The 230,686-nt window shown below is 69.6% G+C and carries 218 protein-coding genes and 2 tRNA genes (1 of these 220 cut by a window edge); 101 read left to right on the top strand and 119 right to left on the bottom strand.

The features are described from left to right. A protein-coding gene (locus EBN03_RS01490) for a HAMP domain-containing sensor histidine kinase (protein WP_122186009.1) crosses the window boundary here: on the top strand, positions 1-1,057 show its 3' portion. 326 nt of this gene lie to the left of the window's left edge; the window shows 1,057 of its 1,383 coding nt (coding positions 327-1,383); the start codon falls outside the window, past its left edge; its stop codon occupies positions 1,055-1,057. Positions 1,058-1,167: 110 nt separating this feature from the next. Further along, on the top strand, positions 1,168-1,503 hold the full coding sequence (locus EBN03_RS01485; RefSeq protein ID WP_122186008.1) for a hemophore-related protein: 336 nt from the start codon (positions 1,168-1,170) through the stop codon (positions 1,501-1,503). A gap of 106 nt (positions 1,504-1,609) precedes the next feature. Here EBN03_RS01485 and EBN03_RS01480 read toward each other — a convergent pair whose 3' ends face one another. The 4 genes from EBN03_RS01480 to EBN03_RS01465 form a co-directional block, all read right to left on the bottom strand. After that, complete coding sequence (locus EBN03_RS01480; protein ID WP_122186007.1) at positions 1,610-2,800, bottom strand: NAD(P)-dependent malic enzyme; 1,191 nt, start codon at positions 2,798-2,800, stop codon at positions 1,610-1,612. Positions 2,801-3,334: 534 nt separating this feature from the next. Beyond that, a complete protein-coding gene (locus tag EBN03_RS01475; RefSeq protein WP_122186006.1) occupies positions 3,335-4,900 on the bottom strand; it encodes an FAD-dependent oxidoreductase in 1,566 nt (521 codons plus the stop codon). Between the two features lie 50 nt (positions 4,901-4,950). Continuing rightward, positions 4,951-5,214, bottom strand: a complete 264-nt coding sequence (locus EBN03_RS01470) for a hypothetical protein (protein WP_122186005.1) — start codon at positions 5,212-5,214, stop codon at positions 4,951-4,953. Beyond that, complete coding sequence (locus EBN03_RS01465; RefSeq protein ID WP_122186004.1) at positions 5,211-6,065, bottom strand: PHP domain-containing protein; 855 nt, start codon at positions 6,063-6,065, stop codon at positions 5,211-5,213. Before EBN03_RS01465 ends, EBN03_RS01470 begins: the two co-directional genes overlap by 4 nt. 179 nt (positions 6,066-6,244) lie before the next feature. Here EBN03_RS01465 and EBN03_RS01460 point away from each other — a divergent pair, with 179 nt between their 5' ends. Further along, positions 6,245-6,799: a hypothetical protein gene (locus EBN03_RS01460; protein ID WP_122186003.1), complete on the top strand. Its 555-nt coding sequence runs from the start codon at positions 6,245-6,247 to the stop codon at positions 6,797-6,799. A gap of 65 nt (positions 6,800-6,864) precedes the next feature. On the opposite strand, the gene EBN03_RS01455 is transcribed toward EBN03_RS01460, so the two are convergent. From EBN03_RS01455 to EBN03_RS01445, 3 genes are read right to left on the bottom strand one after another with little or no spacing between them, the layout of a single operon-like run. Then, the gene (locus tag EBN03_RS01455; protein ID WP_407671063.1) at positions 6,865-7,452 is read right to left on the bottom strand and encodes a suppressor of fused domain protein; all 588 of its coding nucleotides are present in this window, start codon (positions 7,450-7,452) and stop codon (positions 6,865-6,867) included. Beyond that, positions 7,452-7,943: a general stress protein gene (locus tag EBN03_RS01450; RefSeq protein ID WP_122186002.1), complete on the bottom strand. Its 492-nt coding sequence runs from the start codon at positions 7,941-7,943 to the stop codon at positions 7,452-7,454. The genes EBN03_RS01455 and EBN03_RS01450 overlap by 1 nt, the downstream gene beginning before the upstream one ends. A gap of 55 nt (positions 7,944-7,998) precedes the next feature. Then, positions 7,999-8,952 (bottom strand): HpcH/HpaI aldolase/citrate lyase family protein, encoded by a 954-nt coding sequence (locus tag EBN03_RS01445; RefSeq protein WP_122186001.1) that lies wholly within the window; start codon positions 8,950-8,952, stop codon positions 7,999-8,001. 185 nt (positions 8,953-9,137) lie between these two features. Between EBN03_RS01445 and EBN03_RS01440 the strand changes: the two genes are divergently transcribed. The 7 genes from EBN03_RS01440 to EBN03_RS01410 all read left to right on the top strand — a co-directional run bounded on the left by EBN03_RS01440 (position 9,138) and on the right by EBN03_RS01410 (position 15,248). Continuing rightward, entirely contained in the window at positions 9,138-10,694 is a 1,557-nt protein-coding gene (locus EBN03_RS01440) for a lytic transglycosylase domain-containing protein (RefSeq protein ID WP_122186000.1), read from the top strand. 148 nt (positions 10,695-10,842) lie between these two features. Next, the gene (locus EBN03_RS01435) at positions 10,843-11,703 is read left to right on the top strand and encodes a lytic transglycosylase domain-containing protein (protein WP_122185999.1); all 861 of its coding nucleotides are present in this window, start codon (positions 10,843-10,845) and stop codon (positions 11,701-11,703) included. 132 nt (positions 11,704-11,835) lie between these two features. Beyond that, entirely contained in the window at positions 11,836-12,972 is a 1,137-nt protein-coding gene (locus tag EBN03_RS01430; RefSeq protein WP_122185998.1) for an Mrp/NBP35 family ATP-binding protein, read from the top strand. 75 nt (positions 12,973-13,047) lie between these two features. After that, positions 13,048-13,455: a DivIVA domain-containing protein gene (locus tag EBN03_RS01425; protein ID WP_122185997.1), complete on the top strand. Its 408-nt coding sequence runs from the start codon at positions 13,048-13,050 to the stop codon at positions 13,453-13,455. Continuing rightward, the gene (locus EBN03_RS01420; protein WP_122185996.1) at positions 13,452-14,015 is read left to right on the top strand and encodes a DNA-3-methyladenine glycosylase I; all 564 of its coding nucleotides are present in this window, start codon (positions 13,452-13,454) and stop codon (positions 14,013-14,015) included. Before EBN03_RS01425 ends, EBN03_RS01420 begins: the two co-directional genes overlap by 4 nt. A 177-nt stretch (positions 14,016-14,192) precedes the next feature. Beyond that, positions 14,193-14,360 (top strand): DUF3117 domain-containing protein, encoded by a 168-nt coding sequence (locus tag EBN03_RS01415; protein ID WP_122185995.1) that lies wholly within the window; start codon positions 14,193-14,195, stop codon positions 14,358-14,360. 81 nt (positions 14,361-14,441) lie between these two features. Beyond that, a complete protein-coding gene (locus EBN03_RS01410) occupies positions 14,442-15,248 on the top strand; it encodes a putative RNA methyltransferase (RefSeq protein ID WP_407671080.1) in 807 nt (268 codons plus the stop codon). A gap of 176 nt (positions 15,249-15,424) precedes the next feature. Here the strand turns inward: EBN03_RS01410 and glgA are convergent, their stop codons facing one another. Beyond that, positions 15,425-16,591 carry a glycogen synthase gene (gene glgA, locus EBN03_RS01405; RefSeq protein ID WP_122186711.1) on the bottom strand — a complete coding sequence of 389 codons (1,167 nt, stop codon included), beginning with the start codon at positions 16,589-16,591 and terminating at the stop codon, positions 15,425-15,427. A gap of 210 nt (positions 16,592-16,801) precedes the next feature. Here glgA and glgC point away from each other — a divergent pair, with 210 nt between their 5' ends. Beyond that, complete coding sequence (glgC, locus tag EBN03_RS01400) at positions 16,802-18,016, top strand: glucose-1-phosphate adenylyltransferase (protein ID WP_122185993.1); 1,215 nt, start codon at positions 16,802-16,804, stop codon at positions 18,014-18,016. A 57-nt stretch (positions 18,017-18,073) separates the two neighbouring features. Here glgC and EBN03_RS01395 read toward each other — a convergent pair whose 3' ends face one another. Beyond that, on the bottom strand, positions 18,074-19,153 hold the full coding sequence (locus EBN03_RS01395; protein ID WP_122185992.1) for an esterase/lipase family protein: 1,080 nt from the start codon (positions 19,151-19,153) through the stop codon (positions 18,074-18,076). A 266-nt stretch (positions 19,154-19,419) separates the two neighbouring features. On the opposite strand from EBN03_RS01395, the gene EBN03_RS01390 reads away from it, so the two are divergent. Continuing rightward, positions 19,420-20,706, top strand: a complete 1,287-nt coding sequence (locus EBN03_RS01390; protein WP_122185991.1) for a PucR family transcriptional regulator — start codon at positions 19,420-19,422, stop codon at positions 20,704-20,706. A gap of 3 nt (positions 20,707-20,709) precedes the next feature. Here the strand turns inward: EBN03_RS01390 and EBN03_RS01385 are convergent, their stop codons facing one another. From EBN03_RS01385 to sigE, 5 genes are all read right to left on the bottom strand, one after another. Next, positions 20,710-21,546 carry a hypothetical protein gene (locus tag EBN03_RS01385; protein WP_122185990.1) on the bottom strand — a complete coding sequence of 279 codons (837 nt, stop codon included), beginning with the start codon at positions 21,544-21,546 and terminating at the stop codon, positions 20,710-20,712. Between the two features lie 109 nt (positions 21,547-21,655). Further along, positions 21,656-22,099, bottom strand: coding sequence for a Sec-independent protein translocase protein TatB (gene tatB / locus EBN03_RS01380; protein WP_122185989.1), 444 nt, complete (start codon positions 22,097-22,099; stop codon positions 21,656-21,658). Between the two features lie 24 nt (positions 22,100-22,123). Next, the gene (locus EBN03_RS01375) at positions 22,124-23,623 is read right to left on the bottom strand and encodes a S1C family serine protease (RefSeq protein ID WP_233608154.1); all 1,500 of its coding nucleotides are present in this window, start codon (positions 23,621-23,623) and stop codon (positions 22,124-22,126) included. Between the two features lie 313 nt (positions 23,624-23,936). Continuing rightward, positions 23,937-24,251 carry a hypothetical protein gene (locus EBN03_RS01370; protein WP_122185987.1) on the bottom strand — a complete coding sequence of 105 codons (315 nt, stop codon included), beginning with the start codon at positions 24,249-24,251 and terminating at the stop codon, positions 23,937-23,939. Between the two features lie 62 nt (positions 24,252-24,313). Continuing rightward, positions 24,314-24,889, bottom strand: a complete 576-nt coding sequence (gene sigE / locus EBN03_RS01365; RefSeq protein WP_233608153.1) for an RNA polymerase sigma factor SigE — start codon at positions 24,887-24,889, stop codon at positions 24,314-24,316. Positions 24,890-25,297: 408 nt separating this feature from the next. Here sigE and EBN03_RS01360 point away from each other — a divergent pair, with 408 nt between their 5' ends. The 5 genes from EBN03_RS01360 to EBN03_RS01340 all read left to right on the top strand — a co-directional run bounded on the left by EBN03_RS01360 (position 25,298) and on the right by EBN03_RS01340 (position 29,759). Next, positions 25,298-25,945: an O-methyltransferase gene (locus tag EBN03_RS01360; RefSeq protein WP_233608030.1), complete on the top strand. Its 648-nt coding sequence runs from the start codon at positions 25,298-25,300 to the stop codon at positions 25,943-25,945. A 91-nt stretch (positions 25,946-26,036) separates the two neighbouring features. Then, complete coding sequence (locus EBN03_RS01355) at positions 26,037-26,693, top strand: TetR/AcrR family transcriptional regulator (protein WP_122185986.1); 657 nt, start codon at positions 26,037-26,039, stop codon at positions 26,691-26,693. A 26-nt stretch (positions 26,694-26,719) separates the two neighbouring features. After that, positions 26,720-27,676 (top strand): ABC transporter ATP-binding protein, encoded by a 957-nt coding sequence (locus tag EBN03_RS01350; protein WP_122185985.1) that lies wholly within the window; start codon positions 26,720-26,722, stop codon positions 27,674-27,676. Next, complete coding sequence (locus tag EBN03_RS01345) at positions 27,673-29,319, top strand: ABC transporter permease (RefSeq protein WP_122185984.1); 1,647 nt, start codon at positions 27,673-27,675, stop codon at positions 29,317-29,319. Before EBN03_RS01350 ends, EBN03_RS01345 begins: the two co-directional genes overlap by 4 nt. Before the next feature lie 218 nt (positions 29,320-29,537). Continuing rightward, on the top strand, positions 29,538-29,759 hold the full coding sequence (locus tag EBN03_RS01340) for a hypothetical protein (RefSeq protein WP_199742558.1): 222 nt from the start codon (positions 29,538-29,540) through the stop codon (positions 29,757-29,759). Between the two features lie 54 nt (positions 29,760-29,813). Here the strand turns inward: EBN03_RS01340 and EBN03_RS01335 are convergent, their stop codons facing one another. The 6 genes from EBN03_RS01335 to dapE all read right to left on the bottom strand — a co-directional run bounded on the left by EBN03_RS01335 (position 29,814) and on the right by dapE (position 36,045). Further along, on the bottom strand, positions 29,814-30,770 hold the full coding sequence (locus EBN03_RS01335) for a glucosyl-3-phosphoglycerate synthase (protein ID WP_122185983.1): 957 nt from the start codon (positions 30,768-30,770) through the stop codon (positions 29,814-29,816). After that, the gene (gene folP, locus EBN03_RS01330; protein WP_122185982.1) at positions 30,767-31,645 is read right to left on the bottom strand and encodes a dihydropteroate synthase; all 879 of its coding nucleotides are present in this window, start codon (positions 31,643-31,645) and stop codon (positions 30,767-30,769) included. The genes EBN03_RS01335 and folP overlap by 4 nt, the downstream gene beginning before the upstream one ends. A 55-nt stretch (positions 31,646-31,700) precedes the next feature. Continuing rightward, on the bottom strand, positions 31,701-33,452 hold the full coding sequence (locus EBN03_RS01325; protein WP_122185981.1) for a long-chain-acyl-CoA synthetase: 1,752 nt from the start codon (positions 33,450-33,452) through the stop codon (positions 31,701-31,703). Between the two features lie 33 nt (positions 33,453-33,485). Then, positions 33,486-34,028: an LOG family protein gene (locus EBN03_RS01320; protein WP_456093805.1), complete on the bottom strand. Its 543-nt coding sequence runs from the start codon at positions 34,026-34,028 to the stop codon at positions 33,486-33,488. Next, a complete protein-coding gene (locus EBN03_RS01315) occupies positions 34,025-34,828 on the bottom strand; it encodes an LOG family protein (protein WP_122185980.1) in 804 nt (267 codons plus the stop codon). The genes EBN03_RS01320 and EBN03_RS01315 overlap by 4 nt, the downstream gene beginning before the upstream one ends. Before the next feature lie 119 nt (positions 34,829-34,947). Next, positions 34,948-36,045 (bottom strand): succinyl-diaminopimelate desuccinylase, encoded by a 1,098-nt coding sequence (dapE, locus tag EBN03_RS01310; protein WP_122185979.1) that lies wholly within the window; start codon positions 36,043-36,045, stop codon positions 34,948-34,950. Between the two features lie 146 nt (positions 36,046-36,191). Here dapE and dapD point away from each other — a divergent pair, with 146 nt between their 5' ends. Next, on the top strand, positions 36,192-37,139 hold the full coding sequence (dapD, locus tag EBN03_RS01305) for a 2,3,4,5-tetrahydropyridine-2,6-dicarboxylate N-succinyltransferase (protein WP_199742604.1): 948 nt from the start codon (positions 36,192-36,194) through the stop codon (positions 37,137-37,139). 43 nt (positions 37,140-37,182) lie between these two features. Here the strand turns inward: dapD and EBN03_RS01300 are convergent, their stop codons facing one another. Continuing rightward, the gene (locus EBN03_RS01300; RefSeq protein WP_122185978.1) at positions 37,183-37,566 is read right to left on the bottom strand and encodes a PPOX class F420-dependent oxidoreductase; all 384 of its coding nucleotides are present in this window, start codon (positions 37,564-37,566) and stop codon (positions 37,183-37,185) included. Between the two features lie 78 nt (positions 37,567-37,644). Continuing rightward, positions 37,645-39,066, bottom strand: coding sequence for an acyl-CoA synthetase (locus tag EBN03_RS01295; RefSeq protein WP_122186705.1), 1,422 nt, complete (start codon positions 39,064-39,066; stop codon positions 37,645-37,647). Positions 39,067-39,199: 133 nt separating this feature from the next. Here EBN03_RS01295 and EBN03_RS01290 point away from each other — a divergent pair, with 133 nt between their 5' ends. After that, positions 39,200-40,033: an oxygenase MpaB family protein gene (locus tag EBN03_RS01290; RefSeq protein ID WP_122185977.1), complete on the top strand. Its 834-nt coding sequence runs from the start codon at positions 39,200-39,202 to the stop codon at positions 40,031-40,033. Positions 40,034-40,112: 79 nt separating this feature from the next. Here the strand turns inward: EBN03_RS01290 and EBN03_RS01285 are convergent, their stop codons facing one another. The 11 genes from EBN03_RS01285 to EBN03_RS01240 all read right to left on the bottom strand — a co-directional run bounded on the left by EBN03_RS01285 (position 40,113) and on the right by EBN03_RS01240 (position 54,388). Then, on the bottom strand, positions 40,113-40,745 hold the full coding sequence (locus tag EBN03_RS01285; RefSeq protein ID WP_122185976.1) for a TetR/AcrR family transcriptional regulator: 633 nt from the start codon (positions 40,743-40,745) through the stop codon (positions 40,113-40,115). 67 nt (positions 40,746-40,812) lie between these two features. Continuing rightward, positions 40,813-41,781: a proline dehydrogenase family protein gene (locus tag EBN03_RS01280; RefSeq protein ID WP_122185975.1), complete on the bottom strand. Its 969-nt coding sequence runs from the start codon at positions 41,779-41,781 to the stop codon at positions 40,813-40,815. Next, positions 41,778-43,415 (bottom strand): L-glutamate gamma-semialdehyde dehydrogenase, encoded by a 1,638-nt coding sequence (pruA, locus tag EBN03_RS01275; RefSeq protein ID WP_122185974.1) that lies wholly within the window; start codon positions 43,413-43,415, stop codon positions 41,778-41,780. Before pruA ends, EBN03_RS01280 begins: the two co-directional genes overlap by 4 nt. A gap of 249 nt (positions 43,416-43,664) precedes the next feature. Then, positions 43,665-45,143 (bottom strand): hypothetical protein, encoded by a 1,479-nt coding sequence (locus EBN03_RS01270; protein WP_122185973.1) that lies wholly within the window; start codon positions 45,141-45,143, stop codon positions 43,665-43,667. A gap of 30 nt (positions 45,144-45,173) precedes the next feature. Next, the gene (locus tag EBN03_RS01265; protein ID WP_122186704.1) at positions 45,174-45,539 is read right to left on the bottom strand and encodes a limonene-1,2-epoxide hydrolase family protein; all 366 of its coding nucleotides are present in this window, start codon (positions 45,537-45,539) and stop codon (positions 45,174-45,176) included. Between the two features lie 171 nt (positions 45,540-45,710). Beyond that, positions 45,711-47,363: a GMC oxidoreductase gene (locus tag EBN03_RS01260; RefSeq protein WP_122185972.1), complete on the bottom strand. Its 1,653-nt coding sequence runs from the start codon at positions 47,361-47,363 to the stop codon at positions 45,711-45,713. A 517-nt stretch (positions 47,364-47,880) separates the two neighbouring features. Continuing rightward, a complete protein-coding gene (locus EBN03_RS01255) occupies positions 47,881-49,533 on the bottom strand; it encodes an FAD-binding protein (RefSeq protein ID WP_122185971.1) in 1,653 nt (550 codons plus the stop codon). A gap of 177 nt (positions 49,534-49,710) precedes the next feature. Continuing rightward, a complete protein-coding gene (locus EBN03_RS33570; protein WP_147471427.1) occupies positions 49,711-49,896 on the bottom strand; it encodes a hypothetical protein in 186 nt (61 codons plus the stop codon). A 169-nt stretch (positions 49,897-50,065) separates the two neighbouring features. Then, a complete protein-coding gene (gene dapC, locus EBN03_RS01250) occupies positions 50,066-51,172 on the bottom strand; it encodes a succinyldiaminopimelate transaminase (protein WP_233608029.1) in 1,107 nt (368 codons plus the stop codon). Between the two features lie 81 nt (positions 51,173-51,253). Continuing rightward, positions 51,254-51,577: a ferredoxin gene (gene fdxA / locus EBN03_RS01245; RefSeq protein ID WP_122185970.1), complete on the bottom strand. Its 324-nt coding sequence runs from the start codon at positions 51,575-51,577 to the stop codon at positions 51,254-51,256. 201 nt (positions 51,578-51,778) lie between these two features. Continuing rightward, positions 51,779-54,388, bottom strand: coding sequence for a bifunctional FO biosynthesis protein CofGH (locus tag EBN03_RS01240; protein ID WP_122185969.1), 2,610 nt, complete (start codon positions 54,386-54,388; stop codon positions 51,779-51,781). A 265-nt stretch (positions 54,389-54,653) separates the two neighbouring features. Between EBN03_RS01240 and EBN03_RS01235 the strand changes: the two genes are divergently transcribed. The 3 genes from EBN03_RS01235 (at position 54,654) to EBN03_RS01225 (ending at position 58,970) form a co-directional block, all read left to right on the top strand. Further along, positions 54,654-56,252 (top strand): MFS transporter, encoded by a 1,599-nt coding sequence (locus tag EBN03_RS01235; RefSeq protein WP_122185968.1) that lies wholly within the window; start codon positions 54,654-54,656, stop codon positions 56,250-56,252. A gap of 30 nt (positions 56,253-56,282) precedes the next feature. Beyond that, entirely contained in the window at positions 56,283-56,861 is a 579-nt protein-coding gene (locus EBN03_RS01230; RefSeq protein WP_122185967.1) for a TetR/AcrR family transcriptional regulator, read from the top strand. 279 nt (positions 56,862-57,140) lie between these two features. Then, on the top strand, positions 57,141-58,970 hold the full coding sequence (locus EBN03_RS01225; RefSeq protein ID WP_233608028.1) for an APC family permease: 1,830 nt from the start codon (positions 57,141-57,143) through the stop codon (positions 58,968-58,970). A 6-nt stretch (positions 58,971-58,976) separates the two neighbouring features. Here EBN03_RS01225 and EBN03_RS01220 read toward each other — a convergent pair whose 3' ends face one another. From EBN03_RS01220 to typA, 5 genes are all read right to left on the bottom strand, one after another. Next, positions 58,977-59,387: a hypothetical protein gene (locus EBN03_RS01220; RefSeq protein WP_122185966.1), complete on the bottom strand. Its 411-nt coding sequence runs from the start codon at positions 59,385-59,387 to the stop codon at positions 58,977-58,979. Further along, the gene (locus EBN03_RS34430; protein WP_199742557.1) at positions 59,387-59,545 is read right to left on the bottom strand and encodes a hypothetical protein; all 159 of its coding nucleotides are present in this window, start codon (positions 59,543-59,545) and stop codon (positions 59,387-59,389) included. The genes EBN03_RS01220 and EBN03_RS34430 overlap by 1 nt, the downstream gene beginning before the upstream one ends. A 10-nt stretch (positions 59,546-59,555) precedes the next feature. Further along, positions 59,556-60,479: an N-acetyl-1-D-myo-inositol-2-amino-2-deoxy-alpha-D-glucopyranoside deacetylase gene (gene mshB / locus EBN03_RS01215; RefSeq protein ID WP_233608027.1), complete on the bottom strand. Its 924-nt coding sequence runs from the start codon at positions 60,477-60,479 to the stop codon at positions 59,556-59,558. Next, on the bottom strand, positions 60,476-62,191 hold the full coding sequence (locus tag EBN03_RS01210; RefSeq protein ID WP_122186700.1) for an ABC transporter family substrate-binding protein: 1,716 nt from the start codon (positions 62,189-62,191) through the stop codon (positions 60,476-60,478). Before EBN03_RS01210 ends, mshB begins: the two co-directional genes overlap by 4 nt. A gap of 142 nt (positions 62,192-62,333) precedes the next feature. Beyond that, positions 62,334-64,235, bottom strand: coding sequence for a translational GTPase TypA (typA, locus tag EBN03_RS01205; protein WP_122185965.1), 1,902 nt, complete (start codon positions 64,233-64,235; stop codon positions 62,334-62,336). A gap of 160 nt (positions 64,236-64,395) precedes the next feature. On the opposite strand from typA, the gene EBN03_RS34425 reads away from it, so the two are divergent. Beyond that, a complete protein-coding gene (locus EBN03_RS34425; RefSeq protein WP_199742556.1) occupies positions 64,396-64,572 on the top strand; it encodes a hypothetical protein in 177 nt (58 codons plus the stop codon). Positions 64,573-64,615: 43 nt separating this feature from the next. Further along, entirely contained in the window at positions 64,616-64,903 is a 288-nt protein-coding gene (locus tag EBN03_RS01200; RefSeq protein WP_122185964.1) for a 4a-hydroxytetrahydrobiopterin dehydratase, read from the top strand. Here EBN03_RS01200 and EBN03_RS01195 read toward each other — a convergent pair. Next, positions 64,851-66,077, bottom strand: coding sequence for a mannosyltransferase (locus tag EBN03_RS01195; RefSeq protein WP_233608026.1), 1,227 nt, complete (start codon positions 66,075-66,077; stop codon positions 64,851-64,853). The genes EBN03_RS01200 and EBN03_RS01195 overlap by 53 nt on opposite strands. A gap of 348 nt (positions 66,078-66,425) precedes the next feature. Between EBN03_RS01195 and EBN03_RS01190 the strand changes: the two genes are divergently transcribed. Both EBN03_RS01190 and EBN03_RS01185 read left to right on the top strand, forming a co-directional pair. After that, on the top strand, positions 66,426-67,223 hold the full coding sequence (locus EBN03_RS01190; protein WP_233608025.1) for an Rv1157c family protein: 798 nt from the start codon (positions 66,426-66,428) through the stop codon (positions 67,221-67,223). Positions 67,224-67,385: 162 nt separating this feature from the next. Next, a complete protein-coding gene (locus EBN03_RS01185) occupies positions 67,386-67,712 on the top strand; it encodes a hypothetical protein (protein WP_122186698.1) in 327 nt (108 codons plus the stop codon). 73 nt (positions 67,713-67,785) lie between these two features. On the opposite strand, the gene EBN03_RS01180 is transcribed toward EBN03_RS01185, so the two are convergent. From EBN03_RS01180 to EBN03_RS01165, 4 genes are all read right to left on the bottom strand, one after another. Continuing rightward, positions 67,786-68,520 carry a DUF1906 domain-containing protein gene (locus EBN03_RS01180; RefSeq protein WP_233608024.1) on the bottom strand — a complete coding sequence of 245 codons (735 nt, stop codon included), beginning with the start codon at positions 68,518-68,520 and terminating at the stop codon, positions 67,786-67,788. Between the two features lie 200 nt (positions 68,521-68,720). Continuing rightward, positions 68,721-69,899 (bottom strand): hypothetical protein, encoded by a 1,179-nt coding sequence (locus tag EBN03_RS01175; protein ID WP_122185962.1) that lies wholly within the window; start codon positions 69,897-69,899, stop codon positions 68,721-68,723. A 96-nt stretch (positions 69,900-69,995) separates the two neighbouring features. Then, the gene (locus EBN03_RS01170; RefSeq protein ID WP_122185961.1) at positions 69,996-70,520 is read right to left on the bottom strand and encodes a hypothetical protein; all 525 of its coding nucleotides are present in this window, start codon (positions 70,518-70,520) and stop codon (positions 69,996-69,998) included. Between the two features lie 281 nt (positions 70,521-70,801). Further along, on the bottom strand, positions 70,802-71,470 hold the full coding sequence (locus EBN03_RS01165) for a GNAT family N-acetyltransferase (RefSeq protein WP_233608023.1): 669 nt from the start codon (positions 71,468-71,470) through the stop codon (positions 70,802-70,804). A 372-nt stretch (positions 71,471-71,842) separates the two neighbouring features. Between EBN03_RS01165 and EBN03_RS01160 the strand changes: the two genes are divergently transcribed. The 4 genes from EBN03_RS01160 to ychF all read left to right on the top strand — a co-directional run bounded on the left by EBN03_RS01160 (position 71,843) and on the right by ychF (position 76,938). Then, positions 71,843-73,681 carry a serine/threonine-protein kinase gene (locus EBN03_RS01160; protein WP_147471426.1) on the top strand — a complete coding sequence of 613 codons (1,839 nt, stop codon included), beginning with the start codon at positions 71,843-71,845 and terminating at the stop codon, positions 73,679-73,681. A 67-nt stretch (positions 73,682-73,748) separates the two neighbouring features. Then, a complete protein-coding gene (locus EBN03_RS01155; RefSeq protein WP_407671062.1) occupies positions 73,749-74,666 on the top strand; it encodes a DUF3105 domain-containing protein in 918 nt (305 codons plus the stop codon). Between the two features lie 116 nt (positions 74,667-74,782). Continuing rightward, a complete protein-coding gene (locus EBN03_RS01150) occupies positions 74,783-75,529 on the top strand; it encodes an N-acetylmuramoyl-L-alanine amidase (RefSeq protein ID WP_407671079.1) in 747 nt (248 codons plus the stop codon). 329 nt (positions 75,530-75,858) lie between these two features. Further along, complete coding sequence (gene ychF / locus EBN03_RS01145) at positions 75,859-76,938, top strand: redox-regulated ATPase YchF (RefSeq protein WP_122185957.1); 1,080 nt, start codon at positions 75,859-75,861, stop codon at positions 76,936-76,938. On the opposite strand, the gene EBN03_RS34420 is transcribed toward ychF, so the two are convergent. The 3 genes from EBN03_RS34420 to EBN03_RS01130 form a co-directional block, all read right to left on the bottom strand. Further along, positions 76,928-77,788, bottom strand: coding sequence for a hypothetical protein (locus EBN03_RS34420; protein ID WP_199742555.1), 861 nt, complete (start codon positions 77,786-77,788; stop codon positions 76,928-76,930). The genes ychF and EBN03_RS34420 overlap by 11 nt on opposite strands. Before the next feature lie 346 nt (positions 77,789-78,134). After that, positions 78,135-78,839, bottom strand: a complete 705-nt coding sequence (locus EBN03_RS01135) for a DNA-binding protein (RefSeq protein WP_147471425.1) — start codon at positions 78,837-78,839, stop codon at positions 78,135-78,137. A 116-nt stretch (positions 78,840-78,955) separates the two neighbouring features. Then, positions 78,956-79,783 (bottom strand): helix-turn-helix domain-containing protein, encoded by an 828-nt coding sequence (locus EBN03_RS01130; RefSeq protein WP_233608022.1) that lies wholly within the window; start codon positions 79,781-79,783, stop codon positions 78,956-78,958. Positions 79,784-79,881: 98 nt separating this feature from the next. On the opposite strand from EBN03_RS01130, the gene EBN03_RS01125 reads away from it, so the two are divergent. Then, complete coding sequence (locus EBN03_RS01125) at positions 79,882-80,985, top strand: alpha/beta fold hydrolase (protein ID WP_233608021.1); 1,104 nt, start codon at positions 79,882-79,884, stop codon at positions 80,983-80,985. 88 nt (positions 80,986-81,073) lie between these two features. Here the strand turns inward: EBN03_RS01125 and EBN03_RS01120 are convergent, their stop codons facing one another. Continuing rightward, on the bottom strand, positions 81,074-81,688 hold the full coding sequence (locus EBN03_RS01120) for a TIGR03086 family metal-binding protein (RefSeq protein ID WP_122185955.1): 615 nt from the start codon (positions 81,686-81,688) through the stop codon (positions 81,074-81,076). Between the two features lie 90 nt (positions 81,689-81,778). Here EBN03_RS01120 and EBN03_RS01115 point away from each other — a divergent pair, with 90 nt between their 5' ends. Next, positions 81,779-82,726, top strand: coding sequence for a helix-turn-helix transcriptional regulator (locus EBN03_RS01115; protein ID WP_122185954.1), 948 nt, complete (start codon positions 81,779-81,781; stop codon positions 82,724-82,726). On the opposite strand, the gene EBN03_RS01110 is transcribed toward EBN03_RS01115, so the two are convergent. Next, positions 82,727-83,566 carry a hypothetical protein gene (locus tag EBN03_RS01110; protein ID WP_147471424.1) on the bottom strand — a complete coding sequence of 280 codons (840 nt, stop codon included), beginning with the start codon at positions 83,564-83,566 and terminating at the stop codon, positions 82,727-82,729. A gap of 236 nt (positions 83,567-83,802) precedes the next feature. On the opposite strand from EBN03_RS01110, the gene EBN03_RS01105 reads away from it, so the two are divergent. Both EBN03_RS01105 and EBN03_RS01100 read left to right on the top strand, forming a co-directional pair. Beyond that, complete coding sequence (locus tag EBN03_RS01105; RefSeq protein ID WP_122185952.1) at positions 83,803-84,516, top strand: FadR/GntR family transcriptional regulator; 714 nt, start codon at positions 83,803-83,805, stop codon at positions 84,514-84,516. Positions 84,517-84,523: 7 nt separating this feature from the next. Next, positions 84,524-85,351 (top strand): sterol desaturase family protein, encoded by an 828-nt coding sequence (locus EBN03_RS01100; protein ID WP_122185951.1) that lies wholly within the window; start codon positions 84,524-84,526, stop codon positions 85,349-85,351. Between the two features lie 3 nt (positions 85,352-85,354). Here the strand turns inward: EBN03_RS01100 and EBN03_RS01095 are convergent, their stop codons facing one another. From EBN03_RS01095 to EBN03_RS01080, 4 genes are read right to left on the bottom strand one after another with little or no spacing between them, the layout of a single operon-like run. Then, positions 85,355-86,011, bottom strand: a complete 657-nt coding sequence (locus EBN03_RS01095; protein WP_122185950.1) for an SDR family oxidoreductase — start codon at positions 86,009-86,011, stop codon at positions 85,355-85,357. Positions 86,012-86,031: 20 nt separating this feature from the next. Then, on the bottom strand, positions 86,032-87,471 hold the full coding sequence (locus EBN03_RS01090) for a pyridoxal phosphate-dependent decarboxylase family protein (RefSeq protein ID WP_122185949.1): 1,440 nt from the start codon (positions 87,469-87,471) through the stop codon (positions 86,032-86,034). Then, positions 87,468-88,817: an MFS transporter gene (locus tag EBN03_RS01085; protein WP_122185948.1), complete on the bottom strand. Its 1,350-nt coding sequence runs from the start codon at positions 88,815-88,817 to the stop codon at positions 87,468-87,470. Before EBN03_RS01085 ends, EBN03_RS01090 begins: the two co-directional genes overlap by 4 nt. Further along, positions 88,814-89,461: a TetR/AcrR family transcriptional regulator gene (locus EBN03_RS01080; protein WP_122186692.1), complete on the bottom strand. Its 648-nt coding sequence runs from the start codon at positions 89,459-89,461 to the stop codon at positions 88,814-88,816. Before EBN03_RS01080 ends, EBN03_RS01085 begins: the two co-directional genes overlap by 4 nt. 306 nt (positions 89,462-89,767) lie before the next feature. Between EBN03_RS01080 and EBN03_RS01075 the strand changes: the two genes are divergently transcribed. The 4 genes from EBN03_RS01075 (at position 89,768) to EBN03_RS01060 (ending at position 96,003) form a co-directional block, all read left to right on the top strand. Beyond that, complete coding sequence (locus EBN03_RS01075; protein WP_122185947.1) at positions 89,768-91,762, top strand: tetratricopeptide repeat protein; 1,995 nt, start codon at positions 89,768-89,770, stop codon at positions 91,760-91,762. A gap of 99 nt (positions 91,763-91,861) precedes the next feature. Next, the gene (locus EBN03_RS01070) at positions 91,862-94,180 is read left to right on the top strand and encodes a carbon starvation CstA family protein (protein ID WP_122185946.1); all 2,319 of its coding nucleotides are present in this window, start codon (positions 91,862-91,864) and stop codon (positions 94,178-94,180) included. Continuing rightward, positions 94,177-94,407, top strand: a complete 231-nt coding sequence (locus EBN03_RS01065) for a YbdD/YjiX family protein (RefSeq protein ID WP_122185945.1) — start codon at positions 94,177-94,179, stop codon at positions 94,405-94,407. The genes EBN03_RS01070 and EBN03_RS01065 overlap by 4 nt, the downstream gene beginning before the upstream one ends. 117 nt (positions 94,408-94,524) lie before the next feature. Further along, a complete protein-coding gene (locus EBN03_RS01060) occupies positions 94,525-96,003 on the top strand; it encodes an AlkA N-terminal domain-containing protein (protein ID WP_407671061.1) in 1,479 nt (492 codons plus the stop codon). Positions 96,004-96,213: 210 nt separating this feature from the next. On the opposite strand, the gene EBN03_RS33950 is transcribed toward EBN03_RS01060, so the two are convergent. Together EBN03_RS33950 and EBN03_RS01040 are read right to left on the bottom strand one after the other, a co-directional pair. Continuing rightward, entirely contained in the window at positions 96,214-100,353 is a 4,140-nt protein-coding gene (locus tag EBN03_RS33950) for an AAA family ATPase (protein WP_158675503.1), read from the bottom strand. 251 nt (positions 100,354-100,604) lie between these two features. Further along, complete coding sequence (locus EBN03_RS01040; RefSeq protein WP_122185943.1) at positions 100,605-101,801, bottom strand: metallophosphoesterase family protein; 1,197 nt, start codon at positions 101,799-101,801, stop codon at positions 100,605-100,607. 141 nt (positions 101,802-101,942) lie between these two features. On the opposite strand from EBN03_RS01040, the gene EBN03_RS01035 reads away from it, so the two are divergent. Both EBN03_RS01035 and EBN03_RS01030 read left to right on the top strand, forming a co-directional pair. After that, entirely contained in the window at positions 101,943-103,091 is a 1,149-nt protein-coding gene (locus EBN03_RS01035; RefSeq protein ID WP_122186690.1) for a DNA recombination protein RmuC, read from the top strand. 47 nt (positions 103,092-103,138) lie between these two features. Beyond that, entirely contained in the window at positions 103,139-103,957 is an 819-nt protein-coding gene (locus EBN03_RS01030) for a DUF6542 domain-containing protein (protein WP_147471423.1), read from the top strand. Between the two features lie 37 nt (positions 103,958-103,994). On the opposite strand, the gene EBN03_RS01025 is transcribed toward EBN03_RS01030, so the two are convergent. After that, on the bottom strand, positions 103,995-105,002 hold the full coding sequence (locus EBN03_RS01025; RefSeq protein ID WP_122185941.1) for a 4-hydroxy-3-methylbut-2-enyl diphosphate reductase: 1,008 nt from the start codon (positions 105,000-105,002) through the stop codon (positions 103,995-103,997). Between the two features lie 103 nt (positions 105,003-105,105). Here EBN03_RS01025 and EBN03_RS01020 point away from each other — a divergent pair, with 103 nt between their 5' ends. From EBN03_RS01020 to EBN03_RS01010, 3 genes are all read left to right on the top strand, one after another. After that, a complete protein-coding gene (locus EBN03_RS01020; protein WP_122185940.1) occupies positions 105,106-105,783 on the top strand; it encodes a lipid droplet-associated protein in 678 nt (225 codons plus the stop codon). Between the two features lie 119 nt (positions 105,784-105,902). Further along, positions 105,903-107,177, top strand: coding sequence for an exodeoxyribonuclease VII large subunit (gene xseA, locus EBN03_RS01015; protein ID WP_199742554.1), 1,275 nt, complete (start codon positions 105,903-105,905; stop codon positions 107,175-107,177). Further along, entirely contained in the window at positions 107,174-107,401 is a 228-nt protein-coding gene (locus EBN03_RS01010; RefSeq protein WP_122185938.1) for an exodeoxyribonuclease VII small subunit, read from the top strand. Before xseA ends, EBN03_RS01010 begins: the two co-directional genes overlap by 4 nt. Positions 107,402-107,405: 4 nt before the next feature. On the opposite strand, the gene EBN03_RS01005 is transcribed toward EBN03_RS01010, so the two are convergent. Continuing rightward, complete coding sequence (locus EBN03_RS01005; protein ID WP_122185937.1) at positions 107,406-107,972, bottom strand: DUF4245 domain-containing protein; 567 nt, start codon at positions 107,970-107,972, stop codon at positions 107,406-107,408. Positions 107,973-108,141: 169 nt separating this feature from the next. Here EBN03_RS01005 and glpX point away from each other — a divergent pair, with 169 nt between their 5' ends. Further along, positions 108,142-109,179 (top strand): class II fructose-bisphosphatase, encoded by a 1,038-nt coding sequence (gene glpX, locus EBN03_RS01000; RefSeq protein ID WP_122185936.1) that lies wholly within the window; start codon positions 108,142-108,144, stop codon positions 109,177-109,179. Positions 109,180-109,235: 56 nt separating this feature from the next. On the opposite strand, the gene EBN03_RS00995 is transcribed toward glpX, so the two are convergent. The 4 genes from EBN03_RS00995 to EBN03_RS00980 form a co-directional block, all read right to left on the bottom strand. Next, on the bottom strand, positions 109,236-109,676 hold the full coding sequence (locus EBN03_RS00995) for a hypothetical protein (RefSeq protein WP_122185935.1): 441 nt from the start codon (positions 109,674-109,676) through the stop codon (positions 109,236-109,238). Continuing rightward, entirely contained in the window at positions 109,673-110,794 is a 1,122-nt protein-coding gene (locus tag EBN03_RS00990; protein ID WP_122186689.1) for a molybdopterin-dependent oxidoreductase, read from the bottom strand. Before EBN03_RS00990 ends, EBN03_RS00995 begins: the two co-directional genes overlap by 4 nt. A gap of 301 nt (positions 110,795-111,095) precedes the next feature. Continuing rightward, on the bottom strand, positions 111,096-111,767 hold the full coding sequence (locus EBN03_RS00985; RefSeq protein WP_122185934.1) for a TIGR04282 family arsenosugar biosynthesis glycosyltransferase: 672 nt from the start codon (positions 111,765-111,767) through the stop codon (positions 111,096-111,098). A 64-nt stretch (positions 111,768-111,831) separates the two neighbouring features. Beyond that, entirely contained in the window at positions 111,832-112,503 is a 672-nt protein-coding gene (locus tag EBN03_RS00980; protein WP_233608020.1) for a glycosyltransferase family 2 protein, read from the bottom strand. A 137-nt stretch (positions 112,504-112,640) separates the two neighbouring features. Here EBN03_RS00980 and EBN03_RS00975 point away from each other — a divergent pair, with 137 nt between their 5' ends. The 3 genes from EBN03_RS00975 to EBN03_RS00965 are packed head-to-tail and all read left to right on the top strand — an operon-like array spanning position 112,641 to position 115,703. Continuing rightward, positions 112,641-113,969, top strand: coding sequence for a hypothetical protein (locus EBN03_RS00975; protein WP_122186688.1), 1,329 nt, complete (start codon positions 112,641-112,643; stop codon positions 113,967-113,969). A 5-nt stretch (positions 113,970-113,974) separates the two neighbouring features. Beyond that, positions 113,975-114,679, top strand: coding sequence for a response regulator transcription factor (locus EBN03_RS00970; RefSeq protein WP_122185932.1), 705 nt, complete (start codon positions 113,975-113,977; stop codon positions 114,677-114,679). Continuing rightward, positions 114,669-115,703 carry a sensor histidine kinase gene (locus EBN03_RS00965; RefSeq protein ID WP_199742553.1) on the top strand — a complete coding sequence of 345 codons (1,035 nt, stop codon included), beginning with the start codon at positions 114,669-114,671 and terminating at the stop codon, positions 115,701-115,703. Before EBN03_RS00970 ends, EBN03_RS00965 begins: the two co-directional genes overlap by 11 nt. 168 nt (positions 115,704-115,871) lie before the next feature. Here EBN03_RS00965 and EBN03_RS00960 read toward each other — a convergent pair whose 3' ends face one another. Beyond that, the gene (locus EBN03_RS00960) at positions 115,872-116,954 is read right to left on the bottom strand and encodes an NAD-dependent epimerase/dehydratase family protein (protein WP_122185931.1); all 1,083 of its coding nucleotides are present in this window, start codon (positions 116,952-116,954) and stop codon (positions 115,872-115,874) included. Between the two features lie 148 nt (positions 116,955-117,102). On the opposite strand from EBN03_RS00960, the gene EBN03_RS00955 reads away from it, so the two are divergent. After that, positions 117,103-118,500 carry a class II fumarate hydratase gene (locus tag EBN03_RS00955; protein WP_122185930.1) on the top strand — a complete coding sequence of 466 codons (1,398 nt, stop codon included), beginning with the start codon at positions 117,103-117,105 and terminating at the stop codon, positions 118,498-118,500. A gap of 154 nt (positions 118,501-118,654) precedes the next feature. Here the strand turns inward: EBN03_RS00955 and EBN03_RS00950 are convergent, their stop codons facing one another. Then, on the bottom strand, positions 118,655-119,848 hold the full coding sequence (locus EBN03_RS00950; protein ID WP_122185929.1) for an FAD-dependent monooxygenase: 1,194 nt from the start codon (positions 119,846-119,848) through the stop codon (positions 118,655-118,657). 89 nt (positions 119,849-119,937) lie between these two features. Here EBN03_RS00950 and EBN03_RS00945 point away from each other — a divergent pair, with 89 nt between their 5' ends. Together EBN03_RS00945 and EBN03_RS00940 are read left to right on the top strand one after the other, a co-directional pair. Beyond that, positions 119,938-120,669 carry a TetR/AcrR family transcriptional regulator gene (locus tag EBN03_RS00945; protein ID WP_122185928.1) on the top strand — a complete coding sequence of 244 codons (732 nt, stop codon included), beginning with the start codon at positions 119,938-119,940 and terminating at the stop codon, positions 120,667-120,669. A 55-nt stretch (positions 120,670-120,724) separates the two neighbouring features. Beyond that, the gene (locus EBN03_RS00940) at positions 120,725-121,165 is read left to right on the top strand and encodes a limonene-1,2-epoxide hydrolase family protein (RefSeq protein ID WP_122185927.1); all 441 of its coding nucleotides are present in this window, start codon (positions 120,725-120,727) and stop codon (positions 121,163-121,165) included. Between the two features lie 54 nt (positions 121,166-121,219). Here EBN03_RS00940 and EBN03_RS00935 read toward each other — a convergent pair whose 3' ends face one another. The 3 genes from EBN03_RS00935 to EBN03_RS00925 all read right to left on the bottom strand — a co-directional run bounded on the left by EBN03_RS00935 (position 121,220) and on the right by EBN03_RS00925 (position 124,125). Continuing rightward, positions 121,220-122,080, bottom strand: a complete 861-nt coding sequence (locus EBN03_RS00935; RefSeq protein ID WP_199742552.1) for an acyl-ACP desaturase — start codon at positions 122,078-122,080, stop codon at positions 121,220-121,222. A gap of 6 nt (positions 122,081-122,086) precedes the next feature. Then, positions 122,087-122,638: an LGFP repeat-containing protein gene (locus EBN03_RS00930; RefSeq protein WP_122186686.1), complete on the bottom strand. Its 552-nt coding sequence runs from the start codon at positions 122,636-122,638 to the stop codon at positions 122,087-122,089. 128 nt (positions 122,639-122,766) lie between these two features. Beyond that, on the bottom strand, positions 122,767-124,125 hold the full coding sequence (locus EBN03_RS00925) for a PhoH family protein (protein WP_407671060.1): 1,359 nt from the start codon (positions 124,123-124,125) through the stop codon (positions 122,767-122,769). A 327-nt stretch (positions 124,126-124,452) separates the two neighbouring features. Here EBN03_RS00925 and EBN03_RS00920 point away from each other — a divergent pair, with 327 nt between their 5' ends. Continuing rightward, the gene (locus EBN03_RS00920) at positions 124,453-124,725 is read left to right on the top strand and encodes a hypothetical protein (RefSeq protein WP_122185926.1); all 273 of its coding nucleotides are present in this window, start codon (positions 124,453-124,455) and stop codon (positions 124,723-124,725) included. Between the two features lie 51 nt (positions 124,726-124,776). On the opposite strand, the gene EBN03_RS00915 is transcribed toward EBN03_RS00920, so the two are convergent. Then, positions 124,777-126,333 (bottom strand): adenylate/guanylate cyclase domain-containing protein, encoded by a 1,557-nt coding sequence (locus tag EBN03_RS00915; RefSeq protein ID WP_233608019.1) that lies wholly within the window; start codon positions 126,331-126,333, stop codon positions 124,777-124,779. Between the two features lie 197 nt (positions 126,334-126,530). Here EBN03_RS00915 and EBN03_RS00910 point away from each other — a divergent pair, with 197 nt between their 5' ends. Further along, positions 126,531-127,292 carry an isoprenyl transferase gene (locus tag EBN03_RS00910; RefSeq protein ID WP_122185925.1) on the top strand — a complete coding sequence of 254 codons (762 nt, stop codon included), beginning with the start codon at positions 126,531-126,533 and terminating at the stop codon, positions 127,290-127,292. A gap of 14 nt (positions 127,293-127,306) precedes the next feature. Beyond that, the gene (locus EBN03_RS00905; protein ID WP_233608018.1) at positions 127,307-127,882 is read left to right on the top strand and encodes a hypothetical protein; all 576 of its coding nucleotides are present in this window, start codon (positions 127,307-127,309) and stop codon (positions 127,880-127,882) included. Positions 127,883-127,916: 34 nt separating this feature from the next. Here the strand turns inward: EBN03_RS00905 and coaA are convergent, their stop codons facing one another. Next, positions 127,917-128,849 carry a type I pantothenate kinase gene (coaA, locus tag EBN03_RS00900; protein WP_122185924.1) on the bottom strand — a complete coding sequence of 311 codons (933 nt, stop codon included), beginning with the start codon at positions 128,847-128,849 and terminating at the stop codon, positions 127,917-127,919. 307 nt (positions 128,850-129,156) lie between these two features. On the opposite strand from coaA, the gene EBN03_RS00895 reads away from it, so the two are divergent. Further along, positions 129,157-130,356, top strand: a complete 1,200-nt coding sequence (locus EBN03_RS00895; protein ID WP_122185923.1) for a DUF885 domain-containing protein — start codon at positions 129,157-129,159, stop codon at positions 130,354-130,356. A 292-nt stretch (positions 130,357-130,648) separates the two neighbouring features. Continuing rightward, complete coding sequence (gene glyA, locus EBN03_RS00890) at positions 130,649-131,938, top strand: serine hydroxymethyltransferase (protein WP_267899245.1); 1,290 nt, start codon at positions 130,649-130,651, stop codon at positions 131,936-131,938. A gap of 60 nt (positions 131,939-131,998) precedes the next feature. Here glyA and EBN03_RS00885 read toward each other — a convergent pair whose 3' ends face one another. Further along, the gene (locus EBN03_RS00885; protein ID WP_122185921.1) at positions 131,999-132,694 is read right to left on the bottom strand and encodes a hypothetical protein; all 696 of its coding nucleotides are present in this window, start codon (positions 132,692-132,694) and stop codon (positions 131,999-132,001) included. 244 nt (positions 132,695-132,938) lie between these two features. On the opposite strand from EBN03_RS00885, the gene EBN03_RS00880 reads away from it, so the two are divergent. Continuing rightward, positions 132,939-133,412, top strand: coding sequence for a hypothetical protein (locus EBN03_RS00880; protein WP_147471422.1), 474 nt, complete (start codon positions 132,939-132,941; stop codon positions 133,410-133,412). 113 nt (positions 133,413-133,525) lie between these two features. Next, entirely contained in the window at positions 133,526-133,921 is a 396-nt protein-coding gene (locus tag EBN03_RS00875) for a VOC family protein (RefSeq protein WP_122185919.1), read from the top strand. Positions 133,922-133,968: 47 nt separating this feature from the next. Here the strand turns inward: EBN03_RS00875 and EBN03_RS33945 are convergent, their stop codons facing one another. The 3 genes from EBN03_RS33945 to EBN03_RS00865 form a co-directional block, all read right to left on the bottom strand. Then, entirely contained in the window at positions 133,969-134,118 is a 150-nt protein-coding gene (locus EBN03_RS33945) for a hypothetical protein (RefSeq protein ID WP_158675502.1), read from the bottom strand. Positions 134,119-134,299: 181 nt separating this feature from the next. Beyond that, positions 134,300-136,399, bottom strand: coding sequence for a thioredoxin domain-containing protein (locus tag EBN03_RS00870; protein ID WP_122185918.1), 2,100 nt, complete (start codon positions 136,397-136,399; stop codon positions 134,300-134,302). A gap of 132 nt (positions 136,400-136,531) precedes the next feature. After that, positions 136,532-137,296 (bottom strand): glucose 1-dehydrogenase, encoded by a 765-nt coding sequence (locus EBN03_RS00865; RefSeq protein WP_122185917.1) that lies wholly within the window; start codon positions 137,294-137,296, stop codon positions 136,532-136,534. A gap of 250 nt (positions 137,297-137,546) precedes the next feature. Between EBN03_RS00865 and EBN03_RS00860 the strand changes: the two genes are divergently transcribed. Next, positions 137,547-139,082: an alkaline phosphatase family protein gene (locus tag EBN03_RS00860; protein ID WP_122185916.1), complete on the top strand. Its 1,536-nt coding sequence runs from the start codon at positions 137,547-137,549 to the stop codon at positions 139,080-139,082. Positions 139,083-139,163: 81 nt separating this feature from the next. Here the strand turns inward: EBN03_RS00860 and fdxA (EBN03_RS00855) are convergent, their stop codons facing one another. Next, a complete protein-coding gene (fdxA, locus tag EBN03_RS00855; RefSeq protein WP_122186681.1) occupies positions 139,164-139,499 on the bottom strand; it encodes a ferredoxin in 336 nt (111 codons plus the stop codon). A 105-nt stretch (positions 139,500-139,604) separates the two neighbouring features. On the opposite strand from fdxA (EBN03_RS00855), the gene EBN03_RS00850 reads away from it, so the two are divergent. The 3 genes from EBN03_RS00850 (at position 139,605) to EBN03_RS00840 (ending at position 143,240) form a co-directional block, all read left to right on the top strand. After that, entirely contained in the window at positions 139,605-140,534 is a 930-nt protein-coding gene (locus tag EBN03_RS00850) for a LysR family transcriptional regulator (RefSeq protein ID WP_122185915.1), read from the top strand. A gap of 221 nt (positions 140,535-140,755) precedes the next feature. Next, positions 140,756-142,369, top strand: coding sequence for a GMC oxidoreductase (locus EBN03_RS00845; RefSeq protein WP_233608148.1), 1,614 nt, complete (start codon positions 140,756-140,758; stop codon positions 142,367-142,369). A 133-nt stretch (positions 142,370-142,502) separates the two neighbouring features. Further along, the gene (locus tag EBN03_RS00840; protein ID WP_122185914.1) at positions 142,503-143,240 is read left to right on the top strand and encodes an HD domain-containing protein; all 738 of its coding nucleotides are present in this window, start codon (positions 142,503-142,505) and stop codon (positions 143,238-143,240) included. A 9-nt stretch (positions 143,241-143,249) separates the two neighbouring features. On the opposite strand, the gene EBN03_RS00835 is transcribed toward EBN03_RS00840, so the two are convergent. From EBN03_RS00835 to EBN03_RS00825, 3 genes are all read right to left on the bottom strand, one after another. Continuing rightward, a complete protein-coding gene (locus EBN03_RS00835) occupies positions 143,250-144,524 on the bottom strand; it encodes a hypothetical protein (protein ID WP_233608017.1) in 1,275 nt (424 codons plus the stop codon). After that, complete coding sequence (locus EBN03_RS00830; protein WP_122185913.1) at positions 144,521-144,736, bottom strand: hypothetical protein; 216 nt, start codon at positions 144,734-144,736, stop codon at positions 144,521-144,523. Before EBN03_RS00830 ends, EBN03_RS00835 begins: the two co-directional genes overlap by 4 nt. A gap of 235 nt (positions 144,737-144,971) precedes the next feature. Beyond that, a complete protein-coding gene (locus tag EBN03_RS00825; RefSeq protein ID WP_233608016.1) occupies positions 144,972-146,339 on the bottom strand; it encodes a glycoside hydrolase family 27 protein in 1,368 nt (455 codons plus the stop codon). 141 nt (positions 146,340-146,480) lie between these two features. On the opposite strand from EBN03_RS00825, the gene EBN03_RS33940 reads away from it, so the two are divergent. The 3 genes from EBN03_RS33940 (at position 146,481) to EBN03_RS00815 (ending at position 148,575) form a co-directional block, all read left to right on the top strand. Beyond that, positions 146,481-146,642 carry a hypothetical protein gene (locus EBN03_RS33940; RefSeq protein ID WP_158675501.1) on the top strand — a complete coding sequence of 54 codons (162 nt, stop codon included), beginning with the start codon at positions 146,481-146,483 and terminating at the stop codon, positions 146,640-146,642. An 87-nt stretch (positions 146,643-146,729) separates the two neighbouring features. Further along, positions 146,730-146,804 (top strand) — tRNA-OTHER (locus tag EBN03_RS00820). A 163-nt stretch (positions 146,805-146,967) separates the two neighbouring features. Further along, positions 146,968-148,575: a vWA domain-containing protein gene (locus tag EBN03_RS00815; protein ID WP_122185912.1), complete on the top strand. Its 1,608-nt coding sequence runs from the start codon at positions 146,968-146,970 to the stop codon at positions 148,573-148,575. Between the two features lie 60 nt (positions 148,576-148,635). Here EBN03_RS00815 and EBN03_RS00810 read toward each other — a convergent pair whose 3' ends face one another. After that, on the bottom strand, positions 148,636-148,890 hold the full coding sequence (locus EBN03_RS00810) for a hypothetical protein (RefSeq protein WP_122186677.1): 255 nt from the start codon (positions 148,888-148,890) through the stop codon (positions 148,636-148,638). After that, positions 148,890-149,786 carry a mycothiol conjugate amidase Mca gene (gene mca / locus EBN03_RS00805; protein ID WP_122185911.1) on the bottom strand — a complete coding sequence of 299 codons (897 nt, stop codon included), beginning with the start codon at positions 149,784-149,786 and terminating at the stop codon, positions 148,890-148,892. The genes EBN03_RS00810 and mca overlap by 1 nt, the downstream gene beginning before the upstream one ends. A gap of 458 nt (positions 149,787-150,244) precedes the next feature. On the opposite strand from mca, the gene greA reads away from it, so the two are divergent. Then, positions 150,245-150,739, top strand: coding sequence for a transcription elongation factor GreA (greA, locus tag EBN03_RS00800; protein ID WP_122185910.1), 495 nt, complete (start codon positions 150,245-150,247; stop codon positions 150,737-150,739). A gap of 198 nt (positions 150,740-150,937) precedes the next feature. Here greA and EBN03_RS00795 read toward each other — a convergent pair whose 3' ends face one another. Further along, on the bottom strand, positions 150,938-152,086 hold the full coding sequence (locus EBN03_RS00795) for a cystathionine gamma-synthase (RefSeq protein WP_122185909.1): 1,149 nt from the start codon (positions 152,084-152,086) through the stop codon (positions 150,938-150,940). A 113-nt stretch (positions 152,087-152,199) separates the two neighbouring features. On the opposite strand from EBN03_RS00795, the gene EBN03_RS00790 reads away from it, so the two are divergent. Next, entirely contained in the window at positions 152,200-153,363 is a 1,164-nt protein-coding gene (locus EBN03_RS00790; RefSeq protein WP_122185908.1) for an acyl-CoA dehydrogenase family protein, read from the top strand. A 60-nt stretch (positions 153,364-153,423) separates the two neighbouring features. Continuing rightward, positions 153,424-153,768: a DUF6401 family natural product biosynthesis protein gene (locus EBN03_RS00785; protein WP_122185907.1), complete on the top strand. Its 345-nt coding sequence runs from the start codon at positions 153,424-153,426 to the stop codon at positions 153,766-153,768. Positions 153,769-153,843: 75 nt separating this feature from the next. Here the strand turns inward: EBN03_RS00785 and EBN03_RS00780 are convergent, their stop codons facing one another. Together EBN03_RS00780 and EBN03_RS00775 are read right to left on the bottom strand one after the other, a co-directional pair. Further along, on the bottom strand, positions 153,844-154,575 hold the full coding sequence (locus EBN03_RS00780; RefSeq protein ID WP_122185906.1) for a transglycosylase SLT domain-containing protein: 732 nt from the start codon (positions 154,573-154,575) through the stop codon (positions 153,844-153,846). A gap of 644 nt (positions 154,576-155,219) precedes the next feature. Then, complete coding sequence (locus EBN03_RS00775; RefSeq protein ID WP_122185905.1) at positions 155,220-156,623, bottom strand: cystathionine beta-synthase; 1,404 nt, start codon at positions 156,621-156,623, stop codon at positions 155,220-155,222. 144 nt (positions 156,624-156,767) lie between these two features. Between EBN03_RS00775 and EBN03_RS00770 the strand changes: the two genes are divergently transcribed. Next, positions 156,768-157,274, top strand: coding sequence for a hypothetical protein (locus EBN03_RS00770; protein ID WP_233608015.1), 507 nt, complete (start codon positions 156,768-156,770; stop codon positions 157,272-157,274). A gap of 120 nt (positions 157,275-157,394) precedes the next feature. Next, positions 157,395-158,618 (top strand): acetyl-CoA C-acetyltransferase, encoded by a 1,224-nt coding sequence (locus EBN03_RS00765; RefSeq protein ID WP_122185904.1) that lies wholly within the window; start codon positions 157,395-157,397, stop codon positions 158,616-158,618. A gap of 114 nt (positions 158,619-158,732) precedes the next feature. Here the strand turns inward: EBN03_RS00765 and EBN03_RS00760 are convergent, their stop codons facing one another. The 3 genes from EBN03_RS00760 to EBN03_RS00750 form a co-directional block, all read right to left on the bottom strand. Beyond that, entirely contained in the window at positions 158,733-159,593 is an 861-nt protein-coding gene (locus tag EBN03_RS00760) for a Bax inhibitor-1/YccA family protein (RefSeq protein WP_122185903.1), read from the bottom strand. Between the two features lie 129 nt (positions 159,594-159,722). Beyond that, positions 159,723-160,874, bottom strand: a complete 1,152-nt coding sequence (locus EBN03_RS00755; RefSeq protein WP_122185902.1) for a class I SAM-dependent methyltransferase — start codon at positions 160,872-160,874, stop codon at positions 159,723-159,725. A 291-nt stretch (positions 160,875-161,165) separates the two neighbouring features. After that, positions 161,166-161,453 (bottom strand): hypothetical protein, encoded by a 288-nt coding sequence (locus EBN03_RS00750; RefSeq protein WP_122185901.1) that lies wholly within the window; start codon positions 161,451-161,453, stop codon positions 161,166-161,168. Between the two features lie 453 nt (positions 161,454-161,906). Between EBN03_RS00750 and EBN03_RS00745 the strand changes: the two genes are divergently transcribed. The 4 genes from EBN03_RS00745 (at position 161,907) to EBN03_RS00730 (ending at position 167,973) form a co-directional block, all read left to right on the top strand. Further along, positions 161,907-163,316, top strand: a complete 1,410-nt coding sequence (locus tag EBN03_RS00745) for a hypothetical protein (protein ID WP_158675500.1) — start codon at positions 161,907-161,909, stop codon at positions 163,314-163,316. Positions 163,317-163,427: 111 nt separating this feature from the next. Continuing rightward, positions 163,428-165,746 carry a serine/threonine-protein kinase gene (locus tag EBN03_RS00740; protein ID WP_122185899.1) on the top strand — a complete coding sequence of 773 codons (2,319 nt, stop codon included), beginning with the start codon at positions 163,428-163,430 and terminating at the stop codon, positions 165,744-165,746. Positions 165,747-165,781: 35 nt separating this feature from the next. Continuing rightward, entirely contained in the window at positions 165,782-167,302 is a 1,521-nt protein-coding gene (locus tag EBN03_RS00735; RefSeq protein ID WP_147471421.1) for a hypothetical protein, read from the top strand. Between the two features lie 65 nt (positions 167,303-167,367). Further along, positions 167,368-167,973 carry a TMEM175 family protein gene (locus EBN03_RS00730; RefSeq protein ID WP_122185897.1) on the top strand — a complete coding sequence of 202 codons (606 nt, stop codon included), beginning with the start codon at positions 167,368-167,370 and terminating at the stop codon, positions 167,971-167,973. Between the two features lie 13 nt (positions 167,974-167,986). On the opposite strand, the gene EBN03_RS00725 is transcribed toward EBN03_RS00730, so the two are convergent. Beyond that, positions 167,987-168,880: an SGNH/GDSL hydrolase family protein gene (locus EBN03_RS00725; protein ID WP_122185896.1), complete on the bottom strand. Its 894-nt coding sequence runs from the start codon at positions 168,878-168,880 to the stop codon at positions 167,987-167,989. Between the two features lie 315 nt (positions 168,881-169,195). Here EBN03_RS00725 and EBN03_RS00720 point away from each other — a divergent pair, with 315 nt between their 5' ends. From EBN03_RS00720 to EBN03_RS00675, 10 genes are all read left to right on the top strand, one after another. After that, complete coding sequence (locus EBN03_RS00720; RefSeq protein ID WP_122185895.1) at positions 169,196-170,449, top strand: glycosyltransferase 87 family protein; 1,254 nt, start codon at positions 169,196-169,198, stop codon at positions 170,447-170,449. Positions 170,450-170,549: 100 nt separating this feature from the next. Next, positions 170,550-170,873, top strand: a complete 324-nt coding sequence (locus EBN03_RS00715) for a hypothetical protein (RefSeq protein ID WP_122185894.1) — start codon at positions 170,550-170,552, stop codon at positions 170,871-170,873. Positions 170,874-171,122: 249 nt separating this feature from the next. Then, a complete protein-coding gene (locus tag EBN03_RS00710) occupies positions 171,123-171,773 on the top strand; it encodes an ABC transporter permease (RefSeq protein ID WP_122185893.1) in 651 nt (216 codons plus the stop codon). Next, the gene (locus EBN03_RS00705) at positions 171,766-172,920 is read left to right on the top strand and encodes an ABC transporter ATP-binding protein (protein ID WP_233608014.1); all 1,155 of its coding nucleotides are present in this window, start codon (positions 171,766-171,768) and stop codon (positions 172,918-172,920) included. Before EBN03_RS00710 ends, EBN03_RS00705 begins: the two co-directional genes overlap by 8 nt. Before the next feature lie 125 nt (positions 172,921-173,045). Next, on the top strand, positions 173,046-173,825 hold the full coding sequence (locus EBN03_RS00700) for an ABC transporter permease (RefSeq protein WP_122186674.1): 780 nt from the start codon (positions 173,046-173,048) through the stop codon (positions 173,823-173,825). After that, complete coding sequence (locus EBN03_RS00695) at positions 173,822-174,799, top strand: glycine betaine ABC transporter substrate-binding protein (protein WP_122185892.1); 978 nt, start codon at positions 173,822-173,824, stop codon at positions 174,797-174,799. The genes EBN03_RS00700 and EBN03_RS00695 overlap by 4 nt, the downstream gene beginning before the upstream one ends. 89 nt (positions 174,800-174,888) lie before the next feature. Further along, the gene (locus EBN03_RS00690) at positions 174,889-175,902 is read left to right on the top strand and encodes an extracellular solute-binding protein (RefSeq protein WP_147471420.1); all 1,014 of its coding nucleotides are present in this window, start codon (positions 174,889-174,891) and stop codon (positions 175,900-175,902) included. 47 nt (positions 175,903-175,949) lie between these two features. Further along, entirely contained in the window at positions 175,950-177,473 is a 1,524-nt protein-coding gene (locus EBN03_RS00685; RefSeq protein ID WP_147471419.1) for an ABC transporter permease, read from the top strand. After that, positions 177,470-178,489 carry an ABC transporter ATP-binding protein gene (locus EBN03_RS00680; RefSeq protein ID WP_122185889.1) on the top strand — a complete coding sequence of 340 codons (1,020 nt, stop codon included), beginning with the start codon at positions 177,470-177,472 and terminating at the stop codon, positions 178,487-178,489. Before EBN03_RS00685 ends, EBN03_RS00680 begins: the two co-directional genes overlap by 4 nt. A gap of 156 nt (positions 178,490-178,645) precedes the next feature. Beyond that, positions 178,646-179,518, top strand: coding sequence for a hypothetical protein (locus tag EBN03_RS00675; protein WP_122185888.1), 873 nt, complete (start codon positions 178,646-178,648; stop codon positions 179,516-179,518). A 114-nt stretch (positions 179,519-179,632) separates the two neighbouring features. Here the strand turns inward: EBN03_RS00675 and EBN03_RS00670 are convergent, their stop codons facing one another. Beyond that, positions 179,633-180,934 carry a Dyp-type peroxidase gene (locus tag EBN03_RS00670; protein ID WP_199742551.1) on the bottom strand — a complete coding sequence of 434 codons (1,302 nt, stop codon included), beginning with the start codon at positions 180,932-180,934 and terminating at the stop codon, positions 179,633-179,635. Continuing rightward, on the bottom strand, positions 180,931-182,133 hold the full coding sequence (locus EBN03_RS00665) for an NHL repeat-containing protein (protein ID WP_122185887.1): 1,203 nt from the start codon (positions 182,131-182,133) through the stop codon (positions 180,931-180,933). Before EBN03_RS00665 ends, EBN03_RS00670 begins: the two co-directional genes overlap by 4 nt. 193 nt (positions 182,134-182,326) lie before the next feature. Here EBN03_RS00665 and EBN03_RS00660 point away from each other — a divergent pair, with 193 nt between their 5' ends. Both EBN03_RS00660 and EBN03_RS00655 read left to right on the top strand, forming a co-directional pair. Then, entirely contained in the window at positions 182,327-183,553 is a 1,227-nt protein-coding gene (locus tag EBN03_RS00660) for an acyl-CoA dehydrogenase family protein (RefSeq protein WP_122185886.1), read from the top strand. Positions 183,554-183,669: 116 nt separating this feature from the next. After that, positions 183,670-184,158 carry an FKBP-type peptidyl-prolyl cis-trans isomerase gene (locus tag EBN03_RS00655; RefSeq protein WP_122185885.1) on the top strand — a complete coding sequence of 163 codons (489 nt, stop codon included), beginning with the start codon at positions 183,670-183,672 and terminating at the stop codon, positions 184,156-184,158. 9 nt (positions 184,159-184,167) lie between these two features. Here the strand turns inward: EBN03_RS00655 and EBN03_RS00650 are convergent, their stop codons facing one another. The 3 genes from EBN03_RS00650 to EBN03_RS00640 all read right to left on the bottom strand — a co-directional run bounded on the left by EBN03_RS00650 (position 184,168) and on the right by EBN03_RS00640 (position 186,779). Then, entirely contained in the window at positions 184,168-185,184 is a 1,017-nt protein-coding gene (locus EBN03_RS00650; RefSeq protein ID WP_122185884.1) for a hypothetical protein, read from the bottom strand. A gap of 64 nt (positions 185,185-185,248) precedes the next feature. Next, positions 185,249-186,067, bottom strand: a complete 819-nt coding sequence (locus EBN03_RS00645) for an alpha/beta fold hydrolase (protein WP_122185883.1) — start codon at positions 186,065-186,067, stop codon at positions 185,249-185,251. A gap of 109 nt (positions 186,068-186,176) precedes the next feature. Continuing rightward, complete coding sequence (locus EBN03_RS00640) at positions 186,177-186,779, bottom strand: TetR/AcrR family transcriptional regulator (RefSeq protein WP_122185882.1); 603 nt, start codon at positions 186,777-186,779, stop codon at positions 186,177-186,179. Between the two features lie 207 nt (positions 186,780-186,986). Here EBN03_RS00640 and EBN03_RS00635 point away from each other — a divergent pair, with 207 nt between their 5' ends. Both EBN03_RS00635 and EBN03_RS00630 read left to right on the top strand, forming a co-directional pair. After that, the gene (locus tag EBN03_RS00635) at positions 186,987-187,922 is read left to right on the top strand and encodes an alpha/beta hydrolase (RefSeq protein ID WP_122185881.1); all 936 of its coding nucleotides are present in this window, start codon (positions 186,987-186,989) and stop codon (positions 187,920-187,922) included. Beyond that, entirely contained in the window at positions 187,919-188,695 is a 777-nt protein-coding gene (locus tag EBN03_RS00630) for an SDR family NAD(P)-dependent oxidoreductase (protein ID WP_199742550.1), read from the top strand. Before EBN03_RS00635 ends, EBN03_RS00630 begins: the two co-directional genes overlap by 4 nt. Positions 188,696-188,790: 95 nt before the next feature. Here EBN03_RS00630 and EBN03_RS00625 read toward each other — a convergent pair whose 3' ends face one another. Both EBN03_RS00625 and EBN03_RS00620 read right to left on the bottom strand, forming a co-directional pair. After that, positions 188,791-189,708, bottom strand: a complete 918-nt coding sequence (locus EBN03_RS00625; RefSeq protein ID WP_122185880.1) for an NADP-dependent oxidoreductase — start codon at positions 189,706-189,708, stop codon at positions 188,791-188,793. A 5-nt stretch (positions 189,709-189,713) separates the two neighbouring features. Then, positions 189,714-190,193, bottom strand: a complete 480-nt coding sequence (locus tag EBN03_RS00620; protein WP_122185879.1) for a luciferase domain-containing protein — start codon at positions 190,191-190,193, stop codon at positions 189,714-189,716. Positions 190,194-190,261: 68 nt separating this feature from the next. Between EBN03_RS00620 and EBN03_RS00615 the strand changes: the two genes are divergently transcribed. Beyond that, positions 190,262-190,669 carry a winged helix-turn-helix transcriptional regulator gene (locus EBN03_RS00615; protein ID WP_122185878.1) on the top strand — a complete coding sequence of 136 codons (408 nt, stop codon included), beginning with the start codon at positions 190,262-190,264 and terminating at the stop codon, positions 190,667-190,669. Between the two features lie 75 nt (positions 190,670-190,744). Here EBN03_RS00615 and EBN03_RS00610 read toward each other — a convergent pair whose 3' ends face one another. Genes EBN03_RS00610 through EBN03_RS00595 form a run of 4 tightly spaced genes read right to left on the bottom strand, consistent with a single transcriptional unit; the run spans position 190,745 to position 196,571 of the window. Next, on the bottom strand, positions 190,745-192,484 hold the full coding sequence (locus EBN03_RS00610; protein ID WP_122185877.1) for an N-acyl-D-amino-acid deacylase family protein: 1,740 nt from the start codon (positions 192,482-192,484) through the stop codon (positions 190,745-190,747). Positions 192,485-192,494: 10 nt separating this feature from the next. Continuing rightward, positions 192,495-194,141, bottom strand: a complete 1,647-nt coding sequence (locus EBN03_RS00605) for a class I adenylate-forming enzyme family protein (protein ID WP_122185876.1) — start codon at positions 194,139-194,141, stop codon at positions 192,495-192,497. A 10-nt stretch (positions 194,142-194,151) separates the two neighbouring features. After that, positions 194,152-195,195, bottom strand: coding sequence for an NAD(P)-dependent alcohol dehydrogenase (locus EBN03_RS00600; protein WP_122185875.1), 1,044 nt, complete (start codon positions 195,193-195,195; stop codon positions 194,152-194,154). Between the two features lie 2 nt (positions 195,196-195,197). After that, positions 195,198-196,571: a flavin-containing monooxygenase gene (locus EBN03_RS00595; RefSeq protein WP_122185874.1), complete on the bottom strand. Its 1,374-nt coding sequence runs from the start codon at positions 196,569-196,571 to the stop codon at positions 195,198-195,200. A gap of 117 nt (positions 196,572-196,688) precedes the next feature. Here EBN03_RS00595 and EBN03_RS00590 point away from each other — a divergent pair, with 117 nt between their 5' ends. Further along, positions 196,689-197,315, top strand: a complete 627-nt coding sequence (locus EBN03_RS00590) for a TetR/AcrR family transcriptional regulator (protein ID WP_122185873.1) — start codon at positions 196,689-196,691, stop codon at positions 197,313-197,315. Here EBN03_RS00590 and EBN03_RS00585 read toward each other — a convergent pair whose 3' ends face one another. Together EBN03_RS00585 and EBN03_RS00580 are read right to left on the bottom strand one after the other, a co-directional pair. Continuing rightward, positions 197,316-198,998, bottom strand: a complete 1,683-nt coding sequence (locus EBN03_RS00585) for a class I adenylate-forming enzyme family protein (protein WP_122185872.1) — start codon at positions 198,996-198,998, stop codon at positions 197,316-197,318. 138 nt (positions 198,999-199,136) lie between these two features. After that, positions 199,137-200,582, bottom strand: coding sequence for an MFS transporter (locus tag EBN03_RS00580; RefSeq protein WP_122185871.1), 1,446 nt, complete (start codon positions 200,580-200,582; stop codon positions 199,137-199,139). 147 nt (positions 200,583-200,729) lie between these two features. On the opposite strand from EBN03_RS00580, the gene EBN03_RS00575 reads away from it, so the two are divergent. Continuing rightward, on the top strand, positions 200,730-201,482 hold the full coding sequence (locus tag EBN03_RS00575) for a TetR/AcrR family transcriptional regulator (RefSeq protein ID WP_158675499.1): 753 nt from the start codon (positions 200,730-200,732) through the stop codon (positions 201,480-201,482). 63 nt (positions 201,483-201,545) lie between these two features. Then, the gene (locus EBN03_RS00570; RefSeq protein WP_122185869.1) at positions 201,546-202,115 is read left to right on the top strand and encodes a hypothetical protein; all 570 of its coding nucleotides are present in this window, start codon (positions 201,546-201,548) and stop codon (positions 202,113-202,115) included. Between the two features lie 100 nt (positions 202,116-202,215). On the opposite strand, the gene EBN03_RS00565 is transcribed toward EBN03_RS00570, so the two are convergent. The 8 genes from EBN03_RS00565 to EBN03_RS00530 all read right to left on the bottom strand — a co-directional run bounded on the left by EBN03_RS00565 (position 202,216) and on the right by EBN03_RS00530 (position 209,941). Next, complete coding sequence (locus EBN03_RS00565; RefSeq protein WP_122185868.1) at positions 202,216-202,944, bottom strand: chymotrypsin family serine protease; 729 nt, start codon at positions 202,942-202,944, stop codon at positions 202,216-202,218. Between the two features lie 132 nt (positions 202,945-203,076). Next, positions 203,077-204,483 (bottom strand): lipase family protein, encoded by a 1,407-nt coding sequence (locus EBN03_RS00560; RefSeq protein WP_122185867.1) that lies wholly within the window; start codon positions 204,481-204,483, stop codon positions 203,077-203,079. Positions 204,484-204,566: 83 nt separating this feature from the next. Next, a complete protein-coding gene (locus EBN03_RS00555; RefSeq protein ID WP_122185866.1) occupies positions 204,567-205,265 on the bottom strand; it encodes a TetR/AcrR family transcriptional regulator in 699 nt (232 codons plus the stop codon). Between the two features lie 180 nt (positions 205,266-205,445). After that, positions 205,446-206,441 (bottom strand): ABC transporter substrate-binding protein, encoded by a 996-nt coding sequence (locus EBN03_RS00550; protein ID WP_122185865.1) that lies wholly within the window; start codon positions 206,439-206,441, stop codon positions 205,446-205,448. A 14-nt stretch (positions 206,442-206,455) separates the two neighbouring features. Then, on the bottom strand, positions 206,456-206,797 hold the full coding sequence (locus EBN03_RS00545; RefSeq protein ID WP_122186671.1) for a 4Fe-4S dicluster domain-containing protein: 342 nt from the start codon (positions 206,795-206,797) through the stop codon (positions 206,456-206,458). Next, complete coding sequence (locus EBN03_RS00540; protein ID WP_122185864.1) at positions 206,794-208,380, bottom strand: FAD-dependent oxidoreductase; 1,587 nt, start codon at positions 208,378-208,380, stop codon at positions 206,794-206,796. Before EBN03_RS00540 ends, EBN03_RS00545 begins: the two co-directional genes overlap by 4 nt. Then, positions 208,377-209,108 carry an ABC transporter ATP-binding protein gene (locus tag EBN03_RS00535; protein ID WP_122185863.1) on the bottom strand — a complete coding sequence of 244 codons (732 nt, stop codon included), beginning with the start codon at positions 209,106-209,108 and terminating at the stop codon, positions 208,377-208,379. The genes EBN03_RS00540 and EBN03_RS00535 overlap by 4 nt, the downstream gene beginning before the upstream one ends. After that, positions 209,105-209,941 (bottom strand): ABC transporter permease, encoded by an 837-nt coding sequence (locus EBN03_RS00530; protein WP_122185862.1) that lies wholly within the window; start codon positions 209,939-209,941, stop codon positions 209,105-209,107. The genes EBN03_RS00535 and EBN03_RS00530 overlap by 4 nt, the downstream gene beginning before the upstream one ends. 238 nt (positions 209,942-210,179) lie before the next feature. On the opposite strand from EBN03_RS00530, the gene EBN03_RS00525 reads away from it, so the two are divergent. After that, positions 210,180-211,247, top strand: coding sequence for an AraC family transcriptional regulator (locus EBN03_RS00525; RefSeq protein ID WP_122185861.1), 1,068 nt, complete (start codon positions 210,180-210,182; stop codon positions 211,245-211,247). Between the two features lie 26 nt (positions 211,248-211,273). Here the strand turns inward: EBN03_RS00525 and EBN03_RS00520 are convergent, their stop codons facing one another. Both EBN03_RS00520 and EBN03_RS00515 read right to left on the bottom strand, forming a co-directional pair. Then, positions 211,274-211,960 (bottom strand): DUF998 domain-containing protein, encoded by a 687-nt coding sequence (locus EBN03_RS00520; protein WP_122185860.1) that lies wholly within the window; start codon positions 211,958-211,960, stop codon positions 211,274-211,276. After that, complete coding sequence (locus tag EBN03_RS00515) at positions 211,960-212,796, bottom strand: SDR family oxidoreductase (protein WP_122185859.1); 837 nt, start codon at positions 212,794-212,796, stop codon at positions 211,960-211,962. Before EBN03_RS00515 ends, EBN03_RS00520 begins: the two co-directional genes overlap by 1 nt. A 323-nt stretch (positions 212,797-213,119) precedes the next feature. Between EBN03_RS00515 and EBN03_RS00510 the strand changes: the two genes are divergently transcribed. After that, positions 213,120-214,226 (top strand): baeRF11 domain-containing protein, encoded by a 1,107-nt coding sequence (locus EBN03_RS00510; RefSeq protein ID WP_122185858.1) that lies wholly within the window; start codon positions 213,120-213,122, stop codon positions 214,224-214,226. 77 nt (positions 214,227-214,303) lie between these two features. Here EBN03_RS00510 and EBN03_RS00505 read toward each other — a convergent pair. From EBN03_RS00505 to EBN03_RS00495, 3 genes are all read right to left on the bottom strand, one after another. Next, positions 214,304-214,377: transfer RNA gene (locus EBN03_RS00505), tRNA-Leu, on the bottom strand. A gap of 56 nt (positions 214,378-214,433) precedes the next feature. Continuing rightward, positions 214,434-215,834 carry a peptide MFS transporter gene (locus EBN03_RS00500; RefSeq protein ID WP_122185857.1) on the bottom strand — a complete coding sequence of 467 codons (1,401 nt, stop codon included), beginning with the start codon at positions 215,832-215,834 and terminating at the stop codon, positions 214,434-214,436. A 114-nt stretch (positions 215,835-215,948) separates the two neighbouring features. Further along, positions 215,949-216,665 (bottom strand): MerR family transcriptional regulator, encoded by a 717-nt coding sequence (locus EBN03_RS00495; protein ID WP_325052042.1) that lies wholly within the window; start codon positions 216,663-216,665, stop codon positions 215,949-215,951. A 38-nt stretch (positions 216,666-216,703) separates the two neighbouring features. On the opposite strand from EBN03_RS00495, the gene EBN03_RS00490 reads away from it, so the two are divergent. Continuing rightward, positions 216,704-217,183 (top strand): DUF6194 family protein, encoded by a 480-nt coding sequence (locus tag EBN03_RS00490; RefSeq protein WP_122185855.1) that lies wholly within the window; start codon positions 216,704-216,706, stop codon positions 217,181-217,183. A gap of 24 nt (positions 217,184-217,207) precedes the next feature. Here EBN03_RS00490 and EBN03_RS00485 read toward each other — a convergent pair whose 3' ends face one another. The 7 genes from EBN03_RS00485 to EBN03_RS00455 form a co-directional block, all read right to left on the bottom strand. Beyond that, positions 217,208-218,155 carry a Ppx/GppA phosphatase family protein gene (locus EBN03_RS00485; RefSeq protein ID WP_122186670.1) on the bottom strand — a complete coding sequence of 316 codons (948 nt, stop codon included), beginning with the start codon at positions 218,153-218,155 and terminating at the stop codon, positions 217,208-217,210. A gap of 101 nt (positions 218,156-218,256) precedes the next feature. After that, positions 218,257-218,583: a type II toxin-antitoxin system VapC family toxin gene (locus EBN03_RS00480; protein ID WP_233608013.1), complete on the bottom strand. Its 327-nt coding sequence runs from the start codon at positions 218,581-218,583 to the stop codon at positions 218,257-218,259. Between the two features lie 92 nt (positions 218,584-218,675). Beyond that, positions 218,676-218,963: a hypothetical protein gene (locus tag EBN03_RS00475; protein ID WP_122185853.1), complete on the bottom strand. Its 288-nt coding sequence runs from the start codon at positions 218,961-218,963 to the stop codon at positions 218,676-218,678. Between the two features lie 228 nt (positions 218,964-219,191). Beyond that, the gene (locus EBN03_RS00470; protein ID WP_122185852.1) at positions 219,192-219,731 is read right to left on the bottom strand and encodes a DUF501 domain-containing protein; all 540 of its coding nucleotides are present in this window, start codon (positions 219,729-219,731) and stop codon (positions 219,192-219,194) included. Then, the gene (locus EBN03_RS00465; RefSeq protein WP_122186669.1) at positions 219,728-220,273 is read right to left on the bottom strand and encodes an FtsB family cell division protein; all 546 of its coding nucleotides are present in this window, start codon (positions 220,271-220,273) and stop codon (positions 219,728-219,730) included. The genes EBN03_RS00470 and EBN03_RS00465 overlap by 4 nt, the downstream gene beginning before the upstream one ends. A 135-nt stretch (positions 220,274-220,408) precedes the next feature. Then, positions 220,409-221,698 (bottom strand): phosphopyruvate hydratase, encoded by a 1,290-nt coding sequence (gene eno / locus EBN03_RS00460; RefSeq protein WP_122186668.1) that lies wholly within the window; start codon positions 221,696-221,698, stop codon positions 220,409-220,411. A gap of 209 nt (positions 221,699-221,907) precedes the next feature. Continuing rightward, on the bottom strand, positions 221,908-222,648 hold the full coding sequence (locus EBN03_RS00455; protein ID WP_233608012.1) for a lytic transglycosylase domain-containing protein: 741 nt from the start codon (positions 222,646-222,648) through the stop codon (positions 221,908-221,910). A 327-nt stretch (positions 222,649-222,975) separates the two neighbouring features. Here EBN03_RS00455 and EBN03_RS00450 point away from each other — a divergent pair, with 327 nt between their 5' ends. The 7 genes from EBN03_RS00450 to EBN03_RS00420 all read left to right on the top strand — a co-directional run bounded on the left by EBN03_RS00450 (position 222,976) and on the right by EBN03_RS00420 (position 229,667). Further along, positions 222,976-223,932: a TauD/TfdA family dioxygenase gene (locus EBN03_RS00450; protein ID WP_233608011.1), complete on the top strand. Its 957-nt coding sequence runs from the start codon at positions 222,976-222,978 to the stop codon at positions 223,930-223,932. Between the two features lie 7 nt (positions 223,933-223,939). Next, complete coding sequence (locus tag EBN03_RS00445; RefSeq protein ID WP_199742549.1) at positions 223,940-224,929, top strand: ornithine cyclodeaminase family protein; 990 nt, start codon at positions 223,940-223,942, stop codon at positions 224,927-224,929. After that, positions 224,920-226,272: a type III PLP-dependent enzyme domain-containing protein gene (locus tag EBN03_RS00440; protein WP_199742548.1), complete on the top strand. Its 1,353-nt coding sequence runs from the start codon at positions 224,920-224,922 to the stop codon at positions 226,270-226,272. The genes EBN03_RS00445 and EBN03_RS00440 overlap by 10 nt, the downstream gene beginning before the upstream one ends. Before the next feature lie 42 nt (positions 226,273-226,314). Continuing rightward, positions 226,315-227,343 (top strand): PLP-dependent cysteine synthase family protein, encoded by a 1,029-nt coding sequence (locus EBN03_RS00435; protein ID WP_122185850.1) that lies wholly within the window; start codon positions 226,315-226,317, stop codon positions 227,341-227,343. After that, positions 227,340-228,746: an MATE family efflux transporter gene (locus EBN03_RS00430; protein WP_122185849.1), complete on the top strand. Its 1,407-nt coding sequence runs from the start codon at positions 227,340-227,342 to the stop codon at positions 228,744-228,746. Before EBN03_RS00435 ends, EBN03_RS00430 begins: the two co-directional genes overlap by 4 nt. Before the next feature lie 135 nt (positions 228,747-228,881). Then, the gene (locus EBN03_RS00425; protein WP_233608010.1) at positions 228,882-229,367 is read left to right on the top strand and encodes a pyridoxamine 5'-phosphate oxidase family protein; all 486 of its coding nucleotides are present in this window, start codon (positions 228,882-228,884) and stop codon (positions 229,365-229,367) included. Positions 229,368-229,370: 3 nt separating this feature from the next. Further along, a complete protein-coding gene (locus EBN03_RS00420) occupies positions 229,371-229,667 on the top strand; it encodes an MTH1187 family thiamine-binding protein (RefSeq protein ID WP_122185848.1) in 297 nt (98 codons plus the stop codon). Positions 229,668-229,672: 5 nt separating this feature from the next. Here the strand turns inward: EBN03_RS00420 and EBN03_RS00415 are convergent, their stop codons facing one another. Further along, positions 229,673-230,071: a hypothetical protein gene (locus EBN03_RS00415; RefSeq protein WP_122185847.1), complete on the bottom strand. Its 399-nt coding sequence runs from the start codon at positions 230,069-230,071 to the stop codon at positions 229,673-229,675. 82 nt (positions 230,072-230,153) lie between these two features. Then, positions 230,154-230,573 carry a hypothetical protein gene (locus EBN03_RS00410; RefSeq protein ID WP_147471418.1) on the bottom strand — a complete coding sequence of 140 codons (420 nt, stop codon included), beginning with the start codon at positions 230,571-230,573 and terminating at the stop codon, positions 230,154-230,156. Positions 230,574-230,686 lie beyond the last annotated feature (113 nt).

Raw genomic sequence — 230,686 nt, 5'->3', positions numbered from 1 at the left:
GCTGAACCGGGCGAACCTGACCCTGGAGATCGACACGCCCCTGCTGGCCCGCGCGCAGCGAGCGCTGACCCGGGTGTCGGCCGCGGCCACCGTGAGCGCGCTGCTGCTGCTGGGGCTCGCGCTGTGGTTCGGGGTGGGCCGGGCATTGATCCCACTGGACACCATGACCCGGCTGGCCCGCGACATCGCGCGCGGCGACCGGGGCCGGCGGCTGGCACCGTCGCGCACCGACACCGAACTCGGCCGCGCCGCAGGCGCTTTCGACGAGATGCTGGACGCGCTGGAGGGTGCCGAGGCGCGTGCCCGGGCCTCGGAACGCCGGGTCCGCGAATTCGTCGGTGACGCCGCGCACGAACTGCGCACCCCGATCGCGGGGATCCGCGCCATTGCCGAGGCGGTCGTGCACCAGCCACCCGACAGCGATCCGGCCGAACGGGAACGGATGCACGTCCTGCTGGTCCGGGAGGCGCAGCGCGCGGGCCGGCTGGTGGAGGATCTGCTCGATCTGGCCCGCATCGACTCCGGGCTGGCGCTGCACCGGGAACCCGTCGACCTGCACGCTGTCGCCGGCACCCAGCTGGATCGGGTCCGATTGCTCTATCCCGGAATCGAATTCCACCTGTCCGGGTTCCCGGTGTGGGTACCGGCCGATCCGGAACACCTGGGCCGGGTCCTGGTGAACCTGCTGAGCAACGCCTGTCAGGCCATGCCCGAAGGCGGGTCGCTCACGGTCGAGGTCGCGACCGTCGAGGGCAGCGCCCGGGTCACCGTCATCGACACCGGACCCGGTGTGCCGGAAGCGGATCGGGAACGCATCTTCGATCGGCTGGTCCGCCTCGACGACAGCCGCTCCGCCGGCGGTTCGGGTCTGGGTTTGTCCATCGCGCGCGGCATCGCCGAGGCGCACGGCGGTAGCCTGCGCTGTGTGCCACCGCCGTCCGGGTCGGGTGCCCGCTTCGTCCTGCAACTCCCGGTGGATACGCCCGCCGAGACCGTCGTGGCGCCGGGTGTGCCGGCCGGGCCCGGCACCGATCACCCCACGGTGCCGATCGGCTGACCGGCGGGGTCCCTGAGGGTCGGCTGAAAGGCAGCGGATCCTTCAGCCGGTCTTCAGTTTCGGCGGGCAGATTCGGTGGGGACAGGAATTCACCCCATCTGGAGGAACTTATGAAGCGCACCGTCGCCGCCGTCCTGACCGGCACCGCCGTCACCGCGGGCATCCTCGCGGTCGCCCTGCCCAGCGCCGCCTCGGCCGACCCGCTGCCGTGCAGCCCGCAGAGCTGGGCTCAGGTCAAGGCGGACACCGCGCCGAAGGTGCAGGCCTATATCGCCGCGAATCCGGCGCTGCAGCAGGAGATCGGCAAGCTGCGCGGCCTGCCGAAGGACCAGCGCAAGGCCGAGCGCCAGGCGTTCGCTGCGGCCAACCCCGACCTGGTCGCGGGACTGAAGGCCGCGCGGCAGGAAGCGATCGACTACCGCCACGCCTGCCACCCGGGCAAGTAGCTTCCTCGACCCGAATCTTCCACTCGGGCAAGTGATCCCGAGCCGGATATACGAAAGGCGCCCCGATTCGACGGAATCGGGGCGCCTTCGTCGTCGAAGCGAAGACCTACGCGACACCCTCCGCGCGCGCGGCCTCGGCCACCGCGGCCGCCACGGCCGGCGCGACCCGCGGGTCCAGCGGGCTGGGGATGATCTTGTCGGCGGCCAGCTCGTCGGCCACCACGCCCAGGATCGCCTCCGCGGCCGCGACCTTCATGCCCTCGGTGATGCGGCGGGCACCCGCATCCAGCGCGCCCTTGAACACACCGGGGAAGGCCAGCACGTTGTTGATCTGGTTCGGGAAGTCGCTGCGGCCGGTGGCCACGATGGCGGCGTACTTGGCGGCCACCTCGGGGTGGATCTCCGGGTCCGGGTTCGACATGGCGAACACGATCGACTCCGGCGCCATCGAGGCGATGAGCTCCTCGTCGATCGTGCCGGCCGACAGGCCCAGGAACACGTCCGCGCCGGCCAGCGCCTCGGCGGCACCGCCGGTCAGCCCGCGGGGGTTGGTGCGCGCGGCCAGGTCGGCCTTGATCTCGTTGAGGTCGGCGCGGTCCGAGCTCACGATGCCCTTCGAGTCCAGCGCGACCACATCGGGGACACCGGCGGCCAGCAGGATGTTCGCGCACGCCACACCGGCGGCACCGGCACCGGAGACAACGACCTTCAGGCCCGACATCGGCCGGCCCTGGAACGCGGCGGCACCCTTCAGCGCGGCCAGCACCACGATCGCGGTGCCGTGCTGGTCGTCGTGCATGACCGGGCAGTCCAGCGCCTCGACGACACGCTTCTCGATCTCGAAGCAGCGGGGAGCGGAGATGTCCTCCAGGTTGACCGCGCCGAAGCTCGGCCGCAGCCGGATCAGGGTCTCCACGATCGCGTCGACGTCCTTGGTGTCCAGCACGATCGGGATCGAGTCCAGACCCGCGAACTTCTTGAACAGCGCCGCCTTGCCCTCCATGACCGGCAGCGAGGCGCGCGGGCCGATGTCGCCGAGCCCCAGGACGGCGGTGCCGTCACTGACGACCACGACCAGGCGCTCGGCCCAGGTGTAGGTCTTGGCCAGACTCTCGTCCTTGGCGATCGCGCGGCAGACCTGCGCCACACCCGGGGTGTAGGCGATGGACAGGTCGCGCTGCGTCTCCAGCGGGGAGGTGAGTTCGACCGACAGCTTGCCGCCTAGGTGACCAGCGAAGATTTCCTCGTCGGTGATGGCGGACAGGGTGGCGTTCGGTGCGTCAGTCACGGGTGACACGATTTCACTCCTGATCGGTACGGCGAGAACCGGGGCACGGTTACTGCCGAGTTTCGAGTTCGATGTATCCACGGAAGCTCGCGGAACTGCTTCGGCCACGGCCGGGAACTCGGGCCTGGGGTCTCGCGGCAACAGCGGCGCGAGTGGGTCCGCACAGGGCAAAGTCGCGACAGAAGATCCGTCGAGCGGACGCCGGAACGGGTGAATCCGGGTCGAGGGGCACGGTGACCAGCCGACCGGAGCCGTGCGTCACGGATCGCAGTTCACCAACGCTCCCGGGCCGGGCGGTGGCGTCGGCCGGGAATCCGCCACATTGTGCCAGCTCCGCGGGCATGGTGACAAATCCTCGGCGCGGCACACAGTCACGGACCGGGATCCGGTCGGCGGCTGTTGTGTGGCAGGTCACGCGATCACACTAGACGGCGGGGATTACCGCCACGCAAGAGAAAACTCCCGGCTGTTTCGTGTCGCGGGTGAACTGTCTCTCCGGCCGGCGCAACCGAATGTGAATGCCCCACACGTTTCGCCGGATTCCTAGACCGCGGTCAGATCGGCCGGACGCTGCGAACTGTCCGCATCGGGCCCGTCCGGCCGCACCCACACCTGGTCGAGTCCGCCGCTGAGCAGCCGCAATTCGTAGTCGCGGTCCGGTCCGGGGTGGTCGGTGCGGCGGTGCATGCCGCGGGTCTCGGGGCGCGCGAGCGCACTGTGTTTGGTCCAGCGGGCCACGGCCAGCAGCGCGGCCGCCTCCCGGGCGCGTACCCGGGCGGCGCCCTGTCCGCCCAGATCCCACTGGGTGGCGGGCCACAGCCCGTCGAGTTCGGCGATGCTGTCGCACAGGCTCCCGGCGCTGCGCAGGTAGCTGCGTCGCAGCGGCAATGTGTGTTCCTGGACCAGGCCGACCACGGCGCGCGGGTCGATGCCGCCGCCGGGCCCGAGTCCCGCACCCGGGACGGCCGGGCGCGCGCGGCCGAGTGTGTCGCGGCCGCGCGCGAATTCGGCCGCGCCGGCACCGGCCCATACCCCCGAGGACAGCGACCAGGCGCCGTCGTGTCCGCCCAAGCCGCCGGATGCGCCACGCACCGCCTCCCGGCTGGTCACGTCGCCGGCCGCGAAGAGTCCGGGAGCTGTTGTCGCACAATCGAATCCGACGATCCGCACGCCGCCGGTCCCACGCACGGTGCCGTCCAGCTGCGCCCGCAGCGGCACCCGGCCGTCCGCGAGGGCGAACCGGGCCGCGGTGCGCCGCACCGGTTCCGGCAGCTCGGCGAGGACCGCATAGATCCGGCGCCCGTCCGCCAGCGCGCGCATCACCGCCGCCCGGCCGGCCGGCCCCTGATCGTCAACGGCCGCACCGGATTCGTCGTACACCGTGACCGCCGGTCCCAGGCTCGGCACCGGCGCCGGGCCCACCTGGCGCACGGCCATCCGATCACCCGGGATCAGGGTGTAGGCGCAGGAGAATTCCATCCCCGACAGCTCGCCGCCCACCTCGGCGGCCATCAGCAGCCCGTCGCCGGTGTCCACATCGGTGCCGGCCGCGCCGGACCGGAAGGCACAGCCCCCGGTCGCCACGACCACCGCACCGGCACGGATCGTCCAGGACTCGTGGGGCGACCGGGTCCGCACGCCGCCGGCACCGGTGACCACGCCGTCGGCATCGATCAGCAGTTGCAGTGCGGGATGGTGGTCCAGGATCCGCACGCCCGCGGCGGCCAGACAGCGGCGCAGCCGGGTGAGATACCGGGCGCCGTCGAGCTGCACGCGCGGCGCGGCATCGGACAGTTCGGGGAGAAAGCGGTAACCGGCGAGCATCAGGTCCCGCACCCGCCGGTGGGTTTCGCCCAGGACCCGGTCGATCCATTCCGGATCGCCGAGCGCGCCACCGCCGGTCAGAGTGCGCCGCACCTGTTCGGCGCGCTGCGTGCCCGGCGGGATGTTCCAGAATGCGACGGTGCCGTGCGCGGACGGGCCGCTGGCCCCGCAGCGAGCCTTGTCGACCAGAACGACGCTAGCGCCGCGATAGGCCGCGGCCAGGGCTGCCCACGCTCCTGCGGGCCCACCCCCAACTACCAATACGTCGGCGTCGATTGGGGTCACAAGTAAGAATATTCGGACACAATTCACTGCTTAGCAACAGCGCGCGGAGCTCAATTCCACCACTGCGTCACCAGAATGTAACCTGCCGCCGCAAAAACCGCGATCGACCCGGCGAATCCGATAACGTCGCGCCGGCGGTCCGCCAGAATCTGGGCCACCACAGCCACAATCGTTACAATCAGGTGCCAGGCCACCATCGACCAGCCGGGGCCCGGGAAGCCGTCACGCGCGCCCAGCAGCTCGGCGCCGGCCAGCACGAGCGTCAGCGCGATCAGGCCGCCGGCCACCACTCCGCTGTATCCGCGAACCGTCACCCGGTCACCACCTCCACGCCGGTCGCCTTTCCGATCAGTTTCTCGAATTCGACCGGATCGGTGGTGAATTCACCGATCCGGACCGTTTTGTTGCTGCCGTGGTAATCGGACGAGCCGGTTGTGCACAGGCCCAATTCGGTGGCCAGCTCGTGCAGTACGGCACGATCGTCGGCATTGTGGTCGGGGTGGTCGATCTCGATGCCCGCCAGGCCGGCCGCGGCCAGGTCCCGGATCTCGCTCAGCGCGAGCAACCGGCCGCGCTTGCGGGCGCGCGGATGCGCGACGACGGTGACGCCGCCGGCCGCGGTCACCATCTCGACCGCCTGCCGCAGCGGGGTGTCGGACTTCTCGACGTAGTACCGGCCGCCCGGGGCCAGCAACTCGATGAAGGCGTCGTTCACCGTCGGGACCACGCCTGCGGCGACCAGCGCCCGGGCCAGATGCGGCCGGCCCGCGGCCGAACCCGCCGAGGCCAGGACGGCGTCGGGGTCGACGGGCAGCCCGTCGGCGGCCATCAGTTCGGCCATCGACCGCACCCGCTGCACCCGTTCGGCGCGCAGCCGTTCCCGCTCATCGGCGAACGCGGCGTCGGCCGGATCGAACAGGTAGGCCAGCATGTGCACCGGCACCGGCCGGCCGTCCTCGCCCATCCCCTGGCACGACATCTCCATCCCCCGGACCAGGGTCAGGCCGGCGGGCAGCGCGGCGACCGCCTCGGTCCAGCCGGCGGTGGTGTCGTGGTCGGTGAGGGCGACCACGTCCAGGCCCGCCGCCGCGGCGTGAGCGATCAGCTCGGCCGGGGTGTCGGTGCCGTCGGAGGCCGTGGAGTGGGTGTGTAGATCGATGCGCACCAGCCCATCTTGCCTGTCCGCGCCCGCAGCCCCCGATCGATCACCGCGAAGCCACTCCCGAACTGTGAAACACTGACAGCCCAGATATCGGTGAAACCGGTCCCGGACCACCGTCCGGACTGGCACAATCGCCCGCGGTACTCGTGTCACGGTGCCGAAGGCGGGAGGAAGCGATCCAGATGAGGAACAGCACGGCCGGGCGGGTCAGCTTGGCATTGACCGGCTTCGCGGTGACGGCGGCCGCCGCCACCCTGGCAGCGCCCACCGCGTCCGCCGATGCCTCGGCCAACGGCATCGCGGTCCCGGGCACCGCGAACGACTACTACTACACCGGTCAGACCTACATGATGACCATCCCCGGTACCGGCAACGACGGCACCTGCACCGGCACCCTCGTCGACGCCACCGGTGCGACCCACCCCATCACCATGACCACCCAGAGTCAGGGCGGGAAGGCCAACCAAGGCACCATCTACTTCGCGTGGACCCCGCAGGACATCGGGGTGTACACCTTCAGCTGCACCGCGGACGCCGAGACCTTCGGTCCGGTGAACATCACCGTGACCGACCCGCCCGGCCCGAACGCCTGGCAGCAGCTGCTCACCGCGCTGGGCTCCAGCAGCCCGGGCGCCACTGCCACGATCAAGGACGGCCAGGTCCAGGGAGAGCAGAAGAAGTCCTCCGGCTCGTCCGCCGGTTCCATGTCGTTCTCGCTCTCCGGCATCGGCGGCTAGTTCGTCACGCACCGATCCGGTTGCCAGGTTCGCCCGGCGACCGGATCACGTGTATTCGGGGGCGGTTACAGGTTGACTGCCGCGCGGTGCGGATCGCGGACGTCGATACCCGCCTCCGCCCAGGCCGCGCGCAGCGCGTCCGCGCCCCGCAACCGGACCCACGCCGCCTCGGTGGCCGTGATCGGGGTGACGGTCAGGAACCGGACCGGTTCCGCAGGTGCAGGCAGTTCCACCTCGGGCGCCTCCGCCGGCCCGAGCAGCGCCGCGGTGAAGGCCACGTCCCGCCACAGCGGTTCGCCGAGATCGAGCAGTGCGTCGGGCTGCAACACCACGCCCTCCACGGCGGGTGCGGCGATCAGCACGCCGAGGCCGCGGGTCAGCCCGGCCTGCGCGCCGACCCCGGCCCGCAGCGTCAGCACCAGCTCCGCGCGCGGGCCGCGCACCGGATCGGCCAGCGCGGCAGCGGGATCGGTCATGGGATGGCGGGAGCCGCCGAGGGTCACGTAGTGCACCAGCTCGCCCGCCGGGATCCGCAGGATCTCCATGGGCTCCAGGCCGAGGAACGTAACCGAGGCGGAATCGACTGTCGCCCCGCCGTTTTCGGCACCGAAGTAGCGCAGTGCGGCGGCCCGCACCGGAGTCAGCACATCCACTACAGCGCCAGCCTGGCCAGCTCGTCACGGGCCTGCTCGGCGACCTTCGGGTCGCACAGCACGTCGTAGCGCCCGGCCACGAGCTGCATGGTGGAGGCGAAGTCGCGCTGCCCGCGAGTGGCGGCATACGGAATCACGGCCGTGATCACACCGAACACGATGCCGCCCACCAGGCACACCACCAGCGGACCGAAGGTGCCGCCGGTGGTCAACAGGCTCAGCAGCAGCCCGATGAACAGTCCCAGCCAAGCGCCCGACGCCATTCCGCCGCCGATCACCTTGCCCCAGGTGAGCCGGTAGAGCACCCGCTCCACCTGCATCAGGTCGACGCCCACGATGGTGACGTTCTCGACCGGGAACTGGCGGGCCGCCAAGTGCTCGACCGCCCGCTGCGCCTCGGCATAGGTCGGATACGAGCCCACCGGCCACCCCGAGGGCGGTGTCGGCAGGGCCTGCCGGCCGCGGCCGGCGTTCCCCAACGGATTGGTCATGCCCCCATTATCCCGGTTTCGGTGAGACCGTGCTCAATGCCGGCCCGGCCGACGCTCAACCGGCATGTACCGGCGGCTCGAAGCGGGTGGTGCGGGTCATGCCGGCCGCGCGCCCCTTCTCCGCGACCACCTGGGCCATCTTGGCGCTGGCCTCGTCGATCATCTCCTCGCCCAGCATCACCGCGCCGCGCGCGCCGCCGGCCTCGGAGGTGTGGTACGCGTAGGCCTCCAGGATCTCCTCGGCCTTGTCGTATTCGGCCTGGCGAGGACTGAAGATCTCGTTGGCGGCCTCGATCTGGGTGGGGTGCAGCACCCACTTGCCGTCGAAACCCAGTGCGGCCGTGCGTGATGCGGCCCGCCGGAACGCGTCGAGATCGCGAATCTGCAGGTAGGGGCCGTCGATCGCCTGCAGGCCGTGGGCGCGGGCGGCGAGCAGGATGGTCATCAGGATGTGGTGGTAGGCGTCGCCGGTGTCGTATCCCTCGGGCTGTTCGCCGACCACCAGCGTGCGCATGTTGATGCTGGCCATGAAGTCCGCGGGACCGAACACGAGAGTCTGCACGCGCGGGCTGGCGGTGGCGATCTCGTCGATGTTGCGCAGGCCCAGCGCATTCTCGATCTGTGGCTCGATGCCGATCCGGCCGACCTCGAGTCCGTGGGCCTTCTCCAGCTGGGTCAGCAGCAGATCCAGCGCGCGCACCTGGGCGCCGTCGAGCACCTTGGGCAGCAGGATCGCGTCGAGTGCCGCGCCGGCGCCCGACACCACGGCGATCACGTCGGCGTAGGTCCATTCGGTGGTCCAGTCGTTGACCCGCACCACCTTCACCTGATCGCCCCAGCCCGGGGAATTCAGTGCGGCGACCACGTTCTCGCGCGCGGCGGCCTTCGCGACGGGCGCGACCGCGTCCTCGAGATCCAGGAACACCTCGTCGGCCGGCAACCCCTTGGCCTTCTCGATCATCTTGGTGTTACTGCCCGGAACGGCCAGCACAGAGCGCCGTGACGTCATCGACTGCCTCCTTCTACGCGTCGATCGGGAGTCTATCCGGGCCCGATTTCTCAACGTACGGGCCGCGACTGGCCGCATAAATCGGATACAACGGGCCGACCACTCGGTAACCTGGAGCGGATGTTCCGAGCCGTTCTTCGTCAGCGGGACGGTTGCCAGAACGTACGAGGGGAGTTGGTGGGCGGATGCGCTTGTCCGGACCGGTTACCGTATCGGCGCTGATGGTGGCGGGTGTGATGGTCTCGGGTTCGGCGGTGCACACTGCCGCGCGACCGACTGCCCCCGCACGCATTCCGGTCGCCGCCCCCGCTCTGGTCGCCGACAGCGACACGATCGAACAGGTCGGTCTGGTTCCGGCGGCCCCCGAACCGCCCCGCAAACTTCGGGCAATGACAACCGGCGGGCTGCCTCCGTTCGCGGGAACCGTTCCGCTGCACGACATTCTGCTGCCCGGCGGCGGCACGCTCGGCATCCCGGAGATCGTGCTGGCCGCGTACCGCAATGCCGAACTGGCCCTGCAGTCCTCGAACCCCGGCTGCAACCTGCCGTGGAATCTGCTGGCGGGCATCGGCAAGGTCGAGTCCAACCACGCCGGCAACGGCCGCACCGACGCCAACGGCACCACCGTCGGCGTCATCTACGGCCCGGCCCTGGACGGCACGCTGCCCGGCAACGAGGTGATCCGCGCCGCCGACGGCACCTACGTGCGCGCCATCGGGCCGATGCAGTTCCTGCCCAGCACCTGGAACCACTACGCCGCCGACGCCAAGGGCGACGGCCACCCCGACCCGAACAACGTGTTCGACGCCGCGCTCGCCGCGGGCAAGTATCTGTGTTCCGGCGGTGAGGATCTGCGCGATCCGGCGCAGGAACTGCGAGCGGTGCTGCGCTACAACAACTCTCTGGCCTACGCCTCGCAGGTATTGAGCTGGTCCACCGCCTACCGGACCGGCGGCGCGCCGGTCACGGTCGCCATCTCCCCCGACCTCGTCCCGCCGGGCACCAACCAGATCCCCACCGGGCCGGACATGGTCGCGGTCAACACGCTCAAGCCGACCCCCGAGCAGGGCGCCCCCGCCGCGCCCAGCACGACCACGGCCACGGTGCCGGCGCCGGTGATGATCAATATCCCCGGCCTGCCGCCGATCCCGTGCGGCATCTTCTGCCCGCCGCCGCCACCGGACCCGTGCAACCCGGGCCTCCCCCCGCGCGCGGCCTCCCCGAATCTTCCTGCGCAACTGCGTGATTGGATGCTGGGCCGCACCCAGCAGGCACCGGGCGCGGCCGACCCGAACAACCCCGGCGCCCCGGTCGCGGCCACCACCGACGGCGACCCGGCCGCGGATCCGAACGCGCAGCCGGGCGATCCGAACGCGCAGCCCGGCGACTCGCACGCGCAGCCCGGTGACCCGAACGCGCAACCGGCGGACCCGAACGCCCAGCCGGGTGACGTGAATGCGCAACCCGGCGACCCGAACGCGAAGGCCGCCACACCGCCCGCGGCACCGGCCGGCTGCGCGCCGCAGGCGGCCGCTCCGGCGCCGACCCAGCCCGGCACACCGGGCGACGCGGGTCAGCAGCCGGCCGCTCCGGCCCTGGAGGCCACCCCCGAGACCACCCCGGACGTGGTGCTGACGCAGGACGCCCCGGCGCCGGAGGCTCCCGCCGCCGCGCCCACCCAGGCCCCCGGATTCACGTTGCCGTTCGGCATCGTCATTCCGCTGCCCGCTCCCCCGCAGTAATTCCCGGCACCTATAACCCCGGCCCTGCAACCGCATTCGAAACCTTGCGACCGATCACGAAGCAGTAACGAAAAGATCTCGAATGCGGTAACCTGATACTCGTTGTGCCACAACAGGCGCACAGCGAGCATTGGAGGGTCACCCGATCGTGGGACGCCATCGCAAGCAGCCGGCCACTCAGGTGCGGCGTGGATCCGTTATCGCACTCACCGGCATGGTTCCGGCCGGATTCGCGGCGGTCACCGCCGGCGCGTCCGCCGTGAACACCGCCGAATTCATGATCATGCCGCTGGCGCACGGCGATCCGGCCGCCCAGCCCGCCGCGAACGCGCAGCCCGACGAGCTGATGCACATGGCGCACCAGCCCGCGCCGCCGGTGGTCAAGTCGGTGTCGCTGGCCGAGGACCGGGCCGCCGCCGATCTCCCCGCCGCCCCCGGCGGCATCCCCGGTGTCGCGAACACCGCCTACCACCACGCGCAAGACGTTCTGGCAGAAGAGAATCCGGACTGCCACATGTCGTGGTCGATCCTGGCGGGCATCGGCCAGGTCGAATCCCACCACGCCTACGGCAAACTCGACGCCGAAGGCTACCCGATCAAGCCGGTCTACGGCCCTGTGCTCAACGGCACCCTGGCCGGCAACATCGCGGTCCGCGAGACCGACGGTGGCGCGCTCGACGGCATGGACTCCTACGCCCGCGCCGTGGGTCCCATGCAGTTCCTGCCCGAGACCTACCGCAAGTACGCCGCCGACGGCCGCGACAGCGGTGTCTCCGACCCGCAGAACATCTACGACGCGGCCCTCACGGCCGGCAAGTACCTGTGCTCGGGTGGCCTGGACATGAACAGCGAGGCGCAGCGCACGAAGGCGATCATGCGCTACAACAACTCGATGGCCTACGTGATGAACGTGATGGCCTGGGAGTCCAAGTACCGCGACGCGGCGGCCGCCGCCGCACCGGTGCCCGCCGCACCGGCCCCCGCCACCACCGTCGGCGCCCGCATGTGAGGTCGTCCGGCCGGAGGCCCGCCACCCGCCACCTCCGGCCGGACATACCTCGCAACCCCGGTACAACCGGCGGGTTCGCACCTGGTGGGGTGAGTTCCGCGCCATCGGAGGCCAGCGCCTAAACTCGGCCACATGCCAGTGGTAACGGAAGCGGATGTGCGGGCCGCGCTCGCAAAGGTGGACGACCCGGAGATCCGCAAGCCGATCACCGAACTCGGCATGGTGAAGAGTGTCGCGGTCGGTGCCGACGGCGCCGTCGACGTGGTGGTCTACCTGACGACGTCGGCGTGCCCCCTGCGCACCACCATCATCGAGCGGGTGACGAAGGCTATCAGCGACGTCCCGGGCGCGGGTGCGATCACCGTCGACCTCGACGTGATGGACGACGAGCAGCGCACCGAACTGCGCAAGAAGCTGCGCGGCGACGCCGCCGAACCGGTCATCCCGTTCGCCCAGCCCGGCTCCCTGACCCGGGTGTACGCGGTCGCCTCCGGGAAGGGTGGCGTCGGAAAGTCCAGCGTCACAGTCAATCTCGCGGCCGCGCTGGCCGCGCGCGGCCTGTCGGTCGGTGTGCTCGACGCCGACATCTACGGCCACTCGGTGCCGCGCATGCTCGGTACCGACCAGCGCCCCACCCAGGTCGAGCGGATGATCATGCCGCCGATCGCACACGACGTGAAGGTCATCTCGATCTCCATGTTCACCCAGGGCAACACACCTGTGGTGTGGCGCGGCCCGATGCTGCACCGCGCGCTGCAGCAGTTCCTGGCCGACGTGTTCTGGGGCGACCTGGACATCCTGCTGCTCGACCTGCCGCCGGGCACCGGCGATGTGGCCATCTCGCTGGCCCAGCTGATCCCGAACGCGGAGATCCTGGTCGTCACTACCCCGCAGCTGGCCGCCGCCGAGGTCGCGGAGCGGGCCGGTTCGATCGCGCTGCAGACCCGACAGCGGATCGCGGGCGTCATCGAGAACATGTCCTGGCTGGATCTGCCCGACGGCACCCGGATGGACCTCTACGGCTCGGGCGGTGGGCAGACGGTGGCCGACAACCTGACTCGCGCGGTCGGTGCGAACGTGCCGCTGCTGGGCCAGATCCCGCTGACCCAGGAACTGCGCGAGGCCGGCGACGAGGGCACCCCGATCGTGCTGCGCGACCCGCGGAACTCCTCGGCCGCCGCCCTGCTCGAGATCACCGAGAAGCTGGCCGTCCGCCGCCGCGGGCTGGCCGGCATGTCGCTGAGCATCGACACCACCCGCCACCTGTAGGACGCCGAGGGAACCGGGTCCCGGCCGCTGTGCCGGACCCGGGACACTGTCGGACCCCTGCTTTATGCTCGTCGCATGCTTACGCTGCTGTTGTACGTGCTGATCGTCGGCTTGGTGGCCGGGGTGCTGTTCCTCGTCGCCAGTGCCGTGTTCGGGCGTGGCGAGGATCTGCCGCCGCTGCCGGCCGGCACGACCGCTACGGCGCTGCCCGCCATCGGCATCGGCGGCGACGACGTCCGCGCACTGCGCTTCCAGCAGGTCGTGCGCGGCTACAAGGCCAGCGAGGTGGACTGGGCGCTGGCCCGGCTCGCCGACCGCATCGACGAACTCGAGACCGAGCTGGATATCGCGCGCGGCGGCGGGGTCTCGGTGACGCCGGTCGCCGACTATCCGGCGCAGCCCGGCGCCGCGTACCCCGCGGCGCCCACCGTCGGCTATCCGGCCTCCGCGCCGGGTACACCCGGTCCCGCGGCCGGGCAGTGAGCGCGCCTCCCGCCGCCGACGGCCGGGTCCGGTGTTCCTGGGCGGGCCCCTCGCAGCTGTACGTCGAGTATCACGACACCGAGTGGGGTCGTCCGCTGCACGGTGACGACGCGCTGTTCGAGCGACTCTGTCTGGAGGCCTTCCAGTCCGGGCTGGCGTGGATCACCATCCTGCGCAAGCGCCCGGCCTTCCGGGCCGCCTTCGCCGATTTCGCCATCGATCGGGTCGCCGAGTTCACCGCGGCCGACGTCGAGCGACTCATGGCGGACCAGGGCATCGTGCGCAATCGCGCCAAGATCGAATCCGCGATCGCGAACGCGAAGGTTGCCCGCGAGCTCGAACCGGGCCTCGACGAACTGCTCTGGTCGTTCGCGCCGCAGCGTCGGCCGCGCCCCGCGACGGGCGCCGACATACCGGCCACTTCACCCGAATCCATCGCTCTCGCAAAGGAACTCAAGCGCAGGGGGTTCCGTTTCGTAGGCCCGACCACGGCCTACGCCCTGATGCAGGCGACCGGAATGGTCGACGATCATCTGGCCGATTGCTGGGTACTCCCGTGAAGGCTGACTCACGCCACGCCGGTCGGTTTTCGAACTCAGGTACCCGGTCGGATCAGCGATGAGGAAGAATAGACCGTGTGCAGCCCCCTGGCGTTGTCCGGAGGGCTGCCTGTTGGTGACAACACAAAGATTCGAAGTAGTGCGCAGCAGACCGCGCGGACTTGGAGGGAGCAGAGGATGGCGGCCATGAAGCCCCGCACCGGGGACGGTCCCCTCGAGGCAACCAAGGAAGGGCGTGGAATCGTGATGCGGGTTCCACTCGAGGGCGGCGGACGGCTGGTCGTCGAACTGACACCCGACGAGGCCAAGGCGCTCGGTGCCGAATTGACGAATGTCACCAGCTAGCTCGACCTGTCCGCACCGGTGAATCCGGCGCGGTCACTCGATGCGGCAACCGGTCGCCCGCTCGATTCGGTTGCCGCTCTCCTGTCCTGCCCCGAATGCGGGTCGCCGCTGTCCGTGTGGGACCGCGCGTTGCGATGTCCGCAGGGGCACAGTTTCGATATCGCCCGGCAGGGCTATGTCAGCCTGCTGACCGGTGCCGCCACCAAGATGAGCGGCGACACCGCCGAGATGCTCGACGCCCGCGCCGCCTTCCAGGCCGCCGGGCACTTCGCGCCGATCGCCGCGGCGGTGGGAGCGGCGATCGCGGCACCGGCGCTGCCGGCGTCGATCCTGGAAGTGGGTTCGGGCACCGGCTACTACCTGGGCGCGGCACTCGACGCCGCGCCGGCGGCCGCGGGTATCGCCCTGGACGTGGCCAAACCGGCCGCCCGCCGAGCCGCGCGCTGCCATCCCCGGGCCGCCTCGATCCTGGCCGACGCCTGGCGTCGGCTGCCGATCCGCGACGGTGTCCTCACCCACGTGCTGTCGGTGTTCGCCCCGCGCAACCCGGCCGAGGTGGCGCGGATCCTCGATCGCGACGGCCGGTTCGTCGTGGTCACCCCGACCGTGCGGCACCTGGCGGAACTGATCGAACCGCTGGCCATGGTGTCGGTGGACGCGGGCAAGGAAGCCCGACTCACCGAATCCCTGTCCGGGCACTTCGAACCCGTGGCCAGCAGCGGCGTGGAGTACTCGATGGACCTCACCCACACCGATATCGAGCGGGTGGTGGCCATGGGACCGTCGGCCTTCCACGCCCCGGCCGACCGGCCCGCCCGGATCGCGGCATTGCCCGAGCGGGTCGCCGTCACCGCATCGGTCACCGTCTCGATCTACCGGCCGCGCTGATCCGGCGGCTGCATCGATCACCGAAGCGCGGACTTCGCAGTCGCGCAGGCTGCGTCGGAGCTCGCTGCCCGCGCACATACGTTGCTCGGCACGTCGACCCACGCCGCGCTCGCTTCGCAGCGGCGTGGACCCGGGCTCCGAGATTCTGTGCGCCCGCGCCGATTGTCGCCGACGACCTACCGGCGCAGCCGCTCGTACAGGGCGAGCGTCTGTTCGGCGATAGTGTCCCAGCCGAATTGGGCGACCGCGCGCGCCCGGCCCGCGTCGCCCATGGCGGCGGCGCGCTCGGGGTCGGCGATCAGCCGGTTCACCGCGGCGGCCAGGCCCGCCTCGTAGCTTTCGGGATCGGCGCCGTCGTAGGGGACCAGCAGCCCGGTGACGCCGTCGTCCACCACCTCCGGGATGCCGCCGACGGCCGACGCGACGACCGCGGTGCCGCAGGCCATGGCTTCCAGGTTCACGATGCCCAGCGGCTCGTAGATCGAGGCGCAGACCGCGACGGTGGCCGCCGCCAGGACCTGGCGGACCATCTCGGTGGGCAGCATCTCCTGCACCCAGAACACGCCGCCGCGTTCGGCGGCGAGTTCGGCCACCAGCGCCGAGACCTCGTCGGCGAGTTCGCGGGTGTCGGCCATGCCGGCGCACAGCACCAGCTGCACGCCCGGTTCGAACCGGCGGGCCGCGGCCAGCAGATGGGGTACGCCCTTCTGCCGGGTGATGCGGCCGACGAAGCTCACGATCGGCGCGGTCCGGTCCACGCCGAGTTCGTCGAGCAGGTCGCGGGCGTCGGCGCGCGGGCCGCCGGGGAACCAGACGCCGGCGTCGATCCCGTTGTGCACCACGTGAACCCGTGCCGGATCCACTTCCGGGTAGGCAGAGAGCACATCGCGCCGCATGCCCTCGCTGACCGCGATGATCGCGTCGGCGTAGTGCATCGCGTTGTGTTCCGACCACGACGACAGCCGATAGCCGCCGCCGAGCTGCTCGGCCTTCCACGGCCGGCGCGGTTCCAGCGAATGCGCGGTCAGCACGTGGGGGACGCCGTACAGGTTGGCGGCCAGATGACCGGCCAGCCCGGCGTACCAGGTGTGTGAATGGACGATATCCGCGCCCTCGGCCGCATCGGCCATGCGCAGTTGCGCCGACATCATCTGCAGGGCCGAATTGGCCGCGTAGAGCATCGGATCCGGCTGGTGGGCGACGGCATCGATCCGCTGGCCGCCCATGCAGTGCACCGTGACGTCGGCGAGTTTCTCGAGTTGCCGGACCAGATGTTCGACGTGGACTCCGGCACCGCCGTACACCTCGGGCGGATACTCCCGGGTCATGATCGCCACCCGCAGCCGCCCGGTCCCGGGATCGAGCAGCAGCTCCGGCACCGTGGTCCGCCGATCCGGACCGGTGCCGCGCGGCCCGTTGTCGTCTGCCGTGCCGGAACTCACCCGGTCAACGGTAGCGGTTTTTCGTCCGAAATCCACCGGACCAGGTCGCCGAAACGCCGCGATCGAACCGGGGCGCGCGCGACCGCCGAGCCGAACGGCTAGGTTGAGACCGTGAGGAGCCAGCCGCACGTCCTGGGAATCGTCCTCGCCGGCGGCGAGGGCAAGCGGCTGTTTCCGCTCACCAAGGACCGGGCCAAACCCGCGGTCCCGTTCGGCGGGGCCTACCGCCTGATCGACTTCGTGCTCAGCAACCTGGTCAATGCCGGGTTCCTGCGCATCTGTGTGCTCACCCAGTACAAGTCGCATTCGCTCGACCGGCACATCTCGCAGACCTGGCGGCTGTCCGGGTTCGGCGGTGAGTACATCACTCCGGTGCCGGCGCAGCAGCGGCTGGGACCGCGCTGGTACACCGGCAGCGCCGACGCGATCATGCAGTCGCTGAACCTGATCTACGACGAGGACCCCGAGTACATCGTGGTGTTCGGTGCCGACCACGTGTACCGGATGGATCCCGAGCAGATGGTCGCCCACCACATCGCCTCGGGCGCCGGGGTGACGGTCGCGGGCATCCGGGTGCCGCGCAGCGAGGCCAGTGCCTTCGGCTGCATCGATTCCGACGAGACCGGCCGCATCGTCGGCTTCCTGGAGAAACCGATCCATCCCCCGGGCACCCCGGACGACCCGAACATGACCTACGCGTCGATGGGCAACTACGTGTTCACCACCCGCGTGCTGGTGGAGGCGATCCGGGCCGACGCCGAGAACCAGGACTCCGACCACGACATGGGCGGCGACATCATTCCCGCGCTGGTGCGCCGGGGCGAGGCCGGCGTCTACGACTTCGCGGGCAACGAGGTTCCCGGTTCCACCGAGCGCGACCGCGGCTACTGGCGGGACGTGGGTACCATCGACGCCTTCTACGACGCCCACATGGATCTGGTGTCGGTGCAGCCGATCTTCAACCTCTACAACCGGCACTGGCCGATCCGGGGCGCGACCGAGAACCTGCCTCCGGCCAAGTTCGCCCAGGGCGGGCTGGCACAGGAGAGCATCGTGGGCTCGGGCAGCATCCTGTCCGCGGCCACGGTCCGCAACTCGGTGCTGAGCTCGAACGTGTTCGTGGAGGACGGCGCGACGGTCGAGGGCTGCGTGCTCATGCCGGGCGTGCGGGTGGGCCGGGGTGCGGTGGTACGCCGGGCCATTCTGGACAAGAACGTGCTGGTGGGTGACGGCGAGATCATCGGGGTCGATCTGGAGCGCGACCGGCACCGGTTCGCGGTCAGCGCGGGCGGTGTGGTCACCGTCGGCAAGGGCGTGTGGGTTTGACTGTGCCGCAACGCAACTCGGCCCCCGCAGCGGCGGGGGCCGAGACCGGGCGAGTGCTCAGAGCAGCCAGGGGTTGAACTGGCACACCAGGTTCGGGTGTCCGGCCGGGTCGAGGGCGTGCAGGGCGATCGAGGCGGCGCGCGGCGAGTACAGCATCGTCAGATGGTCCGACCAGTCGATGCCGCAGCCGTCCTGCAGGGTGATGTTGTGGACGGTGGCGCCGGGGACGGCGGTCCGGAACGTGGCACTGGGCGGAGTGGAGACCTCGTCGTTGGACGTGGCGACCGTGGTGTAGGTGACGCCGGGGACGGTATCGCCGTTGGCATTCAGCTTCGCGTAGAACGGTGAACCGGTCACCTGCTCGATCAGCCCCTGACCGACGAAGACCGAACTGATGCCGAGCGCGTCGATACCGTAGCCGGACATCCGCTGCCCGAGGGTGGCGATGCCGTCCAGGGTGGTGCCGTGCGTGGTGGCGCCGAAGGTGATCAGCTGGTCCACCTTGGACGCGCCGCCTTCGAACTTCATGTACTGGTCGGAGACCGGCCCGGCCTGCGAGTGACCGACGATGTTCACCTTCTTGGCGCCGGTCGAGGCGAGCACCTTGTCGACGAAGGCCGACAGCTGCTTCGCGGAGTCCTCCATCGGCCCGACTCCGTTGCGGCCCGGGATGAGTGCGCCCAGGCCACCGCCCTGGATCAGGCCCTCCTCACCGTAATTCAGTGCGTAGACACAGAATCCGGCCGACTTGATCTGCGGCGACAGATACGAGAAGGCGTCGAAGGCGTTCATCCACGAACCGTGCAGCAGGACAACGGGTTCCGGATGCGCCGCACTCGGCTTGCAGGTCCAGTCGTTGGCCCCCTGCGGCGCGGTCTCCGCGTTGGCCATCGAATAGGTGACAGCGACGAGCGCGGACGACATGACCGGACCCTGCCCGGTCGGGATGGTGGAATGGGTGGGCGAGGAGATCCCGGTGTCCGCCAGCGCCTTGGTGACCGTCGTCTGGCCCGCGTTGATCGCGTTCACCAGATCCTGCACGGTGGCCGCGCCGGCCGTGCCCGGGACGATCGCGCAGATCGCGGCGGTCGCGATCGCCGCGGCGGTCAGTACCCGTCGCCTGTAGTTCCGGCCCATATCAGTGTCCTTCCTAGCGATTCCGGCTGCGGTGCCGGCATCCGAGGCGAAGATTAGGAAGGCGAAGGGGGGCGAAGACGACAGTTGCGGCGACGTTCGACCTTCACACGACGCGGCCCGGCGGGCGGGTGTGAGAAGTCCCAATCCCGCGCCGACGGCCACCGCAGCGACCGCCGGAAAACGGAACATACGGCGTATATATCTGACCTAGGGTGGGAAATCCCCCGCCTCCCGCGGTCGCCCCGAGCAGGCAACGGAGCCATGCGATGCACTTTTCCGAACTCGACATCACCGCCGACTTCACCGGCACCACCCTGCAACTCGACGGCAGCCCGGCCTCGCTTCCGCTCCGCAACACCGGCGTGGTCGCCTCGACCCTGGTGGAGTATTTCGCCACCTGTCTGGCCCCCTGCCGGACACTGCCCGGCGAGCTGCTGCGTGGCGACGTCACCCAGGTGACCCGGCAGTTCCTGGCGATCGTGGTGGACATGCTCGACCGCCAGACCGTGCCCGAAGCCGATGGGCTGGAAGAGGTTTCGTCCTCGGCCAGTCGCTGGGCACGCGAGGGGGTCCCGTTGGAGACCATCCTGCGGGCCTACCACGAGGGCATGCGGATCGGGCTCGGCCTGGTGACCGCGCGGGCCCGAGCCGAGGACCACGAGGAACTGATCACGGTCGTCGATCTGGTGCTCGAACTGCTCGAGGTGATCACCGTCGCGGCGACCACGGCCTACACCGCCGAAGCTCGCCTGGTGGCCCGCGAACATCATTCCGTCGCCCAGACTCTCGCGTCGACGCTGCTGAGCGGGCACGGCCGCTCGCTACCCGCCCGGCAGTCGGCGATTCCGGTGGCCGACTCGTATCAGGTTGTGGCCGTGTCGATTCCCCCGCATCCCGATGAGCAGGATCCGCGGGTGGACGGTGAGGTCGCGGCGCGGCGCAAGCTGCGACGCGTGCAGTCGGCGGTGGCGAAGATCTTCGATCCCAGCACCCTCACCCTGCTCAGCCCGCGCGGCGGCACCGTGCTCGTCCCGGTCCCCGGCCGCCCGGCTGGGCCCGGATCGGCGCGCAAGACCGTGGCCGGTCCGGCGTTGACCGCCGACGTGCTGGCCGAGCTGTCGGAGGCCGCCGAGGTGCCGTTGACCGCGGTGGTGGTCACCGCCGTCACCGCGGACATCCCCGAAGCCGCCGAACGCGCGCACGAACTGGTCGGCCTCTGCGCCGCCGCCCGCCGGCCGCCCGGCCTCTACGACCCGGCCGACCTCGCCTTCGAATACCAGCTCACCCGGCCGGGTCCCGCCGTCGACCAGCTCGTCGCCGTGCTGGCCCCGCTGGACAAGCACCCCGAACTCCTCGACACACTGCGCACCTATCTGAGCAACGATCTCAATCGCCAGCTCACCGCGCGCCGCCTGTTCGTCCACCCGAACACGCTCGACCACCGCATCCGCCGGATCGCCCAGCTGACCGCGCTCGACCTGACCACCACCACCGGCATCTCCTATGCCTCGGTGGCCCTGCTGGCACGGGATCTCAACCGCCGCACCGCATGACGCTCAGCGTTCGTGGCGGTAGATCGGGGTGAGCAGATCCGCTTCCAGCGGGTCGCCGGTCCCCCGGTCGTAGCGGACGCCGACCACTGCGGAGAACGGGTGCGCGCCGGCACGCTCGTGCAGGGTGGCGAGCCGGGTGGCCAGCAGCCGGATCGCGCCCAGTGATCCGGGCGGGTGCAGGCCGTCGATGACCAGGGCGGTGCCGTGGCCGTCGGGCCGGGGAAGGCGTGCGAGATAGGCGATGTCGTACGGTTCGGTACCGCCGGGCCGGTACACGCGCCGCGCGGCACGGTCCTCGATACCGCGGCGGACCCGGCCGGCGCGGGCGACGGTCCGGCGCAGCCGCGGGTCGGTGGCCACCAGATATCGCAGGCTGGGCGACAATTCGGGGCCGCCGAGCACGATCAGCCCGTCCCGGTCGAGATCCAGCGGGCGCCCGGGCAGGAAGCGTTCCACCGCCACCGAGAAGCCGAGTTCCTTGAGCAGCTCGTGCAATCGGTGTGGTGCGGCGGTGTCCGGCGCACCGACCAGCGGGGCGGCACGGGTGGTGGCCCGCACGTCCGGAGTGAGGATGGTCAGCGGTCCGTGCCCGAAGAACAGCCCCTCCGGGGCCGGGCCCTGGGTACTGACCTGATGGATGCGCGCCCGGGAAAGTCCCGCCGCGGCACCGATTCTCGCGAACGTCCAGCCTTCGGCATGGAGATCCCGGATCACCGCGCGGCGGATGCGCGTGAGTTCGTTGATGGTCTGCTGGGCTTGTGCGACACCTTCGGTAGCCGCCTTGAGACGTTCGACTTTGTCTTCGATCGCGAACACCCGTGCCACCTCGTCGGCCGACATGCAGGAAGTCTAGATAGCTCGACAGGCGAACAGGTATAGCCCGGTTGACATTAATTCACACAGAATTCGCATCCGGAGCGGCGTAAATTGCACTCCGAGCCTTCGGAATTCAGGTCGCGTCGAAGTCGATCGGCGGTTCCTCGTTGCGGGCCAGCGGTTTCGGCGGTTGCGGCGGCGTCCAGGTCGCCGCGGGCGCGGAGATCTCCGGCGCCTGCGGAGCGGTCGGTTTGTCGCTATTTCCGTCGAACTTGCCGGTGAACAGCGAGTCGTCACCGTCGAGCAAATGCTTCGTCACCAGACCACGGGGTGTCATCCCCCGCAACTCCTGCAACGGTTTGGCCAGCTGCTGCAGTTCCTCGAGCGGCTTGCGGATCTCGTCGAGTTCCGGGCCGAGCTCACTGCGCAGCTGGCTGGTGGCCCCGGTGGCGTATTCGCGAACCTGGCGCATCGAGCGCGCGGTCCAGCGAATGGCCTCCGGGAGCCGTTCGGGCCCGAGGATCATCAGCGCGGCGACCACGAGGATCACCATTTCGGGCCAGCCGATGTTGAACATTGCCCCAGGTTACTTCGGTGGTGTCTACTTCGGAGGCGCCGGTGCGTCTTTATCGGATTCCAGCGTGACCGGGATATCCACCTGCCGGCCGTCGCGGATCACGCTCAGGGTGACCGTCTCGCCGATCTGCCGGGACTGCACCGCCACGGTGAGCTCGGCGGGATCGTTGATCTGCCGGTCACCCACCTTGACGATGACATCGCCCTCGGCGATACCCGCCTTGGCGGCCGGGCTCCCGGCGTTCACGTCGGCCACCTGGGCGCCGCTGAGCGCGTCGTTCTCGACCGCCTGCGACTTGGCGCTCACGCCCAGCCACGGGTGGTAGACGACCTTGTCCCGGATGATCGTCTGCGCGATGCGCTGCACCAGGTCGACCGGGATCGCGAAACCCAGGCCGACCGAGCCGCCGCTGTCGGAGATGATCGCGGTGTTGATCCCGATCAGGCGACCCTCGCTGTCGACCAGCGCGCCACCGGAGTTGCCGTGGTTGATCGCGGCGTCGGTCTGCACCGCGTCGTAGGCGCCGGCGGTGTCGTCGCCGGGCTCGGGGGTCTCCTTCATGGCCCGGTGCAGCGCGCTGACGATGCCCGAGGTGACGGTCTCCTTCAGGCCGAGCGGCGAGCCGATGGCCAGCACGTCGTCCCCGACCCGCACGTCGTCGGACTTGCCGAAGCGGATCACGGTCAGGTTGTTGGCCTCGACCTTGAGCACCGCGAGGTCGGTCTTCGGGTCGCGTCCCACCAGCGTCGCGGGCGTCTTGGTGCCGTCCCGGAAGGTGACGGTGATCTTGCCCTTGCCCGAGGTGTCCATGGCGACCATGGAGATCACGTGGTTGTTGGTGACGATGTAGCCGCCGCCGTCGATGACCACGCCGGAACCGCTGGCACCCTGGTCGCCCACGATCTCGCTGATCGACACCACCGACGGCAGCACCGCGTCGGCCACCTTGGCGACCTGGCTGTGCGGCTTGCCGGGCGCGCTCTCCTGCTGAATCGTCACCTTGCGCGAGGTCAGTACCGGCGAGGCGGTCAGGCCGCCGAAGAAGCCGCCGATCACACCCGCGGCCAGGCCGACGCCGGCGGCCAGCCCGCCCAGCACCACCAGGGCACGCGGCGAAACGCGGTCACCGAACAGCACTTCGCGCGCGGTCAGCTTGGGGGCGGCGCCGAGCGCGGCCTGCGCGGTGGGCGGCACGGCGGGCAGGCCCAGCCGGGCACCGGCCTCCGGGTCCCGCCACGGGTCGGCCGGCGCGGCCGGGGCACCGGCCTCGGCGTTCGCGGCATCCGGATCCCGTTGCAGCAGTTCGTCGGATCCGGCCGGGCGGCCGAACGCCTCGGCGAGCACGGCGTCGGGTGGTCTGTTGACCGGTTCGAGGTCACCCGCCGGTGCGGCGGCGGCCGCGGGACGCGGCGCGAAGGAACCGCCCTGGCCCTTGGGCCGGCGGAAGGCACGCGCGGTCAGCGAATCGATCTGTGGGCGGTGCACCGGGCGCGGGCCCAGCACCGGGGCGTCGGAGGGGCGCAGATTGCCGGCGGCGGGCGGTTCGGGCGCCCGCTTCTCGGCCGGTGGCTCGACCTCGGCGCGCGTGCCGAAACGCACGGTCTCGGCGTCGGCGGCCGTCGCGGCGGATTCGACCTCGGCGCGGGTACCGAAGCGCACGGTCTCGGCGTCGGCGTCACCGGCGGCAGTGGCCGGCTCGGCGTCCTGGGGCGCGGCGGAACCGTTCGCCGGCTGGGCAGCCGGGCCGGTTCCTGTGACGGACTCGTCAGCGGGCCGGGAACTCGGTTCGTCCGAGGGCGTGCCGGAATTCGTCGATTCGTTGGTCACTCGTCGAACTCTACTTGCGCCACCAACCGGACCACCGCTTGCTGTCCGAAGCGATTTCGCCGATCGTGCTCGATCCCGCCAGCGGAATCCGGCTCAGGGAGTCGTGCAGGTTCAGCGGCGCCGAGATCCGGCACTGCGCCGCCTGACGCAATGCGATCCGGGCCTGCTGCTGGGCATCGACCTCGGCGGCGCAATCGACGCACTTGGCCAGGTGCTCCGCGGCACGCAGGTACGCGTTCATGCGGAGCTCACCGTCGACATACGCGGCGATCGCCTCGGTGGCCAGATGCTCGGTGGAGGCGAAACGCGGCCGCTCGCCACTCATACAGTGCATACCTTTCCGACGGACGACATGCTCGAAGGAGGGGCCGCTGTCGCGGCCGGCGCTCATCCGATCTTCTCGTCAGCGGCGAACCGCTGCTCGACTCCATTATGCGCAAGGTAGTCGCGCAGTGCCTGCCGCCCGCGGTGGATACGGCTGCGCACGGTGCCGAGCTTGACGCCGAGCGTGGCGCCGATCTCTTCGTAGGAAAGGCCCTCGATATCGCAGAGCACGACCGCGGCCCGGAACTCCGGGGCGAGCGAGTCGAGTGCGCGCTGCAGGTCGGGGTCGAGGTTGGCCTCGTGGTAGGCCTGCTCGGGGCTCGGCCCGTCGGCCGGGACCCGCTCGTAGTCCTCGGGCAGCGCTTCCATCCGAATTCGGTTGCGGCGCCGGACCATATCGAGGAACAGGTTGGTGGTGATGCGGTGCAGCCAGCCCTCGAAGGTGCCGGGCTGGTAGTTCTGCAGCGAGCGGAAGACGCGGATGAACGTCTCCTGGGTGAGGTCCTCGGCGTCCTGCGGGTCACCGGTCAGGCGGTAGGCCAGCCGGTAGACCCGGTCGGCGTGCTCGCGGACCAGTTCGTCCCAGGTGGGCATCCGGGTGCGGTCGCCGGTGGCGTCGAACGCGGCGGTACCCGACAGCGGGCCCTCGGCGCCGTCGCCCTCGGCGGGGTCGTACGGTGCGGGTTCCGGCTGTTCGGTGGCGAAGTCGGGCAGCTCGTAGGTGGTGATGCTGCCGTCTGTGGGCAGGCTCGACTGGGCGAGTGTGGCGTGCTTGCGCGTCGCATCGACCTTGTGGATGGGAGTACCTCCTACTCGGGACCTGGATCGGCGCCCGAACGATCGGTGTGGTCGTCCTGTGGTCCAACAGCGGCTGGATGCCGGTTGTTCCCTGCGCCGGTCCGGCGGTCGGCCGGCCTTGCGTGAGATCACTCTGTCTGGTCCCGATGTGGCAGTCGTATGGAGAGGCTGAGCGACACCTGAGAAAAAATCGTCCGGCTTTGGGGTCGCCACCGGGCCGTATGGCACTCGCGCGGCTAGCCTGGGGCCGTGAGCTTCGTTTCGGCCTCGCCGGCCCTGCATCGCAACCTCGCTTATGTCGAGGAGTCCGTCGTCGAAGACGAGGTGCTGCTCGCCGCCCGCGAGCGCGCGGTGGAGCTGGGTGCGACTCCGGTTCCGCCGTCGGTGGGTGCCCTGCTGAGCATGCATGCCCAGCTCCTGGGCGCGCGGGCGGTGGTCGAGGTGGGCACCGGCGCGGGGGTGAGCGGGCTGTGGCTGCTGGACGGGATGCGGGAGGATTCCACGCTGACCACCATCGATTCCGAGCCCGAACATCAGCGGGCCGCCCGGGAGGCGTTCCGGACCGCGGAGGTGCCGCCGGCGCGGACCCGGCTGATCAACGGCCGGGCGCTGGACGTGCTGCCCCGGCTGGCCGACGGGGCCTACGACCTGGTGTTCATCGATTGCGCGCCGATCGAGCACCCGATGTATGTGGCGCAGGCGGTGCGGTTGTTGCGGCCGGGCGGGGCGATCGTGCTGCACAACGCGCTGCTGGGCGGCCGGGTGCCGGACCCGGCCCATACCGACCCGGTCACGCTGGCGGTGCGGGCGGCGACGCGGGCGGTCGCCGAGGACGAGCAACTGACCAGTGTGCTGATCCCGGTCGGGGACGGTCTGCTCTGCGCCTCGCGGGGTTGAAAGCGGAGTGCCCGGGCGGGTAACGCGAGTTGCCAGCCACATCGGGGCACACCCCTTGCATCCGATTGAACACGCGTTTAATCTATTGAACATGCGTTCAATCCGGCGCTCGGGCGACGACCCCACGGAGGACCTGTCCACCAGGGCCCGCATCCGCGACGCCGCGATCGGGGTGTTCGCCACCGAGGGCTTCGCGGTCGGTGTGCGGGCGATCGCGGCCGCCGCCGGGGTATCCCCCGGGCTGGTCAATCACCATTTCGGGTCCAAGGACGGCCTACGTGCGACATGCGACGACTACGTGCGCTCGGTCATCCGGGCATCGAAGACCGAATACCTCGAACGGCCGACGCCACAGGGACTGCTGCAGTCACTGGCCGATATCGAGGGTTTCGCGCCCTACATCGCCTACCTGATGCGGCACCTGCAGGACGGCGGGCCGCTCGCGGTCGCACTGATCGAGCAAATGATCAGCGACACCGAGGGCTATCTCCGCACCGGCATCGCCGCCGGCACCCTGCGCCCGATCGACGACGTCCCGGCCATGGCCCGGTACATGGCCCTGCAGAACGGCGGCGGACTGCTGCTGTTCCTGCGGATGTACCAGGCCCACCACCCCGGTCCCCTCGACTTCCGGGCGGTGCTGCGCGAATACAGCGACGCCATGCTCCTGCCCGGCCTGGAGATCTACACCGACGGCCTGCTCACCGATTCCATGGCGTTGCAGACACTTCGCGACACCACCACCTGAATCACCTCATCCGACAAGGAGATCCGATGTCCTCGACATCGACACCGGCACCCGCCATCGCGGTAGCACGACTCCACAAGCACTTCGGCGCCGTGCGCGCCCTCGACGGCCTCGACCTCACCGTCAACGAGGGCGAGGTCCACGGCTTCCTCGGCCCGAACGGTGCCGGCAAGTCCACCACCATCCGGGTCCTGCTCGGCATGCTGGCCCGGACCTCCGGCGAGGCCACGGTCCTGGGCCGCGACCCGTGGTCCGACGCTGTGGCCCTGCATCGCGAACTAGCCTACGTACCAGGCGATGTGACGCTGTGGCCGTCGCTGTCCGGTGGTGAGACCATCGACCTGCTCGGGTCCATGCGCGGCGGCGTGGACAACGCGCGGCGGGCCGAGCTGATCGAGCGGTTCGAACTCGATCCGCGCAAGAAGGCCCGCGCGTATTCGAAGGGCAACCGGCAGAAGGTCGCCCTGATCGCGGCGTTCTCCTCCACGGCGCGGCTGCTGCTGCTCGACGAACCCACCTCGGGCCTGGATCCGTTGATGGAACAGCTCTTCCGCGAATGCGTCCGCGAGGCGTCCGCGCGCGGCACCACGGTGCTGCTGTCCAGCCACATCCTGTCCGAGGTCGAGGCACTGTGCGATCGGGTCACCATCATCCGGGCGGGCAAGACCGTGGAGAGCGGTTCACTGGCCGAGATGCGGCACCTGTCCCGCACCTCGATCACCGCCGAATTGATCGGCGACCCCGGCGATCTCAGCCGGATCGAGGGTGTCGAGGACATCTCCCGCGAGGGTTCGACCCTGCGCTGCCAGGTCGACTCCGCGCATCTGGGCGAGCTGATCAAGGTCCTCGGTGACGCCGGGATCCGCAGCCTGGTCAGCCAGCCGCCGACCCTGGAAGAGCTGTTCCTGCGCCACTATTCGCTCGACGGCCAGGAACCCGCCGACGAGGCCGCGACACCGGTGAAAGCGCAGGCCGCGAAATGACCACCACCCTCGCCCGTCCCGATGCCGGATTCGTGCGCAGCGCTTCGGAATTCACCGGCACCGGGCGTCTGCTCCGGCTGTACCTGCGGCGCGACCGGATCGTCCTGCCGCTGTGGGTGCTGCTGCTGTCGCTGCCGCTGGGCAGCGTGTACGTCACCAGCACCAACAAGGTGTACTCCACGCCCACCGAACTGGAGAGCTTCCGGCAGAGCATCCTGAACAGTCCCGCCGAACTGGCCATGTACGGCCCGATGTACAACATCTCGCACGGCGCGGCCGGGGTGTGGAAGGCGGGAATGTTCCACGCGATCATCGCGATCGCCACGATCCTCACCGTCATCCGGCACACTCGCGCCGAGGAGGAGAGCGGCCGGGAGGAGCTGCTCGCGGCAACGCGGGTGGGCCGGCTCGCCAACCTGACCGCGGCCCTGCTGCTGGCCTGCGGCGCCGCAGTGGCCACCGGAGTTGTTTCCGCACTGAGCATTTCGAGCGCGGGCGTACCGCTGGCGGGTTCACTGGCCTTCGGGCTGGCCGAGGCGGGCGCCGGTGTGGTGTTCGCGACGGTGGCCGCGGTGACCGCGCAGTTGTCGGCCAGTGCGCGGACCGCGCGCGGGATCGGATTCGCCGTCCTCGCAACGGCTTTCCTGCTGCGCGCGGTCGGCGACATGCGGTCCGGGGACGGACCGGCCAACCCGCTCACCTGGCTGTCGCCGCTGGGCTGGTCGCTGCAGGTCCGGCCCTTCGCCGGTGACCGCTGGTGGGTGTTGAGCCTGCACGTGGTGGCCGCCGTGCTGCTGACGCTGCTCGCGTACGCGCTGCTGCGCCACCGTGATCTGGGCGCGGGCCTGCTGGCCGAGCGACTCGGGCCGCCCACGGCCGGGCGGGCACTGACCGGGCCGATCGGGCTGGCCTGGCGGCTGCAGCGCGGCACGATCGTGGCCTGGACGATCGGATTCGCCTTGTACGGCACGGTGATCGGCAGCGTGGTACACGGCATCGGCGACCAGATCGGATCCAGCAAGACCGCGATCGACGTGATCGAACGGCTGGGCGGCACCCAGCGGCTGGAGGACGCCGTGCTGGTGGCCATGTTCACCATGCTCGGCCTGATGGCGGCCGGGATGTCGATCTCCTCGGCGCTGCGCCTGTCCGGTGAGGAGAACGCGGACCGGGCCGAGCCGGTGCTCGCCGCGGCGGTGGGCCGGATCCGCTGGGCCACCTCGCATCTGCTGTTCGCGCTGGCCGGACCCGCACTGGCACTGCTGGTCTCGGGACTGTGCTGTGGCGTGGTGTACGGAATCGCCGCCCACGACGTGTCCGGGAAGCTGGGCCGGGTGCTCGGCGGCGCGCTGGTCCAGCTGCCGGCGGTGTGGGTGTTCACCGGGCTGGCCGTGGCCGGTTTCGGGCTGCTGCCGCGCCGGGCGAGCACCGTGTGGGGCCTGTTCGTGGCCGCGGTGGCGTTGTACCTGATCGGGTCGGTGGGCGATATGCCGCAGGGACTGCTCGACCTGAATCCCTTCGCGCACCTGCCCAAACTGCCCGGCGGTGAGTTCGCGGTACTGCCGGTGGCGGTACTGCTGGCGATCGCAGCGGCCCTGATCACCGTCGGCCTCTACGGGTTCCGCCGCCGAGATCTCCGCTGAGTGGCGGGCCGATTCGGTTGAACGCCTGAGCGATTCGCGCCGAATGCCCGATCCGGCTACGGCGCTTTCCGCGCCGGTGGTACGGCGCCGGGGACCGATCGCCCACGAGGCGAACCGGTCCCCGACGTCACGGCGGTCCCGGCGTCGTACTGTCGCGTCCGGCGAGTCCGCCGGATACCATGGCGAACAACGGTATTCCATCTGTCGCAGGAGGCGTCGTGACGTTCGGCCGCGCGCTCATCGCCGAGGAACTGATGCCGCGCGGGTGGATCGTGCTGATCGTGGTGACCCTCGGCGTGGTGGTCTTCATCGCACTGCTGGTGCTACTGCTGGTCAGCGGCACGAACTTCGACACCCCGGGCTCGCAGGTCCCGATCACTCACGGCAACTGCGCCCCGTTCTGCGGAACCACGGCGCCGATCCCGAACCCCCAGCCCTGACCCAGCCCGACCCGGCCCGCGAACGGGCCGGGTGAGGCGTCCCGGGTAGTGCCGCTAGGCGGCGACGCCCACCGGCCGCAGTGTGTTCATCGGTGGCCGGTCGGCGAGTGAGACTTCCGTGGCGATGGCGGTGAATTCGCCCGCCACGAACGGGAACTGGGTCAGCGGCGCGGCGGAGTCGCGAATTCCGGTGCGGGCCAGCATGGTTCCCACGATCTGGCGGCTCATGACGCCGAGGTCCGACAGCGGCCGGTTGCGGTGGGTGCGGACACCCAGGTTGACCTGGCCGATGGCCGACAGGCCCAGCAGGTCGAAAGTGTCCAGCAGCAGCCCGATCTCGACGCCGTAGCCGGGCGCGAACGGCACCGCGGTCAGCAGTTCCCGGGTGCCGGCGTATTCGCCGCCCAGCGGCTGCAGCACCTGGCCCAGATCGGGCCGCAGCGCCGCGAGCAGCGGGCGCGCGACCAGTTCGGTCACCCGGCCGCCGCCGTTGTGGTCCACCGACTCGCCCTGGCGCAGCGGGCGCTGATAGTAGGCCTTCACCAGATGCAGGTCCGGGACGGTCAGCAGCGGGCCGAGCAGATTGGGCACGAACATCGGGTCGGGGTCGATCAGGTCGGAGTCCACGAAGGCCACCAGGTCGCCGGTGGTCGCGGCCAGCGACCGCCACAGCACCTCGCCCTTGCCCGGTACCGGCTCGAGTTCCGGCACCGCCTGCTCGCGGCTGACGACGCGGGCGCCGGCGGCCCGGGCGCGCTCGGCGGTGGCGTCGGTGCTGCCGGAGTCCAGGACGACGAGTTCGTCGACCAGCGTGCCCAGCAGGGGCCGGATACTGGCCACGACGGCGGCGACCGTCTTTTCTTCGTTGAGTGCGGGCAGCACCACGGAGACGGTGCGGCCGGCCTTGGCGGCGACCAGCTCCTCGACGGTCCAGTCGGGGCGGTCCCAGGTGTTGCTCGTTGCCCAGGCGGCGGGCTCGAGATCGATGGTCGGTTCCGGTGTGGTCGTCATACCAAACCTCGCAGGGTTCGTGCCGGGGGCCGGAGGCCCGCAATGGCCGCTGTCATGTCCACGACTCGCCGGGTCGCGGCGACCTCGTGGACGCGGAAGACCCGGGCGCCGGCCGCGGCGGACCATGCGGTCGCCGCCAAGGTTCCCTCCAATCGCTCGGAAAGACCGACACCGAGTGTCTCTCCGATGAAATCCTTATTGCTGAGCGCCATCAATACTGGCCATCCGGTTTTAACGAGAACGTCTACGGAGCGCAACAACGCGAGCCCGTGATAGGTGTTCTTCCCGAAATCGTGGGTCGGATCGATCAAGATCGAATCGGCCCGCACACCCGCCGCCGCGGCCCGTTCCGCGGCCGCTACCAGCGTTTCTGTGACTTCGGTCACCACGTCGTCGTAATGCACGCGATGCGGCCGGGTCCGCGGCCGCGCGCCCCCGGTGTGACTGCACACCAGTCCGACCCCGAGTTCCGCGGCCACCCCGACCAGATCCGGGTCCGCGCCCGCCCAGGTGTCGTTGATCAGATCCGCACCTTCGGCCACCGCGGCCCGCGCGACATCGGCACGCCAGGTATCCACACTGATCAACAGGTCCGGATGCCGTTCCCGGATGGCCGCCACGAACGGCACCACCCGGCGCGCCTCCTCGGCGGCGTCCACCTCGACGCCCGGTCCGGCCTTGACCCCGCCGATATCGACCAGATCGGCCCCCTCGGCCACGGCCCGGTCCACGGCCGCCATGGCCGCGTCGTCGGTGAAGGTGGCGCCGCGGTCGTAGAACGAATCCGGGGTCCGGTTCACGATCGCCATGACCAGCGCTCGATCGACCGCCACCGGTTTTCCGCACAGCGTGGACGGCGGTGGCGCGATGATCATGCGTCCAATGTACCGACGGGTCCGTTAGGGCCCCCTACGGTGGCTCGAGCGCGCCTCAGGGCTTGCGGACCGCTCCCCCGGCGATCTCCGCCGGGTACTCCGGGTAGAAGGGCACGTACGCGGTGCCCACGAGCACGTATTCGGTGCCGTCCTCGTCGGGGTTGTAGCCCTGCTTGCGCAGTTCCACCTTGCGGCTCTTGAACGTGGACGTGGATTCCAGCTCGTCCACCACGCGAACGAACAGCGGGACCGCGTAGGCGGGCAGGCGGCCGGTCAGCCAGGCTCCCAGCGCGGGACCGTCGAAGACCGCACCCGGGGCGAGGGTGACAGCGGCCATACCGGCCTTGCCGTCGGTGCCGGGCACCTCGACGCCGTACACGACGGCCTGACTCACTCCGGGTGCGCCGGTGAACGCGCCCTCCACCTCGGTGGTGGCCACGTTCTCGCCTTTCCAACGGAAGGTGTCGCCCAGCCGGTCGGCGAAAGCGATGTGCCGCCAGCCCTGATCCCGCACCAGGTCACCGGTGTCGAACCAGGCGTCACCGGTGGCGAAACCGTTTCGGACCAGCTTGGATTCGGTCGCGGAAGCGTCGGTGTAGCCGTCGAACGGCGATCCGGCGGTGACCTTGGCGAGCAGCAGCCCCACCCCACCCCGCCGCACCCGCCGAAGCCGGTCGTCGGTGAAGCGGCGCGCCTTACCGGTGTCCTCGTCGACCTCGACGATCGCGTACGGCTGAGCCGCGAAACCGGCGGTGCGCGGCAGCCCGAAAGCGTTGACGAAGGCCAGGTTTCCCTCGCTGGATCCGTAGAACTCGGCGACCCGGCGGATCCGGAAGCGACGCTGGAACTCGTCCCACAGCTCCGGCCGCAGGCCGTTGCCGACCACGACCCGCACCCGGTTGCGCCGTTCGATCGGCCGCGGTTCCTGGTTCAGCAGGTACCGGCAGAGCTCACCGATGTAGACGAACGCGGTGGAACGGGTGGCCACCACCTCGTCCCAGAAGCGGGACGCGGAGAATTTGCGGGACAGGGCGAAGGTGGCACCCGCGTACAGCACCGAACCGAGCGCGACCGTCAGCGCGTTGTTGTGGTACAGCGGCAGGCAGCAGTACATGGTGTCGCCACCGCGGAGCCGGACCCCGAGCCCGCCGAGCCCGGCGCTGCCCTTGATCCAGCGCAGGTGGCTCATCACGCTCGCCTTGGGCAGTCCGGTGGTGCCGGAGGTGAAGATCAGGAACGCGCGCTCGTGAGCGCGAATATCGTTGCATACCAAGGGATCTGCGGCCGACGCGGTGGCGGCCAGGGTTGCCAGCTCATCGCTGCGGAGCTGGTTCGCGGGCGGCTCGGGCAGCGTGTCCAGGGCGGGCAGACACTCGTCCCCGATCACGTTCACCGTGCTGTCGAGCAGCGAGAAGCTGTGGGCCAGCACCTGATCGCGCTGGTTGTGGTTCAGCAGGCCCGCTGTGGCACCGATTTTCACCGTGGCCAGCACCACGAACAGCGTCTCGGGGCGATTGGTCATGAGGATGCCGACCACGTCGCCGCGGCCGGCACCGCGCGCGGCGAGCACCGCGGCGTACCGGTTCACCAGCTCGTTCGCCTCGCGGTAGCTGTACTCGGTGTCCTCGAACCGCAGGAACGGGCGGTCCGGATGGTCGTGCGCCGCGCGCTGGAACATCAGGCCGAGCGAGCGGCGGCTGTCCCGGCCGACGATCATGCCGAGCGCGCCGCGCACCATGCCGGGCGCGTCGAGAGCCATGCCGGGCACGCCGCGTGCCAGGTCGAGCAGATTGAACGTATCGGACACGGGACAGTCACTCCCCCTATGGATTTCGATGATTCAGGCCTTGGGCGCGAGCGCCGCGAACGCGAGGTCGGGGTCGCCGGTCACCAGGATCCGGTCCCGGGCACGCGCACCGACGAACTCACTGCCCAGGGTGTCGATCCAGTCGAACAGGCCACGGAAGTGACCGCGCGGATCGAGCACCACGACCGGCTTGTCGTGCTGGCCCAGGTAGCCGCCGGTCCAGGTCTCGAAGAACTCTTCCAGGGTGCCGATGCCGCCGGGCAGGGTGAGAAACGCGTCGGCACGATCCTCCATCACCTGCTTGCGCTCCCGCATGGTGTCGGTGACGACGAGTTCGTCGGCATCTACGTCGGCCAGCTCGCGGTGCACAAGCCGCTTCGGGATCACCCCCAGGGTGTGCGCGCCACCGGCGCGGGCGGCCGCGGCCACCGCGCCCATCATCGACACCCGGCCGCCGCCGGACACCAGACTCCAACCACGCCTTGCGATCTCGGTGCCGACCGAGGCGGCCAGGGCCAGATCGTCGGGGTCGGTGACACTTGCCGAGCAGTAGACGCACACCGCGTGGGCGCTCACCAGCGATCCTCCGTTCCGGCGCGCGTATCGTCCCGCGCGGCCGCTGCCATGGTCACCAGCTCGACGACCTCCTCGATACTGTCGGTCACCGTCAGCAGTTCGAGATCGGACGCCGACGCCTTCCCCGTCGCCACCACCGTCTCCCGCAGCCAATCCACCAGGCCGGACCAGTAATTCGAGCCGAGCAGCACGATCGGGAAGCGGGTGATCTTGCGGGTCTGCACCAGGGTGAGCGCCTCGAACAGCTCGTCGAGGGTGCCGAATCCGCCGGGCAGACAGACGAACGCCTGCGCGTACTTGACGAACATGGTCTTGCGGGCGAAGAAGTACCGGAAGTTGATCCCCAGATCGACCCACTCGTTGAGCCCCTGCTCGAACGGCAACTCGATCCCCAGCCCGATCGAATACCCGCCGGCCTCACAGGCTCCCCGGTTGGCCGCCGCCATCGCGCCCGGCCCGCCCCCGGTGATCACCGCGAACCCGGCCTCGGCCAGCGCCGCACCCAGCTCCTGCCCGGTCCGGTACTCCGGCGACTCGTCCGTCGTCCGCGCCGACCCGAAAACCGCTACCGCCCTGGGCACTTCGGCCAGCGCCCCGAACCCTTCGACGAATTCGCTCTGGATCCGCAACACCCGCCACGGATCGGTATGCACCCAATCACTGGGCCCCCGTCCGTCGAGCAGATGCTGGTCGGTGGTCCCGATCCCATGGGTCCGCGCACCCCGCAACAGAATCGGCCCCCGCCGCCGTGCGGCCGCCTGCGGAGACCGCGGCCGCACGGCCTCGCCGTCGTTCGCCATGCCGGTCACCCTACCGGGTAGTAAGTACAGCCGCCGCGATACGCGAACGCCGGGACCCGTTGCCGCCGCGGCCGAGTGCTACCCGGCCGCCGACGTGGCGGCCCCCCGGGGTGATACAGCTAGTGCTTGCCCAGCAGGTAGTTGCGCAGGATCTCCGCGACCGTGGTGATCTGGTCGGTGGGGACGTGCTCGTCGACCTTGTGGGCCAGGTTCGGGTCGCCGGGGCCGAAGTTCACGGCGGGAACGCCGAGGGCGGCGAAGCGGGAGACGTCGGTCCAGCCGTACTTGGCGCGGACGCCGCCACCGCCGTGCGAGTGGACCATCTCGACCAGGTCCTTGGCGGCCGGGGAGGTGAGGCCGGGCAGGGCGCCGGGGGCGCCGTCGGTCAGCTCGAACTCGACGTTCAGGCCGTCGAACACGCTGCGCACGTGCTCGGCCGCCTGCTCCAGGGTGCGGTCGGGCGCGAAGCGGAAGTTGACCAGCACCTCGGCCTCGTCGGGCACCACGTTGCCGGCCACACCGCCGGACACGCCGACCGCGGACAGGCCCTCGCGGTAGACACAGCCGTCGATCTCGACCTCGCGGGCCGAATAGGACTCCAGGCGCTGCAGGATCGGCGCGAGGTGGTGGATCGCGTTGTCGCCCAGCCAGTTCCGTGCGGTGTGCGCGCGTACGCCGGTGACCGTGAGGCGGGCGCGCAGCGTGCCCTGGCAGCCGGCCTCGATCCAGCCGGCCGACGGCTCACCCAGGATCGCCAGGTCCGCGTCCAGCCATTCGGGGAGTTCGCGCTCGATCCGGCCGAGGCCGTTGAACTCGGCGGCGATCTCCTCGCAGTCGTAGAAGATGAGCGTCAGGTCGCAGACCGGCTCGGCGACCGTCGCGGCCAGGTGCAGGAACACCGCGTCACCGGACTTCATGTCCACACTGCCGCAGCCGTAGAGCACCTGCTCGCCGTCTTCGGTGGTGAAGTGCCCGGGCACGTTGTCCGCGATCGGCACCGTGTCCAGGTGCCCGGCCAGCAGGACCCGGGTCGGCAGGCCCCGATTCGTCCGCGCCAGAACCGCGTTGCCGTTGCGGACGATCTCGAAACCGGCGGTCTGCTCCCGCAGGGCGACCTCCACCGCGTCCGCGATCGCCGCCTCGTCACGTGACACGCTCGGGATGTCGATGAGCGCGGCGGTCAGGGTAATGGGATCGGATCGCAGATCTAGGGTCACCTATACCAGCCTAGATCTTCACCTGCATGCCGTACTATGCGATCCCCGTATCGCCACGCCGGGCGACCGGTGAAATTGCCCACAAACCGGACGGATCCCCCGTATTCGAAGGCGGAACCGGCCCCACTAGATTGGTGGCCGTGAGCATTCAGGGAGCATCCGCAGTCGGCCTCGCCACCGTGACCGTGAACGGCACGATTCTGGACACCTGGTTTCCGGAGCCGCAGCTGGGCGACTACCCGACGACCGGCACCGAGCGCCTGACCGAGACCGACCCCGAGTACGCCCGGTTCGCCGAGCTGACCGGACCCGACGAGGCCCGTCGCGTCGAGGTGGTCGCCGTCCGCACCACGATCGCCGACCTGGCCGCGGCACCGGTCGACGCGCACGACGTCTACCTGCGCCTGCACCTGCTGTCGCACCGCCTGGTCCGCCCGCACGGCCTCAGCCTCGACGGCCAGTTCGGCCTGCTCGCCAATGTGGTGTGGACGAACTTCGGCCCGTGCTCGACCGAGGAGTTCGAGCTGGTGCGGCTGCGGCTGCGCAGCCGCGGCGTCGTCACCGTGTACGGCGTGGACAAGTTCCCCCGCATGGTCGACTACGTGCTGCCCACCGGCGTCCGGGTCGCCGACGCCGACCGGGTCCGCCTGGGCGCGCACCTGGCCGCCGGCACCACGGTCATGCACGAGGGTTTCGTCAACTTCAACGCCGGTACCCTGGGCGCCTCGATGGTCGAGGGCCGCATCTCGGCCGGTGTGGTGGTCGGCGACGGTTCCGACGTCGGCGGCGGCGCCTCGATCATGGGCACCCTGTCCGGCGGCGGCAAGCAGGTCATCTCGGTCGGCGAGCGCAGCCTGCTGGGCGCCAACTCCGGCCTGGGCATCTCGCTCGGCGACGACTGCGTGATCGAGGCCGGCCTCTATGTCACCGCCGGCACCAAGGTCACCCTGCCCGACGGCCGCACGGTGAAGGCGGCCGAACTCTCCGGCGGCAACAACCTGCTGTTCCGCCGCAACTCGCAGTCCGGCGCGGTCGAGGTGGTGTCCCGCAAGGGCACCGGCATCGAACTGAACGCGGCGCTGCACGCGAACTGATCCGGGCGAACTCGGTGCCGCCCACGGGCGGCACCGAGCCGAATCACGGTGCCGGGGAGTCGATTCCGAAGGCGAGGACCCGTTCGGGGGTGATCCGGATGAGTTCCCCGGAGCCGCCGGGCAGGTAGGTCTCGACCTCCCGCAGCGCCTGCGCCGTTCCGCGGATCTCCACGCACCGGACCCGCCACGGCTGGACCGACGCGATGTCGTCGACCACGAACGACACGTGCGGATTGCCCGCCAGATTCCGGAACTTCCGGGAAGCGCCCATATTGTGGCCGGCGATGTCGATCGTTCCCAGTTCGGCGTTGTACCGGAACCCCACCGGGTTGTTCTGTGGGGTTCCGTCCGGGCGCACCGTGGCCAGCCGGCCGAGCCGCTGGGTCTCGAGGTAGGACAGGGTCGAGGGTGTGAACATCTCGGTCATGTCCCGACCGTAGAACCTGAACCTCACTCGAGGTCAAGTCGGACCGTCGCGCGTCGCCGCAGCGGTCCGCCGGCCGCGTCAGTTCGACGGTTGCATCAGCGTCTTCTTCTGCACCTTGCCCATGGCATTGCGGGGCAGGGCGTCCACCAGGCGCACCTCGCGCGGCCGCTTGTGGACCGAAAGCTGTTCGGCCACAATAGAAATCAGCTCACCGGCCAGTTCCGGCGCGGGTTCGCCGCGCGGCACCACATACGCGACGATGCGCTGCCCCAGGTCGGTGTCGGGGACGCCGACCACGGCCGCCTCGGCCACCGCGGGATGACCGAGCAGCACGGTTTCGATCTCACCGGCGCCGACCCGGAAACCACCGGACTTGATCAGGTCCACCGACTCGCGGCCCACGATCCGGTGGAAGCCGTCGGCGTCGATCGCGGCCACGTCGCCGGTGCGGAACCAGCCGTCCTCGGTCCAGCACTCGGCCGTGGCGTCGGGCCGGTTCAGATAGCCGTCGAACAGCATCGGGCCGCGCACCTGCAGGCCGCCGATGCTCTCACCGTCGTGCGGGACCGGTTCGCCGTGCTCGTCGCGCAGCCGGGTGGCCACACCCGCGACCGGCAGACCCACCCAGCCGGGCCGGCGCTCCCCGTCCGCGCGCGTGGACAGCGTGATCATGGTCTCGCTCATGCCGTAGCGTTCGACCGGCGCGTGCCCGGTGAGCGCGGCCAGGCGTTCGAACACCGGCACCGGCAGCGGCGCGCTCCCCGACACCAGCAGCCGCGCGGCCGCGAGTTCCTTTGCCGCCGCGGGATCTTCGACGATCCGGGACCACACCGTCGGCACACCGAAGTAGAGGGTGCCGCGCGCGGCGGCATACGCGGCCGGGGTGGGTTTGCCGGTGTGCACCAGCGGACTGCCCACCCGCAGCGGTCCGAGCACACCGAGGATCAGGCCGTGCACGTGGAACAGCGGAAGTCCGTGCACGAGTCTGTCTTTCGCGGTCCATCCCCAGGCCTGCGCGAGTGCGTCCAGCCCGGCGGCGATGGCGCCGCGGCTGAGCAGCACCCCCTTGGGCGCACCGGTGGTGCCCGAGGTGTAGAGCACGAACGCTATTGCGCCGGAATCGGGTTCGGGATACACGTGCCAGGACCGGGCGTGCTTGCGTACCGGCACCACCGGCAGTGTCGCGTCCGCGGGCGCCGCGCCGAGCCAGGCCTGCGCACCGGAATCGGCCAGGATGTGGGCGATTTCGGCCGTTCCGGCGTCCGGCGGCACCGGCACGACGGTCACGCCGGCGATCAGGCAGCCGACCACCGCGAGCACCGTGGTGGCGGTCGGGGTCGCCAGCACCGCCACCCGTTCCGCGCGGGCGATCCGTTCCGCCACCGAGGTCGCCGCGCCCAGCAGATCGCTGCGGCTGAGCACCTCGCCGTCGATGGTCACGGCGTCCGGGATGTCGTCACCGGCCGCCACGGCGGCCGGATGCAACGAGCGCAGCAGCAAGGAGGAACTCACCCGGCCAGCGTAGTGGTAGCCCGGGTTGCGAATCGGCGGCGAGTGGCCCGATCCCGTTGACACCGCACTGAGTCGGTGAGATGGTTTGAATGCAATCATCTCAACGGTGAGAGGTTCGCTCATGGCACTACACACCGGCACAGCCACCCGAGAGGTCGACGTCTCCCGGTTCATCGACCTGTCCGGCGCGCTCGTATCCGGTATGGCCAATGTCGTGCTGCAACTGAGCCATCGCCCGGTCGGCTACGGCGTCCTGGAGAGCACCGTCGACAGCGGCAAGGTCACCCTGCACCCGGTGAAACGGACCCGCACCACCCTCACCTACGTGGCCGTCGCACTCCTGGGCACCGACGAAGAACGCGCCGCCTATCGCGCCGCGGTCGGCAAGGCCCACCGGCACGTGCACGACCGCGAAGGAAGTCCGGTGCGCTACAACGCCTTCGACCCGGACCTGCAACTGTGGGTCGCCGCCTGCCTGTACTGGGGTGCGGCCGATCTCTATCGGCGCATGCACGGCACCCCGGAACCCGCGCTCGCCGACGCCCTCTACCGGCACAGCAGCCGCTTCGGCACCACCCTGCAGGTCCGCGAGAGTCAGTGGCCGGCCGACCGCGCGGCCTTCGCCGAATACTGGGATCAGGCCATCACCCGCGTCCGCATCGACCCGCCGGTCAAGGAATACCTCGACAACCTGATCGACCTGACCATGTTCTCCTGGGTCACCCGGCGCTTCGCCCCGATCCACCGCTTCGTCGTCACCGGCCTGCTCCCACCCCAGGTCCGCGCGCAGATGGGCATGACCTGGACCGACCGCGACGAACGCACGCTGAACCGCGCCCTGCACACCATCGGCGCCGTCGAGGAACGCATCCCCGCGTCCATCCGCTCGCTGAGCCTGCGGGTCTACCTGTACGACCTGCGCATCCGCCGCCGCCTCGGCCGACCACTGGTCTGAGCGCGTCAGGGGCGGAGGCGGTAGCGGAGCGTGACCACGCAGCCCCAGCGCTCAGGCGCGGTGTCACAGCCTGAGGCCCTCAGGGCACGCGGAACCCGGGAACCACATGGGCGCGGGCGAATTCGCGCACCGCGGTGTCGTCGTCCAGCGGGATCACCGTCTGCTTGGTCAGCGCGAAGGACAGGGCCGTGCGCGCCACCATCTCGGCCACCGGCAGCGGATCGTAGGCGGGCAGCTTCCCCTCCCGCTGCAGCCGGGCGATGAACTCGGCCAGATAGTCGCGGCCCAGCTCGATCACCGGCGCACCCCGCACGGTCAGGTACGGCAGCACCGTCTCCGGCTCGGTCTCGAGCAGCCGGTCCAGCAGCGGATCCCCGCGCAGGCCGGCCAGGAACGCCACGAACAGTTCGACGATCTGATCCTCGGGCGCGGCGTCACTGTCGCTGAACGGCCGCACCGCCGCGTCGACTTCCTCCAGGAACCGACGGACCTGCAGCAGGCCCACCGACTGGATCAGATCCGATTTGCTGGCGAACCGGCGATACAGCGTGGCCAGCGACAGCCGGCCACGCCGGGCGACCTCGGCCATACTCGTGCGCTTGATCCCGAAATCCAGGAAGGCCAGCAGGGCCGCCTCGAGCACCTCGGACTGATTGCGATCCTCGGCGCCCCGATCCCGCACCAGCGGCAGCAGTTTGGCCAGGTTCGCCATGTCCGGATTTCCTCCTGGTCGTCGAAAGCGGTGGCCATCATCGCACACCGGCCGGTCAGCGACGCGGCTAGGAACGCGACAGCAACGCCCGCCCGAAGAACATGAGGTTCGCCGGGCGCTCGGCCAGGCGGCGCGTCAGATAGCCGTACCACTGTCGACCGTACGGAACGTAGACCCGCACCGCGCGCCCCTGCGCCACCAACCGGCGCTGCTCGTCCGGGCGGACCCCGAACAGCATCTGATATTCGAGGTCGCCGCGGGCTCGATCGCATTCCCGCGCCAGCAGCGCGGTCCGCTCGATCATGGCCGGATCATGGGTGGCCACCATCGGATAGCCGGATCCGCGCATCAGCGTGGCCAAGCAATCGCGGTAGGCGGCATCGACATCGGCGGTACGGTGATGGGCCACCGCGGCCGGTTCGCGATAGGCGCCCTTGCACAATCGGATCCGGGCGCCGGACGCCGCGGCCGCCGCGCAGTCCTCCGCCGAGCGGTACAGGTAGGCCTGGATCGCCACTGCGAGCCAAGGGAATTCGGATCGCAGCAGGTGAACCGTGCCCAGTGTGGCGGTCGTGGTGGTGTGGTCCTCGGCGTCCACGGTCACCCATACACCGCGTTCGGCGGCCCGGCGGCAGATGGTGCGCAGGTTCTCGACGGCGATACCGGGGCCGTCCGGGCCCAGTGCCTGGCCGAGCGCCGACAGCTTCACCGAGACCTCGGCCGGCCGCACCCAGCGCGCGTCGGCCGGCGCCGCCGAGACCGCCCGCCACACATCGGCGAGCAGATCGATCAGGTCGAGATATTCGGCGACCGTCTCCTCGGCGATCCGATGGTCGGTGGTGTTCTCGCCGAGGAAGTCGACGCTCACCATCCGCCCGTCCGCCAGCAGCTCCCGCACCACCGGTTCCAGCTCGGCCCGCGTCTCTCCCGCGACGAACCGGCGCACGACGGCCGCCGACACGGGGAACCCGGTCACCGCGCGCTGCAGCCGCGACGACCCCGACGCCGCCAAAATGACCGGCCGCAGCACACTCACCGGGCCTCCATGTGCGCGTAGCGGTAGTCGGTGGGCGGCACGAACGTCTCCTTGAGCACCCGAGGTGCCGTCCAGCGCAGCAGGTTCAGATAGGACCCGGCCTTGTCGTCGGTGCCCGAGGACCGGGCGCCGCCGAACGGCTGCTGCCCGACCACGGCGCCGGTGGGCTTGTCGTTGATGTAGAAGTTGCCGGCCGCGAACCGCAGGGCGGTGGCGGCCTGGTCGACGGCTTCGCGATCTCGGGCGAACACGGCTCCGGTCAGGCCGTAGGGTGCGCCGCGTTCGACCTCCGCGAGGATGTCGGTGTAGGCGCCGGGCCTCGAGTCGTCGTAGACGTACACCGACAGGATCGGCCCGAAATACTCGGTGGCGAACGCCTCGTCGCCCGGGTCGTCGGCGAGCAGGACGGTCGGGCGGACGAACCAGCCCTCGCCGTCGTCGTACTTGCCGCCGGCGGGAACGGCCAGCCCGGCGGCGCGTGCCCGCTCGATCGCGGCCACGTTCTTGTTGTAGGCGCGCCGATCGATCAGTGCCCCACCGAAATTGGCCAGATCCGAGATGTCGCCGTAGCTCAGTTCGTCGGTCTCGGAGAGGAATTCGTCACCCATGGCCCGCCACAGCGACCGCGGGACATACGCGCGCGACGCCGCCGAACACTTCTGCCCCTGATATTCGAAGGCACCGCGAATCATGGCCGTGCGCAAGGCCGCCGGATCGGCCGAGGGATGCGCGACGATGAAGTCCTTGCCGCCCGTCTCGCCGACCAGGCGGGGATATCCGTGATACGACGCGAGATTCGCGCCGACCTGCCCCCACAGGTATTGGAAGGTGCGCGTGGATCCGGTGAAATGAATGCCCGCCAGCCGGGGATCGGCCAGCACCGAGGCCGACAGGTCGGCGCCGTCGCCGGTGAGCAGGTTGATCACGCCGGGCGGCAGGCCCGCCTCCTCGAGCAGGCACAGCGTGTAATAGGCCGCCAATGTCTGTGTGGGCGAAGGCTTCCAAACCACCGTGTTGCCCATCAGCGCGGGCGCGGTGGGCAGATTGCCGGCGATCGCGGTGAAGTTGAACGGGGTGATGGCGTAGACGAAGCCCTCCAGCGGCCGGTAGTCCATCCGGTTCCACACCCCCGGCGCGGACTCCGGCTGCTGCTGCAGAATTCCTTGCGCGAAGGCCACATTGAACCGCCAGAAGTCGACCAGTTCACACGGCGCGTCGATCTCGGCCTGGTACACCGACTTCGACTGGCCGAGCATGGTGGCGGCGGCGATCCGCTCCCGCCACGGCCCGGCCAGCAGATCGGCCGCCCGCAACAGCACCGCGGCCCGCTCGGCGAACGACATCGCCCGCCAGGCCGGTGCGGCGGCCGTGGCCGCCTCGACCGCGACCGCGCCCTCGGCGGCAGTCGCATTCGAATAGGTGCCGAGCACGTGCCGATGCCGGTGCGGCATCACGATATCCAGCCGGGGTCCGCTGCCCTGCCGATGCTCACCGCCGATCACCAGCGGAACATCCACCGACTCGCCCGCGATCGCCGTCAGCTGCGTGCCGATCGCCACCCGCTCCGGACTGCCCGGCGCATAGGTATGGACCGGCTCGTTGCTCGGAGTCGGGACAGTCACCGCCGCGTCCATCGCCACACCGCCTCACCGGGCTGTTCAGCCGGATTGATGCCTCGAGCTTCGTACCGGCCCTACGGTACGCGGGGATCCCGACACTCCGCCCCAGCGCGAACACCGTGTCGGAGCGGGCGAGTGACCACCGCGCAACCGCAGTGCACTACCCACGGTAACCCCGCGCGCAGGCGCCCGCAGCGGCCCGGAGAACAGCCGCGGTCGCCGTCGCCCGGCGGATCGCACGGGCGGCGGCGGCCGCGGCGGAGCCTACTTCGGCGTGATCCGGTAGAGCCCGGTCATGGTGCCCTGGTACTGGATTCGGCCGGGCGCGATCGTGCCCACCATCTCCAGGGTGTCCGAGGTGGGCGAGGCGCCGATGCCCTGCTCGCTGTCGAGATGACCGGTGGCGGCGTCGACCACGGCATAGGAGTAGCTGTCGGCGGCACCGGCCACACTGCCCAGCCCCGAACTACCGGTGGCGCCGCCGAGCGCGGCGGCGCTGCCGGTGGGCAGGGCGGAGTGCCGGGCGACGGTGTACAGCTTGCCGTCGGCCAGCGACAGTCGCGGCACCGCCGCGGACGGCACGGTGTTGGTCCACACCACCTTGCAGCCGCTCGCGGTCACGTCGATGCGGGTCATGCCGCCGGTGATGCTCGCACTCGCGGGCTGGCTGGGCCCGGCGTTCGCGGGCATCGCTGGATACGGATAGCCGTACGTGCTGGCCACGAAGACGCTGTTGCCGGACCCGATCGGCGAGTTCTCGGTGCCGTCGACGGCGGGCACCGAACAGACCTGGTTGCCGGTGGCCGTGTCGTACACCAGCAGGTTCTCGGTGGTCGCCGCGTTGTCGGTGATGGCGAGGTATTCGGTGCCGTTCGCCGGTCCGAAGAAGGTGGGGGTCGCGCCGGTACCCCAGCTCAGCTGGCCCGGTTTGCGGGCCGGGCCGCGGTCGTAGGCCTGCCGCCACACGACCTGCGGATTGCCGTTCGCGTCCACGTTCAGCAGGTAGAGGGCGTGGTCGGTGGCGACGGCCATCCCCTGCGGCGCGGTGGAGATGCTGTTGGCCACCTGCTCGCCGGACCCCAGCACGATCGAATGCACGGTGTCCGCGGGGTCGACGAAACCGGCGGCGGCGTTGTCGGTGGCGAACCAGACCCGGCCGTTCCAGTCCGGCGACACCGATTCCACCTCGTCGCAGGTGCCGCCACCGCAGTGGGCAGTGACCGCCTGCGACACATCGGTGGACGCGGCCACGGTCAGCGACCAGCTGCCGTCGGCGGCCTGCTGGTGCCCGATCCGCAGCAGGTTGCCGCTGCCGTCGACCGTGACCATCCGGTCGTCGTTGTCGAGGTAGGCGTACACGCCGCCGAGCAGGCTGCCCTTGGTGAGCGGGAGCTGCGCCAGGGTGTTGCCGGTGTTCGGGTCGAGCAGCAGGACGACCGGCGCGCGGTCGGTGATCCGGGTGCACAGCGCCTGCGGGAAGCCGTCGGCACCCTGCAGGATGGTCGGGCAGGCGGCCCCTTCGGCATGGAAGTCCGCGTTCACCGCACCGGTGCCGGGACCGGGATTCGGTGTGCTGTCGGAGGCTTCGGCGTCACCGTGCATGGTCGCGGTGCCGATGGGGCCGAGGTACGGGTTGGCCGGCGGGGTGGCCCCGAGGGCCGCCGAGGAGCCGGTGGAGACGGTGAGCAGCAACGTGGCGCCGAGCCCGGCGGTGACAGCGGTGCGGCGCAGCGGTGCGAGCACGAGATGCGATCCCTTCGTTCCTCGACAGCGCTACTGCATCGAGTTGGAGATGACGGTCATGTCGAAGTAGTCGCGCCAGGCGGCGATGCGGCCGTCGGCGACCTCGAAGACACCGGCCACGGGGAGCTCGATGCGCTTACCGTTCAGGGTGAACCGGTCGGTGCGCTCGTTGAACACGACGTTCCCGCTGACGTACTGGTGGTGGATATCGAACTCGATTCCGCCGAAGGCGCCGATGAATCCTCGCAGGAACTCGGTGATCGCGGCCTTACCGGCCACGGGTTCCATCGGAATGTTGTGGTACACAGCGTCTTCGGTGAAGTATTCGGCCAGCTGCTCGGGCGCGGCGTCGCGCCACCGAGCACAGAATTCGGTGACCAGTTCTTCGGGGCTCATCGGTTCCTGCACAGCCATCCAGCCTCCAGTTCGAATACTCGTATCCGATAGTCCGAGTATTGGGTGCAAAGACTGTAGGAGGCGTATCGCCCCCTGACAAGACACACATTCGGTGGGATCGAAAAGGACCGCAGCGCACGCGTACGTGCGCTGCGGTCCGGCCACGACGGCTTACTTGAAGTCGTTGGCGATGATGTTCTCGATGTTGCGCTCGGCCAGCGCGGTGATGGTCACGAACGGATTCACCGTGGTGTTACCGGGGATCAGCGAGCCGTCGATGACGTACAGGCCGGGGTAGGACTGCAGGCGACCGTAGTTGTCGGTCGACTGGTTCAGCACGCAACCACCCAGCGGGTGGTACGCGAAGTCGTCACCCCAGGTCTTGTACAGACCGAACAGGTCGGTGCGGTAGATGGTGGCCTGCTTGGCATTGATCGGGTCGAAGATGCGCTTGGCCGCCGTGATGCCCGCGCCGTTCCAGGCCTGCTGCCAATTCAGGTCCACGCCACCGGTTCCCGAGTTGTAGCTGAAGGTGGCCCGGTTGGGGTTGTCGGTGATGGCCAGGTACAGGCTGGCGAAGGTCTCGATACCCGCCGGGAACGGCGAGATCTCGGCGAAGGCACGGCCGCCGGAGTCGGCCCAGTTGTCGATACCCATGACGGGGATGGTGGCCTGCAGGCTGCCCGTGGCGTCCCAGGCCTGGTTCTGCCGGGCCACCATGACATTTCCGTTGTTACCCCAGCCGGTACCCACCGAGCTGGGCAGGTTCGGCAGTGCGCCCGTTGCCTTCTGGGTGACCAGCAACTTGCTGGTGCCCACACTGCCGGCGGCGAAGAACACCTTCTGCGCGGTCACGGTCTTGGTGGCGACCGTGTTGCCGGAGGTGTCGATCTGGTTCATCGTCACCGTGTAGCCGGTGCCGGCCGCCGGGGCGACCTTGGTGACCACGTGCTGCGGGGTGATCGTCACCTTGCCGGTCGCGACGGCCGCCGCCAGGTAGGTCTTGTCCAGCGAGTTCTTGCCGTAGTTGTTGCCGTAGATGACCTCGGCGTTCAGCGCCGACCGCGGCGCGGTGTTGGCCAGCTCCTGCTTCATGTAGTTGAAGTCGTACACGTTCGGCACGAACGTGGTGGTGAACCCGGAGGCCTGCGCGGTCTTGCGGCCGACGCGCGCGAACTGGTAGCAGGAGGCACTCTCGAACCAGGTCTGGTCGACGTTGTTCACCTTGAGGTTCGCGTTGGCGCGCGGGTAGTAGGTGTTGTACATCTCCGCCGGGTCGACCGAGGGCAGGATGCTGCCGAAGTACTGCTGCTTCGGTGTGACCGCCATGCCTCCGTTGACCAGCGACCCGCCACCGACACCGCGACCCTGGTAGATCCGGATCTGGCTGAACTGCTCGGCGTCGAGCACGCCGGTATAGCTCGGGATCGTCTTGTCGTACGGCGCGCCCATGAAGTAGCTGACCGGCTGCGAGGTCTTGGTGCGCAGCCAGAACGACCGACCGTCCGGGTTCAGCATGTTGCAGAAGATCTTCCCGTCGGAGCCGGGGGCGCTCCAGGACATACCCTTCTCCACGATGGCGACCTGCTGGCCGGCCGAGGCGAGCCGGAGCGCGGCGACGGCGCCGCCGTATCCGGAGCCGATAACCAGGATCGGCAACTGCGCGCCGTCCGTGATCGGCGATACCGGCAAGGCATTGGCCACCTTCACCTTGGATGCCAGCACGGCCGAGCCGAGAATGACACCTGTTGCAGCCAGGAAACCCCGCCGGCCGAAGGTGCCGGCGCCGGCGTTGCCTGGGGTTTCAGTCTTCGAACCACGCACTGAAAAGCTCCTATCGAGTCAAGATAAGAACTTGTTATAGTTCGCTGGCGGCGTCGACGAGGACGCATTGGAAATATTGATGTTTCGGGCCGAAAAACGGGGTCCGGAACGGAAAACCGCCGGTCAGACGATCGGCGGTTGTCTGCGTTCCCGCGCAGGCCACCCGATCGGGGCCACCCGGGCCGAATTCACATGCGACAGCATCAATTCCGTTCGGCACATATTCAGAATTCGCAGCCCCCGGCGCAGTAATGCGAAAATTACATTGATTCCGGTCGGTAATAGTACGTCCAGGTAACTTCGAATCGATCCGGAGCCGCGCGATATACGAACAATTCGGCTATCAATTTCCCACGCTGCGCCGATAGTGGCTACCAATCAGTACGCCTGCCACGGAAACTGCAGCTACCACTCGGTACATTCATCACATTCACTGGGAACCGCCCCGGACACACCCGCGGCGCACCTACTCACCACCGTCGTGGGAGTCCGTGCGCCGCGGGGACGGGACGACCGATTACTTGAAGTCGTTCGCGATGATGTTCTCGATGTTGCGCTCGGCCAGCGCGGTGATGGTCACGAACGGATTCACCGTGGTGCAACCCGGGATCAGCGAACCGTCGATCACGTACAGACCCGGGTAGGACTGCAGCCGGCCGTAGTTGTCGGTCGACTGGTTCAGCACGCAACCACCCAGCGGGTGGTACGCGAAGTCGTCACCCCAGACCTTGTTCGACCCGAACAGGTCGGTGCGGTACACCGTGGCCTGCTTGGCATTGATCGGGTCGAAGATCCGCTTGGCCGCCGCGATGCCGACCCCGTTCCAGGCTTGCTGCCAATTCAGGTCCACGCCACCGGTTCCCGAGTTGTAGCTGAACGTGCCGCGGTTCGGGTTCTGCGTGATCGCGAGATAGAGGCTCGCGAAGGTCTCGATGCCCGCCGGGAACGGCGAGATCTCGGCGAACGCCGGCCCGCCGGTGTCGGCCCAGTTGTCGATACCCATGACCGGGATGCACGACTGCAGGCTGCCCGTGGCGTCCCATGCCTGGTTCTGCCTGGCCACCATGACATTTCCGTTGTTACCCCAGCCGGTACCCACCGTGCTCGGGAGGTTCGGCAGCTTGCCGGTGGCCTTCTGCGTCACGAGCAGCTTGCTGGTGCCGACGCTGCCGGCGGCGAAGAAGACCTTCTGTGCCGTCACGGTTTTCGTGGCGACGGTGTTGCCGGAGGTGTCGATCTGGTTCATCGTCACCGTGTAGCCGGTGCCGGCCGCGGGCGCGACCGAGGTGACCACGTGCTGCGGGGTGATGGTGACCTTGCCGGTCGCCATCGCGTCGGCCAGGTAGGTCTTGTCCAGCGAGTTCTTGCCGTAGTTGTTGCCGTAGATGACCTCGGCGTTCAGCGCCGACCGCGGCGCGGTGTTGGCCAGCTCCTGCTTCATGTAGTTGAAGTCGTACACGTTCGGCACGAAGGTCGTGGTGAAACCCGAAGCCTGCGCGGTCTTGCGGCCGACGCGCGCGAACTGGTAGCAGGAGGCACTCTCGAACCAGGTCTGATCGACGTTGTTCACCCGCAGCCCGGCGTTGGCGCGCGGGTAATAGGTGTTGTACATCTCCGCCGGGTCCACCGAGGGCAGGATGCTGCCGAAGTACTGCTGCTTCGGCGTCACGGCCATCCCGCCGTTGACCAGCGAACCGCCACCGATGCCGCGACCCTGGTAGATCCGGATCTGACTGAAGTGCTCCGAGTCGAGCACACCGGTGTAACTGGAGATGGACTTGTTGTAGGACGCGCCCATGAAGTAGCTGACGGGCTGGTCGGTGGTGGTGCGCAGCCAGTAGGACCGCCCGTCGGGGCTGAGCATGTTGCAGAAGATCTTGCCGTCGGAGCCGGCCGTGGTCCACGACATGCCCTTCTCCACGATGGCGACGTTCTGCCCGGCCTGCGCCAAGCGCAGGGCGGCGACCGCGCCGCCGTAGCCCGAGCCGATCACCAGGACAGGTAGCTGGGCGCCGTCGGTGATCGGCGCCACTGGTAAGGCATTGGCCACCTTGACCTTCGACGCCAGGACCGCGGATCCCAGAATGACACCGGTTGCAGCCAGGAATCCGCGGCGCCCGAAGGTGCCGGCACCGTTGTTGCCTGGTGTTTCAGATTCTGAACCACGCATTGAAAATGCTCCTATCGAGTGAAGATAAGAACTTGTTATAGTTCGCTGGCCGCGTCGACGAAGACGCATTGGAAATATTGATGTTCCGGACCGAAAACCCGGGTCCGTAACGGAAAACCGCCGGTCAGACGACCGGCGGCTGAGCTGTTTCATCGTCCACCCGATCGAGATCAGCGCTCACCCAACGGTATCCGGAGTACGCATCGGTAACACTCCGCGGCCATCGACAAAGCGGCCGATCCCGACGAGAGCCGCCGCCGAAAATTCGGCGCCGACCGATTGGACCAGCACTTCCGGAATGCCATTCACCCCGATGGCCCGAAAATCTGCCATTTCTTCCAGCGCGTCGGAAATCCCACTCACCGGACAGAATTAATACGTGACAGCTATTGCAGGGGCGTCGAGGGCGCTTCGATACAGCGCTCGGCCGACGCGGCCACCGTGACGGACACAGCGCGTCAGAAGCCTTCGAAGCCGGCCGGCACTTCACGGAACTCCAGCCCGCTGAGCGGCCGTAGCGAGAGCGGCCGAATCAGACCAGGCGTTCCGCCGCGGCGGCGATCCGCTCGTCGGTCGCGGTCAGCGCCATCCGCACGTGCTCGGCGCCGCGCGGCCCGTAGAAGTCACCCGGCGCCGCGAGGATCCCGCGCTCGGCCAGCCACCGCAGCGTGCTGCGACTCGACTCGCCGCGAGTGACCCACAGGTACAGCCCGGCTTCGGAGTCGTCGACCCGGAAACCGGCCTGCTGCACCGCTTTCCGCAACAGGTCGCGGCGGGCGCGATAGCGTTCGCGCTGCACCCGCTCGTGCTCGTCGTCGGCGAGCGCGGCGGTCATGGCCGCCTGCACCGGGAACGGCATGATCAGGCCGGAGTGCTTGCGCACCTCCAGCAGTTCCCGCACCAGCGCCGGGTCACCGGTGACGAAACCGGCCCGGTAGCTCGCGAGGTTCGAGGTCTTCGACAGCGAATGGATCGCCAGCAGACCGGTGTGGTCACCGTCGCAGACCCGCGGGTCCAGGATCGACACCGCGGGTGCGTCCCAGGCCAGACCCAGGTAGCACTCGTCGGAGGCCACGATCGCGCCGCGCTCGCGGGCGAACTCGACCACCTTGCGCAGGTGCTCCACACCCAGCACCTTGCCGGTGGGGTTGGACGGCGAGTTGACGAAGATCAGCGCAGGCGACTCCGGGCCGAGCCGGGTCACCCCGTCGGCCCGCAGGAACCGCGAACCCGACAGCAGGGCCGCGACCTCGTAGGTCGGGTAGGCGACCTCGGGGATCACCACCAGGTCCTGCTCCCCCAGGCCCAGCTGCCGCGGCAACCCCGCGATGAGTTCCTTGGTGCCGATCGCGGGCAGCACGGCCTCCGGGTCCACCCCGGTGATGCCGAACCGCCGCGCCAGCGCCTCGACCACGGCGGCCCGCAGCGCGGGCGTGCCGTGCGTCGCCGGATATCCGGGAACCTCGGCGACCGACGCCAGCGCCCGCTGGATCAGCGGGTCGACCGGGTCGACGGGAGTGCCGACCGAAAGGTCCACGATGCCACCGGGATACGCCGTCGCGAGCGCCTTGTCGGCGGCGATGGTGTCCCATGGAAAATCGGGCAGCCGGGAGCTGACCGGAATCCGGGTCGATCTCAACTGTGTCCTCCTCGCACGACCGGGGGCGCTACGTGGTTACGCTGCGCTGCCGCCTTCGCGCCTGACCCGCTCGCGCGGACGTTATTCACCGGCCATCGGCGGCAGCGCCGCGATGAAGGCCGGGTCGAAGTCGACCTTGCCGACCTTGGTGGCGCCGCCGGGGGAACCCAGGTCGTCGAAGAAGTCGACGTTGGCGTTGATGTAGCCGCTCCACTGGTCCGGGGTGTCGTCCTCGTAGAAGATCGCCTCCACCGGGCACACCGGCTCACACGCGCCGCAGTCCACGCACTCGTCGGGCTGGATGTACAGCATGCGGCCACCCTCGTAGATGCAGTCCACGGGGCATTCCTCGATGCACGCCTTGTCCTTCACGTCTACGCACGGTTCGGCGATGATGTACGGCACTGCCGGATCTCCTAGTTTGGTCTCTGCCCTGAGAGACACCTGAACACGAGCATTTCACTCATGTGCCGGTGCCTCGGGCACTACATTACTTGGCTCGCTCGCGACCCACGCGGCGTGCTGCCCGCAGACCCGCCCCGACGGGGTCCACGACCACCGCCGCGGCGCTCGACCGGGGTCGCCCGCCGATCGAGCGCCCGCGCCCTAACCGGTGAACAGCGGCAGCCGAACCCGATGCCGCTCCGGCACTCCGTACAGCGTCGTGCGCCGGCGGGCGGGCCGGCCGATGCCCGCCGCGATCTCCTCCAGCTCCGCCACGGTCTTCGCGGAACCGTGCTCGGAACCGGCCATGCGCGAGATGGTCTCCTCCATGAGCGTGCCGCCGAGGTCGTTGGCGCCGCCGTTCAGCATCTGCTGGGTACCGGCGACCCCGAGCTTGACCCAGCTGGTCTGGATGTTGGCGATCCGGCCGTGCAACATGATCCGCGCCAGCGCGTGCGCCGCGCGGTTGTCGCGGATCGTCGGGCCCGGGCGCGACGCGCCGGCCAGGTACAGCGGCGCGCTCGTGTGCACGAACGGCAGCAACACGAATTCGGTGAAACCGCCTGTCTCGTCCTGGATGCCGCGCAACACCCGCAGGTGCCCGACCCAGTGCTGCGGGTTGTCGACATGCCCGTACATCATGGTCGAGCTGGACCGGATGCCGAGCCGGTGCGCGGTGGTGATCACCTCGACCCACTGCGAGGTGGGCAGCTTGCCCTTGGTCAGCACCCAGCGCACCTCGTCGTCGAGGATCTCCGCGGCGGTGCCGGGGATGGTGTCCAGACCGGCCTCACGCAGCGCCTGCAACCAGTCGTGGATGCTCTGGCCACCGCGCGAGGCGCCGTTCACGATCTCCATCGGACTGAAGGCGTGTACGTGCATGTCCGGCACCCGGCGCTTGACCGCGCGCACCAGATCGGCGTAGCCGGTGACCGGCAGGTCGGGGTCGATCCCGCCCTGCATGCAGACCTCGGTGGCGCCGTCGAGGTGTGCCTCGAAGGCGCGGTCGGCGACCTCCTCGGCGGAGAGCGTGAAGGCGTCGGCGTCGCCCTTGCGCTGCGCGAACGCGCAGAACCGGCAGCCGGTGTAGCAGATGTTGGTGAAGTTGATGTTCCGGTTCACCACGTACGTGACGTCGTCACCGACGGTATCGCGGCGCAACTGGTCGGCGAGCCGGGTGACGGCCTCGAGTTCCGGGCCGTCGGCGGTGGCCAGGGCCAGATAGTCGGCGTCGCTCAGGGCGGCCGGATCGCGTTCGGCGGCGCGCAGCGCGGCGGTGACGTCGGTGTCCAGGCGGACCGGCGCGGACAGCGACAGCACCTGCTCGCGCACCGACTCCCAGTCACCGAAGGCGCCCACCACATCCGAGCCCAGTGCGGCATCGCTGCGGGCGTCGGTCCGGCGGCCCTCGGTGTCGATCGCGGTCTCCAGGTCGACGCGGCCGGTCGAACTCCAACTCGGGTCGGGTTCCTGCCACGGCCGCCCGGCCGGGTTCAGCTCGAGTGCGAGCCCCGTCACCGGATCCGACAGTGCCGCAACATGTCCCACGACCCGCGGGTCGATCCACGGCTGGCCCGCCAGCACGTACTTGGGGTGCGCGGTGAGCCGCTCGGTGAGCGTGTAGCCGGCGTCGGCGGTGACCTGGGCGAGCAGTTCCAGATTCGGCCAGGGCCGTTCGGGATTCACGTGGTCGGGGGTGAGCGGCGAGACGCCGCCCCAGTCGTCGATGCCGGCGTCGATCAGGGCCCGGCACTCGTCGATGGCGACCAGGTTCGGCGGCGCCTGGATCCGCATCTTGGGGCCGAGCAGCAGCCGGGCCACCGCGATGGCGGCCCGGAACTCCTGCAGGTCGGCGTCGGGGGTGTCGCGCATGGCGGTGTCGGTCTTGGCCAGGAAGTTCTGCACGATCACCTCCTGCACGTGCCCGAATTCCTTGTGCAGCTTGCGAATCGCGAGGATCGATTCGGCCCGCTCGACCAGCGTCTCCCCGATCCCGACCAGCACACCGGTGGTGAACGGGATCGACAGCCGGCCGGCGTCGGTCAGCGCGCGCAGCCGGACCGCCGGATCCTTGTCGGGGCTGCCGTAGTGCGCCTGCCCCTTCTCGGTGAACAGCCGGGTGGAGGTGGTCTCCAGCATCATGCCCATCGAGGGCGCGACGGGCTTGAGCCGGGACAGTTCGGCCCAGCTCATCACGCCCGGATTCAGGTGCGGCAGTAGGCCGGTCTCCTCGAGCACCCGGATCGACATGGCCCGCACATAGTCCAGGGTGGAGTCGTAGCCGCGCTCGTCGAGCCACTGCCGGGCCTCCGGCCAGCGGGCCTCGGGCCGGTCACCGAGAGTGAAAAGCGCTTCCTTGCAACCCAATTCGGCGCCGCGGCGGGCTATGTCGAGTACCTCGTCCGGTTCCAGGAACATGCCCTGTCCGGCGGCGCGCAGCTTGCCCGGCACCGTCACGAAGGTGCAGTAGTGGCAGGTGTCGCGACACAGGCGGGTGAGCGGGATGAAAACCTTGCGGGAGTAGGTGATCGGGAGTTCCGCGTCGGCGGCCAGGTGCGGATACGCCGCGCGCAGCCCGGCGTCGCGCACCCGCGCGGCGGACGCGCACAGGTCGGCGAGGTCGGCGTCGCGAGCGTGCAGCAGCACGACGGCCTCGTCGAGGTTCAGCGTCGCGCCGTCCCGCGCCCGGCGCAGCGCCCGGCGCATGGCCGACGAACTGGGCACGACCGGCGGTTCACCGGGACTGGTCTGCTGAGTCACGTCCTCGATCATGCGCCAACCATCCGACAAATCTCCGTTCCCGTGGTGTGACGTGAGTCAACCAGGCGTACCCGGGCAATATTCCGGGACCCGTCCCGACACTCGATGGGATCACCACCGCTCGACCACTTATTCAATACGGATCACATTCGGGCCGGATCTCGCAGGTCGATTCGGAAACTATGTCCGGCGTCACGCCACGGAAGCATTGTCTGTAACCAACTTTCACAGATACCGTCCCGGGAGACCGATCGTTCTAACGAGGAGGAGACATCGGATGGCGATATCAACGGCGATACGCCCGCTCGAACCGGCAACCACACTGCGCACGCGAGCACTCGCGCTGATCGCGATCTGCCTGGCCGAACTGCTGGTAGTCCTGGACAACACCCTGGTCAACGTCGCACTCCCCTCGATGGCCGGGCAATTGCACGCCCGGATGAGCGGCCTGCAATGGATCGTCGACGCGTTCACCCTCGCCTTCGCCGGCCTGCTGCTGGCCCTCGGACACCTCGGCGACCGGATCGGACGCAAACGCATGCTGCTGATCGGGCTGGCCGGGGTCACCGTCATGTCCGGCTTCGGCGCCATCGCCGGCAGCCTCGGTCAGGTGATCGCGGCCCGCGCGGGCATGGGCGTCTTCGCCGCGGCGGTCTTCCCCGCCACACTCGCGCTGCTGATCAACCTGTTCCCGCACGGCCGGGCCCGCGCGGGCGCGGTGGCGCTGTGGACCGCCATGGCCGGGATCGCCGTCGCGATCGGGCCGGTCACCGGCGGCTGGCTGCTGCGATTCTTCAGCTGGCACTCGGTGTTCTGGATCAACGTGCCCATCGCGCTGGCCGCCGTCGCCGCGGTCGCCTGGGTGGTCCCCGAATCCCGGGCCGAACGCGGCGGCCGCCTCGACACGGTCGGCATCGCCGCCTCGCTGATCGCCGTCACCACCCTGGTCTGGACCGTCATCGACGCGCCCCGGCGGGGCTGGCTCGCCGACCGCAGCATCGCCGGCTACGGGATCTCGGCACTGCTGCTGGCCGGATTCGTCGCCTGGGAACTGCGCGCGGAGAATCCGGTGCTGAACATGAACCTGTTCCGCATCCGCCGGTTCTCGGTCCCGGCCCTGGCGATCACCGTCTCCTACTTCTGCGCCTTCGGCTTCCTGTTCCTGATCACCCAGTACTTCCAGGGCGTAAAGGAGTACAGTGCACTGGAATTCGGCATCCACTCGCTGCCGTTCGCGGCCGCGGTCGGAATCGGCGCGCCCCTGGCCACCCTGGTCGCGCAGCGGATCGGCACCACCGCCACCGTCGTCGCCGGGCTGCTGACGCTCGCCGTCGGCATGTATCTGGCCGGGACCGTGCGAGTCGAGACACCGTACCTGGGCCCGGTCCTGATCTCGATGGTGTTGATGGGCATCGGATTCGGCGTGGTCCAAGGCCCGTCCACCGAGGCGATCATGGGTTCGGTGCCGCTGGCGGAGGCGGGCGCCGGTTCGGCGGTCAACGACACCACCCGCGAACTCGGCGGCACCCTGGGCGTCGCAGTGCTGGGTTCGACCATGTCCTCGGTGTACACCGCGCGGGTCGCCGCCCGCATCGACGCCATCCCGAACTCGATCATGGACCCGGCGCAGAAGAGCCTGGCCCGCGATACCCCGATCAGCGTGCTGCAGATCGTGCGGACCCCCGTCGCACCCATGCTGGCCGGCCCCAAGGCGGACCTGGTCCACGCCATGAAGGTCGCCGCGCTGGCCGGATCGCAGGTGGCCTCGCTGATCGCCGTCGGTTCACTGCTGACCTCCGCGGCGCTCGTCGCGGTCCTGCTGCCGTGGCGTCCCGAGCGGGGCAGCACCACGATGTTCGATTGGCGCCGCCACTAGGCTGAGCGCGACCGACCCCGGAGGAAAACCATGCCCGCCGCGCCCCGCGACCGTTTGATCACCAGCACGATCGAACTGATCCGGCGGCGCGGCGTGGCCGGTACCGGGGTGGCCGATCTCGTCGAACACAGCGGCGCCGCCCGCCGCTCGCTGTACCAGTGTTTTCCGGGCGGCAAGGCCGAACTGATGGCGGTGGCGGTCGGCCGGGCCGCCGACCGGATCGGCGGACTGATCCGGCAGGTGAGCGCGCAGACCACGCCCGAGGAAGCCGTGCGGGCGTATATCGCGTACTGGACGCAGCTGATCACCGAGGGCGGATTCCAGGCCGGCTGCCCGATCGCGGCCGCCGCGTACGGCGGCCACGACGCCCCCGCCGCCCGGGCCACCGCCGGCCGCGCCTTCACCGCCTGGTCCGACCTGCTCGTCACCCAACTGACCGCACGCGGCCTCGCCACCGCGGCCGCGCGCGCCCTGGCCACCACGATCATCGCCGCGGTCGAGGGCGCGATCCTGGTCGCCGTCGCCACCGAATCGACGGAACCACTGACCCAGGTCGGCGACCAGCTCGTGACTTTGATCCGCAGCCAGCTCCCGGATACCGGAAAGTGATGTCCCGCACTGTTTTCGGCGATCACATGATCCACCCTGCACCGAATCCGGCCGCTGGAGCCACACGACCGGCCAGGTGATTCGCCCCGACTCGTCGGCACGGGCGAACCTGTGTCCGAGCCGACCGTCAGGTTCCGGTCCGTGCCGACCCGGCAGCGCGGCGCGGTCACCCGCCGTGCGGGCCTGATCATCGCGCGCACTTCGATCCGTCCGGTGCCGATGCCGACACGCGGCGCCGCGGGCCCGGGGATACGCCCGATCCTCGCGTTGAATTGATCCGTGGTCGACATCGAGCAGCGTCGTATCCAGGAACCGCGGATGGCCGACCGCCGGCTGCACCGGCACCAGCGCGGTGACCAATTCCGGCTGACCGCGCTGGGCGGACTGGCGGCGCTGTCGCTGGACGCGCTCACCAGCGTCGCGTACGGGCCCGAGTCCATTGTGCTGGTACTGATCACGGCGGGATCTGCGGCGGTGTCGTGGACTTTGCCGGTGACGATGATGATCACCGGGTTGCTGGCGGTGTTGGTGCTGTCCTATCGGCAGGTCATCGCGGCCCATCCCGACGGCGGCGGCGCGTACGCGGTCGCCAAGACCGATCTGGGCCGCTGGCCGGCCCTGCTCGCGGCGGCCAGCCTGGTGGTCGACTACGTCCTCACCGTCGCGGTCAGCCTGGCGGCCGGCGCGGCGAGCCTGGCCAGTGCCTTTCCGATCCTGAACGGGCACCTGCTGCTGGTGACCCTGGTCGGCCTCGGCGTCCTGACCGCCATCAACCTGGTCGGCGTCGCGGAGTCGGCGAAGGTGTTGATGGGGCCGACCATCGTGTTCGTCGCCGCCACCGTGGCGGTGATCGTGGTGGGCCTGTCCCGGTCGCATCCGGTGGCGGTCATCGGCGACGAACCGGGCCCGCCGAACATCACCGCGGTCGTCGGAATCCTGTTGCTGCTGCGGGCGTTCGCGGCCGGCTGCTCCTCGCTGACCGGGGTCGAGGCGATCGCCAACGCGGTGCCGTCGTTCCGCACCCCGGCGGTGAAACGGGCCCAGCACACCGAATTGGCGCTGGGTGCCCTGCTGGGTGCGCTGCTGATCGGGATGGGCCTGTTGATCGACCACTTCCACACCGTGCCGCGCGGCAACGTCACCGTGCTGGCCCAGCTGACCGCGGGCGCGTTCGGCACCGGCTGGGCCTTCTACCTGGCCAACCTGTCGGTCGTGGTGGTGCTGGCCCTGGCCGCCAACACCAGCTTCGGCGGGCTGCCGGTGCTGCTGTCACTGCTGGCCAAGGATCACCGGGTGCCGCACGCGTTCGGAATGCGTTCGGAGCGGCCGGTTTTCCGCTACGGCGTGGCCGCGCTCGCGGTGCTCGCCGCGATCGTGCTGACCATCGTGCGAGCCGACACACACCGCTTGCTGCCGGTGTTCGCGATCGGCGTCTTCATCGGATTCACGCTCAGCCAGGCCGGACTCGTCCGGCACTGGCGGCGGCTGCGCGAACCGGGGTGGGTGTGGCGAGCGGGACTGAACGGATTCGGCGCGATCCTCACCGCCGTCGCAGGCGTGGTGCTGCTGATCGAGAAGTTCCACGAAGGCGCGTGGCTGCTGCTGATCATCATTCCCGCACTGCTGTTCCTGTTCGACCGGACCGAACGCTACTACCGCGGCATCGCCAAGCAGCTGCGGATGGGCCGCGTCCCCCCGAAGCCGGAATCGAGCAGTCCCGCACTGGTTCTGGTGCCGGTGGTGACGATCAGCACGACCACCGAACTGGCTCTGGAAGCGGCCATGCGGATGGGCGGCGAGGTGCGCGCGGTCGCGGCCGCCATCGAACCCGGATCGACCAAGAAGCTGAGCTCGCAGTGGAAGATCTGGAATCCGGGCGTCCCGCTGACGGTCCTGCCCTGCCCCAACCGCAGCCTGATCGCCACCCTGGTCGGCTACGTCCGCAAGATGTCCGACGAGGGCCACCACGTCACCGTGCTCCTGGTCCAAGTCGACACTCCCCGCTGGTGGCAGACCATCCTGCACAATCCGCGCGGCCCGTTCCTCGCTGCCGCCCTGCGCACCCGCACCGACGCGGTCGTCGCCACCCTCACCGTGCACCTGCACTGACGCGGGTCAGGACCCCGATACGGTGTCGGGCACGGTGAACGACCGCCGGAACAGCGCCAGCCCGGCGGGTACCAGGCCGCCGACCAGCAGTGCCGCTGTGGGCCAATTGTCCGGCAGCACTACGTCGTTGCCGGTGCCGGAGCTCGCGCAGAACAGGAAGGCGGCGACCCAGGCCAGGATCGGGGCGGCCAGGGCGAGCGGGCGCGAGGTCACGTGGGTCATGCCGCGGATCAGCCACACATTGGCGAAGCCCGCGATCACCGCGGTGATCGGGAACGGGACGCTGCCGATGTAGAGCGGCAGGAACAGGGCCTCCAGGACGGCGGTCAGTGCGCCGTCGAAGACCAGGACCGCGGCCAGCACGATGCCCAGCAACCGGTTCGGTTCGCCCGCCGGGGCGACAGTGTCGGTGGGCATCACGAGACCGGGGGGAAGCCGAGCAGGGACAACAGTTGGCTCTGCACCGCGGCGAATCCGTGCAGCAGCGCCAGGTACTGGTCGTGTATCTCCGGGAAGTACGGCCGCAGACTGTCGACGAACGCGGCGATCGCATCCTGCAGATCCCAGTTGATCATGTGGTCGAGTCTATTCGGCGGGGCCGGTCAGACCGGCGAAGAGGTCGTGCTCGCGGCCGTCCGGGCCGGGCGCGAACTTTCCGCGCACCAGCTGGAACGCCTCCTGCGCCACGATCGGCAGCGCCAGGTTGTTCGACAGTGCGTATTCCAGGCCGTATTCCGACACCGTGACCTGGGTGGCGTGTGCCCGCAGCGCCGCGACCTTGGCCTCGAACACGTCCGCGATGTCGATCACCGCGGACACCGCCTCCGGCGGGAAACCGCCGAGCGCCTCGGCGGGCGGCACGATCCACTGCGCCGGCAGTACCGCGCCGGCGGCGACCCGGTCGTTCATGGCCTGCCCGGCCGCCTTCATGGTCGGGTCCTCGAGGATCGCCCAGTAGAGTTTCGGTACGTCCCAACCGGTTTCGGCGGCGCGCTCCACCGCGGCCATCGTGATCTCGTGGGCGTGAATGTGATCCGGGTGCCCGTACCCGCCGCGCGGGTCGTAGGTCACCACGACCTGCGGCCGCAGTTCGTCGATGACGTCGACCAGCGCCTGCACCGCCTCGTCCCCGGACCGCACGAAAGCCCTTGGATGCTCGGCGGATTCGGCGAGGCCGGGATCGGCCGTCGTGCCGGACATCCCGGAGTCGCGCCAATGTCCCGCTCCCCCGAGGAATCTCGGCGAGTTCACCCCGAGAGCGCCCAGCGCAGCGGTCAATTCGGCGATCCGGTAGCCGCCGAGCTGGTCGGCCTGATCGGCGGCCAGCTGCGCGTACCGCTCCCCGATGACCTCGCCCTGCTCACCGAGCGTGCAGGTGAGCACCGTGACCGGCACACCCCGCGCCGCGTAGTGCGCGATCGTCCCGCCGGTGAACAGGGTCTCGTCGTCCGGGTGGGCATGCACCAGCAGCAGGCCGCCGGTACGCACCGGATCACCGGTCAGGGTCAAGGAATCCTCCGCCAGGTCGCGGCCCCGCCGAAGATCCCCGTCTGCAGGGCACCGTTGAGCGAGACACCATCCACGTGTGGTCCGGCCGCGGCGACACCACCGTCCTGCAGGATCGGCAACAGCACGGCGAGGTCCCACAGCTTCGGCTCGGCGTCGCCGAGGACCCGCGGTACGTCCACACCGTGCAGGGCACCGTCGATCTCGGCTTGCAGCGCGGGATCACACACTCCGGAAAGGTTACCGGGCGCCTTGCGGGCGGCGCTGACAACGGCGCTGTCCTCCTGGCCCGGCGGTGCCACCGGCGGGCAGCCGTAGCGCGACGACAGCACCGTGGCCGGGTCGGAACCGGCGCGCTCCCAGCCCACGATCGCGTCGACCGTGCCGTCGGTGAGGTTCTTGCCGTACAGCTCGTCGGCGGGCGCGCTGTGCACGCTGGCGTCGATCCCGGCGCTGCGCAGCTGGTCGGCGGCGGTGGCGGCCACGGCCTGGGTGAGCGGGTCCTTGTCCACGGCCCCGATCCGCACGACCAGGGTCTTGCCGTTGCGGGCGACCGCGCGCGGCTGCGGCGCCGGAGAGGTCGGTGACGGCACCGTGGGTGCCGCCTCGGCCCGGCCGAAGCCCGCCTCGGCCAGCAGCGCGTAGGCCTCGTCCGACGACATCCGCGGCGGCGCGGTCGGCGCGTAGCCGGGGTCGGACGGTGAAAGTACTTGTGCCCGAACCGGATCCACCCAGGCGCCGGTCTGCGCGCCGACGGTGGCCAGCAGCGCCGGGTCCAGCAGTCCGAGGACCGCCTTGCGCACCCGCGCATCGGCGAGGTCACCGCCGCGGGCGTTGAGCGCCAGCTGCATCTCGCGGGCCACCGGAATGGTCGCGGTCCGCACCGACGGCACGGCCGCGAGCTGGGCCTGCGTGGCGGCACCGCCGTGCACCAGCGCCATCTGCGCGTCCGCGGTCCGCAGCGACTCGGCCAGTTCGGCACTCGTCCCGCCGCGCCGGAACAGGATCTGATCGGGAACCGCCGGCGTACCCCAGAACCGGTCGTTGCGTTCCAGCACGATCTCCTGGCGGCCGGCGTCGACCTGCTTGATCCGGAACTGCCCGCCCGAGATCGGATTCTGGTCGATCAGCCCGCGCTCGGTGGCCAGCGCCCGCTCGAAACCGCCCGGCTGATCCTTGAGGATGTGCGAGGGCAGCAGATCCGAGAACAGTTGCCGCCAGGCGGGATACGGCGCCGCGAAGGTCACCGTGACCGTCTTGCCGCCCTCCGACGAACTCACATCGGAGATCGAACGATAGCCGGCCGGATCCACCACCCCCGGCTCGCTGATCATCTGCTGCCACAGATAGCGGAAGTCCTCGGCCGCGATCGGGGCACCGTCGGACCAGGACGCCTGGTTCTGCAGCTTGTAGGTGACGGTGAACGGCTCCTGGGACGTGACGTCCGCCGACACCAGCAGCGCACTGTCCGGCACCCAGTCGGTAGCCGGAAACGGCGTCTGCGCGACCACCGGGCGGAACGGCGACGGGAACACCATCGAACTCACCGCCGCCGTCACCGGCGACTGATTCGACCGCAGATGGGTGTTGAACCCGATGCCGATGTCGTCGACCGCCACCACCACCGAGTTACCGGTCGGCTTGACCGGCACGGTCTTCGGGCTGTCGGTGCTCTGGATCGGCGGGGGCGGGTTCGCGGTGCAGCCCGCGAGCATCGTGACCGATGTCGCCGCCAGCACCGCGAGCAGCCGGGGCCCGCGTCCTCGTCCGGTACGCAGCGCGATCTCCTGCACCCCGCGCGTCGCTGCGCGGACTCGTTCCCCCGACCTCACCGACACGACTTTATCCGGCTAGGACCTACGCACCCGCCGCCGCACGGTCGCGCGCCTTCTTGCGCGACAGTTCCCGCGCCCGCTCGTTGGCGCCCAGCACGACCTTGCGCACGCGCACGATCTCCGGGGTGACCTCGACGCACTCGTCGTCGGTGCAGAACTCCATCGCACCTTCGAGGTCGAGCTGCAGCGGCTTGGCCATGGTCTCGAACGTGTCGGCCGTGGCGCTGCGCATGTTGGTGAGTTTCTTCTCACGCGTGACGTTGATGTCGAGGTCCTCGGCGCGCGGGTTGATCCCGACGACGTGACCCTCGTAGGTCTCGGCACCCGGCTCCACGAAGAACTGGCCGCGGTCGCCCAGCTGGATCATCGCGAACGGGGTGACCGTGCCGGCCCGGTCCGACACCAGCGAACCGGTGTGGCGAGCGCGGATCTCGCCGGCCCAGGCCGCGTAGCCGTGGAACACGGCGTTGGCGATACCGGTACCGCGGGTCTCGGTGAGGAAGTCGGTGCGGAAACCGATCAGGCCACGCGAGGGGACGATGAACTCCATGCGCACCCACCCGGCCGAGTGGTTGCTCATCTGGACCATCTTGCCCTTGCGGGCGGCCAGCAGCTGGGTGATCGCGCCCAGGTACTCCTCGGGGGAGTCGATGGTCAGCTCTTCGAACGGCTCGTGCACCTTGCCGTCGACCTGCTTGGTGACCACCTGCGGCTTGCCGACGGTCAGCTCGAAGCCCTCGCGGCGCATCTGCTCGACCAGGATGGCGAGCGCCAGCTCGCCACGGCCCTGGACCTCCCAGGCGTCGGGGCGGCCGATGTCGAGCACGCGCAGCGAGACGTTACCGATCAGCTCCTGGTCCAGGCGGGACTTGACCATGCGGGCGGTCAGTTTGTGGCCCTGCACCCGGCCGACCAGCGGCGAGGTGTTGGTGCCGATGACCACCGAGATGGCGGGCTCGTCGACGGTGATGCGCGGCAGCGCGACCGGGTTCTCCAGGTCGGCGAGGGTGTCACCGATCATGATCTCGGGGATACCGGCGATCGCGACGATGTCACCGGCGACGGCGACCTCGCCGGGCTGACGCTCCACACCGACGGTCTGCAGCAGCTCGGTGATCTTGACCTGCTTGACGCCGTCGGCGTGCATCCAGGAGACGCTCTGGCCCTTGCGCAGCTCACCGTTGTGGATGCGGACCAGACCGAGGCGGCCGAGGAAGGGCGAGGCGTCGAGGTTGGTGACGTGGGCCTGCAGCGGCGCGTCGGCGTTGCCCTTGGGCGCCGGGATGTGGTTCATCAGCACGTCGAACAGGGCGTCGAGGTTCTCGGCGTCCGGGTTCTGGCCGTTCTCCGGGCGGGTCAGCGAGGCCTTGCCGGCGCGGCCGGAGGCGTAGAGGACCGGCAGGTCGAGGGCCAGTTCGGCGGCCTCGGCGGCGGTGTCGTCCAGGTCGGAGGCCAGGTCGAGCAGCAGGTCGTGGCTCTCCTCGACGACCTCCTCGATCCGGGCGTCGGGACGGTCGGTCTTGTTGACCACCAGGATGACCGGCAGCGAGGCCGCGAGGGCCTTGCGCAGCACGAAGCGGGTCTGGGGCAGCGGGCCCTCGGAGGCGTCCACCAGCAGCACCACACCGTCGACCATGGACAGACCGCGCTCGACCTCACCACCGAAGTCGGCGTGGCCGGGGGTGTCGATGACGTTGATGACGGTCACCGAGCCGTCGGCGTTGTGCCGGTGCACGGCGGTGTTCTTGGCGAGAATGGTGATGCCCTTCTCGCGCTCCAAGTCCCCGGAGTCCATGACCCGGTCGACGACCTCGGCACGCTCGGCGAACGCGCCGGATTGCCGCAGCATGGCGTCGACCAGCGTCGTCTTGCCGTGGTCGACATGAGCCACAATGGCGACATTGCGGAACTCGACAGACGACACGTGCTTCCTCCTGGCTGAAAGTTATGGAACGGCCGGCCCTCGGTGAGGGCTCGATCCCATCGGCCAGAAATCGGCACCGGCGGGCATGCGGCCAGCTACACAGTACCGAAATGCCGCCGCTTCCCCTGCCTCGGGGACGGGTAAGGCTACGCTTACCTGCATGGGCAAGGCGAAGGCGAAGAAGGTCTCGAGCCTGAAACCGAAGAAGAAGTGCTGCCGCAGCCGCACTCGCTGCCTCAGGTGTCCCGTGGTGATCATGCGGATGCAGAAGGCCGAGGCAGCGGGCCTGCACGGCAAGAAGTTACGCAAGGCGCTCGAGCTCGCCCGAACGGCCTGAACGCACCCTCGCGCGCGGCCCGCGCCGGGTGTAGAACCGGGGTATGACCGCACTACTGGCCGGCGACGAGCTGGACGAGGCGCTCGCCGAGATACCCGAATGGACCTTCGCCCACGGGACGGAGATCACACGGACCTTCACCGCGCCCACCTTCCTCGACGGCATCGAGCTGGTGCGCCGGGTGGCGGTGGCCGCCGAGGAGGCCAACCATCATCCCGATATCGATATCCGCTGGCGGAAGGTCACTTTCACGCTCAGCACCCACGAGGCCGGCGGGCTCACCCGACGGGATGTAGCTCTCGCACGGCAGATCGACGACCTGTTCGGATGAGCCACCCGAACGTGAACAGCGTGCCGAGCACGTAGACCGCGCCCAGCCAGGACAGCACGCCCGGCCGCGAGATGGTCCAGATCGTCGGCTGGAACGACAACAGCACCCACGGCACCCCGACCAGACTGACCACCAGCCAGGCCCAGTACAGCTGCCGGGCGCCGGGCCGATCCCGCCACGGCCCGTGGCGCAGCCACAGGATCAACGGCAACAACCACACGAAGTGGTGTGCCCACGAGATCGGCGAGACCATCAGCCCGAACAGCTGCACCACCAGCAGGGTGCCCAGATCGTCGTCGGGTCCCAGCGCCCGCCAGGCGAAGTAGGCGAGCACCGTCACGACCACGACGCCCGCCAGCCACCAGGGTCCCCACGGGATCCGGTGTCCGTGCAGCGTCCACGCCTCGCCGGCGTCGTAGCCGAGCAGCCGGGTCAGCGCGCCGCGCACGGACTGGTTCTCGACGGATCCGACCGGGCCGATCCGATGCGCGTCACCGATCAAGGGGCCGAAGTAGGTTCGGGTCTCGCCGGGCGAGATCAGCAGGCAGACAATCACAGTGCCGCCGAACACGACCGCCGACCAGACCGCGCTGGCCCAGCGTTTGCGGGCCAGGAAGTAGAGGCCGGTCACCGCGGGTGTCAGTTTCACCCCGGCGGCGAGACCGATCAGCAAGCCCGGCAACCATTTCCGTGAAGTGGTGGCCGCCACCATCACGGCCAGCACCAGGAAGACGTTGACCTGCCCGTAGTCGATGGTGACCCGGACCGGTTCCATCCACATCCCGATCGCGGTCCACCACACCGCGCCCGTTTTCGCCGACTGCTCGTCTGCGCCGCCACCGAGCAGCATGCGCTGGGTGAGCCGGACGACGCCGTACAGCGCCGCGACGATGAGCAACAGCCAGCCCACGGCGACGAGCGTGAAGGGCAGGAAGTGCATGGGATAGAACAGAACCGCCGCGAACGGTGGGTAGGTGAAGGGCAGCGGGAAGTCCGGCGTCTTGTCCGAATAGGTGAAGTCGTAGAGGCTGCCGCTGCCGAGATTGGCCGAACCGAAGACATAGACCCGCAGGTCGACGACGTTCATGCCGTCCGGCGTGGCCAGCATCCACACCAACCGGATCAACACGGAGAGAGCCAGCGCGGATCTCGCCCAGCGGAGGTGTCGAGTCACGTCACGTTGCTTTCGGATCGATCGGCAGGCCGCGCCCAGACTACCGATGCCCGGCGGGTGCGCCGGACGGACCCGGCCCGCCCGCCGATACCGCCCGAAATTCCCTTCCGACACATTAGTAACATTTGCCCCATTGATCACGGCAGTAACAGCCGCGCCGCGCTACATTCAGACGACGCGTTACCCGCAGTGCAACACAGATCACACCCACAGCTGTACATCGGGCAGCACTGTCCCTAGAGTGACACCGCGAAAGCGGTAGGGCGCAAGCCCGATTGACCGCATGATGAGGTTTCCGAGGTTAAGGACGGCCCACCAGTGCTTGGCACCCGAGGATCGCGGTTCGCAATGTCCGCGCTGGCCCTGTCGGCCGGAGCGGTTGTCTCCACCGCTGTCGTGACCGTGGCGACCCCGGTGGTCGCCGCGCCGGCGCAGGCTCCCGCGCCGGCCCACCCGGGCAACAGCCCCCTGGTGCCCGAGGGCGTCCCGGTCGACGCGCTGGCCTCGCTGGCGCCCGCCATCATCGGCGCCGCGGTCAGCCACCCGGCCGATATCGCCGACGCCGGCCCGGTCGCCAGCCCCGGCCAGCAGAGCATCCTGGACCAGGCCGAGAACCTGCTCAAGACAATGAATCTGCCGCCGCAGATCAAGCAGACCCTCCAGGCCATCATCGACTTCCTGACCGGCGCCAACGGCGGCGGCCCGGACATCCCCAAGGACGGCCCGGTCATCGCGCAGTTCCTGTACCCGTCGATCGGTAAGGGCTGCATCGGCGGCACCTCCGACTCGGTGGGCACCGCGCTCGCGGTCCCCGGCCCGGCCGACCTGCCGCCGCCCGGCCCCACCGCCGGCCAGGCCGGCTTCGTGTTCACCGCGCTGGGCACGAAAGGCCTCACCCCGACCCAGAATCCGCCCATGACGGTCCAGTGGTTCAACCTCGCCACCCGGCAGGGCGGGACCACGCTGCTCACCGACGCCGCGCACATCAACCCCGACGGCCCCGGCACCCTGTCGGCGATCGCGGACACCGGCTCCGGTCCCGTCATCGCGGTCGTCTCCGGCTCGCTGACCACCCAGGCCGACGACCAGTCGGCGCCGGTCACCTGCAGCTTCCTGCCGACGATCGGCCTGTTCAACGTCCGCTGAGGTCGTTCCACAGCCCTGACACCTGCCCGGTTCACATCCGACGGCGACTCTTCGCCGCAGGGGTGGATCGGGCAGTGTCGTTGTGGTACACCGCTAGACATGGCGACTGTCGATGAGCTCGAACGATCCGTGATCGTGGTGCCCGCCAAGCGGCGGTCGGTGATGTCGCGTCGGTCGTACAAATCGATCCTCTCGACCCGATCCAATCGGTCGATCCTGTCGATCCGGTCGGAGGGTTCGATCCTGTCGATCGGGTCGGCCTATTCGATCCTGTCGATCGGCAGCGTCGGCTCGGTGCTGTCGATCGGGTCGGCCGGATCGTTCCTCAGCCTGGGCTCGGCGTTCTCGGGGCTGTCCCGGTGGTCGCTGCTGTCGTGGATGGGGAACCGCCAGGTGCTGAGCAACGAGGCCGCCGAACATCCGACGCTGCGCATCGTGGCAGACGAACCCGACCTCGCCGCCGACCCCACCTCCCACAGCCAGACCTGACGATCGTGGTCGGTTACCTCCGGCTTTCGGGGTAACCGACCACGATTCGACGAGCGCTGCCGGGGAACTGGGCCTACCAGGCGCCGAAGCGCTGCGAGAGGATCGAATTCACGTCGGCGGTGATGTCGTCGACGCTGCACTGGTCGCCCGCGTTCTGGTGCAGATTCGCGGCCGGGTGCACGTATCCGGCCGGAGTACCCCAGTCGTGCTGCCAGAAGAAGGCCGCCAGACCCGCGTCGTGCGCCCGATCGATGGTGGGCGAATTGGCGTACATGCCGGTGCGTTCCGGTCCGAGTACCGACTGCCAGCCCTGCATGTAGGGGCCGATCATGCTGTCGAAGTCGTCGGCGGACGGGTTGTCGTCGATCGAGGCGTAGATGGGAGCGTTGTCGGGTCCGCCGGCCGCGATGTGGAGGATCAGCCCGCGGGCCGCGTGCTTCTTGCCGGCTTCCAGCCCGCCGCGCCAGTCGGCGGTCGGTCCCTTGCCGAACTGGTAGCAGGAGACGATCGCCAGCCCGGCCGAGCGCAGGTCGTCCACCTCGCGCCGCAGCAGTGGCTTGCCCGCCATCCATTCCGCGCCGGGGCGGCGGTCGGAGACGTAGCGGATGGCGCCGGCATGTCCGGCGGCCCGGATCGCGGCGGCCGAGGGCACGCCGCCGGCGTAGTCGAGCAGGGTGCCCAGGTCCCCGTCGTCGGCGCGCGCGGTGCCGGTGCCGGTGAGCCCGAGAGCGGTTGCGGCGGCGCCCATCGCGGCCAGCGCGGTGCGGCGGCTGATCTGGGCGGAGAACGGTGTCGGAACAGAACGCATCGGGACTCCTCGGCACTGTGGTGAACAGAACCGGCCCGGACCGTCGGGCCGCGAAGCGATGCGGCGCCCGGTGCGCCTTCCCCGACAGCAACTGTCAACGCACCGGGAGCCTCGACTGTCGAACAATTCGCATCATAGTCACAACTGACGCGAGAGCACCATAGTTCACATTCACACCATGAGTCACAAACACGGCGGGCTCAGTCCGTGCCGCGGCGGACGCCACCGGTCGCGCGATCGATCCCGGCGGCGGCGTCGATCGTCCGGAAGGCCGCGTCCGCGAGCTCACCGCGGACGACCGACACGATGCGCTCGGCCAGCTGCCGCCGCAGGCCCGCCACCGCGCCCAGCGTCTTGGCCCGCCAGCCCTCGGCGCGCAACCGGATCACCAGATCGTCGGGTCTCGGCGGCACCACATCGATCACGACCAGCAGCGGGTCCGCCGCCCGCGCGTACAGCACCAGCGGAATATCGACGTCGGCCCGATAGCGGTTGGCCTTCAACACGTCGATGACGATCTCCAGCTCGACCGGGACGACCAGATCGAAGGCGACCAGATCCCCGTCCACGCCGGCTCCGGCGGGCGCGACCGCAGTCGGCCGCTCGGTCAGGCGCGGCAGGCGCAGCACCCCGTTCACCCGGACCGTGGCGGCCTCGCGCGGCCCGACCGGCAGCGGCCCGACCTCGATCACCCGGCCGGCCATGTCCTCCACGGCCGCCCGCACCCGATCGGCGGTAACGATCGACGGGAAGAAACGGCGGCCGAACTCGTCGTAGCCGATCCAGTCGAACTCGGCCCGCCGGTAGGCGTCGGAGTCGTAGCCGCCGATGAGCGCCGCTACATCGAACACCCGGTTCCGCTGCGCGGCGGGATCGCGCAGGATGGCGTTGACCCGGCTCGCCACCTCGCGCTGCACCAGTGCCGCAATCGGTTCCAGCAGCAGTTCGAACGCGGAACCGATGGCCTGCGCCCGCACCACGAACGACACGTCGGCAGGCCGGATCGGCGGGATATCGATAACGATGAGCAGCGGATCCGCCGTGCGCGCGTTGAGCGTCAGGCCGATGTCGACCGCGGCCTCCAGCCGGAACAACTGCCCGGCGAGCCGGACCGTGCCGTGCAACCGGATCGGAACCTGCACCGCGTACGACACCGCGGACGTACCGGGCGTGATCTCCGGGGTGCCGACCTTGCCCTCGGCGACGAAACCGGCCATTCCCAGCGGGCCGATATTGAACGGCCCGATCTTGATTCCGCGGCCGGCGATCTCGGCGACGGCCGCGGCGACGCGCTCACCGCTGACGGCATGGGCGACGAACCGTTCCCCGAAAGTGGCGTAATCGATCCAGTGGTGACGGTCGTGATCCGGCGCAGGCATGGTCTCCCGAGACGTGGTCGCTGCGGTCCAATGTCAGTGCGAACCGTGGGTGGCAGACGAACCTGGGCGGCTCGACGCGGCAACCATTGTAGCCTGTTACGCGGACGCGCTCCGGACCGCCAGCCAGCCGCTCGCCGGGTCCGCATAGCCGTGGTACATCAGCGGAATCCGCTGGTCCACACCGAAATAGCGATAAACGGCAAGCATGGCCGCGCGGACCGCATAGTCACGGAAATCGTCGATCCGGCGCGGGCCGACCGGATGTTCGGGCAGATCGGCCAAGCGGGCCAGCTCGGCCGGATCGGCGAGATCGAGGCCGACCGGATCGTCGCCGATGTAGTGGTCGTGCAGCAGCACGCGCAGCCCGTGCCCACCCCAGACGGGCATCCGGTGCGGCGGGGCCGCCAGCAGTCGCGCCCGAGCCTGCGGCAGCGAGGTACCGGCGAGCGTGGCGAGCAGATCCGGATCCGATCGGGGTACCTCACGGACCGGATCCTGTTCCAGCAGATGCAGCATGCAGCCGCCACGGACGCGGGGTTCGGGAACCAGGAACAGACTGACCATCGCGGGACCGCCCGCGGCGGTCGTCAGGCACACTCGGGTGGACAGCGGGGCGGACATTGCGGCCTCCTGGACATCGGCCTGCGCCTGCGTTCTGCGTGGTCACGCTCCGCTACCGCCTCCGACCACTCACCGGCGCAGGCTGTGGGAGCCGAAAGGCCGACTCCGATCGAGTTACAGCGGTTGGAGCAGGTCCTGGATGCCGACCGCCGTCTCGCCGTTCGGACCGTGGTACCCGGCGGCCGACCCGATCACACCGCCAGTATAGGCCACCGCTATCACCGCGAATCGGGCGAACGGAACCTTGCGACGGTGGATCGGACCGGCCGGAGAATGTCCGATCAGGCGTTTTGCAGCCGGCGGTTGTGGGCCGTGAGCTGCCGTTCGATGGTGGCGCGGACCGTCGGCCATTCCTCGTCCAGGATCGAGTAGAAGGCCGTGCTGCGGATCTCGCCGTCGAGCCCGCGCGAATGCGCGCGGCGCACGCCGTCGCTGGTGGCTCCGAGCCGTTCGATCGCCTGGATGGACCGGCGGTTGCGGACGTCGGCGCGCATGGCGATGCGCCGGACCCGCCAGACCTCGAACGCGTGCTGCAACAGCAACAATTTGGATTCGAGGTTGACCCCGCCGCCGCGGGCCTGCGGTGCCAGCCAGGTGTTGCCGATCTCGGCGGCGTCGGGGATCGCCAGCAGCGGGTCGCCCTGCGGCGCACCGTGCACCATCGGCCACACCAGCGGACCCTGCCAATAGTCGAACCGGGTGAATCTGGTCGAGCCCAGTACCCGATTCGACGTCGCCCCGACGATCGCGAAAGCCAGCGAGGTACCGGCCGCTATTCCGGAGATGGAATCGGCGACATAGCGGGCCGCCTCGGTCGGCCCGCTGGGAACGGGGGTGAACCCGAACACGTCCGTATCCCCGATGCCTGCCTCGGCCAGGCCCGGTACATGATGCGGCGCAAGCGGTTCCAGCCGTACGAGACGACCGGTCAAGGAAAGGGGTGCAGGCACGTTCCCTCGGATCTTTCGGGACGGTCTCCGGCTTGCTCGAACCGGCGCCGCCGGCCCTCGAACGCCGAACGACGAACCAGCTCTGGCGCGCCAGCAGCAGCATCGGATAGTGAGATGAACGATAATCGAACACGCGCCGTCGCGACTGCAGGCGAGTTGTAAATTCCGCAGCACAGAGGGCGTGTCGCCCGGCGCGTCGCGACCCCTGTGCTGAACGCGGTTTTCGCCGCATTCGCAGACCGGCCAATGCACGGTTGGGTTACACGGTAAGACCGCATCGGACGGTTTGGCAATCAGTAGTTCCGGCCGTTTTCCGCTCCGGATATCCGGGTGCGCCGCACACGAAATCCCGATTGGCCCTACGCTGACTCGGTGCAATCCGGGCGAACGATGGTCGACGGGCGTTTCGAGTTGATCGAGTCGCTCGGTAGTGGCGGTATGGGAACAGTGTGGCGGGCGCTGGACGTGGTCCTGCAACGCCACGTGGCGCTCAAGGAGGTGCGCACCGCCGAGCAGGACTCCACCCCCGCCGCGGTGCAGCGCGAACGAGTGCTCCGCGAAGCGCAGGCGCTGGCGCGGATCGGGCATCCGAATGTGGTTGCGGTGCACCATATCGTCGATTCGCCCGCCGAGGCTCATCCCTGGATCGTGATGGAACTGGTCGACGGCGGATCACTGTCGGATGTGCTGGCGGGCGGCATCATTCCGGTCGAACGGGCAGCCACCCTGGGCCGCGGCATCCTGGCCGGGCTGCGCGCCGCGCACGCGGCCGGCGTCCTGCACCGCGACATCAAACCGGCGAATGTCCTGCTCCGCAAGGATGATTCGCCCGTTCTCACCGATTTCGGGATCGCGACCATGACCGGCCTGACCGGCCTGACGTCGACCGGCAGTGTCGTGGGCTCACTGGATTACGTTGCGCCGGAACGGCTCAACGGCCGCGAGGGGCTGCAGGCCTCCGACCTGTGGTCGCTCGGCCTGCTGCTGTTCGCCGCGGTCGAGGGATACCAGCCGATGCGCCGGGACTCGCAGGTCGCCACCCTCGCGGCCGTCCTGCAGGGCGAGGTGCCGACACCGCGCAACGCGGGTGCGCTCACGCCGGTGCTGCAGGCCCTGCTGACACCCGATCCGGACCGGCGTCCCTCCGCCGAGCAGCTGGATCAGCTACTGGCGCAGGTGATCTCGCCCGGAACGGCGGTTCCGCCCGGTACCGGCGCGGCGTCCGCAACGACTGTTCTCTCGAACTTCCCGCCGACCGGTACCGGTTTCCCATCCGTACCGGCCACCGGCACCGGGTTTCCGTCCGTGCCGAGCGGATTCCCGTCCGGGCCCACACCGGCTCCGGGATTCCCCTCCGGCCCAACCGGATACCCGTCCGGGCCGAATCCGGCCGCCGGGTACCCGTCCGGGCCTTCACCGGCCGCCGGAACCACCGGTGGAGCGGCCTTCCCGCCCTACAGCTACTCCGCCGCCCCCGGCACCGGACCGCAGGACGGAATCCCGCTTCCCGCACCGGGTTCCCACATCGCGATGCCGCCCCCGATCGGCCCGCGCACCCCCGCCTCGCGCGTGCCGTGGCTCGTCGTGCCGCTGCTGGTGCTCGTCGCGGCGATCGCGGTGCCGATCGTGTTGGCGTCCAGGCATTCGACGCCGAAGGCATCCACCTCGACGGGTGGGCCCGGGACTTCGATCATCGCTCCGCCGCCGGGCGTGCCGGTAACGGGTGCTCCCCCGACCCGCGGCGGCACTCCGGCGCAGCCCGCCGGAGACCTGCTGACTCCCGACGGAACTCGAAAAGCGATCCAGGCCATCGAACAGAAGGCCGGGAACAACCAGTTCACCAGCCTCACGATCTACCCCGAGTATCTGATCGCCAATGTGGTGCTCAAGAATCGGCCGAATGTGTACGACGAGTACACCTACCGCAACGGCTCGGTCACCCAGAGCGACGGCAGCAAAGTCGACAGCAACAATCCGCTGGTCGCACCGGACACCATCAACTGGGATCTGATCACGCCGATGCTGGCGACCGCCACAGAGAAGCTGCAGGTCCCGAAGATCACCAGCCGCTACATAGTCATCGATCCGGACTTCTACTTCGTCAACGACGACCAGCCGGAGATGTCGGTGTACATCAGCGGCGACCACGGCACCGGAGGCTATGTGGCGTTCAACATGGACGGCTCGGTGGCCAAGGTCTACGCGGGCTGATCCGGAGACCGGGACACGTCGCCCGCCTGCCCGGCAGGCGAATGCCGGGTATGGCACGGTGATCCGCGTGAACGATGACGCGCCCGGGCAGTCGCCCACCGACCCAGCGCAGGGGAACGGACCGCACGACGCGGTGCCGGGTCCGCACCCGGGCGCGCCCGTGCCACCGCAATCCCCCGGCGCTGCATTGCCACCGGCCCCGGCGCAGCCGCGCCGCCCGATCGCCCTGGTGCTGACTCTGCTGGCGGTCCTCGTCGCAGTGCTGGTCGGCGGCACCGTCTTCGTCCTTGTGCGGCACGGGAAGACGGACGACGCGGCGGTCGACTACACGCCGAGGGCGACGAACAAGGACCCGTCTCTCGCCATCCCCGGAATCGTCCACAAGGACTACCCCGCCGGTGTGCACGTCGGTCCGAACCAGCGGGTGGCTTACGAGCAGAGTCCGCCGATGGGTGGTGCGCACGACGCGAACTGGGCGGTGTGCTCGGGCGTCGTCTACCCGACGCCGGTCCGGAGCGAGAACCTCGTCCACGATCTGGAACACGGCGCGGTCTGGATCACCTACGACCCCGCCCGGATCTCCGGCTCCGCGCTGAAGACCTTGCAGGCCAAGGTGATCGGCATCGACGGCATGGTGATGTCACCGTATCCCGGCCTGGACCAGCCGATCTCGTTGCAGTCCTGGGGTCACCAGCTGAAACTCTCCGACCCGAACGACAAGCGGATCGACCATTTCGTGACCGCGCTGCTGCGCAACCCGTACACCTACCCCGAACCCGGTGCCACCTGCGCGAATCCGATGTTCGACGTCCAGAATCCGCCGCCGTTCGACCCGAGCCCGCCCGGACCCGACGCGGTCCCGGCGAACAAGCCGCCGCAGACCGCGCCCGCGCCCACCCCTTCCGGGGCGCCGATCGCACCCGGCCGACCCGGAAATCCGTCGGCCCCCAGCGCCGCCCCACGGGCCCCGATCCGGCCGGCCTGAGGACCGTGCCCGAGCTGTCCTGCCCCTGCCGCATCCGGCAATCCGGGCGCGGATGTGGCAGCGTGGGGCACATGAGCCGCCGCTGGATCGTTCCGACTGTCCTGTTCGCCGCCGCGATGCTCGCCGGCTGTGAATCGGTGTCGGCCAAGGACGCGGCGCCGGAAACGGCGCCGGTTTCCAGCGCACCGGCCGCGGCACCGGCACCGGCTGCTTCCCCGGCCGAGCGGGTGGTCGTGATCGATCCCGGCCACAATGGCGGCGGCGCCGCGCATCCCGGCGAGATCAACCGTCAGGTGTCCGACGGGCGCGGCGGCACCAAGGCCTGCAACACCACCGGTACCGCGGCCGACGACGGATACACCGAGCACGAATTCAACTGGGAGGTCGGTGAACTCGTCCGGGATGCGTTGTCCGCCAAAGGTTTCCACGTGATCATGTCCCGCACGGACGACAACGGGGTCGGTCCCTGCGTGGACGAACGCGGGCTGCTCGGCAACCGCAACCAAGCGGCGGCCGTGGTCTCCATCCACGCCGACGGCGCCCCGGCGACGGCCCACGGTTTCCACATGAACTACGCCTCCCCGCCCCTGAACGACGCCCAGGGCGACGACTCGGTCCGCCTGGCTACGGCCTTGCGCGACTCGTTCGTCGCGGCCGGTTTCACCCCCGCCACCTACATCGGCTCCGACGGCCTCTACGGCCGCAGCGATCTGGCCGGTCTGAACATCTCCGACCGGCCCACCGCACTGGTCGAATGCGGCAACATGCGCAATGCCGAGGACATCGCCACCATGGAATCCCCGGACGGGCGGGCCCGCCTCGCCACCGCCATCGCGGATGCGGTAACCGCCTACCTGAACTGAACCCCGCTCGCCGCGCAACCGCGCAGTCCGGTGCGCACCCAGCCCCACGAAAGCCGAGTGCGCACCGGACCGTAGGTACCGGCCAGGTCACCCTGCAGCCGGCGGCTGTGCCCGCTGGCGGGGTCACGCTGACCGGCACCCCTCGACGCCGGTCAGCGGCCGCTTCCGCATGTGCGTACGCACGACGGCGCCGAGGGCGCCCGGCCGCCCCCCGGCGGCGGCCGGAATCAGCGTTGCACGGTGGTGGCCGGCGGCGGTAGACCCCAGAATCAGGGGCACGAGCCCGTGCGGGACGGGCGGCCGGACGCCCCGGGTAGACTCTTGCACTCGTGAGTCTCACCCTCGGAATCGTCGGGCTGCCCAACGTCGGTAAGTCGACGCTGTTCAATGCGCTGACCAAGAACGACGTGCTGGCCGCGAACTACCCGTTCGCCACCATCGAGCCCAACGTCGGTGTGGTGCCGCTGCCCGACCCGCGGCTGAACCGGCTCGCCGAGATCTTCGGTTCGGAGCGAATCCTGCCCGCGACGGTGTCGTTCGTCGACATCGCCGGCATCGTGAAGGGCGCCTCCGAGGGCGCCGGCCTGGGCAACAAGTTCCTGGCCAACATCCGCGAGGCCGACGCCATCTGCCAGGTCGTGCGCGTGTTCGCCGACGACGACGTGATCCACGTCGACGGCAAGGTCGATCCGCTGGCCGACATCGAGGTCATCGAGACCGAGCTGATCCTGGCCGACCTGCAGACCCTGGAGAAGGCCGTCCCGCGGCTGGAGAAGGAAGCCAAGGTCAAGAAGGACCGCAAGCCGGTCGCCGACGCCGCCAAGGCCGCGCAGGAGCTGCTCAACGCGGGCACGACCCTGTTCGCCGCCGGGGACAAGGTCGACGCCGAGGCGCTGCGCGAGCTGTCGCTGCTCACCATCAAGCCGTTCCTGTACGTGTTCAACGCCGACGAGTCGATCCTGACCGACGACGCCAAGAAGGCCGAGTTGAAGGCCGCTGTCGCGCCTGCCGACGCCGTCTTCCTCGACGCCAAGGTCGAATCCGAACTCCTCGAACTCGACGACGAGTCCGCGCTCGAGCTGCTCGAGTCCATCGGCCAGACCGAGCCGGGCCTGCACGCCCTGGCCCGCGCCGGCTTCCACACCCTCGGCCTGCAGACCTATCTGACCGCCGGCCCCAAGGAATCCCGCGCCTGGACCATCCACCAGGGCGACACCGCGCCCAAGGCCGCCGGCGTCATCCACACCGACTTCGAGCGCGGCTTCATCAAGGCCGAGATCGTCGCCTTCACCGACCTGGACGCCACCGGCTCGATGGCCGCCGCCAAGGCCGCCGGCAAGGTCCGCATGGAAGGCAAGGATTACGTCATGGCCGACGGCGACGTGGTGGAGTTCCGCTTCAACGTGTAGGCCCTGCCGGCGACTCGGGGTCGCCGAGCTGGACGACGATCCCGCCGAACCGTGCCTCGCGCATGGTCGCGGCAACGCCGTCGATGAAACACAAGCCGGTTCGGGTGACCTCCACACACTCCTCGCGGGCAGCCGGGTCGTTCGGCTCCCCGAGGGTGTCGGTGTAGTACGCGATCATGCCGCCGCTGAAACTGGTGTTGTACCCGGTGATTCGGCGACCGGCGCGGTCGGTGGTGCGGGCGCGGCAGTCGTCGCAGACCGCACGCGGATACCTTTGCGCGTGCATCACCGGCCGGCCACAGTGCGGGCACGGTTGCGTGTAGCGGCGACCGACCTCCGGCCCCTGCAGCAGGAAATCGTTGTGGGCGAGTATCTGTCGCCCCGACATCGGCTCACCGCGATGGCGGCGCAGCGAAATGAGCAGGTACTCGGCGTAATCGGTGGTCGCGGCATCGATCGCCCCGGCCCCGGGGACGTCGGCGATCCGAGGCAGCCCACGGTCGTAGGCCTCGAGCGCGACCAGATGCGCCGGCGAGAGCTCCCCGTCGAGGATCTCCCGGTTGACGTGCTCGGCCTTGGCAAGATGCTCGGCGATCACCGCGTCCATGGTCCGCGCGGGCGACGACAGCGCCCCGTGCGCCCAGCCGGTCGTCGTCACCAGCACATAGCAGTCCCGACCCCCGTCGTCCGACCCGACAGTCTCCACGAACGCGAAACCTCGCCCGTACCGGGCACTTTCGAGCCCCGCGTGCGGATATCGCACCAGAGTGCCGCGACTGTTCGTGATCTCCCGCGCGGTCTCGAGCGCCGATTCGGCAGTCAACGGAACATTCGGATCCGACCGTCTCATGCTCCCAGCGTATTGCGCGACGGCTTGCCCCGAGGGCACCGACCTGCTCCCGCACGCCGTGCAGTCACCGTCACCAAAACATCTGTGACAGCAGCACCTGCTCATCGATCTCGATCAGCATCAGCACCATCCGAACCTCTCCGGATCAACTGCGAATCGATGGAATTCGTGGCAGTTCCCGATGGTGGGGGTTGGCGGCGAGGACCCGTAGTGCGTCCTGGGCTCGAACCCGTCTGCTCGGTTCGAGTAGCGTCCACGATTCGTGCGCCGGCGAACCGAGCGCGTCGTGCAGGTGCCGGATTCGCGAGCGATCGGATCCACCTCCCAGACCTCACGCCCGTCCTCGTTAACTCGATCGACCATGCGCTAGCACCCCTTCCAGGTACCGCATACCGGCGGACCGCTCGCGGGTTGTCGGCGAGTCGGCCAGGTCCAGGGCAATAGCGGGCATCGGCGTACCGTTCGCCAGAGGTTCGGTGAACGTCACCTCACGGAGCACGATATTTCCGCCAGGATCCTCCGCGAGAGCGTAGGCAGCCGAGATCTGTTGTGCGACACCGGCCGGCACATACCCGTCCACGATGCCGGATCCACCGGCCAGGCCGAACGCCGCCGCCACACGCGCGTCATCCGCGACAGCGCTTGCGGCGGTGGGTATTACGTGGGCAGCGATAAGTGGGACGGCCTCGGCGTCACCGCGGTATCGATACACCGACGCCCGCCGCCGGGCCGACCACAGGAATTCGTCGGCTGTCTGCTGCTCGACCGAACGGCGCAATCGGTACCGGGCCTGCGGAGTCAACCAGCCGGCAGAGCCGCCGGAAAGCAGGTCGATGCCGGCCCAGGCAGTCCGCTCCGACCAAGGCCTGCCGCTGCCTCGCGCCCGCATCGCCTGCAACCGGGCCAGCGATGCCGAGCTGACTACTACGGCGATTCCCCGCAAGCCCGGCTCGTATTCGAGCAGACCTTCTCGGAGCATCTTCCGGACAGCCTGGGGCTGCACACCGAGTACCGCGGCGGCTTCGGCAACACCGACTCCGGACATAGTCATAATCGTATCGTATCGATCTAATTCTGACTATCTCGTATGAGTCGAGGCGGCGGTTGCTGCTCACGACGCTGCCGTGTGCACCGTAATGGACGGTCCGATCGTTCCGGTCGCGGCAGTCAGCAGGTCGACGGCCAGGCCTCGCGGTCCACGGTGAGCCAGGGTTCGGTTGCCGCCGAGCTGATCGAGGTGCCGGTGAACGCGCCCACCTCTCGGTGCAGGTGGGATTGGTCGGCGTAGCCGCAGTCGGCGGCCACTTGGGCGGGGCGGTCACCGCGGACCAGGCGGTGTACGGCGTGGTCGAAGCGGACCAGCATGGCGGCGCGTTTGGGGGTGAGGCCGATCTGGGTGCCGAAGCGGGACCACAGGCGTTGGCGGCTCCAGCCGACTTCTGCCGCAAGGGATTCGACGCGATGGGTGCCGCGGGTGGTGACCAGCCGGTGCCAGGCCCAGGCGACTTCGGGATCGGCGCGACGGTTTTCGCGCAGCCGTGCCACCAGCGCCGATTCGACGGTTGCGAAACGGGCCGCCCAGCCGGATGTTTCGGCCAAGCGCTCGCCGAGCCGCCGGGCGTCCGAGCCCCAGAGGTCGTCGAGCACGACTGCGCCGCAAGCTAGTTCAGCGACCGGACAGCCGAGCAGGGCGGGCGCCACCACCGGATCGAGGCGGATCTGGACGCATTCGACGGATCGCACCCGCACCGGAACGGCCTCGACGTTCAGGCCGAGAGCCACACTGCCGGAAGGGGTTCGAGCCGTTGGGCCGCCGCAGTCGCCATCTGTGGCACCGATATCGAAGCTGTGGTCACCGATGGTGACGGCGACCGTGACCGCCGGATGGGGAACCGCACGCAGCTGGGCCGGGGCAGCACCACGAATCCGGAAGCCCGCCATATCCGTTCCGCGCACCGCGAGCGCCCGGGCCGGCCTCGCGATCTCCCACTCCACGCCTCGATGATAGGTCGGCTCCGGCAACAGTGAACCGGCGCTTTCGTCGCGAACATTTCTTCAAGACTCGCGTGGTGGTCGCCCAGCACAGTGAGTCCATGAACCAGAACACCGCTGCCACAAGATCGTTTCGGCACCGCTGGGCCACGCTCCTGATCGTGGGAGTATCGGCCACCCTTTTCGCCGGCGCCACACCAGGAATCGCCGTAGCCGGGCCAGGTGTTGTGGGGCCCGGAAACCGCATCGCGGGAACGACACCGGGCACCACGGGCGCCGAGCCCGGCACCCCGGTCACCGCAACCGACACCACGGACTCCGCACCCGGCACCTCGAGCACCGCACCCCGGACACCAGGCACCATGATCGCCGCCGATACCGCGACAGCGGCGCCGGATACCTCCCAGGAGCAGACGATCCACCTCCCCGACGGTGACATCCACGTGGTCATGAACGGCGTTCCCGCCACGAATGCGGTTGTCCTGGTGCACGGTCTGGCCGGATCGACGGCATGGTGGGATCCGGTGCTGCCCGCGCTGCGGGATCGGTACGTGGTGCGGATCGATCTGCTCGGGCACGGTGCGTCGGCCAAACCCGACACCGGGTACGGGATGGACGAGCAGGCGAATCATGTTGCGGCGGTGCTCGATCGGCTGGGGGTGCACCGCGCGGTCGTCGTCGGCCATTCGACGGGTGGCTATGTCGTCACCTCGCTGGCCGAGCAGCGCCCCGATCTGGTGGCGGCCATCGCATTGATCGACACCGGTGCGCGGCTGGACGCGTTCACCGACAACGGGCCGGCCGGTGATCTGCTGATGAATCCGGCGATCGGTCGGCCGGTGTGGCCACTGCTCCCCGACATCGCCATCCGATACTCGTTGAGCAGCGCCTTCACTCGCGACGTTCCGATTCCCGACCGGATCGTCGCCGACGTTCGCGGCATGACCTATCGCAGCCTCACCGCGACCTCGAACGCGTCGGACGTCTACCTGCGGGATCGGCCGGAGCCGGACCGCCTCGCCGACCTCGGCCTGCCCACCATGGTGATCTACGGGTCCGCGGACAAGCGCTGGCAGCCGGGGTCCTACCAGGACTACCTGCGCGTTCCCAGTGTCCGCCTCGAATCACTCCCCTGCGGTCACACGCCGATGATCGAGGACCCGGACGAGACCGGGGCGCTGCTGTCCGACTTCTCCCAGTTCTGATCGGAAACGGCCCGAGCGCACAATCATCGGGCCGATCCGGCATGAACTGCCGGCAGAAGCCGAAGATTGTGCACTCAGGCCGAACGACTCAGTTGCGGGCATCCCGGCCGAGGTAGTTCAGCAGCGCACCGGTGGCCGAACCCTCCGTGCCCGCGACGACGGGACCGTAAGCGCCCCACTGCCTCAGCGGTTCGATGGTGCCGGTGGCGGCCGTGAGCAGGTGGGCGGCCAGTTCGTCGGTCAGCGGCGACGGCTGCCCGGTGGCGACGGCGAGGTCCCAGGCGTGGACCGCCGCGTCGAGCGCGCACAGGACGGCGGCCACCGGGGTGGGGAGCGCGCCGTGCGGGAGCGGCGTGGGGACGGCCTCGGCGGTGTCGGTGACGGTGGCCCAGGCGGTGGTGGCCTCGTCGAGGGCGGCGGTGACCAGGTCGGCCGCGGTGCCGGTGAGGCTGCCGGAGGGGGCGAACGGGTCGTAGGCCGGGCCGGCGCCGACGCCGAGCGCCTGTGCGAAGGCCAGCTGGTCGGCGGCGGCGTGCTGGATCACCTGGGTGACCGTCCACTCCGCGCACGGGGTGGGCAGGTTCCACTGGTCGTCGGCGATCCCGGCGACGACCTCGGCCAGGGCGCGGTGCGAGTCGGCGAGAACCGTCCGCCAGACGGGGGCGAGGGCGGTGGCGGGCTCGGCGTGGATGGTGTCGTTCATGGTTCTGCCTCTCGTTCTGTTCTGCGCTTGTGAGATAAGCCTATGAACCGATTAGGCTAGTTTTCTTCCTAATAAGAAGGCGGTGCCGATGTGACCTCGACCACTACCCGTCTGCTGCGGCTGCTGTCGCTGTTGCAGGACCGGACCTACACCGGCCGTGAGCTGGCCGAGCGGACCGGTGTCACCGACCGCACCCTGCGCCAGGACATCGCCCGGCTGCGCGAGCTGGGCTACCCGGTGCACGCCGAGCGCGGACCCGTCGGCGGCTACCGGCTGGGCCAGGGCAAGACCATGCCGCCACTGCTGCTGGACGACGACGAGGCGGTGGCCGTCGCGGTCGCGATCGGGGTCGCCGAGGACGGGTCGACCGGCCTGGCCGAGATCGACCGGAACGCGGCCCGCGCGCTCGCGAAGATCGAGCAGATCCTGCCGAAACGGCTGCAGCACAAGGTGATCGCGCTGCGCACCGCGACCGAGATCGGCCCGGCGGACACCGGGTCGGTGGAGCCGGAGGCGCCGGTCCCCGCCGAGACCCTGGCCACGATCGCGGCTGCGATCCGCTCGGGGCGGGCGCTCGACGCCGACAACGCCCGCGTGGAGCCGTACCGCCTGATCAGCTGGCAACGCCGCTGGTATCTGGTCGCCTATTCGCTGGAAACCCATGCCTGGCAGGCACTTCCGGTAGCCAACCTCGACCGGGTCACGACCGGCACCCACCACTTCGCGCCCCGCGCCCTCCCCGACACCGACCTCGTCGCCTTCGTGCTCCGCGAAATCGCCACGGCCGGTTGGAAAGTCCACGCCAAGGTCACCGTCCTGGAGTCCGCCGAAACCGTCATCGCCCGGATCAACCCGACCGTCGGCGTCGTCGAACCCGTCGACGCCACCCGCTGCGTCCTCCACACCGGCGCCGACACCCTGGAAACGATCGCCGTCTACCTCAGCATGCTGATGATGGACTTCCGCGTCGACGACCCACCCGAACTGGTCGCCCACATCCGCACGCTCGCCGCCCGCTACGCCGCCGCGGTGGACTGATCACAGCTTCTTCATGCCGGCCCAGACGCTGTCGCGCATCAACGTCTCGCCGATAGGCCGGCCGTCGGCGGTACGGCTCGCGAGTTCGGCTGGGGTGGGCCAGGTTTCGGGCGGCTGGGACAGCAGGTACTGGACCTCACGGAGATTCGCGATCTCCGCGTCGGTCAGGTTGCCGTGGCGGATGAGGCGTTCGGCGCGGTCGGAGATGTTGTGGCCGGATTCGATCATGGAGTAGCCGTCGGTGTCCCAGCCGAATCCGGCCTTCGCCCAGACCAATCCGCCGTCCTTCTCCGCGTTCACCAGGATGCGGTCCACGCCGGAGGCGCGGTAGTAGGCCTCGGTGGCCCGGTTGAACGCCGTCGCGAAGCCCTGCCGCCGCGCGGCGGGCACCAGCGAGGTGTACTGGTGGACGACGACGAGGCGGCCCTGGGCATCGCGGCCGAATCGCCGTTCCACGCTGCCCACCACCGCGCCGTCGGCGTTGTGGACGCGCATCCGCACGGTGATCCAGGCGTTGCCGTCCGAGTCACGGGAGATCCCTGCCAGCCCCCGCTGGAGCGTCACCCCTTCGACCCGGAACTTGCCGTAGGGACCTTCGAGGCCCTTCAGCAGGGCGGTGATCTCCGCGGGCGAGGCCCCGCGCTGAGCGGCGTCGACGATGTCACCCAGCGGCGGCAGCCGCGGCAGATGGGTCACCCCCGGTGGGGCGGCGGACGAGACAACGGGCGTGGCGTCGTCGATCCTGCGCCCGCCGGGAGGCTCGGCCGCCTGCATGCCTGTGGACTCGACGTCCTTCGCGGTCTGCGCGCGTTCGACGAGTTTGTCTGCGGCACCACGCATTCGGGGTTCCGCCCCCGCCACCGAACCCCGGGTCAGCAGTTCCTCCAGGTGCCGCGCGGGGCGCCGGAACAACCCGGCCGCCTCACCCTCCAACGCCGCGGGCCGGGTTGTCGATCGTGTGGGGCATCGCCAGATCGTAGCGGCGCCGGGACCTGTCCGGCTCACCATCGGTGCGAACCGGCCAGAACTGGTTACACCAGTTGACGTGTATCCTGTTGACCACCTAACCTCCAACGGTGGACATCGCACCCATTACCCGGACAGCGGTCTCCGATGCCGCCTACGTCCGGATCGTCGAAGAGATCCTCAGCGGCCGGCTGGCCGCGGGCGACACTCTGCCCGCCGAGCGCGAGCTGTCCCTGTCGTTCCAGGTGAACCGGCACGCGGTGCGGGAAGCGCTCAAGCGCGTGCAACAGGCCGGGCTGATCCGGATCAGCCACGGCGGGAAGACCCGCGTGCTGGATTGGCGCGCGAACGCGCGGCTCGAGACGCTGAGCGCGCTGGTCGCGGCCGGCGTCGTGCCGCCGCTCGAGCTCGTGCGCGATATCGCGGTCATGCGGCGCTCCATCGGGTCCGACGCGGCGCGGCTGTGCGCCGCGAACGCGTCCACCGAAGAGCTGGAACGCATCTCGGAGCTCGCGCACGCCTTCCCCGAAGCGGGCACAGTCGAGGAGTACGCCGACGCCGATCTGGAGTTCTGGACCCGGATCGTCGACGGCTCGGGCAATCTCGCCTACCGGCTCGCCCTCAATTCACTGCTCGCCACCTTCGACGACGTGGGCCTGCCGATCGTCGCGGAGTGGATCGCCGGCGAGTACTCCGCCCGCGCACTCCGCATCGCGCTCGCCGGCCTGCTCCTCGCCCGCGACGGCGAGGGCGCCTACCGGCACGCCGAACAGCTGCTGACGCACTTCGTCACCGGAATCGAAAAGTCCACGCCCGGAGAGTGATCCACCATTGTTCGATCTGATCCTGCACGCCATCCCCGTCTTCCTGGTCTCCGTTGTGCTGGAAGGGCTTTCGTTCCGCTACCTGCCCGACGACGAGGAACTGGGCTACGAGGCCCGCGACACCCGCACCAGCCTGATCATGGGAATCGGCAACGCGCTCATCAATATCGGATGGAAACTGGTAGTGGTGGCCGTCTACGCCGGTATCTACCTCGTGGCGCCGTTCCATCTGCCCGCCGGTAATCCACTCACCTGGGTCGCGCTGTTCTTCGCCGACGAGCTGGCCTACTACTGGTATCACCGGACCCACCACACCATTCGGGTGTTCTGGGCCACCCATGTCGTGCACCACTCGAGCCGGCACTACAACCTGTCGACCGCGCTGCGCCAGCCGTGGACTCCGTTCTCCGCCCTGCCGTTCTGGATGCCGTTGGCGCTGTTGGGTTTCGCGCCCTGGATGATCCTGCTGCAGCAGTCGATCAGCCTGCTCTACCAGTTCTTCATCCACACCGAGCGGGTCGGAAAGCTCTGGCGCCCAGTGGAATTCGTCATGAACACGCCCGCGCATCATCGCGTGCACCACGGCTCCAACACGCAGTACCTGGACAAGAACTACGGCGGCATCCTGATCGTGTGGGACCGGCTGTTCGGCACCTTCGAACCCGAGGGCGAGCGTGTGGTCTACGGCCTCACCACGAACATCGACACCTACAACCCACTGCGGGTGGCGACCCACGAATTCGCCGCCATCGCACACGATCTGCGCAGCGCCGACGGTTGGCGGGCCGCCTTCGGCTACCTCTTCCGGGGCCCCGGCTGGAGCCCCGCGGAGTAGCACTCAGCCGTCGTAGGACACGTGCGGCGTCCACGACTCGTCCGGACGAGTCACCGCCCGCCACATCGCCTCCGCGATCGGTGGCGGCGAGAACGGACCCTGCGCGGCCAGCAATCCGTTGATCTGCACGGCCACCGCGCGGATCCCCTCCGGCGCCAGCGTCGCGTCCAGGCTGGTCACCAGATTCCGGACGGCCGCCTTCTGCACCCCGAGCGAGGCCGCGCGATGCCACGGCTTGTCCGCGGCCGCACTGCCGGTCACCAGGACTCGGGACCCGGCGCGCTGGAACGGGCGCGCCGCCTGGACTGCGGGCAGCAGCGCCCCGACGCCCAGCATGACGTCCTCGAGCAGTTCGGCGGCGGTCAACTGCAGCGGGTCCTTCTCCCGCCATGCGCTGGGGTTGAAATGCAGCACGTCGATGCGGCCGTACCGCTCGCCGACCGCGGTCACCGCCCGGGCCACGTCGGCGGCATCCAGCAGGTCGATCGCGAAACCCGCTGCCGCGCAACCCCCCGCGGTCAGCTGCGCGGCCAGGTCGTCGGCCTGCTCCTGGTGCCGGGTGGTCAGGACGGCGAAGTAGCCCTCGCGCGCGAACCGGCGGGCGATGCCGGCGCCCAGGCCGGGGCCCGCGCCGATGACGAGGTGAACGGGAGTCTGCACCCGCCCACCATAGTGGCTGCTCAGGCGTCGAGATGCGGGCTGTAGAGCACGGACATGAACCGCTTGATGATCAGTTCCCGTTCGCGCGGCGGTAATGCGTTGAGCAGGTTGTTGATCGCGGCCATCGCCGGATCCCCGGTCGCCGTCGGGTCCCAGCCCACGGCGGGCAGCAGGGACGCGAAGGTCGGGTCGTCCAGGCCCGCCAGATCGAGTCGGCCGACCAGCGCCACCAGTTCGGCCGACGGCACGGCCGGGCCCGCGTCCCGGACCTTGTCGGCGGCCTCGGCCAGCACGGTCAGCATGCGGTCCACACCCCGCGCGCTGACCCCGGTCAGCGTCACGTGCACGCTCGCGGGCAGGCCGTCGACCGCCATCTGCGGCTGCAGGAAGAAGCCGAGGCTGCGCGAGTGGTCGGCGAGCGCGAACAGGTCCAGGGTCGTGGAACCGATGGCCACCAGCGTGGCCTGCGGCGTGCCGAGGACCTCGAGGCCGTCGATCTCCGCGATGCCGGCGACCAGCCGCCGGGTCGCGGCCAGCGCCTCCCGGCCCAGCTCGCGGTAGCCCTCGGCACCGAGTGCCTGCAGCGTCGCCCAGGCTCCGGCGAGCGGGCCCGCACCCTTGCTGCTCTGCACGGTGGTGTTCACGACCGGGTAGCCCGGCCATCCGGCGCACGCGTAGTACGCGCGCATGCGCAGCGCCGCGTCGCGGAAGAGCACGACCGAGGCGCCCTTCGGCGCGTACCCGAACTTGTGCAGGTCACACGAGATCGAGGTGACGCCCGGGACGGACAGGTCGAAGGCGGGGATCTCCGCACCCGCGTCGGCCAGCCAGGGCAGCAGCCAGCCGCCCACACAGGCGTCGACGTGGCACGGGATGTCACGTTCGGCGGCCAGTGCCGCGATCTCCGGCACCGGGTCCACCACACCGTGCGCGTAGGAAGGTGCGGAGGCGACGACCAGAATCGTGTCCGGCGTGCAAGCGGTGGCCATTGCCGGTGGATCGGCACGAAAAGTAGTGGGGTCCACGGGAATCGAGTCGACCGCGACCCGCAGGTAGGCGCCCGCCTTGTGGAATGCGGCATGCGCGGTGACCGGAACGACCATGCGCGGCACCGCGATATCGGGCCGGGCGTCGCGAGCGGCCTTGACCGCCAACATGATCGACTCGGTACCACCGCTGGTGAAGATTCCCGGCGTCGCCGCGTCACCACCGAGCCGCGCGGCCACGGTCGCGACCACGGACCGCTCCAGCGCCACCGTGCTCGGGAACGCGGTCGGATCCAGGCTGTTGATCTCCAGCATTGCCAGGTAGGCGCGCTCGGCCGCCTCGCGCACCTCGGGGCGGCCGGAGTCGTAGATGTAGGCGGTGACGTTCTCGCCGCGGGTGGGCAGGTCGGCTGCCTTGAGCCGATCCAGCTCCGAAAGCAGTTCGGCGACAGCGCGTCCGGTCTCGGGCATCATCGGCAGGATTCCTTTCGGCGGCGCCCGTAGGCGAACAGGGCGGGCAGCGACGCGAGCAGCAGCGCCGCCGGGACGAGACTGAATCCGAGCAGCAGGCCGGTACGCGCGAGCGCGGTCTGAGCTACCGGGTGGTCGAAGGTGGACGACACGAAACCGGTCGCGGCCAGACCCACGGCGTACGCGCCGGGACCGAGCGCCAGGCCCGCGGTCTCGCCGGCCGTCCACAACCCGGTGAACGCGCCGGACTGGGTATGGCCGGTGCGATCGGTGTCGGCCACCACCGTGTCCGGCAGCAGCGACAGCGGAAGTAGTTGCAGCGCCGCGTAACAGACCCCGAGCAGCGCGCACAGCGCCAGCGTGCCGGGTACGTTCCCGGCCGCCGACACCGGCAGCAGCGCCACCGACCCGACCGCGTAGCCGAGCGTCGCGAAAAGCAGGCAACGCAACCGCCCGAACCGGTGCGCGGCCTTGCTCCACAGCGGAACCGCCACGGCGCTCGGCGCGACCAGGCACACGAACAGCACCGAGGTCAGGCCATAGTCGTCGAGACGGTACGTCGCCACGTAGGGCGCGGCGGCGAGCATGACCGCGGTGCCCGCGGCCTGGAGCACGAACGCGGCCAGCAGGGCGAAGAAGGCACGATTGCCGCGGGCGGCCCGGAACGCGGCGGGCAGCGAAAGCTGTTCCGGCCCAGGCCGGGACACCACCCATCGGGTGCCCCGCGCGGCCACGGTCAGCACGACCAGCAGCACCGCACCGACCACCAGGCCCATCAACGCGTAGCCGGCGCGGCCCTTGCCGCCGAGCGAGACCACGGCCGGGGCGAGACCGCCCGCCACCAGGATGCCGACGGTCAGGCTGATGATCCGCCAGCTCATGATCCGGGTCCGTACCACAGGATTCGGGGACATCTCGGTCGGCAGCGCCACATACGGCACCTGGAAGATCGCGAAAGTGCTGGCGGCCAGGACGAATGCGACGGAGATCCAGACGACCGCACCGGAACCCGTTGCGGGCGAGAGGAACATGGCGGCGAACGTCACCGGCAACAGCACGGCGCCGACCAGCAGCAGCCGGCTGCGGCGCCCGGTACGCACGGCCTCCCGGTCGCTGGCCGCGCCGACATACGGGTTGAAGATCGCGTCCCACGCCTTGGGCAGCGTCACCACCAGACCGGCGGCGCCGGCGGGTACGGCCAGGGTGTCGGTCATGTAGTAGAGCAACAGCAGTCCGGGGACCGTCGAGAAGATGCCGGTGCCGACCGAGCCGACCCCGTAGCTCAGCAGCCGCGCGCGCGTCGGCGCCGGCGTGTCGCCCGCGGCCGTGGTGGCGGTCCGCTCGCTCACCGCGCACCGCCGAGACCCAGCTCGCGCAGCACGAGACCTTCGAGGTGGGCGCGGAACCGGGCCACCGCCGCGGGATCGGCGGGGCCGCGGCGGATTCCGTCCGCGTCGATGACGCCGGAACAGCAGAACCCGTGCGTCATCCACAGCACGGTCCACACTGTCAGCTCGAGGTCGGCGCGCTCGGCGACCTCCGGCAACGCGGACCGGACCGCCTGCCGCACCGTGTCGATCTGAGGTTTGGCGTAGTCGGCTTCCGGGCCGATCACCTCCGCCGCGTCCGACAGCCAACGACGCATCCACAGGGCCGGGATGTGGGTGTGCGCGAGGCAGAAGTCGAGGTAGGCACCGATCAACGTGCGCACCGCCCCGGCGGCATCCGTCGCGGCCGAGGCGAGAAACAGCGCGAGGGCGCGGGTCAGGTGCTGCGCCTCGACGGCGAAGGCCCGGCGCATGACCTCCTGGTAGAGCTCGGCCTTGGACCCCACGTGGTAGGCGACGGTGGCGACGTTCAGCCCGACCTGATTCGCGATCTGGCGGATCGAGGTGCCGTCGTAGCCGTGCTCCGCGAAGAGCATGGTGGCTGCGGCGACGATCCGTTCCCGGCTGTCGTCCGGAACCGGGGAGGATTGCTTGGTGCCGGGCATGGGCGGAACCATAACCTGGCGAAATGCTCTCCAACAATCGTTTGATGGAGATTGGTCGAAACCCTTGACGCGGGCAGCGGCGATCTCGAACGACCGCACAGTGTTCGGCACGTGCGCGCACATCTTGCCGATTCGGGCCGATGATCGTGCGCTCCTGCCGGACTCTCCCGCAAAGCCCCCGATCCGCCCTCAATCCCTTGTGGCCCACAGGTTCCCGTCGAGCGCCCGGTCTCCGGCAGTGGAACAGTTACCATCGTCCAGGGGCCGCCGAGCAGGGGCAGGCTGCGATGAGCAAGGGGAATCCCAATGTCCGACAACGGCAATCGGCCGGACAATGCGATGCTACTGGCCAGCGTGCTGGCCGCGCTGGCCCGGGAGACGAGTTCGCCGGCCGGAACCTTCGCCACCCGCGAGGTCGAACTCACGGTGCAGGTGACGATCGGACTCGACGGCGGGCGACCACAGTTCTGGGTCACCGGGCCGCACGGAGCCCCGGAAGGGGCCACGGCACACACCATCCGACTGACGCTGGTCGCGGCGGAGGCAGACAGCGATCGTGACAGTGGCAGCGGCACAACCGAATCCGCCGCAGAAGAGACGCGGATTGCGCCGACCGCCGAGACGGAGCCGGGCAGCCGGAGCGACAGCGCTATCGGCGGTGACGCGGGCGACCGCAGCGCGGGCGGCAGCGGCACAAAGGAATCCGCCCTGGAGGGCCCCGACGTCGAGGCCGAGCCGAACAGTCGCGGCGGTATCACCGAATCGGACGATGCGGCGGCCGCCGAGTCCGCGGAAGTTGTCGACAGTCGGCCCGATGCCGCACCGCCCGCGACCGAAAGCGTTGCACCCGTAAGCGATACACCTACCACGACCGTCCCGATCCAGCGTCTCCCAGCAGCCGCCACATCGGACCCCGTTCTGGAGAAGGTCGCCGACAGTTCCGAAACCGCCACGGAGACAGGTTCCGAGGCGATCGCGGACGTCGCCGCCCCGAATGCCGCCGGGGAACCCGACGCAGTCGGTGACACCACAGTGACAGGTGCCGAGACATCCGCCGACACCGCGCTGACGGAAGCTGAGACAGCCACCTCCGCCGCCCCGACGGACGCCGAAGAAACGGCCACCACCGCCCCGACGGATCCCGAGACAGCCACCACCACCCCAGACACCGAGGCCGCCACCGATTCCGACGCTGACACCGACGAACTCGAACAGGTCGACGCCCGCAACACCGACTCCCCCACCGACCGCCAAGCCGAGGTCATCGCGCTCTATGAGCAGCTGGTGGCGGATCGCGAGCGAACGCTGGGTCCGTTGCATCGCGACACTCTCGTCTCCGCCGGTCATCTCGCTCGCTGTTATCGGGAGGCCGGGCAGTTGGTGGCGGCGATCGATCTCTACGAGCGGGTGCTGACCGACAGCGAAACCGCGCTCGGCGCAGACGATCTCGACACGCTCGTGTTCCGCGGCAATCTCGCGGGGGCCTATCGTGCGGCGGGGCGGTTGCCGGAGGCGGTGGATCTGGCCGAGCGCACGCTCGCCGACACCGAGCGCGTGCTGGGCGCCGACGACAAGAACACGCTGTCGGCGCGGCACAATCTGGCCGTCACCTATCGGGCCGCGGATCGCGCCGAGGAGGCGATGGAGCTCTACCGCCGCACCCTCGCCGACAGCGACCGGGTCCTGGGCCCCGACCATCCGCACACCTTGATCACCGGTGACTGCCTGGCGATCGCGTTGCGGGAGGCGGGCGAAACCGAGGCCGCGACCCGGCTCGACGAACGGCTGCTGGCCGCGCGGGAACGCACCGTCGGACCCGACCACCCCGATACTCTCGACGCCATGACCCGGCTCGGCTCCGACCGCGAGGCGGCGGGACAGCTGGACGACGCGATCGAGCTCTACCAGCGGGCGTTCGCCGGCGGTGAGCGCACCCTGGGCCCGGATCATCCGATCACCGCGCACGCGCGAATCAGCCTGGCGTTCGCCTACTCCGACGCCGGCCGGCACGCCGACGCGGTCGATCTGTATGCCGCGGAACTCGAGCATCGGGTGCGGGTGCTCGGCGCCGACCATCCCACCACCCTGACCGCCCGCAACAATCTGGGCTGCGCCTACTTCGAGGTGGGCCGGCCGGTGGCGGCGGTCGACGCGCTGACCCGCTCGGTCGCGGACCGGACCCGGCTGCTGGGCCCGGATCATCCCGACACCATGAAGTCGCGGGAGCAGCTGGCGATGGCGCACGAGGCGGCGCTGCACGCCGACCCGTCCTGGCATTCGCGAGGTGACGGCGAGAACTGACCGCACTGAACGAGCCGGTCCCGCCCCGTTCGGGCGGCAGGTGTCAGACAGGCATGCGACCATCAGACCGACCGACCCGCGGAACCGTACGGAGCGTTCATGACGACAGTCGAATATCTGAAAACCGACCCTGATCTCCCACCGGTCGGCGTCGTGGACCGCTCCGGGCTGTCCCTCGGCAAGAAGGGTGTGTTCGCCGCACTCGCGATCGCCGGCGCGGCGGCGTGGGCGGTGCTGGCCGTCTCGCGCGGCGAGCACGTGAACGCGGTCTGGATCGTGCTGGCCGCCGTGGCCACCTACATCCTGGCCTACCAGTTCTATGCCCGGCTGATCGAATTCAAGATCGCCAAGCCGCGCGACGACATCGCCACGCCCGCCGAGGAACTGGAGAACGGCACCGACTACATGCCGATGGACCGGCGGGTCCTGTTCGGCCACCATTTCGCCGCGATCGCCGGCGCCGGTCCGCTGGTCGGCCCGGTGCTGGCGGCCCAGATGGGGTATCTGCCGGGCACGCTGTGGATCGTCTTCGGCGTGGTGCTCGCGGGCGGTGTGCAGGACTATCTGGTGTTGTGGGCGTCCACCCGCCGGCGCGGCCGCAGTCTGGGACAGATGGCGCGCGACGAGATGGGTGTGGTCGGCGGTGTCGCCGCGCTGCTGGGCGTGCTGGTGATCATGGTGATCCTGCTGGCCGTGCTCGGCATCGTGGTGGTCAACGCACTGGCCGCCACTCCGGACAAGGCCGGTCATCTGGTCGGCGGCAGCCCGTGGGGCGTGTTCTCGATCTCGATGACCATCCCGATCGCCCTGCTCATGGGCCTCTACCTGCGCTACATCCGGCCGGGCAAGGTCGGCGAGGTGTCGATCATGGGTTTCGTGCTGCTCATGTTCGTCACCGTGGCGGGCCGCTGGGTGTCCGAATCCGGTTGGGGCCGTGACTGGTTCACCCTCTCGGGCAGCACGGTCGCCTGGATGCTGATCGTCTACGGCTTCATCGCCTCGGTGCTGCCGGTGTGGCTGCTGCTCGCCCCGCGCGACTATCTGTCGACCTTCATGAAGATCGGCACCATCACGCTGCTCGCGGTCGGCATCGTGATCACGCTGCCGGCGCTGAAGGCGCCCGCGGTCTCGCAGTTCGCGCACAATTCGCACGGCCCCGCGTTCCCGGGCAGCCTGTTCCCGTTCCTGTTCATCACCATCGCCTGCGGTGCGCTGTCCGGATTCCACGCGCTGGTGTCGTCGGGGACCACACCGAAACTGCTGGCCAAGCAGTCGCAGGCCCGCATGATCGGCTACGGCGGCATGCTGATGGAGTCCTTCGTCGCGGTCATGGCCATGATCGCCGCGAGCATCCTCGACCAGCACCTCTACTTCGCGATGAACACCGCCGGGCTGGCCACGCCGCCGGCCGGGCTGCCCACCGGCGCCACCGCGGCGCAGATCGCGCAGGCCACCGCCGACGCCGCGGCCACGAAGGTCAACGGCATGGGCCTGGGCGGCGACCCGATCACCGGCGCCCAGCTGATCCAGCAGGCCCACGACGTGGGTGAGCCGTCGCTGCTGTCCAAGACCGGTGGCGCGCCGACCCTGGCGGTCGGCATGTCGGAGGTGCTGCAGAAGTTCTTGGGCGGCAGCGGTTTCAAGTCGTTCTGGTACCACTTCGCGATCATGTTCGAGGCGCTGTTCATCCTCACCACGATCGACGCCGGCACCCGGGTGGCCCGGTTCATGCTGTCGGATTCGCTGGGTAATGTCGGCGGCCCGATGCGGAAGTTCAAGGATCCGTCCTGGCGGCCCGGCGCATGGCTGTGCTCGGCGATCGTGGTGGCGGCCTGGGGTTCGGTGCTGCTCATGGGTGTCACCGACCCCAAGGGCGGCATCTGGACCCTGTACCCGCTGTTCGGGATCGCCAACCAGCTGCTGGCGGCGATCGCGCTGACCGTGGTGCTGGTGATCGTGGTGAAGAAGGGCCTGGTCAAGTGGGCCTGGATCCCGGCGCTGCCGTTGATCTGGGATCTGGTGGTCACCATGACCGCGTCCTGGCAGAAGATCTTCTCCGGCGACAAGAACATCGGTTACTGGACGCAGCACCGGATCTATTCCGATGCCCGGGCGCACGAGAAACTCGTCCCGGGCGCGACCAGTGTGTCCGATATGGACAAGCTGGTGCGCAACACCTTCATCCAGGGGACGCTGTCGATCGTGTTCGCGGTGCTGGTGCTGATCGTGGCGCTGATGGGTGTGGTGGTCTGTATCCGGGCGCTGCGCGGTGGTGGGGGCGACACCACCGAGACGCCGGAGGTACCGTCGAAGTTGTTCGCGCCCAAGGGTTTCGTGCCCACGGCCGCGGAGCGGGAAGTGCAGCGCGAGTGGGATGCGCTGGTGCCGGCGGCAGCCGGCAAGGTGGCAGTCGAATGACCGGGCCGGCCGCATCGATCCCGCAGCGCGGGCCCGCCGGGGCCGCGCTGCGGGGGGTGCGGTCGGTGGTCCGGTATCTCAACGCGATCTTGGGGGGCGAAGATTACACGCGATATCTCGACCATATGCGGCGCAACCATCCGGGGCGGCCGGCACTGTCGGAACGGGAGTACTGGCGCGAGCGGCACGCCGCGTCGGAACGGGATCCCAAGACCCGCTGCTGCTGAATCGGAGCAGGCCGGTTCACCGGTTCGGGGCCGGGTAAACATCGAATCCGCCGCGAACATCGCGCGGTGTCCAATTTCCGCTAGCACCGGGGGCCGGGGGCTGACATGGTGGATTGCGTGAGTTCGAACGATATCGACTTCGAGCGCTGCTACCGGGCAGTCGCGTCCCGCGACTCCCGCTTCGACGGGCAATTCGTCACCGCCGTGCGGTCCACCGGGATCTATTGCCGCCCTTCCTGTCCGGCGATCACACCCAAGCGGGCGAACGTCACCTTCCTGCCCACCGCGGCCGCGGCCCAGCAGAACGGCTTCCGGGCCTGCCGGCGCTGCCTGCCCGACGCCGCACCCGGCTCGCCGCTGTGGAACACCCGCGCCGATCTGGCCGCGCGGGCGATGCGGCTGATCGCCGACGGCGTCGTCGAACGCGGCGGGGTCCCCGGTCTGGCCGGTGCGCTCGGCTACTCCCAGCGGCAGCTCACCCGCGTGCTGTCCAGTGAACTCGGGGCCGGGCCGCTGGCCCTGGCCCGCGCGCACCGCGCGCACACCGCGCGGCTGCTCATCCAGACCACCCGGATGCCGATGTCGGACATCGCGTTCGCGGCCGGATTCGCCAGCATCCGCCAGTTCAACGACACCGTGCGCGAGGTGTTCGCGGTCAGCCCGACCACGCTGCGCGACGAGGCACGGCGGCTGCGCGGCGACACCCTGCCGCCGACCAACGGCACACTCACCCTGCGGCTTCCGTTCCGCGAGCCCATGGACCGGGGCTGGCTGGAATGGTTTCTGTCCGCACACGCCGTACCCGGCATGGAACAGTTCGAGGACGGCACCTACACCCGCGCGCTGCGCACGCCGCACGGTCACGCCACGGTCCGGCTCGCCTTCGACGCCGGTTTCGTGCGAGCCGGGTTGCTGCTCAACGACATGCGCGATCTGGCGCCGACGGTCGCGCGCCTGCGACACCTGCTCGACCTCGACGCCGACCCGGTCGGCATCGACGAGGGACTGCGCGCCGGCCGAGTCGGCTTCAGTCCCGGCATCCGGGTCCCCGGCAGCGTCGACGGCCCGGAACTGTTGCTGCGCACCATGATCGGCCAGCAGATCTCGGTGCCCGCTGCGGTCACGCACACCACCCGGCTGGTGGAGTCCCTCGGTGAGCCGGTCACCGGCCCGGTCCGCTACCTGTTCCCGAGCCCCGCCACCATCGCCGAACGCGGCCACGAGGTCCTCACCGGCCCCGCCCGCCGCACCGCCGCGATCGTCGCCGCCGCCTGCGCCTTGGCCTCCGGCGACCTGCAGCTGCACGCCGGCCGCACCATCGCCGACCTCCGCCGCGACCTCCTGTCCCTGGACGGTGTCGGCCCCTGGACCGCCGACTACGTCAGCATGCGCCTGGTCGCCGACCCGGACACCCTCCTGCACACCGACCTGGTGGTCCGCCACGGCGCCACCCGCTTCGGCATCGACCTCAACGACACCGCGCGGTGGTCACCGTGGCGCTCGTACCTGTCGATGCACCTGTGGAAACGGGCTCTCTCGGAACGGGCCGCCCCGGCCGCACGGCTCGCCCGCCCGCGCATCGCGGCGGCGAACTGAACCCGGAACCCGCTGTCCCGCCATGCATCTCGAAATCGAGGGCGACTGTGAGCGGTCGCGGAAATTTGCCGTCACCAGCGGACCGGTGTCTGTGGCACTGCTGTCGTCAGGCCGTGGTGACGTGCAAGCGGGAGCTGGCTGGGTCACGGATGACATGCCGCCCAGGGATGTGCTCGCGTCACCGTGGCACTGACTGCGGCAGGGCCGCGGTCAGGCCGTAGTGGCCTGCAAGCGGGAGCCGGCTGAGTCGCGGATGACGTGCAGGCGGCTGGGGATGCGCTGGCGCATTTCGTCCACGTGGCTGACCACGCCGACGACCCTTCCACCGGAACGCAATTCGTCCAGGACGCCCATGACGGCGTCCAGGGTGTCGGAGTCGAGGCTGCCGAAACCTTCGTCGATGAACAGGGTGTCGAGGACCATGCCGCCCGATTCGGCCGCCACCACGTCGGCCAGGCCGAGAGCGAGGGCCAGGGAGGCCATGAACGTCTCACCGCCGGAGAGGGTTTTGGCGGGCCGCACGGCACCGGTGTAGTCGTCGCGCACGTCGAGTCCGAGGCCGCCGCGGCGGCCGTGTCGGCCGGCGGCGTCGGTGTGAACGAATTCGTATCGGCCACCGGACATTCGGCGCAGGCGCGCGGAGCCCGCTACCGCAACCTCCTCCAGTCGGGCCGCAAGCACGTAGGAGCGCAACGACATCCGGCGATTGTTCTCGCCCCGCCCGGCCACCACCTGGGCGAGCCCGGCCAGCTCCTCGTGCGCCGCCCGCACCGGCGCGATCCGGTCCACCGCCGCCCACAACTGGCTGCTGAGGTCCGACAGCTCGCGCAGGCGCCGCTCCGCGTCGGCATGCGCCGCGACCGCCGCGTCCTGCCGGGTTCGCGCGGCCGCCGCAGCCGCCTCGGCAAGGTCCGGGTCGCCCGGCTCGATCTCGGCCAGTTCCTGGATATCCGGATCGGCCAGCACGGTCTCGGCATGGGCCCGAGCACGATCGGCTTCGACCAGCTCGGCCTCGATCGCCGCCTGCTGCGCGGCGGTACGAGTCGCCGCGTCGACGACCTTCGCGAGGGCCGCCAAGCGCGCGAAATCCGGCTCGCCATCGGGCCCGGTCCTGAGCACTGTCGGGGCCGGTGCCGCCGCGCCCGCTTCCGAACCCGCTACAGCCGATCCGGGTGGGTTCGATGCGAGATCAGCTGCCGCGTCACGGCCGCGCGCGGCGGTATCGTCGGCGGCCGCGTCCAGCGCCAATCCTGCTGCGGCCGCGTGTTGTTCGACGTTCACGGCCAATGCGAGGACGTGTTCGAGGGCTGCGCTCTTGTCCGCACGGGCGGTGCGCAGTGCGGTGGCGTCGGCGATCAGGGCGGTCAGTCGATCGCGGCGCCGATCGACGCTGCTGTCGGCGCCGGCGGCGCGCTGGAGGCGGGTGGTGAGTTCGGTGAGGCGTTCGTCGGCGGCCGCGATGCCCTGGCGGGCGGCGGCGATCCGGCCTTCGAGGTCCTGCAGCTCCTCCTGGAGGCGGGTTTCGTCGCTGCGGAGCCGGGTCAGCCGCACGGTCAGGTCGCCCTCTCGGGCGGCTTCCCGGCCCGCGTCGTCCCGCTGTTGCGCGGCAGCGCGCAGTGCCGCCGCCAGTTCGGCGGGATCGCCGTCACCGCCGCGCTCGACGAGTACCTCGATCCGGCGCTGCAATTCGGTGCACCGCTGCAGGGCTCGGTCCCGCCGCCCTTCGGCGACGCGTTCGGCGGCGACCGCCTGATCCTCGTCGGCCCGCGACACGGCGGCAGACGTGGGCAGCGCCGGCGCGGGATGTTCGGCCGACCCGCACACCAGGCACGGCGTGCCGTCGGTCAGCCCGCCGGCCAGTTCGGCCGCCATGCCCGCCAGCCGCCGCTCCCGGACGTCGAGCGTGTGTTCCCGCGCATCCGTGTGCGCGGCTCGTGCGGTCTCGAATTCCGCTGTGGCACGGGCGGATTCCGCTCGGCAGCCGACCAGCTCGGTGGCCGCGGCGGTGGCTGCGGTCAGCCGCTCCCACTCGGCTTGCAGGCCCGGCACCGCCGCCGCCGCCTCGGTGGCCCGGCGATGCTCGAGTTCCGCGATCCGTAGCGCCTCGGGCAACTCCATCCGCTGTCCGGTAGCGACCCGCATCTTCTCGGTCAGGCCCGCCAATTCGCTGTGCAGCCGAGCGGATTCCCGCCCCAGCCGGTCGGCATCCGCCGCCTCCGACCGCATCCCGTCCAGCGAGCCGATCTGCGCCGTCCACAACCGGATCGCCGTCTCCAGCCCCGGCTCGGCCACCACGGCCGAACCCGACCGCCCGACGGTGGCCGATTCCGAGCCCTGGACTGCCCCGGCATCCGAACCGCCCTGCGCCGCCCACAACTCGTCCGCCGCCCACAACCCCTCATCAGCCGAGGAGTCCGCCACGACACGAGAAAGCTCCGCGCCCGAATCCGGTTCCGCCGCCCACAACCCCACACCGGCCGAGGAATCCGCCAGTGCACCAGGCAGCGCCACGTCCGAATCCGGTTCCGCCGCATCGCTAGTGGCGGGTGCCCCATCGGCCGAGGAGACCGCCGCGGCACGAGAAAGCTCCGCATCCGAATCCGGTTCCGCCGCCCACAACCCCACACCGGCCGAGGAATCCGCCAGTGCACCAGGACGCGCCACGTCCGAATCCGGTTCCGCCGCATCGCTAGTGGCGGGTGCCCCATCGGCCGAGGAGACCGCCGCAGCACGAGAAAGCTCCGCGCCCGAATCCGATTCCGCCGCCCACAGTCCTTGATCGGCTGTGGAGTCGGCCGCGGCACGAGGCAGCTCCGCATCCGAATCCTGTACCGCCGCCCATAAACTCACTTCGGCCGAAGACTCCGCCGCGCCAGCAGGAAGGTCCGCGCCCGAATTCGGTTCCGCCGCATCGCTACTGGTGGGCGCCGCATCGTCGGCCCATAGTCCGTCGGCCCACAATCCCTCCGCGGCGAACATGTCTGCTGCCGCGGGCCGGGCTGCCCCGGCGCGGGGCTTCTTCCGCGCGCCGTGCGAATCTGTTGCGGCCGTGGTGCGCTCAGCGGCGGGCCTGCGCCTGGGCTGCGCGGGCGGGACGGCCGGAGGGACCGGTCCCCGTGGTGCCGGTGCCGCTTGCACCGCCGTCGAAGCCGAGTGCTCCGCCTCAGCGTCGTCCGAATCGATGCGCGCGATGCGGGACAGGGATTCCCCGGCCGGTGTCCCGGACAGTTCTGCTGCCGCGAGATCCGTTGCCGCCCAATAGGTGCCCGGGAGTTCGGCCGAAGCCGCGTCCAGCAGCCGTTCGGCCAGGCGGGTGGCGATGGTCGTGGTCGCCTCGCCGCGGCGGCGCCACGCGGTGGCGGCGGTGCGGGCGTCGGCCAGGGCGGTGGCGACCGGTTCGGCGCGGCGGGCGCGGTCGAGGTCGGCTTGCAGGGTCGCGCGGTGTGGGGCGGTGGCGGCAAGGTCGGCGAGACTGCTGCGTGCGGCGGCGGCGCGGCGGCGGAGGTCGTGGCGGCGCCGTTCGGTGGCGGCGGCGGCCATTGCCTGGTCGGCCTCGGCGCGGCTGCGCTGCAGTTCGGCGAAAGTTGCTGCGGCCGTGGCACGTACTGTTTCGAGCAGTTGCTCGGACCAGGCGACGGCGTCGGCCGGTTCGACGGATTCGGCGGCGGACCGGCCGGCGGCGGCACCGGCCAGGGAGATCAGGCGCTCGATGCCGGACTGGGCCGCGTCGAGTTCGGCAGCGCCGGCCTTGCGCCGATCGTCGAGCCAGCGTTCGGCGGTACCGAAACGTTCGGTGTCGAAGAGCTTTTCGAGCAGCTCCTCGCGACCTTCGTTGTCCGAGCGCAGGAATCGGGCGAAGTCGCCCTGCGGCAGCAGCACGACCTGGAAGAACTGTTCGGCGCTCATGCCGAGCAGCCGGACGATCTCGTCGCCGATATCGGGGATACGCGACAGGTGCTGGCCGCGAACACCTCCGGAGGCGGTCACGTCCAGCCATTCCAAAGTGGCGGAGGCGTTCTCGGTGCGCCACCCGTCGCCGCGCTTCTTGGGCCGCTGGAACTCCGGGGACCGGATCAACCGCAGCCGGCGGCCGCCGATCGTCGCCTCCAGCGAAACCCGCGGCGCGGTCTGCGGATCCGCGTGATCGGAGTGCAGCCGCTTGCTCTCGTTTCGCGCACCCGGCACCCGCCCGTAGAGCGCGAACGCGACCGCGTCCAGCACGGTCGTCTTCCCGGCGCCGGTATGTCCGTGCAGCAGGAACAACCCGTCGGCCCCCAGCGCGTCGAAGTCGACGACCGCGGTCTGCGCGAACGGCCCGAAGGCGGTCATCTCCAGCCGATGCAGCCTCACGCCCGGCCCCCGTCCTCGATCACGGTGCGCCGAAAGAGCTTTCGGCCACAACCACCAGCGGTCACGGCTTCCGCCCCGCTCATGCGTCGCCCTCCAGGCCTCCGCCACCGACCGCGTGACCCATGTCGGCGGCCACCACACTCACGGTCCTCATACAGCGCTCCGCCGCGAACTCGGGCCTGCGCCCGTCCCCCTGCGAACATCCGCCACCGACCGCGCGGCCTGGCACCCGGCCGCCCCACTCACGGTCCTCATGCCGACCGCTCCACCATCAGATCGGACTCGACCTCGAGCTCCCGTCCCCCGGCGACCTGCTCCCGATCGGCGGTGGCGGCCGCGAGAGCGCGTTCCATCCACTGCATCTCGGCAGGCGTCGGCTCCCCCCGCACGTCGCACAGGAAGCCGTGTGCGATCTCCGCGTCCCGCCGCCCCCGCACCCGCTCGCGATAGTGCAGCTCGGGGTTCCCTTGTGGCCGAGCCCATTCCACGTGCACCGCGTGCGGGAAGCGTGTGCGCAGGCGGCGCAGCGCGTCGACCGGGCGGGCATGGTCGGTGAGTGTGGCCGAGACATAGTCGGATTCGGCCGCCGCGTGCGCCGCGTCGGCGAGCAGGTCGTCGAGATCGCCGGTGAGCTGGGTGAGCCCGCGCACCTGCGGCAGTTCGTGGCGGACCACCGGGCCGAGGCCGTCCGCGGTGATGTCGAGAACCCACACCGCCTTGCGATGCGAGCGCTCGGCGAACGAGTACGGCAGCGGGGAACCCGAGTACCGCACCGCCTCCGACAGGGTCTGCGGCGAGTGCAGGTGGCCCAGCGCCACGTAATCGATGCCGTCGAACGCCGACAGCGGCACGGTCTGCACCCCGCCGACGGAGATCGAGCGTTCCGAACCGGTCTGCTCACCGCCGACCACGAACGCGTGCGCCAGCACCACCGATCGCGGCGAACCACGGCGCAGCAGGTCGGCGCGGACGCGGCCCATCGCGGCATCGAGGATCTCGGCGTGCGAACGAGCTTGCGGCACACCGAGTTCCACGCGGGTGATCTCGGGCTCCAGATAGGGCAGGCCGTAGATCGCGATCTCACCGTGTTCGTCGGCGAGCAGCACCGGCCGGTCCAGTTCGGCGACGGACGTGCGCAGATGCAGCCCGCCGGCCGCGGCGAAACTGCCCAGCGCCCCCAACCGGGTCGGCGAGTCGTGGTTGCCGGAGGTGGCCACGATGGTGGCGCCGGCCGCGCGGATTGCCTCGAAACCGCGGTTGCACACCGCGATCGCGTCGGCACTCGGGATGGATCGGTCGTAGACGTCACCGGCCAGCAACACCACGTCGACCCGCTCGGCGGCCACCACCGCGGCGATCGATTCGAGCGAACGAGCCTGGTCGGACAGCAGATCGACGCCGTGGAAGGTGCGCCCGATGTGCCAGTCCGAGGTGTGCAGCATCCGCATGGGCGAACCGTATCGGCTGCCACCGACAAATTCGAATCCCGCGCCGCGCGGTCGTCCGGAACCCGCTCCGCGCGTCGGCCCGAACCCGCGCGTCGGCCGTGGAACTGCGAACTTGTCGGTGGCATACGGCACGATGTGGTGATGACCGCACCGACGCTGATCGCTCTGCTGCTGGTGTTCTGTGCCGGAACGGCTTTGGGTTGGCTCGGCCACTCCGCCCGGGCCGGGCAACGGGCCGCCGCGGCGGAGGCCCGGCTGTCGGCCATGCGCGACAACGAACAGCTGCTGCGGCAGTCGCTGAGCGCGGTGAGCGAGGATGCGGCGCGGCGGAATTCGCATGCGGTGGGCGCGCTGGTCGAGCCGCTGCGCGAAGCGGTCGGCGCGCTGAACCAGCAGATCCAGCAGGTCGAGCACAGCCGGGTCGACGCCTATTCCGGTCTGCGCGAACAGGTCGCGGGCATGCAGCGCATCTCGCACCAGTTGTCCACGCAGACCGGCCACCTCGTCTCGGCGTTGCGCGCGCCGCAGGTGCGCGGCCGCTGGGGCGAGCTGCAACTGGAACGGGTCGTGGAACTGGCCGGGATGCAGCGGCACTGCGATTTCGACACCCAGGTCACCCGCACCGGCCCGAACGGCGTGGTGCGGCCCGATCTGGTGGTGCGGCTGGCCGGGGGCCGCCAGATCGTGGTCGACGCGAAGGTCCCGCTCACCGCCTATCTCGACGCCACCGAGGAGACCGAGCCGCGGCACCGGGTCGAGCTGCTCGCTACCCACGCCAAGCAGCTGCGCGCGCACGTCGACCAGCTCGCCGCCAAGGCGTATTGGGAGGCTTTCGATCCGGCACCGGAATTCGTGGTGCTGTTCCTGCCCGGCGACCCGGTGCTCGACGCCGCGCTCACCGCCGATATCGGATTGCTCGAATACGCCTTCGGGCGAAATGTGATTATCGCAACTCCGACAACGCTGATCGCATTGCTGCGCACCGTGGCACTCACCTGGCGCCAGGAAGCCATGTCCCGGGATATGGCCACCGTGCAGCAACTGGGCCGCGAGTTGTACACCCGGCTCGGTACCGCGGCCACGCACCTGGACCGGGTAGGTGCCCAATTAGGGAAGGCCGTGGACGCTTTCAACCAAACCGTCGGCACGGTCGAGTCCCGCATCCTGGTCACCGCCCGACGGCTGCACGAGCTGCAGATCGGCGAGAACGAGGTGCCCGAGGTCCGCCGGATCGAGTCCCGGCCACGGGCCGCGAGTGTCGTCGACACCACAGAAGTGACTCATTCATAAGCCCGGCCTCGATACATGGCCGGGCTACGGCGATTACTGTGCTGTACGTGGCAGCTACCCAACGTGTGCGATCCGACGTACCCGCATCGCACCAATCGATCATCCCCACCGTCCCCGGGCTTCCCGCCGGCGGCGCCGTGGCGGTCGCGGTGGTGTGCGCTCTGATCGGCTTCACGGTCGACGTCAGCGGCAGCTCCCGCGAGCTGACCACTGTGTTCGACGGTTTCTACCTGCTCGGCTGCGGACTCGCGCCGCTCGTGGTGCGGTACCGCGGACTGTTCACCACCATGGTCACCCCGCCGCTGCTGCTGTTCGTCACCGTTCCGCTCGCGTACCAGATCCTGCTCGGACACACCTCGACCGCCGCCAAGGACATCGTGCTCAACCTGGCCGTTCCGCTGGTGAACCGGTTCCCGCAGATGGCGCTGGCCACGCTGCTCGCGCTGGCGATCGGTCTCGCCCGGCTGGTACTGCACCGCTCGGCGGCCGGCCAGAGCGGTACCGCGCGCCGACCCGCGTCGACCCGGACCGGTGGCAGCCGCACCGGCACCGCCCGCTCGACGGCCTCGTCCGCGCGGTCCGCGTCCGGCCGGTCGCGCCGCACCGAGAGCAGCACGGGTCGCGCCGGCACCGACACCCCGGCTCGCCGCCGTCCGAACCCGGCCGCGGATCGGGAGGCACCGCCGCAGCGTCAGTCCCGGCACACGCCGGAGCGGCCGTCCGGTGGGGAGCGTCCCCGGATGAACGTCAAGACCTCGTACCCGCGCACCGCTACGCCGGTCGAGGCCGCCGCGCCCGCGCATTCGCGTACGAGCTACCCCGACGACCTGCCACCGCACCCGCAGCCGAACGTCCGCTACCGCTAGAGCTCGCAAGGCTCCAGCGGTAGCGGAGGGGATTCCGCTAGCGGCGCGGGCTTGTCCGCAGTTCGCGCGGCAACGCGAAGACCAGGGTCTCGTTGGCGGTGGTGACCGGCTGCACTTCGCCGTAACCGTGCTCGGCGAGCAGGTCGAGCACGCCACGGACCAGGATCTCGGGGACCGAGGCACCGGAGGTCACGCCGATGGTGGTGACGCCCTCGAACCAGGCCGGGTCCACCTCGCGCGCGAAGTCGACCAGATACGAGGCACCGGCACCGGCACCCAGCGCCACCTCGACCAGACGCTTGGAATTGGACGAATTGCCCGAGCCGACCACGATCACCAGATCGCATTCGGGGGCCATGGCCTTCACCGCGGTCTGCCGGTTCGAGGTGGCGTAGCAGATGTCGTCGCTCGGCGGATCCTGCAGATTCGGGAAACGCTGACGCAATTGCTGCACGGTCTCCATCGTCTCGTCGACCGAGAGCGTGGTCTGGGAGAGCCAGATCACCTTGTTCTCGTCGCGAACTGTGACCGCCGCAACAGATTCCGGGCCGTCGACCAGCTGGATGTGGTCGGGTGCCTCACCCGCGGTGCCCTCGACCTCCTCGTGGCCCTCGTGGCCGATCAGCAGGATGTCGTAGTCGTCGCGCGCGAACCGCTTGGCCTCCTGGTGCACCTTCGTGACCAGCGGGCAGGTGGCGTCGATGGCGTGCAGGTTCCGCGCCGCGGCCTCCTCGTGCACCGTCGGCGACACGCCGTGAGCGGAGAACACGACAATGGCGCCTTCGGGCACCTCGTCGGTGCGGTCCACGAAGACAACACCTTTCGCGGTGAGCGTCTCCACGACATACCGGTTGTGGACGATCTCCTTACGGACGTAGATCGGCGCACCGTGCATTTCCAAGGTGCGTTCGACCGTTTCGACCGCCCGATCCACACCCGCGCAATAACCGCGCGGTTCGGCGAGCAGCACCCGCTTCGCCGAACCGGCCGCACCCGCGCCGGTCGACCGGGCAATTCCGACGTTCAAGGGGATAGCCGAGGACATGACCTCAGCTTACGTGCGGTGGCGAAGCGACTCACCGGCAGCCGAACATGAACGGTTTCCGCTCCCCTTTGCAATACGTGCGGTTTCGGGCAAAGCTATGACTATGCTTCGACCTCCGTACCTCGCCCGGGTTGCCGCCGGGGCGTGTGTTTTCGCAATCGAGGAAACTCGCCGCTTGCCCGGCCGCGCGCTGCATTTCCCGATCACCGCGATCAGCCAGCTGCTCCAGACGACCATGCACGCGCAGCAGTTCGTCACCAGTCTCGCCCTGCGCGGCGACAGCGTGCTGGACCGCTGGACGTCGCCCGCGGTCGAGCAGCCCGACTGGGCCACCTTCGACCAGGACGACACCACCTCGTCCACCTTCGACGTGTACACCAGCGTCGATGTGGACGAGGTCGTGTCCACCGCGACGGTCGAGGAGCCGGCCGCGGAGGCGGCGACCGAGATCGCCGCGACGGTCACCGAGGTCGAGGTGGTCGCCGCGGCGGAGGCGATCGCCGAGGCCGCCGCGGGCGCCCAGGCCGCCGCCGAAGCCGCCGAGGAAGCTGACGCCGAGGTCGAACCGGCAGCCACCGAGCCGGCGGGTGCGTTCGAGCCCGAGGTCGCGACCCGGCTCGACTACGCCAACATGTCGATCGCCCAGCTGCGCGCTCGCCTGCGCCGGCTGACCGAGGAGGAGCTCGCCGAGCTCCTGGAGTTCGAGCAGCGGACCTTCACCCGCGCCGCGTTCGTGACGATGCTCACCAACCGCATCGCCACCGTGCAGGCGGCGAAGTAGCACCTCGCCGCTGGGCCGGTGTCCCGATTCGGGCACCGGCCGTGCGTATTTCGGGTGCGGGGCCCGCCCCGGACGGCGCGGCGGCGGTACCTGTCGGGGGGCACTGACACAATCGGTGGGTGACTACCGATTCAGGCGTGCGGCAGCCGAGTTCCGCGGAGGAGCCGTGGCCGGTCCGTACCGTCGCGATCAAGGTCGCGCAGTGGATCGAGCGGCTGGGCGCGGTGTGGGTCGAGGGGCAGGTCACCCAGATCAGCGTGCGGCCCGGTGCGCGTACGGCTTTCCTGGTGCTGCGTGATCCGGCCGCGGACATGTCGCTGTCGGTGACCTGCGCGCCCGAACTGATCCGACAGTCGCCGGTGCCGTTGACCGAGGGCAGCCGGGTCGTGGTGCACGGCAAGCTCTCCTATTTCACCGGTCGCGGCACGATTTCCTTGCGCGCCACCGAGATTCGCCCGGTCGGTGTCGGTGAGCTGCTGGCCCGGCTGGAGCGGCTCAAGGCGCTGCTGGCCGCCGAGGGCCTGTTCGACGAGCGGCTGAAACGGCCGATTCCCTTCCTGCCCCGCACGGTCGGGCTGATCACCGGCCGAGCCAGCGCCGCCGAGCACGATGTGCTGTCGGTGGCCCGGCAACGTTGGCCCGCAGTACGTTTCGAGGTCCGCAATACCGCGGTGCAGGGCCCGACGGCGGTCCCCCAGATCCTCGAGGCGCTGACCGAACTCGATCGCGACCCCGAGGTCGACGTGATCGTGTTGGCCCGCGGCGGCGGCAGTGTGGAAGATCTGCTGGCGTTCTCCGACGAAACCCTGTGCCGCGCAATCGTTGCCGCGACCACCCCGATCGTGAGCGCGATCGGCCACGAACCGGACAACCCGCTCTCGGACTATGTCGCGGACCTGCGCGCCGCCACCCCGACCGACGCCGCCAAACGGATCGTGCCCGACGCCACGGCCGAACTCGCGGCGGTCGCAGACCTGCGGGAGCGGGCGGCCGCCGCGCTGCGCGGCTGGGTGCAGCGGGAGTCCCGCGCGCTGCAGCAGTTGCGGTCGCGGCCGGTTCTGGCCGATCCGCTGCGGGCGCTCACCCAGCGCGTCGACGAGGTGGAGCGGCTGCGGACCGCGGCCCGCCGCGCGGTCCAGCACACACTGTCCACGCAGACCACCGGCGTCACACACCTGCGCGACAAACTCACCGCGGTCGGCCCGGCGGCGACCCTGGCTCGCGGCTATGCCGTGGTGCAGCGGGTCACCGGCCCCGAACGCCACGTCGTGCACGCGGTGGCCGACGCCCCGCCGGGCAGCCAGCTGCGGATCCGAGTCGCCGACGGCGCCGTGTCCGCCGCCGCGCTCGGCAGCCAGATCCTCACTCCCACCACCAAGGAGGTACCCCGATGACCGAGAGCGAGCAGGCCGAGATCGCCACGTTCGGCTACGAACGGGCCCGCGACGAGCTGGTCAACGTGGTGAAGATGCTCGAGCAGGGCGGCATGGACCTCGACGATTCGCTCGCGCTCTGGGAGCGTGGCGAGGCGCTGGCCAACCGCTGCGAGGAACATCTGGCCGGTGCCCGGCTGCGGGTCGAGAACGCGCTGGCGAACCGCGACGCGGACGCCGGATAGCGGCCTAGTGCGGCAGCACGGGCGCGGCGTCCACCGCCGAAGCGAGGGCGGTGTAGGCCGCCTGGTTGCCGGCGCCCTTGATCAGCACGCGGGACGTGCCGAAGTCGGCGATCCACGCGGCCTCACTGCCCTCGATATGGAAGACGCTCCACACGTGACCGTCGAGCTGCTGGGAACCGCCCGGGGTGCGGGTCGACACGATGTGGTCGGCCAGCGCGGGCACGGTCGCGTCGGACTGGGTCAGCTGCATGTAGGTGCCCTGCGGAGTGATATATCCCACGGTGCTCACCTGGCCGCCGCCGGTACCGGTGATGGTGTCGCGGCTGCCCGAGTTGGGCTTCCAGTCCGCGGCCAGCTGCGGTTCCCGGATGGGGAACGACAGGGTGCGCGCGTCGTCCGCCAGGGCCGAGTGCAGATCGAAGTCCGGAATCCGGCCCGGCGTCGGCCCTTTCGCCGAGAACGTGCACTGGCTGGCGACCGCGGCCAGAACCACGCAGATCAGGACCAGCGGAACCAGCGACCAGATCAGGTCCTTGTAGTCGTGCTGGCTGCGGGGTTTCTGGTACGACACGCCACCCAGTATCCACGCCGTACCGACCGGGCAGGCACGCCGGTCCGATCGAGCATCGGCGGTGGGCCGGGAGGTTCGACGGCCTTCTTACGCCGACAGGTGATCACGGCGCGGATCCCTTCTGCGAGAATTGCCGGGCAGATTGACGCCACCTGAGGAGGCACCGCCGATGACGACACCCGCAACCAGCCGCCGTGAGGCTCCCGACCGCAACCTCGCGCTGGAGTTGGTCCGGGTGACCGAGGCCGGCGCCATGGCGGCCGGCCGCTGGGTCGGCCGCGGCGACAAGGAAGGCGGCGACGGCGCCGCCGTGGACGCCATGCGCCAGCTGGTGGCCTCGGTGTCGATGCGGGGCATCGTCGTGATCGGTGAGGGCGAGAAGGACGAGGCGCCCATGCTGTACAACGGCGAGGCGGTGGGCGACGGCTCCGGTCCCGAGGTCGACTTCGCGGTCGACCCGATCGACGGCACCACCCTGATGTCGAAGGGCTCCCCGGGCGCGATCTCCGTGCTGGCGGTCGCCGAGCGCGGTGCGATGTTCGACCCGTCGGCCGTGTTCTACATGGAGAAGATCGCGGTCGGCCCGGAGGCCGCCGACGTCATCGACCTGTCCGTGCCGATCGCGGAGAACCTGCGCCGGGTCGCGCACGCCAAGCGCTCGCACGTCTCCGACCTGACCGTGTGTGTGCTGGACCGGCCGCGGCACGCCCGGCACATCCAGGAGGTCCGCGACGCCGGCGCCCGCATCCGCCTGATCTCCGACGGTGACGTCGCCGGCGCCATCGCCACCGCCCGCCCCGACTCCGGTGTCGACATGCTGATCGGTATCGGTGGTACCCCCGAGGGCATCATCGCGGCCGCCGCCATGCGCTGCATGGGCGGCGCGCTGCAGGGCAAGCTGGCCCCGAAGGACGACGAGGAGCGCCAGAAGGCGATCGACGCCGGTCACGACCTGGACCGGATCCTCGAGACCGAGGACCTGGTGTCGGGTGAGAACGTCTTCTTCGTGGCGACCGGTGTCACCGACGGCGACCTGCTGCGCGGTGTGCGCTACTTCTCCGGTGGCGCGTCCACCCAGTCGATCGTGATGCGGTCGAAGTCGGGCACGGTCCGCATGATCGACGCCTACCACCGGCTGACCAAGCTGCGCGAGTACAGCTCGGTCGACTTCGTCGGCGAGGACGGCGCGGTTCCGCCGCTGCCCTGAGGTTCGACAGCAGCGAAGGCCCGCTGATCGTCGCGATCAGCGGGCCTTCGCGCGTGTTATGGCTTGCGCCGAAGTGCCGCAAAGCGTTTGAGGCGATCGAGCCGGAGCAGGGGCTGTAACAGGACCAGCGCCACCAGGATCCAGACGACGGCGAGCGCGACGACCAGGCCCGCCGCGTAGTTCCGGTCGAGAACCGAGGGGTTGTCCGGCACGGCGTTCCGGCGGCCGATCACCGGCACCGCCAGCACCGCGAGCACCACCGTGCAGACCGCGCCGCACGCCACCGGCGCCCACCACGACCGCGGCAGCAGTCGCCGGGCGCCGACTCCCGCCGCCGCGCACAGCGGCGCGAACAGCGCGTCGTGCACCAGGATTCCGCCCACGAACCAGAACGCGATCGATTTCAGGTCCGCCGGGTCGTCGTGCAGCAGCAGCGAGATCCCGTGCCAGGCGAGCCAGATTCCGCCTGCTATCAACAGCATTCGCAGCGCGATCACGGCAGGACCTCGATTCGGGAGAGCCACTTGGTCTGTAGGACACCGGGCCGGTTCGGCGCGATCAGCCGCGCCGGATAGCCGTGGTCCAGGTCGAGGTCCGCGCCGCCGAGCCCGAGAGCGACCAGGGTGGACGCGTCGATCACGTGCCGGTGCGGTAGCACCGAACGGCCGTAGAGGCCGCCGTCCAGGGATACGAAAGCCACGTCGCCACCGCGATAGTCGCCGACGGCGGCGAGCAAATCACGCAATGGGACACCGGTCCAGCGGGCCGAAACACTCCAGCCTTCGACGCACGCCATCGGCAGCTCGGCGGCGGCCTGCGGCAGCTGCTCGAGTTCGGCTCGGGTGAAGGCGCGTTGGCGATCACCGACGACCACGGTCAGCCGGTACCCCGGATCGAGGGCGGTCGTGGTCACCCCGGCGGCCGCGGCGGAACGGTTGACCGGCACGCCCTGCGGGCCGCTGCCCGACCGCGGGGCCAGCAGCGACAACGGGCGCAACCAGGGCACCGACTGTCCCACCACCATCACTCCCGCGACGCCCGCCGAGAGCCCGGCCGCGGTCAGCACCGCCCGCCGGGGGAGGCCGCGACCGGTGCCCGGTTGCTCGAGCGGCCGGCTCAGGGCAGCCCGCACGACCGGCAGCTTCACCGCGAGATGGACCGCGAGCGAGCCGAAGGCCACGTACGCCATCGCGTAGTGCGTGGTGGTGAAGAAGAACGTCCAGGCATAGAACTGGGCGATATTGAACAGTCCGGTCGCCAGCTGGAAGATCACCGAACCGACCAGCAGGGCGATCGATCCGCGTTCGACGATCCGCAACGGATCACCGATCAGCGGCCTGCGGAACAACCGCGGGTACACGGCCCACAGCTTCACCAGCAGTAGCGGAATCGCGACGACCCCGGACACCACATGGGTGCCCTGGGTGAGCCGGTATTCCCACGCCGGATGCGCGGGCCAGTAGAACCAGCCCGGCGGATGTTGGATCCAGTGGGAGATCAGGCCGGTGCCGAAGCACAGTGTGATCGCGATGCCGAGCGGAATACCCACGCGGGCAGCGACTTCGGGCCCCCGGGCACTCATGACGGCACCACCCGCCGACGCAAGCGGTGCCATGCCCGCGACCCCGGCCCAGCCGACACTGCCGCTGACGTAGCGCAAGTCGAGATCCAGGCGCACGCCGGACGGTTCGAGGGCCGCCCGCACGCGAGTCCGACCCCGGTAGCCCGGTGCGGCCGGGCAGCGCCGTCCGAGTCCGGTATGCCCTCGGAAAGGATTCCAGCACAGGAGAATTCGGTGATCTGGCGGACGCTGACTGTCGACAGCGCACGGGTCGGCCGATCATGTCCGACACCCGGCCGACCGGAAGTCCGCGGCAGCGGATCGGAGTGGCGCCGACTGCGCGATTCGATCGTCGTCACCGTATGGCCGCCGTTCGGTCGCGCAGTTCGCCGACCAGCCGCGCGAACCGGCCGGTGCATTGCCCCGCGACCGCGAAGGCGTCGTCGAGGTAGTCGACATCGCGCAGTTCCGGCAGGTCGCGCACTCGATAGTGGCAGCGCCGCAAGGCTTCTCGGGTCAGCTCGCCAGTTCGGTCGGTAGACATCGGGACGTCGACGAGCAGGCGGGCGGCCTGGGGTGAGGGCAGGCCGAGTGCCCACCAGCCGCCGTCGCGGGCGGGGCCGAGGTGGACGTCGTCACCGGCGGCGACCGCGGCGGCGGCGCTGGTGAGCAGGTCCGGGTCCGCCTGCGGGGTGTCCATGCCGATCTGCAGTACGGGATGTCCGGCGCGGGCGGCGTCGGCGTGGGCATTGGCCAGGCGCTCGCCGAAGGTCGCGCCGCGCTGGGCGACGACGTCGAATCGGGCCAGCAGCGCGGCCAATTCGGCCGCGTCGTGGGCGCGGTCGAGGTCCCCGGTCCAGGCCACCATGCGGTGCGCGACGCGCGCGCGGAGCACGGCGTCCAGGGTGTCGAGCAGCGCGGCCGCGGCCACCGCGGCCGCCTCGACCGGTGTCAGTGGCGGGGTGAGCCGGGTTTTGGCGAATCCGGGGATCGGCGCCTTGGCGAGCACCAGTACGGTCGCACTCATGGCCGCACCTCGCCGGCGCTCGGCTCCGCCGTGCCCGCACCTCGCTGCCGCACGATTCGCTCACTCATCGCAGCACCGCCAGGAAGTCCCGGACGGCTCGGAAAGTGCCGAGTACCGAGCCCGAAACCTTGGACCGGCCATGGGTTCTCGGCCGGTATTCGATATCGCGTTCGACGACCCGCCAGCCCGCGCGGCTCGCCGCCACCAAGAGTTCGAGCGGGTAGCCGGAGCGCCGGTGCAGCGGCCCGAGTGCCAGCAGCGACGCCCGCGACGCGACTCGCAGGGCGCCGATATCGTGGACCGGCAGCCCGTATCGGCGCCGCAGTCGCCGTGCGACCAGGTAGTTTCCGGCGCGGGCGTGCCAGGGCCACACGCCGCGCTCGGCCGGTCGGCGTCTGCCGACCACCAGATCCGCTCCGGCGCGTAGCAATTCGACCAGTTCCGGGAGCGCGCCGGGGTCCATCGAGCCGTCACCGTCCAGTACGGCGACGACCGGCGTCCCGGCGGCGGCGATGCCCGCCTGCACGGTGGCGCCGTAGCCCGGCTCGTCCTGACTGATCACGGTCGCGCCCCCGGCTCGGGCGACGTCGGCGGTTCCGTCGGTGGATCCGTTGTCGACGACGAGCGCGCGGTATCCCGGTGGGATGGCGGCGAGAACACCCGGCAACGCGCCGGCCTCGTCGCGACACGGGATCACCACGGTCACATCGTCGAAGCTGTCGAGGATTTTCGTCACGCCGTCGACGCTAGGCCCCGCAAGCCCCGAAACGCGGTGCGCAACGGTGACGAAACTCTGACATATCACCGTGGCCAGCCAGGATCGGCACATTCCCGGCCGGCGTCGGATCTATCGTGGGTTCCGTGACCGACACCATGGAGGTTCCCCGCCGGGCCGATCTCCGGCTTCCGGTTCCCGCCGGCATCGTCGGCGCGGGTTCGGCGGCCGCTCTCGTCGCGGCCGCGTTCGTCGTCCCGCAACTCGCCAGCGATCGCTGGCGGTTGTCGCTGTACGCGGCGGCGGCACCGATCTTCGGTTCCTGGCTGCCGCATATCGGCTGGGGTTCCGGTCCGGCGATCGGGATCGCGGCGCTGGTCGCCGCCTACGGGCCCGGGGTGGCCGCGCGGCTGCGCTGGGGGTGGCTGCCGCTGCTGTCGTGGGTGGTGGCACTGGCGTGGGCGTTCGCGCTGGCCATGGTCGACGGCTGGGATCGGGGTTTCGCCGGTCGGCTCGAGGAGGGCGGCGAGTACCTGCCCGAAGTGCGTGGTATCACCGACATTCCGGCCACGCTGCGCGGCTTCTCCGCCAGAATCCTCGATTTCCAACCGGATTCGTGGACCACGCACACCTCGGGTCATCCGCCGGGCGCGGTGTTGTTCTTCGTGTTGCTGGACCGGATCGGGCTGTCCGGCGGCGGCTGGGCCGGGGTGGCGTGCCTGCTGATCGGCTGCAGCGCGGTGGCGGCGATCCTGATCACGGTGCGCGCGTTGGGCGCCGAGGACCGCGCCCGGGCGGCCGCGCCGTTCCTGGTGCTGGCCCCGGCGGCGCTGTGGATCGCGGTGTCGGCGGACGCGGTGTTCGCCGGGGTGACGGCCTGGGCCATGGCGGCGCTGGCGCTCGCGGCGACCCGGCTCCGGCCGGGGTTGGCGCTGCTGGCCGGCGTGCTGTTCGGGCTGGGGATATTCCTCAACTACGGCCTGGTGCTGATGGCGATTCCCGCGGTGGCGGTGCTGGTCGCCGCCCGGAACTGGCGGCCGCTGGTGCCCGCGCTGATCGGCGCGGGGGTCGTGGTGGTGGCGTTCGCGGCGGCCGGATTCTGGTGGCTCACCGGCTATCACCTGGTCGTGCAACGGTATTACCAGGGTGTGGCCAGCACTCGGCCGATCACCTACTGGATCTGGGGCAATCTGGCCGCCACCGTGTGCGCGACGGGGCTGGCGGTTCCGGCGGCGTTGCCGCGGGCCGTATCCCGGGTCCGGGCCTGGGATCCGACGGCGCTGGTGGTGACGGCCGCGCTGGCCGCGATCCTGGCCGCCGACCTGAGCGGGATGAGCAAGGCCGAGACGGAACGCATCTGGTTGCCGTTCGATCTATGGTTGCTGGCGGCGACCGCATTCCTGCCGCGCCGGGACGCGCGGCTGTGGCTCACCGTGCAGGCCGCCGGCACCCTGGCGCTGACGCATCTGCTGCTGACGAATTGGTGAGGGACATGCGGATTCTGGTCGCCGACGACGATCCTGTGGTGCGTGAGGTGGTGCGCCGCTATCTCGAACGCGACGGGTCGGCCGTGGTGGAATGCGGTGAAGGCGACGCCGCGCTCGCCCTGCTGTTGGATCCGGCCGCGGCGGTCGATCTCGCGGTGCTCGACGTCATGATGCCGGGCACGGACGGCGTGGAGATCTGCCGGGCGGTGCGCGGTGGCCCGCGCCCGGAGACGCCGCTGATCCTGCTGACCGCGCTCGGCGACGAGGACGACCGGATCCTCGGGCTCACCATGGGCGCCGACGACTATGTGACCAAGCCGTTCAGCCCGCGCGAGCTGGCGCTGCGGGTGAGTTCGCTGCTGCGCCGATCCCACAGGCGCACAAGTGATTCCGGTGCGCGGACGCTGCGCGACGAGGACCTCGAGGTGGATCCCGCGGCCCAGTCGGTGCTCGCCGGCGGCCGCCGGGTCGATCTCACCGCCCGCGAGTTCAATCTGCTGCTGTTCCTGCTGCGCAACCCGCGGCGGGTGTTCAGTCGCGAGGATCTGCTGGCGCAGGTGTGGGGCTGGGATTTCGGTGATCTGTCGACGGTGACGGTGCACATCAAGCGGTTGCGTGCCAAGCTCGGTGCCGCACACCGGATCGAGACGGTGTGGGGACGCGGCTACCGCTGGGGCCGGGACGAGACGGAGCGGACGGGTGCCGACTGACACGCTGGGACTGGTGCTGTACACGCTGGCGGGCTCGGTGCCGGTGGTGCTGTTCGGCGCGCTGGTCCTGCGGGCGACCACGAACCGGTCGCTGACGCTCAGTATGGCCGTGCTGGTGCTGATTCCGACGCTGTCGGCGCTGGCCGGGGTGATCGCGGTGAGCGGGCTGATGTTCACCCACGATCTGGAACGTACCGCGGTGGTCCTGGTCGTGGTCGCGGTGGTGACGGTGCCCGCGGCTCTCCTGCTCGGCCGGGAGCAGGCCCGTAAGACCGTGTGGGAGAAGCAGATCCGCGATCAGGAGCGTGCCGCCGAACGGTCCCGGCGGGAGCTGGTCGCGTGGGTGAGCCACGATCTGCGCACCCCGCTGGCCGGGATCCGGGCCCTGTCGGAGGCCCTGATCGACGGCATCGTCACCGACGCCGACGACGTCGAGCGGTACGCCGACCGGATCCGGCGCGAGACCGACCGGGTCTCGGTCATGGTCGACGACCTGTTCGAGATGTCGAAGATCCACTCCGGCGCCCTGCGACTGGCGTTGGAACCGGTCGACCTGCGCGAGCTGGTCGACGAGGTGCTGGCCGCGAGCCGGGCCGCCGCCGAACCCGCGGGCGTCGGCCTGCGCGCCGACCAGCCCGCCGCGCCGGTCGTGGTCGCGGCCAGCGACAAGGCCCTGACCCGGGTGCTGACCAACCTGGTCTCCAACGCGATCGCGCACACCCCGCCCGGCGGCGAGGTGGCGATCTCGGTCGGCACCGGCGACGGCCACGCCTGGACCCGGGTCGACGACACCGGCCCGGGCATCAGCGACGAGGACCTGCCCCGGATCTTCGAGATGGCCTACCGCGGCACGGCCGCCCGCTCACCGGTGGCCACGGGCGGGATCCCGCCCGGCAGCGGCTTGGGCCTGGCGATCGCGGCGGGGCTGGTGGAGGCACATCACGGGCAGATCAGCGCCCGCAACCGGGACCGGGGCTGCCGGTTCGAGGTGCGGCTGCCGCTGAGTTCGGGGCTGCCCCCCTGACCGGGTAGGCCCGACCGCCGAGGACACCGGCGTCCGCTCCCGACCCGGGCTGACCGTCGGGCACTCACCGCCACGTCAAGGCGCCCGTTCCGACCGCGAACTACACTGGCGCGGTCGCGAGGGCAGCGCGGCCTGCCGTGCGCCGGGACTGGCACACCGGGCCAATCCTCACCGCCAGGACGGGGCACCCACTCCCGCAGTGACCCGCAGCGGCGCGTTCGCGAACGCGGCCAAACCGGCCTCCGGGGAGATTCGGGCGGCGAATCCCAGTGTGTTCCTGGCCAATTCGGGGCTGGCGACGATGTGCCGGACATCTCCCGGCCGGTACTGTCCGGTGACGACCGGCTCCGGTCCGCCGCCCGCTCGGGACAGCACGGCCGCGACCTCGCCGATGGTGATCGGCTGTCCCGAAGCGATATTGAGGGCGGTGAACCCGTCCAGCTCACGCTCGACGGCGGCCAGATTGGCGGCGGCGATATCGGTCACGTGCACGAAATCCCTGGCCTGCAAACCGTCTTCGAACACCGCCGGCGCGCGCCCCGCCTCCAGCGCGGAACGGAAGATCGCCGCTACGCCCGAATACGGTGTGTCCCTGGGCATTCCGTCGCCGTACACATTGTGGTAGCGCAGGGCGGTCACGGTCGAACCGGTCGCGGCCACCCAGGCGGCGGCATAGTGCTCCTGCGCGACCTTGCTCGCGGCATACAGGCTGCGCGGGCGTAGCGGCGCGTCCTCGGGGACGGGTTCCCAGGTCAGTACCTCACCGGACTCCGGTGAGCGATGGTCGAATACACCGCTCTCCAGATCGGTCCGCCGGCGCGCGCCCGGTACGGCCGGACCGCACCGCGTACCCCGGTACCGGCCCTCCCCGTACACGACCATCGACGACGCCAGTACCAGCCGCCGGCAGCCCGTGCGGTCCATGGCGGCGAGCAGGACGGCGGTGCCGAGGTCGTTGTGGCTGGCGTAAGCCGGAGCGTCCTGGGCGTCGACCCCGGCGCCGACCACCGCGGCCTGGTGGCAGACCACATCGATGCCGCGCAGTTGCTCCTCCAGGGCATCGGGGTCGCGCACGTCGACGCGGCGGACTCCGGGCGGCAGCACGGCGTCGGCGCCGTGAGCGGCGGGCAGCAGCGCGTCGATGGCGACCACCTCGTGACCGGCCGCGGTCAGGGCGCGGTGGATGTGCGAGCCGATGAAACCGGCCGCCCCGGTCAGCAGTACCCGCTTCGAATCCGATGTCGAGGTCATGGCCGGGATTCTTCCGCGGAAACGGCCCGGACGGCCGGAACCCGGCCGCTCCGTCAGCCTTTCGTCACGAGCTCCCGGACGAAGCTCCGAAATCGCCCGTGACCGAGGGCACCGATCGAACGGTGCCGATCGGGCGTAGGTTCGCCCTATGGGCGACGACACGCAGTACCGCATCGAGCACGACACCATGGGCGAGGTCCGGGTCCCGGCCGAGGCACTCTGGGGGGCGCAGACGCAGCGGGCGGTGGAGAACTTCCCGATCAGCGGGCGCGGCCTGGAACGGGCGCAGATCCGGGCGCTGGGCCTGCTCAAGGCGGCGTGCGCGCGGGTCAACCGGGATCTCGGCCTGCTGGACGCGGACGCGGCCGACGCGATCATCGCCGCCGCGGAGGAGATCGCGGCCGGCGAGCACGACCACCACTTCCCGATCGATGTGTTCCAGACCGGTTCGGGTACCAGCTCGAACATGAACGCCAACGAGGTGATCGCCCGGATCGCGGCGACGCGCGGGGTCACGGTGCACGCCAACGACCAGGTCAACATGTCGCAGTCCTCCAACGACACCTTCCCGACCGCCACCCATGTGGCCGCGGTGGAGGGAATCGTCAAGGAGTTGGTCCCGGCGCTGGACCATCTGCGGCTGGCCCTGCTGGACAAGTCGGAACAGTGGCGCACGGTGGTGAAATCCGGTCGCACCCATCTGATGGACGCGGTGCCGCTGACGCTGGGCCAGGAGTTCGGTGGCTACGCGCGTCAGGTCGAGCTGGGTATCGAGCGGCTGCTCGGCACCCTGCCCCGGGTGGGCGAGCTGCCGATCGGCGGTACCGCCGTCGGGACCGGGCTGAACGCGCCCGCCGGGTTCGGCGCGCAGGTGGTGGCGGAGCTGGCGCGGGCGACGAGCCTGGACGCGCTGTCGGAGGCCCGCAACCATTTCGAGGCGCAGGCGGCCCGGGACGCGCTGGTCGAGCTGTCGGGGACGTTGCGGACGGTCGCGATCAGTCTCACCAAGATCGCCAACGATATCCGCTGGATGGGGTCGGGCCCGCTGACCGGGCTGGCGGAGATCGCGCTGCCGGACCTGCAACCGGGGTCGTCGATCATGCCGGGCAAGGTGAATCCGGTACTGCCGGAAGCGGTGACGCAGGTCGCGGCGCAGGTGATCGGCAACGACGCGGCGGTGGCGTGGGGCGGCGGCAACGGCGCCTTCGAACTCAACGTCTACATCCCGGTCATGGCCCGCAACGTGCTGGAGTCGATCCGCCTGCTGGCCGCTGTGTCCCGGCTGTTCGCCGACAAGTGCGTGGCCGGCCTCACCGCCGACGAGGACCGCCTGCGGCGGCTCGCGGAGTCCTCGCCCTCGATCGTCACGCCGCTGAACTCGATCATCGGCTACGAGGAGGCCGCAGCGGTCGCGAAAGAGGCGGTGCGCGAACACAAGACGATCCGGCAGGCGGTGATCGACCGCGGCCTGGTCGGCCCGGAGTTGACCCTCGAGGAACTCGACCGCCGCCTCGATGTGCTGTCGATGACCGAACCTCGCAAGTAGGAACAGCATTCGGCCCGTCCGGATTACGAGGTAGTCCGGACGGGCCGAATCATGCACCGGAGACGCCGCATCCGTCTCCGGACCATCAGCTCCCGTTGCGCGGGGACAGAATTCGAGTGTCGCAAGCCCTCGGTATCGGCCCGCTGTGCGCCGATCAGCGTTCCGCCACCAGGCCCAATTCGACCGCGTAGTCCCGCAATTCGATGTCGTTCACCGCCTTGTCGGCGTACCGCAGCATCAGGTCGAACGCGCGCGAGCCGAGGAACCAGTTGCGCGCCCGGAGGCCGAGCGCGGTGCGCGGCGCCAGGAACCGGCCGGCGTTGGCGGTGCCCGCGATCTTGGCGTAGCGGGCCATGATCCGGTCGTACTCGGCGAAGGCGACGGTGTGGTCGCCACCGGCGGCGGCCAGCTCGCCGGCCAGGACGTAGGCGCCGACCACGGCCAGGCCGGTCCCGACGCCGCCGAGGGTGTTCCCGTAGGCCGCGTCGCCGACCAGCGCCACCCGACCGCGGGTGTACTTGCCGCGCAGGTCGACTCGGCTCAGCGAGTCGAGGTAGAAGTCGGGCAGCGTGGGCAGCGCGGCCAGCATGCCGGGCACGCCGCCGCCGACGCCGGCGAAACGCTCGGCCACCAGCTGCCGCTGGGCCGCCAGGTCACGCCGGTCGTAGTCCAGTTCCGGGGACGCGAACAGGTACAGCTGGGAGGCCTTCGAGCCGCCGGCGGTCGCCGACCGGCCCGGGCGGTTCCAGGCCAGCGCCCGGCCGCGTTCCGTGTGCCCGGCGCTCATCCCGTACGCCGAAGCGCCGGCCACGCAGTAGTAGTAGCCGAGGTGGCGCACGAAGTCGCGCTCCGGCCCGAAGGCGAATCGCCGTATGGTCGAATGGATTCCGTCGCAGCCCACCACCAGGTCGAAGGTTTCCGCCGGACCGTTGGCGAACTCGGCGTACACCCCGTCGGCGGTTTCGGTGAGCGCGGTGACGGAGTCGCCGAAGCGGTACTCGCAGTCGGCGGTAGTGCGCTCGAGCAGGACCGCGGTCAGGTCGCCGCGCAGGATCTCCACGTCACCACCGGTGAAGTCGCCGGACATCACCGCCAGCTCCCGGTCGGCGTCGTCGACGTAGACCACGTCGGTGCGGCCGGTGCGCCGGCGCTGGATCTCGTCCCAGATACCCATCCGCTCGAGTACCAGGCGGTGGGTGGCGCCCTTGAAATCGACTGCCTGGCCGCCGGATCGGGGCGCGGGCGCCTGCTCGACGACGGTGACGCGGAAGCCGTACCGGTGCAGCCAGTAGGCCAGCGCGGGGCCCGCGATGCCGGCGCCGGAAACGAGAACGGACTTGGTGACCATGACAACTCCTTATTGCGTCTGCTGGACGCTAATTAGCGTATGGTAGACACAGTACGGCCGTCAAGCCCGTCACCGAAGGAGATCCGGACATGCCCGCACCCACCGCCCTCGAGCTGCTGTGGGGACTCCCCGACCGGCCCCGGCGCGGCCCGAAACCCGCACTGACCCTGGAGCGGATCGTCGACGAGGCGATCGCCGCGGCCGACGCGGACGGGCTGGCGAACCTGTCGATGCAGCGCCTGGCCGACCGCCTGGGCTGCGCGAAGATGGCGCTGTACCGCTACGTGCCCGGCAAGGCCGAACTGCACGCGCTGATGCTCGATCGCGCCCTCGGCCCCGCACCCGAACCCGTTGCCCCGGAGTCTGATTCGGCCGAAGATTCCTGGCGCGACCCGCTCCGCCGATGGACGCTGGCCATCTTCGAGCGGATGCGCGCGCACCCGTGGTCCCAGGAGCTCACCATCGGCATCCGGCCATTGGGCCCCAACGAGATCGGCTGGCTGGAAGCCGCCCTGACCCAGCTCGCGGACACCCCGCTGAGCGCCGCCGAACGGCTCGACACGGTGGTCCTGCTGACCGGGCACGCGCGCGGCCTGGCCGAACAGGCCGTCGCCGGCAACGGCGAACTGGAACAGCACCTGGCCCGGGCCGTCGCCGAAACCCTGGCCACCAAGGCCGCGATCTACCCCGCGACCGTGGCGGCGTTCGCCGAAACCGCCTCCGGCGACCGCGACAACGCTCTACGATTCGGCCTGGAACGAATCCTGGACGGCCTGGCCACCCTTATCATCCGGCGAGTCGACGAGCGACGCGCCGACTGAGCGTCGATATGTCCGATCGGCGGCAGTTGTGGCCATACCGGCATACCCTCGACATATGTCCGACGTACCGGAACTCAAACAGGACGCCGTCACCACGGTCCGCGAATTCCTGACCGCGCTGGAACTGGGTGCCGTGAACGAGGCTCTCGAGCTGCTCGACCCCGGCATCGTTTGGCAGAACACCTTCCTGCCCGACCTGCGCGGCATCGATCACGTGGGCGGATTGCTGCGGGGCATCGAGCGCCGGCACCTGCGTTTCCGCGCCGATATGCACCACATCGCGCGCGAATTCCCGGAGCGGCTCACCGACGAGGGCGACGTCGTCCTCACCGAACGGACCGACCACGTCCGGCTGGGCCCGGTCGAGATCTCGTTCGTGGTGTGCGGCACCTTCGAGCTGGTCGACGGCCGGATCACCGTCTGGAACGACCACTTCGCCTGGGAAGACGTCCTGCGCGGCGCGGTGGCCGGAGTCTGGAACGCCGTCCGGCGCTGACCGGCCGCCCCGAAGCCGGGCTCGACGCCTACGCCGAGCCCGGCACTCGCCTGCTCAACGGCCGAGCAGCACCGCCAGCTCCGCCGCCGCCTGCTCCCCCGCGCTACCGAAGTCGGTGCGGGAGAAGATCTTCCACCGGTCGACCAGCGGACCGAACACCACCTCGGGCGCCCGGACCGGCTCGTACACACCGGACGCGGCGAGCAGCGCGGTCCCCGAGCAGCCGTCGGCCAGCGTGACCTCGGGCGTCTCGAACACCGCGACCTGATCGGCGATGGCGCGGACCGCCTGATCCGGCGCCCGGTTCAGACCGGCGGCGACCAGATCGGCGAAGACCTCGGTGTGCGCCGCGTCGTCGGCCGCCAGCCGGTCGGCGATCGCGGTCACGACCGAATTCTCCGCCAGCGCGGCGGTATTGCGATGCCGCACCGTGGCGGCCGCCTCGTCGAAGGCCGCGCGGGCCAGCACGTCGAGCACATGCACCGACGGCCGGCGCAGGCCGGCGACGACCTGGGTCATCCGCATCCGCTCCAGCTCGATCGGATCCACCGCGCGGCTGACGACCAGATAGTTGCGCAGCAGGATCTCGTGCCGGTTCTCCTCGGCGGTCCAGCGGCCCACCCAGCGCCACCAGGGGCCGTGACGCAGGTATTTGGCCAGGTCACGGTGGTAGGCGGACAGGTTGTCGGCGATGAGCACGCTCACTGTCAAAGCCGTGCTGGTCAGCTCGGTCAGCTCGGACTGCGCGGGATCCCAGTCTTCTCCGCCGAGTAGAGCGAAGTTACGTCCGTCGGACCACGGGACGTAGTCGTGCGGGTACCAGGGCCGCGCGATGCGCAGGTGGCGGGCGAGGATGTCCTCCATATCCGGCGACAGCACATCCAGCAGCTCACTGTCGGTAAGAAGTTTCTGCACGTCGGGCTACTTCGGGGTGACCGTGGTCTGGCCGTTCGCCCAGGCGATCTTGCCGCCGACGAAATCGCTCTCCTTGGTCCCGTCCGGGTTGTCCTTCTCGTCGCTGGTCGGGTAGCCGAGCGCGCCGTTCACCGCGCCGTCGGACTCCCAGGCCGCCCGGATGTCGCCCCACACGATGTGCGCGTCGGTCTGCTCGCTCCAGCAGATCGCGCCACCCTCGAACTCCTGGCAGGAACCGTTGTTGGGCCCGGTGACCGGCGTGGCGGTCGGCTTGCCCAGCGGGCTGGTCGGGCCGCCCGAGGAGATGTACTTGCTGAAGATGTGTCCGGTGACGGCGATGTCGCCGTTCGGACCGGGGACGGTGGTCTCGCCGGTCGGAACCGCGGCGGAGGCGCTCGAGAGCATGCTCGTCGCGGAATGCTGCGCGGCGGAAGCGGCGCTGCTGGCCGACGCGGCCGACGAGCTGTTGTCGTTGTTCTTGCTGCACCCGGTGAAAACCAATGTGGCCGCGGCGAGGGTCATCGTGACAGCGGCGGTGCGTCGAGCGAAGTGGTTCATGTCCATCCTCTCGAGAGGGAAACCCGGCGACACCGCACGGCGTCGCCGGGTCCTGGCGCGTTACGCAATCGCGCCGGAATATACCCTCCGAGATGTGAAGTGAAACACACCCTAGGTATTTGCCCGGATCAGGAATTCGGGCCGTACTCCTCCAGCATTTCGGTGACCAGGGCCGCGATCGGCGACCGTTCACTGCGGGTCAACGTGACATGCGCGAACAGCGGATGCCCCTTGAGCTTCTCGATCACCGCGGCCACACCGTCGTGCCGGCCGACCCGCAGATTGTCGCGCTGCGCCACGTCGTGGGTGAGGACCACCCGCGACCCGGAACCCAGCCGGCTCAGCACCGTGAGCAGCACATTGCGCTCCAGCGACTGGGCCTCGTCGACGATCACGAACGAGTCGTGCAGCGACCGGCCGCGAATGTGGGTGAGCGGCAACACTTCCAGCATGCCGCGCGCCAGCACCTCCTCCATCACCTCGGGACTGGCCAGCCCGTCGAGGGTGTCGAACACCGCCTGAGCCCAGGGGCCCATCTTCTCGCTCTCGCTACCCGGAAGATAGCCGAGCTCCTGGCCCCCGACCGCGTACAGCGGACGGAAGACCACGACCTTGCGGTGGGATCGCTTCTCCAGCACCGCTTCCAGGCCGGCGGTCAACGCCAGCGCCGACTTTCCGGTACCGGCCTTACCGCCCAGCGAGACGATGCCGATGCTCTCGTCGAGCAGCAGATCCAGTGCCACCCGCTGTTCGGCGGACCGGCCGTGCAGGCCGAAGGCCTCCCGGTCGCCGCGCACCAGCTGTACCCGCTTGTCGGGGGTGACCCGGGCCAGGGCGCTGCCCTTCGCGGAAAGCAGCCGGATCCCGGTGTGGCACGGGAGATTCCGCGCATCGTCGAGATCCACGATCAGGTCCGTGTACAGCCTGTCGACCAGTTCGGAGCCCACCTCCAATTCGGTCATACCGGTCCAGCCCGAGACGATGACGTCCTGAGCGTGATATTCGTCGGCGGCCAGGCCGACCGCACTCGCCTTCACCCGCAACGGAATGTCCTTGGACACCAGCACCACCTGCCGCCCTTCGGCGGCGAAGTTCAAGGCGCAGGCCAGGATCCGGGAGTCGTTGCTGTCGGTGCGGAATCCGACCGGCAGCACCGACGCGTCGGTGTGATTCAACTCCACCTGGAGCGTCCCGCCGGCGGTGCCGATCGGGATCTGCTCGTCGAGGCGGCCGTGCTCGATCCGCAGATCGTCGAGCATGCGCAGTGCCTCACGAGCGAACCAGCCGAGTTCGTGATGATGGCGTTTGCCTTCGAGTTCGCTGATCACCACCAGCGGCAACACGACGTGGTGCTCACCGAAGCGGGTTACCGCCCAGGGATCGGAGAGCAACACCGAAGTGTCGATGACGAAGGTCTTCCGGGTTTTTTCCTGCCCGCTCGAAGAGCCGGCGTCGGAGGGCGCGATGACGGAGCGTGCATCAGTCACGGTGGGCTCCTTTGGAGTCCGTGCTACACCCGCACGGACGTTCTCGCTGGACCGGTCCGCCCCGGGGTCATACGACCCGAGGGCCGGGTGCCGGCCCCCTCGCACTGAAAGAATCAGTCACGATCAGGACCTCCCGTACGAACCACACCGATGCGATCCGCACATCCGACGTTACCGCCGGATCGCGAATCCGGCTCGTGCCTTTCCGCCTCCTCCGGTGAATATCCCGTAAACGCCCAGCTCGCATCGACCGAACCGGACGAAACGCCGACCAGCCGCCTGCCCCGGCCACCGCCGCGCCGACCGCGCGCCCGCTACAGTCGGTTCATGGCCGATGAAGTTCAGCTGGACCGGTTGTCGTCGAAGGAACTGCACGATCGCGCCGTCAAATACGCGGTCACACACGGCGATATCCGCTTCCTGTGGCGGCTGCTGGAGTCGATTCCCGCCGCCCAGGCCGCGGCCGGCAACCTCGGCGAGAGCGAAGCCGACATCAAATACGTGGTGCCGATCCTGCACGACTACGTGCACGCCGGCGACGGAAACGTCGCGGAGGTCCTGCGGCCGATGTATCTGCGCTACCTCGGCGAGCACAGCTGAGCGCTGGGCCGGCGTGGCCACGCTCCGCTACCGCCTCCGGCCCCGACGCGCTCAGCCGGCGTCGACCGTGACGGCCGGCTGGTCGGAGCGGCGGGTGCGGCGGGGTTCCAGGTCGGTCCAGGTCGCGGTCGCCTCGGTGCGGCCACGCAGCCGAATCTTGCGGTAGGGCCGCCACGACTCCCGCTCCCCGGCGGTGGCGGCGGCGATGACGGCCGCACTGACCAGCAGCCGGCGCGGAGTGCGCTTGGCCTCCGCGGTCAGCCGCGCCGCCTCGTTGACCGCGTCCCCGATCACGGTGAACTCCAGGCGGGTGTCGGTGCCGACGTCACCCGCGAACACCGAACCGCGCGCCAGGCCGATCCCGATATCGAGTTCACCGGCGGCCAGCACCTCGTCGCGGATCCGGCGGGCCGCCCGCAGGGCGGGAGTCGCGTTGTCGCGCAACGCGAGTGGGGCACCGAAGATGCACAGTGCGGCATCGCCCTCGAACTTGTTGACCAGGCCGCCGTTGTCCTCGGTGGCCGCGACCACGATCGACAGCAGCCGGTTCAGCTTCGCCACGAACTCGCGCGGAGTCAGCCCGGTCGACAGGGCCACCGACCCGACCACGTCGACGAACAGCGCGGTCACGATCCGCACGTCGCCGGTCAGGTCCTCACCACCGGACAGTGCGCGCTCGGCGACCTCGGGACCCACGTGCCGGTCGAAGACCTCGCGCATGTGTTCCCGCTCGGCCAGGTTCGAGGCCAGCTCGTTGACCGAATGCTCCAGCCGGCCGATCTCGCTGGCGCTGCCGACCGGCACCCGGACGTCCAGGTCGCCGGACGCGATCCGGTCTACCGCGCGCCGCAGCAGGCCCAGCGGCGCGGCCACCGCCAGCGCCAAGGCCACCGTCGCCAGCGTGCCGGCGAACAGACCCACCAGGGCCACGAAGATGCCGGTGTGTACCCGGACCGCCGGATCCGAGCCGGGATCGGCGAGCACCGCGATCAGCATCAGCAGCGGGATCGCGCCCGACACGATCCAGGTGATCACGATCCGCACCCGGACAGTGGAACTCCAGTGCATGGTGCCGCCGAGCACCTCCGCCACCGCCGGGATCACCGGGCCCAGACCGCGGTCCACCATGAGAAAGGTCAGCCCCGAAGCCTCGAACGCGCCCAGCACGAGCAGCAGCGGCAGCGCCGGCGTGGACCGGCCGCCGTCCATCGCGTGCAGCAGGACGGCCGAACAGATGATCGTGCCCGGCAGCCACAGCGCCAGCGCGCGCGCCGACACGACCACCGGCATGTTCAGCAGCCGATGCGCCTCGGCCGCGGTCGGGAACCGGTTCTCCGCCAGCCAGCTGAACCGCAGCCGCCGATCGCGCAATGCCAAGGCGACCCCGGTCAGCGCGCCGCACACCGGATAGATGGCGGCGAGCGCGATGACGTGCCACGGGTTCGGGCCCAGCCGTTCCAGTAGGCCGCCCACGTAGAGTCCGACGCAGATCAGGCCCAGCCCGCCCAGATTGCAGGCCATCAGTGCCGCCGCCAGACCCCAGCGTGAACGCAGCGCCCAGAGGATCAGCTTGCTGATCGCGTCGGAGCGGGGTGAATCGGAGAGCACGATCCGCCAGCATAGAGCCCAACCGGGTCACTGTCGTACAGCCTGCAGCGCGGTTCGAGTGCTTCGCCCCGGTTACCGGTCGAATGACCAGCGCGAGTGTGGCGGACGACACAGACGGTTCCCTCGAGCCTGGGCGGTCACTCATCCGCACCCGGTGGTGCGCGGTAGGGTGGTCAGTCGTGAGGCTTGCAGGTCGGATGCGGGGACTGCCCTATCGCATCTACGAGGCACGGCTGTCGCAGCAGCTGGCCGGCAAACAGCATCCGCGACATGTCGCCGTCGTGTGTGACGGCAATCGACGCTGGGCACGGGAGAACGGCTTCACCGACGTCACCCACGGACACCGAGTCGGCGCGCTCAAGATCGCCGAGCTGGTCGCCTGGTGCGAGGCCGAAGGCATCGAGATGGTGACGGTGTACCTGCTCTCCACCGAGAACCTCAACCGCGGCCGCGACGAACTGGACACCCTGTTCGAGGTGATCACCGACGTGGTCGAGGAACTCTCCGCCCCGGAGAAGCACTGGAGTGTCCGGATCGTCGGCTCGCTCGACGGCCTGCCCGAGGAGGTCGCGCGCCGACTCGAGAAGGCCGTGGGAGAAACCGAGGGCCGCAACGGAGTTCACGTCAACGTCGCCATCGGCTACGGCGGGCGGCAGGAGATCGCCGACGCGGTGCGGTCGCTGGTCCGCCAGGAACTGGCCGGCGGCGAGACCGGCGAGGACCTCGTGCAGGCGATCACCGTGGACGCGATCGGGCAGCACCTCTACACCTCCGGCCAGCCCGATCCGGATCTGGTGATCCGCACCTCCGGCGAACAGCGGCTGTCCGGATTCCTGTTGTGGCAGAGTGCCTATTCCGAGATCTGGTTCACCGAGGCGTACTGGCCGGAGTTCCGGCGCGTGGATTTCCTGCGGGCTCTGCGGGATTACGCCGCACGGCACCGGCGCTACGGCGTCTGACGAAGGACACGAGCGTGGACACGACCTCGGACGACGGGACGCCCGAGATCGGGTACGACGAATTCGGTCACCTCTTCATGGAATACGCGGCCTCGTCCGAACGGATCGCGGCGGCGTTCGGCGAACTGACCGGCTCCACCATCGATATGGGCCCGATCGGGGTCGGCCCGGGCCGGCTCGCCAAGGTGGTGGCCAACGCCCGCCTCGGCGAACCGGAACTGCGGCGCTATCTCGGCGAGCCGATCACCTTCGACATGGCGATCCCGCTGCACGTGGTGCTGCTGCTCGATCTGGCCGTGGACCGGCATCGGTTCGAGGTCGACGGCACCGTGCACCTGCATCTGACCGTCCGCACCGCGGCCCCGCTGCGGGTCCTGATCGACATCGCCGAGCCTCGGGCCGGTGACGTGCGGATCAATGTCACCACCGGGACCCGCCGCGGTCAGCTGCTGCGGATCCTGGCCAGCGTCGACCACGAGATCCGCCGGTTCATCGCCCGGTACATCGCGCGCGAGATCCGGCAACCGCACATCGCGGCACTGCGCGACATCGACGTGGCGGCACGCCTGGACCAGGCTTGGAGAATCTAGGGCCGCCCGCGAATTCAGGCCGGGCGATCCGGATTCACAGCTTGCGCAAGCGGATTCGATTGATGGTGTGGTCGGCGTCCTTGCGCAGCACCAGGGTTGCGCGCGGGCGGGTGGGCAGGATGTTGTCGACCAGGTTGGGGCGGTTGGTCGAGTTCCAGATCTCCTGCGCGGTCGCGGTGGCTTCCTCGTCGGTCAGCTTCGCGTAGTTGTGGAAGTGCGAGTCCGGATTCGCGAAGGCGGTGCGGCGCATGGTGAGAAAGCGCTGCACATACCAGTTCTCGATGTCCTCGACGCGGGCGTCGACATAGATGGAGAAGTCGAACAGGTCCGACACCATCAGCCGCGGCCCGGTCTGCAGCACGTTCAGGCCCTCGACGACCAGGATGTCGGGCTGGCGCACACAGTGGAACTCGTCGGGCACGATGTCGTAGCGCAGGTGCGAGTACACCGGCGCACACACCTCGGTCGCACCGGATTTCACCTCGGTGACGAAGCGCAGCAGCTTGCGCCGGTCGTAGCTCTCCGGGAATCCCTTGCGGTGCATGATGCCGCGGCGTGTCAATTCCGCTGTGGAGTACAGGAATCCGTCGGTGGTGACCAGATCCACGCGTGGGTGGTGCTCCCAGCGAGCCAGAAGTGCTTGCAGCACACGGGCGGTCGTGGACTTGCCGACCGCCACACTGCCGGCGATGCCGATCACGAAGGGCACCTGGCGATCCGGATGACTGTCGCCCAGGAAGGTGGCGGTCGCGGCGAACAACCGCTGCCGGGCCGCGACCTGCAGGTGGATGAGCCGGGCCAGCGGCAGATAGACCTCGGCGACCTCCTCGAGGTCGATCTGCTCCCCCAGGCCGCGCAGGCCGGTCAGTTCCTCTTCGGTGAGCACGAGCGGAGTGGACTTGCGCAGTGTGCGCCACTGTTTGCGATCGAACTCCACATACGGGCTGGCTTCACTGGATCGAGCCATTCAGGCACACCCCGCCGCGGCATACCCCCATCGGGCCGCCACGGCAGCCGCCGATCGGCTCGCCACGGTGCACCCCGATGCCGCCCCCACGGCATGTTCCCGCTGTTCAGCAGGGCCCCCGGCCGGGCTCGTACCGGTCCACAGTCCTCGCATAGCCGAATTGTCCTCTGCGTCAAGCACCCCACTCACACCGGGTGCGAAGTACCGGCGGGTAACAGTCCCGCCGGTGCGCGGGACCAGGCCGTCGAGCGGCCGTCGCGCCGACGTCGGCGGCGCGGCCCGGACGCGGGCGCTATCGTCGGCTGTCATGCAGGCGCATCCGCTCGTGACCGATTATCTGCGGCTGGGACTGGCTTTCGACCGCCTCGAAGAGGGCTTCGTCGACGCCTACACCGGCGACCCGGCCCTGCGCCGCGAGGTGCGGGACGCTCCCGCGCCGGAACCCGCGGTGCTGGCGAAACGCGCGGCGGCGCTGCGCGCGGAACTGCCCGACGCCGGTCTGCCCGCCGACCGGACCGAGTTCCTGGACGTGCACCTGCGGGCGCTGGAATGCTCGGGCCGCAAGTTCGCGGGCGAGGCGATCACCTTCGTCGACGAGGTCCGGGCCTACTTCGACGTCGACATCGTCGCGGGAGACGAGGACGACTATCGCGACGCGCACCGCCGCATGAGCGAGGTGCTGCCCGGGTCCGGGTCGCTCGCGGAGCGGATGGCCGCGCACCGGCAGGCCGACGAGATCCCGCCGGACCGGTTGCGCGCCTGCGTCGACGCCTTCTCCGGCGCGCTACGCGAGCTGGTGCGCAAGCGGTATCCGCTGCCCGAGCTGGAGCGGGTCGACTACGAGGTGGTCGGCGACAAACCGTGGTCGGGCTTCAACTACTACCTGGGCGACTTCCGGTCCCGAGTGGCGATCAACTCCGACCTGAAACAGCACCTGGCGCATCTGCCGGCGTTGATCGCGCACGAGTCGTATCCGGGCCACCACACCGAGCACTGCCGCAAGGAGGCCGGGCTGGTCGCGGCCGGGCACGCCGAGCAGACACTGTTCCTGGTCAACACCCCGCAGTGCCTGATGGCGGAGGGGCTGGCCGACCTGGCGCTGCGGTCCATCGTGGGCCCGGACTGGGGACTGTGGGCACAGGAGATCTACGCCGACCTCGGCCTGCGCTTCGACGGCGAACGGGCACAACGGCTTTCGGCGGCATCGGCGCAGCTGCTCGGGGTGCGGCAGGACGCGGCGCTGCTGCTGCACGACCGCGGCCGTGACAGCACGGAGGTGGCGGAGTTCCTGCAGCGCTGGGGGCTGTCGACTCCCGAGCGGGCCCGCCAGCAGTTGCGCTTCCTGTCCTCGCCGCTGTGGCGCGCCTACATCAGCACCTATGTCGAGGGCTACAAGCTGCTCGGTGGCTGGCTGGACCGCGCGGCCGACCCGGACGACCGATCCGAGCGATTCCGGCGGCTGCTGGACGAACCGCTGACCCCGGGCGCGATCCGCCGCATGCCGTAAGCACGACGCGGCACACACCCCGGGGCAGGGTGTGCGCCGCGCCGATGCACCAGAGGGAAAGGAAGGTACCCGGCGCCGACCGGAGGTTCGGGCGGCCGGCGCCGGGGCGGACCGGGCATCTGACGATCCGCGACCAGCGTCGCACCGGCGGGTTCCGCGCGCGAGACCCCAATTCCGGGGGCTCGGCCACCGCCGCCGGTCCCGAGCCGCATTCGACGCCGACGCGGGCCCGCGTGGTCAGGCGATGCCACCGCCTCCGGCCGCTGCGGCAGCCCCGCCTAGAATGTCCTGCGTGACCTCCCCCGCCTCCGTGAACAACCAGTCCCTCGCCGAGCTCGACCCCGAGCTGGCTGCCGCGATGGCGGGCGAGCTCGCCCGTGAACGCGACACCCTCGAGATGATCGCGTCCGAGAACTTCGTCCCGCGCGCGGTGCTGCAGGCGCAGGGCAGCGTGCTGACCAACAAGTACGCCGAGGGCTACCCCGGCCGCCGCTACTACGGCGGTTGCGAGGCCGTCGACGTCGTGGAGGAGCTGGCGCGCGAGCGGGTCAAGGCGCTGTTCGGCGCCGAATTCGCCAATGTGCAGCCGCATTCCGGCGCGCAGGCCAACGCGGCCGTGCTGATGGCGCTGATGAACCCGGGCGAGAAGCTGCTCGGCCTGGACCTGGCTCACGGTGGTCACCTCACTCACGGCATGCGCCTGAACTTCTCCGGCAAGCTGTACGAGGTGCACGCCTACGGCGTCTCCAAGGACGACCACCGGGTCGACATGGACGCGCTGCGCAAGCAGGCCAAGGAGGTCCAGCCGAAGGTGATCGTGGCCGGCTGGTCGGCCTACCCCCGGCACCTGGACTTCGCGGCGTTCCGCGAGATCGCCGACGAGGTCGGCGCCTACCTGTGGGTCGACATGGCGCACTTCGCCGGTCTGGTCGCCGCGGGCCTGCACCCGTCGCCGGTGCCGCACGCCCACGTCGTGTCCTCCACTGTGCACAAGACCCTCGGTGGCCCCCGCTCCGGCCTGATCCTGGCCAAGCAGGAGTTCGCCAAGAAGCTGAACAGCGCGGTGTTCCCGGGCCAGCAGGGCGGTCCGCTGATGCACGTCATCGCCGCCAAGGCCGCGGCCTTCAAGATCGCTGGCACCGACGAGTTCAAGGACCGGCAGGCCCGCACCCTGTCCGGCGCGAAGATCCTCGCCGAGCGCCTGACCGGCGCCGATGTCGCGGGCAAGGGCGTCACCGTCCTGACCGGCGGCACCGACGTGCACCTGGTCCTGGTCGACCTGCGCAACTCCGAGCTCGACGGCCAGCAGGCCGAGGACCTCCTGCACGAGGTCGGCATCACCGTCAACCGCAACGCCGTCCCGTTCGACCCGCGCCCGCCGATGGTCACCTCCGGCCTGCGCATCGGCACCGCCGCCCTGGCCACCCGTGGCTTCGGTGACGCCGAGTTCACCGAGGTCGCCGACATCATCGCCTCCGCCCTGGCCGGCGGCGACATCGAGGCCCTGCGCGGCCGGGTGTCGAAGCTCGCCCAGAGCTTCCCGCTGTACGAGGGGCTCGAGGACTGGGGCCTGCTCGGCTGAGTTCGCTCGCTCGAAGGCCCCCGCCGCGGCGGGGGCCTTCGACGTTTTCGCGCCGAACGGTCAGGCCGGGTCGGCGATGAGCTGGGAGAAGGCGGTGTCGAGGGGCAGGTCGACCGCGTACCAGGCGGCCGGGTGGTCGTCGTCGCGTGGACTCCAGGCGGTGCCGATGCACAGCCGAACCGCTTCTCCGGCAGCGAGTCCGGGCAGGTGCCAGGCGATGCCCGCCGGATCCTCGTAGCGGACACCGTATTCGGAGATCTCGCTCGCGTCGGACGGCAGCACCTCCACCCAGTCGCCGGGCAGCAGCCGCCCGTCCTCGGCCTGCAGCCACAGCAGTTCGGTATCGGGCCCGCCGATCGAGACCAGCACCTCGTCGGATTCGGCGCTGACCGCCGCGAGACACTCACCGGCATCCGGGCCCGCCGCCGCATCCGCGGGCAATCCGACGATTTCGGCCGAGACGACGAGGTCGGGCACGTCGGAACCGGCGGACACCTGCCAGACCGCGGCCCAGGTCGGAACGGCCTCGTCACCGTCCCACGGGGTGGCGGCAACACTGCCCAACAGCAGATCCACGGTCGCGCCGCGATGAATCCACCGATAGAGGTGCGCACCCCCGGCCAGCGCCCACAACTGGTTCGGCACCGCCGGCAGCACGTCCTCCCCCACGACGACAGAGAACTCGACGGTGCCCAGCGGAGTCGGAATCACACCGGGAATGGGGTCGGCCGCGACCAGGTGATCAGTGGGGAACATCAGCCCATTCTGCCGCTCCTCTCCCCTCGGCCGCGCGCGGATAACAGCGGCCGAGCCTCGTGACGCCTGCCGCGGGGTCTCCGGAGTGCGCGAGCGCCAAGTAGTAGAGGACTCCATCAGCGAGTCAAAGATACGCTTTGACATATAGTCATCTCAGGTAGACGATAAGCAGATGATTATCAATAGGGCAGCGCGGGCTCGCATGCATGCCACAGCAGCCACTCGCGCACTTCGCGGGATCTGGGTGCAGCATCGGGCTTCGGGGTTCGTGCTGCGGGATCTCGTGGTCTGTAGTCCATGGAAGGCCGGGCCGGCGGCGGGGGCGGTGGGGCCGTTCATGTTCAGCGTCACCCAGTTCACGCCCGCGCATCTGGGGGATGTCGGGGACATCTGGCGGGCAGCGGAGCGGTTGGGGGATCAGTTGATCGAAATCGACTGTGCGGTGGGGGTTTTGACGTATGTGCAGCCGGGGCGGCGGCGGGTGGGGTCGCTGTCGGTGTGGGCGGACGATGCGGGGTTGGGGCGGTTCGTGCGGCTGCCGGACCACGTGGAGATCATGAATCGGTACCGGTCGCGGGGGTTGCCGGCGCGGTCGGCAAAGTGGTGGGCGGCGGAGTTGCGGGTGCGTGCCGCGCTGGACGAGGGGCTGCGGATGCTGGACGGGGAGCCGGATCGGCGGCGGGTCGTGCGACGGAACCTCGACGACCCGGCGCGCTAGCGGTTTGGGTGCGGTGGTGGGATGCGCTAGCCTCGACGACCGTGACGGTGCTCCTGTCGGCCGCCTTGTACCGTGCCCAGGGTCGGGACCGTCACGACACAAGGAGAATTCCCTTGTCCGTACAGTTCGATCACACCATCGTGGGATGCCACGACAATCGGGTATCCGCCGAATTCTGGGCCGACATTCTCGGCTCGGAAACGGGAACCCCATGGGGCCCGTTCATTCCGGTCCGCACCGCCAACGGAGTCACCTTCGACTTCGCGAACGTGCCACCGAATATCACCGAGATACAGCCGCAGCACTACGCGTTCCTGATCTCGGAAGCCGAGTTCGACACGGCGTACGCCAAGATCCAGCGCTACCGGCTGGAGCACTGGGCCGATCCGCAGCAGCGCGGCGTGAATACGATCAACCACAACGACGGCGGCCGCGGCGTCTACTTCAAGGACCCCGCCGGTCACTTCCTGGAGTTGATCACCGTCCCCTACGGGGGTTGGCGGGAGTAGACCCGGCCGGGTGACTCGGCCGGCTGCCGAGTCACCCGCGCCCGCGGTCAGTCCAGCAGCACGCGGCGCGGTCCGCCGCTCAGCGCCTCGGCGGCCGAGACGGTGGAACTGCCGCAGTCGCCGGCCGAGCCGGTGACGCAGCCGCTGAGCGAGCCGAGGGTGGCGATGGCGCTGCCGAGGCAGGGGAAGATGGTCATGGTCGATCCTTGGTTTCGAGCGGTCGGCTCCGGCTGGAGCCCGGATCGAACCTAGAGATCGCCACCGCCCCTACCGATCCCAGTTTTCGACACCGCCCCGCGCACAGTCGCAGGTCAGCGCGGGTGGGCGGTTTCGAACCCCGGGAACCCCTGCGGCGCAATCACAGTGACCATACGATGCTCACACCTCGCGCGGAACCAGTGCGCCCCGAAGCGCTTCCCCGCTGGTGACCGGCAGATCGCAGGTCGCGCCTCGACACACGTACGCCGCGGGAGTACCGAACACCGTCGGGCGGTCGGCGAGCAGCGGCGCCGAATCGGGTACACCCGCCAGCACGACCGACCCGCCGGGCGCGAATCGGTGTGCCGCGGAAATCAATTCGGCACCGGCCCGGCTCGCTTCGTCCCGCTCACCCGGCCGGATCGGCTGCGGCTCGGGCAGCGCGACGGCAACCTGGACCGGCCCGGCCAGCGCGGCTTCGGCGACCGCCAGCCATTGCCCGGCCGACCGCGACGCGCGGGCCAGGATCAAGGCGCCGCGACTCAGGGTGGCTTCGGCGTGAGCCCGGTACTCGGTGGCGCGGGCGGGGTCGCTCAGCGCGGCCGCGGTCAGCAGCGCCTCGGCGAACGACGAAGCGCCGCTGGGGGTTGCGCCGTCGATCGGGTCGCGCGGGCGGGCCAGCAGCGTCTCGGCGTCGGCGGCGGTGTCGTACCAGTTGCCGGGCTGGTCGGGGTCGGCGAACAGGGTGAGCGCGAGGTCGAGGATGTGGTGCGCCTGTGTCAGCCGGGCGGTGTCACCGGTGGCCTGATGCAGGGCGAGCAGACCGGTGGCCAGCCAGGCGTAGTCCTCCAGAATTCCGGCCGCGGAACCGGCGACGCCCCCGAGCGACGCGCGCACCACGCGATCACCGATCACGTGGTGCGCCAACAGGAACGCGGCGCACCGGTCGGCGGCCTCCACCCAGCCCGGGCGGTTGTGGGCTACGCCGGCTTCCGCGAGGGCGGTGACAGCCATGCCGTTCCAGGCGGTCACCACCTTGTCGTCCCGATCGGGCTGCGGCCGGCGGTCGCGAATCTGCCGCAACCGGTCCCGGATTCGCTCGAACCGGTCGTGCTCGGCCGGGGTGCCGTCCGGGGACTGCCCGGCGGCCGGCGCCAGGGTCGGCACCGAGGTGCCGTGCTCGAAGTTCCCGGCCGCGCTGATGCCGAAAACCGCTGCCGCCCAGGCACCGTCGTCTACACCCAGTTCGGCGGTCAGCTCGGCGGGCGTGAACACGTAGGTCGCGCCCTCGACCCCGGGGGCACCGGGCTCGACGTGGGTGTCGGCGTCGAGGGCGGAGGCGAAGCCACCGTGATCGGTGCCGAGATCGTCGATCAGGAACTGCACCGTTTCCTCGGTGATCCGCAGTGCCAGAGGCGAACCCGCGCCGACCCGTGCGAGATGTGCATACACCCGCAGCAATTGGGCGTTGTCGTACAGCATCTTCTCGAAATGCGGTACTACCCAGGCACTGTCGACCGAATACCGGGCGAAACCACCGCGCAGCTGGTCGTAGATCCCGCCGCGCGCCATGGCCGCGGCGGTGGCGGCCACCGCCGCGTACGCGGCCGGGTCGCCGGTGCGCTCGTGATGCCGCAGCAGTCCCTCCAACAGTGCCGACGGCGGAAACTTCGGTGCCCCACCGAATCCCGCGTGCACCGGGTCGAGATCCCGCATTACCGCGGCGACCGTGTGACCGAGCAGCTCGGCGCTGAGCTCGAGGTCGTGGTCCGGCATGCCCGCGTTCTGTTCGCGCAGCGCGCCGGCCACCCGGCTCGCCGCCTCGTCCACCTCGCCGCGCCGCTGCTGCCAGGTCTGGGTGACCGCGGTCAGCAGCTGGGTGAACGACGGCATGCCGCCGCGCGCGACCTTCGGGTAGTAGGTGCCGCAGTAGAAGGGCGCGCCGTCCGGAGTGAGGAAGCAGGTCATCGGCCACCCGCCCTGCCCGGTCATGGCGACCGTCGCGCTCATGTAGACCGCGTCGAGGTCGGGCCGTTCCTCCCGGTCGACCTTGATACACACGAAGTTGTCGTTCATGAGCGCCGCGGTGGCCTCGTCCTCGAACGACTCGTGGGCCATCACATGACACCAGTGACAGGACGCGTATCCGACGGAGAGCAGGATCGGCACGCCGCGCTCGGCCGCCTCGGCCAGTGCCTGTGCGTCCCACTCCCGCCAGTGCACCGGATTGTCCGCGTGCTGACGAAGGTACGGCGAGGTCGCGCTGCCCAATCGGTTCACGTGCCCACTCTCGCACGCCACCCCGCGGTGCGGAGTTCGGGTCGCTGTAAGGCCGGTAGCCGGGCAACCGCCGATGCTCAGCGTCGCGGCGGTCCGTAATTCGGCGGAGCGAAGGGCCCGGGCCGGGGGAAGCTACTGGCCCATGACGTATTTCACCGTGGGCCCGGCGGTCCAGCCGCCGTCGACGGCCAGTTCCGCGCCGGTGATGTAGGAGGCGGCGTCGGAGAGGAGGAAGGCGATGGCGGTGGCGATCTCGTCGGCCTCGCCGACCCGGCCCATCGGCGTGTTGGGGTAGCCGCCCTCGCCTTGCTGGATGCCTACCTGGGCGGTCATCGGGGTGTAGGTCATGCCGGGGTGGACGGAGTTGACCCGGATGCGGTCGGTGCCGTTCTCGATGGCCGCCACCTTGGACATGCCGCGCACCGCCCATTTGGTGGCGCCGTAGCTGCCGGTCAGGGCCAGGCCCATGAGGCCGGCGGCGGAGGAGATGTTCACGATCGAACCGCCGCCGCGGGCGCGCAGCGCCGGGATGAAGGTCCGCATCCCCAGGAACACGCCGACGAGGTTGATGTCGAGCACCTTGCGGAAATGGGCCAGGCTCTCGTCTGCCAGCAGTTCGCCGGTGGAGATGCCGGCGTTGTTGACCAGCCCGGACACCGACCCGAACGCGTCCAGCGTCGCCTGCAACGCGGCGGCCCACTCGGTCTCGGACGTGACGTCGAGCGGCTGGAAGACGGCTTTGGCACCCAATTCCTGTGCGGTACCGCGCCCTTCGTCCTCGAGCACGTCGGCGATCACGACGTTGGCACCGGCTTCGACCGCCTGGCGGGCCGCGGCCGCCCCGATCCCGCGGGCCGCACCGGTGATCAGGATCGTTTTGCCGGTCAGGTCGTACATCGCTGTTCCCTTCGTCGAGGACCAGGTGTGAGTACCGCCGACGAGTCTGCCACAGGTTTGCTGCACCCAGTCCGGACCGGCGCGATCACCGCCCGGGGTGCGCGGGGGCGGCGCCGCGAGGACCACGTCGCGAGTGTCGGCCCCGATCCGGCACGCCGATGACACCTTTCGGTCATGGACATATGACCAACTCGACACCCGGGGTCGGTCTGATGTGTTCGAATTGCCGCCCGATCGAAAAGGAACACTTATGCAACGAAGCACTATTCGCGATTTACGCAACCGGGCCTTCACCACTCTGTCCGCGGCGGCCCTGATCGCCCTCGGCGGCACCGCCGTCACCCCGGCCCTCGGCCATGCGGCCACCACCAGCCCCAACCTCGTCGTCGACGGCGACGCCGAATCGGTGGTCCAGTGCTCGCCGAAGGGCCTCGACGGAATGACGTTGCCGGGCTGGAACATCGGCAACGGCGAACCGAATGCCGTCTGCTACGGACAGTCCGGCTGGCCGAGTTCGTCGTCGCCCGGCCCGTCGAACCGAGGCCAGAAGTTCTTCACCGGCGGCGGCACCGGCAACTCCGAGCTGGATCAGACCATCGACATCTCGGCGGCCGGCGCGGCCATCGACCAGGGCGGCATCAGCTACGACCTCAGCGGCTGGCTGGGCGGGTACGGCGCGCAACTCGACCGGGTCGGCCTGTCCGTGGCGTTCCTGAATTCCGCCGGCACCCAGCTCGGTTCGGCCTCGATCACCCCGGTGAACAGCTTCGACCGCGGGTTCCAGACCGGGCTGCTGTACCGCGACACCACCGGCAACATTCCGAAAGGCACACGCACCGCCCGGGTTTCGCTGAACTTCATCTGGACCGACGGCGACACCACCGACGGCTACGCCGACAACATCTCGCTCACTATCGGCACGCCCATGGCCGCCCGGTCGCTGAGCCAGTCCACCAGCTACGTGCCCGGCTACGACCACGTCTTCGTGGTGTACATGGAGAACCAGGACTACGACGGCGCCGCGGGCATCATCGGCAACTCCGCGGCCCCCTACATCAACAGCCTGCGCTCGCAGGGTTCGACGCTGAGCCAGTCCTACGGCACCACACACCCCAGCGACCCGAACTATGTGGCGCTGGCCGCGGGCGGGCTGTACGGGCTGGTCGACAACAGCGTGGGATCGACCGTCATCGACGCACCGCACATCGGCAACAGTGTCGACGCGGCCGGCAAGACCTGGAAGGGCTATGCCGAGGACGCGAGCGGCAACTGCGACCTGACCTCGCACGGCCAGTACTACCCCGACGACCTGCCGTTCGCGTACTTCAAGAACATGCGGTCCGACCAGGCGTACTGCGCCGCACACCTGCAGCCGCTCACCCAGATGTCGACTGACCTCCAATCCGCATCCACCACACCGAATTTCGTGTGGTTCGCCGCCAACGAGTGCCACAACATGGAGGGTTGCGGCGTCGCTTCCGGCGACAGCTGGCTCAGCACCACCCTGCCCACGATCTTCAACTCCCCCGCGTGGAAGACGCAGCGCTCGCTGCTCATCCTGACCTGGGACGAGGGCAATGTGAAGGCGTTCGGCCCGCTGTATCCGAACCGGGTGCCGACCATCATGCTCGGCTCGCAGAACACGGTGAAGACCAACTACACCAGCTCGCAGCGCACCAACCAGTACGGCCTGCTCCGCACGATCGACACCGCACTGGGCCTGCGGCCCCTGACCGCGAACGACACGTATTCGTGGACGGTGAACGACATCTGGCCCGGCCACTAGGGCGGGTTCCGACGAGCCGGTAGGGGGTGGGCGTATTCGCCTGCCCGCTACCGCTTTCGCTGGCCTCGCGTCGGTCTCCGCTCAGGGCTGGTAGTTGCGGACGAATTCGGTGTCCACTCCTACGATTCCGATCGACGTGGCACCACCGGGTTGGCCCAGTGGGGTGGTGCGGCCGGGGAGGATCTCGGTGAAGAAGCGGGCGTTCTCGACCGCGAACTGTTCGTCGCCCGGGGGAAGGTCGTCCTCGTAGGAGATCGCCTCGACCGGGCAGACCGGCTCACACGCGCCGCAGTCGGTGCATTCGTCGGGCTGGATGTAGGTCATGCGGTCCCCGACGAAGATGCAGTCGACCGGGCACTCCTCGATGCAGGCCTTGTCCAGGACGTCCACGCAGGCGGCACCGATCACGTAGGTCATGGCGTGCTCCTCCACTGTTCTCGCGTTGTGCGAACACCTCGATCCTCGCGCCGGGACGCGGCGGCGGGTAGCGGTCGGGTGGCGATCACGTCATAAGCTGCCCTTATGATCATTCCGCCGCATACGCCCGATCCGGAGGTGCTCGACCTGCTGGTTTCGGTTGCGGAGCTGGGCAGTCTGGGTGCGGCCGCACGCCGGCACGGCATCAGCCAGCCGGCGGCCAGCATGCGGATCAGCGCGCTGGAACGGCGGCTGGACCTGCGGCTGCTCGACCGCGGGCCGACCGGGTCGGTGCTGACCGATACCGGACAGACGGTGGTCGATCTCGCGCGCCCGGTGCTGAACGCGGCGGCGGAACTGATGGACGCGGTCGCGGCCTTGCGGCGCGCGGCTAGGCCGAGCCTGCGGGTACTGGCCTCGACAACCATTGCCGACCACCGCATTCCGCACTGGCTGACCGCGCTGCGCAAGATCCGCCCGGAGCTGGCGGTGGTCCTGGACGTGGCGAACTCCCGTCAGGTGACCGCCGCGGTCCGCGCGCGGGAGGCGGAACTCGGTTTCGTCGAGGGCCCGCAGTCGCCGACCGGGCTGGGCAGCAAGGTGCTCGCCGCCGACGAACTCGTGGTTGTCGTCGCACCCGAGCACCCGTGGGCCACGCGCCGGCGCGCCCTCACCCCACGCGAACTCGCGGACACCCCGCTGCTGTGGCGGGAGAAGGGCTCCGGCACCCGCGACACCGTCTGGGAGACCCTCGAACTGCACGCCACCCCCGCCCCGCCTGCCGCCGAACTAGGTTCGGCCGCAGCCATTCTCACCACCGCCCGCAGCGGCACCGCCCCGGCCGTGATCAGCCGCCTGATCGTGGCGCACGAACTGCGCTCCGGAACATTGCGCGAAGTCCGTCTGGCGGAAGGGTTCACGCTGACCAGGAAGTTCCGCGCGATCTGGGACCGCCGCACTCCCCCTACCGGCCCAGCCGCGGATCTGGTCGAACTCGCAACACGCATAGAAGCAGCCCGCCCGCACAGGCGCTGACAGCCAGAAGGTCCATGGTGTCGTACCGCGTGTCCTCGACCGGGCGCACCGTGATCCCCAGTTCCCGCCGCGCCTTGTCCGCCGATACCAGTTCCCGGCGCCCGAGGAAGCTGGTGGCCGATTCCACGCGTATGGTCGGATCGCTCCTGCGCGGCGCACCCACACATAGACCCACTTCGAGATATTCTTCCGCAAATTCGTACCGGATATTGGAGACTCGGGTGCACAGACGCGCCTTTCTCAAAGCCGCCGGTGCTGCGGCCGCCCTCGGCACAGCGGATACGGTGTGGGGCACAGACCCCGCCGTCGCCGATGTGAGTCAGATTCGTGACTGGGTGCCGGAAATTTTTGCGCCGCTACCGGACCCGCCGGAACACTCGCCCGTGATCATCATCGGCTCCGGTTTCGGTGCCGCGGTGACCGCGCTGCGCCTGTCCCAGGCGGGCGTGGCGAACACCGTGCTGGAGCGCGGATCCCGCTGGCCCACCGATCCGTGGCGCGACGTGTTCTGCAGTGACGATCTGCCCGACGGCCGCGGCTACTGGCACCGCACCTCGTTCACCACCGTGTCCAAAGTCACCGCACCGTGCGATTACTTCGGCGGTGTGCTGGACACCACAGACTTCGGCGGCATCCAGGTATGGCGGGGCGCCGCGGTCGGCGGCGGTTCGATCGTCTACACCGGCTGCATGATCGCCCCCGAACGACGCTGGTTCGACGACATGTTCGGCGGCTCGGTCGACTACACCGAACTCGACACCACCTACTACCCGCGCGTGCGAAACATGCTGCGGCTCAGCCCGATGCCTGCCGACGTGTACGGCTCCGCCCCGTTCACCCACTCGCGGCAATGGGATGCCCAGATACGCAAGGCCGGATACGAACCGACCCCCAGCGACTCCGGGTTCAACTGGGACATCCTCCGGGCCGAATTGGCCGGTGCCGTACAGAAATCAGCCACCATCGGTCGCAGCAACCTCGGCAACTCCAACGGCGCCAAGTTCGACCTCACACAGAACTACCTGCGCTACGCCGAAGACACCGGCAACACCGCGATCTATCCCGGCCACCAGGTGAATTCGATCCAGCAGGACCCCAACGGGACCTATGTGGTCACCGTCGCGAAGCTCGACCCCAGCGGCACCGTCCTGGCCACCCGCACCCTCACCTGCGACCGGCTGTTCCTCGGCGCCGGCTCGATCGGCACCACCGAACTGCTGGTCCGCGCCCAGGCCACCGGCGCGCTGCCCAACCTCAACGAGCACATCGGCGACGGCTGGGGCACCAACGGTGACGTGGTGCTGGCCCGCGGCGAATCGGAACTGGCCTGCACCGGGTTCGGTGTGCCCAGCGCCGGCCACATCACCGACACCACCGGCACCCCGCTGACCCTCGAGAACTGGTATGTGCCCGGCAATTTCGGCCTGGACCTCGGAATAGTCGCCTCGCTGGCGATTGTGCGCGACACCACCCGGGGCCGCTTCGGCTACGACGCCGAGCGTGACACCATCACCCTGACGTGGCCGAAGCAAGCCCAGGATGCCGTGATCGCGGCCGCCCGCGCGGTCGACAGCAAGATCGCCGATGCGGCAGGCGCCCTGCTCGACTACTCGATCGCCGGCCTGGACGCGAACGCCTGGTTCACCGCGCACCCGCTCGGCGGCGCGGTCCTGGGCCAGGCCACCGACGGCTACGGGCGGGTCATCGGGCATCCGGGCCTGTATGTGACCGACGGCGCGGGCCTGCCCGGCAGCGCCGGACTGGTCAACCCAGCGCTGACCATCGCGGCGATCGCCGAGCGTAATATCGAGGAGATCATCCGCGCGGGGAAGTGACCCCGACCGTGGCCGTGCTCAGGGGTCCGGCTGCCCGACAGGTGATCCCCGGCCCCGTCACCTTCGGTGCAAGCGGCCGGGCGCCGGCGCGCGGCAGCCGGGTTCCGTGGCTTCCCCGTGCGAGGATCGGCCGATGAAATCTGGAGAACTCGGTATCGCCGGGATACTGCGCGTCGCCCTGACGGCGGGCGCGCTGACCGCGGTGGACCTGCCCGCCCGTCTGCTCCGGCGCCCCGGAAAGAGTTCCCCCGCAACACTGTTCGGCCTGCCCGACTCACGGCTGGCCACCGACGCGCTCACCGAAGCCCGGGAGACCTTGTCCCCGGCCACCTTCGCGCACAGCCTGCGCTGCTGGCAGTGGGCGATGGCCTTCGGCGCCGTCGACGGGCTGAGCCCGGATCCCGAGGCACTGTTCGTCGCGTGCGCACTGCACGACGTGGCCCTGGGCGCGCCCGCCGATCCGCACGCCGGCTGCTTCGCCGTTCTCGGCGCCCGGCAGGCTCGAAACTTCGTGGCGGACCGCGACACCGAGGCCCGCGCCGAGACGGTGGCCACCGCCATCGCTCGCCACATGGACCCGGCGACCCCGAAACGGCACGGCCCCGAGGCCGCGCTGCTGCACGACGCCGCGCACTTCGACGTGGCCGGCACCCGCTACGGCACGTTGCCCGAGGCGTTCGAAAGGCTTGTGGTCGGCGAATATTCGCGCGCCGGCTTCAACCGGGAGTTCGCCACCATGATGCGGCACGAGCGCCGGGTGCGGCCCCGCTCGACCGCTTCGGTGCTGTGGACCGGCGGGATGGCGGGCGTGATCGCGCTCAACCCGCTCGACCGCCTCCGGGTGCCGGAAAACCCCGGCGCCCGAACCTGATTCGCGGATTCACCCCCAGCGGTGCCGCTGCATGCGGCGCCGCTGGAAGAACAGCTCCTCGACCTCGACCGGGGCCACCATGGCGGTGATCTCCGCGAGTCGGGTGTCGTAGTTGTGTTCGGCGATGCAGCGGTGCAGATGTGCCCGGCGTTCGGGGCCCAGGCTCGCCCAGACGACACCGAATCGGTGCTGCGCGTCCGGCCCGGATGCCGCGATCAGGTCGAGCAGCCCCGGCCAGCAAGCGGTTTCGGTGGCGTGGGCCGGTAGTTCCGCGACCGTGGCGTCGTCGAGCGCGGCCAGCGCGTCGCCGACCGTGCCGCGGATCCCTTCGTCCATCCGCGACAGCACCGTGAACAGCCCACGCCACGCACCCACCGGCAGGCTCCCGTCCAGCGGCGCGATCAGCCCGGCCACCACCTCCGGCTCGGCGAACACCGGATTGCCCACCAGCGTCCACAACCCGACCGGCGTGAGATGTCCTGCCACCGAGAGCAATTCGGGCACCGAACCGGTGGCGACGGCATTGCGGACCAGACCGGCCACCGCTTCGTGCTGCCCGCCGCCGAGCAGGATGTCGGCCATCCGGCGATTCACGTCCACCGCGCAGCGCGAGATCAGCGACAGCGCGGCACGTTGCAGCGCGGGCGGGCCCGCGAGCACGGTGTGCACCATGCGCGGGATCCGCCGGTGCGGGCCGTCGAGCAGCTGCCGCACCACGGCACTGAGCATGTCCTCGCCGTAGGAGTAGGCCGCCGAATAGATCAGGCCGACATCGTCGTGCACCTGCGCCTCGATGGCGGCGATCACCGGCGGGGTGAGGCAACCCAGCAGCGGCCCGCCGGTGAGATAGTCACCGCGGCGCATGATCTCGTTCACCACGTCGATGGTGGAACCGACCGGCGCCAGCTCGGTGAGCCGCTCGACGGACCGCAGATCGATGTAGCGCAGGCATTCGGACATGTATCCCGGGTCGAGCATGGGGATCACGCGAGCCGCGGTCTCCGGGTGATCGATGGCGAGCGCACCCGCTGCCCGCCCGAACGCGACCGGCGGCACCACCCGCTGCAACATCGGGATCGTCAGCGACAGCGGCACATACGGCACGATCGCGCTGAACCGGCGGAACGTCTTCTTGTGCTCGTCGAACAGCGCCTCGGACACCTGTTTCTGCAACTCGTGCAGGCGGTCGGTGCCCAGGTGCAGCAGATGCCGCAGGCGGTCGGGGCGCACGTGCAGGGTGCGGGCCAGCAGCGCCAACTGCGCCTGGCTGCTCAACTCGGTCATCGGCCGCCGAACATGATCTTCCGGGTCACCGCGCGCACCGGACGCGGCAGACTGTCGAGCACGGTATCGATCGCCTGACCGAGGGTCTCGGTCTCGTAATCGTGGGCCGCCACGAGCAGGGCGACCAGGTCCCGCGCCTGATCCTGGGGAAGATGCTGCAGCGCGGTAACCTTCGACGACAGGCGCGCGGCGACGTCATTCGGTCCGGACATGCAACTCCTCGTAACAGTGATTCCGACTCAGAGAATGCCGCGTTTCGGACCGATTCACAGGAATTTCGCGAATAACTGTGCCGGACTACGAAAACAACCGGCCGATTTCGGGTACCGGGGCCGGCGGCGAATCCGGTTCACCCAGTGGCTGGTTCACGACCGGCGACCCGCACGACCAGCGGAAACCCGCAGATGCTCGCGCGGTGGAACACCGTGCCCCGCTCGCCGGACACGTTCACGATGCCGTGATCCGCAACAGCCGCACCCCGTGCGCGGGAACCGCGGGCGCATCGATCCGGTCCGCGGTGGTCACCGAGTCGTGGGTCCACAGGTCGCGCACGGTATAGGTTCGGGCGCCGGGCAGGCCCAGGGCGGCGATCGTGGTGCCCAGATCCGCCGGGGCCGCATCGCGGTTGAGCAGGGCGACGGCCAGGGATCCGTCCGCGAGCTTCTTCACCAGCACGCGGTCGTCGCCGGCGAGCGGCGTCGCCTGGACGACCAGCGGATCCTGGTCGACGGCAACGACATCGGCATTGGTCAGCACGGCACGGGTGTCCGGCGACATCGTGCGGAGGTCGTTGCCGGCGATGAGCGGTGCGGCGAGCATCGCCCACAGCGAGAAGTGCGCGCGCTCCTCGTCCGGGGTGAGCGCGGCGCGCGGATCCGCCAGTAGCGCACGCAGATCCGGTGGGAGCGTTCGCGCCGCGGCCGTCTGCGTGAGCTGCTCGGGCGCGGCGTCGGCCACCCCGGCCAGGTGGACGGCGAAGAAGTCGGTGAACGGCAGGCCCACCACCGTCATGTCCGGATCGTTGATGTGAGTAGGACTGCTGCGCTGGGCGATTCGGCCCGCCTTCGCGAATTGATCGATGACACCGAGAAATACACTCGAAGGGAAGCCGGCGGCGGCGGTGTTCGGAGAGCTGTTGTGCCAGACCGGAATCAGATCGCCGGTATTGCGGCTGAGATCGGCTACCGCGGTCCAGTCGTGATCGATGCCCGCGGTCGGCTCGGCGGAGCTGTTGGGATTGATGCTGTAGACGATCTGACGGCCGGTGCGGCGCAAGGCATCTCGCATGGCGGTGAAATCGCGCACCTTGTGCCCGTAGTCGGCGTCGGTGCTGCACCAGTCGTATTTGAGGTAGTCGACACCCCAGGACGCGAAGGTGCGCGCGTCGGCGTCCTCGTGCCCGGCGCCGGCGGTACCCGGATCCTGCCCGCAGACCTGGTTGTACGGACTGGAATACAGCCCGAGACGTAGCCCGCGCTCGTGCACGTACGCCGCCAGCGCCGCGATCCCGTGTGGGAACCGGCGCGGATCGGCCGTGAGGTTCCCGGCGGCGTCGCGGCGCGGTGCGGCCCAGCCGGCGTCGAGGTTCACATAGCGGTAGCCGGCGTCTCGCATGCCGGACGCGACCATGGCGTCGGCGGTCTGCTCGACGTTCTGCTCGGTGAGCGCGATCCCGGAGTTCCACGAGTTCCACCCCATCGGCGGCGTCATGGGATCCCGGTGGACCGGGGTCACCACGGGCACGTCCGAACACCCGGCCGCCACCGCGGCGACCAGGACGACCGTGACCAGCGAGAACACGCTTCGACTGCGCACCCGAACTCCTTTGCGTCGGGGACGAATCTACGGCCGCCGGTCCCGGGAATCCTGGGAGGTCGGGGCCGCCGCGCCACACTGCGGCCCAGGTGTGCCGCAACCGTGATCGAAAAGGCTGTGTCGAAAGGGTATTTCGAAGGGATGAGCACCGAAACGCCCGAGCGGCCCACACCGTCCCACCGCCCGTGGTTCGCGGACCTGGAGGACGCCGAGCGCCGCGGCGCCCACGGCAGCGCCGACGTGGGCTACTTCGACTGCTCGTGCGAGATCTGCCGCCACCGCTATCACGGGCGCCCGTTCTGACCGCCGGGCGCCCGGTCAGCGAACCACGCTCCGGCACAAAATAATTCGGATGCGTCCGGCTCCGGGGCCCACGTATCGTCTTCCTCGCACCCGGTGCGCAGGCAACGGTTACTTCCACTCCTAATGGGCAGGTCGCGGGTTCGAATCCCGCCCGGGCTCCCAGGCCCGGTAGCTCAGCGGCCAGAGCAGCACCGTACCGTCGCCGCTTCGATCTCGGGTGCCTCCGCTTCATCGCGGGCGCGACCCCTCGCGCGCCCGCGATGATTTCCACGACCGCATGCCGAAATGGTTTGGGGGCAACAATTCTCGATACGGGGGAAAGGTCATGAGCAAGTTCAATTCCGCACGCGTGCGTACCGCCGCCACCTCCGCGGTGGTCTCCGGCCGGCGACCGTCCGGGCGCACCCACGAGGGTGCGCCCGGCTACGAGCGCACGCCACAGAGCGAATTGTTCCTGCTGGCCGTCACCAACCTGGTCGGCGAGCACACCTTCTACGAGTCCGGCGGCGACCGCGACCAGCGCTACGCCGCCCTCGTCCACACCGCGACCCGCACCGACCCGGAGTGGACCGCGCGCTTCCTGCGCTGGCTGCGCACCACCGCCAACCTGCGGACCGCGGCGCTCGTGGGCGCCGCCGAATTCGCGTGGGCGCGGCTCGACGCCGGCGAGTCCGGAATGTCGCGCCAGGTCGTCTCCTCCGTGCTGCAGCGCGCCGACGAGCCCGGTGAGCTGCTCGCCTACTGGCTCGCCACCCACGGTCGCGCGGTGCCGAAGCCGGTGAAGCGCGGCATCGCCGACGCGGTGGGCCGCCTCTACGACGAGCACGCGCTGGTCAAGTGGGACTCCGCCGCGCACGCTGTGCGATTCGGCGACGTCCTGGACCTGACGCACCCCGCACCCACCGCCGACCGGCCGTGGCAGGGCGCGCTGTTCACCCACGCCCTGGATCGACGGCACCAGCGGGACAACGAGATTCCCGCCGAACTGGCCACGCTGCGCGCCCGGGCCGCACTGCTCGCGGTGCCGGTCGCACAGCGGCGCGCCCTCTTCGACGACCCCGAGCGGGCCCGCGACACCCTGCGTACCGCGGCCATGACCTGGGAGTCGGTGGCCGGCTGGCTGCAGGGCCCGCTGGACGCGCGGGTATGGGAGGCGCTGATCCCGTCCATGGGTGCCATGGCCCTGCTCCGCAACCTGCGCAACTTCGACGAGGCCGGCGTGCGCGACGAGGTGGCCGCGACGGTCGCCGCGAAGCTGAGCTCCCCGGCGTGGATCGCCCGGTCGCGGCAGCTGCCGATGCGGTTCCTGTCGGCGTACCGGGCGGTGTCGTCGCTGCGCTGGGGTCACGCCCTGGAACAGGCGCTGCAGCACGCGCTGACGAACGTTCCCGCGCTGCCGGGCCGCACGCTGATCCTGGTCGACACCTCGGGGTCGATGGACGCGGTGTTCAGCAAGGACGGCACGCTGCGGCGCTGGGATGCGGCGGCGGTGTTCGGGCTGGCGCTCGGTGCCCGCTGCGCGGACGCGACCGTGGTCTCGTTCTCCGCGGCCGGGCACTGGCAGGGCCGGCGGTACCCGTCCAGCCTGGTGTTCGACCTGCGGCGGTCCGAGCCCCTGCTGCGCGCGGTGGAGCGGTGGAAGTCCGGTGGGTTCTTCATCGGCGCCGGGACCGACACCGCGGGTGCGGTGCACACGCACCTCGCCGGCCACGACCGGGTCGTGATCCTCACCGACGAGCAGGCGCACGGCGGCGATGTCGGCGGGGCCGTGCCCGCCCGGGTGCCGCTGTACACGTGGAACCTGGCCGGCTATCGGCGCGGCCACGCCACCAGCGGCGTGGCGCGCCGGCACACCTTCGGTGGGCTCACCGACGCGGCATTCACCATGATCCCGCTGCTCGAGGCGGGTTCACGCGCCGACTGGCCGTTCTGACGACAGCCGAACGCCCGGCCACTGCTGCGGAGTGGCCGGGCGTTCGGGCGTCCTCGGCTGTCAGGCGCCGGTCGGGTGCTCGGTGTCCGTGCGGGTGGCGACACCGTGCTCGGTGCCCTCGTCGGCCTCCTGGTCCGGCTCGGGGTGCTCCGGGGAGAACGAGGCCGGCAGGCCCTTGAGGTGTTTGTTCATCGAACGCACCAGCAGCACCGTGCCGATCAACAGCACGATCACGATCACCAGGCCGACCGGCGAGGCCTTGCCGAATTCCGGGCCGGTCGGATCGGTGCCGGCCTGGGCGAGCAGGGAGAGCATCATCGGTCGGGGTCCTCGTCTGTGTCGTCGATCCCGGCGAAGAGGTCGGTCTCCGGGATCGCGGTCCGCACCCGGGTGCGGGCCAGTTCGAACTCTTCGGTGGGCCACAACCGCTGCTGCATCTCCAGCGGGATCGCGAAGAAGATGCCGTTCGGGTCGATCTGGGTGGCGTGGGCGCGCAACGCGTCGTCCCGCTGCGGGAAGTACTTGCCGCACTCGACCTGGGTGGTGACCCGGCCCATGATGTCGCCGCGTTCCTTGGCGTAGGTGCGGATGCGGTCGAGCCAATCCTGCATCGGGAACGGCTCGCCCATCCGGGCGTACTCGTCGGCGAACAACTCCAGGCGCGCGGCGCTGAACCCGTGGTTGTAGTACAGCTTGGACGGCGTCCACGGCTCGCCCGCGTCGGGGAAGCGCTCCGGGTCGCCGGCCGCCTCGAACGCCGCCACCGACACCTCGTGGCACCTGATGTGGTCGGGGTGCGGGTAGCCGCCCATCTCGTCGTAGGTGGTCATCACGTGCGGACGGAACTCGCGCACGACTCGGACCAGCGCCTCGGTCGACTCCTCCAGCGGGACCAGCGCGAAGCAGCCCTCCGGGAGCGGGGGCAGCGGATCGCCTTCGGGCAGACCCGAATCCACGAAGCCGAGCCAACGCTGCTGGACCCCGAGCGCCTTGGCGGCGGCGGCCATCTCCTCGCGGCGGACCTCTTCGATCCGGTCGAGGATGCCGGGGACGTCCATCGCCGGATTCAGGATCGATCCGCGCTCACCACCGGTGAGGGTGACGACCAGGACCTCGTTACCCTCCGCGACGTACTTCGCGGCGGTGGCGGCGCCCTTGCTCGATTCGTCGTCCGGGTGGGCGTGAACGGCCATGAGCCGGAGTCCGGTCATGAATGCCTCACCTCGTTGGTCACCTTGGTCACCTCGTCGCTCTCGGCCATCGGCAGGTCGGGGGATTCCTCCCCTCCCCTATAGTTCCATTCCATCCCGCTTTGTTCCCTGGTACCCCCTGGCGCCAGGGGCCGCGACACGCTCGGATCCCCGCCGCGACCCGGCGGTTATGTCCGCAATGGCCGGTCCGACCTGCCCTTATGTGATTCGTGCTAAAATAAGTCGGTACACGGTTCCGGAACCTCGGAGCCGTGTTTGCTGCATTGACGGCCAGCGCGGTCGCCTATCCGGGCATCCGAGACCACCGTCCCGGACCGAGCCTGACGGGGTGCGACGCACAACCCTCCAGGAGTCGCTCCGGCCGTCGGATGCCTTGTGCGTCCATCCGGCGCGGTATACCGCGCCGGATATCAGGGAATCCCGGCACGCCGGGACCAACTACTAGGGAGTTGATCGAGATGACCGAGACGAACGTGACCTGGCTCACACCTGAGTCGCATGCCAGGCTCAAGGGCGAACTCGACGCGCTCATCGCCAACCGTCCGGTCATCGCGGCCGAGATCAACGAACGCCGCGAAGAGGGTGACCTCAAGGAGAACGGCGGATATCACGCCGCCCGTGAGGAGCAGGGCCAGCAGGAGGCCCGCATCCGACAGCTCCAGGAACTACTGAACAACGCCAAGGTCGGCGTCGCGCCCACCGTGTCGGGTATCGCGCTACCCGGCTCGGTCGTCAAGGTCTATTACGACGGCGACGAGACCGACACCGAGACCTTCCTGATCGGCACCCGCGAAGAGGGCCTGCGCGACTCCGACCTGGAGACCTACTCGCCGGCCTCCCCGCTGGGTGGCGCGCTGCTGGACGCCAAGGTCGGCGAAACCCGCGAGTACTCGCTGCCCAACGGCAACAACATGAAGGTCACGCTCGTCAGCGCGGAGCCGTACCACAGCTAGCGCTCCCCCGCCTCTCCGAGTTTTTCGGCGCGGCTCGGGAGCCGTCGAAATTCCGGCACGCTCGGCGGCGGTACTGCCGGACGGCGATTTCGGGCGTACCCGGGGAGTCACCCGGCCCGCACGAAATCAGTTGTCGCCTTGAAATACGAAGCAGCTCCGGCCTACTCGGCCGGAGCTGCTCTCGTTGTCGAACCGTTGTCAGCCCAGCGCGGCTTCGATGTCGGCGAGCAGGTCGGTGACGTCCTCGATGCCGACCGACAGGCGCACCAGGTCCGCCGGGACCTCGAGCTCCGAGCCCGCGGTCGAGGCGTGCGTCATGGCCGCCGGGTGCTCGATGAGCGACTCCACACCGCCGAGGGATTCGGCCAGGGTGAAGATCTTCGTCTTCGAGCAGAACGCCTGGGCCGCATCGGCGCCGCCGCGCAGCCGCACCGAGATCATGCCGCCGAAGCGGCGCATCTGCTTCTGCGCCACCGCGTAACCCGGGTGGTCGGACATGCCCGGGTAGAGCACCTTCGCGACCGCGGGGTGGTCGGCGAGGAACGCCGCGATCGTCTCGGCGTTGTCGCAGTGCCGATCCATGCGCACCGCAAGGGTTTTGATGCCGCGCATGGTCAGGTACGCGTCCATCGGGCCCGGGACCGCACCCGCGCCGTTCTGCAGGAACGCGAACGCGGTGTCGAGTTCCTGGTCGTCGGTGATCAGGGCGCCGCCCACCACATCCGAGTGTCCACCGAGGTATTTCGTGGTGGAGTGCAGCACGATGTCGGCGCCGAGGCTCAGCGGCTGCTGCAGGTAGGGCGAGGCGAAGGTGTTGTCCACCACCAGTTTCGCGCCCGCGCCGTGCGCGATGTCGGCCAGCGCCGCGATATCGCCCACATTCAGCAGCGGGTTGGTGGGTGTCTCGGTCCAGACCAGTTTCGTGTTGGGCCGCAAGGCATTCCGCACCGCGTCGGGGTCGGAGACCGGCGCGACCGAGTACTCGATCCCCCACAGCCGGAAGACCTTGTCGATCAGCCGGAACGTCCCACCGTAGGCGTCGTTCGGGATCACCAGGTGGTCGCCGGGCCGCAGCACGGACCGCAACGTACAGTCGGTGGCCGCCATGCCCGAGGAGAAGGCGCGCCCGTACCGGCCGGATTCGAGCGCGGCCAGATTGGCTTCCAGCGCCGTCCGGGTCGGGTTGCCGGTCCGCGCGTACTCGTACCCGCCACGCATTACGCCGACCCCGTCCTGGGCGAAGGTCGAACTGGCGTAGATCGGGACGTTCACCGCGCCGGTCTGCGGGTCGGGCTCGTAGCCGGCATGGATCGCTCGTGTGGAGAACCCCAGCACATCGTCGGTCATGGGTCTCAGACTAGGCGGCGATGCGTCAGGGGCCGAAGGCGGTAGCGCAGCGTGACCACGCAGCCCCGCATCGCCGCTTCATGTCTCAGCGGGGCACAGTTAGGGTTTTCCCCATGGTCACCGTTGCCGAACTGTTCGCCCTGGATTCCCTGCTCGAGCCGACGGAACGGCAGGTCCGTGACACCGTCGCCGACTTCGCCGCCAAGGTGCTGCGGCCGCATGTCGCGGACTGGTTCGAGCAGGGCACGTTCCCGGTCCGCGAGCTCGCGCCCGAGCTGGGGCGGATGGGACTGCTCGGGATGCACCTGCACGGATACGGCTGCCCGGGCTCCTCGGCCGTCGAATACGGCCTGGTCTGCCAGGAACTGGAGGCGGTCGATTCCGGGATCCGCAGCCTGGTGTCGGTGCAGGGATCGTTGGCCATGACCGCGATCCACGCGTTCGGGTCGGAGGAACAGAAGCAGCAGTGGCTGCCGGGGATGGCGGCCGGAACCACGATCGGCAGTTTCGGCCTGACCGAACCCGACTTCGGCTCGGATCCCGGCGGGATGCGGACCCGGGCGGTGCGTTCCGGCTCCGACTGGGTGCTCGACGGCTCCAAGATGTGGATCACCAACGGCTCGGTGTCGGATGTGACCGTGGTGTGGGCGCGGGCCGAGGACGGAATCCGCGGCTTCCTGGTCCCGGCCGGTACACCGGGCTTCACCGCCAGTGAGATGCAGCGCAAGCTGTCGTTGCGCGCCTCGGTCACCGCACAGCTCTCCTTCGACGGGGTGCGACTGCCCGCCGACGCGATGCTGCCCGAGGCCCGCGGCCTGGCGGCGCCGCTGAGCTGCCTGAGCGAGGCCCGGTTCGGGATCATCTTCGGCGCGCTGGGTGCGGCACGGGACTGCCTGACGACGGCGATCGAGTACGCGCGGACCCGTGAGGTGTTCGAGAAGCCGCTGGCGGCCTATCAGCTCACGCAGGCCAAGCTGGCCGATATGGCGGTCGAGCTGGGGACCGCGCAGCTGCTGGCGCTACAGCTGGGCCGGGTGAAGGACCGCGGCGAGATCCGCAACGAGCAGGTCAGCGCCGGGAAGCTCAACAGTTCCCGGGTGGCGATCTCGATCGCCCGGCAGTGCCGCACGATTCTGGGCGCCAACGGGATCACCCTCGACTATCCGGTGCTGCGGCATGCCAACAATCTGGAGTCGGTGCTCACCTACGAGGGCACCGCGGAGGTCCATCAGCTGGTTCTCGGGCAGGCGCTGACCGGGGAGAAGGCGTTCCGGTAGGACCCGGTTGGGCAATAGTTCACAAACTTTTCCATTCGGAAGAATTGATAGAATCGAGATGTGTTTCAGCTCAACCACGCTCTGCTCGAAGTCTCGGCCCGCAAGACCCTGAATCGCCTCGACCGGTCACACGGAGTCCCCGCCTATCTGGCCTCGCGCGAGTTCCCCTCCCTGTCGGCGGAACTCGATCAGCATTCGGCCGCCGTCCGCGACATCGTCGAAGCCGCGGCCGCGCAGGCCGCCACCACCCCGCCGCTGGCGATCCTCGCCGGCTACGCGCGCGGCCTGCTTGACGAGGCCGGCCGGCCTGGGCTGATCAGCCCGCAGTCCCGCGCGGACTGGGCGCGCGCCGGGTGGCTGCAACTGCGGCTGGCGGGCGTCTGCCAGGTCGCCGCCGGGCTCTGAGCCCACTCTGGTGCCGAAACAGGAAGGGCGGCCGCGGATTCCGCGGCCACCCTGCATCCCTGCGCCCGAACGCGATCAGTACGCCGAGTTGACGTTGTCCATCGAGCCGTAGCGCGCGGCCGCGTAGTTGCAGGCCGCGGTGATGTTGGCGACCGGGTCGTAGATGTCCCACGAGGTGCCGTCGACGTGATATGCGTTGAACGTCGGGTCGATGACCTGCAGCAGACCCTTGGACGGAATTCCGTTCTGCGCGTTGACGTCGTAGAGGTTGATCGCCCGCGGGTTGCCGGAGGACTCCCGCATCACGTTGCGGTAGATGCCGTCGTAGCTGCCGGGGATGCCGTGCTGGTGCATGATGTCGAGCGCCTGGTTGATCCAGCCCTCCAGGTTGTCGCCGTAGGAGGTGGCCGCGGGAGCCGGCGCGGCCTGCGCCGGAGCACCGGCCGAGCCGGACCCGATCAGCTGCATCGGAGCGGGAACCGGGTCCGCGACGTCGGCCGCAGCGCGGGCTGCCGGTGCCGGGGCGGCCGGGGACACCGGTGCAGCGGCCGGAACCAGCATGTTCTGGATGACCGGCGGGACCTGCGGCAGGCCCGGGATCACCGGGGCGCCGGGAACGGCGACATCCTGGGCGACGGCCGACTTGTCCGCGGCCAGTGCGATCGCTCCGGTGTGACCGCTGGTCTGCGTGGCCGCGGCGCTCTGGCTGCCGACCATGCCGACGGTGGCGAGAGCGGCGAAGGCCGAGGCGGCCAGGGTGGTGTTGCGGACGCGGTGGGTGGTGGGTTTGCGGTGCTTACCGGACATTTCTTTTCGTGCTTTCCTTGTCTTTTCGGCCCGTTCGGGCCGTCGCAGGCAGCGTTGAGCCAGGTGGGCGTGCGGTTGCACGATCACCGAGGACGCTGGATTCGAGATTTCTCAGATGTGAGTGGAGACGGGGATCGAAGAGTCCCCGGAGCTCGACGCGCTCAGCGGCCCGGAGGCCCGGCGGCGACGCTGCAAGCGTTCACGGCCTCGCGGAGCACGTACCGGAGCCTGCTGCGCCTCGCGGCGGGGCATTCCGGGCTGGTTTCCGCATTAGCTTCGACAACTCCTCGTAGATTCCGACCTGATGTCGCTTTTGCGACTTCTTCACAGAGTGATTGCAGCTTATTAACTCCGTGTGACCGGATCGTGGAATCGATCATGGTCAGGGCCCTGAATTTCAACCGGATGGAAGTAACAGATGGGCGCGACCGGGTGATCTTTTCGTTATCTTAATGTGATCGACATCACACTCGATTTTTGTAGAGCATGATCGAAAACGACCGGATTTCCGGTTTTTCGCACCGACGGGACTACGCCGTGACCTGCTACGGAACCCCTGGTACCCCCAACCCGAGGTCACAAACGCCCGCGAAAAGCGACCGGCCCACCCCGTGCGGGGCGGGCCGGTCGAAGGTGACAGCTTGCTAACGGTGCGGCGTCAACACGGAACCGGAGACCGACAGGAAGCCCAGCAGATCGTGCCGGGTGATCACCCCGATCGGCTTACCGTCCTCGACCACCATCAGCGCATCGGTCGACTCCAGCGCCTTCGTGGTCGCCGAGACGCTCTCCCCCGCACCGATCAACGGGAACGACGGGCTCATATGCTTCGACACCGGGTCGGTCAGCTCGGCGCGGCCCTCGAACACCGCCGACAGCAGATCCCGCTCGGTGACACTGCCGGCCACCTCACCGGCCATCACCGGCGGCTCGGCGCCCACCACCGGCATCTGGGAGACGCCGTACTCGCGCAGGATCTCGATCGCGTCGCGCAGGGTCTCCTGCGGATGGGTGTGGACCAGATCCGGCAACAGCCCGGACTTGCCGCGCAGCACGTCACCGACCGTCGGCTCCGAGGTGCTGCCGTCCAGCCGGGTGCGCAGGAAGCCGTACGAGCTCATCCACTGGTCGTTGAAGATCTTCGACAGGTAGCCGCGCCCACCGTCGGGCAGCAGCACCACCACCACCGCGCTGGGGTCACGCTGCGCGACCCGGATCGCGGCCACGACCGCCAGACCGCACGAACCGCCGACCAGCAGCCCCTCCTCGCGGGCCAGGCGGCGGGTCATCTCGAAGGAGTCGGCGTCGGAGACCGCGATGATCTCGTCGGGAATCGTCGGGTCGTAGGCCGAAGGCCAGAAGTCCTCGCCGACACCCTCGACCAGATACGGGCGGCCGGTGCCGCCGGAGTACACCGAACCCTCGGGGTCGGCGCCCACGATCTGCACCCGGCCGCCGGAGACCTCCTTGAGGTAGCGGCCGGTGCCGGTGATCGTGCCGCCGGTGCCCACGCCGGCTACGAAGTGCGTGATCTGCCCGTCGGTGTCGCGCCAGATCTCGGGACCGGTGGTCTCGTAGTGGCTGTCCGGGCCGCCCGGGTTGGAGTACTGGTCTGGCTTCCAGGCGCCCGGGATCTCGCGAACCAGACGGTCGGAGACGCTGTAGTAGCTGTCCGGATGCTCGGGCGCGACCGCGGTCGGGCACACCACGACCTCGGCGCCGTAGGCGCGCAGCACATTTCGCTTGTCCTCGCTGACCTTGTCCGGGCACACGAAGACACAGTGATAACCGCGCTGCTGCGCGACCAGTGCCAGCCCGACACCGGTATTGCCGGAGGTCGGTTCGACGATGGTGCCGCCCGGCTGCAGCAGACCGGCCTCCTCGGCGGCGTCGATCATCTTGACCGCGATGCGGTCCTTCGAACTGCCACCGGGATTGAGGTATTCGACCTTGGCGGCGACCAGACCGGCGCCGGGGCCGACCACCGAGTTGAGCCGGACGAGCGGCGTGTTGCCGATCAGGTCGACGACGTGATTTGCGATGCGCATGGCTCGTCCGCCTCTCCGGGGTATGTTGCGGGCCAAGCCCGAGACTATCGCCCTGCCGCGCGCACAAACCCGCGGGTGGCCCATCCGCGACCCGCGCCGGTCGCCTCCGCGCCCGGACCGCCGGCGCCACCTATCATCGCGGGCATGAACCGGACGCCGGATATTTCGTGTGCCTCGAGGCCTTCGTCCTTTTCGCTGTCTCCGCACGGATTCTCCCGGCTGTCGCTACGCGCGGTCGCCCTGCTGTCCCTGTCGGCCGCCGCCGCGGCCACCGCCGGGGCCGCCGGGGCCGTGGAATTCCCGCAGACGCCGTCGATGTTCTACGGCGGGCTCTGCGGCGGCAGCATTCGCACCTGGGCCGACACCGACAGTCCGGGCCGCGCGGTGTTCAACATCCAGGCCGCGCCGATCACGGGCGTGGGCCCGGGCACGTATTCGATGGCCCCCCTGTGCGAGGTGTGGACCAACGTCGACTGGCACAACACCACCACCGGCGCCGCCGGGCGCTACGCGGTCAACGTGGTGTCGGGTATCTACGGCAGCATCCAGTACTCCGAATTCCAGGAAACCGGCTCCGGCCACGTAGAAGTTACGGTCAGTACCGCAAATCCGCTGAGTATTCCGCAGCACGGCGCGTTCGACGTGCCCTGACCGCGACAACGGCCGCTGGGCGAGTGTCGAATCGCCCACTTCGGACACCCGGGTGTTCCACACGTCACCTCGGTGGAGTTAACGTACGGAACGAGTACTACCTGAGACGAAGGAGTCACCGTGCCCGAAGCCGTGATCGTGTCCATCGCCCGTTCGCCCATCGGCCGTGCCGCCAAGGGTTCGCTGGTCAGCATGCGTCCGGACGACCTGACCACCCAGATGGTGCGTGCGGCGCTGGCCAAGGTGCCGCAGCTGAACCCGGCTACCGACATCGACGATCTGATCCTGGGCACCGGCTCCCCCGCCGGCGAGGGCGGCTTCGGCATGGCCAAGGTCGTGGCCACCGAGCTGGGCTTCGACACGCTGCCGGGCACCACCGTCCAGCGCTACTGCGCGTCGTCGCTGCAGACCACCCGGATGGCCTTCCACGCCATCAAGGCCGGCGAGGGTGACGTGTTCATCTCCGCCGGTGTGGAGACCGTGTCCCGCTACGCCAAGGGCAGCGCGGACAGCTGGCCCGACACCAAGAACGAGATCTTCGCCGAGGCGATGGCCAACACCGCCGAGCGCGCCAACGCCGGTTCGCCGGTGTGGACCGACCCGCGCGAGTCGGGCAAGCTGCCCGACATCTACATCGCCATGGGCCAGACCGCCGAGAACGTCGCCCAGATCACCGGCATCACCCGGGAAGAGCAGGACCACTGGGGCGTTCGCTCGCAGAACCGCGCCGAGGAGGCCATCAAGGCCGGTTTCTTCGAGCGGGAGATCACCCCGGTCACGCTGCCCGACGGCACCGTCGTGACCACCGACGACGGCCCGCGCGCCGGCACCACCTACGAGAAGATCTCGCAGCTCAAGCCGGTCTTCCGTCCGGACGGCACCGTCACCGCCGGTAACGCCTGCCCGCTGAACGACGGCGCCGCCGCCATGGTGATCATGAGCGACACCAAGGCCAAGGAGCTGGGCCTGACCCCGCTGGCGCGCATCGTCGCCACCAGCGTGTCCGGCCTGTCGCCGGAGATCATGGGCCTGGGCCCGATCGAGGCCGTCCGCAAGGTCCTGAAGCAGGCCAAGATGACGATCTCCGACATCGACCTGTACGAGATCAACGAGGCGTTCGCCGTGCAGGTGCTCGGCTCGGCCCGCGAACTGGGCATGGACCTGGACAAGCTGAACGTGTCCGGTGGCGCGATCGCGCTGGGCCACCCGTTCGGCATGACCGGTGCCCGGATCACCGCGACCCTGCTGAACAACCTGTCGACCTACGACAAGCAGTACGGCATCGAGACCATGTGTGTCGGTGGCGGCCAGGGTATGGCGATGATCGTCGAGCGGCTCAGCTGAGCGGCCTGATCGACGCCGGCTGATCCACACATGAACTACGGCCCCGATCGCTCGAGCGATCGGGGCCGTAGCTTTGGTTGTGCGCGATTACGCTGTGCGCGTTGACGTTACGCGTCAGTCGTTCTGCAGGTAGCTCAGCAGCCGCAGGATCTCCAGGTACAGCCAGACCAGGGTGATGGTGAGACCCATCGCCACCCGCCAGGCCGCCTTGTCCGGCACGCCGGCCCGGATCATCTGGTCGGCGGCGTCGAAGTCGAGCAGGAAGCTGAACGCGGCGATACCGATCACGACCAGGCTGAACACGATCGACAGCGGGCCGCCGGAACGCAGGCCGAGACCGTCGTCGCTGAACAGCATGGCGATGCCGTTACCGATCACCAACACGACCACACCGATCAGGGCGCCGATAATGATCCGGGTGAACCGCGGCGTGACCCGTACGGCTCCGGTCTTGTACACCACGAGCATGCCGAAGAAGACGCCGAAGGTGCCGAGGACGGCTTGGGCGATCATGCCGGCGCCGCCGACCCCGCCGGTGCCGTGGCTACCGCCGAAGCGGACGTTGGCGAACAGGAACGAGATCGCACCCAGGAACAGGCCCTCGAACGCGGCGAAGGTCAGGACGTATGCCGCCTTCTCCTGCAGCCGGGGCGCGAACATGGTGGCGAAGGTCATCCCGAACGCGACCAGGCCACCGAGCGCGAACAGGCCCGACAGCGCGTGGTTCGAGGATGTCACCACGTAGGAAAAGATCGCGGCGACCGTCACGACCCCCAGCGTGATGCCGGTGCGGGTGACGACGTCGTCGATCGTCATCGGGCGGGTGGCCGGCGCCGTCTGGTACGGCTGGCCGTACCCCTGCGGTGCGTATCCGGCCCCCTGCGGCGCGTAACCGGCGGGTGCCGCGCCGAACCCGGCGTAGCCGCCCTGCTGAGGTGGCAGGTTCTTGAAGATCGGGTTGCTCGAGGTGCGCACCGTTCCCGTACCTTTCCGAGAGTCGCGGTATCCACGCCGCCGATGGGACAGCGTGGCCTTCTGTCTCTTCAACGTCCATGACCGGCCGGAGGTTCCCGAACCCGGTCGAAACGGACATTGCGCCCGACGCTACACCGGGCGCGCGTCCCGAAGGCCGCGCACCGAACGCGTCACCGTGAACTTCGGGTTGCGCGCGATCACTTCGGTGCGGCCGACCATGCGTTCCATGACGCCGCGGTAGTTGAGGTGCGAGTTGTACACGGTCCACAGTTCGCCACCGGGCCGCAGTACCCGGCCGGTCTCGGCGAACATCTTGATGGCGGAACCGGTGTGGACCGCGGCGCCGACGTGGAAGGGCGGGTTGCACAGCACCAGATCCGCGCTGTGGTCGGCGATGGCCGACATGGCGTCGTCGCGAACCACGGTGACCTGACCGGCGACCCCGTTGGCCGCGGCGGTCGCGCGGGCCGAGGCCACCGCCGCCGCGGACTGGTCGGTGCCCACCACCGAGACGGCCGGGCGCGATTTAGCCAGGGCGACCGCGAGAATGCCGGTGCCGCAACCGAGATCGACGGCGTCGCGGGCGTCGGGCTTCATCCGCCGCAGGTGGTCGAGCAGGAAGCGGGTGCCGATGTCGAGCCGGGGGCCGGAGAACGCGGCGCCGTGCGCGACCACGTCGAGCGAGATCTCGTCGAGGCTGGCGTGCACCGGAAACGGCGGCGCGCCCAGCGGTTTCGGCCCGGCGGCCTGCAGGACCCGGGACTTCTGCCGCCCCCGGCTGGCATGCACGCTCGAAAAGGATTCGGCCAGTACGTCGTTCATGGCCGGGGTCAGGTACTTGTCGCGCGCGCCGGCGAACACCTTCACCGTGGGATCCGCGTATCGCGCTATGGCGTCGGCGATCTCGGCCAGTCCGGACAGCGCGCGCGGCAGGCGCAGCAACACCACCGTCGCGCCCTCGAGCAGGGTGCGGTCGAGCGGGTGCGCGGTGTAGCGGTCCGAGAAGCCCACGGCGCGAGCGTTGTTGGCGAGAGCGAGTTCCCCGGTCAGCAGGTCCTGATGGACGCGCAGGCCGCGCAGGTCGTGCGCGGCGGCGGCGCCGAGGGTCAGCGCGCCGTACCCGTCGTCGATGATCGCGACCTGTCCCGGGCCGGCGGCCGCCAGCTCCGGTGCGGCGACCTCCAGCAGCAGCCGGTCGGCGGCGTCGACGGCGTAGAGATTCACCGCCTCCACATCGGGATATCGCCGCAGTCGGCTCAGTACCTCGTCGACCTCTGTCACCCTTTCAGTGTGCTAGATCGTTGCCTGAGGTGAAAACTTCACCCCCTGATACCGGCCACTGGGCGCAATTATCTCGCGATGCTGCGCATTAGCTGATCGGTCAACCGCGCAGCTGGGGACCGCCGGAACAATTCGCTGCGCAACACCCGTGGTACGGGTCACCGACCTGTGGCGCGGGTTCGGCCGGACCGTGCACGGCATGGTCGTACCGAGCCGACCCCGGCACGCAGAAAGGTTCCCGGCCCGCCGCACGCCGCGGGCCGGGAACCCTTCGCAGTGGTCAGTGCCTGGTCAGCTACCCAGGACGGCGTTCATGATGGTGCCCGCACTCGTGGCGGTGACGCCGCCGATCATGGCGCCGGCGACCATCTTCGGTGATTCCAGGCCGCCGCCGTTCCACTTCTCCCATGCGAACCGGCCACCACCGTAGGTAATGGCACTCACGCCGGACAGCATGCTGAACCAGGTGAAGTAGCGGGTCAGCTTCATCAGCTTGTCGGCGGCCGGCGGGGTCTCCGGAGTCGGGTTGCCGAACTGCGCCAGCACCGTGCCGTACATGTCGTGCGCGGCCAGAAACATGCTCACGTTCGAAGTCCTCTCGAATGCTGGATGTGTTGCCAGGATGGAACTATCCGCCGCCCGCTGGCGCGGAACGGCCGTACGCATGCAGACAGAACTCGACGATCGAAAACATTGAACCCTATGCCCGGGGTTCGCTGCAGCCGGACACACCGCAGCCGGTTCACCCCGGCATCACCCGCGCGTCACTGAACGTTCGATCAATCCGATGTGGATGGTTGCGGGCGAACCTGACAGCATCGCAGATACTGTCGGGAAGAACCGCCACACGGGGGAGGAAATGCCGTGGCCGCCAGCACAACTCGACAGCCGGAACCCGGCGAGGGCACATCCGCGCCTCGAGTCACTACAGCATCACCAACCACATTGGAAACTTCCGTCACAGCGAGCGCGTCGGGCCGGCGGACCGGAAACGCGACGACGGAGCGCGACATCACAATTGGGCCTACCCGCATGTCGCGGGGGCGGGGCGTGTTGCGCCGAGTGATGCCGGATCGTGACGATCTGCCCGCCTGGATCCGGCTGTTGGCCCTGGTCGCGGTGCTGGCCGCGCTCGCCGCCGCCGTCACCGGCGCCACCCGGGCGAGCACCGTCCGGGCCGGGATCGAGCAGCTCGGACACCACACCGCACCGCAGACCGCGGCCACCGAGGACCTGTCCTTCGCCCTGGCCGATATGGACGCGCGGGTCGCCGACACCCTGCTGGCCGGATCCGACCCGGAGCTGGCCCAGGCCAAGACCGACGCCCAGAAGATGTACGGCTGGCGCCGCAATCAGGCCGATTCCGATCTGCTGCAGGCCATGTCGGTAGCCACCGACGACGAGCAGTACGCCATCCGCGACCTGCTCGACCGCATCACGAAGTACGAGGCGCTGGCCTCGAACGTCATGCAGCTCAACGATATCGAGCACAATCCGGCCGGGCGCCCGTCCGGCGCGGTACTCGACCGGTACAACCAGGCCTCGGGCATGCTGACCGGAATCCTCACCGACGCACACGGTCTCACCACCGCCAACGTCGGCGTCGTCGACCGTGCCTACGACCGCACCGAATCCGCGGCGACCTGGATGCGGGTGTGGCTCATCGTCTTCGGTGGCCTGGCCCTCGCGGCGCTGATCGCGCTGCAGATCCTGCTGGTGGTCCGGACCCGCCGCCTGGTCAACCCGGCCCTGGTGGTCGCGACGCTGCTCCTGGTGGCGGTGACCGGCACCGGCTTCGCCGCCGCGACCTCGGCCGCACACCAGCTGACCCTCGCCCAGCGGCAGGCCTTCACCTCGATGCTGGACGTGCAGCGAGCCCGGGCGGTCGGCTACGACGCCAATGCCGACGAAAGCCGGTACCTGCTGAATCTCGACCGAGGCGGACCCTACGAACAGGCCTTCTTGACCAAGTCCCAGCAGCTGGCGGATGTCGGGGCACGGTCGGGGCCCGCGTACAGCCCGGCGTTGAACACCGCCCTGGACGCCCATCGGCGCACCGGCGCGATCGGGTTCACCGGCCTGCTCGCCGACCGGCTGCGCGGCGCAGCCTTCCCCGACGAGGCGTTCACCTTGAATCTGGCGCTCAACACCTTCCGCTCCTACCAGCGCGACGACCAGGTCCTGCGGCACACCACCGACCTGCGGGACGCCGTCGCGTTCAAGACCGATACCGATTCGCTGCACCCGGACGGCGACTTCCAGGACTTCGATTCCAAGCTGTCGCTGGTCCTGTTGAACGAGCGCCTGCACTTCGAACGGGCCACGGCGGCAGGTGCGGACGCGCTGGCGGGCTGGACCTTCGCCCTGCCCTACGGCGCCCTGGCGGCGGTCGCGGTGCTGGTCCTGCTCGGAATTCGCCCCCGGCTGGCGGAGTTCCGCTGACGGACGGCGAGTTCCCCTGCCCGGCGGGAATATTGACGGAATTTTGACGGACCGAAGTGGCAGCATGACACAGGTGGGTGGGTCCCACCGATTCGAGGAGCGGGGCGGGGAATGACACGCAGTGCGGCGGGAACGACACCGTGCGAGCAGCCGGGTTGCGGCGGCACCGTCGAGGACGGCTACTGCGGAATCTGCGGGCTGGCACCGGAACCGGCCGCGCGGTGCGGCCAGCCCGGGTGCACCGGCACCGTCGAGGACGGGTACTGCACGGTCTGCGGCCTCGCGCCGGTGTCGACGCCGATCGCGGCGTCCGTTACCGGAAGGTCTACGGGCAACTCGTATTCCGGCACCTTCACCGGCACCTCGGCCGGGGGCAGCCGCCGCACCAGCAACCGGACCCGTTCCTCGCGCACCGCGCGGTCCACCCGCGGTGGGCTGGGGGCCGGCCTGGTGGAGATCCCCCGGGTCGAGCGCCGGGATCCGGCCACCGCGATCATGGTGGATCCTCAAGTGCCGGAACGGGATCGGTTCTGCAGCCGCTGCGGGAAGCAGGTCGGGCGCGGCCACGACGGGCTGCCCGGACGGACCGAGGGTTTCTGCGCGCACTGCGGCACCGCGTACTCGTTCAGCCCCAAGCTGCACCCTGGTGATCTGGTCGCCGGCCAGTACGAGGTGCTGGGCTGCCTGGCCCACGGCGGCCTCGGCTGGGTGTATCTGGCCCGCGACCGCAACGTCAGCGACCGCTGGGTGGTGCTCAAGGGCCTGCTCGACAGCGGGGACGCGGACGCCATGGCCGCCGCGGCCGCCGAGCGGCGCTTCCTGGCCAGCGTCGAGCACCCGAACATCGTGCGGATCTACAACTTCGTCGAGCACCCGGACCCGCACACCGGCGCGATCGTCGGCTACATCGTGATGGAGTACGTCGGCGGCGCCTCGCTCAAGGAACTGCGCTCCCGGCGCGCACCCGACGGCACGCTCGAACCGCTCTCGCCCGCAACGGGTCTGGCGTACATGCTGGAGATCCTCCCGGCCATGTCCCACCTGCACGCCAGCGGCCTGCTGTACTGCGATTTCAAGCCCGACAACGTGATCCAGTTCGAGGAGCAGCTCAAGCTCATCGACCTGGGCGCGGTGCGCCGGATGGACGACGACGACAGTGTCGGCTACAAGACCGACGGCTACTGCGCGCCGGAGCTCGAAACCCGCGGCGCCTCGGTCGAATCCGACCTGTACACGATCGGGCGCACGCTCGCGGTGCTGATCTTCAACTTCGACTACCGGCGGGCGCACCGGTTCGACCTGCCCTCCCCTGCCGACGTGCCGGTCCTGGCGCAGCATCCGTCACTGCACCGCTTCCTGTTGCGCGCCACCGCCGCCGACCCCGACGAACGCTTCGGCTCGGCGGCGGAGATGGTCGAGCAGGGCACCGGCGTCCTGCGTGAGGTGGTCGCGGCCCAGGACGGTAAGCCGCGTCCGGCCATGTCGGTGCGGTTCACGCCCGAGCGCGCGGTGTTCGGCGCCGATCCGGCCGAATGGCCGCAGCCGCTGCGCCCGGCCGCCGTCGCGGCCGCACTCCCGGTTCCGATGGTCGATGTGGCCGACGCCGCGGCCGGCTGGCTGGCCGGCGCGGTCGGCGGGGACGCCGCCCGGCAGATCGCGGCGCTGTCGGCCGCGCCGATCCAGACCTACGAGGTCCGGCTCGCGCTGGTACGCGCCTACCTGCAGGCGGGCGATCTGGGCACGGCCACAGCCGATCTCGACCAACTGGAGGAGAGCGAGGACGGCGACTGGCGGATCGGCTGGTACCGCGGCCTGACCGCGCTGGCCGCGGGCGACCCCGCCACGGCGCGCGACCGGTTCGAGGAGATCTACACCGCACTGCCCGGCGAGGCCGCGCCCAAGCTGGCGCTGGCCGCCACGGCCGAATGCGCCGGCGACCCCGCGGCCGCCGCCCGGCTCTACGACCTGGTGTGGCGCACCGACCACGGATGGCCCAGTGCCGCTTTCGGTTTGGCGCGCTGCCTGGTGACGGCCGGCGACTTCGATCGGGCGATCGCCGCGGTGGAGTCGGTGCCCGAGTCCGCCGGACAGTACCTGCCGGCCCGGCTGGCGGCGGTCCGGATCCGGGTCCGGGCCGCGTCCGAGCGCTATCTGGTGGAGGCCGGGCAGACCCTCGACGCACTGGACCTGGATCCGGAACGGCAGGCGCGCTTCAGCATTCAGGTACTCGACGCCGCCCGATCGCTGGTCGGCACCAGCTCCCCCGCCGACGCCGGAACCCGGATCCTCAACTGCGCGCTCACCGAACGGGCGCTGCGCACCGCCCTGGAAGCCCAGTACCGCGAGCTGGCCCGGCTGGCCACCAACCGGGTCAGCCGGCGCGATCTGGTGAACCGCGCCAATGCGGTCCGTCCGATGAGCTGGGTGTGATCCGGGTCGTCCCGGATCCTCGTGGAGGTTGAATCATGGTGACATCGACGTCTTTTCGCACGCCCGACGCCGCCGCGTCCGCTCCGGCGAACGCGCCCGCCCCGCAACCGGTAGCGCCCAGCGTGCCCACCCGGAGTCCGCTCGCGCGGCTGCGGGACCGGCTGCCGCACCGCGCGGACCTACCGGCCTGGATCCGCTTGCTCGCCGCTGTCGCGGTGATCGCCGGACTCCTTGCCGCCCTGTGTATCTCGTCGGGGGCCACCTCGCTCCGCAACGGCATCGACGTGATCGGCCACCGCACCGAGCCGCAGGTGAGCGCCACCGAGGATCTGTCGCTGGCCTTCGCGGACATGGACGCCCAACTGGCGAATCTGCTGCTGGCGGGCGGTGATCCGACGCTGACCGCGGTGCGCGACAGCGCCCTGAAGACCTACGAGGACCGCCGTAAGCAGGCCGATGCCGATCTGCAGCAGGCGAGTTCGATCGCCGGACAGGACGAGCACGCCAAGCACGCCGTGCAGGGTGTGCTGGACCAGTTCGGGACGTATGAGGGCCTGGCCGCCAAGGTGATCCTGCTCGACCAGACCGAGCACAACCCGGCCGCACAGCCCGCCCCCGATCTGCTGGACCAGTACCGGCAGTCGGCTGCGCTGCTGGCCGACCAGCTGCTCCCGGCTGCCCACGGCCTCACCGGCGACAACACCGCGGTACTGCAGAACTCGTACACCTCGACCCGGGGCGCCGAGAGCACGGCCACCGTGCTGCTGATCGCCTGCGGTGTCGTACTTCTCGGCGCGCTGATCGGGTTGCAGGTACTGCTGGTGCGCACGATGCACCGGCGGATCAACCCGGGTCTGCTGGGCGCCACCCTCGTATCGCTGCTCCTGTTGGGCGGCGCCGTACTCGGCGATCACAATGCGGTGAACCAGTTGCAGATCGCCCGCTACGACGCCTTCGACTCGCTGATCGCCCTGGACCAGGCCCGCGCGATCGGCTACGACGCCAACGCCGACGAGAGCCGCTACCTGCTCGACCCGGACAAGGGCCAGCTCGAACAGCAAGCGTTTCTGAACAAGTCGCAGGCGCTGGCCGATCTGAAGGTGTCGAGCGTCGGCGACTACGACGCCGCCCTGACCAAGGCGCTCGCCGCCTACCGCGCCGACCACGCCGACATCCGGTTCGGCGGCGCGTTCGGCGACGAGATGCGCAACATCACCTTCCCCGGGGAACGCGCCGCCGCCGAGAAGATGCTGGCGTCGTACCAGGTCTATCAGCGCGACGACCGTACGCTGCGCGCGACCGCGAAAAGTGATCCGCGCCAAGCGGTCACCTACGACACCGATGCACAACCGGGAACATCCGACGGCGACTTCGGTACCTACGACACCGATCTCTCCGCCCTGATCGCGGTCAACCAGCACGCCTTCGACACCGCTGTCACCGCCGGCTCCGCCGACGCTTCCCGCTGGTCGAGCTGGCTCCCGTTCACCGGTGCCCTGCTGATCGCCGCCCTGGTCCTGCTCGGAATCCGCCCGCGCCTCAACGAATATCGGTGAGGCATGTCCCGGGGCCTGCCCGTCCTGGGGAGCCGACCGGACCGGCGCCACCTATTGTGCGTCTCATGAACAGCGGACGGACCGAAGGGTTCAGCGACGGGGTGTTCGCGGTCGCGATCACCCTGCTGGTGCTGAATCTGCATGCGCCCGAAGGGGATCTGAAGGCGGGCCTGCAGCACATGTGGCCCGCCTACCTCGCCTATGTGGTCAGCTTCCTCAATATCGGCATCATGTGGCTGAACCACCACGCGATGTTCCGCCATGTGGTGCGGGTGGACCGGAAACTGCAGCTGCTCAACCTGGTCCTGCTGATGGCCGTGGTGGTGGTCCCGTTCCCCACCGACCTCGTCGGCCAGCAGCTCGCGCACAATCTGCACGGCGGCGACACCAAGACCGTCGCACTCGTGTACGGCCTGGTCATGATCGCCATGGCACTGGGCTTCACCAGTGTGTGGTGGTATGTGGTCCTGCGGCCGGGTGTGCTCGACGAGCGCCTGGACAAGGCCCAACTGCGGCAAGCCAATCTGCGCTTCCAGGTCGGCGGCGTCGGCTATCTGATCGGCACCGCGCTCGCCCCGTGGCAGCCGCTGGCCGCGCTCATCCTGTTCGGGCTGCTGTCGCTGTACTACGCCTTCGAACACCTGCCGCAGCCGGCGGTCCCGGCCGAATGAAACCCGGTCGGCGTCAGGGCTGTCCGATCGCGGCCAGCACCGTGCGCGCCTGATAGTCGGCTCCCAGCTGGTTGGGGTGCAGCGGCGCGGCCAGGCCGACCGGATAGTCCGACCACGGCACCACGCCTTCGAACCACCGCACACCGTCCGGCTGGCACACATCGTGCCCGGCGCTGCCGGTGTAGGTGTCGACGTATTCGACCCCGGTTTCGGCGGCCACCTGCCGGATCACCGCGTTCATGGTGAGCATCAGCGTCCCCGACCAGATCGCGTCCGTGGTGCCGAACGGCATTGTCGGGTAGCAGCCGTGGTCGACCGGTCCCGCCTGCGGGTAGTCGAGCATGAGGATGCGCGCGTGCGGCGACCGGGCCCGGATCCCGGCGATCGTGGCGACCAGTTCCGGCTCGACGGCCCGGATCTTGTCCTGCATGGCGTCGTCACCGTTCACCACGTACCGGTCGTGGCACGGCGACACCGCCGGGCCGGTGCTGACGCAGGTCGGGATGGTGATGAACATGTCGGCGTCGTTGGCGCCGACCTGCAGGGTGACCAGGTCGGTGTTCGGGCTCAACCGGTCGAACTCCGGGGTGTTGGTGTCGAACCACATCTCCTGCGGCCCGGCCATCGACGTCGTCTTCGCGCCGGTGCAGGTGGCGTCCCGGAAGGTCGGCACGTGCAACGCCGCGGCGATCTGCTTGGGATAGTTGTGCATGCTCTGGTAGCAGCCCCACGGTACGAATTCGGCCGTGGCCTGGCTGAGCGAGGCATCGGCCGAATACGAGTCGCCCAGGGCCACATATTCCCGGTAGGGCCCGGGACCGGTGTCGTCGGCGTAGGCGGTGACCGGGCAGGCGGCCAGGACGGTGGCGGCCAGCATCGCGACGGCCGGCATGGTCAGTGATTTCACCGTGTCTCTCCTCACCCCAAGGACGGTGTACGAATCCCAGTGTCACCAGGGGAATCGCCGGTCACGGACCGAACCCGGAAGGCCGTATCCACATCGGTATGCTCCCCCGCCTCCCCGAGTTTCTGCGGATGGCTACGTGCCGTCGACAGCAGTGCACCCGTGGCGGCGGTCGGGTGCCGACCCGATTCTGGGCGTACCCGGGGAGTTACCCGGGCCGTACGAAATCAGTTGTCGCCTCGGAACGGCGGCGGGTGGAACGACCTCATGGTGCACCCCTCACCCCAGGCTTGCGCGGACCCGGTAACCTCGTTGCGGATGGTTAGTGTGTCCAGTCTCGTTCGGTCGAAGTCCGCACCCACTCCCTTCGCCCGCCTGCTGTGGCTGATTCCGGTGGCGCTGACGGTGGTGTGCGTCTTTTGGCTACGCCACCCCAGCTGGCCGCTGCAGCCGATCAAGCGGGAGTTCATCGACCTGCAGGTGTACCGGCTCGGTGTGCAGGCCATGTGGCACGGCGCCGACATGTACGGTCAGCTGCCCAAGACGACGGTCGGGATCGGGCTGCCGTTCATCTATCCGCCGTTCGCGGCGCTGGCCCTCGGGCCGATCGTGCTGCTGCCCTGGCATTCGGCGGCCATGGCCTTCTTCGCGCTGTCGGTGGCGGCGCTGGCCGGGACGCTGTTCGTCGCCGCCCGCCGGCTCTGGTCCGGCCGCACCGAACTGGCGCTGTGGGCGACCGCGTGCGCGGTGCCGCTGGCCCTGCTGCTGGAACCGATCCATTCCACACTCGACTTCGGGCAGGTCAACATCCTGCTGATGGTGCTGGTGGCCGTCGACTGCCTGGCGCTGCCACCTCGCTACCGCGGAATCGGGATCGGGATCGCCGCGGCCATCAAGCTGACCCCGGCGGCGTTCGTGCTGTTCTTCCTGATCCGCCGCGACTACCGGGCCGCGATCACCGCGGCGGTCACCGGCGCGGTCGCCACCGGCGTGGCGTACGCGATCCTGCCCGGCGAGTCGACCAAGTACTGGTTCGGCGGCATGGGCAACGTGTCGGGCCTGAGCGGTTCGGCCTTCCACACCAACCAGTCGATCCAGGCCGTGCTGGCCCGGTTCCAGGTGCCCAAGCCGGCCTTCATGCCGCTGTGGGCGGTGCTGAGCCTGGTGTTGCTGGTGCTGGTGACCGCGGCCATGCGCAAGGCGGTCGACAACCCGGCCTTGGCGCTGTCGTTCAACGCGGTGTTCACGCTGCTGGTGTCGCCGATCTCCTGGTCGCACCACTGGGTGTGGATCGCGCCCGGCCTGCTGGCCGGAGTCGGCACGGCGGTGCGGCTACCGCGCCGGACCGCGCTGATCTGGTTCGCGGTCCTCGCGGCCACGGCCTGGGTGTTCGTCTACGGCCCCCAGAACTGGGAGCCGGGCGACGACAACCGCGAATTCCATTGGACGCTGGTCCAGCATCTGTGGGGTGACACCTACGTGTGGCTGAGCGTGGTCCTGGTCGCGCTGTACCTGTTCGTGGCGCCACGCACCGCACCGGCACGGCAACCGGAGTCGGCCCTCGCCGCGTGACTTGTCTCACCGCTGCGCAATTGCGCCGGTGACCAAGGGTGAATTTCCGGGTTTGCTGTGATTGTGTTGTCGAACCAGTTTCTACACAGGAGTTTTCGACATGCAGCTTGGTAAATGGACTGCGACGGCCGCGCTCACCGTGAGTGCGCTGGCCACCATCGGCGCCGGTGTCTCGCACGCCGACACCACCCCCGAGGCCACCGGTATCGCGCTGACCCCGGTCGCGGCCCAGGACGTGGACCTCATGGGCGGCGTCGACCGGACCCGGGTCGACCTGAACAACCCGACCGTGCAGAACGACGCGCTGATCGGCGCGCTGCTCGGCTTCCTCGGCAGCGGCGTCGGTGTCTCCAGCGGCGCGGCGCTGGGTGCCGCCATCGGCATCGTGACGGTGGACCCGGGCCTGCCGCAGTCCTTCAGCTGACTCACGCGCAGCTCGCCTCGGGGCGGTGACCGATTCCGGTCACCGCCCCGAGTTCGTTTGCGGGAAAATGACACAGCCGCACAGCAGATGTCGCAATCCCGCCGATCCGAACCGGTCCAGCCGGAAATATTGTGCCGTTCAGCCGATTTACCGCACCCGATCGCGCCCGAAGCGCGTAGAACTGAACAGCAGTGAGCACGACCGAGTTTCGGCACACCGGCGACGCCGGGGCGGCGAGAGGACCGGGCACTGGACACTCTGTGGCGATTCATCGTGAACCGGCGGCACCAGCTGCTGGTCGACTCCTACCTGCACGTCTCGGCGGTGGTACAGGCCGTACTGATCGCCACCGCGCTCGCGGTGCTGATCGCAGTCGTGGTCTACCGCAGTCCCTACGGCTCGGCCGCGGCCACCGCGGCGGCGGGCGCGCTGCTCACCGTGCCCTCGTTCGCGCTGCTGGGGCTGCTGATCCCGCTGCTCGGACTCGGGGTGGCGCCGACGATCACCGCGCTGGTCATCTATTCGATCCTGCCGGTGCTACGCAACACCCTCGTCGGCTTGGACGCCGTCGATCCGGCGATCGTCGACGCCGCCCGCGGGGTCGGCATGAATCGGCTGCGGGTCCTGGCCCGCATCGAACTGCCGCTGGCCTGGCCGGCCATCCTGACCGGCATGCGGATCAGCACCCAGCTCGCCATGGGCATCCTGGCCCTGGCCGCCTACGCGAAGGGGCCCGGGCTGGGCAATCTCATCTTCTCCGGGCTGGCCCGGCTCGGCAGCCCCAACGCGGTCCCGCAGGCCCTGGTCGGCACGGTACTGGTCGTGCTGGGGGCGCTCCTGCTCGACGCCTGTTATCTGCTCATCGGCCGGCTCACCACACCGAGGGGGATCCGTGAGTGAAACCGTCAGCGTGTCCGGTACGTCGATCGTGCTCGACGCGGTCACCAAACACTATCCGGGACAAGCCGATCCGGCCGTCGACGCGGTGTCGATGGAGATACCGGCGGGCGAGGTCGTGGTGCTGGTCGGTCCGTCGGGCTGCGGCAAGACCACCACGATGCGCATGATCAACCGGCTGATCGAACCGAGTTCCGGCACCATCACCATCGACGGCCACGACACCGCCGGGGTCGACCCCGACCGATTGCGCCGCGGGATCGGCTATTCGGTGCAGCAGGGCGGCTTGTTCCCGCATCTCACCGTGGCCAAGAACGTGGCGACCGTGCCCGGCTTGCTCGGCTGGGATCGCAAGCGGATCGCCGACCGGGTCGACGAGATGCTGACCCTGGTCGGCCTGGATCCGGGCACCTTCCGCGGCCGGTATCCGCGTCAGCTGTCGGGCGGCCAGCAGCAACGGGTCGGGGTCGCCCGCGCCCTGGCCGCCGATCCGCCGGTGCTGCTCATGGACGAGCCGTTCGGCGCGGTCGACCCGATCACCCGCGGCCTGCTGCAGGACGAATTACTGCGCCTGCAAGCGGAACTGCGCAAGACCATCGTGTTCGTCACCCACGATTTCGCCGAAGCGGTGAAGCTCGGTGACCGGATCGCGGTGCTGGGCAACCGGTCCCGCATCCTGCAATACGACACCCCCGGCGCGATCCTGGCCGCGCCCGCCGACGACACCGTGGCCGGATTCGTCGGATCCGGTGCGGGCGTACGGCAATTGACCCTCACCCGGGTCGGCGAGGTCGAGCTGGGCACTTGCCCGGTCTCGGCTGTCGACGAACCGGTCGAACCGGTGCGCGCCGCCCTCGACGACCCCGCCCAGCCCTGGGCGCTGATCGTGGACGACCACCGGCGCCCGCTGCGCTGGGTGTCGAAAGAGCATCTCGCCCACGCCGATTCGCTGTCCGAGGTGGGTGATCCGGTGCGCGAGACCGTATCCGACCGCTCCACCCTTCAGGAGGCGCTCGAGGCGCTGCTGACCGGGCAGGCGGCGCGGGCCGTGGTCACCGGCCCCGCCGGCGAGTACGCCGGGCTGATCACCGTCGACACCCTGATCGCGCATCTCGCGGAGGTCCGGGCCGGCGCGGGCGCCCCGGCGTGAGCGGCCCGGGCGCGGAGGAGACCGGGCGCGCGGCGCGGGCGACCCCCGACGGCGATCCGGTTGCGGGGGAAGGCATCACGCCCACCTCCGCCACCACGACCACGCAGCCGTCCGCGGCGGCCGAGGTGGGTGCGTCGCCGGCGGTCGGGCAGCAGGTCGCTCGTGGACCGGCGGCTCGTGCCGAGCGAATACAGCTGGTCGCGCAACCCGTGGTGGTGGTCGTGCTGACCGTGGCGCTGCTGTGGTGGGCGTTCGACCGCACACTGACCGTCACCCAGCGGACCAGCCTGAACCGGTCGAATATCGCGCACGCCGCATGGCAGCACGTGGTGATCACCGTGACGGTGGCGGCGATCGTGGTCGCGGTGGCCGTGCCGCTGGGAACCCTGTTGAGCCGCAGGAGATTCCGCTGGCTCTCGCCGGCGTTCCTGGGCCTGGCGAATCTCGGGGCGGCGGCGCCGGCGATCGGGCTGATCGTGTTGTTCTATCTGTGGACGAAGACCACCGGCTTCTGGATCGGGGTGGCGCCCATCGCCTTCTACGGGTTGCTGCCGGTGCTGCGCAATACGATCCTCGGGTTCCGGCAGGTGGATCCGGCGCTGATCGACGCCGGGCGCGGGCAGGGGATGTCGGCGGCAACAGTGTTGCGGCGCATCGAGTTTCCGCTCGCGATTCCCTACATCCTGGCGGGCCTGCGCACCACACTGGTCCTGGCGGTCGGCACCGCCACGCTGTCGTTCCTGGTCAGCGCCGGCGGTCTGGGCATCCTGATCGACACCGGATACAAACTGCGCGACACCGTGACCCTGGTGGTCGGAGCCGGGCTGGCGGTCGCGCTGGCCCTGCTGGTCGACTGGGTGGGCGCGGTCGCCGAACGCTTCCTGGGACCTCGGGGGTTGCGATGAACGCGCGGCGGATCGCTTGTGCGGCACTGGCAGTGCTGACCCTGCTGGGCGCGGGCTGCGGTCTGCAGTCCGGCGATGCCGTCCCGCTGCAGGTCGGGCCCGGCAGTATCCGGCCCGTGCCGGAGCTGTCCGGAGTGGTGATCACGGTGGGCTCCAAAGACTTCACCGAGGAGATCGTGCTCGGGTACCTGATCGAGTTCGCCCTGTCCGCCGCCGGTGCCCACGTCCGCGACCTGACCGATATCCAGGGCTCCAACAGCCTGCGCGACGCGCAGCTGCACGGCCAGATCGACGTCGCCTTCGACTACACCGGCACCGGCTGGATGAACTACCTGGGCAACGAGAAGCCGGTCCCCGGTTCGGACGAGCAGTTCGCCGCCGTCCGGGACGCCGATCTGGCCGCGCACCACATGGTGTGGACCGACATGGCCCCGATGAACGACACCTACGCCCTGGCGACCAGCGCGAACACCGCGAAACAGACCGGCGTGCAAACCATTTCGGACTACGCGAAACTGGCCGCCGCCGATCCGGGCGCGGCGGCGACCTGTATGGGCACCGAATTCAGTGTCCGCCAGGACGGTTTCCCGGGCTTGACCGCCAGGTACGGCATCGACGCCGCGCAGATCCACAAGCAGCTGGTGCAGGACGCGATCGTCTACACCGCGGTCGCCGACGGCTCCCAGTGCCGGTTCGGTTCGGTCGCCGCCACCGACGGGCGGATCCCCGCGCTCGGCCTGCGGCTGCTCGACGACGATCGCGGCTTCTTCCCGAAATACAATGCGGCCCTGGTCATGCGCGACGATTTCGCCGGTGCGCACCCCCAGGTGGCGCAGGTACTCGCCCCGGTCACCGCGGAGCTGACCAACGAGACCGTCACCGAAATGAACCGCCAGGTCGACGTCGAGGGCCGCGAACCCGCCGATGTGGCGCGAGACTGGCTGGTCGAGCGGGGTTTCGTCACGAAGCGGTGAGTGACCACAGCCACTCTTGCGCCTGGATTAGGTAATGCTAGCCTTCTCATGCGGCGACGGTGCCGGAAGCAGAGCGGTGGAGGTACAACGTGTACAGGTCGATGGCGGCGATCGTCGCGGTAGCAGCGACAGTCCTGACAGTCGCCGCATGCGGTTCCTCCGGTGACGACGCCAATTCAATCACGCTCTACAGCGGCCAGCACGAGCAGACCGTCGCGGCGCTGGTGAAGGACTTCACCGAGCGCACCGGCGTCAAGGTCAACCTGCGGTCCGGCGACGAAGGCGAACTCGCCAACCAGATCGTCTCCGAAGGCGACGCCACCCCCGCCGACGTGTACTTCGCCGAGAACCCGCCCGCCCTCACCCTGCTGCAGGGCAAGGGCAAGCTGGCGCAGGTCGACGCCGCCACCCTGGCCGCCGTCCCCGCCGCGGCCAACTCCGACAAGGGCGACTGGGTGGGCGTCTCGGCCCGCACCTCGGCCTTCGTCTACAACACCGACAAGGTGCACACCGGCCAGACCCCGGCGTCGGTCAAGGACCTCGCCACCCCCGCGTGGAAGGGCCGCCTCGGCGTCGCCCCCAGCGAGACCGACTTCGCGCCGATCGTGACCCGCATGATCACCCAGGTCGGCGTCGACGCCACCAAGACCTGGCTGCAGGCGCTCAAGGACAACGGCAAGATCTACGACAGCAACGAGGACCTGATCGCGGCCGTCGACCGCGGTGAGATCGACGGTGGCGTGGTCGACCACTACTACTGGTACCGCCTGCAGGACGAGAAGGGCGCCGGCAAGCTGCACAGCGCGCTGTCCTACTTCCCGGCCGGCGACCCCGGCGCACTGGTCGACGTCTCCGGTGCCGCGGTGCTGGCGTCGAGCAAGCATCAGCCCGCCGCGCAGAAATGGCTGGCCTACCTGGTGACCCAGCCGGCCCAGCAGATCATCGCCACCTCGGAGAGCTACGAGTACCCGCTGCTGGCCGGGGTCACCGACACCCGGCTGACCCGGCCGCTGAGCGACGCCGGCCCGATCGTCTCGGCCGCCGAACTCGGCGACGGCACCCAGGCCGTCGAACTGATGCAGGGCGTCGGTTTGTTGTCGTGACGCTCGGTGTCGCGGGGCCGGCCCGGCCGGCCCCGATCCGGAGGTGGATGCGCCGCCCGGTATCCGCCCTCGGGGTGGGTGCCGGGCTGATCGCTGTCCTGGTCACCTCCCCGCTGCTGTTCATCGCGCTGCAGGCGTCGCGGGCCGGCGGGAAGACCGTGCACCGCTTGCTGAACCGGCCGCTGATGGCGACGCTGGCCTGGCACACCGGCGCGCTGGTCCTGGTCGTCACGCTGGTCACCACGGTGATCGGGTTCAGCGCCGCCTGGCTGGTGGAGCGCACCGACCTGCCCGCGAAACGGCTGTGGACCGTGGTGCTGACCATGCCGCTGGCGGTGCCGGAATTCGTGCACGGCTACTGCTGGGTGTCGCTGTTCCCCTCGGTGCACGGCTTCTGGGGTGCGGTGCTGGTCGAATCCTCGCTGTTCCCACTGATTTTCCTGCCGGTGCTGGCGGCGCTGCGCCGCAGCGACGGCGCGGCCGAGGAGGTCGCGGCCGCGCTCGGTCACGGCCGGCTGTCGACGCTGTTGCGGGTCACGCTGCCGCTGACCCGGCCGGCGCTCGCCGGTGGGGCACTGCTGGTTTCGCTGTACGTGCTCGGTGAGTACGGCGCGTTCGCCATGATGCGGTTCACCACGTTCGCGACCGCGATCTACACCCAGTACGCCACCGCGTTCGATACCGCGTCGGCCGGGGTGCTGACCATGATCCTGGTGTTGGTCGCGCTGGTCGTGGTCACGGCGGAGGGCCGGGTGGGGCGCCGGGCACGGACGGTGAGCGCGGGGGCGACCGCCCGCCGCGGTGCGCCGGTACCGCTGGGCCCGGCCGTGGTGCTGGCCGTGCCGGCGCTGGGCGCGGTCGTCGCCGTCACGGTCGGTGTGCCGCTGTACGCGCTCGGATATTGGCTGGTGCGTGGCAATTCCAGTACGCTGCCGGCCGCGTCGATCTGGTCGCAGGCCGCCACCACGGTCGGGTACGCGCTCGCGGCGGCGGCGACCGCGACGGCCGCCGCGCTGCCGGTGGCGCTGTACGCGTGGCGGCGCGACAACCGATGGTCGCGGGTGCTGGAGCGGGTCGCCTACCTGACCCGGGCGCTGCCGGGGATCGCGGTGGCGCTGGCCATCGTGTACTTCGGGATCCGGTACGCGCAGCCGCTGTACCAGCAGCCGCCGATGCTGGTGGCGGGGTACGTGGTGTTGTTCTTCCCGTTGGCGCTCACCGCCGTTCGCGCCGGGCTGGCTCAGGTCCCGCCGGGCGTGGAGGAGGTGGCGCGCTCGCTGGGCACCCCGTGGTGGCGGGTGCTGACGCGAATCACGTTGCCGCTCATCGCGCCCGGGCTCGGTGCGGCCTTCGCTATGGTCGCGCTGACCGCGAGCACCGAGCTGACCGCCACACTGTTGTTGCGGCCCACCGGAACTCAGACCCTGGCCACCCAGTTCTGGGTCTACACCAGCGGATTGGCGTGGGGCGCCGCCGCACCGTACGCGGCGCTGATGACCGCGCTGTCGATCCCGACGGTGCTGATGGTGGCCGCGCGCACTTTGTCTCCCGCACGGAAGGTCGCCCGATGACGAGCGTGTCCATCACGAATCTGACCGCGGGGCACGGGCATACACCGGTGCTGCACGATGTGGACCTCGCGGTCGAGGACGGCAGCCTGGCCTGTGTGCTGGGACCGTCGGGGTGCGGCAAGTCGACCCTGATGCGGGTGATCGCGGGATTCCATCCGGCCACCGGCGGCACGGTCGCGGTGGGCGGCCGGGTCCTCGACGACGACCGTACCCATGTGCGCGCCGAACAGCGCCGGATCGGTTTCGTGCCGCAGCAGGGCGCGCTGTTCCCGCACCTGAGCGCGGCGGCCAATATCGGTTTCGGGGTGCCGCGGGCGCAGCGCCGGGAGCGGGTCGCCGAAATGCTGGAACTGGTCGGGCTTTCCGGGCTCGGTAGCCGGCACCCGCACGAACTGTCGGGCGGTCAGCAGCAGCGGGTGGCGCTGGCGCGCGCCCTGGCCCCCGCTCCCGAGCTGCTGTTGCTGGACGAGCCGTTCTCCGCCCTCGACGCCGCGTTGCGCACGGACTTGCGCACCGAGGTCGCCGATCTGCTGCGGCGCGCGAAGGCGACCGCGATCCTGGTGACCCACGACGTCGAGGAGGCGCTGGCGGTCGCCGACCGGATCGCGGTGCTGCGCGCGGGCCGGATCGTGCAGACCGGTACCCCGCAGGAGCTGTTCCGCTTCCCCGTCGACGGCGAGGTGGCCCGCACGCTGGGCGAGGCGAATCTGATCCCGGTGGACGCCACGACCCGGGCCGCCCTGGCACTGACCGGCACCGTCCCCGATGCCGCGGTGGTCGTGGTGCGTCCGCATCAGCTGCGCCTGGACACCGGTGCGGGCGTGACCGCGCTCCCGTACCGCGTGCGGCACAGCCAGTTCCGCGGCCACGACTACCGGGTGGAGCTCACCCCGGAGCCGGGCAGCGGCCTGCCGCCCACCCTCATCGCCTACACCTGCGCCGACGCCGTGCCGCCGGCCACCGGTGCCGCGGTGCACGTGACCGTGTGCGGACCGACGCATCTCGTGTCGGCATAACACCGCATTCCGGCATTCGGACAGTTGCCCAGTTTTCCTGTGACGATAGGTTGCAGTGAATTCCTCGAAATGCGAAACACCCGCACTTCAGCGGCTATAGCCTTGCACCGCTACGGGCTCGATCCTGCCCGGTCCGAAAGAGAATCACAGGTGCTCATGCGTTACAACATCCCGAAGACCCTGGCGGCCACCGCCGGTGTCGTCGCCGCGGCCTGCGTGGCCGGACCGGCACTGGCCGGCAGCGGCGGGACCCAGGTCGGCCCGGCCGGCGCCCCCTTCGCCGCCACCCTGTCCGGCAGCCTCTCGGTCAACGTCGGTTCCATCACCGCCAGCTGCACCATTTCCACCGCCTCCGGAACGCTGCCCGCCGCACCGGCCAACGCCACCACCAGCGGCCCGATCACGGTGAACATCGGCACGCCGACCGTCTCCGGTTGCTCCGCGCCGTTCACCAGCATCTCGGTCCAGACCAGCGGCAACTGGACCATCAGCGGCTCCTACGACGCCAGCGGGATCACCGGGTCACTGAACATTCCGCAGAACGGCATCTCCGCGCAGACCTCCGGGCTGCTCAACTGCGGGGGCATCGCGCCGCCGTCCGGCCCGGTCAGCGTGCCCGGCACCTGGACCAACGGCACCGACTCGCTGAACAACCCGTCCCAGGTCAACGTCAGCGGCACGGTCCCGGTGACCGTCTCCGGCGGCGGATTGTGCCCCACCGGCAGCGGCACGGTCGTCCTGTCGGCCACCTACGCGGTGAAGGACAGCGCCAACTCGGCCGTCCCGATCATCATCGGCCCGGTCAGCGGCACTCCGGTCACGACCACCACCGCCCCGGGCGGCGGCACCGGCGGTACCGGCAGCGCGAGCTCGCTGCCGTTCCTGGGCCCGCTGTTCAGCAGCCTGAGCGGGGGCACCACCACCACCACCACCGCGCCGCCGACCACGACCACCACGGTCCCGCCGACCACCACCACGACGGTACCGCCGACGACCACGACGGTCCCGCGCCGGGGCTCGCTGTCCTGACCCGACCTGCCCGGATCGAATTCCGGGCAGCCCGAGGGGATGTCGTCACCGCCCGGCGGCATCCCTTCGAGCGCCGGTCCAAGCGGATACAGAGCGCCTGGACCGGCGTGCGGCTCAGGCGAACAGCGTCGACCCGATCCAGTCGCCCGGGCCCCGCGCACCGGGCGCGACCGCGTAGATGCCGCTCGCGGTATGAGTAGTGAACTGGCTCATGGCATCCGATGTCGCCAGCCTCTGATTCACCGGCACGAAGGCCGCGCGCGGATCCTTCTGATAGGCCAGGAACAGCAGGCCCGCGTCGTAGGCGAGCGTCTGCCGCCACGGGGGCCACCGTTCGGTGAACGGTGTGGTGCCGTTGTTGTAGGAGAACGCGCGCCGCAACATCATCGCGCCCCCGTTGTTCTCCGGTGCGGACAGCCGCACGTGGGAATCCATGGGGATCACCGGATTACCTTGCGCGTCTTTCGCATCGAAGTTCTTGGCGTCGAACTCGTGGTGCCCGCCCAGCGGCGCGCCGCTGACCTTGTCCCGGCCGACCATGCGCGACTGCACCGCGGTGTCGAGCCGGTCCCACCGCTCCAGCGAGATCCGGATCCGGCGGAACACCAGGTAGCTGCCGCCGCGCATCCACTGCGGGCCTTCGTCACCGGCCCACACACTGGCGTCGAGATCGGCGGGCGGGTGCCCGTTGGAATTCACCGTGCCGTCCTTGAAACCCATCAGATTTCGGGGCGTGCCACCGGTATCCGAGGGCGAGAACCCGATCTGGGTCCAGCGCAGCGTGGTGACCTCGGGGGCGATCCGGGCCAGACTGCGCACCGCGTGGAACGCCACCTGCGGGTCGTCGGCACACACCTGCACGAAAAGGTCACCGTGACTTGCCGATTCGTCGATCTGATCGCCGGGGAACTGCGGCAGGTCGACCAATTGCGCGGGCCGGCGGGCAGCCAGACCGTAGCGGTCCTTGCCGTTCTTGGTGAACAGGCCCGGACCGAAACCCACTGTCACGGTGAGCCGTTGCGCGCCCAACTGCCACGCGTCCAGCGAGTCGCTGGCGGTGGGCTGGTGGGTGGCGCCCGCGAACGCGTCCGTGGGGACACCCTTGCCCTGATACACCGGAACCTGCGCGGATTCACCGGCGGTCAACGCGGCCGCGAGGGTGGTCCAGCGCTTCAGCACCTCGACGATATCGGCCCGGTCGTCGGTGTAGAGGTCGAAGGCCGCCAGCACCGCGTGCCGCTGGGTGGCGGTCACGATGCCGGATTGGTGTGCGCCCCAGAAGGGTTCGATATCCGAGGCGGCGGCCATCGAGATCAGGCGGTCCGCCGTCACGCCCGCGGCGGCACCGGCCGCCGCGCCGGCGCCCAGCAGCGCGCCTCGCCGCAGCAGCGACCGGCGGTCGACTCCTCCGGTCAACGCAGCACCGACAGGGTGTTGGTGTCGTCGCCCACGAACAGCAGCCCGGCGCCGGAGGGTTCGATGGCGATCCCGAACAGGTCGCCGTTACCGGCCGGGTGCTGCGCCTCGTCGTGGATGGCGTAGAACTCGCCGACCTGCTGACCGGCGGGGGTGATCTCGACGATCTTGCCGTTGGTCGCGTTGGCGGCCAACAGGTTTCCGTTGGGTGCGATCCGCACGGCCAGCGGCCCGGCCAGCTGCCCGCCCTCGGACACGGTGTCCCCGCGGCCCGCGGAGTCGGTGCGGGTCAGCGCATTCGGCACCTTGGCGATCCGGTTGCCGAGATTGTCACCGACATACAGGTTTCCGGCCGCGTCGAGCGCGACTCCGGTCGGGCCCTTCACCAGCGCGGCCGCGTCCTCGCGCACCGGCAGCCCGGTGGCGACCTCGGTCACGCCGGTGACATGCGGTGCGGCCGTGGCGGTCTGGGCCAGCGACAGGCGCACCACGGTGCCCCGGTCGACCTGCTTGCCGCCGGCGTCCTTCACACCGCCCAGTACGTTGGACACGAAAAGTGCCGCGGTGTCGCCGTTGTCGGCCACCACGGCGTCCCACGGCCCGTTCAGATGCGGGTCGGTGATGGTGCCCGCGACCTTGCCGGTGGGGTCGAGTTCGATGAGGCAGCCGGCGCCGGCGGTGCCGATCTTGCCGTCGGTGGTGGGCAGGCTGCCGACCAGCACCCAGCCCGTCTTCAGTTGCACCAGCGCGGTGGTGAGGCCGATGCCGCCCGGGCAGCCGGGCAGGTTCTTCGGGATGTCCGCGAAGACGGTCACCGACTTGTCGGGGTGGACGTTCACGATGGTGGTGCCGGTGCCCTGGTTGTTGGACTTGTCGTTGAAGTTGCCGACCAGCACGTCACCGGCGCCCAGTGCGCCGCCCAGGTGCACCACGGGCAGCACCGCGTACGGGTTCACGTCACCGTTGGCCGGGGTGGTCGCGGCCAGCTGCGTGACCGTGGTCTTGCCGTGCAGGAACGAGCCCGGCTGCGGGTCCAGCGCCGACGCCGCCGCGAGGTCGTCGGCGGACTGTTCGGCCGAGGGCGCGAGCCCGGCCGGCTTCGCGTCGTCGCTCGACGAGCCGCAGGCCGCCAGCGCGGCGATCGCCAGCACTCCGGCCAGCGCGCTACCGGTTGCACGCATCTTCGTGATCACAGCCATTTGCCCGGACACTCTCCTCGCACCATGACGCGACATCGATCGCCGCGCCAGGCAGGAGGCTAGCATTACCTAACCAAATTTGAATAGGTGAGCCTAACCGCATTTCCGGCCGCGGCAGGTTCCTCTCCCATTCACTAGAACGTGTTCTATATTTGAGCCGACGAATCCGGCAATCCCCTCGGGAGCTCACGACATGTATCAGTGGTCCGACGAAGACCTGATGTTCCGCGACGCGGTCCGCGCCTTCATCGCCAAGGAAATCACGCCGCACGTCGACGAGCTGGAGAGCGGCGCGCTGCCGCCGTTCGACATCATCCGCAAGCTGTATGCCACCTTCGGCCTCGACGAGATGGCCCGCGAAGGCCTGCAGAAGGCCATCGCCCGCGAAGAAGCCGGCGACACCAAGCCGGCCAAGGCGAGCGGCGGCTTCAGCGGCGCCGGCAGCATGGGCGTCGTGCTCAACAGCGAGCTCGCCGGGGTCAGCCTCGGCCTGGTCGCCTCCATGGGCGTCAGCCTCGGACTCACCGTCGGCACCATCCGCAGCCGCGGCACCCTGGCGCAGAAGAAGCGCTGGCTGCCGGAACTGGTCACCTTCGAGAAGGTCGGCGCCTGGGCCATCACCGAGCCCGACTCCGGCTCCGACGCCTTCGGTGGCATGAAGTCCTACGTCCGCCGCGACGGCGCGGACTACATCCTCAACGGGCAGAAAACTTTCATCACCAACGGCCCCTACGCCGACACCACCATCGTCTACGCCAAGCTCGACGAGGAGGACGGCACCGACCGCCGCGACCGCAAGGTGCTCGGCTTCATCCTCGACAAGGGCATGCCGGGCTTCACCCAGAGCAAGCCGTTCAAGAAGATGGGCATGAACTCCTCCCCCACCGGCGAGCTGTTCTTCGAGAACGTGCGCATCACCCCGGACCGCCTGCTCGGCGAGACCGAGAACCCGGCCAAGGGCGACGGCAAGGACAGCGCCAAGGAGTCCTTCGCCGCCGAGCGGATCGGCATCGCCTCGCTAGCGCTGGGCATCATCAACGAGTGCCACCGGCTGTGCATCGACTACGCGAAGTCCCGCAAGCTGTGGGGCAAGGAGATCGCCCAGTTCCAGCTCATCCAGCTCAAGCTGGCCGAGATGGAGGTCGCGCGAATCAACGTGCAGAACATGGTGTTCAACGCCATCGAGCGCACCGCGGCCGGCGACAAGGTCACCCTCGCCGAGGCTTCGGCCATGAAGCTGTACTCCTCGCGCGCCGCCACCGAGGTGGCCATGGAGGCCGTGCAGTTGTTCGGCGGTAACGGGTACATGGCCGAGTACAAGGTCGAGCAGCTCGCCCGCGACGCCAAGTCGCTGATGATCTACGCCGGCAGCAACGAGATCCAGGTCACCCACATCGCCAAGGGCCTGCTCAACGGCTGAGCGGTGACATCGCGCCCGGGCGAAACCGGGCCCGGGCGGCGACCGCTTGACCCGCTCGGGCCCCACCGCGATACATTGGCTCGTCCGGTACCCCCTGGCTGAAAGGGCCGCGTTCCATGGTGATCGTCTCCGACAAGGTCGTGTCCATCGAATACACCTTGACCGACGACGACGGCGAGGTCCTCGACAGCTCCGTCGGCGAGGCCCCGCTGGTCTACCTGCACGGCGCCGACAACATCGTCCCCGGCCTGGAGCAGGCCCTCGACGGTAAGTCCGGCGGCGACCGGGTGGAGGTCGTGGTCGAGCCCGAGGACGGCTACGGCGAGCACCTCGCCGAGCTGGTCAGCACGGTCGAGCGCAGCATGTTCGAGGGCGTCGACGAACTCGAGGCCGGCATGGAGTTCGAGGCCGAGGCCCCGGACGGCGAGACCCAGATCGTCACCGTCGTCGGCGTGGACGGCGACAGCGTCACCATCGACGGTAACCACCCGCTGGCCGGCCAGCGCCTGCACTTCCAGGTCGAGATCGTCGACGTCCGCGACGCCACCGAGGACGAACTCGCCCACGGCCACCCGCACGAAGACGGCGACGACCACCAGCACTGAGCGCCGCGGTCACCCCCGCAGCGCGGCCCGGAACGCCTCCGAGGCGTAGAACGGGGCGAGGCGGCGGCGCAGGATCGTGTCGAGGTAGCCGCGTTCGTCGAGGGTGGCCAGGACCGGCGGGCCGAAGCGGAACGCCTCCTCGATGAGGTCCGCGCGGCCGACGCCGAGTTCGGCGAGCAGTTCCGCGAGCGGGGTGTCGCCGTACTTGTCGAAGACGTGGTCGATGCCCTCGTCGAGCAGGGCACGGAAGTAGTCGGTGTCGCGGAAGGTGCGCCAGAACTCGAAGACGAGCACGACGGCGTCTTCGACATCGTCGGCGGATACCAGTTCACGGAACGAGCCGACGGCGTCGCCGGTGTGTCGGCGCCAGTTCTCCCGCGCGACCTCGAGCAATGTTTCGTCGGCGTCGTTTCGGTTGCCGCGCAACACGAATCGCGCCCCGGTGCGGGTGATCCGGCCGACCCCGTTCTCGATCGCGGGCAGCGCCGGTTCGGCGAGGCGAGCGAGGGCGCCCTTGAGCGCTCCCGCCACGCCGCCGCCGTCGAGGTGGCGGCCGTCGTCCACCGCGGCGACCACCGCCCGCTGCACGATCTCGACGCAGGCGTCGACGGTGGCGGGACTGGTCAGCAGCAGGCGCACCAGCCGGTGCGTGACGTCCATATCGGCGACGGCCGTCATGAACTGTTCGAAGCGCTGGGTGTCGACCACGTCGTCGACCTGTGTGGCGTCGTTGGCCTGATGGTTGTAGAGCCGGGCGGCGATCTCGCCGACCAGTTCGGGGATCGCGCCCTCGACCGGAACCTGCACCGCCCACTTGCGCGCGACGGCCTTGATCCGCTCGGGCGTCACGGACTCGGCGAGGGTCAACTCCGCGGCGAGCCCGAGGAACCCGTCGACCTCCTCGACGACCAGCTCGAGAAATCCCTCGCCTCGCAGCAACTGCTCCTTGGCGAACGCCACCTGCGCGTCGAGCAACCGCAGCGCCAGGTCGACCGGCTCCGAGTGCCCCTCGTTCGTCTCACCCACACCGCCAAGCCTGGCACACGACCGGACGACCCGGGCACGATGGGCACGGGCCGTCCGTCGCCGTTCAGGCCTTGACGAAGTCGAGCAGGTCGGCGTTGAGCCGGTCGGCGTGCGTGACGTAGAGGCCGTGCCCGGCCGCCGGGTACTCGTGGAACACCGCGTGCGGCACCAGCTCGGCCGTCCTCCGGCCGGTCACCTCGACCGGCGCCGAGAAGTCCGCGTCCCCGTGCACGACGAGCACCGGAACGGTGATGCCGCGCAACGCATCCCGGTTGTCGCAGTGGAACACCGCGCGCTGCATGCACAGCGTGACCCAGGTCGGTGTGGCAAGGCACTGGCGGTAGGTGACGTCCTCCTGTTCGGGCGAGATCTCGGTGCCGAGGTGGGTGGCGAAGTACAGCTGCGATTGCCGGTGCAGCCATTTCGGCCGGTCGGCTCGGATCCGGTCGCACATCAGGTCCAGCAGCTGTTCGGGCACCCCGGCCGGGTTGTCATCAGTGAGCTGCAGGAACGGCAGGATCGCCGACACGAGCACGACCTTGCGGATCCGCGCTTCGCCGTGCCGGGCCAGGTAGCGGGCGACCTCCGCGCCGCCGGCCGAGTGCCCGACCAGCGTCACCCCGGTCAGGTCCAGGTGCTCGAGCAGCGCGGCCAGGTCGTCGGCGGTGGTGTCGATGTCGTAGCCGCCACGGGGGCGGTCCGAGCGGCCGTGGCCGCGCCGGTCCAGGGCGATGCAGCGGTAACCGCGCTCGAGAAAGAACGGGATCTGCTGCTCCCACATGTCGGTGTTCAGCATGGCGCCGGCGACGAACACGATCGGCTCGCCGATCCCGTAGTCCTCGTAGGCGAGGGTGGTGCCGTCGGTGGGGGTGGTGAAGAACATCGGATTTCCTTCCCGCAGTGCTTCCTTCTGCGGATGACGGTACGGAGATCCGGATACCGGTGAATCCGTCGCGATTAGGTATCGCGGTACCTGAGTTCCGGCCGTGCTTTCAGCGGGCCGGGTCGGCGCTCAGGCTCGGCAGGATGTATCTGCGCACATGTCGCCGGACCGAGCTGACGTCTTCGGGGTCGAAGGTGTCGCCGGGGACGGTGCCCAGGCTGATCATGAGCCGGGCGATCCATTCGGCGACTTCGGCCGGGTCGTGGTTCGGGTGGATCTCGCCGCGTTCGAGCGCGGCGTCGACGTAGCGGCGCCAGAAGCCGGCGAGGTCGGGGACCAGGCCGGAGACGCCGGCGCCGACGCAGAGCGCGAACTCCTCGGGCTCGGCCATCCGCAGCCGTAGCAGCAGGGTGCCGGGGTCGTCGTAGGCGCCGCGGCCGATCCGCACGCCCGCCGTGAGTTGGTCGGCGAGGGTGGGCAGGGTGCCGAGTTCGGCGTGTGCGTCGGTCCAGTAGGCGTCGGTGAGCCGCACGATCGCGGCACCGAGCAGGGCGGTCTTGTCGGGGAACTGACGGTAGAGCCAGGCCCGCGAGACGCCTGCCTCCTCGGCGACTTCGATCATGGTCGTGGCACGAATTCCCTTGCGGGCCAAGAGCTTTTGCGCCGCACCGAGGAGCCGGTCGGCCACGGTCACGGCCTGCGCCTCGCTCACCCGAACCCACCTTCCGCTCCGGCCGCGCCGGGAGTGCGCGGCGGCTTCCCCGAAACCGTAGCAAAACGTGGACAGATCTGAGAATCTGTCTACAGTAGACGGAATAGAAAATGTGTCTACTCGACTGGCGCGAGCGGCACACCTGATCACCGCGTTCCGGCTCGCACTACCCGCACGAGCTCGAATGCAGACCGAAGGAGCACCCCGGTGACCGACGACCACCGCCGGATCGATTTCCACTCCGCCGGAACCCGTTGCGACGCTTGGTTCTTCGATGGAGGCGCGGACAGCCCCTTCGACGGGCCGGGCGGCCGGCCGGTGGTCGTGATGGCGCACGGATTCGGCGGCACCAAGGACTCCGGCCTGGAGCCGTACGCGCGGCGCTTCGCCGCCGCCGGCCTGGCCGTATTCGCCTTCGACTACCGCGGTTTCGGCGACTCCGACGGCACGCCCCGGCAACAGGCCTCGATGACCGGGCAGATCGCCGACTACCGCGCCGCCATCACGGCCGCGGCCGCGCTGCCCGGCATCGATCCGCGCCGGATCGTGGTGTGGGGAGTGTCGCTGTCCGGCGGTCACGCGCTGTCGGTCGCGGCCGACCGCACCGATGTGTGCGCGGTCGTCGCGGCGGTACCGCTGGTGAACGGCATGGCCGCCGGCCGGGTGGCGCTGGCGCAGGTCGGCGCCCGCGCCGTCGTCAAGTCGACGCTCACCGGCATCCGTAGCGCGCTCGGCGCCCGGCTGGGGCGACCGCCGATCCTCATGCCGCTGGTCGGAAAGCCCGGCGAGCACGCCGCTTTCACCGCCGAGGGCTATGCCGCCGACTACCTCGCGGTGGCGGGCCCGAGCTGGCGCAACGAGGTCGACGCCGCGGTCGGCCTGGAACTCGGCGGCTATCGGGCCGACCGCGCCGCCGCCCGCATCGCCGCGCCGGTCCTGATCCAGATCGCGGACTTCGACCGGGCCGCCCCACCGCACGCCGCCGCGGCGGCCGCCACGGCGGCCCGCGCCGAGGTGAAGCACTACCCCGGTGACCATTTCGACGTCTTCGAACCGAAACCGTGGTTCGAACCGGCCGTCACCGACCAACTGGAATTCCTGCGCCGGCACCTGCTCGGCACCACCCACGAAGGAGCACTATGACCACCGACCAGCGCACCGCACTGGTGACCGGCGGCGCCTCGGGCATCGGCCTGGCGACCGCCCGCGCGCTCGTCGCCGACGGCTACCGCGTCGTCCTCGCCGACATCGACGCGGCCAAAGCCGACGCCGCCGCACAGGAATTGGGCGATTCCGCCTCCGGCCTCGGCATGGACGTCACCGACGAGGCCTCGGTCGCCGCCGGATTCGAAGCCACGACCGGACTGCACGCGGTGGTGAACTCCGCGGGCCTGTCCATGGCCGGCCTGATCAGCGAACTGGAACTCGCGCACTGGAATACGACCGTGGACGTCTGCCTGACCGGCAGCTTCCTGGTACTCAAGCACGCCTCCCGCCACATCGCCGACGGCGGCAGCATCACCTGCATCTCCTCGCTGAACGGCAGGCAGCCCGGCACCGGCATGGCGGCCTACTGTGCCGCGAAGGCCGGAGTGCTGATGCTGATCCAGGTCGCCGCACTCGAGCTGGCGCCCAGGCAGATTCGGGTCAACGCCATCTCCCCCGGCCTCGTGGACACCCCGCTGGTGGCGGGCGTCCCGCTGGTCCCGGGCCTGCAGGAGGACTACATCGAGAACACGCCGCTGGGCCGAGCGGGGCGGCCGGAGGAGATCGCCGCCATGGCCGCGTTCCTGGCCTCCGACCAGGCCACCTGGATGACCGGCAGCGCAATCGATCTCAACGGCGGGGCACACCTGAAGCGCTACCCGGACCTGCTGGGCCACGTCCAGGCCATGATGCAGCCCCCGACCGCCTGACCTGCCGAAGAAATGGTCATCTACCTCCGTAATCGGCTGATAGATGACCATTTCCACGACAGCCGGCGGGGGCACGCCCGGGGTGCCGGGACCGGTCAGACGGTGACGGTGAACTTGCCGATGGTGCCCTCGGTGAAGTCGGTCAGCGCTTGCGGAACCTCGGACAGTTCGTAGGCCCGGCCCAGCGGGACACGCAAGCGACCCGAAACCACTTCGTCGGCAAGATATTCCAGCCGACCGCGGGCCGGGTCCGCCATGACCACGGTGGCCCGGACCGCTGGGTCGGCCGGGGTGAAGTGAACCGTGGAGGCCAGCCGCCCATCGGGCACTAGCAACTCGGTGAGCGCCGCACCGTCCCCGGCCAGATGCACGACGGCGTCCACTCCGGCGGGCGCCACCGCGCGCACCTGGGCCGCCAGATCGGTGTGATCGATGGCCACGGACGCGCCGAGTCCGGTAACGAACGCCGCCTCCGCGCCGGGGCGGGCGGTCGCCAGCACGGTAGCGCCGCGCGCCACGGCCAGCTGGATCGCGAAGGCGCCGACGCCACCGGTCGCGCCGGAGATCAGCACGATGTCACCGGATCCCGGCGCGACCGCCTCGATCGCGCCCAGCGCCGCCGTGCCGGACAACGCGAGAGCCGCCGCCCGCGCGTCGTCGAGTCCCTCGGGAATCACCGCCAGACCGTATTGTTCTGGCACGGCCAGGTATTCGGCGTAGCCACCCTGGCCGAGCGTCGGACGCATGACGACACCGAACACCCGCCGGCCCACCGACACCGATTCCACTCCGGTCCCCACCGCGGCGACCTCACCCGCGTAGTCCTTGCCGAGCACCACCGGGAATTCGTACTCGTAGACCCCCTGCAAGGCACCACCGAGCACTCCCAGGTCGAAGCCGTTGACCGATGCGGCGCGCACCCGCACCAGCACCTCGCCCGGCCCCGGCTCAGGAATCGGCAGCTCGGTGAGTTCCGGAGCGGCGCCAAACTTCTCGAAGGCGATGGTCTGCATGATTGTCACTTCTCCTCGGTGGTGGTGGCCTGTTCATGGGAGGCCTGGAGTACGGCGATGGCGACGGCGAGCTCGTCCGCGTCGCGCGGGGCGTAGAGCATCACGATGGAGTCCGGCCATTCGGGGCGGCGACTGATCGGATGCGGTTCGGCCCAGCCGGCCTCGATCAGCGGCGCGACGAGGGCCCGCGGCACAGTCAGATGCATGAATCCGGCCCGGTGGATGTGCCCGAATTCGTCCGGGCTGGGGAACAGGAACGCCTCCCAGGGTCCGCTCGGATGCCGTAACCGCAGCGCCAGTGACGACGGTTCGGACACCTGGCTCGGTCCGGTGAACACATCGGGCAGGGCGGCCGCGGCCGCGACGAGCGCGGCGCGAATCTCCGGCGGCGAGAACTGGTCCAGCTGATCGTGCGGAATCTCGCGACCGGTCGTGATCGGGCGGGCGCCGGCCCGCCGGGGCAGCGCGGCGGTATCGATTGTCATCTCACACAACACTTTCTGTCTGCTGCGCACATATTGTGCGTAGGAGAAGCATGTTTCAGAATGGTGGGATGGCACAAGCAGGCACTTTCGATATCGGTACGAACATCGATGTGCGCGAATCGATTACGCATTCCGATCACCGGTGCCAGTTGCGTGAGGTGCTGGACCGGGTGGGCGACAAGTGGAGCATGCTGGTGCTGGACCTGCTCGCCGGCGGCCCGAAGCGCTACTCCGAGCTGCAACGCGCCATCGACGGCATCTCGCAGCGCATGCTGACCCTCACCCTGCGCAGCCTCGAACGGGACGGGCTGGTGCGGCGCACCGTCACCCCCACCTCACCACCCCGCGTCGACTACGCCCTGACCACGGTGGGAGCCACCCTCTCCGACCAGGTTCGGGCACTCATCGAATGGTCGGAGCAGCATCGCGACTACGTGGCCGAGTCGCGGGTGCGGTACGACACCGCCGTCGGCTGAAGGCGGCCGGAAAGACAGTGCCCCCGCGGTCGGTCGACCGCGGGGGCACTGCGCTACTGCCCTGACGACCAGCTCCTACGCCGCACGCAAGAACCGGCCCGCCCTGGCCGTGCCGAGCGCCGGATCGATTGCGCCGCCGCCGAATACGTACTGTCCGCCCACGAACACCGCGGTAACCGTGTCGTCGTTGCGGTTGACCATGCGGGACAGGTTGTCGTAGTGCGGCGCCGGCTGCTCGGCGTAGGTGTCCAGCGATTCGTCGAGGCAGTCCGGATCGATCACCACCAGGTCGGCACGGTCACCCACGCGCAGATGCCCGGCGTCGAGCCCGTACCAGTCGGCGAGTTCGCCGGTGATGCGGTGCACGGCATGCTCGAGGGTCATGAACGGGCGGCCCGCGTCCTCGGCCTCCCACACCCGGCGCAGCAGGCGCAGGCCGAAGTTGTAGAACGCCATGTTCCGCAGGTGCGCACCGGCATCGGAGAACCCGAGCTGGATGCCGGGATCGGCGGCGAAGCGGTCCAGCACCTCCGGGCGGTGGTTGGAGATGGTGGTCCGCCAACGCACCTTCGGACCGTGCTCGACCACCAGGTCCAGGAACGCGTCCACCGGATGCAACCCACCGCGGTCGACGCCGACCTGACCGAAGGTCTTGCCCAGCACCGCCGGATCGGGGCATTCGACGATCTCGGCGTCGAAGAAGTCGCGATGCCACACCCGCGGCCCGTACTTCTTGTCGTAGTCCTTGCGGAACCGGCGCCGGTAGGCCTCGTCGCGCAGCAGCTCCTGCCGCTCGTCCAGCTGGTCGGCGAGATGCAGTGCGGCGGCACCGGATCCGAACTCCTCGAACACCGGCAGGTCGATCCCGTCGGAGTACACCTCGAACGGCACCGGCAGGTGCTGCCAGCGGAAGTTCCCGCCCAGCAACGCGATCACCCGGGCAATCGTCGGAAAGACCTTGGCCACACCGGGTATCGCCTTGATGTCGGCGGCCGACAGCAGGCTCACCTTCAGCGGTGCCCGCCACAACCCGATACTGCTCGCCGCCATGGCCACCAGGCTCTGCGGGCGGGCCACGTCGGGCCCGCCCTGCAGGACGCGGCCGCGGCGGCGCAGAATCGTGTTGAGCCGGCTGCGTTCCCGGCTCGTCGCGTAGGTCGAGGGCAGGGTCCGGGACCGGCACACCTGACCGTCGAGCTTGTCGAACAGCAACTGTTGCGAGGACATGCCGACGAAGCCCGCGTCCAGGGCCTCGGTCAGCGCGCGTTCCATCGACTCCAGTTCACCCGCCGAGGGCCGCACCTCGTCGCGGGTGGCGCGATCGAGTCCCATCACGGCCGCGCGGATATCCGAATGTCCCAGGAAGGCAGCCACATTCGGGCCGAGCGGCAGGGCGTCGAGGGCGGCCGCGTACTCCCCGGCGCTGTGCCACGACTTGTGCTCCCCGATCGCGCCGACGACGTGCTCGCGCGGTATCGCCTCCACCCGCCCGAACAGGTCGCCCGCGGTCTCCGGGTCGGCGTGCACGGTCGACAGCGAGCACGAGCCGACCAGCACGGTCGTCACCCCGTGCCGCACCGATTCCGGTAGCCCGGGATCGAGCAGCACCTCCACGTCGTAGTGGGTGTGGATGTCGATCATGCCGGGGATCACCCACTGCCCGGTGGCGTCGACGACTCGGGGGCAGTCGGTTTCGTCGAGCGGGGTGGCCGAGATCTCGGCCACCCGGCCGTCGCGGATCCCGATGTGGCGCAGTGCCGAGGGGGCGCCGGTGCCGTCGAACCACCGGCCGCCCTTGATGATGCTGTCGAACATCGCTCACTCCTTACGGTTCGACATCGCGCCGGACGACCTTGCCGGACGCGTTGCGCGGCAACGGTTCCGCGGTGATCCGCCACCGTGCCGGGACTTTGAAGTAGGCGAGCCGCTCGGCTGCGAAGGCCCGCAGCTCGTCGGCGGTGACGGTGCCCGGATCGGCCACGATCACCGCGGCGACCTCCTGGCCGAGGTCGGGATGTTCGACGCCCAGCACCACCGACTCGTGCACGGCGGGATGTTCCTCGAGCGCGTATTCGACCTCGGTCGGGTACACGTTCTCGCCGCCGCGCAGGATCAGGTCCGTGCGCCGGCCCGAGATCCGCAGCCGGCCGTCCACGATGGTGCCGAAATCACCGGTGCGCAACCAGCGTTCGGCGTCGATGGTGGCGGCGGTGGCGGCATCGTCGTTCCAGTAGCCGAGCATCACGTACGGGCTGCGGATGCAGATCTCGCCTTCTTCGCCGTCGGGCAGCGCGGCACCGAAGGGGTCCCGGATCTCGACCGTGACCCCGATGATGGGCCGGCCCACGCATTCCAGGTCGGCGGCCAGTTCCAGCGGCGTGGCCACCGTGGCGGCGGTGCCGCTCTCGGTCTGCCCGTAGCTGGTGGTCAACGCCACTTGCACACCGGACAGCTTGTCGCGCAACCGATCCTGCAGGCCGGGCGAGGACGGTGCCGAGTTGAGCGACAGCGCGTTCAGCGACGACAGGTCGTAACCGGACAGGTCGTGTTCGAGCAGCCGGCTCGCCATGGTCGGCACGGCCGCCCAGTTGGTGACCCGCTCCTGCTCGATCAGCCGCAGTACCCGGTCGACATCGAAGGCGCCGTGCGGGAACACCGCGGCGGCACCGGTCGCCAGCCGCGGCACCACGAGATTGTGCAGGCTGGCGATGTGGAACAGCGGCAGGGTCACCAGGTAGCGCCGGTCGCTGGGCCCGTCCAGCGGCTGCCCGGTGAACGACGCCATCAACGCGTCGGTGAAGCGGTGATAGTCGCTGACCGCCACCAGGTTTCGATGCGAGTGCACCACACCTTTCGGGCGGCCGGTGGTGCCGCTGGTGTAGAGCACGACCGCCGGATCGTCTTCGGCGATCTCCGCGCGCGGGATATCGCCGACGTACTCGGCGATCAGCGCGGGCAGGTCCTGCTCCATGGTCAGCACGGGCACCCCGGTGCCCGAATCAGCCAGTCGCGCAGCTCGTTTCGCATCCGCGATCACCACCGTCGGGGTGGTGTGCTCGAGCCCGTAGGCAATCTCGCGCGGCGTCCACCACGCGTTGTAGCCGACCGCGACCGCGCCGAGGCACTGTGCCGCCCAGAAGGCGATCACCCATTCGGGCGTGTTCGCGGCGTAGATGCCGATCCGGTCGCCCTTGCCGACGTCGTAGCGTCGCGCGAGCGCGGTGGCCAGCGCGCCGGCCGCGACGGCGTGCTCGGCGAAGGAGATCCGCCGGTCCTCGGTGACCAGATAGTCCCGGTCACCCCAGGTCAGCGAGACGTCGAACAGCTCGCGCAGGTTGCGGTGCCGGTGGGCCAGCACCGGGATCGGGGTGCCGAGCACCGGTTCGACGGTCTGCTCGAACGGCGCCCCCGGCCCGGTCAGGCCGGCGACGACCCGATCCATCATCGCCTGGATGTCGACAGCTTCGGTCATGATTTCTCCACTACGGAACGAGGACGGCGCGGCCGCGGATGGCACCCGCGTCGAGCCGGTCGAAGGCGGTGCGGGCGTCGGCGAGATCGAAGCATTCGATCTCGGGCCGGACCTTTCCGGCCAGGGCCAGGGCGACGGAGTCCACCAGGTCGGATCGGGTGCCGCCGTATGACTTTCGGACCGTGGCACCCCACGGCAGGCTGCCCGGGGCGCCGGCCGGTCCGGCATCGATGCCCGGCACGCCGCCGCCGAGCCCGACCATGCGGTAGGCGCCGTTGGGCGCGACCGTCGCGGCCGCCAGTTTCGCGGTGGGGTCGGTGCCGACGAAGTCGAAGACCGCTTCGGCGCCGCGCCCGTCGGTGAGGTCGAGGATCGCGGCCGCGGTGTCGTCGTCGGCGAGCAGGGTGACGTCGGCGCCGCAGGCCTTCGCCAGTTCCAGCTTGTCGGCGGCCACGTCGACGGCGATGATCCGGGTCTCGGTGGTGGCGCGCAGGATCTGCACTGCCACATGTCCGAGCCCGCCGATGCCGATGGCGACCGCGGTGGCGCCGGGCCACAGCTGGTCCCGCGCGCCGTTGACGGCGTGCATCGGGGTGAGGGCGGCGTCGGCGAGCGGCGCGGCGACGGCGAAGTCGAGTTCACCGATGGGCACGAACGTGTGCGCGGGGATGCGCACATATTCGGCCATGCCGCCGTCCGGGCCGAGCCCGGGGCACGGCGGCATGGCGGTGCGTCCGGCGGCCAGGCAGACATTCTCGTTGCCGCGCAAGCATTCTCGGCAGGTGCCGCACGACCAGCACAGGTAGACGACACCGCGCTCCCCCGCCGTGCGTCCCGCGACGTCGGCGCCGACCGCCTCGATGGTGCCGGCGATCTCGTGGCCGAGGGTGAGCGGCTGCTCGCTCATCTGGAACGGCAAGCCCAGGACATACGAATCCGAATGGCAGATCCCCGCCGCACCGACCCGCAGCAGCAGGTCACCCGGGCCGATCTCCGGAACGGGAACGGTCCGCAGTTCCAGGGTGCCGGGTGCGGTGAGTTGCATGGCGCGCATGCTCACGATCGCACCCCCTGTGCGGCGCGCGCAGGGACGGGCAGCGTATTGCCCGCGGCGGCAGCGCGTTTGGCGCCGCGTTCGATCTCCTTACCCAATTCGCGCATGTAGGGCTCGAATTCGGTCTGGATGGTATGCCGCGGCGAGTTGTAGTACCGGCCGGCGCGCTTGGCCTCCTGCTCGCGCATCTGTTGGTCGATCTGCTCCCGCGACGGCAGGTGGTAGCGGCCGGTGAGGTAGGCGGCGACCAGTTTGGTCTGCTGTTCGGCGAAGTTGACCAGCGTCGGCATCGGTTGCGCCAGACCGAGATAGAACAGGTTGTCCACACCCGGCTTCATCATCATCTCGAACAGCGGGAACGCGTTGTTCGCGTCCGGCCGCAGCTTCGGGTCGGTGAAGAACGGGAAGCTGATGTGGTACCCGGTCGCGCACACGACCACGTCGATCTGCTCGCTGCTGCCGTCGGCGAAATGCACCCGGTCCCCGTCCAGTCGGGTGATGGCGGGCTTCATCGTCACGTCACCGCAGCCGGCGCGGTGCAGGAATTCCTCGCTGGCCGACGGATGTGCCTCGAACGGACCGTGATCCGGGGTGGGCAGGCCGTAGTTCGACATCTCGCCGCGGATCTTGCGCACGAAACGCTGCCGCAGCTTCAGGCTGATCTTCGGCGGGATCCACGCCGGTACCGACTGCTTGTCGCCCACTTTGCCGTTGACGTATTTGGGGAGCACCCAGACGCCGCGGCGGGCGGAGACGAACAGTTTCTCGGCGATGAAGCGCTGCGACAGCTCGCTGGCGATATCGAGTCCGGAATTGCCCATGCCGACCACGACGATCCGCTTGCCGCGCATGTCGACCGGGTCGAACGGGTCGTTGTAGGCGTGGCTGTGCATCAGGACGCCGTCGAATTCGCCTGGGTAGTCGGGGAATCGGGGGTCCCAGTGGTGGCCGTTGCAGACGATCAGCGCGTCGTAGACCTCGGTGTCGCCGGCGTCGGTGGTGACCGTCCACAGCCCGTCGGCGCCGCGTTCGGCGTCGACGACCTTGGTGTTGAACCGGATCCGGTCCCGGATGCCGAAGTGCTCGACGTAGTCCTTGAAGTACTCCAGCAGCTGCGAGTGGTGCGGGAAGTGCGGCCAGTGCTCGGGGGCCGGGAAGTCCTCGAATTGCAGCCGGTATTTCGAGGTGTCGATGTGCAGGCTCTGGTAGCAGGCCGACATTCCGTTGGGGTTCTTGAAGTACCAGTTGCCGCCGACCTCGTCGGAGGCCTCGTAGCAGTCGAACGGGATGCCGTACTCGGCGAGGCGCTTGGCGGTGGTGATGCCCGACGGACCGGCGCCGATGACGCACACCCTGGGCAGTTGGCGGTTTTGCATACACAACTCCTGAAGGGGACCCACTGCGCGGCGGCTCTGCCGGAGTGGTCTGCTTCACACGCTAACACTCACTAGACAAGGTGTCTAGTGAGTGTCTGGGTAGTCTATGATCGAGGCATGCCTACCGAGTCGTCCGCCGCGCCCCGCGGCTCGCTGCGCGAGGAACAGAAGCGCTCGACCCGGGCGCGCATCGTCGAGACCGCCCGCGAACTGTTCGCCACCCGGGGCTACTCGGCCGTCCGCGTGGACGACATCGCCGGCGCCGCCGGATGCAGCCGCGCCACCTTCTACCTGCACTTTCCCGGCAAGCCCGAGGTGCTGCGCGCGGTCGCCGAGACCGGCACGCTCGCCAGCGTGCTCATGTTCTACGCCGATCTCGACCGCGTGCTGACCACCGGATCGCGAGACGAGTTCGCGGACTGGATGACCCGTGCCATCGGCTGGTTCGTGGCGAACAAGGACCTACTGCCGGCCTGGGACGAGGCCACCGCGCTCGAACCCGAGTTCCGCGCGCTGGCGCGCGACGGCATCATGACGCTGGCCGACCACATGCCGGACTATCTGTCCCGCTGGCCCGCCGATCGCCGCGACGAGGCCCGGCTGCGGATCGAACTGCTGGTCGCCCAGCTGGAACGGTTCTTCACCCGCTGGGCCATGCAGGGCACCATCGAGGTGCCCGCCGAGCAGGCGGCCGCGGTACTCACCGATATCTGGTTCCCGGCGCTGCAGGCGCCGAGCGGATAGTTACAGCGTGATCTCGCGCCGCAGCACCTTGCCGGTCACGTTGCGCGGCAGCGGTTCCGCGGTCACCTTCCAGTGCGCCGGGACCTTGAAGTAGGCGAGCCGTTCGGCCACGAAGGCCCGAAGTTCTTCCGCGGTGACCGCATTCGGGTCGGCCACCACGACCGCGGCGACCTCCTGCCCGAGATCCGCGTGCTCCACACCGAGCACCGCCGACTCGCGCACCGCCGGATGTTCGTCGAGCACGTTCTCGATCTCGGTGGGGTACACGTTCTCTCCGCCGCGCAGGATGAGATCGGTACGGCGGCCGGACAATCGGAGTCGGCCCTCGATCAGCGCGCCGAAATCTCCTGTGCGCAACCAGCGTCGATCGTCGATGGCGGCGGCGCTGGCCGCCTCGTCGTTCCAGTAACCGAGCATGACGTACGGACTGCGCACGCAGATCTCACCCTCCTCCCCCGCAGGCAGCGCCTTGCCGTCGGCGTCGCGGATCTCCACGGCGACTCCGATCACCGGCCGGCCCACGGTCTCCGGATCGGCGACCAGATCGAGCGGGGTGGCCAGCGTTGCGGCGGTGCCACTTTCGGTGAGCCCGTAACTGGTGGTCACCGCGACCGGCAGGTGCTCGCGCAGCCGCTGCTGGAACGCGGGTGAGGAGGGGGCGGCGTTCAGCGAGAACGCGCGCAGCGAGGACAGGTCGTAGCCGTCCATTCCGTGTTCGAGCAGGCGACCGGCCATCGTGGGCACGGCACCCCAGTTGGTGATCCGCTCGCGCTCGACCAGGCGCAGGATCCGGTCGGCGTCGAACGCGCCGGACTGGAACACCACGGTCGCGCCCGTGACCAGGCGGGGCACGACCAGATTGTGCAGGCTGGCGATGTGGAACAGTGGCGAGGTCATGAGGAAGCGGCGCTCGCTGGGGCCGGCCGGGGTGACCGGCTGCCCGCTGAGGCCGGCCGCGAGCGCATCGGTGTAGCGGTGATAGTCGCTGACCGCCACCAGGTTTCGCTGCGAGTGCACCACGCCCTTGGGCCGGCCGCTGGTCCCGCTGGTGTAGAGGACGACGGCCGGATCGTCCTCGGCGACCGAGGTGCGCGGGATGTCACCGGCATATTCGGCGATCAGGGCGGGCAGGTCCGCTTCCATGGTCAGCACAACCGGTCCGCGGTGCGCCGCGGTACCACCCGGCACCTCGGTGGCTCGGGAACCGCTCGGCAACCCCGAACTGCTCAGCAGCGCAGCGCGTTTGGCGTCGGCGACGATCACCTTCGGCGTGGTGTGCTCGAGTCCGTAGGCGATCTCGCGCGGCGTCCACCAGGCGTTGTAGCCGACCGGGATCGCGCCGAGGCACTGCGCCGCCCAGAAGCTGAGCACCCACTCGGGGGTGTTGGCGGCGAGGATGCCGATCCGGTCGCCCTTGCCGATGCCGTATCGCTGGGCCAGCGCGGTGGCGAGCGCGCCGGCCATGGCGGCGTGTTCGGTGAAGGAGATGCGGCGATCGTCGCTGACCAGGTAGTCCTTGTCGCCCCATGCGAGGGAGACGTCGAGCAGTTCGCGCACGCTGCGGCGGCGCCGGGCCATGACCGGCACCGGCGCGCCGAGCACCTCCTCGACGGCGAGCTCGAACGGCGCGCCGGGCGCGGTGAGCGCCGCCGTCAGGGCCTGTGGGTCGACCGCCTGCGTCATTCCATACCTCCAGCGTCGGACGCGTCCGTGCCCGTTCCCGGTCCGCCTCGCACGGACCGTTCGCTCTATTGAAACAGGTTCTAGAAATACGGTCCGGCCCGGGCGCGCTGCGCACCCGGGCCGGATCGATATCCGAGGTCAGTACAGCTGATCCTCCGACCGCGCGGTCCGCGGGACGAAGAAGGCGATCGCCCAGGTGCAGACCAGGGCGGCACCCGCGATCCAGTACGAGTACTCGGCCGCCCCGAACAGCCCGTGCTCGGCCGCCCGATCGAAGAACAGCGTGCCCAGCACCGCCACGCCGATCCCGCCACCGAGCTGGTCGAACGAGTTGACCAGGCCCGACGCGGAACCGATCTCCCGGTCGTCGACGGCCGCCAGGATGACGCCGAAGATCGGCGTGAAGCACAGCCCGACCCCGAACCCGGCGACCAGCAGGGCGGGACCGACGGTCAGGCTGTTCAGATCGGCACCGAAGTGCCGGACCGTCAGCGCCGACGCGGCCGCACCCACCGCGAGCAACGCCAGACCGGACTGCAACACCCGCCGCGGGTGGGCCGGCGCGAACTTCTGCGCGATCCCCATGCTGAGCATGGTGCCGAGCATGAACCACAACTGGGTCAGCCCGGAGTGCAGCGGACTGAAGCCGAGCCCGTACTGCATCAGCAGGGTGCCGAGGATGCCGGTCCCGATGAAGCCGGCGTTGAACAGCAGCACCACGATCAGGCCGGCGTTGAACGCCCGCTTCCGGAACAGCGTCGGCTCGATGAACGGGTCGCGCCCGGCCCGGTGCCGCAGCCACTGGTGCAGCGCGAAGATCGCCAGCGCGGGGACGGTGGCGCCCATCATGATCCAGGTCCACGGCGCCCAGTTCGCTTCGCGCCCTTGCACAATCGGGAAGACCAGCAGGAACAGGCTCGCCGAGGCCAAGATCAGGCCGACGATGTCGAGTTTCGGCTTGTGGCCGGGCTGTTCGTGGTCGCGCGGCAGCACCAGGATCGCGCCGGCGAGCGCCAGCAGGCCGACCGGCACGTTGATCCAGAAGATCGACCGCCAGCCCAGGGTGTCGACGAGCAGGCCGCCCAGGATCGGGCCGGCCATCGCGCCCATGCCCATCACCGGGCCCATCATGGCGAACGCCTGGGAGACCTTCCCGGGCGGGAACACCGCCCGGATCAGGCCCAGCCCCTGCGGGATCATCACCGCCGCGAAGGCGCCCTGAACCGCCCGGGTGCCGATCAGCACGTCGGCCGATTGCGCGAGGCTGCAGGCCACCGAGCTCGCGATGAAGCCGACCAGCCCGATGGTGAACATCCGGCGGCGGCCGACCACGTCACCGAGGCGGCCGCCGGCGATCAGCATCACCGAGAAGGTGAGCGTGTAGGCGGCGATCATCCACTGCAACGCACTGGTCGAGGTGTGGAAGTCGCGCTGGATGGACGGTCCGGCGGTGCTGGTCACCGTCGCGTCGAGCAGGTCCATCAGCGAGGCGCCGATGGTGGTCAGCGCGACCAGCCAGGCGGTGCGGGACGGTTTCTCGTCGGGCGTCTCGGTCTCGAGTACCGGGTCGAGCGTGGTGGACATGGCGACCTCCGCGGTGTTGGTTGCCGCTTACGAACGGCGTTCTTTAAATGAACACTGTTCTACGCCAGAACAGTGTTCTCGTCAAGAACGATGTTCGTTGATTGAATGGCGTTCGTCGGATGTACGCTGTTCGTGGAGGTGACAGAGATGAGCGACGACGGTGTGATCCCCGCGCCCCCGTGGCACGAGAACGGTGAACGGTGGCCCTGGAAGCAGCCCCGACCCAAGCCCAAGGTCAAGGAACCACTGAGCCTGGACCGGATCGTCGACGCCGCGATGAAGATCGTCGACCACGCCGGCCTGGACGCGCTGTCGATGCGCCGCCTCGGCGACGAACTGCAGACCACCGCGTCCGCGTTGTACGCGCACGTCGCCGACAAGGACGAACTGCTGGACCTGATGTTCGACCGGGTCATGGGCGAGGTCGAGCTACCCGACCCGGATCCGGACGACTGGCAGGAGCAGCTCAAGCAGTACGCCCGCGAGTCGGTGCGTGTGCTGGTCGGCCACCGCGACCTCGCCAAGATCACGATCGGCCGGGTCCCGTTCGGCCCCAACGGAATCCGCACCATCGAGCAAATGCTGGCGCTACTGCGCTCCGGCGGCCTGCCCGACCGGATCGCCGCCTACGCCGGCGACCTCCTCGGCTCCTACCTCGGCGTCATGGCCATCGAACAGGCCATGCGCCGCGAGCAGGCCGACAACGGCGAGGACACCGACCTGGCGACCATCACCGCCCAGATGCGCACCTACATGGAAAGCCTTCCAGCCGAACACTTTCCGAACATCGTCGCCCTCGCCGGCCCGCTCACCGAGGGCGGAACCGACGACCGCTTCGAACTCGGCCTCGACATCATCGTGCGAGGTCTGTCGTCGTACGTCGAGAAAGACCGAGGCTGACTCGCCATTCGAGACGCGCCGGGCACCCGGACCGCGCACAGGCTCTCGTCGCCGCAGCGTGGGGTGGGCTCTCGACCACGCCGGTTCGGCGTTCCGTCGATCTGCGGGCGGCACTTCTTCGTTCACCACGGTGACCTGACCGTCGACGGGCCGTTGTCGATCGGGAACGATCCCGGTCAGGCGGAGGACACCGTGTACGTCATCGACGGCGACCTGACGGTCGACGGGCCGATGCGCTTCGTGAACGGAGACGTCTACACACCGCTGTATGTCACCGGCTCGATCACCGCGCAGCACCTGATGTGCCTGTCGGACAGCAACCTGTTCATCGGCGGCTCGCTCACGGTCGCAGGCCTGCTGATGACGGAACTCTCCGACATGGGAATGCTCGCCGTTCACGGTGCCGCGTCGACGGGCGCGTGGTTCGAAACATGGGACCGGGGGGAGGTCGTCTTCGTCGATGAGCTGAAGGCCCGTCGGCTGCGGTTGCCCGAGGGCAATTACCTCGAACACTCCGACGCGGAGGACGCGGCCGACGTCCTGTTGCCCGAGTTCCTCGACGGCGACATCGACGATGCCGCCGGCAAGCTCTGGGCGGCCGCACTCGAAGGGCGTCCCCTGCTGCGCCCGTAGGGGCCCGGGTCGGGCGATCGACGCCGGGGCCCGACCGGGTGGAAGGCGCACCGGCACACCAGCCGAGACCGTCGCCTGGCGTCCGGACCTTCGCCGCCGACTACGGCGCGACGGGGTGGAAGCCCGCGCCGACACCGCCCCGGCGGTCCAGATCGGCGAGCACGGCGCTGATGGAAGTTCCTCCGCCCCACACCCATTGGTTGCCGATGAGCGTATCCCCCACGACCACCGGCGATCCCGAGTCGCCGGGGATCTCCGGCACCGTGGTCACCAGATAGGGTCCGACGGTGAGCAACTCGACGCCGCAGGTCAGGCCGCTGGTCGCCCCTTGCTTGCACACCGGGGTCCCGGGCAGCGGCGGCGCACCCACCGCGCGAATCGTGGTGCCGCCGACCGTGGCCACCGGCTGCACCACGGCCGGGTCGAAGCGCACGACCGCGTAGTCGAGCCCGGCCCCGTTGGGCCCCGGCACAATCGGATTCCCGCCGCTGATGTAGTCCACCGTCCCGATCACCGCTTGCGGCCCGCCTGCCGCCACCTCGGACTCCAGCAGCACCCGATCCCCCAGCCACTGTTCGGCGCCCCGGTACTCGCAGTGCGCGTTGGTCAGTCCGACCAGATCACCGGCAGCGTCGTACCCGATCGTGGTCAGCGTGCACGACCCCGCCGCGGACAGATCATCCGGCGCGTGTCCCCGCAGAAAGGTGATGCCGGTACCGCCCCCGACCTCCACTCGATCCGGCTGCGCCGCCGACGTCGCACCCATGACGGCGGTGACCGTGAGCAGCGCCGCGACCAGAATCGTTCCGTGACCGGCAGATCTGTTCACTTCGCCTCCGAACACACTGATTGGAAGAGCAATCCGGGCAGCTGCGACTTCCGGAACGTTACCGCCGAATCGGACGAAGCGGCTGCACGGACGCGCGGGGACGGGTCCGACGCAGCCCGGCCGCGCGGTTCCCTACCGACCGATCGCCTTCCCGAACAGTGACGCGACCGTCTCGCCGAGGACCGACTGCACGAACGGCAGCTCACCCGGGGTGGCGAGCATGGTCGGCGTGTCCTCGGTGGTGCAGCCCGGGTCGGCGGGGATGCCGTCGAGGCGGTCGCGCAGCCACAGGATGGCCGCGGGGCCGCCGACGATCTCGCCGATGATGTGCTCGCCGCCGTGGTCGCGGGTGTAGTGGACACTCGCGCCGGGCTGGGCGCAGTAGGTGTCGACCAGGCTGTCGGTGGAGTACAGCGGGAGGATCTCGTCCCACGCCGAGTGCCAGATGAACAGCGGCATATCGGGCAGCGTCTTGCCCAGCCGGGTGTCCTCCAGCATGGCGGCGACCGGCGGGTCGGCGAGCGGGTCCCCGTCGGTGTGGATCAGGCCCTTGTCGTTCAGGAAGGGCAGGATCGCGGATTGGTACTGCACGCACAGCGGCGATTTGATCGCGACCAGGGCGCGGCCGAGCGGGTCGAGGTGGCTGTCGAGATAGGCGGCGAAGTCCGGGTATTCGCGGGCGAGGCCGATGATGGCGCCGAGCACCAGGCCGGAGGTGGCCTGGTTGTCGGCCATGGTGAGCGCGGCACCGAGGTCGGCGCCCACCCCACCCTCGGCGGCCGCGACGATGTTCAGTTCGGGCGCGTAGCTGCGGTGCAGTTCGGCGGCGTGCCCGGTGGGAATCGAGCCGCCCGAGTATCCGTACATCCCGACCGGCGAGGTCGAATCCACTTCCAGCGGCGAGAATCCGATCGCCGCGCGGATGCCGTCCAGGGTGATCCGACCGCCGAGCGGGCCTGCCGCATAAGCGGATTCGGGCCCCTCGTGGTCGGGGATGACGACCGCCCAGCCCTGCTGTAGCGCCGCGTCCGCGAAGACGAACTCCGCCGGTTCGACGATCTGGCCGCCCAGGAGCGCGGCCGAGAGATGTTGCACCGCATAGGAAGACGAGCAGTAACCGGCGGTCGAGTCCTCGGCCATCTGCACCGACAGCAGCTTGCGCGGAACCGGTGAACTGCCACGGGGTTTCAGCAGGGTGGCCACCGCGGCGATCGGCTGGTCACGAGAGTCGTTGGAGCGGTAGGACACCTGCCAGGCATCCACCTCCAGGGGGAACACGCTCAGGTTCGCGGCGGTGATCTGCCGGACGGCGATGATCCCGCCGGGCGCGGTTTGCGCCACCACATCGGCCGGCGGCCGGTAGAAGCCCGGGTCCAGCTCCGGCGGCAGCGGGATCACCGGCGCCGGCTGCACAGCCACCGGATCAGCCACTGCCGGAACAGCATTCGCCCCCAAGGCGACAGCGAGTCCCAGTGCCCACGATGCGGCGATTCCGCGCAACCACCGTCGGGTGCGGTTCGGTGCGTGGTCGATTTCCATGGTGCCATCCCCAACCTCACGATTGAGACTCCCTCGTCTCAATCAGTGCCCGAACTATGCCAGAGCACAGGGAAAGATCGCAATCAGTTCGAACCGGACTCCGGCCGCACCAGCGCGAACAGCACCGCGGTCAGCATCTCCGCCAGATCGGCGACCGGCGGCCGATCGGATGCCGAACTCCACTCGTGCACTGCGGCATTGACCGCCCCGATGAACCCCGCCATGGCCACCGCCCACCCGCAGGCGGGCGCCCCCAGATCCGGCCGCTTCACCACTCCGGCAACGATTTTCGCGCCCCATGCCCGCCGCATCTCCGCCCGGTGCGCCTCGATCTCGGCACTCACACCGACGATCTCGACGAACGCCACCGCGATCCGCCTCGGGTCCGCAGCGATCGAGGTGACATACGCCCTGACGGCCGCCGCGATCACCGCCCGCGCATCCGGATCGTCACCGGCGAGCGCCTCGTCGACTACCCGCTGCGCGTCCCGCTGGATCCGGTCGTAGACCTCGACCAGCAACTGGTCCCGGCTCTCGTACAGCTCGTAGAACTGCCGGCGAGACAGCCCGGCCTCCCGGCACACATCAGTGATAGTGCTTCCCGCATACGACTTCTCGGCGAACACGGTCAACGCCGCGTCCTCGAACAGCCCCCGCCGCTCCTCCTGCCGCTCCGACACCGACCGCCCGCGATAACTGTGCCGCACCTGCCCCCGCGCAGCCGTACCCGCCGCACCGGATCCGGATCGACGCGGCGCCGATCCCGCACCCGAATCAGGCATCGGCAGTCATCCGCCGAGGTCGGCACACGTCAGGCATGGCTGGACCATACACGCCGGTCCGAAGCCACCCCTGCTCCGGCCTGAGCGCACAATCGTCGGGCCCTCCGGGCAATTCCTGCCGGATTCCGGCGACGATTGTGCGCTCAGGCCGACCCCCAGGTTGCTGCTCCGACCCCCCGCTCACCCCTGCTTCGGCCGATAGAACCAGCCCTCGAGGTCGAAATCGGTGCGAATCTTCTTCTGGTCCACCAGGAACTGTTTGGTTCCGGTCAACAGGGTGATGCCGCGGGCCGGGAAGCTCTCCTCGGGGAAGTTGTCGCGCTGCGCCGCGGCGCGGACGACGGCTTCGGGAAGCTTGGACTGGGAGACCTCGTAGGCGACGTAGTCGTCCCAGTGTTCGTGGGCGTACTTGTTCGCGGCGTTCAGCGCGGTCTGCCAGGTGGTTCCGAAGTCGGCGTGGCTGTCGAGGAAGTCCTGGCTGCTCACCGCGGAGCTGGTGCCGGCCAGGCCGGGGTGGTTGTCGACGATCGAATCCACCTGGTGGAAGCCTTTGGCCAGGAATGCGCGCAGGTAGGACGTGGGGTTGGTGTCGGGCAGGGCAACGGCGTCGACGTCGCCGTTGCTCAGCGGGGCTTCGGCATCGGTGGACAGCAGGTGGATGAGCTGGCCGGCCGCCACGCCCTCCGCCTGCAGCGCACCCTCCAGATAGCGGTCGATGTAGGAGCCGAGCTGGACGCCGATCTTCTTGCCCGCCAGGTCCTTCAGCGTGTGAATGTTCGGATCCTTCGCCACCACACCGGCATTGAGGCCGACCGTGGCGAAACCCAGCAGCCGGGTCTTCAAGCCGCTGCCCCGAGCCACCAGTGCCGGCGTGTCACCGTAGGTGGCTACATCGAGCTGACCGCCGACCAGCGCCTGGTTGAGATCGGGTCCGTTGGGGAAGCTCGACACCTCGATCTTGTCCACACCCAACGGCTGCAGTGCGGGCAGCAGGACATTGCGCTGATTCGCGAAGCCGAGCGGACCGGTCAGCACGTTACCGCTGCCGATGGTACCGATCCGGAGCGTCTTGATCTGGGCGCGCGTGGCCGAGGACCCGTCGTCCGCCGAGCATCCGGACAGGACCAGGGCGGCGACGGCGACGACGGCGGGCAACAGGCGGGTGAGAATACGCATGGGGTCTTTCGGGGTCAGAGTTCGGACAACCGGGGTGGCGGTGTGCCGTGGGGTATGTGGGGACCGATGGCCAGCAGGCTGCCCGGCCTACGGCCCTGCCCCCAGCCGATCTCCTTGCGGTAGCGGCCGATATGGTCCGCCGGGATCGCGTCGGGGTCGGTGAGCGGGGACGATTCCGGCGCGACGTAGAGGGCATCGGCCGGGCAGTACGCCTCGCACATGAAGCAGGTCTGGCAGTCGGATTGCCGTGCGATGACCGGGATTCCGCTGTCGGTACGGTCGAAGACATTGGTGGGACACACATCGACGCACTTGTCGCAGGCGATGCAGTCGGCGGCGCGGACGACCTCGATCACGACGCCACCGCCGACGTGGTCGCCGGAGCGGTCGCGGTCCACACCTCGTCCAACCCACCGGACAGGATGTGATGGTGCTGCGCCGGATCCTGACCGGGATGATCGGCCCGCTTGCTCATGCCACGAGATTCGGTGCGTCGCAACGTCGATCGATACATCAGGCGCCCCACGGCGGTGATGGCCGCAGCCTGCCGGGCACGCACCCGCGCGTCTCCCGCGCCCCCACCGAGCCCGGACGCGCGCTCCCACAACCGGTCCAGGGCGTCGAGCGCGGGCCTGATCCGGTCGCCGTGTCGCAGGTAGTTCTTCTCGAACGGGATCAGCTCGGCCTGCGCCGCGGAGACCACCTCGTCGGCGGTCACCGATTCCCCACTGTCGGGCCGCAATCCGGTCCGCCCGGCACCGGTCAATGCCGCGTGATCCGGCCGGGTCGAGCCGAGCGCGAACCGCGCGGCCCCGGTTCCGGCGAAGCTGCCCGAGGACATGGCCCAGGCCGAATTGTGGCTGCCGCCACCGGTGAAGCCGCCACAGATCCGCTCCCGGGTGGCCGCGTCACCGGCGGCATACAGGCCGGGAACCGTTGTGGCGCAGTCATCGTCGACGATGTCGAGGCCGCCGGTGCCGCGCACGGTGCCTTCGGCGAGCAGATCGACTTCGAAGCGATCGGTGAACGGGTCGATACCGCGCCGGTCGAACTGGAGGAAGAAATTGGGCTGCCCCAGCCGCATCTGAGCTGCGACGGTGGCATCGGCCCGATCAAGCTGCGCGAATACCTTCTCCGACAACAAGGTTCGCGCGATCACCGAGCGGCCCTGGGTGGAACCGGCCCCTTCGATCACCGCACCGTTCTCGTGGAAGAAGGTGGCGTAGCCGTAATACGCGGTCTTGGTGACCGTCGATCCCTTCGGCACGATGGCATAGGCGTTGGAGAATTCCATCCCCGAGAAGCGGGCTCCCACCTCCGCGGCCATGAGCGCCCCGTCGCCGGTGTCGACGTTCGTGCCGAGCGCGCGGGACAGGAAAGCGCAACCGCCACTGGCGAGTACGACCGCCCCGGCGGCGATGCGGTAGTCACGGTCGAGCTGCCGCTGATATCCGGCCGCACCGCCCACCACCCCGTCCGAATCGATCAGGAGTTCCAATGCCGGTGAGTGGTCCAGGATTTCGACCCCGAGCCGCTTGACCCAGGCTCGCATGCGGCGCATGTATTCCGGGCCCTGCACGCCGGTGCGCAACGGCTCGCCGGTCGCCGGATCCACCGGGAACGGGTAGCGGCCCTCCACCGCGAGCCGGTTGATATTGGTGTAGGTCCGGTCCAGCACCCGGTCCATCCAGTAATGGTCGGCCAGGTGCCCGCCGAGTGCCTCCCGGCTGGCCTTGGCATTGGCGCGGGCGGTTGCCTCGGGCGCGATGTACCATACTCCGGTGCCGGAAGGCGCTGTGGCACCGCTGGTTCCGCAATAGCCCTTGTCGACGAGAATCACCTCGGCGCCGGCTTCGCGGGCGTGGATCGCGGCCCAGCAGGCGGCCGGGCCGCCGCCGATGATCAAGACGTCGGTACTGCTGTGCCAGGTGTCGTTCACAGATCCGCTCCTGTCGGTGATTCGGGATCGACGCCGAGTGCGAGCAGCAGCCGGCGACGGAGTTCGGAGAATGCGGGGTCGAGCACCGAGCGCGGGCGGGCGACGGCGACCTCGAAGGATTCGGCGATCCGGCCGTCGCGCAGGACCAGCGCGCGATCGGCCAGCAGCAGCGCCTCTTCCACGTCGTGGGTGACCAGCAGCACCGACGGCCGGTGCTGCGTCCACAGGCGGGCGACCAGCGCTTGGGCGCGCAGCCGGGTCAGCGCGTCGAGTGCGCCGAACGGCTCGTCGAGCAGCAGCAGTTCGGGACTGCGGACCAGGGCCCGAGCAAGCGCGACCCGCTGGGCCTCGCCCCCGGAGAGCGTGGCCGGCCACACCTCGGCCTTCGCCGCCAGCCCGACCTCGTCGAGCGCCGCGAGCGCCCGCGCCTTCGTGGCACCGTCCAGCCCGAGAACGACATTGCGCCACACCGACATCCAGGGCATCAGCCGATGCTCTTGGAAGACGACGGCTTTGGACTCCGGGGCTTCGATGCTGCCGGTGAACCCGCGGTCGAGGCCCGCGAGTCCACGCAGCAGCGTGCTCTTGCCGGAGCCGCTCGCGCCCAGCAGGGCGACGAATTCGCCGGGGGCGATGTCGAGATCGATGTCGCGCAGCACAGCGCGGCCGGCGAAACGGCGGCCCGCGTGGCGGATCCGGACGCCGGATCGGGTGGTCGTGGTGCTCATCGTCCCTCGAATCCGTTGCGCCAGGCCAGGAACCGGTGTTCGAGCAGCCGGACGAACAGGTCGGTGAGCAGTCCCAGTACGGCGTAGATGACCAACACCAGGAAGATCTGGTCGGTGCGCAGATACTCCTTGGCGTCGTTCATGAGGAAGCCGAGCCCGACCGGCGTGGTCTGCATCTCCGCGACGACCAGGGTGAGCCAGCCGATCCCCAGCGCCTGTCGCAGTCCCACCAGGATCTGGGGCAGCGCGCCGGGCAGCACGACGCGGGTCGTGAGCTGGAATCTGCTGAGCCCCAGCGACTCCGCCGCCTCTACCAACCGCCGGTCCACACCCCGGATTCCGGCCAGGACGTTGAGATAGATGGGGAAGATCGGCGCCACCACGATGAGCGCGATCTTGAAGGTGTCACCGATGCCGAACCAGATGATGAACACCGGCACCAGGGCCAGCGTGGGCAGCATGCGCAACGCCTGCAGCGGCCCGTTGACCAGATCCTCTGCGGCCCGGAACAATCCGGCTGCCGCACCCAGCAGCAGCCCGATGGCGATCCCGATCCCCAGCCCGACCCCCACCCGCCGGGTGGAGGCGGCCAGATGGCGCCACAACTCGCCGGAAACAATCAGTTCCCAACCGGCGGAGAGTACTTCGGAGGGCGCCGGCGTCGTGGTGCCCAACCAGCCGCGCGCGCCCAGCTGCCAGATCACCAGAACGATGACCAGTCCACTGGACCTGCGCGCGAAACGAGTTATCCGCCGCGCATTCCCGACCGAATCATCCTCCAGCTCATCGGATTCCGTGATCGGCGGCGCGAGGTGTTCCAGTTGCAGTGCCATTGCACGGGTCCTCACACGAGAAGAAGTGTGCTGGCACCGTAACGGCCCCTACCGCATTCCTCCCATGGTTGCAATCGCCCTGATCCTGAGCTCTACCGCCATCAGCGTGTCTCGAGCAGCGCCCTTCTCACACCGGATGCCGACCCGCTGGCAGCCGTCCAGTGGACTCCGACCGTCGCCGGCCCGGCTCTCTGCCCGCTGGACGGCTGCGGCCCACCGCTGACGCAGAATCGAACGAATGGAAGAGACCAGGAATCCCGCGCTGGTGAGCACGGTGTCGGGGCATGCGGCGCGGATTGCGCTGGACACGGCGGTCCGGTCCGGGATCGACGAGGCCGAGGCCACCCGAATCGCGAACTTCGATCGGAACCTGTTGGCCGACGATCGGATTCGGATCCCCTCGCGGAGCCAATATCAGCTGTGGGCACTGATGGAGCACGTCATCGGCAACGAGGCGGGCGTCCGGGCAGCCGATACGGCCGACCACGGACGGCTGCACATCTGGGACTACCTGTTCAGTACTGCCCCAACGCTGGTGGAGGGTTTCCACGACGCGGCCCGGTTCAGTGATGTGATCTGTGATCCGGCCGCGCGGCTGGAGGTCGCCGAGCACGAGTCCGCGCTCACCGTCGGGTATCGCGGCACGACCTACGGCGAGACCCGCAGCATCATCAACGAATTCGCGGTGACAGTGGCCGTCCGGCGGGCCCGGGACGCCTTCGGGGCCGCAGCCGTGCCGGTCCGGGTCGACTTCGCGCACCCGGCGCCTCGTCGTCACCGCTATCTCGAGGATGCCCTGGGCACCGCAGCGATCCACTTCGATCAGCCGGCCGACCTCATCCACTACCGGCTCACCGGACCGCACGCCGGAGGAGCCCGTTCACACGATCCCTACTTGCGCCGGATTCTGCAGACTGCCGCCCAGCAGGCCATCGACGCCGCCCGGCCCGTTCCGGGATGGATCGATTCCTTCCGCGCGGCGCTGCGTATCGAAATGACCCAGCGCACCGGGCCGACGAACAGCTCGCTGACCCGCGGTCCGCGGATCGGCGCCGTCGCCGGGCGACTGGCGATCGGTGACCGTACCCTGCAGCGGCGCCTGTCCGCGGCGGGCACATCCTGGAGCGAGGAATTGGCGGCAGCGCGCCGCGAACTGGCCACCGACCTGCTGCGCCACACCACCCTCACCGTACAGGCCATCGCCCTACGTGTCGGCTACACCGATGCTCGCGCGCTCAGTCGCGCGTTCGGCAGCTGGACCGGCCTGTCCCCGGATGCCTACCGCCACGCTGACCGCCGGGAGTGAGCGCGACGGTAGACCGACCGGCCTTCTCAGTTCGACCGGCGGCCAGCCGAGCGCCACAGGACGAACCCGACCTGTCCGCCCCACAGGGTGAGGGTGTCGAAGGCGATACGTTCGGAAATCCCCGCTCCGAGCCCGAAATGGTTTCTCGCGAACAGGAACACCCCGCCGATCACCGAGATCACGGCGGACAGTACGGTGCCGACCGCCAGGCTTCGCCGGCTACGCGAAGCCTCCGGGACGATCAGGGCCATACCCGCCAACTGCAGTATCCACTGCAACAATGCGATGGTGTCGTGGGTCTGTGGTCGAATGTCCCAGGGCGCCAACCCGATACCCACGATTCCGAGCCCGGCGACGGCCAACAGCGCGCACCCGGCGCGCAACCCGCGCCCACCCCACATGCGTGCCCAACCCAGCGCACCCGCGACGGTCAGCAGCCCGGTAAGCACGAACATCACGTTCTGCACCAGGTGGTCGGGCGAGCACACCCATCGCGAGGTCCCGTCACGATCGGTGTAGTTCCCGCAGCGAGTGATACCGAGATCGCTGATGTAGTTGTCCGACATTCGGTATCCCGCCGGCCATCCGCGAGCCACCGCGATCGAGACGGGGAAGTACACCAGCGTGAACAACCAGCAGGCTGCGGTCACCCGTGGCAGCCAGGTGCCGGCGGACCGCACCCGACCGGCTTCCACGGTCCCCGCAGGCACCATCAGAACATCGCGCCGTTGGCGCGGATCGTCTGCCCGGACACCCACCCCGCCGCATCACTGACCAGCCAGCCGACCACCGGCCCGATGTCGGAGGGCACTCCGAGACGTGCCTGCGGATTGTGCAATGCCGCCGCCGCAATGGATTCGGGCGTCTCCGCGCCACGGAAGAAGTCGTCGTCGATCGGGCCCGGAGCGACGGCATTGACCGTGATTCCGCGCCCGCCCAGCTCCTTGGCCGCAGCGACCACCATGCGCTCGACGGCCGCCTTCGAACCGGAATACAGGCCGTAGGTGCCGGTCATGATCGAGGTCAGCGTGGTGGACAACACGACATAGCGGCCGTTGTCGGCCAGGTGGCGAGCCGCGGCTCGCAGCGTGTTGAACGCTGTCCGTGTATTGCGCACGATCAGCTGATCGAAATCGTCGTCGGTGGTGTCCACGATCGGCTTCTTGATGACCCGACCCGGCACGTGCACCACGATATCCAGCTTGCCGTGGCGTGCGACGACATCCGCGAACAGCCCGTCGACGTCGGCCACCGAGGCCGCGTCGGAGCGTATCGCCTCGGCCGTCGTGCCGAATACCTCGAGCTCCGCCAGCGTGTTCTTCGCGGCCTGTTCGTCGCCCTGATAGGTGACGATCGTGACCGCACCCCGCGCGGCGATATTCCTGGCGAACTCCGCACCCTGATTGCGGGTGCCGCCGACGATCAGCGCCACTTTGCCTTCCAGGTCCCGAACAACTTGCGACATCAGTCGACTCCACATCTCTTCGGCTTCGAACCATTGCCATCTTCTCGGCGGTGGACAGCCGCGGCCAGGACCGATCGCGCCCATAGGTAACCGATTGCGCCAACCGACGAGAGCTTCTCGCTGTGCCGGCTGACTAGGGCGGTGGTGGTGCTGGTCGGATCACGCCGAGCGGCACGACGCAGGATTCCCTGACGGCGATCGGGTCGGCCGCCGCCGCTGTCCGCACCGACGCCTGACGCCCGCCGGGTCACGAAGACGACACCAATCCGATCGCGCCGGGTCCCTGCGGGCACCCGTGGCGGTATCGTCGGGAACGCATACGGCCGGAACGAGGAAACGGCAGGTGGGACGCGGTACAGCCGCGCAGCAGTGGACATGGGCTCGAAGGCACGAGGCTTGGAGGGCGGATGCTGCACACCGATATTCCGACGCGTGACGAGGTCCAGCGGCTGGTGGGCGAGGCCGACCCCTGGAGCGTGTCGATCTACACCCCCACCGAGATCGATACGGCGTCGCCGGACGGCAATCGGATCGCCTTCTCCAATCAGGCGCGCGCCGCGCTGGAACGGATCTCCGACGGTACGGCGCGCGCGGCATTGCAGGAAGAGTTCGACGACCTCATCGACGACGAGGACTTCTGGCGTTTCCAGTCCAATTCGCTTGTGGTACTGGGCACTCCAGAGCGGGTACGCACCTACCGGCTGCCGAACCGGCTGCCCGACGGTGTCTTCGTCGGCGATCGGTTCCGCATCAAGCCGCTGCTGCGCGCCACGACCTTTCCGCAGACGGCATTCGTGCTCGCGCTGGCCGAGGGCTCGGTGCGGCTGATCGAGGTGGGCGCGGACGGCAGCGCCGAGGAGATGAAGGTGCGCGAGCTGCCCGACAGCGCGGCCGATCACGCCCGCAAGGCGTCGCTGAGCGGGCGGGCTCCCAAGGGGCGGATCCAGGGCACCGAGGGTCGCAAGCTGCGGGTACGGCAGTATGCGCGCGCCATCGACCGGCAGTTGCGGGAGGTGCTGGCCGGGCGGGACGTGCCGCTGATCCTGGCCGCGACCGAACCGATCGACGCGCTGTATCGCTCGGTGAACAGCTATCCGATGCTGCTGGCCGAGTCCTTGACCGGCAATCCGGAGCAGTTGTCGGACGCCGAACTGGGTCTGCGGGCACGGGGGATCCTGGACCGGTACTACGCCGACGAGCTGGCCGAGCTGCGGGAATTGTTCGAGCGGCGGCGCGGCGAGGGCCGGGCCGTCACCGACCTCGCGGATATCGCCCGGACAGCGACCTTCGGCATGGTGGACACGCTGCTGGTCGACATCGATGCGACAGTGGCGGGCTCGATCTCCGACACCGGTGAGGTCACCTTCGGCGGTGTCTCCACCGAGGGCGCACCCGGTCTGGTGGACGAGATCATCCGCCGGGTCTTGACGGCCGACGGCCGGGTGGTCGCGGTCCGGGCGCAAGACATGCCCGACAATGCCACCGCCGCAGCGATTCTGCGGTACACGCCCTGATGCAGCCGGTGCGTCCACGCTTTTCGACGCTCTGCCCTACCTGGCGCTCAATCTCCCGGCCGCGTCGATCCAGTACGTGCCCCCGGTCGGGTTCGAACCGACACTGTGCGGATTTTAAGTCCGCTGCCTCTGCCAATTGGGCTACGGGGGCGCACGGTAAGACTACCCAAATCGTACGACCATCTTGGTTACTTCCCGGGGGTCGGGTCAGTGAACACCTGGCATGTGTCTGCTCACCCACGGGGACATTATCGCGGTCAGGATGCCGACCGTGATCGCGGCTAGGCCCAGCGTGGCGAAGTAGGCCGGTTCGCGGTCGGTGTCGTAGTAGCCGGCGAAGACACCGGAGAGGGCGGTGCCGAGGGCGACCGAGAGGAAGTACAGGGCCATCATCTGGGCGCGGAAAGCGTTCGGGGCGAGCTGGGTGGTGACGGCCAGGCCGGTGGGTGAAAGCAGCAGCTCGGAGACGGCGAAGACGCCCAGGATCACGAACACCAGCAGGGCGGGAACGCGTGCGAGACCGGCCAGGGGGACGAACAGCAGGAAGGCCGCGCCCATGCCGATCACCCCGTAGGCGAACTTGCGCGGCGTGGTCGGCGCCCGATTGCCCAGCCGGGTCCACAGCGCCGCGAACAGCGGGGACAACACGATCACCCACACCGGCTCCTCGGAGCCGATCCAGCTCGACGGCGCGGTCCAGCCGAACAGTGTCCAGTTCATCCGTTTGTCGGAGTAGACCGCCAACACCGTGAACATCTGCTGGAACAGCGACCAGAACACCGCGTTCGCGACGAACAGCGGGAGGAAGGCCCGCACCCGGGCGCGCTCGACCGGCGTCACCCGCGAACTGGTGAGGATCAGCGCGAAATAACCGGCCGCGACCACACCGATCGACCAACTGGTGACCGTCGACAGATTGCTCGCGCGCACCACCCCGAACCCCAACGCCGCCGCAACCAGCCCCACGATCCCGGCCACCACCGCTGCTACGATCCCGAATTGACTGCGCGGCAACGGATTCGGTGCCACCCGGCCGTGTTCACCCAGGTTCCGCCGGAACACCGCGTACTGGGTCAGCCCGAGCGCCATCCCGATCGCGGCCGCACCGAACCCGTAGTGGAACCCCAGCCGGGTCTGCAGCACCCCGGTCAGCAACGGTCCCAGGAACGCACCGATGTTGACACCCAGATAGAACAGCGTGAAGCCCGCCGCCCGGCGCGGATCGTCCTCGGCGTAGAGGGTGCCCAGCAGGGCGGACGCATTCGCTTTGAGCGCACCGCTGCCCAGCGCCACCAGCGTCAAACCCACTGTGACACCGGTGAATCCAGGCAGCAGACCGAGCGCGATGTGCCCGGCCACGACGACCACGCCGCCGTAGAACACGGTGCGTTCCATGCCGAGCAGCCGGTCGGAGATCCAGCCACCCAGCACCGTCGACAGATACACCAGACCGCCGTACGCGCCGACGATCCCGGTTGCCGTCGCCCGGTTCATCCCCAGCCCACCATCGGTGGCGGAGTAGTACAGGTAGTAGCCGAGGATCGTCAGCATCCCGTAGAACGAGAAACGCTCCCACAGCTCGACCCCGAACAGGTTCGCCAACCCCATCGGATGCCCGAAGAAGGTTCGGTGACTCACCGGCGTGTGCGCTGTCACGGGCCGACGATACCGCTCGGGAATAGGCGATCGACCGGATCGCGCGGCGCGTAAGCGGTGTCTCGACTATCGCGATGCCGCCCCGGCGGATTCGACGATTGCCGCGAGCCGCGTTCCGGCGCGCAGTAGCGCGAGCGTGCGGTCGGCGATGGATGCGAGTCGGCGGTCGAGGGCGGCCATGGACTCGCTGACTTCGCCGAGACCGCGGAGCGCGGTGATCGCCCGCTGCACGTCGGGAATGCGGTAGCCGCCGGCGCGGAGGGCCGCGGTGATGCGGGCGTCGCGGATTGCGGTGAGCGAGTAGACGCGGGCGGTGCGCGATCGGGCGCCGGTCCGATCGGGCGCGACCAGACCGCACTGTTCCCAGAAACGCAAGGTGGAGGCGCGAACTCCCAGCGCCTGCGACAGTTCGGTGATGGTCATCGAGTCGCCCGCGAGAGGTGGTGCGTCCGTGACGGATTCGTCTTGGATCGACTCGAGCGCGTGGCGTGCCGCGCGGGATTGCGCACGCTCGGCGTCGAGGGTGATGTGGAGTCCGCCGATCAGCGCCGCGGCCCGGTCCCGGGGCAGGACGCGAATCTCGCGCATCACCCGGCGGGCCTCGACCGGGCCCACCGCATGCGCGAGATCCCGATACGCCCGCAAGGCCTCGATGTGGACTTCGGCGAATCGCCGATACCCGCTTTCCGATCGCTCGGCAGCCGGAATTACCCCCGATGCTTCCAGGTCACGCACCTGCTGCACCGAGTATCCCGACGCCGCCGCGACGGCCGCAGTGTTCACAGAACCCTCCATAAGCACTTCAATCCCATACTTCAACCATGAGTATGGACCGAATCCTTGCGGAGATCCGTTCGTTCGACGGCGTGGCCGAACTCGCGCCCACGCCGGGCAGCGAGTTCCCCGAGCTCGCCTGGGGCGATCACTTCTTCTACTACGCCCCCGACGGCCGCATCCCACCACGCGAGCAGCCCTACGCCACCATCGTCACCAAGAACTCTCCCGGCGACACCGAGTCCGACCTCGACCATCCGGACCGGTGGCGGCTCAACATCCACGTCGGCACCACCGCATTCTCCGAATCGACCGGCGAGAACCCGCGCGCCGAGGCGGCACCGCGCGACTACACCGCGATCGGCGTCGTCCTCCCGCACCCGGTGTATCGCAGGCAGGGCTGGGTGTCGATCGTCAACCCCGATGCCGGGCCGCCGGTATTCGGTCTCCTCCGCCAGGCACACGCGGACGCCAAGCGCCGCGCCGAACTCCGGAAGCCGTCCGGATCCGAGCCGCCCCGGCCGTGATCGGCAGACCCGGCGACCGGCGGCTCAGGAGATCGACAGGGCGATCCCGTCGAGGATGTCGTGCTCGGACACGATCAGCCCGTCGATGCCCGCGCGCCGGGACAGTTCGTCGGCGAGCGTCTCGGCGATCACCGATCCGCCGCCGATCACGTCGACCCGGCCCGGATGCATCGGCCCCAGCGCGGCCCGCTCGTCGTGGTTCATCCCGAGCAGCCGATCGCACACCGCCCGAAGCTGTTCCAGCGTCAGACGGGTGAGATGCACTCGCTCCGAGTCGTATTCGGGCAGATCGAGGGCAACGGCAGCGAGCGTGGTGAAGGTGCCGGCCACCCCGACCCAGGTGTGCGCACCGTCGACCGGCACGGCAGCGAACGCCTTCGCCAGTCGTTCGGCCGCGAATTCCCTTGCCGCGGAGATCTCCTCGGCAGTGGGCGGGTTGGAGTGCAGGCAGCGCTCGGTGATCCGGACACAGCCGACGTCGGTCGAGTAGGCGGCGTGCACGCCGCTCGCGTCGCCCAGCACCAGTTCGGTGGAACCGCCACCCAGATCGACCACCACGAACGGCCCTGCCGCACTGGACAGTTCACCGACGGCACCGGCGAAGGACAGCCGAGCCTCCTCGTCCCCGGTGATCACCTCGGCCCGCGCACCGGGGACCACCCGCCCCAGCTCACCGGCCGCCATGCCGAAGAAGTCGTCCCGATTCCGCGCGTCACGTGTGGCGGACGTGGCGGTCATCCGAACCCGGCTCACCCCCGCCCCGATCATCTGATCCACGTAATCGTGCAACGCCACCCGGGTCCGCTCGATCGCCTCCGGATTCAGCTCCCCGGTAGCGTCGACCCCCTGCCCGAGCCGCACGATCCGCATCTCCCGGTGCACATCGACCAGCCGCCCGTCCGCCCCGGTCTCCGCAATCAGCAACCGGATCGAATTGGTCCCGCAATCCACTGCCGCAATCCGGTCACCCATCACGCCACCTTTCCACTGCTGCCGCCCGGCCATCTCTGCTGACGACGGTATCGGCTGCGGGTCGCACGGCCGAGGGGGACCCCAGTTCCTTCGGCAACAACTCAGGTACGGATGAGGTGGACCTCGTCACCGCACAGAGTCGTCATATCGTCGAGGTCGCTGGTCATCAGAACCACTGGGGCAGATTGCCGGATCGCGGCCTCGGCCACCACCGCATCAATAGCGTGGGTGTGGCCGTGCAACCCGTTGGCTTGCAGCAACTTCGAAGCAAGATGCGCCGCCGAGTCGTCGACAGGCTCGATATGCATGCCGGAAAGCAACCAGGCCAAGCGCTTTCGGTCGGTGCCGGCATGAGTCGCCTCGATGATGGTGAGGGCACTGACAGCCACCCGCATCCCCAGCTTCCGGCATTCCTGAACGAAGGCCACGACCTTGTGTTCCGCATCGACGAGGCGGGACAGTCCGTCACAATCCAAGACCACGGTGCCCCGAGGAGCGACACCTTTCCGACGACGCCCCATCAGTCCTCGGCCTCCGATCGCAGGACCTCCAGCCCCAGCGCCTGCTCCAGAGCACCCTGCGCCCAGCGACGATCCTCATCCGAGATCGGGCCGGTTCGGCGCACACAATCCGCCAGGTATTCGTCTATGACCCGACCACGCAGCTCGTCGGCCAGTACCGACGCCACAAACGAGGAGAACTGCCGGTCGTCGACCTGACTACGTATTGCCTGCAAGGTCCCAAGTGGCAAGGACAGACTGACCCGGGTCGCCGGGCCCTCGCCGATTCCGTACTCCTGCTCGGCCACGGTTTCAATCGTATCAAACGATGTAGGAAGCGGCCGATCTGCAATCAATACCGCGCATGTCATGGCATCTATCTATCACCGCTCTTATCCATAGTCGACTAGATATAAAGATCAATAGATCACTCGACAGATAGGTGCGCGCGGCAAACGGCCCGAAAACTATTCAGCCGCAAGAAAATACGATTATCCGGCGCGAATCGCGAAGCAGTCGGGCGGTATCGACCCGCCTCACTCCGATTCGGCCGGCGCGAACTCCGAATACGCCGGCCAGTCCGCCGGGATCGCGGTCCCACGCAGGCCCTGTTCGGCCGCCAGCGCCACCGCCTCGTCGCCGAGCGGGTTCACTCCCGGCCCCTTGGCCAGGGAGTGCGCCATCAGCACGTGCAGGCATTTCACGCGGTCGGGCATGCCACCGCCGCTGAAATCGGTGTGGGTGGTGAGGTTTTCGATCTCGTTGCGTTCGGCGAGATAGCTGCGGTGAGCGGCGAGGTAGGCGGCGGCGAGATCCGGATCGGAGGCCAGGCGCTCCTGCATGCCGCGCATCAGGCCGGCTGCTTCCTGGCGGCTCGCCTCGGCGGTCAGGCGGGGGTCGGTCAGGTAGTACAGGGTCGGGAAGGGGGTGCCGTCGGGCAGGCGCGGTGCCGTCTTCACCACGGCCGGCTGACCGTCGGGGGTGCGGTAGGCGACCGCGAGCACACCGCGCGGCAACCGTCCCAGCTGCGCGGTGATGATCTCGAGATCGGCAGCGGCGGGCGGGGTATCGGTCACCGGGGCATTCCTTCTGGGGTGGGCACGGGGGTGGACGGGGGGTTGGCGAGACTGTGCCAGAGCTGGGTGTACCAGGGGGCGGGCGTGTGTTCCTGCGGCACCGGCGCCGGCACCGCCGGATGTTCGATACCCGGAACCTGCACGATGTAGGGGGTCTCTCCGGGCATCACCAGCCGCAGCCGGTCCCGCGCCTCGGAGCGGATGTAGGCCGGATCCTGTTGCTGCGCACGACGATCGCGCAACTGGGCAAGGTCGCTCTCCAACTGCCGGCGCTGCTGGGCGAGCTGGGTGGCCTCGCTGCGCTGACTGAAATAGGTGCGCATCGGGACGGCCAGGGTGAGCGCGAGCGCGCACAGCACCGCGGCCAGCAGCACAGCCCGGCCGGTGGACAGGCCGAGTACGGACCGCTCCGCGGACTTGGTGGTCTTCGTGGTGGTCCGCGGTCCCCCGCGCACGGAGACACCCCGAGCGCGGGTAGCCCGGGTCGAGCGCTGGGCGCCGCGTCCGGTCGGACTGGTCGCGCGTGCTCGTCGCTCCGTCATCTTCACACCTCGACCATCGCCGTACGAATTGCCTTGCCTTGCAAGCCGCACCCGAGAGCGGGCACGCGCGGCGCCTGTCGCACGGCGCCGGCGACCGGACCCGCGGACGCGGACCGGCCACCGGCTACGACCGTACTATCCCTCGAACGAGAAGCGGGGGAACGCGACCCCACCGGCGTAGGCGGCCGAGTCGCCGAGCGCGTCCTCGATGCGCAGCAGCTGGTTGTACTTGGCGACCCGCTCGGACCGAGCCGGCGCACCGGTCTTGATCTGGCCGGAGCCCACCGCGACCGCCAGGTCGGCGATGGTGGTGTCCTCGGTCTCGCCGGACCGGTGGCTCATCATGGTCTTGTAGCCGTTGCGGTGGGCGAGGTCGACCGCGTCCAGGGTCTCGGTCAGGGTGCCGATCTGGTTGACCTTCACCAGCAGCGCGTTACCGGCGCCCTTGGCGATGCCCTCCTCGAGCCGCTCCGGGTTGGTGACGAACAGGTCGTCGCCGACCAGCTGCACCTTGTCGCCGATCTGGTCGGTCAGCTCGACCCAGCCGTCCCAGTCGTCCTCCGACAGCGGGTCCTCGATGGAGACCAGCGGGTAGGAGCCGAGCAGCTCCTCGTAGAACGCGCCCATCTCGGCGGCGGTCCGGACGCTGCCCTCGAACTTGTAACCCTCACCGGGGGTGTAGAACTCGGTGGCGGCGACGTCGAGCGCCAGCGCGATCTCCGAACCCACCTTGTAGCCGGCCTTCTGGATGGCGGCCACGATCAGGTCCAGCGCCTCGCGGGTGCCGCCCGGCAGGTCGGGGGCGAAGCCGCCCTCGTCGCCCAGGCCGGTGGACAGGCCGCGGCTCTTCAGCTCGGCCTTCAGCGCGTGGTACACCTCGGCACCCCAGCGCAGCGCCTCCTTGAAGGTGGGCGCGCCGATCGGGGCGATCATGAATTCCTGCACGTCGACCGAGGTGTCGGCGTGCGCGCCACCGTTGAGGATGTTCATCATCGGCACGGGCAGCACGTGGGCGTTCGGGCCACCGAGGTAGCGGAACAGCTCCAGGCCCGAGGACTCGGCGGCGGCGCGGGCCACCGCGAGCGACACACCGAGCAGCGCGTTGGCGCCGAGACGGGACTTGTCCGGGGTGCCGTCGAGGTCCAGCAGCACCTGGTCGACGGTCCGCTGCTCGACCGCGTCGAGGCCGATCACGGCCGGCGCGATCTCGTCCAGCACGCCTTCGACGGCCTTGCGGACACCCTTGCCGAGGTAGCGGTCGCCACCGTCGCGCAGCTCCACGGCCTCGTGCTCACCGGTGGACGCACCGGAGGGTACGGCCGCCCGGGTCAGGGTGCCGTCGTCGAGAGCGATCTCGACCTCGACGGTGGGGTTACCACGCGAATCGAGGATCTCGCGAGCTCCGACCTGTTCGATGATGGCCACGAAACGACACTCCTTCGGCTGCTGCTCCACCTGTCCACCGCCGTCCATGGGCAGGTCGCACGGCTTGTGCGCGATAGGGAGCCTATCAGCGCCGATGAGACCTGCGGCCCGGCGCTGGCACACGGCGCGGGACGCGGTGCACCGGACACCGCCGACAACCTTCACCCGCCGGTGGATCGGGCGGCCGACTTTCGGCGTCGCACACCGTGTCAGACCCGGCGGCCGACACTGTAGGCGGCGGCGCGGTTGCGGACTTCCATCATGTACTCGTTCGATTCGTTGTAGGTGTTGAGCGCCCGCTGCCACCCGGCCGGGGTGGTGAGGTCGCCGCCGCTGGCGCACAGGTACCGCGCCGCGGTGAGCGCCGCGTCGTCGATGTTGTCCGGGTCCGCGACCCCGTCGCCGTTGGCGTCGACGCCCCAGCGTTTCCAGGTTTCGGGCAGGAACTGGAACGGCCCCATGGCCCGCACATAGACGGTGGTCCCGGATTTCGCGGTGGCCTCGGTGTCGACGATGCGCTGGACGCCGGGCGAGCCGTCGAGCGGGATGCCGCGGATCGGCGGCGCGACTGTGCCTTCCGGGCCGATGCGTGATCCGGCGTGCGTGCCGTGCTTGCTCTCCACGCTGGCGATGCCGGCCAGCGTGGTCCAGCCGATGCCGCAGTCGGGTCTCGACCGGGCCAGGACGGCGGCCGCGTACCCGTACGCCTCGAGCGCGGGCACCGGGATGGCGAGGGTTCCCGAACGCTGTTGTGCCCAGTCCTGCAACTGGTTCGCGGTGCGTCCGGGGGCGTCGAGGTCCATGGCGGGGACCGGATCGCCGGGGCCGGGCGGGATCCCGTCCGGAATCGGCGGCAGCGGCGCACCGCATGCCGCCACTGCGAGAGCCACCAGCGCACCCCCGGCGGCGCGCAGAATCCAGGCGCCGGCACCGCTCTCGACGAACCTCACGAGTCCACTATGCCGACAGATCGGGCGGCGGTCCGTCACCGACTTTCCGCCGGGCCGGTCACTGCGATACGGTTTCGCTATGTCCGGCAACACACTTTAGGTAAGGCTTGCTTAATTATGTGGGCGGGACTACCTTCACGAACCGAGCTCACCACCCTGCGTCACCTCGGTAGCGGAGAAGGGAATACCTCGGTGAACAACGTTCTGCGAGAACGTCATACAGCTAGCGGAGACGACGCGGGCGGGCTCGAACGCCGAGACCTACCCGACGCCGCCGCGCACGCGGTTCACGACACAGCCGAAGAGATCGCCGCCACAATCGAATCCATGCCCCGTTCGTCGGCGCGCCGGTTCTCCACCCTCACCGATCCGGAACTGATCGAGTTGGTCGAAGCCGGCTGCGCGCGGCTGCCGCACGAGGTCGCGACCGCCGTGCGCCCACCGGCCACCGCGTGCGGTGCCGCGGTCGTGTCCCGGATCCCGGTCACCGACGCCGAACTCGGGCCCACCCCGCGCGACTGGCGCGCGGCCGCGCGACGCACGCCCCGGTCGGCCGCCTTCCGCCACGAGCTGGCGATGCTGCTGCTGGCCCGCTGTGCCGGACAGCCCTTCGGCTGGCTCGGCCAGCAGGACGGGCGCCTGGTCAACACCATCGTTCCGGCGCCCGGACACGAGGACGAACAGTCCGGCGCCGGCAGCACCACCCTGCTGGCCCCGCACACCGAGGACGCCTTCCATCCCGCCCGCGCCCACCTGCTGTTGCTCGGCTGCCTGCGCAACCCGGATCGGGTCGCCACGACGATCTCCTCGGTCCGCGAGGTCCGGCTGAGCCCGGTCGCGGACCGTCGGCTGCGCACGCGGGTCCTGCCGATCCTGCCGGATGTGTCCTACGGCAACGACTTTCACCGGCAGCCCTGCCCACCCGTGGCAACCGTCGGCCCGGCCGGCACCCTGCGCTACGACCCCGCCTACACCCCCCTCGACGACGGCGACGCCGAATTCCGCAGCGCCTACACCGAACTCGGCGCCGAACTGGAACGGGTCTGCCGGACCGCGATCCTGCGTCCCGGCCAGTTGCTGCTGCTCGACAACGACGTGGTGGTGCACGGCCGGGTGCCGTTCACCCCGCGCTACGACGGCACCGACCGCTGGCTGCTCCGAGTGAACATCGCACTGCCACAACGAAACCGGGATCCCGCCGAACGATCCGAGACCGGCTACGGCCAGCGGACCGTCACCCCGTTCGCCCACACACCACGACCGACGCCGCCGAGCTACAGATGAGGAAGCCGTGACCAGCAGACCGACCCCGCTGCGGGTACTGTCCCGCAGCGATCTCGCCGATGTACCGATCACCCCGGCTGAGGTGGTGCGCGCCGTCGAGGACGCGTATCTCGCACTGGCCGCCGGTGATTCGGAGAACCCGCGCAAACTCAGCGTCGCGCATCCCGACGGCTGGTCGGTGGCCTACGCCATGCTCGGCCGCGACGGCCGCCGCCGCGTCGTGGCCATGAAGACCTCCTACAAGTTCGACCCCAGCCACGACCGCAGCACCAAGCGCTACTACACCACGATCACGCTGTACGACGACGCCACCGGCATGCCGATCGCCATGATGGACTGCTCCCGGGTGGGGGCATTGCGTACACCCGCGGTCTCGGCGCTGCTGGTGCGCGAGACGATCCGCGGCGGCGCCGACAGCGTGCTGTTGATCGGCACCGGAACCCAAGGCCGCCAGGCACTTCCGCATCTACTGGCCGCCAACCCGCACCTGCGGCGGCTCATGGTGTTCGGCACCCATCACGAGGGCCTGGCCGCGGTCCGCGATCAGCTCGGTGCCCACCACCCGCACCTGGAACTGCGCGTGGTCGACGACCCGCGCGCGGCGGCCCGCGACGCCGACGTGGTCCTGGCCACCGCAGGCCCGGCCACCCCGGCCGCGGTCGAATCATCCGATCTCGCACCGGGTTCGGTGGCCGTACTGGTCGGCTACGGCCTGGCGCCCTCGACGCTCGCCGATGCCGACCGGGTGGTCGCGACCAGTGCCGAACAGATGGCGCTGACCGGCACCGACATGGCCGGCCCGGACGGCCGCCTGCGACCGGTGGACGCGGAACTTCCGCAGATCCTCGGCCGGCGGGCGGTCGCGCGCCGCCACGACGACGAGAAGGTTTTCGTGTACAACAGCGGCTTGGTCCTCACCGATATCGCGGTCGCGCATGCGCTGGCCGAGAACGCCATTGCCGCCGGGCGCGGAACCGAGGTCGCGCTGTGGGACTGAACAGCGCTCCCCCGGCACCCGAAACCGCCCTGGGGATCACCGCGCCCGCGCTGCCCGCGCATATCGAGCCCTGGGAGCAGCAGCTGCTGGCCGATCCGAACCTGCTGGGCGACATCGCCTTCGCGCTCGGTGGACCGTTCCACGTGCTCTACCCCGATCGGGTGCGGGATGTCGTCGCCGGCTTCCGGGCCGCGTTCGAGGCGGCCGGGGTGGACGGGGCGATCTACTTCGGGAAGAAGGCGAACAAGGCGGCCTGCGTGGCCCGCGCCTGCGCCGAATCCGGCGCCGGGGTCGACGTCTCGAGTATCGGCGAGCTGAATTCCGCTCTGGCCCAGGGCATCCGGGGTCCGGAGCTGCTGATCACCGGCCCCGCGAAGTCACGCGACCTGCTGTGGCTGGCCGCCCGGCACGGCGCGCTGATCACCGTCGACTCCCCGGCCGAATGGGATCGGCTGGCCGAGTTGGGTATTGCGGCGCAGGCGCTGTCGCGGGTCCGGCCACCGGGGTCGGACAGCCGCTTCGGCATGACCGACGACGAACTGGACCGGATCCTGGCCTTCCCGCCCGGCGGCCCGGTTCGTCTGGCGGGCTTCAGTTTCCATCTCGGCGGCTACGACCCGATCGCCCGCGCCGAGCTGGCACTGGCGACCCTGGAACGGATCCGGCTGGCCCGCGTCCTCGGGCACCCGGCGACCGTGCTGTCGATCGGCGGTGGCTTCGGGGTCGACTACGTACCGGCCGGACCGTGGCGGGACTTCGTCGCGGGCGTGGGCCCGCACTGGTTCCACGCCGGCAAGAACTTCGAGTCCTACTACCCGTACCACCAGCCGGGCAGCGGCGCGGACATGCTGACCACGATCCTGGGCCACCAGGACCTGGCGCGACAGTTGCGCGCGGACGGCGTGCGGCTGGTCGTCGAGCCCGGGCGAGCCCTGCTGGACCGGGCGGGCAGCACGGTGTTTCCGGTACAGGGCGTGAAATCTCGTACCGCACATGGGAGCCCGTACCAGCTGCTCACCGTGGGCGGTTCCAGCCTGAGCCTGTCGGAGCAGTGGTTCGACAGCGAGTACCTGCCGGATCCGGTGCTGTGGCCGGTCCGGCCCGGCACCCCGACGGCGATGGCCGTGGGCGGTTCCACCTGCCTGGAAACGGACATGCTGAGCTGGCGGCGCATCCCGGCGCCGCGCGCCGCAGCCGTCGGCGATCTGTTGATCTATCCGAATACCGCTGGATACCAGATGGATTCGAACGAGTCCGCCTTCCACGAACTACCCATCCCGCAGAAGGTCGTCCTGCACGACGCGCCCGGCGGGCGGCTGCGCTGGCGCCTGGACACCCCCTGAGTTCGACCTCCCACCCACCCCATTCACCCCAGGAGACATTCCATGCCGGTCGTCACGCGCGTGACGGATCTGATCGGTAACACCCCGCTGTTCGAACTCGCGGCCACCACCGGCGGCACCCGGCTGCTGCTCAAGCTCGAGCAGTTCAACCCGACCGGCGCGGCCAAGATCCGGATGGCCCGCTCGATGGTCCGCGACGCCGAACGGCGCGGCCTGCTGTCCCCGGGCGGCCACATCGTCGAATCCACCTCCGGCAATACGGGACTCGGGCTGGCCGTGGTCGCGGCCGAACGCGGCTACCGGTTCACCGCGGTGGTCGACCATCACGCCTGCACCGACAAGCTGCGGGCCATGCGCGCGCTCGGCGCCGAGCTGGTGTTCGTCTCCGACGCCGGGGACGACGGCCTGGCCACGTCGGCGCGCGAGGACCACGCGGCGGCGCTGGCCGCCGCCGACCCGGACGCCTATTTCACCGAGCAGCACAACAACGACGCCAACGCGGTCGGCTACTACGCGGTCGCCGACGAACTGCTCGCCGACCTGGACCGGGTCGACGTGCTGGTGTCGGCGGTCGGCACCGGCGGCTCACTGTTCGGTACCGCACGGCGGCTGCACGACCTGGGCCGGCCGGTGCGGGTGATCGGCGTGGAACCGGTGGGGTCCATCGCCTTCGGTGGTCCGGGCGGCACCTACTGGCAGTCCGGCACCGGTACCCCGCCGGGGGCGACCATCGGCACCGCGGTCGACTACACGCTGCTCGACGAGGGCGTGAAGGTCTCCGATATCGACGCGTTCGCCACCGCCCGCGCGGTCGCCCGAACCCACGGCCTGCTGCTGGGCGGCTCGGCCGGCGGTTCGGTGCACGCGGCGCTGAACCTGCTGGAGGAGTTCCCGCCCGGCTCGACCGTCGTCAGCATCGTGTGCGACGGCGGCGAGAAATACCTCGACACCGTCTTCGACGACGACTGGATGGCCGACCGCGACCTACTCGACACCGCGGCCGAACAGGACGTGGTCGCGCTCCTGAACCGCTACACGACCACGACGGGCACCCTGGTCGGCGCCCGGTGAATGCGCTCTTCCGCGGCGACACCGACAGTCGCCGTCTGGTGGCGCTGGCCGCGCCGATCGCGGGCACCCAGCTGGCCCAGGTGGCGGTTTCGACCACCAATATCGCGCTGATGGGCACGCTCGGGGTGCGGGAGGTGGCGGCGGGCGGCCTGGCGCTGGTGCTGTTCAACCAGATTCGCACCATGTGCGTCGGATTGATCACGGCCACCGGCAATCAGGTCGCGAGCGCGGTCAGCCGCGCCGAACAGCGCCGCGGCTTCGCCGAAGTGGAGATCCGCGACATCCTGCGGACCGGTTTTCTCATCGCTACCGTGTCGGCGCTGCTGGGCGGCGCGGTGCTGGTCGCGTCCGGCTGGGTGTTGCAGTGGCTGGGCCAGGACGCGGGGGTGCTGGCCGCGGCCCGGCCGCTGCTGATCGCGCTGGCGCCGGGACTGCTGCCGTGCCTGTGGTTCCAGGTGCTGCGGCAGTACACCGTCGGCATGCGCCGGCCGCAGGCGCTGCTGGTGGTGACGCTCGGCTCGGTGGTGCTCAATGTCGCGCTGGCGCTGCCGCTGATGCACGGCTGGGCGGGACTGCCGGCGCTGGGGCTGACCGGGATCGGGATCGCGACCACGCTGGTCCTGACGGTCAGCTGTGTAGTGCTGGCGCTCATGGTCACCCGTGACCCGCAGCTGAATGCCACACTGCCGCTGTGGATGTGGCCGGTCCGGCGCGAAACCCTGTGCACCGAACTGCGTCTCGGCACCCCGATCGCGCTGACCTACGGTTCGGAGGCCGGGCTGTTCTCGGTGCTGGCGCTGGTGATGGGCGCGCTGGGACCGGCCGCGCTCGCCGCGCACAATATCGTCTACCAGCTCGTCTACATCGTGTTCCAGGTGGCGATCGGTCTCTCGCACGGGGTTTCGATCCTGGTCAGCCGGGCGGTGGCACGCTACGAGTTCCGGGCCGCGCGCACCCTGGCCGCGATCGCGCTGCGCCAGGCGGCGCTGATCACCACGCTCGTCGGGGTGCTGTACGTGGCCGCGCCGGACACGGTCCTGCAACCGCTGCTCACCGACCGGGACCCGACCACCGTCGCGACCGCGCGCGGCCTGCTCCCGATCGCGGTGGTGCTGCAGTTCTTCGACGCCGCTCAGAACATCGGCAACGGACTGCTGCGCGGTGTACAGGAAACCGCCGCCGGGTTCCGCCTGTCGCTGGTCGGCTACTGGATCGTCGGGCTGCCCACCGCCTTGGCGCTGGCCTTCCCGGCGGGCCTGGGCGCCGCCGGCGTCTGGTGGGGTCTCACCGCCGGCCTGGCGGTCACCGCCGGGCTCATGTTGCGGCGCTACCGAACCCTGATCGATCGGCGGGTCCGGACCCGCCCTCGAGTGCTGGCGGACAGCATGCCCGGCCCGCCCTGACCGGACACGCCCGAAATTTCCGAACGGTCGTAAATGACGGTCGGATGGCGGTGAGCCTGAGCGGCAACGGATTAGACTCGTGGGGGGGGGGGGCCCCCGGCCCCCCCCGCCACGAGCCGACGTGAGGGGACGATCATGGCCAGCCCGGTCCAGCAGCGCCAGGAACCCGCACCCGAGGTGGACGCACACCCGGAACTCGAGCGGCTGCCGGAGTGGCCGCAGGACACCATCGCCGTGCTGGTGACCGTCGCGCCGGAGCCGCACGCCATCCCGGTGTCCTGGCCGGTGCGGGCCGGTGATCGACGAATTCTTTTGAGCCTCAAGTCCGATCGTGGATCGCTGGCTCGGCTGCGGGCGCGGCCCGAGGTGGCCCTGCTGATCCTGGGCGCGGGAAATGTCGCGCTGTGTGCGCGCGGACGCGCCGCGGTGCTCGCCGATCCGATGCCCGGGACCACCGACTACGCGGCCGTCGAACTCGCGGTCGACACCATCGACGACCACCGCCAGTCGGCCTTCGCGGTGGCAACCGGCATCGGCCGCAACGTACTCGACGAATCCGAACTGCACTATCTGGAACGGCGCGTCGCGACCTTGCGCGAGATGGCTTCCCTGGACACTTGATTCATGCTCGCAGCCTTCTCGGTCACTCCCCTCGGCGTCGGTGAAGATGTCGGCGCCGCGGTGGCCGCCGCCGTACGCGTCGTGCGCGCCAGCGGCCTGCCCAACGAGACCACCGCCATGTACACCACCGTCGAAGGCGAATGGGACGAGGTGATGGGCGTGATCAAGCAGGCCACCGAGGCCGTGCTGGCGGTCGCGCCCCGCTGCAGTCTGGTGGTGAAGGCCGATATCCGCCCCGGGGTCACCGGCGCCATGCGGTCCAAGGTCGAGTCCGTGGAGCGATATCTCGCCGCGGACTGAACCGGCTACATGACGACGCAGCCGCTGCCGGTGTCGATGCCCAACCGCACCCCGCCGACCTGCGCGAAGACCTGCATGGACGTTCCGTCGCTGCCGGTCTGGGCGGCGACCAGCCGATGGGTGCCGAAGGTGAGCGGCCGGAAGCGGCTGGTGGCCACACCGCCGCTCGGCACGGACACCGGCGGTTCGAAGGTGCCCCGGTCGATGTCCCAGAAGTAGACCGGCATGTCACCGGAGGCCTGCACGGTCACGGGATAGCCGCACCCGACACCCATTGCGCTGTTCTCGAATCCCGGCGCGACAGTCATGCCGGTCGGATCGGCGTGCGCCGATACCGCGCCGGCCGCCGCCGAAACGACCGCAGTAATCACCACCGCGGCGGTCTTCCCTCGCCCAGCGCGCATTTCGGCTCCTCGGTAACCGGTGTCGTCGCATCCATCGAATTCACGCCGAACTCACCGTACGCGGTGGATTACCGAATTCGCGTCATTGCCTGACCACGAGGCAGGCATCGAGGTCCTGGAAGTGGATACCCATTCCGACCGACAGCGTGACGGTGAGCTCGCTGTCCGGTCCGTCGGCATGCCGTTGCAGCGCGTGCAGGACGTGGGTACCGCGCGCGGTCGGCGTCCACACCGCACGCGCGACCCCGTCGACCGGAACCGCGAACTGCGGGGCGAACGAGCCGCTGTCCTCGTCGTAGAAGATCACCGTGTCGTCGCTGTTCACGGGCACGGACGCACGGTAGCGACAGTCCGTTCCGTAGCCGCCGAGACTCGCGCCCGTCGCGATGGTGAAGTCGGAGACGTTTGCCGGCGCGGGCGGGGCCAGATGGACCAGCGCCGCCACCAGCGACCCGAATGCGTACGCGGCCCCCGCCGCGGCGTTCCTCCTCGTCGAGCGCATATCGGTTCCTTCCGTCGCGCCGGCCGCCCGCTGCGGCACGGTCCGGCGATCGAGACCCGATACCGATCGATGGTCCGCGCCCCGGACCGGACCCGCAATGGCGCGGAACGGGG

The sequence above is a fragment of the Nocardia stercoris genome, from assembly GCF_003696265.1.
GTDB classification, from domain to species: Bacteria; Actinomycetota; Actinomycetes; order Mycobacteriales; family Mycobacteriaceae; genus Nocardia; species Nocardia stercoris.
This window is presented reverse-complemented; position numbering and strand designations above follow the sequence as displayed.

Bases quoted from the DNA above. Each gene is read 5' to 3' on its own strand.
- EBN03_RS01485 (WP_122186008.1), top strand. From the start codon at position 1,168: ATGAAGCGCACCGTCGCCGCCGTCCTGACCGGCACCGCCGTCACCGCG.
- EBN03_RS01460 (WP_122186003.1), top strand. From the start codon at position 6,245: ATGAGGAACAGCACGGCCGGGCGGGTCAGCTTGGCATTGACCGGCTTC.
- EBN03_RS01450 (WP_122186002.1), bottom strand. From the start codon at position 7,943: ATGACCAATCCGTTGGGGAACGCCGGCCGCGGCCGGCAGGCCCTGCCG.
- EBN03_RS01445 (WP_122186001.1), bottom strand. From the start codon at position 8,952: ATGACGTCACGGCGCTCTGTGCTGGCCGTTCCGGGCAGTAACACCAAG.
- EBN03_RS01440 (WP_122186000.1), top strand. From the start codon at position 9,138: ATGCGCTTGTCCGGACCGGTTACCGTATCGGCGCTGATGGTGGCGGGT.
- EBN03_RS01430 (WP_122185998.1), top strand. From the start codon at position 11,836: ATGCCAGTGGTAACGGAAGCGGATGTGCGGGCCGCGCTCGCAAAGGTG.
- EBN03_RS01425 (WP_122185997.1), top strand. From the start codon at position 13,048: ATGCTTACGCTGCTGTTGTACGTGCTGATCGTCGGCTTGGTGGCCGGG.
- EBN03_RS01415 (WP_122185995.1), top strand. From the start codon at position 14,193: ATGGCGGCCATGAAGCCCCGCACCGGGGACGGTCCCCTCGAGGCAACC.
- EBN03_RS01395 (WP_122185992.1), bottom strand. From the start codon at position 19,153: ATGGGCCGGAACTACAGGCGACGGGTACTGACCGCCGCGGCGATCGCG.
- EBN03_RS01390 (WP_122185991.1), top strand. From the start codon at position 19,420: ATGCACTTTTCCGAACTCGACATCACCGCCGACTTCACCGGCACCACC.
- EBN03_RS01385 (WP_122185990.1), bottom strand. From the start codon at position 21,546: ATGTCGGCCGACGAGGTGGCACGGGTGTTCGCGATCGAAGACAAAGTC.
- tatB (WP_122185989.1), bottom strand. From the start codon at position 22,099: ATGTTCAACATCGGCTGGCCCGAAATGGTGATCCTCGTGGTCGCCGCG.
- EBN03_RS01370 (WP_122185987.1), bottom strand. From the start codon at position 24,251: ATGAGTGGCGAGCGGCCGCGTTTCGCCTCCACCGAGCATCTGGCCACC.
- EBN03_RS01355 (WP_122185986.1), top strand. From the start codon at position 26,037: ATGCGTTCAATCCGGCGCTCGGGCGACGACCCCACGGAGGACCTGTCC.
- EBN03_RS01350 (WP_122185985.1), top strand. From the start codon at position 26,720: ATGTCCTCGACATCGACACCGGCACCCGCCATCGCGGTAGCACGACTC.
- EBN03_RS01345 (WP_122185984.1), top strand. From the start codon at position 27,673: ATGACCACCACCCTCGCCCGTCCCGATGCCGGATTCGTGCGCAGCGCT.
- EBN03_RS01335 (WP_122185983.1), bottom strand. From the start codon at position 30,770: ATGACGACCACACCGGAACCGACCATCGATCTCGAGCCCGCCGCCTGG.
- folP (WP_122185982.1), bottom strand. From the start codon at position 31,645: ATGATCATCGCGCCACCGCCGTCCACGCTGTGCGGAAAACCGGTGGCG.
- EBN03_RS01315 (WP_122185980.1), bottom strand. From the start codon at position 34,828: ATGGCGAACGACGGCGAGGCCGTGCGGCCGCGGTCTCCGCAGGCGGCC.
- EBN03_RS01300 (WP_122185978.1), bottom strand. From the start codon at position 37,566: ATGACCGAGATGTTCACACCCTCGACCCTGTCCTACCTCGAGACCCAG.
- EBN03_RS01290 (WP_122185977.1), top strand. From the start codon at position 39,200: ATGGCACTACACACCGGCACAGCCACCCGAGAGGTCGACGTCTCCCGG.
- EBN03_RS01285 (WP_122185976.1), bottom strand. From the start codon at position 40,745: ATGGCGAACCTGGCCAAACTGCTGCCGCTGGTGCGGGATCGGGGCGCC.
- pruA (WP_122185974.1), bottom strand. From the start codon at position 43,415: ATGGACGCGGCGGTGACTGTCCCGACTCCGAGCAACGAGCCGGTCCAT.
- EBN03_RS01265 (WP_122186704.1), bottom strand. From the start codon at position 45,539: ATGAGCCCCGAAGAACTGGTCACCGAATTCTGTGCTCGGTGGCGCGAC.
- EBN03_RS01255 (WP_122185971.1), bottom strand. From the start codon at position 49,533: ATGCGTGGTTCAGAATCTGAAACACCAGGCAACAACGGTGCCGGCACC.
- EBN03_RS01240 (WP_122185969.1), bottom strand. From the start codon at position 54,388: ATGATCGAGGACGTGACTCAGCAGACCAGTCCCGGTGAACCGCCGGTC.
- EBN03_RS01235 (WP_122185968.1), top strand. From the start codon at position 54,654: ATGGCGATATCAACGGCGATACGCCCGCTCGAACCGGCAACCACACTG.
- EBN03_RS01230 (WP_122185967.1), top strand. From the start codon at position 56,283: ATGCCCGCCGCGCCCCGCGACCGTTTGATCACCAGCACGATCGAACTG.
- EBN03_RS01220 (WP_122185966.1), bottom strand. From the start codon at position 59,387: ATGCCCACCGACACTGTCGCCCCGGCGGGCGAACCGAACCGGTTGCTG.
- EBN03_RS34430 (WP_199742557.1), bottom strand. From the start codon at position 59,545: ATGATCAACTGGGATCTGCAGGATGCGATCGCCGCGTTCGTCGACAGT.
- EBN03_RS01210 (WP_122186700.1), bottom strand. From the start codon at position 62,191: ATGCTCGCGGGCTGCACCGCGAACCCGCCCCCGCCGATCCAGAGCACC.
- EBN03_RS34425 (WP_199742556.1), top strand. From the start codon at position 64,396: ATGGGCAAGGCGAAGGCGAAGAAGGTCTCGAGCCTGAAACCGAAGAAG.
- EBN03_RS01200 (WP_122185964.1), top strand. From the start codon at position 64,616: ATGACCGCACTACTGGCCGGCGACGAGCTGGACGAGGCGCTCGCCGAG.
- EBN03_RS01190 (WP_233608025.1), top strand. From the start codon at position 66,426: ATGTCCGCGCTGGCCCTGTCGGCCGGAGCGGTTGTCTCCACCGCTGTC.
- EBN03_RS01185 (WP_122186698.1), top strand. From the start codon at position 67,386: ATGTCGCGTCGGTCGTACAAATCGATCCTCTCGACCCGATCCAATCGG.
- EBN03_RS01180 (WP_233608024.1), bottom strand. From the start codon at position 68,520: ATGCGTTCTGTTCCGACACCGTTCTCCGCCCAGATCAGCCGCCGCACC.
- EBN03_RS01175 (WP_122185962.1), bottom strand. From the start codon at position 69,899: ATGCCTGCGCCGGATCACGACCGTCACCACTGGATCGATTACGCCACT.
- EBN03_RS01170 (WP_122185961.1), bottom strand. From the start codon at position 70,520: ATGTCCGCCCCGCTGTCCACCCGAGTGTGCCTGACGACCGCCGCGGGC.
- EBN03_RS01150 (WP_407671079.1), top strand. From the start codon at position 74,783: ATGCTCGCCGGCTGTGAATCGGTGTCGGCCAAGGACGCGGCGCCGGAA.
- EBN03_RS34420 (WP_199742555.1), bottom strand. From the start codon at position 77,788: ATGAGACGGTCGGATCCGAATGTTCCGTTGACTGCCGAATCGGCGCTC.
- EBN03_RS01135 (WP_147471425.1), bottom strand. From the start codon at position 78,839: ATGACTATGTCCGGAGTCGGTGTTGCCGAAGCCGCCGCGGTACTCGGT.
- EBN03_RS01125 (WP_233608021.1), top strand. From the start codon at position 79,882: ATGAACCAGAACACCGCTGCCACAAGATCGTTTCGGCACCGCTGGGCC.
- EBN03_RS01120 (WP_122185955.1), bottom strand. From the start codon at position 81,688: ATGAACGACACCATCCACGCCGAGCCCGCCACCGCCCTCGCCCCCGTC.
- EBN03_RS01110 (WP_147471424.1), bottom strand. From the start codon at position 83,566: ATGCGTGGTGCCGCAGACAAACTCGTCGAACGCGCGCAGACCGCGAAG.
- EBN03_RS01090 (WP_122185949.1), bottom strand. From the start codon at position 87,471: ATGATGCCCGAGACCGGACGCGCTGTCGCCGAACTGCTTTCGGAGCTG.
- EBN03_RS01080 (WP_122186692.1), bottom strand. From the start codon at position 89,461: ATGCCCGGCACCAAGCAATCCTCCCCGGTTCCGGACGACAGCCGGGAA.
- EBN03_RS01075 (WP_122185947.1), top strand. From the start codon at position 89,768: ATGTCCGACAACGGCAATCGGCCGGACAATGCGATGCTACTGGCCAGC.
- EBN03_RS01070 (WP_122185946.1), top strand. From the start codon at position 91,862: ATGACGACAGTCGAATATCTGAAAACCGACCCTGATCTCCCACCGGTC.
- EBN03_RS01065 (WP_122185945.1), top strand. From the start codon at position 94,177: ATGACCGGGCCGGCCGCATCGATCCCGCAGCGCGGGCCCGCCGGGGCC.
- EBN03_RS01040 (WP_122185943.1), bottom strand. From the start codon at position 101,801: ATGCGGATGCTGCACACCTCGGACTGGCACATCGGGCGCACCTTCCAC.
- EBN03_RS01035 (WP_122186690.1), top strand. From the start codon at position 101,943: ATGACCGCACCGACGCTGATCGCTCTGCTGCTGGTGTTCTGTGCCGGA.
- EBN03_RS01025 (WP_122185941.1), bottom strand. From the start codon at position 105,002: ATGTCCTCGGCTATCCCCTTGAACGTCGGAATTGCCCGGTCGACCGGC.
- EBN03_RS01020 (WP_122185940.1), top strand. From the start codon at position 105,106: ATGCTTCGACCTCCGTACCTCGCCCGGGTTGCCGCCGGGGCGTGTGTT.
- EBN03_RS01010 (WP_122185938.1), top strand. From the start codon at position 107,174: ATGACCGAGAGCGAGCAGGCCGAGATCGCCACGTTCGGCTACGAACGG.
- glpX (WP_122185936.1), top strand. From the start codon at position 108,142: ATGACGACACCCGCAACCAGCCGCCGTGAGGCTCCCGACCGCAACCTC.
- EBN03_RS00990 (WP_122186689.1), bottom strand. From the start codon at position 110,794: ATGGCACCGCTTGCGTCGGCGGGTGGTGCCGTCATGAGTGCCCGGGGG.
- EBN03_RS00985 (WP_122185934.1), bottom strand. From the start codon at position 111,767: ATGAGTGCGACCGTACTGGTGCTCGCCAAGGCGCCGATCCCCGGATTC.
- EBN03_RS00975 (WP_122186688.1), top strand. From the start codon at position 112,641: ATGGAGGTTCCCCGCCGGGCCGATCTCCGGCTTCCGGTTCCCGCCGGC.
- EBN03_RS00970 (WP_122185932.1), top strand. From the start codon at position 113,975: ATGCGGATTCTGGTCGCCGACGACGATCCTGTGGTGCGTGAGGTGGTG.
- EBN03_RS00960 (WP_122185931.1), bottom strand. From the start codon at position 116,954: ATGACCTCGACATCGGATTCGAAGCGGGTACTGCTGACCGGGGCGGCC.
- EBN03_RS00955 (WP_122185930.1), top strand. From the start codon at position 117,103: ATGGGCGACGACACGCAGTACCGCATCGAGCACGACACCATGGGCGAG.
- EBN03_RS00950 (WP_122185929.1), bottom strand. From the start codon at position 119,848: ATGGTCACCAAGTCCGTTCTCGTTTCCGGCGCCGGCATCGCGGGCCCC.
- EBN03_RS00945 (WP_122185928.1), top strand. From the start codon at position 119,938: ATGCCCGCACCCACCGCCCTCGAGCTGCTGTGGGGACTCCCCGACCGG.
- EBN03_RS00940 (WP_122185927.1), top strand. From the start codon at position 120,725: ATGTCCGACGTACCGGAACTCAAACAGGACGCCGTCACCACGGTCCGC.
- EBN03_RS00930 (WP_122186686.1), bottom strand. From the start codon at position 122,638: ATGAACCACTTCGCTCGACGCACCGCCGCTGTCACGATGACCCTCGCC.
- EBN03_RS00920 (WP_122185926.1), top strand. From the start codon at position 124,453: ATGGCCGATGAAGTTCAGCTGGACCGGTTGTCGTCGAAGGAACTGCAC.
- EBN03_RS00910 (WP_122185925.1), top strand. From the start codon at position 126,531: ATGCGGGGACTGCCCTATCGCATCTACGAGGCACGGCTGTCGCAGCAG.
- coaA (WP_122185924.1), bottom strand. From the start codon at position 128,849: ATGGCTCGATCCAGTGAAGCCAGCCCGTATGTGGAGTTCGATCGCAAA.
- EBN03_RS00895 (WP_122185923.1), top strand. From the start codon at position 129,157: ATGCAGGCGCATCCGCTCGTGACCGATTATCTGCGGCTGGGACTGGCT.
- EBN03_RS00885 (WP_122185921.1), bottom strand. From the start codon at position 132,694: ATGTTCCCCACTGATCACCTGGTCGCGGCCGACCCCATTCCCGGTGTG.
- EBN03_RS33945 (WP_158675502.1), bottom strand. From the start codon at position 134,118: ATGACCATCTTCCCCTGCCTCGGCAGCGCCATCGCCACCCTCGGCTCG.
- EBN03_RS00865 (WP_122185917.1), bottom strand. From the start codon at position 137,296: ATGTACGACCTGACCGGCAAAACGATCCTGATCACCGGTGCGGCCCGC.
- EBN03_RS00860 (WP_122185916.1), top strand. From the start codon at position 137,547: ATGCAACGAAGCACTATTCGCGATTTACGCAACCGGGCCTTCACCACT.
- fdxA (WP_122186681.1), bottom strand. From the start codon at position 139,499: ATGACCTACGTGATCGGTGCCGCCTGCGTGGACGTCCTGGACAAGGCC.
- EBN03_RS00850 (WP_122185915.1), top strand. From the start codon at position 139,605: ATGATCATTCCGCCGCATACGCCCGATCCGGAGGTGCTCGACCTGCTG.
- EBN03_RS00840 (WP_122185914.1), top strand. From the start codon at position 142,503: ATGAAATCTGGAGAACTCGGTATCGCCGGGATACTGCGCGTCGCCCTG.
- EBN03_RS00835 (WP_233608017.1), bottom strand. From the start codon at position 144,524: ATGACCGAGTTGAGCAGCCAGGCGCAGTTGGCGCTGCTGGCCCGCACC.
- EBN03_RS00830 (WP_122185913.1), bottom strand. From the start codon at position 144,736: ATGTCCGGACCGAATGACGTCGCCGCGCGCCTGTCGTCGAAGGTTACC.
- EBN03_RS33940 (WP_158675501.1), top strand. From the start codon at position 146,481: ATGAGCACCGAAACGCCCGAGCGGCCCACACCGTCCCACCGCCCGTGG.
- EBN03_RS00815 (WP_122185912.1), top strand. From the start codon at position 146,968: ATGAGCAAGTTCAATTCCGCACGCGTGCGTACCGCCGCCACCTCCGCG.
- EBN03_RS00810 (WP_122186677.1), bottom strand. From the start codon at position 148,890: ATGCTCTCCCTGCTCGCCCAGGCCGGCACCGATCCGACCGGCCCGGAA.
- mca (WP_122185911.1), bottom strand. From the start codon at position 149,786: ATGACCGGACTCCGGCTCATGGCCGTTCACGCCCACCCGGACGACGAA.
- greA (WP_122185910.1), top strand. From the start codon at position 150,245: ATGACCGAGACGAACGTGACCTGGCTCACACCTGAGTCGCATGCCAGG.
- EBN03_RS00795 (WP_122185909.1), bottom strand. From the start codon at position 152,086: ATGACCGACGATGTGCTGGGGTTCTCCACACGAGCGATCCATGCCGGC.
- EBN03_RS00790 (WP_122185908.1), top strand. From the start codon at position 152,200: ATGGTCACCGTTGCCGAACTGTTCGCCCTGGATTCCCTGCTCGAGCCG.
- EBN03_RS00780 (WP_122185906.1), bottom strand. From the start codon at position 154,575: ATGTCCGGTAAGCACCGCAAACCCACCACCCACCGCGTCCGCAACACC.
- EBN03_RS00775 (WP_122185905.1), bottom strand. From the start codon at position 156,623: ATGCGCATCGCAAATCACGTCGTCGACCTGATCGGCAACACGCCGCTC.
- EBN03_RS00770 (WP_233608015.1), top strand. From the start codon at position 156,768: ATGAACCGGACGCCGGATATTTCGTGTGCCTCGAGGCCTTCGTCCTTT.
- EBN03_RS00750 (WP_122185901.1), bottom strand. From the start codon at position 161,453: ATGTTTCTGGCCGCGCACGACATGTACGGCACGGTGCTGGCGCAGTTC.
- EBN03_RS00745 (WP_158675500.1), top strand. From the start codon at position 161,907: ATGTCGCGGGGGCGGGGCGTGTTGCGCCGAGTGATGCCGGATCGTGAC.
- EBN03_RS00740 (WP_122185899.1), top strand. From the start codon at position 163,428: ATGACACGCAGTGCGGCGGGAACGACACCGTGCGAGCAGCCGGGTTGC.
- EBN03_RS00735 (WP_147471421.1), top strand. From the start codon at position 165,782: ATGGTGACATCGACGTCTTTTCGCACGCCCGACGCCGCCGCGTCCGCT.
- EBN03_RS00730 (WP_122185897.1), top strand. From the start codon at position 167,368: ATGAACAGCGGACGGACCGAAGGGTTCAGCGACGGGGTGTTCGCGGTC.
- EBN03_RS00720 (WP_122185895.1), top strand. From the start codon at position 169,196: ATGGTTAGTGTGTCCAGTCTCGTTCGGTCGAAGTCCGCACCCACTCCC.
- EBN03_RS00715 (WP_122185894.1), top strand. From the start codon at position 170,550: ATGCAGCTTGGTAAATGGACTGCGACGGCCGCGCTCACCGTGAGTGCG.
- EBN03_RS00695 (WP_122185892.1), top strand. From the start codon at position 173,822: ATGAACGCGCGGCGGATCGCTTGTGCGGCACTGGCAGTGCTGACCCTG.
- EBN03_RS00685 (WP_147471419.1), top strand. From the start codon at position 175,950: ATGCGCCGCCCGGTATCCGCCCTCGGGGTGGGTGCCGGGCTGATCGCT.
- EBN03_RS00680 (WP_122185889.1), top strand. From the start codon at position 177,470: ATGACGAGCGTGTCCATCACGAATCTGACCGCGGGGCACGGGCATACA.
- EBN03_RS00675 (WP_122185888.1), top strand. From the start codon at position 178,646: ATGCGTTACAACATCCCGAAGACCCTGGCGGCCACCGCCGGTGTCGTC.
- EBN03_RS00665 (WP_122185887.1), bottom strand. From the start codon at position 182,133: ATGGCTGTGATCACGAAGATGCGTGCAACCGGTAGCGCGCTGGCCGGA.
- EBN03_RS00660 (WP_122185886.1), top strand. From the start codon at position 182,327: ATGTATCAGTGGTCCGACGAAGACCTGATGTTCCGCGACGCGGTCCGC.
- EBN03_RS00655 (WP_122185885.1), top strand. From the start codon at position 183,670: ATGGTGATCGTCTCCGACAAGGTCGTGTCCATCGAATACACCTTGACC.
- EBN03_RS00645 (WP_122185883.1), bottom strand. From the start codon at position 186,067: ATGTTCTTCACCACCCCCACCGACGGCACCACCCTCGCCTACGAGGAC.
- EBN03_RS00630 (WP_199742550.1), top strand. From the start codon at position 187,919: ATGACCACCGACCAGCGCACCGCACTGGTGACCGGCGGCGCCTCGGGC.
- EBN03_RS00625 (WP_122185880.1), bottom strand. From the start codon at position 189,708: ATGCAGACCATCGCCTTCGAGAAGTTTGGCGCCGCTCCGGAACTCACC.
- EBN03_RS00620 (WP_122185879.1), bottom strand. From the start codon at position 190,193: ATGACAATCGATACCGCCGCGCTGCCCCGGCGGGCCGGCGCCCGCCCG.
- EBN03_RS00615 (WP_122185878.1), top strand. From the start codon at position 190,262: ATGGCACAAGCAGGCACTTTCGATATCGGTACGAACATCGATGTGCGC.
- EBN03_RS00610 (WP_122185877.1), bottom strand. From the start codon at position 192,484: ATGTTCGACAGCATCATCAAGGGCGGCCGGTGGTTCGACGGCACCGGC.
- EBN03_RS00605 (WP_122185876.1), bottom strand. From the start codon at position 194,141: ATGACCGAAGCTGTCGACATCCAGGCGATGATGGATCGGGTCGTCGCC.
- EBN03_RS00600 (WP_122185875.1), bottom strand. From the start codon at position 195,195: ATGCGCGCCATGCAACTCACCGCACCCGGCACCCTGGAACTGCGGACC.
- EBN03_RS00595 (WP_122185874.1), bottom strand. From the start codon at position 196,571: ATGCAAAACCGCCAACTGCCCAGGGTGTGCGTCATCGGCGCCGGTCCG.
- EBN03_RS00590 (WP_122185873.1), top strand. From the start codon at position 196,689: ATGCCTACCGAGTCGTCCGCCGCGCCCCGCGGCTCGCTGCGCGAGGAA.
- EBN03_RS00585 (WP_122185872.1), bottom strand. From the start codon at position 198,998: ATGACGCAGGCGGTCGACCCACAGGCCCTGACGGCGGCGCTCACCGCG.
- EBN03_RS00580 (WP_122185871.1), bottom strand. From the start codon at position 200,582: ATGTCCACCACGCTCGACCCGGTACTCGAGACCGAGACGCCCGACGAG.
- EBN03_RS00575 (WP_158675499.1), top strand. From the start codon at position 200,730: ATGAGCGACGACGGTGTGATCCCCGCGCCCCCGTGGCACGAGAACGGT.
- EBN03_RS00560 (WP_122185867.1), bottom strand. From the start codon at position 204,483: ATGGAAATCGACCACGCACCGAACCGCACCCGACGGTGGTTGCGCGGA.
- EBN03_RS00555 (WP_122185866.1), bottom strand. From the start codon at position 205,265: ATGCCTGATTCGGGTGCGGGATCGGCGCCGCGTCGATCCGGATCCGGT.
- EBN03_RS00550 (WP_122185865.1), bottom strand. From the start codon at position 206,441: ATGCGTATTCTCACCCGCCTGTTGCCCGCCGTCGTCGCCGTCGCCGCC.
- EBN03_RS00535 (WP_122185863.1), bottom strand. From the start codon at position 209,108: ATGAGCACCACGACCACCCGATCCGGCGTCCGGATCCGCCACGCGGGC.
- EBN03_RS00530 (WP_122185862.1), bottom strand. From the start codon at position 209,941: ATGGCACTGCAACTGGAACACCTCGCGCCGCCGATCACGGAATCCGAT.
- EBN03_RS00525 (WP_122185861.1), top strand. From the start codon at position 210,180: ATGGAAGAGACCAGGAATCCCGCGCTGGTGAGCACGGTGTCGGGGCAT.
- EBN03_RS00520 (WP_122185860.1), bottom strand. From the start codon at position 211,960: ATGGTGCCTGCGGGGACCGTGGAAGCCGGTCGGGTGCGGTCCGCCGGC.
- EBN03_RS00515 (WP_122185859.1), bottom strand. From the start codon at position 212,796: ATGGGCGCGATCGGTCCTGGCCGCGGCTGTCCACCGCCGAGAAGATGG.
- EBN03_RS00510 (WP_122185858.1), top strand. From the start codon at position 213,120: ATGCTGCACACCGATATTCCGACGCGTGACGAGGTCCAGCGGCTGGTG.
- EBN03_RS00500 (WP_122185857.1), bottom strand. From the start codon at position 215,834: ATGGGGTTGGCGAACCTGTTCGGGGTCGAGCTGTGGGAGCGTTTCTCG.
- EBN03_RS00490 (WP_122185855.1), top strand. From the start codon at position 216,704: ATGAGTATGGACCGAATCCTTGCGGAGATCCGTTCGTTCGACGGCGTG.
- EBN03_RS00485 (WP_122186670.1), bottom strand. From the start codon at position 218,155: ATGGGTGACCGGATTGCGGCAGTGGATTGCGGGACCAATTCGATCCGG.
- EBN03_RS00465 (WP_122186669.1), bottom strand. From the start codon at position 220,273: ATGACGGAGCGACGAGCACGCGCGACCAGTCCGACCGGACGCGGCGCC.
- EBN03_RS00450 (WP_233608011.1), top strand. From the start codon at position 222,976: ATGCCCCGTTCGTCGGCGCGCCGGTTCTCCACCCTCACCGATCCGGAA.
- EBN03_RS00435 (WP_122185850.1), top strand. From the start codon at position 226,315: ATGCCGGTCGTCACGCGCGTGACGGATCTGATCGGTAACACCCCGCTG.
- EBN03_RS00425 (WP_233608010.1), top strand. From the start codon at position 228,882: ATGGCCAGCCCGGTCCAGCAGCGCCAGGAACCCGCACCCGAGGTGGAC.
- EBN03_RS00420 (WP_122185848.1), top strand. From the start codon at position 229,371: ATGCTCGCAGCCTTCTCGGTCACTCCCCTCGGCGTCGGTGAAGATGTC.
- EBN03_RS00415 (WP_122185847.1), bottom strand. From the start codon at position 230,071: ATGCGCGCTGGGCGAGGGAAGACCGCCGCGGTGGTGATTACTGCGGTC.
- EBN03_RS00410 (WP_147471418.1), bottom strand. From the start codon at position 230,573: ATGCGCTCGACGAGGAGGAACGCCGCGGCGGGGGCCGCGTACGCATTC.